This is a genomic window from Bacillus sp. KICET-1, from assembly GCF_027721405.1.
GTDB lineage: Bacteria > Bacillota > Bacilli > Bacillales > Bacillaceae > Bacillus > Bacillus velezensis.
This window is the reverse complement of sequence record NZ_CP113515.1, coordinates 1847901-2078586: the sequence shown is the minus strand read 5'-3', so window position 1 is coordinate 2078586 and position 230686 is coordinate 1847901. Positions and strand designations below refer to the sequence as shown.

General features: G+C 46.0%; 226 protein-coding genes, 22 tRNA genes, 3 rRNA genes, 4 pseudogenes, 2 riboswitches and 2 other annotated features (2 of these 259 only partly in view). Of the genes and pseudogenes, 61 read left to right on the top strand and 194 right to left on the bottom strand.

Annotated elements, in window-relative coordinates:
• The 9 genes from thrS to OVA33_RS10675 form a co-directional block, all read right to left on the bottom strand.
• Positions 1–1137, bottom strand: partial view of a threonine--tRNA ligase gene (gene thrS / locus OVA33_RS10715; RefSeq protein WP_025649713.1) — the 5' portion only. It extends 795 nt beyond the left edge of the window; the window shows 1137 of its 1932 coding nt (coding positions 1–1137); its start codon is at positions 1135–1137; its stop codon lies beyond the left edge, outside the window.
• A gap of 409 nt (positions 1138–1546) precedes the next feature.
• A complete protein-coding gene (ytxC, locus tag OVA33_RS10710) occupies positions 1547–2377 on the bottom strand; it encodes a putative sporulation protein YtxC (RefSeq protein WP_017418333.1) in 831 nt (276 codons plus the stop codon).
• 65 nt (positions 2378–2442) lie between these two features.
• Entirely contained in the window at positions 2443–3084 is a 642-nt protein-coding gene (locus tag OVA33_RS10705; protein ID WP_007408086.1) for a TVP38/TMEM64 family protein, read from the bottom strand.
• Between the two features lie 31 nt (positions 3085–3115).
• A complete protein-coding gene (dnaI, locus tag OVA33_RS10700) occupies positions 3116–4051 on the bottom strand; it encodes a primosomal protein DnaI (protein ID WP_012118157.1) in 936 nt (311 codons plus the stop codon).
• 24 nt (positions 4052–4075) lie between these two features.
• Positions 4076–5485 (bottom strand): replicative helicase loading/DNA remodeling protein DnaB, encoded by a 1410-nt coding sequence (locus OVA33_RS10695; protein ID WP_017418335.1) that lies wholly within the window; start codon positions 5483–5485, stop codon positions 4076–4078.
• 111 nt (positions 5486–5596) lie between these two features.
• Positions 5597–6055: a transcriptional regulator NrdR gene (gene nrdR / locus OVA33_RS10690; RefSeq protein WP_003152473.1), complete on the bottom strand. Its 459-nt coding sequence runs from the start codon at positions 6053–6055 to the stop codon at positions 5597–5599.
• A 248-nt stretch (positions 6056–6303) separates the two neighbouring features.
• Positions 6304–6684, bottom strand: coding sequence for an adenosylmethionine decarboxylase (speD, locus tag OVA33_RS10685; RefSeq protein ID WP_003152471.1), 381 nt, complete (start codon positions 6682–6684; stop codon positions 6304–6306).
• Between the two features lie 238 nt (positions 6685–6922).
• On the bottom strand, positions 6923–7945 hold the full coding sequence (locus OVA33_RS10680) for a glyceraldehyde-3-phosphate dehydrogenase (RefSeq protein ID WP_063636774.1): 1023 nt from the start codon (positions 7943–7945) through the stop codon (positions 6923–6925).
• 207 nt (positions 7946–8152) lie between these two features.
• Positions 8153–8539 (bottom strand): winged helix-turn-helix transcriptional regulator, encoded by a 387-nt coding sequence (locus tag OVA33_RS10675; RefSeq protein ID WP_003152469.1) that lies wholly within the window; start codon positions 8537–8539, stop codon positions 8153–8155.
• Positions 8540–8723: 184 nt separating this feature from the next.
• Here OVA33_RS10675 and OVA33_RS10670 point away from each other — a divergent pair, with 184 nt between their 5' ends.
• Together OVA33_RS10670 and OVA33_RS10665 are read left to right on the top strand one after the other, a co-directional pair.
• On the top strand, positions 8724–9923 hold the full coding sequence (locus tag OVA33_RS10670; protein ID WP_025649715.1) for an MFS transporter: 1200 nt from the start codon (positions 8724–8726) through the stop codon (positions 9921–9923).
• 58 nt (positions 9924–9981) lie between these two features.
• Positions 9982–10824, top strand: a complete 843-nt coding sequence (locus OVA33_RS10665) for an aldo/keto reductase (protein WP_025649716.1) — start codon at positions 9982–9984, stop codon at positions 10822–10824.
• Positions 10825–10862: 38 nt separating this feature from the next.
• Here the strand turns inward: OVA33_RS10665 and coaE are convergent, their stop codons facing one another.
• The 16 genes and pseudogenes from coaE to OVA33_RS10585 form a co-directional block, all read right to left on the bottom strand.
• Entirely contained in the window at positions 10863–11456 is a 594-nt protein-coding gene (gene coaE / locus OVA33_RS10660) for a dephospho-CoA kinase (RefSeq protein ID WP_017418339.1), read from the bottom strand.
• Positions 11457–11471: 15 nt separating this feature from the next.
• Positions 11472–12104: a sporulation membrane protein YtaF gene (ytaF, locus tag OVA33_RS10655; protein ID WP_003152461.1), complete on the bottom strand. Its 633-nt coding sequence runs from the start codon at positions 12102–12104 to the stop codon at positions 11472–11474.
• A 136-nt stretch (positions 12105–12240) separates the two neighbouring features.
• The gene (gene mutM / locus OVA33_RS10650) at positions 12241–13071 is read right to left on the bottom strand and encodes a DNA-formamidopyrimidine glycosylase (protein WP_021494431.1); all 831 of its coding nucleotides are present in this window, start codon (positions 13069–13071) and stop codon (positions 12241–12243) included.
• 24 nt (positions 13072–13095) lie between these two features.
• The gene (gene polA / locus OVA33_RS10645) at positions 13096–15735 is read right to left on the bottom strand and encodes a DNA polymerase I (protein WP_063636775.1); all 2640 of its coding nucleotides are present in this window, start codon (positions 15733–15735) and stop codon (positions 13096–13098) included.
• Between the two features lie 246 nt (positions 15736–15981).
• A complete protein-coding gene (pnpS, locus tag OVA33_RS10640; RefSeq protein ID WP_014418614.1) occupies positions 15982–17721 on the bottom strand; it encodes a two-component system histidine kinase PnpS in 1740 nt (579 codons plus the stop codon).
• Entirely contained in the window at positions 17714–18433 is a 720-nt protein-coding gene (locus OVA33_RS10635) for a response regulator transcription factor (protein WP_014418615.1), read from the bottom strand. Before OVA33_RS10635 ends, pnpS begins: the two co-directional genes overlap by 8 nt.
• Positions 18434–18648: 215 nt before the next feature.
• The gene (gene mdh, locus OVA33_RS10630) at positions 18649–19587 is read right to left on the bottom strand and encodes a malate dehydrogenase (RefSeq protein ID WP_003152455.1); all 939 of its coding nucleotides are present in this window, start codon (positions 19585–19587) and stop codon (positions 18649–18651) included.
• Positions 19588–19632: 45 nt separating this feature from the next.
• A complete protein-coding gene (icd, locus tag OVA33_RS10625; protein WP_014418616.1) occupies positions 19633–20904 on the bottom strand; it encodes an NADP-dependent isocitrate dehydrogenase in 1272 nt (423 codons plus the stop codon).
• Between the two features lie 160 nt (positions 20905–21064).
• Entirely contained in the window at positions 21065–22183 is a 1119-nt protein-coding gene (gene citZ, locus OVA33_RS10620) for a citrate synthase (RefSeq protein ID WP_003152453.1), read from the bottom strand.
• 717 nt (positions 22184–22900) lie between these two features.
• Entirely contained in the window at positions 22901–23053 is a 153-nt protein-coding gene (locus OVA33_RS10615) for a hypothetical protein (protein WP_017418344.1), read from the bottom strand.
• Entirely contained in the window at positions 23043–24176 is a 1134-nt protein-coding gene (locus tag OVA33_RS10610; RefSeq protein WP_014418617.1) for a Rap family tetratricopeptide repeat protein, read from the bottom strand. Before OVA33_RS10610 ends, OVA33_RS10615 begins: the two co-directional genes overlap by 11 nt.
• Positions 24177–24468: 292 nt before the next feature.
• The gene (locus OVA33_RS10605) at positions 24469–24906 is read right to left on the bottom strand and encodes a hypothetical protein (protein WP_014418618.1); all 438 of its coding nucleotides are present in this window, start codon (positions 24904–24906) and stop codon (positions 24469–24471) included.
• A 156-nt stretch (positions 24907–25062) separates the two neighbouring features.
• The gene (locus OVA33_RS10600) at positions 25063–25257 is read right to left on the bottom strand and encodes a peptidoglycan-binding domain-containing protein (RefSeq protein ID WP_079891446.1); all 195 of its coding nucleotides are present in this window, start codon (positions 25255–25257) and stop codon (positions 25063–25065) included.
• 125 nt (positions 25258–25382) lie between these two features.
• On the bottom strand, positions 25383–25793 hold the full coding sequence (locus OVA33_RS10595) for a YjdF family protein (protein WP_017418345.1): 411 nt from the start codon (positions 25791–25793) through the stop codon (positions 25383–25385).
• Between the two features lie 162 nt (positions 25794–25955).
• Positions 25956–26085 (bottom strand): annotated as a pseudogene (locus tag OVA33_RS10590) (peptidoglycan-binding domain-containing protein); the annotation flags it as partial.
• A gap of 121 nt (positions 26086–26206) precedes the next feature.
• Positions 26207–26671 carry a DUF441 domain-containing protein gene (locus tag OVA33_RS10585; protein ID WP_025649717.1) on the bottom strand — a complete coding sequence of 155 codons (465 nt, stop codon included), beginning with the start codon at positions 26669–26671 and terminating at the stop codon, positions 26207–26209.
• 97 nt (positions 26672–26768) lie between these two features.
• On the opposite strand from OVA33_RS10585, the gene ytvI reads away from it, so the two are divergent.
• Positions 26769–27884 (top strand): sporulation integral membrane protein YtvI, encoded by a 1116-nt coding sequence (gene ytvI, locus OVA33_RS10580; RefSeq protein ID WP_021494434.1) that lies wholly within the window; start codon positions 26769–26771, stop codon positions 27882–27884.
• Between the two features lie 31 nt (positions 27885–27915).
• Here ytvI and OVA33_RS10575 read toward each other — a convergent pair whose 3' ends face one another.
• The 7 genes from OVA33_RS10575 to dnaE all read right to left on the bottom strand — a co-directional run bounded on the left by OVA33_RS10575 (position 27916) and on the right by dnaE (position 38231).
• Positions 27916–28299: an FxsA family protein gene (locus OVA33_RS10575; RefSeq protein WP_012118168.1), complete on the bottom strand. Its 384-nt coding sequence runs from the start codon at positions 28297–28299 to the stop codon at positions 27916–27918.
• 110 nt (positions 28300–28409) lie between these two features.
• Positions 28410–30167, bottom strand: a complete 1758-nt coding sequence (pyk, locus tag OVA33_RS10570) for a pyruvate kinase (protein WP_031379141.1) — start codon at positions 30165–30167, stop codon at positions 28410–28412.
• 39 nt (positions 30168–30206) lie between these two features.
• Complete coding sequence (pfkA, locus tag OVA33_RS10565) at positions 30207–31166, bottom strand: 6-phosphofructokinase (RefSeq protein ID WP_007408068.1); 960 nt, start codon at positions 31164–31166, stop codon at positions 30207–30209.
• A 191-nt stretch (positions 31167–31357) separates the two neighbouring features.
• Positions 31358–32335: an acetyl-CoA carboxylase carboxyl transferase subunit alpha gene (gene accA, locus OVA33_RS10560; RefSeq protein WP_014418621.1), complete on the bottom strand. Its 978-nt coding sequence runs from the start codon at positions 32333–32335 to the stop codon at positions 31358–31360.
• On the bottom strand, positions 32320–33192 hold the full coding sequence (gene accD, locus OVA33_RS10555; RefSeq protein WP_071181928.1) for an acetyl-CoA carboxylase, carboxyltransferase subunit beta: 873 nt from the start codon (positions 33190–33192) through the stop codon (positions 32320–32322). The genes accA and accD overlap by 16 nt, the downstream gene beginning before the upstream one ends.
• 328 nt (positions 33193–33520) lie before the next feature.
• Positions 33521–34753, bottom strand: coding sequence for an NADP-dependent malic enzyme (locus OVA33_RS10550; RefSeq protein WP_007613079.1), 1233 nt, complete (start codon positions 34751–34753; stop codon positions 33521–33523).
• Positions 34754–34892: 139 nt separating this feature from the next.
• The gene (gene dnaE / locus OVA33_RS10545) at positions 34893–38231 is read right to left on the bottom strand and encodes a DNA polymerase III subunit alpha (RefSeq protein WP_071181929.1); all 3339 of its coding nucleotides are present in this window, start codon (positions 38229–38231) and stop codon (positions 34893–34895) included.
• A gap of 142 nt (positions 38232–38373) precedes the next feature.
• On the opposite strand from dnaE, the gene OVA33_RS10540 reads away from it, so the two are divergent.
• The 3 genes from OVA33_RS10540 to OVA33_RS10530 all read left to right on the top strand — a co-directional run bounded on the left by OVA33_RS10540 (position 38374) and on the right by OVA33_RS10530 (position 39512).
• A complete protein-coding gene (locus OVA33_RS10540; RefSeq protein WP_003152438.1) occupies positions 38374–38715 on the top strand; it encodes a sporulation membrane protein YtrH in 342 nt (113 codons plus the stop codon).
• The gene (gene ytrI / locus OVA33_RS10535) at positions 38712–39215 is read left to right on the top strand and encodes a sporulation membrane protein YtrI (protein ID WP_007408062.1); all 504 of its coding nucleotides are present in this window, start codon (positions 38712–38714) and stop codon (positions 39213–39215) included. Before OVA33_RS10540 ends, ytrI begins: the two co-directional genes overlap by 4 nt.
• 105 nt (positions 39216–39320) lie before the next feature.
• The gene (locus OVA33_RS10530; RefSeq protein WP_003152436.1) at positions 39321–39512 is read left to right on the top strand and encodes a YtzJ family protein; all 192 of its coding nucleotides are present in this window, start codon (positions 39321–39323) and stop codon (positions 39510–39512) included.
• Positions 39513–39529: 17 nt separating this feature from the next.
• Here the strand turns inward: OVA33_RS10530 and OVA33_RS10525 are convergent, their stop codons facing one another.
• Entirely contained in the window at positions 39530–40471 is a 942-nt protein-coding gene (locus tag OVA33_RS10525; protein WP_025649719.1) for a DHH family phosphoesterase, read from the bottom strand.
• Positions 40472–40587: 116 nt separating this feature from the next.
• On the opposite strand from OVA33_RS10525, the gene OVA33_RS10520 reads away from it, so the two are divergent.
• The gene (locus tag OVA33_RS10520) at positions 40588–40890 is read left to right on the top strand and encodes a YtpI family protein (RefSeq protein WP_014418625.1); all 303 of its coding nucleotides are present in this window, start codon (positions 40588–40590) and stop codon (positions 40888–40890) included.
• Positions 40891–40918: 28 nt separating this feature from the next.
• On the opposite strand, the gene OVA33_RS10515 is transcribed toward OVA33_RS10520, so the two are convergent.
• The 14 genes from OVA33_RS10515 to sppA all read right to left on the bottom strand — a co-directional run bounded on the left by OVA33_RS10515 (position 40919) and on the right by sppA (position 53473).
• Entirely contained in the window at positions 40919–42235 is a 1317-nt protein-coding gene (locus tag OVA33_RS10515; RefSeq protein ID WP_007408058.1) for a CBS domain-containing protein, read from the bottom strand.
• A 138-nt stretch (positions 42236–42373) separates the two neighbouring features.
• Complete coding sequence (locus tag OVA33_RS10510) at positions 42374–43060, bottom strand: metal-dependent hydrolase (RefSeq protein ID WP_007613083.1); 687 nt, start codon at positions 43058–43060, stop codon at positions 42374–42376.
• Between the two features lie 60 nt (positions 43061–43120).
• Positions 43121–43888, bottom strand: a complete 768-nt coding sequence (locus OVA33_RS10505) for an SDR family oxidoreductase (protein ID WP_017418355.1) — start codon at positions 43886–43888, stop codon at positions 43121–43123.
• A gap of 137 nt (positions 43889–44025) precedes the next feature.
• Entirely contained in the window at positions 44026–44154 is a 129-nt protein-coding gene (locus OVA33_RS10500) for a hypothetical protein (protein ID WP_007408056.1), read from the bottom strand.
• 73 nt (positions 44155–44227) lie between these two features.
• Entirely contained in the window at positions 44228–45604 is a 1377-nt protein-coding gene (argH, locus tag OVA33_RS10495) for an argininosuccinate lyase (RefSeq protein ID WP_003152429.1), read from the bottom strand.
• Entirely contained in the window at positions 45601–46812 is a 1212-nt protein-coding gene (locus OVA33_RS10490) for an argininosuccinate synthase (protein ID WP_014418628.1), read from the bottom strand. The genes argH and OVA33_RS10490 overlap by 4 nt, the downstream gene beginning before the upstream one ends.
• Before the next feature lie 151 nt (positions 46813–46963).
• The gene (locus OVA33_RS10485) at positions 46964–47476 is read right to left on the bottom strand and encodes a MogA/MoaB family molybdenum cofactor biosynthesis protein (RefSeq protein WP_007408054.1); all 513 of its coding nucleotides are present in this window, start codon (positions 47474–47476) and stop codon (positions 46964–46966) included.
• Positions 47477–47575: 99 nt separating this feature from the next.
• Positions 47576–48763, bottom strand: a complete 1188-nt coding sequence (locus OVA33_RS10480; protein WP_007408053.1) for an acetate kinase — start codon at positions 48761–48763, stop codon at positions 47576–47578.
• A gap of 310 nt (positions 48764–49073) precedes the next feature.
• Positions 49074–50060 (bottom strand): class I SAM-dependent methyltransferase, encoded by a 987-nt coding sequence (locus tag OVA33_RS10475; RefSeq protein WP_063636777.1) that lies wholly within the window; start codon positions 50058–50060, stop codon positions 49074–49076.
• Positions 50061–50121: 61 nt separating this feature from the next.
• Positions 50122–50625, bottom strand: a complete 504-nt coding sequence (gene tpx, locus OVA33_RS10470) for a thiol peroxidase (RefSeq protein ID WP_007613091.1) — start codon at positions 50623–50625, stop codon at positions 50122–50124.
• A 115-nt stretch (positions 50626–50740) separates the two neighbouring features.
• Positions 50741–51181: a GerW family sporulation protein gene (ytfJ, locus tag OVA33_RS10465; RefSeq protein ID WP_003152423.1), complete on the bottom strand. Its 441-nt coding sequence runs from the start codon at positions 51179–51181 to the stop codon at positions 50741–50743.
• Positions 51182–51193: 12 nt separating this feature from the next.
• Complete coding sequence (locus OVA33_RS10460; protein WP_063636778.1) at positions 51194–51883, bottom strand: DUF2953 domain-containing protein; 690 nt, start codon at positions 51881–51883, stop codon at positions 51194–51196.
• A 77-nt stretch (positions 51884–51960) separates the two neighbouring features.
• On the bottom strand, positions 51961–52452 hold the full coding sequence (locus tag OVA33_RS10455) for an RDD family protein (RefSeq protein WP_017418361.1): 492 nt from the start codon (positions 52450–52452) through the stop codon (positions 51961–51963).
• A 13-nt stretch (positions 52453–52465) separates the two neighbouring features.
• On the bottom strand, positions 52466–53473 hold the full coding sequence (sppA, locus tag OVA33_RS10450) for a signal peptide peptidase SppA (RefSeq protein WP_003152419.1): 1008 nt from the start codon (positions 53471–53473) through the stop codon (positions 52466–52468).
• A 181-nt stretch (positions 53474–53654) separates the two neighbouring features.
• On the opposite strand from sppA, the gene OVA33_RS10445 reads away from it, so the two are divergent.
• Positions 53655–54461 (top strand): NAD kinase, encoded by an 807-nt coding sequence (locus tag OVA33_RS10445; protein ID WP_017418362.1) that lies wholly within the window; start codon positions 53655–53657, stop codon positions 54459–54461.
• Positions 54462–54477: 16 nt separating this feature from the next.
• Here the strand turns inward: OVA33_RS10445 and OVA33_RS10440 are convergent, their stop codons facing one another.
• From OVA33_RS10440 to OVA33_RS10420, 5 genes are all read right to left on the bottom strand, one after another.
• A complete protein-coding gene (locus tag OVA33_RS10440) occupies positions 54478–56073 on the bottom strand; it encodes an amidohydrolase (RefSeq protein ID WP_063636779.1) in 1596 nt (531 codons plus the stop codon).
• A 23-nt stretch (positions 56074–56096) separates the two neighbouring features.
• Positions 56097–57683, bottom strand: coding sequence for an acyl-CoA synthetase MbcS (mbcS, locus tag OVA33_RS10435; protein ID WP_017418364.1), 1587 nt, complete (start codon positions 57681–57683; stop codon positions 56097–56099).
• A 148-nt stretch (positions 57684–57831) separates the two neighbouring features.
• Positions 57832–58053, bottom strand: coding sequence for an alpha/beta-type small acid-soluble spore protein (locus tag OVA33_RS10430; protein WP_007408043.1), 222 nt, complete (start codon positions 58051–58053; stop codon positions 57832–57834).
• Positions 58054–58133: 80 nt separating this feature from the next.
• Positions 58134–59339 (bottom strand): tRNA uracil 4-sulfurtransferase ThiI, encoded by a 1206-nt coding sequence (thiI, locus tag OVA33_RS10425; RefSeq protein WP_025649723.1) that lies wholly within the window; start codon positions 59337–59339, stop codon positions 58134–58136.
• A gap of 3 nt (positions 59340–59342) precedes the next feature.
• On the bottom strand, positions 59343–60488 hold the full coding sequence (locus OVA33_RS10420; RefSeq protein ID WP_022552830.1) for a cysteine desulfurase family protein: 1146 nt from the start codon (positions 60486–60488) through the stop codon (positions 59343–59345).
• A gap of 193 nt (positions 60489–60681) precedes the next feature.
• Here OVA33_RS10420 and brnQ point away from each other — a divergent pair, with 193 nt between their 5' ends.
• The gene (gene brnQ, locus OVA33_RS10415) at positions 60682–62022 is read left to right on the top strand and encodes a branched-chain amino acid transport system II carrier protein (RefSeq protein WP_007613107.1); all 1341 of its coding nucleotides are present in this window, start codon (positions 60682–60684) and stop codon (positions 62020–62022) included.
• Positions 62023–62135: 113 nt separating this feature from the next.
• Here brnQ and ezrA read toward each other — a convergent pair whose 3' ends face one another.
• Positions 62136–63827, bottom strand: a complete 1692-nt coding sequence (gene ezrA / locus OVA33_RS10410; RefSeq protein WP_063636780.1) for a septation ring formation regulator EzrA — start codon at positions 63825–63827, stop codon at positions 62136–62138.
• Positions 63828–64022: 195 nt separating this feature from the next.
• On the opposite strand from ezrA, the gene hisJ reads away from it, so the two are divergent.
• Positions 64023–64835 (top strand): histidinol-phosphatase HisJ, encoded by an 813-nt coding sequence (hisJ, locus tag OVA33_RS10405; RefSeq protein WP_017418367.1) that lies wholly within the window; start codon positions 64023–64025, stop codon positions 64833–64835.
• Here hisJ and refZ read toward each other — a convergent pair.
• The gene (gene refZ / locus OVA33_RS10400; protein WP_007408038.1) at positions 64825–65448 is read right to left on the bottom strand and encodes a forespore capture DNA-binding protein RefZ; all 624 of its coding nucleotides are present in this window, start codon (positions 65446–65448) and stop codon (positions 64825–64827) included. The two genes, hisJ and refZ, sit on opposite strands and share 11 nt — an antisense overlap.
• A gap of 125 nt (positions 65449–65573) precedes the next feature.
• Between refZ and OVA33_RS10395 the strand changes: the two genes are divergently transcribed.
• Positions 65574–66056, top strand: a complete 483-nt coding sequence (locus tag OVA33_RS10395) for a GAF domain-containing protein (RefSeq protein WP_017418368.1) — start codon at positions 65574–65576, stop codon at positions 66054–66056.
• Positions 66057–66089: 33 nt separating this feature from the next.
• Here the strand turns inward: OVA33_RS10395 and OVA33_RS10390 are convergent, their stop codons facing one another.
• On the bottom strand, positions 66090–67838 hold the full coding sequence (locus OVA33_RS10390; protein ID WP_063636781.1) for a sensor domain-containing diguanylate cyclase: 1749 nt from the start codon (positions 67836–67838) through the stop codon (positions 66090–66092).
• Positions 67839–68128: 290 nt separating this feature from the next.
• On the opposite strand from OVA33_RS10390, the gene rpsD reads away from it, so the two are divergent.
• A complete protein-coding gene (rpsD, locus tag OVA33_RS10385; RefSeq protein ID WP_003152406.1) occupies positions 68129–68731 on the top strand; it encodes a 30S ribosomal protein S4 in 603 nt (200 codons plus the stop codon).
• A 142-nt stretch (positions 68732–68873) separates the two neighbouring features.
• Here the strand turns inward: rpsD and OVA33_RS10380 are convergent, their stop codons facing one another.
• The 5 genes from OVA33_RS10380 to OVA33_RS10360 all read right to left on the bottom strand — a co-directional run bounded on the left by OVA33_RS10380 (position 68874) and on the right by OVA33_RS10360 (position 72957).
• Positions 68874–69023 carry a PhrK family phosphatase-inhibitory pheromone gene (locus OVA33_RS10380; protein ID WP_162886258.1) on the bottom strand — a complete coding sequence of 50 codons (150 nt, stop codon included), beginning with the start codon at positions 69021–69023 and terminating at the stop codon, positions 68874–68876.
• Between the two features lie 133 nt (positions 69024–69156).
• Positions 69157–69714, bottom strand: a complete 558-nt coding sequence (locus OVA33_RS10375; protein ID WP_063636782.1) for an SMI1/KNR4 family protein — start codon at positions 69712–69714, stop codon at positions 69157–69159.
• Positions 69715–69727: 13 nt separating this feature from the next.
• The gene (locus OVA33_RS10370; protein ID WP_063636783.1) at positions 69728–70711 is read right to left on the bottom strand and encodes an HNH endonuclease signature motif containing protein; all 984 of its coding nucleotides are present in this window, start codon (positions 70709–70711) and stop codon (positions 69728–69730) included.
• An 868-nt stretch (positions 70712–71579) separates the two neighbouring features.
• Positions 71580–72248: a hypothetical protein gene (locus tag OVA33_RS10365; protein ID WP_063636784.1), complete on the bottom strand. Its 669-nt coding sequence runs from the start codon at positions 72246–72248 to the stop codon at positions 71580–71582.
• Positions 72249–72369: 121 nt separating this feature from the next.
• Complete coding sequence (locus tag OVA33_RS10360; RefSeq protein WP_063636785.1) at positions 72370–72957, bottom strand: hypothetical protein; 588 nt, start codon at positions 72955–72957, stop codon at positions 72370–72372.
• Positions 72958–73342: 385 nt separating this feature from the next.
• On the opposite strand from OVA33_RS10360, the gene OVA33_RS10355 reads away from it, so the two are divergent.
• The gene (locus OVA33_RS10355; RefSeq protein WP_223257608.1) at positions 73343–73465 is read left to right on the top strand and encodes a type II toxin-antitoxin system HicB family antitoxin; all 123 of its coding nucleotides are present in this window, start codon (positions 73343–73345) and stop codon (positions 73463–73465) included.
• A gap of 37 nt (positions 73466–73502) precedes the next feature.
• Positions 73503–73727 carry a hypothetical protein gene (locus OVA33_RS10350; protein WP_223257607.1) on the top strand — a complete coding sequence of 75 codons (225 nt, stop codon included), beginning with the start codon at positions 73503–73505 and terminating at the stop codon, positions 73725–73727.
• Between the two features lie 82 nt (positions 73728–73809).
• Here the strand turns inward: OVA33_RS10350 and OVA33_RS10345 are convergent, their stop codons facing one another.
• From OVA33_RS10345 to hmpA (OVA33_RS10330), 4 genes are all read right to left on the bottom strand, one after another.
• Positions 73810–73974, bottom strand: a complete 165-nt coding sequence (locus OVA33_RS10345) for a sigma factor-like helix-turn-helix DNA-binding protein (RefSeq protein ID WP_223257606.1) — start codon at positions 73972–73974, stop codon at positions 73810–73812.
• A 301-nt stretch (positions 73975–74275) separates the two neighbouring features.
• Positions 74276–75070 (bottom strand): hypothetical protein, encoded by a 795-nt coding sequence (locus OVA33_RS10340; RefSeq protein ID WP_063636786.1) that lies wholly within the window; start codon positions 75068–75070, stop codon positions 74276–74278.
• A gap of 386 nt (positions 75071–75456) precedes the next feature.
• The gene (locus OVA33_RS20685) at positions 75457–75585 is read right to left on the bottom strand and encodes a DnaB-like helicase C-terminal domain-containing protein (protein ID WP_229154343.1); all 129 of its coding nucleotides are present in this window, start codon (positions 75583–75585) and stop codon (positions 75457–75459) included.
• A 246-nt stretch (positions 75586–75831) separates the two neighbouring features.
• Positions 75832–77022 (bottom strand): NO-inducible flavohemoprotein, encoded by a 1191-nt coding sequence (hmpA, locus tag OVA33_RS10330; RefSeq protein ID WP_063636787.1) that lies wholly within the window; start codon positions 77020–77022, stop codon positions 75832–75834.
• 236 nt (positions 77023–77258) lie between these two features.
• On the opposite strand from hmpA (OVA33_RS10330), the gene OVA33_RS10325 reads away from it, so the two are divergent.
• The 3 genes from OVA33_RS10325 (at position 77259) to OVA33_RS10315 (ending at position 78452) form a co-directional block, all read left to right on the top strand.
• Positions 77259–77486, top strand: a complete 228-nt coding sequence (locus tag OVA33_RS10325) for a hypothetical protein (RefSeq protein ID WP_017418376.1) — start codon at positions 77259–77261, stop codon at positions 77484–77486.
• A gap of 181 nt (positions 77487–77667) precedes the next feature.
• The gene (locus OVA33_RS10320; protein WP_063636788.1) at positions 77668–78177 is read left to right on the top strand and encodes a type 1 glutamine amidotransferase domain-containing protein; all 510 of its coding nucleotides are present in this window, start codon (positions 77668–77670) and stop codon (positions 78175–78177) included.
• A 146-nt stretch (positions 78178–78323) separates the two neighbouring features.
• Complete coding sequence (locus OVA33_RS10315) at positions 78324–78452, top strand: hypothetical protein (protein ID WP_255219918.1); 129 nt, start codon at positions 78324–78326, stop codon at positions 78450–78452.
• Between the two features lie 15 nt (positions 78453–78467).
• Here the strand turns inward: OVA33_RS10315 and OVA33_RS10310 are convergent, their stop codons facing one another.
• From OVA33_RS10310 to OVA33_RS10300, 4 genes and pseudogenes are all read right to left on the bottom strand, one after another.
• The gene (locus tag OVA33_RS10310) at positions 78468–79220 is read right to left on the bottom strand and encodes an SGNH/GDSL hydrolase family protein (protein WP_021494458.1); all 753 of its coding nucleotides are present in this window, start codon (positions 79218–79220) and stop codon (positions 78468–78470) included.
• 179 nt (positions 79221–79399) lie between these two features.
• Complete coding sequence (locus tag OVA33_RS10305) at positions 79400–79645, bottom strand: hypothetical protein (RefSeq protein WP_025649730.1); 246 nt, start codon at positions 79643–79645, stop codon at positions 79400–79402.
• A gap of 47 nt (positions 79646–79692) precedes the next feature.
• A pseudogene (locus tag OVA33_RS20680) lies at positions 79693–79743 on the bottom strand (hypothetical protein); the annotation flags it as partial.
• Between the two features lie 171 nt (positions 79744–79914).
• Entirely contained in the window at positions 79915–80784 is an 870-nt protein-coding gene (locus OVA33_RS10300) for a cation diffusion facilitator family transporter (RefSeq protein WP_063636789.1), read from the bottom strand.
• A gap of 222 nt (positions 80785–81006) precedes the next feature.
• Between OVA33_RS10300 and OVA33_RS10295 the strand changes: the two genes are divergently transcribed.
• The 3 genes from OVA33_RS10295 to OVA33_RS10285 all read left to right on the top strand — a co-directional run bounded on the left by OVA33_RS10295 (position 81007) and on the right by OVA33_RS10285 (position 82937).
• The gene (locus tag OVA33_RS10295) at positions 81007–81813 is read left to right on the top strand and encodes a TrmB family transcriptional regulator (protein WP_025285117.1); all 807 of its coding nucleotides are present in this window, start codon (positions 81007–81009) and stop codon (positions 81811–81813) included.
• A 72-nt stretch (positions 81814–81885) separates the two neighbouring features.
• A complete protein-coding gene (locus OVA33_RS10290; protein WP_038464177.1) occupies positions 81886–82617 on the top strand; it encodes an AzlC family ABC transporter permease in 732 nt (243 codons plus the stop codon).
• Complete coding sequence (locus OVA33_RS10285) at positions 82614–82937, top strand: AzlD domain-containing protein (protein ID WP_007408767.1); 324 nt, start codon at positions 82614–82616, stop codon at positions 82935–82937. The genes OVA33_RS10290 and OVA33_RS10285 overlap by 4 nt, the downstream gene beginning before the upstream one ends.
• A 40-nt stretch (positions 82938–82977) precedes the next feature.
• Here OVA33_RS10285 and sr7p read toward each other — a convergent pair whose 3' ends face one another.
• The 3 genes from sr7p to acsA all read right to left on the bottom strand — a co-directional run bounded on the left by sr7p (position 82978) and on the right by acsA (position 86543).
• Positions 82978–83103 (bottom strand): small protein SR7P, encoded by a 126-nt coding sequence (sr7p, locus tag OVA33_RS10280; RefSeq protein WP_007408768.1) that lies wholly within the window; start codon positions 83101–83103, stop codon positions 82978–82980.
• 119 nt (positions 83104–83222) lie between these two features.
• Positions 83223–84488, bottom strand: a complete 1266-nt coding sequence (gene tyrS, locus OVA33_RS10275; protein ID WP_007613147.1) for a tyrosine--tRNA ligase — start codon at positions 84486–84488, stop codon at positions 83223–83225.
• A 50-nt stretch (positions 84489–84538) separates the two neighbouring features.
• Positions 84539–84771, bottom strand: a binding site (T-box leader).
• A gap of 53 nt (positions 84772–84824) precedes the next feature.
• Positions 84825–86543: an acetate--CoA ligase gene (gene acsA / locus OVA33_RS10270; protein WP_063636790.1), complete on the bottom strand. Its 1719-nt coding sequence runs from the start codon at positions 86541–86543 to the stop codon at positions 84825–84827.
• A 158-nt stretch (positions 86544–86701) separates the two neighbouring features.
• Here acsA and OVA33_RS10265 point away from each other — a divergent pair, with 158 nt between their 5' ends.
• From OVA33_RS10265 to OVA33_RS10255, 3 genes are read left to right on the top strand one after another with little or no spacing between them, the layout of a single operon-like run.
• Positions 86702–87334, top strand: coding sequence for a GNAT family N-acetyltransferase (locus OVA33_RS10265; protein WP_063636791.1), 633 nt, complete (start codon positions 86702–86704; stop codon positions 87332–87334).
• A 24-nt stretch (positions 87335–87358) separates the two neighbouring features.
• Complete coding sequence (locus OVA33_RS10260) at positions 87359–88003, top strand: acetoin utilization AcuB family protein (RefSeq protein WP_025649732.1); 645 nt, start codon at positions 87359–87361, stop codon at positions 88001–88003.
• On the top strand, positions 88000–89166 hold the full coding sequence (locus OVA33_RS10255; RefSeq protein WP_063636792.1) for an acetoin utilization protein AcuC: 1167 nt from the start codon (positions 88000–88002) through the stop codon (positions 89164–89166). Before OVA33_RS10260 ends, OVA33_RS10255 begins: the two co-directional genes overlap by 4 nt.
• A gap of 9 nt (positions 89167–89175) precedes the next feature.
• On the opposite strand, the gene motS is transcribed toward OVA33_RS10255, so the two are convergent.
• The 12 genes from motS to OVA33_RS10195 form a co-directional block, all read right to left on the bottom strand.
• Positions 89176–89865, bottom strand: coding sequence for a flagellar motor protein MotS (gene motS / locus OVA33_RS10250; protein ID WP_128974214.1), 690 nt, complete (start codon positions 89863–89865; stop codon positions 89176–89178).
• Positions 89855–90670 carry a flagellar motor protein MotP gene (gene motP / locus OVA33_RS10245; RefSeq protein WP_007408775.1) on the bottom strand — a complete coding sequence of 272 codons (816 nt, stop codon included), beginning with the start codon at positions 90668–90670 and terminating at the stop codon, positions 89855–89857. Before motP ends, motS begins: the two co-directional genes overlap by 11 nt.
• Positions 90671–90738: 68 nt before the next feature.
• Positions 90739–91743, bottom strand: coding sequence for a catabolite control protein A (gene ccpA / locus OVA33_RS10240; RefSeq protein ID WP_003152385.1), 1005 nt, complete (start codon positions 91741–91743; stop codon positions 90739–90741).
• Between the two features lie 278 nt (positions 91744–92021).
• A complete protein-coding gene (locus OVA33_RS10235) occupies positions 92022–93098 on the bottom strand; it encodes a bifunctional 3-deoxy-7-phosphoheptulonate synthase/chorismate mutase (RefSeq protein ID WP_003152383.1) in 1077 nt (358 codons plus the stop codon).
• 236 nt (positions 93099–93334) lie between these two features.
• Entirely contained in the window at positions 93335–93661 is a 327-nt protein-coding gene (ytxJ, locus tag OVA33_RS10230) for a bacillithiol system redox-active protein YtxJ (RefSeq protein WP_017418385.1), read from the bottom strand.
• 25 nt (positions 93662–93686) lie between these two features.
• Entirely contained in the window at positions 93687–94100 is a 414-nt protein-coding gene (locus tag OVA33_RS10225; protein ID WP_003152380.1) for a YtxH domain-containing protein, read from the bottom strand.
• 32 nt (positions 94101–94132) lie between these two features.
• The gene (locus OVA33_RS10220; RefSeq protein ID WP_007408777.1) at positions 94133–94555 is read right to left on the bottom strand and encodes a DUF948 domain-containing protein; all 423 of its coding nucleotides are present in this window, start codon (positions 94553–94555) and stop codon (positions 94133–94135) included.
• A 158-nt stretch (positions 94556–94713) separates the two neighbouring features.
• Positions 94714–96012 (bottom strand): UDP-N-acetylmuramate--L-alanine ligase, encoded by a 1299-nt coding sequence (gene murC / locus OVA33_RS10215; RefSeq protein ID WP_032873626.1) that lies wholly within the window; start codon positions 96010–96012, stop codon positions 94714–94716.
• A 240-nt stretch (positions 96013–96252) separates the two neighbouring features.
• The gene (locus OVA33_RS10210; RefSeq protein ID WP_063636793.1) at positions 96253–98856 is read right to left on the bottom strand and encodes a DNA translocase FtsK; all 2604 of its coding nucleotides are present in this window, start codon (positions 98854–98856) and stop codon (positions 96253–96255) included.
• A gap of 167 nt (positions 98857–99023) precedes the next feature.
• Entirely contained in the window at positions 99024–99629 is a 606-nt protein-coding gene (gene ytpR, locus OVA33_RS10205) for a YtpR family tRNA-binding protein (RefSeq protein ID WP_022552814.1), read from the bottom strand.
• A gap of 14 nt (positions 99630–99643) precedes the next feature.
• A complete protein-coding gene (locus OVA33_RS10200) occupies positions 99644–100453 on the bottom strand; it encodes a DUF1444 domain-containing protein (protein ID WP_021494468.1) in 810 nt (269 codons plus the stop codon).
• Positions 100454–100468: 15 nt separating this feature from the next.
• The gene (locus tag OVA33_RS10195) at positions 100469–100792 is read right to left on the bottom strand and encodes a thioredoxin family protein (protein WP_003152373.1); all 324 of its coding nucleotides are present in this window, start codon (positions 100790–100792) and stop codon (positions 100469–100471) included.
• 197 nt (positions 100793–100989) lie between these two features.
• On the opposite strand from OVA33_RS10195, the gene OVA33_RS10190 reads away from it, so the two are divergent.
• Positions 100990–101436 (top strand): YtoQ family protein, encoded by a 447-nt coding sequence (locus OVA33_RS10190; RefSeq protein WP_017418388.1) that lies wholly within the window; start codon positions 100990–100992, stop codon positions 101434–101436.
• A gap of 229 nt (positions 101437–101665) precedes the next feature.
• Here OVA33_RS10190 and OVA33_RS10185 read toward each other — a convergent pair whose 3' ends face one another.
• The 3 genes from OVA33_RS10185 to OVA33_RS10175 form a co-directional block, all read right to left on the bottom strand.
• On the bottom strand, positions 101666–102154 hold the full coding sequence (locus tag OVA33_RS10185) for an HPP family protein (protein WP_026092269.1): 489 nt from the start codon (positions 102152–102154) through the stop codon (positions 101666–101668).
• 401 nt (positions 102155–102555) lie between these two features.
• On the bottom strand, positions 102556–103137 hold the full coding sequence (locus OVA33_RS10180; RefSeq protein ID WP_017418389.1) for a CGNR zinc finger domain-containing protein: 582 nt from the start codon (positions 103135–103137) through the stop codon (positions 102556–102558).
• A gap of 188 nt (positions 103138–103325) precedes the next feature.
• Positions 103326–104399, bottom strand: coding sequence for a M42 family metallopeptidase (locus OVA33_RS10175; RefSeq protein WP_017418390.1), 1074 nt, complete (start codon positions 104397–104399; stop codon positions 103326–103328).
• Positions 104400–104557: 158 nt separating this feature from the next.
• Here OVA33_RS10175 and OVA33_RS10170 point away from each other — a divergent pair, with 158 nt between their 5' ends.
• Entirely contained in the window at positions 104558–104875 is a 318-nt protein-coding gene (locus tag OVA33_RS10170) for a PepSY domain-containing protein (protein ID WP_003152366.1), read from the top strand.
• 55 nt (positions 104876–104930) lie between these two features.
• On the opposite strand, the gene OVA33_RS10165 is transcribed toward OVA33_RS10170, so the two are convergent.
• From OVA33_RS10165 to trmB, 3 genes are all read right to left on the bottom strand, one after another.
• Positions 104931–106628, bottom strand: a complete 1698-nt coding sequence (locus OVA33_RS10165; RefSeq protein WP_007408782.1) for an NAD-dependent malic enzyme — start codon at positions 106626–106628, stop codon at positions 104931–104933.
• Between the two features lie 78 nt (positions 106629–106706).
• A complete protein-coding gene (locus OVA33_RS10160; RefSeq protein WP_017418391.1) occupies positions 106707–107552 on the bottom strand; it encodes a YtnP family quorum-quenching lactonase in 846 nt (281 codons plus the stop codon).
• A 58-nt stretch (positions 107553–107610) separates the two neighbouring features.
• Positions 107611–108264, bottom strand: coding sequence for a tRNA (guanosine(46)-N7)-methyltransferase TrmB (gene trmB, locus OVA33_RS10155; protein WP_017418392.1), 654 nt, complete (start codon positions 108262–108264; stop codon positions 107611–107613).
• Between the two features lie 185 nt (positions 108265–108449).
• Here trmB and OVA33_RS10150 point away from each other — a divergent pair, with 185 nt between their 5' ends.
• The gene (locus tag OVA33_RS10150) at positions 108450–108728 is read left to right on the top strand and encodes a YtzH-like family protein (protein ID WP_003152357.1); all 279 of its coding nucleotides are present in this window, start codon (positions 108450–108452) and stop codon (positions 108726–108728) included.
• On the opposite strand, the gene OVA33_RS10145 is transcribed toward OVA33_RS10150, so the two are convergent.
• The 4 genes from OVA33_RS10145 to thpR all read right to left on the bottom strand — a co-directional run bounded on the left by OVA33_RS10145 (position 108729) and on the right by thpR (position 112289).
• Positions 108729–109526: a phosphotransferase family protein gene (locus OVA33_RS10145; RefSeq protein WP_003152355.1), complete on the bottom strand. Its 798-nt coding sequence runs from the start codon at positions 109524–109526 to the stop codon at positions 108729–108731.
• A 270-nt stretch (positions 109527–109796) separates the two neighbouring features.
• Complete coding sequence (locus OVA33_RS10140) at positions 109797–110726, bottom strand: YegS/Rv2252/BmrU family lipid kinase (protein WP_007408786.1); 930 nt, start codon at positions 110724–110726, stop codon at positions 109797–109799.
• A gap of 52 nt (positions 110727–110778) precedes the next feature.
• Positions 110779–111711, bottom strand: coding sequence for a hypothetical protein (locus OVA33_RS10135; RefSeq protein WP_063636794.1), 933 nt, complete (start codon positions 111709–111711; stop codon positions 110779–110781).
• 26 nt (positions 111712–111737) lie between these two features.
• Complete coding sequence (thpR, locus tag OVA33_RS10130; protein ID WP_025649737.1) at positions 111738–112289, bottom strand: RNA 2',3'-cyclic phosphodiesterase; 552 nt, start codon at positions 112287–112289, stop codon at positions 111738–111740.
• A 128-nt stretch (positions 112290–112417) separates the two neighbouring features.
• Between thpR and cysK the strand changes: the two genes are divergently transcribed.
• Positions 112418–113350 carry a cysteine synthase A gene (gene cysK, locus OVA33_RS10125; RefSeq protein WP_021494474.1) on the top strand — a complete coding sequence of 311 codons (933 nt, stop codon included), beginning with the start codon at positions 112418–112420 and terminating at the stop codon, positions 113348–113350.
• Positions 113351–113387: 37 nt separating this feature from the next.
• On the opposite strand, the gene pepV is transcribed toward cysK, so the two are convergent.
• A complete protein-coding gene (gene pepV / locus OVA33_RS10120) occupies positions 113388–114779 on the bottom strand; it encodes a dipeptidase PepV (RefSeq protein ID WP_128974215.1) in 1392 nt (463 codons plus the stop codon).
• A gap of 95 nt (positions 114780–114874) precedes the next feature.
• On the opposite strand from pepV, the gene OVA33_RS10115 reads away from it, so the two are divergent.
• Complete coding sequence (locus tag OVA33_RS10115) at positions 114875–116179, top strand: NCS2 family permease (protein ID WP_063636795.1); 1305 nt, start codon at positions 114875–114877, stop codon at positions 116177–116179.
• 34 nt (positions 116180–116213) lie between these two features.
• On the opposite strand, the gene OVA33_RS10110 is transcribed toward OVA33_RS10115, so the two are convergent.
• Together OVA33_RS10110 and OVA33_RS10105 are read right to left on the bottom strand one after the other, a co-directional pair.
• A complete protein-coding gene (locus OVA33_RS10110; RefSeq protein WP_063636796.1) occupies positions 116214–117374 on the bottom strand; it encodes an ABC transporter permease in 1161 nt (386 codons plus the stop codon).
• The gene (locus OVA33_RS10105; protein ID WP_017418398.1) at positions 117371–118075 is read right to left on the bottom strand and encodes an ABC transporter ATP-binding protein; all 705 of its coding nucleotides are present in this window, start codon (positions 118073–118075) and stop codon (positions 117371–117373) included. The genes OVA33_RS10110 and OVA33_RS10105 overlap by 4 nt, the downstream gene beginning before the upstream one ends.
• Before the next feature lie 280 nt (positions 118076–118355).
• On the opposite strand from OVA33_RS10105, the gene OVA33_RS10100 reads away from it, so the two are divergent.
• Complete coding sequence (locus tag OVA33_RS10100) at positions 118356–118577, top strand: DeoR family transcriptional regulator (protein ID WP_003152337.1); 222 nt, start codon at positions 118356–118358, stop codon at positions 118575–118577.
• A gap of 127 nt (positions 118578–118704) precedes the next feature.
• Here the strand turns inward: OVA33_RS10100 and OVA33_RS10095 are convergent, their stop codons facing one another.
• Both OVA33_RS10095 and OVA33_RS10090 read right to left on the bottom strand, forming a co-directional pair.
• On the bottom strand, positions 118705–119424 hold the full coding sequence (locus OVA33_RS10095) for a pseudouridine synthase (RefSeq protein WP_063636797.1): 720 nt from the start codon (positions 119422–119424) through the stop codon (positions 118705–118707).
• Between the two features lie 56 nt (positions 119425–119480).
• Complete coding sequence (locus OVA33_RS10090; RefSeq protein WP_013353235.1) at positions 119481–121118, bottom strand: putative polysaccharide biosynthesis protein; 1638 nt, start codon at positions 121116–121118, stop codon at positions 119481–119483.
• A gap of 207 nt (positions 121119–121325) precedes the next feature.
• Here OVA33_RS10090 and OVA33_RS10085 point away from each other — a divergent pair, with 207 nt between their 5' ends.
• Both OVA33_RS10085 and opuD read left to right on the top strand, forming a co-directional pair.
• Entirely contained in the window at positions 121326–122591 is a 1266-nt protein-coding gene (locus OVA33_RS10085; protein ID WP_007408798.1) for a BaiN/RdsA family NAD(P)/FAD-dependent oxidoreductase, read from the top strand.
• A gap of 179 nt (positions 122592–122770) precedes the next feature.
• Positions 122771–124306 (top strand): glycine betaine transporter OpuD, encoded by a 1536-nt coding sequence (gene opuD, locus OVA33_RS10080; RefSeq protein ID WP_014418673.1) that lies wholly within the window; start codon positions 122771–122773, stop codon positions 124304–124306.
• Positions 124307–124341: 35 nt separating this feature from the next.
• Here the strand turns inward: opuD and OVA33_RS10075 are convergent, their stop codons facing one another.
• Positions 124342–124524, bottom strand: coding sequence for a sporulation protein Cse60 (locus OVA33_RS10075; RefSeq protein WP_063636798.1), 183 nt, complete (start codon positions 124522–124524; stop codon positions 124342–124344).
• Positions 124525–124724: 200 nt separating this feature from the next.
• Between OVA33_RS10075 and OVA33_RS10070 the strand changes: the two genes are divergently transcribed.
• Genes OVA33_RS10070 through melA form a run of 5 tightly spaced genes read left to right on the top strand, consistent with a single transcriptional unit; the run spans position 124725 to position 130119 of the window.
• Positions 124725–125750 (top strand): LacI family DNA-binding transcriptional regulator, encoded by a 1026-nt coding sequence (locus OVA33_RS10070; protein WP_017418400.1) that lies wholly within the window; start codon positions 124725–124727, stop codon positions 125748–125750.
• A gap of 41 nt (positions 125751–125791) precedes the next feature.
• Entirely contained in the window at positions 125792–127069 is a 1278-nt protein-coding gene (locus OVA33_RS10065; RefSeq protein WP_021494480.1) for an ABC transporter substrate-binding protein, read from the top strand.
• A complete protein-coding gene (locus OVA33_RS10060; protein WP_017418402.1) occupies positions 127066–127980 on the top strand; it encodes a carbohydrate ABC transporter permease in 915 nt (304 codons plus the stop codon). Before OVA33_RS10065 ends, OVA33_RS10060 begins: the two co-directional genes overlap by 4 nt.
• A complete protein-coding gene (locus OVA33_RS10055) occupies positions 127977–128798 on the top strand; it encodes a carbohydrate ABC transporter permease (RefSeq protein ID WP_007408803.1) in 822 nt (273 codons plus the stop codon). The genes OVA33_RS10060 and OVA33_RS10055 overlap by 4 nt, the downstream gene beginning before the upstream one ends.
• 22 nt (positions 128799–128820) lie before the next feature.
• Positions 128821–130119 carry an alpha-galactosidase MelA gene (gene melA / locus OVA33_RS10050; RefSeq protein ID WP_063636799.1) on the top strand — a complete coding sequence of 433 codons (1299 nt, stop codon included), beginning with the start codon at positions 128821–128823 and terminating at the stop codon, positions 130117–130119.
• Between the two features lie 35 nt (positions 130120–130154).
• Here melA and OVA33_RS10045 read toward each other — a convergent pair whose 3' ends face one another.
• The 4 genes from OVA33_RS10045 to OVA33_RS10030 form a co-directional block, all read right to left on the bottom strand.
• Positions 130155–130631 carry a GNAT family N-acetyltransferase gene (locus tag OVA33_RS10045; protein WP_406807563.1) on the bottom strand — a complete coding sequence of 159 codons (477 nt, stop codon included), beginning with the start codon at positions 130629–130631 and terminating at the stop codon, positions 130155–130157.
• A gap of 84 nt (positions 130632–130715) precedes the next feature.
• The gene (locus OVA33_RS10040; protein ID WP_007613212.1) at positions 130716–131027 is read right to left on the bottom strand and encodes a rhodanese-like domain-containing protein; all 312 of its coding nucleotides are present in this window, start codon (positions 131025–131027) and stop codon (positions 130716–130718) included.
• Between the two features lie 116 nt (positions 131028–131143).
• Positions 131144–133558, bottom strand: a complete 2415-nt coding sequence (gene leuS / locus OVA33_RS10035; protein WP_015240416.1) for a leucine--tRNA ligase — start codon at positions 133556–133558, stop codon at positions 131144–131146.
• Between the two features lie 109 nt (positions 133559–133667).
• Positions 133668–133881, bottom strand: a binding site (T-box leader).
• Positions 133882–133983: 102 nt separating this feature from the next.
• Positions 133984–134319 carry a DUF4257 domain-containing protein gene (locus OVA33_RS10030; RefSeq protein WP_015418038.1) on the bottom strand — a complete coding sequence of 112 codons (336 nt, stop codon included), beginning with the start codon at positions 134317–134319 and terminating at the stop codon, positions 133984–133986.
• Between the two features lie 388 nt (positions 134320–134707).
• On the opposite strand from OVA33_RS10030, the gene OVA33_RS10025 reads away from it, so the two are divergent.
• Positions 134708–135493 carry a YtvA family blue-light photoreceptor gene (locus OVA33_RS10025; RefSeq protein ID WP_128974229.1) on the top strand — a complete coding sequence of 262 codons (786 nt, stop codon included), beginning with the start codon at positions 134708–134710 and terminating at the stop codon, positions 135491–135493.
• 40 nt (positions 135494–135533) lie between these two features.
• Here OVA33_RS10025 and OVA33_RS10020 read toward each other — a convergent pair whose 3' ends face one another.
• The 15 genes from OVA33_RS10020 to OVA33_RS09945 form a co-directional block, all read right to left on the bottom strand.
• Positions 135534–136718: an MDR family MFS transporter gene (locus OVA33_RS10020; RefSeq protein WP_017418406.1), complete on the bottom strand. Its 1185-nt coding sequence runs from the start codon at positions 136716–136718 to the stop codon at positions 135534–135536.
• 195 nt (positions 136719–136913) lie between these two features.
• Positions 136914–137624 carry a YwaF family protein gene (locus OVA33_RS10015; protein WP_063636800.1) on the bottom strand — a complete coding sequence of 237 codons (711 nt, stop codon included), beginning with the start codon at positions 137622–137624 and terminating at the stop codon, positions 136914–136916.
• A gap of 107 nt (positions 137625–137731) precedes the next feature.
• Positions 137732–139672: an FtsX-like permease family protein gene (locus OVA33_RS10010; protein ID WP_014418683.1), complete on the bottom strand. Its 1941-nt coding sequence runs from the start codon at positions 139670–139672 to the stop codon at positions 137732–137734.
• Positions 139669–140424 (bottom strand): ABC transporter ATP-binding protein, encoded by a 756-nt coding sequence (locus OVA33_RS10005; protein WP_015387828.1) that lies wholly within the window; start codon positions 140422–140424, stop codon positions 139669–139671. The genes OVA33_RS10010 and OVA33_RS10005 overlap by 4 nt, the downstream gene beginning before the upstream one ends.
• A 102-nt stretch (positions 140425–140526) precedes the next feature.
• Entirely contained in the window at positions 140527–141531 is a 1005-nt protein-coding gene (locus OVA33_RS10000; RefSeq protein ID WP_017418409.1) for a sensor histidine kinase, read from the bottom strand.
• On the bottom strand, positions 141524–142219 hold the full coding sequence (locus OVA33_RS09995; RefSeq protein ID WP_014418686.1) for a response regulator transcription factor: 696 nt from the start codon (positions 142217–142219) through the stop codon (positions 141524–141526). Before OVA33_RS09995 ends, OVA33_RS10000 begins: the two co-directional genes overlap by 8 nt.
• Before the next feature lie 63 nt (positions 142220–142282).
• Complete coding sequence (locus OVA33_RS09990) at positions 142283–143593, bottom strand: ABC transporter permease (RefSeq protein ID WP_021494489.1); 1311 nt, start codon at positions 143591–143593, stop codon at positions 142283–142285.
• Entirely contained in the window at positions 143583–144278 is a 696-nt protein-coding gene (locus tag OVA33_RS09985; protein WP_007408816.1) for an ABC transporter ATP-binding protein, read from the bottom strand. The genes OVA33_RS09990 and OVA33_RS09985 overlap by 11 nt, the downstream gene beginning before the upstream one ends.
• Positions 144279–144293: 15 nt before the next feature.
• Positions 144294–145274, bottom strand: a complete 981-nt coding sequence (locus OVA33_RS09980) for a hypothetical protein (RefSeq protein ID WP_017418411.1) — start codon at positions 145272–145274, stop codon at positions 144294–144296.
• A 36-nt stretch (positions 145275–145310) separates the two neighbouring features.
• On the bottom strand, positions 145311–146297 hold the full coding sequence (locus OVA33_RS09975) for an ABC transporter permease (protein ID WP_063636802.1): 987 nt from the start codon (positions 146295–146297) through the stop codon (positions 145311–145313).
• Positions 146298–146312: 15 nt separating this feature from the next.
• Complete coding sequence (locus OVA33_RS09970) at positions 146313–147299, bottom strand: ABC transporter permease (protein ID WP_017418413.1); 987 nt, start codon at positions 147297–147299, stop codon at positions 146313–146315.
• Positions 147293–148171 carry an ABC transporter ATP-binding protein gene (locus tag OVA33_RS09965; protein ID WP_063636803.1) on the bottom strand — a complete coding sequence of 293 codons (879 nt, stop codon included), beginning with the start codon at positions 148169–148171 and terminating at the stop codon, positions 147293–147295. Before OVA33_RS09965 ends, OVA33_RS09970 begins: the two co-directional genes overlap by 7 nt.
• Positions 148164–148556 carry a GntR family transcriptional regulator gene (locus OVA33_RS09960; RefSeq protein WP_016938498.1) on the bottom strand — a complete coding sequence of 131 codons (393 nt, stop codon included), beginning with the start codon at positions 148554–148556 and terminating at the stop codon, positions 148164–148166. Before OVA33_RS09960 ends, OVA33_RS09965 begins: the two co-directional genes overlap by 8 nt.
• 347 nt (positions 148557–148903) lie before the next feature.
• Positions 148904–149176: a YtzC family protein gene (locus tag OVA33_RS09950; RefSeq protein ID WP_003152272.1), complete on the bottom strand. Its 273-nt coding sequence runs from the start codon at positions 149174–149176 to the stop codon at positions 148904–148906.
• Between the two features lie 382 nt (positions 149177–149558).
• Complete coding sequence (locus OVA33_RS09945) at positions 149559–150671, bottom strand: ArsR/SmtB family transcription factor (protein WP_050586592.1); 1113 nt, start codon at positions 150669–150671, stop codon at positions 149559–149561.
• A 422-nt stretch (positions 150672–151093) separates the two neighbouring features.
• Here OVA33_RS09945 and OVA33_RS09940 point away from each other — a divergent pair, with 422 nt between their 5' ends.
• The 4 genes from OVA33_RS09940 to OVA33_RS09925 all read left to right on the top strand — a co-directional run bounded on the left by OVA33_RS09940 (position 151094) and on the right by OVA33_RS09925 (position 154712).
• Positions 151094–152761, top strand: a complete 1668-nt coding sequence (locus OVA33_RS09940; protein WP_025649751.1) for an MFS transporter — start codon at positions 151094–151096, stop codon at positions 152759–152761.
• A gap of 86 nt (positions 152762–152847) precedes the next feature.
• Entirely contained in the window at positions 152848–153816 is a 969-nt protein-coding gene (locus OVA33_RS09935; protein ID WP_003152268.1) for a tRNA modification radical SAM protein MnmL/YtqA, read from the top strand.
• Positions 153813–154394 carry a tRNA 5-(aminomethyl)-2-thiouridylate-methyltransferase MnmM gene (locus OVA33_RS09930; protein ID WP_007613246.1) on the top strand — a complete coding sequence of 194 codons (582 nt, stop codon included), beginning with the start codon at positions 153813–153815 and terminating at the stop codon, positions 154392–154394. Before OVA33_RS09935 ends, OVA33_RS09930 begins: the two co-directional genes overlap by 4 nt.
• Positions 154395–154517: 123 nt before the next feature.
• Entirely contained in the window at positions 154518–154712 is a 195-nt protein-coding gene (locus tag OVA33_RS09925; RefSeq protein ID WP_003152265.1) for a hypothetical protein, read from the top strand.
• A 17-nt stretch (positions 154713–154729) separates the two neighbouring features.
• On the opposite strand, the gene OVA33_RS09920 is transcribed toward OVA33_RS09925, so the two are convergent.
• The 3 genes from OVA33_RS09920 to OVA33_RS09910 form a co-directional block, all read right to left on the bottom strand.
• Complete coding sequence (locus OVA33_RS09920) at positions 154730–155539, bottom strand: glycerophosphodiester phosphodiesterase family protein (RefSeq protein WP_025649752.1); 810 nt, start codon at positions 155537–155539, stop codon at positions 154730–154732.
• Positions 155540–155642: 103 nt separating this feature from the next.
• Complete coding sequence (locus OVA33_RS09915; protein ID WP_025649753.1) at positions 155643–156722, bottom strand: tetraprenyl-beta-curcumene synthase family protein; 1080 nt, start codon at positions 156720–156722, stop codon at positions 155643–155645.
• Between the two features lie 20 nt (positions 156723–156742).
• A complete protein-coding gene (locus tag OVA33_RS09910) occupies positions 156743–157522 on the bottom strand; it encodes an alpha/beta hydrolase (protein ID WP_003152261.1) in 780 nt (259 codons plus the stop codon).
• Positions 157523–157568: 46 nt separating this feature from the next.
• Here OVA33_RS09910 and OVA33_RS09905 point away from each other — a divergent pair, with 46 nt between their 5' ends.
• Positions 157569–158084 carry a gamma carbonic anhydrase gene (locus OVA33_RS09905; protein WP_025649754.1) on the top strand — a complete coding sequence of 172 codons (516 nt, stop codon included), beginning with the start codon at positions 157569–157571 and terminating at the stop codon, positions 158082–158084.
• A 177-nt stretch (positions 158085–158261) separates the two neighbouring features.
• Here the strand turns inward: OVA33_RS09905 and alaP are convergent, their stop codons facing one another.
• The 3 genes from alaP to metK form a co-directional block, all read right to left on the bottom strand.
• On the bottom strand, positions 158262–159665 hold the full coding sequence (alaP, locus tag OVA33_RS09900; protein WP_017418420.1) for an alanine permease AlaP: 1404 nt from the start codon (positions 159663–159665) through the stop codon (positions 158262–158264).
• 204 nt (positions 159666–159869) lie between these two features.
• Positions 159870–161768, bottom strand: a complete 1899-nt coding sequence (gene asnB, locus OVA33_RS09895) for an asparagine synthase (glutamine-hydrolyzing) (RefSeq protein WP_003152255.1) — start codon at positions 161766–161768, stop codon at positions 159870–159872.
• Positions 161769–161910: 142 nt separating this feature from the next.
• Complete coding sequence (gene metK / locus OVA33_RS09890) at positions 161911–163113, bottom strand: methionine adenosyltransferase (RefSeq protein ID WP_003152253.1); 1203 nt, start codon at positions 163111–163113, stop codon at positions 161911–161913.
• A 169-nt stretch (positions 163114–163282) separates the two neighbouring features.
• Positions 163283–163422: riboswitch (SAM riboswitch) on the bottom strand.
• 197 nt (positions 163423–163619) lie between these two features.
• On the opposite strand from metK, the gene pckA reads away from it, so the two are divergent.
• Positions 163620–165203 (top strand): phosphoenolpyruvate carboxykinase (ATP), encoded by a 1584-nt coding sequence (gene pckA / locus OVA33_RS09885; protein ID WP_007613256.1) that lies wholly within the window; start codon positions 163620–163622, stop codon positions 165201–165203.
• A 42-nt stretch (positions 165204–165245) separates the two neighbouring features.
• Here pckA and OVA33_RS09880 read toward each other — a convergent pair whose 3' ends face one another.
• Together OVA33_RS09880 and OVA33_RS09875 are read right to left on the bottom strand one after the other, a co-directional pair.
• On the bottom strand, positions 165246–165488 hold the full coding sequence (locus OVA33_RS09880; protein ID WP_003152249.1) for a DUF2584 domain-containing protein: 243 nt from the start codon (positions 165486–165488) through the stop codon (positions 165246–165248).
• 57 nt (positions 165489–165545) lie between these two features.
• Positions 165546–166319 (bottom strand): alpha/beta hydrolase family protein, encoded by a 774-nt coding sequence (locus OVA33_RS09875; RefSeq protein WP_025649755.1) that lies wholly within the window; start codon positions 166317–166319, stop codon positions 165546–165548.
• Positions 166320–166458: 139 nt separating this feature from the next.
• On the opposite strand from OVA33_RS09875, the gene OVA33_RS09870 reads away from it, so the two are divergent.
• Genes OVA33_RS09870 through OVA33_RS09860 form a run of 3 tightly spaced genes read left to right on the top strand, consistent with a single transcriptional unit; the run spans position 166459 to position 169044 of the window.
• Positions 166459–167463, top strand: coding sequence for an ABC transporter substrate-binding protein (locus OVA33_RS09870; RefSeq protein ID WP_025649756.1), 1005 nt, complete (start codon positions 166459–166461; stop codon positions 167461–167463).
• A gap of 11 nt (positions 167464–167474) precedes the next feature.
• Positions 167475–168257, top strand: a complete 783-nt coding sequence (locus OVA33_RS09865; protein WP_003152246.1) for an ABC transporter ATP-binding protein — start codon at positions 167475–167477, stop codon at positions 168255–168257.
• A complete protein-coding gene (locus OVA33_RS09860) occupies positions 168232–169044 on the top strand; it encodes an ABC transporter permease (RefSeq protein ID WP_014418698.1) in 813 nt (270 codons plus the stop codon). Before OVA33_RS09865 ends, OVA33_RS09860 begins: the two co-directional genes overlap by 26 nt.
• A 35-nt stretch (positions 169045–169079) precedes the next feature.
• On the opposite strand, the gene ytkD is transcribed toward OVA33_RS09860, so the two are convergent.
• From ytkD to OVA33_RS09845, 3 genes are all read right to left on the bottom strand, one after another.
• The gene (ytkD, locus tag OVA33_RS09855; RefSeq protein ID WP_003152244.1) at positions 169080–169559 is read right to left on the bottom strand and encodes an RNA deprotection pyrophosphohydrolase; all 480 of its coding nucleotides are present in this window, start codon (positions 169557–169559) and stop codon (positions 169080–169082) included.
• A gap of 132 nt (positions 169560–169691) precedes the next feature.
• A complete protein-coding gene (locus OVA33_RS09850) occupies positions 169692–170096 on the bottom strand; it encodes a phage holin family protein (protein WP_007408834.1) in 405 nt (134 codons plus the stop codon).
• A 152-nt stretch (positions 170097–170248) separates the two neighbouring features.
• Positions 170249–170686 (bottom strand): Dps family protein, encoded by a 438-nt coding sequence (locus OVA33_RS09845; protein WP_007408835.1) that lies wholly within the window; start codon positions 170684–170686, stop codon positions 170249–170251.
• 124 nt (positions 170687–170810) lie between these two features.
• Between OVA33_RS09845 and ytzI the strand changes: the two genes are divergently transcribed.
• The gene (ytzI, locus tag OVA33_RS09840; protein WP_014418700.1) at positions 170811–170960 is read left to right on the top strand and encodes a YtzI protein; all 150 of its coding nucleotides are present in this window, start codon (positions 170811–170813) and stop codon (positions 170958–170960) included.
• On the opposite strand, the gene OVA33_RS09835 is transcribed toward ytzI, so the two are convergent.
• Positions 170957–171400, bottom strand: coding sequence for a FixH family protein (locus OVA33_RS09835; protein WP_014418701.1), 444 nt, complete (start codon positions 171398–171400; stop codon positions 170957–170959). The two genes, ytzI and OVA33_RS09835, sit on opposite strands and share 4 nt — an antisense overlap.
• Before the next feature lie 114 nt (positions 171401–171514).
• Entirely contained in the window at positions 171515–171988 is a 474-nt protein-coding gene (locus OVA33_RS09830) for an S-ribosylhomocysteine lyase (RefSeq protein ID WP_003152237.1), read from the bottom strand.
• A 124-nt stretch (positions 171989–172112) separates the two neighbouring features.
• Between OVA33_RS09830 and yidD the strand changes: the two genes are divergently transcribed.
• Entirely contained in the window at positions 172113–172340 is a 228-nt protein-coding gene (gene yidD, locus OVA33_RS09825; RefSeq protein WP_007408838.1) for a membrane protein insertion efficiency factor YidD, read from the top strand.
• On the opposite strand, the gene OVA33_RS09820 is transcribed toward yidD, so the two are convergent.
• Positions 172337–172906, bottom strand: coding sequence for a beta-class carbonic anhydrase (locus tag OVA33_RS09820; protein ID WP_003152233.1), 570 nt, complete (start codon positions 172904–172906; stop codon positions 172337–172339). The genes yidD and OVA33_RS09820 overlap by 4 nt on opposite strands.
• A 118-nt stretch (positions 172907–173024) precedes the next feature.
• Positions 173025–173273, bottom strand: a complete 249-nt coding sequence (locus OVA33_RS09815) for a type B 50S ribosomal protein L31 (protein WP_003152229.1) — start codon at positions 173271–173273, stop codon at positions 173025–173027.
• A gap of 197 nt (positions 173274–173470) precedes the next feature.
• Here OVA33_RS09815 and OVA33_RS09810 point away from each other — a divergent pair, with 197 nt between their 5' ends.
• The 3 genes from OVA33_RS09810 to OVA33_RS09800 are packed head-to-tail and all read left to right on the top strand — an operon-like array spanning position 173471 to position 176081.
• The gene (locus tag OVA33_RS09810) at positions 173471–174802 is read left to right on the top strand and encodes a cytochrome ubiquinol oxidase subunit I (protein WP_025649757.1); all 1332 of its coding nucleotides are present in this window, start codon (positions 173471–173473) and stop codon (positions 174800–174802) included.
• Positions 174803–174824: 22 nt separating this feature from the next.
• On the top strand, positions 174825–175865 hold the full coding sequence (locus OVA33_RS09805; protein WP_021494497.1) for a cytochrome d ubiquinol oxidase subunit II: 1041 nt from the start codon (positions 174825–174827) through the stop codon (positions 175863–175865).
• Between the two features lie 57 nt (positions 175866–175922).
• Complete coding sequence (locus OVA33_RS09800) at positions 175923–176081, top strand: DUF1540 domain-containing protein (RefSeq protein WP_007408842.1); 159 nt, start codon at positions 175923–175925, stop codon at positions 176079–176081.
• Positions 176082–176096: 15 nt separating this feature from the next.
• On the opposite strand, the gene OVA33_RS09795 is transcribed toward OVA33_RS09800, so the two are convergent.
• From OVA33_RS09795 to OVA33_RS09750, 10 genes are all read right to left on the bottom strand, one after another.
• On the bottom strand, positions 176097–176978 hold the full coding sequence (locus OVA33_RS09795) for a metal ABC transporter permease (protein ID WP_061862507.1): 882 nt from the start codon (positions 176976–176978) through the stop codon (positions 176097–176099).
• On the bottom strand, positions 176968–178254 hold the full coding sequence (locus tag OVA33_RS09790) for a metal ABC transporter permease (RefSeq protein ID WP_063636804.1): 1287 nt from the start codon (positions 178252–178254) through the stop codon (positions 176968–176970). Before OVA33_RS09790 ends, OVA33_RS09795 begins: the two co-directional genes overlap by 11 nt.
• Positions 178254–179006, bottom strand: a complete 753-nt coding sequence (locus OVA33_RS09785; RefSeq protein ID WP_014418707.1) for a metal ABC transporter ATP-binding protein — start codon at positions 179004–179006, stop codon at positions 178254–178256. The genes OVA33_RS09790 and OVA33_RS09785 overlap by 1 nt, the downstream gene beginning before the upstream one ends.
• 20 nt (positions 179007–179026) lie before the next feature.
• Entirely contained in the window at positions 179027–179944 is a 918-nt protein-coding gene (locus OVA33_RS09780) for a metal ABC transporter solute-binding protein, Zn/Mn family (RefSeq protein ID WP_017418426.1), read from the bottom strand.
• 269 nt (positions 179945–180213) lie between these two features.
• Positions 180214–181329: an o-succinylbenzoate synthase gene (gene menC / locus OVA33_RS09775; protein ID WP_014418709.1), complete on the bottom strand. Its 1116-nt coding sequence runs from the start codon at positions 181327–181329 to the stop codon at positions 180214–180216.
• A complete protein-coding gene (locus OVA33_RS09770; RefSeq protein ID WP_017418427.1) occupies positions 181326–182789 on the bottom strand; it encodes an o-succinylbenzoate--CoA ligase in 1464 nt (487 codons plus the stop codon). The genes menC and OVA33_RS09770 overlap by 4 nt, the downstream gene beginning before the upstream one ends.
• A gap of 87 nt (positions 182790–182876) precedes the next feature.
• Positions 182877–183695, bottom strand: coding sequence for a 1,4-dihydroxy-2-naphthoyl-CoA synthase (menB, locus tag OVA33_RS09765; protein WP_003152221.1), 819 nt, complete (start codon positions 183693–183695; stop codon positions 182877–182879).
• A gap of 58 nt (positions 183696–183753) precedes the next feature.
• Positions 183754–184578: a 2-succinyl-6-hydroxy-2,4-cyclohexadiene-1-carboxylate synthase gene (menH, locus tag OVA33_RS09760; protein ID WP_017418428.1), complete on the bottom strand. Its 825-nt coding sequence runs from the start codon at positions 184576–184578 to the stop codon at positions 183754–183756.
• A complete protein-coding gene (menD, locus tag OVA33_RS09755; protein WP_017418429.1) occupies positions 184566–186302 on the bottom strand; it encodes a 2-succinyl-5-enolpyruvyl-6-hydroxy-3-cyclohexene-1-carboxylic-acid synthase in 1737 nt (578 codons plus the stop codon). Before menD ends, menH begins: the two co-directional genes overlap by 13 nt.
• On the bottom strand, positions 186299–187714 hold the full coding sequence (locus tag OVA33_RS09750) for an isochorismate synthase (RefSeq protein ID WP_017418430.1): 1416 nt from the start codon (positions 187712–187714) through the stop codon (positions 186299–186301). The genes menD and OVA33_RS09750 overlap by 4 nt, the downstream gene beginning before the upstream one ends.
• A gap of 282 nt (positions 187715–187996) precedes the next feature.
• On the opposite strand from OVA33_RS09750, the gene OVA33_RS09745 reads away from it, so the two are divergent.
• Both OVA33_RS09745 and OVA33_RS09740 read left to right on the top strand, forming a co-directional pair.
• Positions 187997–188716, top strand: coding sequence for a TraR/DksA C4-type zinc finger protein (locus tag OVA33_RS09745; protein WP_017418431.1), 720 nt, complete (start codon positions 187997–187999; stop codon positions 188714–188716).
• 156 nt (positions 188717–188872) lie between these two features.
• Positions 188873–189343 carry a TspO/MBR family protein gene (locus tag OVA33_RS09740; protein WP_014418714.1) on the top strand — a complete coding sequence of 157 codons (471 nt, stop codon included), beginning with the start codon at positions 188873–188875 and terminating at the stop codon, positions 189341–189343.
• A gap of 35 nt (positions 189344–189378) precedes the next feature.
• Here OVA33_RS09740 and OVA33_RS09735 read toward each other — a convergent pair.
• From OVA33_RS09735 to OVA33_RS09620, 24 genes are all read right to left on the bottom strand, one after another.
• Positions 189379–189450: transfer RNA gene (locus OVA33_RS09735), tRNA-Glu, on the bottom strand.
• Positions 189451–189453: 3 nt separating this feature from the next.
• A tRNA-Ser gene (locus OVA33_RS09730) sits at positions 189454–189544 on the bottom strand.
• Between the two features lie 3 nt (positions 189545–189547).
• Positions 189548–189622, bottom strand: a tRNA-Asn gene (locus OVA33_RS09725).
• Positions 189623–189632: 10 nt separating this feature from the next.
• Positions 189633–189709: transfer RNA gene (locus OVA33_RS09720), tRNA-Ile, on the bottom strand.
• A 15-nt stretch (positions 189710–189724) separates the two neighbouring features.
• Positions 189725–189798, bottom strand: a tRNA-Gly gene (locus tag OVA33_RS09715).
• An 8-nt stretch (positions 189799–189806) separates the two neighbouring features.
• Positions 189807–189882, bottom strand: a tRNA-His gene (locus tag OVA33_RS09710).
• A gap of 20 nt (positions 189883–189902) precedes the next feature.
• Positions 189903–189978 (bottom strand) — tRNA-Phe (locus OVA33_RS09705).
• A 10-nt stretch (positions 189979–189988) separates the two neighbouring features.
• Positions 189989–190065, bottom strand: a tRNA-Asp gene (locus tag OVA33_RS09700).
• Between the two features lie 6 nt (positions 190066–190071).
• Positions 190072–190148: transfer RNA gene (locus tag OVA33_RS09695), tRNA-Met, on the bottom strand.
• A 19-nt stretch (positions 190149–190167) separates the two neighbouring features.
• Positions 190168–190260 (bottom strand) — tRNA-Ser (locus OVA33_RS09690).
• 7 nt (positions 190261–190267) lie between these two features.
• Positions 190268–190344 (bottom strand) — tRNA-Ile (locus tag OVA33_RS09685).
• Between the two features lie 2 nt (positions 190345–190346).
• A tRNA-Met gene (locus tag OVA33_RS09680) sits at positions 190347–190423 on the bottom strand.
• 20 nt (positions 190424–190443) lie between these two features.
• Positions 190444–190516: transfer RNA gene (locus tag OVA33_RS09675), tRNA-Ala, on the bottom strand.
• Positions 190517–190520: 4 nt separating this feature from the next.
• Positions 190521–190597: transfer RNA gene (locus tag OVA33_RS09670), tRNA-Pro, on the bottom strand.
• 16 nt (positions 190598–190613) lie between these two features.
• Positions 190614–190690 (bottom strand) — tRNA-Arg (locus tag OVA33_RS09665).
• A 9-nt stretch (positions 190691–190699) separates the two neighbouring features.
• Positions 190700–190785: transfer RNA gene (locus tag OVA33_RS09660), tRNA-Leu, on the bottom strand.
• Between the two features lie 19 nt (positions 190786–190804).
• Positions 190805–190879, bottom strand: a tRNA-Gly gene (locus tag OVA33_RS09655).
• 9 nt (positions 190880–190888) lie between these two features.
• Positions 190889–190972, bottom strand: a tRNA-Leu gene (locus tag OVA33_RS09650).
• A 10-nt stretch (positions 190973–190982) separates the two neighbouring features.
• A tRNA-Lys gene (locus tag OVA33_RS09645) sits at positions 190983–191058 on the bottom strand.
• A 37-nt stretch (positions 191059–191095) separates the two neighbouring features.
• Positions 191096–191171, bottom strand: a tRNA-Thr gene (locus OVA33_RS09640).
• Between the two features lie 29 nt (positions 191172–191200).
• Positions 191201–191276: transfer RNA gene (locus tag OVA33_RS09635), tRNA-Val, on the bottom strand.
• Positions 191277–191299: 23 nt separating this feature from the next.
• Positions 191300–191415: ribosomal RNA gene (gene rrf / locus OVA33_RS09630) — 5S ribosomal RNA — on the bottom strand.
• Between the two features lie 50 nt (positions 191416–191465).
• A 23S ribosomal RNA gene (locus tag OVA33_RS09625) occupies positions 191466–194395 on the bottom strand.
• A gap of 232 nt (positions 194396–194627) precedes the next feature.
• Positions 194628–196177 (bottom strand): 16S ribosomal RNA (locus OVA33_RS09620).
• The 16S, 23S and 5S rRNA genes sit together here with 21 tRNA genes alongside, the layout of an rRNA operon.
• A 365-nt stretch (positions 196178–196542) precedes the next feature.
• A riboswitch (TPP riboswitch) is annotated at positions 196543–196643 on the top strand.
• A 100-nt stretch (positions 196644–196743) separates the two neighbouring features.
• Here OVA33_RS09620 and thiT point away from each other — a divergent pair.
• Positions 196744–197325 carry an energy-coupled thiamine transporter ThiT gene (gene thiT / locus OVA33_RS09615; protein WP_007410163.1) on the top strand — a complete coding sequence of 194 codons (582 nt, stop codon included), beginning with the start codon at positions 196744–196746 and terminating at the stop codon, positions 197323–197325.
• A 30-nt stretch (positions 197326–197355) separates the two neighbouring features.
• Here the strand turns inward: thiT and OVA33_RS09610 are convergent, their stop codons facing one another.
• On the bottom strand, positions 197356–198885 hold the full coding sequence (locus OVA33_RS09610) for a flotillin lipid rafts scaffold protein FloT (RefSeq protein ID WP_014418715.1): 1530 nt from the start codon (positions 198883–198885) through the stop codon (positions 197356–197358).
• Positions 198886–198904: 19 nt separating this feature from the next.
• Positions 198905–199435, bottom strand: a complete 531-nt coding sequence (locus OVA33_RS09605; protein WP_017419514.1) for an NfeD family protein — start codon at positions 199433–199435, stop codon at positions 198905–198907.
• 146 nt (positions 199436–199581) lie between these two features.
• On the opposite strand from OVA33_RS09605, the gene OVA33_RS09600 reads away from it, so the two are divergent.
• Positions 199582–200070: a DinB family protein gene (locus OVA33_RS09600; RefSeq protein WP_017419515.1), complete on the top strand. Its 489-nt coding sequence runs from the start codon at positions 199582–199584 to the stop codon at positions 200068–200070.
• A gap of 1 nt (position 200071) precedes the next feature.
• On the opposite strand, the gene OVA33_RS09595 is transcribed toward OVA33_RS09600, so the two are convergent.
• From OVA33_RS09595 to betB, 3 genes are all read right to left on the bottom strand, one after another.
• Positions 200072–200653: an MOSC domain-containing protein gene (locus tag OVA33_RS09595; RefSeq protein WP_017419516.1), complete on the bottom strand. Its 582-nt coding sequence runs from the start codon at positions 200651–200653 to the stop codon at positions 200072–200074.
• A 71-nt stretch (positions 200654–200724) separates the two neighbouring features.
• Positions 200725–201933: a choline dehydrogenase gene (gbsB, locus tag OVA33_RS09590; protein ID WP_014418719.1), complete on the bottom strand. Its 1209-nt coding sequence runs from the start codon at positions 201931–201933 to the stop codon at positions 200725–200727.
• A gap of 17 nt (positions 201934–201950) precedes the next feature.
• Positions 201951–203423, bottom strand: coding sequence for a betaine-aldehyde dehydrogenase (gene betB / locus OVA33_RS09585; RefSeq protein WP_017419517.1), 1473 nt, complete (start codon positions 203421–203423; stop codon positions 201951–201953).
• A 200-nt stretch (positions 203424–203623) separates the two neighbouring features.
• Between betB and cudC the strand changes: the two genes are divergently transcribed.
• The 3 genes from cudC to OVA33_RS09570 all read left to right on the top strand — a co-directional run bounded on the left by cudC (position 203624) and on the right by OVA33_RS09570 (position 205710).
• Positions 203624–204178, top strand: coding sequence for a transcriptional regulator GbsR (cudC, locus tag OVA33_RS09580; protein ID WP_014418721.1), 555 nt, complete (start codon positions 203624–203626; stop codon positions 204176–204178).
• A gap of 160 nt (positions 204179–204338) precedes the next feature.
• Positions 204339–204875, top strand: a complete 537-nt coding sequence (gene bslA, locus OVA33_RS09575; protein WP_025650408.1) for a biofilm surface layer hydrophobin BslA — start codon at positions 204339–204341, stop codon at positions 204873–204875.
• Between the two features lie 166 nt (positions 204876–205041).
• Complete coding sequence (locus OVA33_RS09570) at positions 205042–205710, top strand: potassium uptake protein KtrA (RefSeq protein WP_014418723.1); 669 nt, start codon at positions 205042–205044, stop codon at positions 205708–205710.
• Positions 205711–205744: 34 nt separating this feature from the next.
• Here OVA33_RS09570 and OVA33_RS09565 read toward each other — a convergent pair whose 3' ends face one another.
• Together OVA33_RS09565 and hmpA (OVA33_RS09560) are read right to left on the bottom strand one after the other, a co-directional pair.
• A complete protein-coding gene (locus OVA33_RS09565; RefSeq protein WP_014418724.1) occupies positions 205745–206590 on the bottom strand; it encodes a glucosaminidase domain-containing protein in 846 nt (281 codons plus the stop codon).
• Between the two features lie 141 nt (positions 206591–206731).
• Complete coding sequence (hmpA, locus tag OVA33_RS09560; protein WP_025650409.1) at positions 206732–207907, bottom strand: NO-inducible flavohemoprotein; 1176 nt, start codon at positions 207905–207907, stop codon at positions 206732–206734.
• Positions 207908–208125: 218 nt separating this feature from the next.
• Here hmpA (OVA33_RS09560) and OVA33_RS09555 point away from each other — a divergent pair, with 218 nt between their 5' ends.
• Positions 208126–208767 carry a cupin domain-containing protein gene (locus tag OVA33_RS09555; RefSeq protein WP_017419520.1) on the top strand — a complete coding sequence of 214 codons (642 nt, stop codon included), beginning with the start codon at positions 208126–208128 and terminating at the stop codon, positions 208765–208767.
• Between the two features lie 66 nt (positions 208768–208833).
• Here OVA33_RS09555 and OVA33_RS09550 read toward each other — a convergent pair whose 3' ends face one another.
• The 13 genes and pseudogenes from OVA33_RS09550 to OVA33_RS09495 all read right to left on the bottom strand — a co-directional run bounded on the left by OVA33_RS09550 (position 208834) and on the right by OVA33_RS09495 (position 218419).
• Positions 208834–209154: a hypothetical protein gene (locus tag OVA33_RS09550; protein ID WP_014418727.1), complete on the bottom strand. Its 321-nt coding sequence runs from the start codon at positions 209152–209154 to the stop codon at positions 208834–208836.
• A 1327-nt stretch (positions 209155–210481) separates the two neighbouring features.
• A complete protein-coding gene (locus OVA33_RS09545) occupies positions 210482–211612 on the bottom strand; it encodes a response regulator aspartate phosphatase (RefSeq protein ID WP_063637108.1) in 1131 nt (376 codons plus the stop codon).
• A 149-nt stretch (positions 211613–211761) separates the two neighbouring features.
• Complete coding sequence (locus OVA33_RS09540) at positions 211762–212142, bottom strand: hypothetical protein (protein WP_017419390.1); 381 nt, start codon at positions 212140–212142, stop codon at positions 211762–211764.
• The gene (locus OVA33_RS09535; protein ID WP_017419391.1) at positions 212143–212775 is read right to left on the bottom strand and encodes a VanZ family protein; all 633 of its coding nucleotides are present in this window, start codon (positions 212773–212775) and stop codon (positions 212143–212145) included.
• A 192-nt stretch (positions 212776–212967) separates the two neighbouring features.
• Positions 212968–213387 (bottom strand): hypothetical protein, encoded by a 420-nt coding sequence (locus OVA33_RS09530; RefSeq protein ID WP_017419392.1) that lies wholly within the window; start codon positions 213385–213387, stop codon positions 212968–212970.
• A 107-nt stretch (positions 213388–213494) separates the two neighbouring features.
• Positions 213495–213575, bottom strand: a pseudogene (locus OVA33_RS20675) (peptidoglycan-binding domain-containing protein); the annotation flags it as partial.
• A gap of 111 nt (positions 213576–213686) precedes the next feature.
• Complete coding sequence (locus OVA33_RS09525; RefSeq protein ID WP_017419394.1) at positions 213687–214088, bottom strand: DUF1878 family protein; 402 nt, start codon at positions 214086–214088, stop codon at positions 213687–213689.
• Positions 214089–214106: 18 nt separating this feature from the next.
• On the bottom strand, positions 214107–214565 hold the full coding sequence (locus tag OVA33_RS09520; protein ID WP_224443207.1) for a hypothetical protein: 459 nt from the start codon (positions 214563–214565) through the stop codon (positions 214107–214109).
• 331 nt (positions 214566–214896) lie between these two features.
• Positions 214897–215221 (bottom strand): annotated as a pseudogene (locus OVA33_RS09515) (peptidoglycan-binding domain-containing protein); the annotation flags it as partial.
• 225 nt (positions 215222–215446) lie between these two features.
• A complete protein-coding gene (locus tag OVA33_RS09510) occupies positions 215447–215995 on the bottom strand; it encodes a tyrosine-type recombinase/integrase (RefSeq protein WP_017419396.1) in 549 nt (182 codons plus the stop codon).
• 141 nt (positions 215996–216136) lie between these two features.
• Positions 216137–216209 (bottom strand) — tRNA-Ala (locus OVA33_RS09505).
• A 127-nt stretch (positions 216210–216336) separates the two neighbouring features.
• Complete coding sequence (locus OVA33_RS09500) at positions 216337–217167, bottom strand: undecaprenyl-diphosphate phosphatase (protein WP_007613337.1); 831 nt, start codon at positions 217165–217167, stop codon at positions 216337–216339.
• 91 nt (positions 217168–217258) lie between these two features.
• Positions 217259–218419, bottom strand: coding sequence for an AI-2E family transporter (locus tag OVA33_RS09495; protein ID WP_014305691.1), 1161 nt, complete (start codon positions 218417–218419; stop codon positions 217259–217261).
• A 179-nt stretch (positions 218420–218598) separates the two neighbouring features.
• Here OVA33_RS09495 and OVA33_RS09490 point away from each other — a divergent pair, with 179 nt between their 5' ends.
• Positions 218599–219585: a Gfo/Idh/MocA family protein gene (locus tag OVA33_RS09490; protein ID WP_063637073.1), complete on the top strand. Its 987-nt coding sequence runs from the start codon at positions 218599–218601 to the stop codon at positions 219583–219585.
• Positions 219586–219616: 31 nt separating this feature from the next.
• On the opposite strand, the gene OVA33_RS09485 is transcribed toward OVA33_RS09490, so the two are convergent.
• From OVA33_RS09485 to tlpB (OVA33_RS09465), 5 genes are all read right to left on the bottom strand, one after another.
• On the bottom strand, positions 219617–220141 hold the full coding sequence (locus OVA33_RS09485; protein WP_017419397.1) for a type 1 glutamine amidotransferase domain-containing protein: 525 nt from the start codon (positions 220139–220141) through the stop codon (positions 219617–219619).
• A 65-nt stretch (positions 220142–220206) separates the two neighbouring features.
• Positions 220207–222213, bottom strand: coding sequence for a methyl-accepting chemotaxis protein (gene tlpB / locus OVA33_RS09480; RefSeq protein WP_025650347.1), 2007 nt, complete (start codon positions 222211–222213; stop codon positions 220207–220209).
• Between the two features lie 114 nt (positions 222214–222327).
• Entirely contained in the window at positions 222328–224313 is a 1986-nt protein-coding gene (gene tlpB / locus OVA33_RS09475) for a methyl-accepting chemotaxis protein (RefSeq protein ID WP_017419399.1), read from the bottom strand.
• 126 nt (positions 224314–224439) lie between these two features.
• Positions 224440–226428 (bottom strand): methyl-accepting chemotaxis protein, encoded by a 1989-nt coding sequence (gene tlpB / locus OVA33_RS09470; RefSeq protein ID WP_017419400.1) that lies wholly within the window; start codon positions 226426–226428, stop codon positions 224440–224442.
• A 184-nt stretch (positions 226429–226612) separates the two neighbouring features.
• Positions 226613–228598 carry a methyl-accepting chemotaxis protein gene (gene tlpB / locus OVA33_RS09465; protein WP_025650348.1) on the bottom strand — a complete coding sequence of 662 codons (1986 nt, stop codon included), beginning with the start codon at positions 228596–228598 and terminating at the stop codon, positions 226613–226615.
• 142 nt (positions 228599–228740) lie between these two features.
• Between tlpB (OVA33_RS09465) and OVA33_RS09460 the strand changes: the two genes are divergently transcribed.
• Complete coding sequence (locus OVA33_RS09460; RefSeq protein WP_025650349.1) at positions 228741–229478, top strand: protein-glutamine gamma-glutamyltransferase; 738 nt, start codon at positions 228741–228743, stop codon at positions 229476–229478.
• A 17-nt stretch (positions 229479–229495) separates the two neighbouring features.
• Here OVA33_RS09460 and OVA33_RS09455 read toward each other — a convergent pair whose 3' ends face one another.
• Positions 229496–229747, bottom strand: coding sequence for a hypothetical protein (locus tag OVA33_RS09455; RefSeq protein WP_014418736.1), 252 nt, complete (start codon positions 229745–229747; stop codon positions 229496–229498).
• 25 nt (positions 229748–229772) lie between these two features.
• Positions 229773–230686, bottom strand: partial view of a nitronate monooxygenase gene (locus OVA33_RS09450; protein ID WP_021495351.1) — the 3' portion only. 118 nt of this gene lie beyond the right edge of the window; the window shows 914 of its 1032 coding nt (coding positions 119–1032); its start codon lies off the right edge, out of view; the stop codon is at positions 229773–229775.

Here is a 230686-nt window from a genome sequence, read left to right as displayed (position 1 = left end):
GCGCTGAAGACCTGAAAGCGCCCCGGACATTTCGTATCGGTGCATCGTTCCCAGCTCTGCAATCCGGATCGGAAGCTCGCGGTAGCTGTGAATGTCCTGTTTATAAATCATCATATGGTGAGGACAGTTCATCGGACGGAGCACGAGTGTTTCATTGTCCATTTCCATCGGCGGGAACATTGTATCCTGATAATGATCCCAGTGGCCTGATGTTTCATACAGGTCTTTGCTTCCGAGAACAGGCGTATAGACGTGCTCATAACCGAGGCTCAGCTCTTTATCCACAATGTAGCGCTCGATCACGCGGCGGATGGTTGCGCCTTTCGGCAGCCAGAGCGGCAAGCCTTGTCCGACTTTTTGAGAGTTGGCGAACAATTTTAATTCTTTGCCCAGTTTTCGGTGGTCGCGCTCTTTCGCTTCTTCAAGCATCCGCAAATGCTCTTTCAGGTCATCCTTTTTAAAGAAGGCCGTGCCGTAAATGCGCTGAAGCATTTGGTTTTTGCTGTCGCCGCGCCAGTATGCGCCCGCAAGGCTCAGCAGCTTAAATTCTTTAATTTTGCCTGTAGACGGCACGTGCACGCCGCGGCACAGGTCAAAAAATTCGCCCTGCTCATAAATGGAGACCGTTTCGTCTTCCGGTATGGCATCCAGCAGTTCAAGCTTCAGATTATCGCCGATTTCCGCAAACATGGCTTTTGCTTCATCACGGCTCACTTCTTTTCGGATAATCGGCAGATTTTCACCGACGATGCGTTTCATTTCTTTTTCAATCTTCGGAAGGTCATCCGGCGTCAGCGCCTGCTCCATTTCAACGTCATAATAGAACCCGTTTTCAATGACGGGGCCGACACCGAATTTCACATCTTTATAAATGCGTTTAATCGCCTGGGCCAATAAATGCGCCGTGCTGTGCCGCATGATGTTCAAGCCTTCTTCTGTGCCTTCTGTAATGATTTCTACGGCACCATCCTCTTGAATCGGCGTTCTTAAATCAATTTCCTGTCCGTTCAGTTTTCCGGCTAAAGACTTTTTCTTTAATCCCGGACTGATGGATGCCGCGATATCTTCTGTTGTTGTTCCTTTCGGAAATTCCTTTACCGCTCCGTCCGGAAATGTGATGTTGATCATATCTGACATCTTCGTCACTCCTTTTTTTATGCAAATCAAAAACCCCGCCCCCTATGAAAGGGACGAGGTTAAATAAACGGAATCGTGGTTCCACCCTTTTTTCCGCACGGCCGATTGTTTCGGCACCTGCAGCTCTAAACTCTGTAACGGGAGTTCCCGTCAGCTATTACTGGCGCTTCTTCCGGCGTTCACAGCTGAAGTTCAAAGGCGGTAAAGACAATGATCCATAGCTGGAAAGCTTTCAGCCTGGGCTCTCCTCTCTTATAAAGCCGGTATCAATGCTTCATGTCCTTATCAATACGTGTAGCAATCATTAATCTTTTATGTATTATAAAATGTCTGCGAGAAAAATGCAACTCGGTTTTCCGTCTGATTTCGCACAGACAGCCCTGCCGCTTACACAAGGCCGTCCGTGCGGCTATCCTTCCGTCTTCTCGGCTGCAAACGCGCCCAGCGGAAAAAGGCGCACCCTCTCCTGAAACACGTTTTGAATCGTTCTGGACATCATATGCTCCGGTTTGTCCGTATACAGTTCTACCATCTCAGGCGCAATGGAGATCAGCGGCGCAAGGAGATGGGAATCTATATACATCGGGTGCTCCCGCACAAACCGTCTGTCTATGTATTTTTTCTGTTCCCGTTCTGACAAATAGCGCAGCTCCCACAGCGTAAAAGCCCGGTCATGTACGATGCGGACTTTCTTCATCCGCGGCGGATTGGATGTCACATAATCTCTCAGAGATTGGATAAAGTTTTGATATTCCTGTTCCATCCGATATTCATCTATCGCAGCCTCCGCGTATTCTCTGAGCCGCTCATAATACCTGCCGAGCCGGAACGTCTGAAACGAACGCACGGAAAAAACACCCGCATCAAGTGAAATCGTCCGGAGCGCATCTGAAATAAACTGTGTGCGCGGCTCTTTCTTCGGCTCGAACGGATGATCCTCAAGCTCTCCTTCCATAATGCTGTGTGCAAGCTGAAGGATTTGCTGCTGTTCATCCTGATCGGTGAAGCAGTATGCGTCCTCAATAAGCGAAAGCATATGCTCGTCTTCTTTGCATTCCAAAAAAAACCTGACAAGTATCGGCTCAATAAAGCGCTGAACGCAAAAAGCCGTTTCAGACCTTGCGATTCCGACTTTTTTTATGCCTTCACGGACAATAAAATGTCTCCGGTCGTCCGATTGCTGAATGAGATGTAAAAAAGCGGCGGTATCGTGGTCATCTTCAAAGATCACTTCAAGCATATTTGTCCCCCCTTACGGCATCTGTTACAAGTATATGGGGGATGTTTTTAAAATAGACGTAAAGGTTAGCTTTCACCGCCGAACAAATGGCGCACCTTCTTTTTAAATATAACGGGAAGCGATAAAAATACGATGTAAAGACAGATCACGCCGAGTACGGTCAGCACATTGCCGGACATAAAGCTCGCGCCGAGCACATTCAGGACGATCGTCCCCGGAATAATGCCCGCTGCGGTCGCCAAAAAATACGTCATCGGCCTGACTTTCGATAGGCCCGCGGCATAGCTGATCACATCAAAGTTAACAGGCAGAATGCGCAGGATAAAAATATAAAAGAAGCCATTGGTTTTCATCTGCTTTTGAATGGCTTCCATTTTTCCATGACGGCTTTTCTCATTAAAGGCAAACAGCCCCGCCGCAAAAAAAGACGCGGCGGCAGCGCCCATTGAGCCCGCCAGCGTATACACGGTGCCGAAAAACGGGCCGAACGCCAATCCTCCGGCGACGGAAACGATTGATACGGGAAACAGCACAAAAGGCCTGACAATGGAAATTCCGATAAACACAAGCGGCGCAAAAACACCGAACGATAACACCCACAGCCGGATCTCCTTAGGCGACAGATTCAGATATTTGCGGTTTGCCCACAGCAAAAGGCCCGCTCCCGCCGCAGCCGCAGCCCAAGTGACAGCCTTCTTATTCCTCATTCCCTCAAATCCTTCCCATTGGACGCCGGCATCATGAACGGCGGCGGTTTTCCCCGTCAAGACGGACGGGCGAAGCCAAATATAAAATCCGCTCCATCAGTCTTGCCGCTTTTACTTCTTCCTTTTCTCCCCGCTGTGAATACGTAAAATGATGCTTCAGCTCGTCTGGTGAAAAATTAGACGAGAAGAAAGTGGGAAGCTGCTGGCTCATTCTGTGCTGAAGCACGGTGCCGATGACCTCATCCCTGACCCAGCTTGTCATTGACTCCGCCCCGATGTCATCAAGCATCAGTACGGGCGTCGTTTTCACCATATTCAGTTTCGCCTCCAACGACTGATCCTGGAGCGAGTTTTTCAGCTCTCTGACAAATTCGGGAACATATACGATCATTGATGAATACTCTTTTTCCGCCAGCTCGTTGGCAATGGCGGCTAAAATAAATGTCTTTCCGATTCCGAATTTTCCGTACAGATACAGCCCTTTGCCTTTTCCCGTTTCATTATAGCTCTTCAGAAAATCCGTCACATGCTGGAAGATGCCGACTCTGCTCGGATCGGTAATGTCGATCTGCTGAAACGTCGCGCCGAGAAGATCCTGCTGGATATACATGCTCTTCATCAGGGACTTTTGTCTTTTCTGGCGGTCGAGCTTTCTCTTTTCCGGACATTCGTAATATTCAATATCAATGGAACGCCCGTTGATCACAAGCTTCGGATGATAGCCTTCAAGCAGGCTGTTCGTCCGGCTGTCTTTCGAGCAGAAGGCGCACTGTTTGCTTTGCTGAACGAATTCGTACAGTTTATTTAACCCTCTGTCAATCATGCTTTGATTGATTACATCTTTCTGTTCCTTCAAAAAAGCCTGGACGTCTTCGTCGGCCATGACTTGCTGCTGCATTCGTTCCAGGCGTTTTTGAAAGTCAGGTCTTTTCGTCACGCCTTCTAAGGATCGGCTGATCGGTTCCATTCAATATCACCCCGCTTCTCTGTCTCAATAGGCAGAGTATTTTTTCAGTTTTTTCATTTCTTCCATCATTTTTTTCTTCTGTTCTTCAAGATCCTGCGCGGAAAGAGCCGGCTGTTCTTGTTTCTTCCCGGTTTCTTCTTCTTTCATCCAATCAGGACGCTTTTCTTCCCGGACGGTTTTTTTGCCGCGCGCCGCGCCGTTTGTTTTGCCGTCCGCCCAATCAAGATATTGCCTGTGCTCTTCTATTGCGATCTTCATTGCTTCCCGTACCGTTTTGACTTTCTTTCTGGCCCAGTGGGCGGCGATTTTTTGGATATAGTTTTTGGACAGCTTCATATCCGTTTTCAGCATGACATAATAAATCAGCACATTGGTGACGCCGGGCTCAAGCTTTTGTTCGAACATAATATCAGCGATAATCTGCAAGTCGGCTTTTGACGGCTCGGTTCCGTCCGCAATGTCCTGAAGAAGCTTTCTCGGTGATATGGTCTCAAGCTGTGCGATGAGTTCGCCGTTCAATGAATCGTCCTTTTCCGTCCGGTTTTCTCTCAAGGTGACAGGCTGTGTTTTATCAATCAGTTCCGGAAGCTTCCCGCTTCTTTCAATTTGATACCAGTCGCTGGCCGCTTTCCTCAGCGCTTCGGCCGTTATCGTATCCTGTTCATTAATTGCGGTCATGACGACGTGCTGCATGGAGATAGGATCTATTCCGTATAAATATGAAAGCTTTTTAATGCTCTCCCGCACGTCCTGCGTGATTGATTTGCGCGGTATCATCGTTTCTGACAGTCCCGCCATGAAAAGCTCAAAATCAAACACTTCCTCCGTCACCGTATAGGAAGGCGCTTGTCCGACAGACGCCGTCTCATAGTCCTCGGGTAGCTTCATCGCCTCTTCCATATCAGGCGTCATTTTCCATTCACTCGGCTGAAAAGAGGCAAAAGCGTGATTAAAAGGACGGGTAATTTCCCTTGCGTCCGCGCCGACGGAAGGATGCGTGTAAAATTGTCTCAGCTGCTGGTATTTCGTTTTACCGACTCTGTTATAAAGAAAGACATTCAGCATGCCGTCTTCAAAAAAATCATTCGGTCTGAGCGGGGGCAGCAGCTCATAAATAAACATCCGCTCTTTTTGCTCGGACTCCCGGATATACACTTTCAGCAGCCCGATTCCTTCAAGCTTTCCCTGTTCATGATGAATCTTTTTTAAATTTGACTGCATCATGCCCATCAGCTGCCTGTGCGTGGATTCCGCTCCCCACAAGCGGTTCTGCTCAAGCTCTCCCCATAAGGTCATATAAAGGGAGAATGCAAAAGAACCGATCAGCGGCTGGTACAGATGTGTCAAAACCTGTCTGTCGACATCCTGAAGAAGCGAACGGCTTTTGACCGTATAAGGATCTACAGGCAATACGTCATTCCAATAGTCAGCCATGATTCTCAAACCTTCCGATATGTTTCTACTCTCATTTTACACCGTTTCTGCGATCTATCAAATGCCAATTTTGCTCATGAGAAAAGAGCCAGACACAATCTCTTAGCTCTCTCAGCGTTCTTTCTTTATTAAATCTTTCAATTCATCGATAAACACGTTTATATCCTTAAACTGCCGGTAGACGGAGGCAAAGCGGACATAAGACACCTCATCGATTTTCGCCAGACGGTCCATTACCATTTCTCCGACAAGTTCGCTTTTGACTTCAGATACACCTTGGTTTCTCAGCTCTTTTTCAATGTCAAAGCACATGTCTTCCAATGTTTTTAAAGGAACGGGCCTTTTTTCACAAGCTTTAATTAACCCGCGCAGCATTTTTTCACGGCTGAATTCTTCCCGGACGCCTTCTTTTTTCACGACGATCAGAGGCATCTCTTCAAACTTCTCAAATGTAGTGAAGCGGTAATGGCAGGCTTCGCATTCCCGCCTTCTGCGGATTGATTTCCCTTCGTCCGCAGGCCGTGAATCAAGTACGCGGGAACCGTTATGCTGGCATGAAGGACATTTCAAATTGGATCAGCTCCCATCTGTTTCGTTGCTGTAATGCGGTTCGCAAGCTTCCGGTAAATGCCCGCCAACGTTTCTAGGATGAGCCTATTTGTTGGGAGAGCCGATAGACCGGCCTTATCTTTTCTATTTTACAAAAAAAATGCTTAAAGAAAAAGCAATGCTGTTTTTTTACATTAGAAAAGGAGCATCAGCTTCAAAGCGCGTAATGGCTTTTTCAGCTTAGCTCCCTTGTGTTTGCGTTTTGAAAATTACAGTACTTTCGCTTGTGCCTGTTTAATCTGTACAGGCCCCATTCCTCTCGGTATTTCAATGTTTTCTCTTGTATCTGCATGTAATGCGTCCGCAATGTAATCCGCAGCCACATTAGGATCCAGGTCTCCACAAGTATAAACATCAATGCTTGCATATCCGTGTTCAGGAAAACTGTGAATCGTTAAATGTGACTCAGAGATAATAACGACTCCGCTTACGCCTTGCGGTGCAAATTTGTGAAATGCGACCTCGCGCACCTCAGCTCCTGATTTCAAAGCAGCATTTACAAACGTTTTTTCAATAAAATCCATGTCATTGAGCTTATCAAAATCGCATCCCCACAGCTCGGAGATGACGTGACGCCCCATTGTTTCCATAATCATGGACCCCCCTTAACAAGAATTAAAAAAGTGAATTTCCGAGAACTGACCCGGCCATTTACCACGGGGGAAAGTTAGTCCGGAGAGGTCCTAACCCTTTAAGTAATTCCGAAGCAGTCACGAGCAAGAAGTTCACGAAAGATAGTATACTGTGTTTAAGTTTATTTTGCAAGGTGTGTTTTTTGCGAATATGCCGTTAAGGGTTTTTTTCTAACAAATGTCCATGATCTTTAGTCTACACAGCTGACGGGTGTTTCATTCGCGCGGCGACGTGACGGATAAGATCAACGACACGGCAGGAATATCCCCATTCATTGTCATACCAGGCGAGCACCTTTACTTTTCGGTCTTCCATCACCATCGTTGTCAGTCCGTCGATGATCGCAGAGTGTGAATTCGTATTATAATCCGAAGAAACGAGCGGCTCATCCGAATAATCAAGAATTCCGTACATCGACGTTTTTGCGGCTCTTTGGAAAGCGGCGTTCACTTGCTCGGCCGACACATCTGTTTTCAGATCGCAGACAAGGTCCACTAATGACACATTCGGAACGGGAACACGCAAAGCGAGACCGTGAAGTTTTCCTTTCAAATGAGGCAGCACGAGCGACAGCGCTTTGGCGGCGCCTGTAGAAGTCGGAATGATGGATTCTCCGCACGCTCTCGCCCTCCGCAGATCTTTATGCGGATTGTCGATATTTTTTTGATCATTCGTGTAAGCGTGAACAGTCGTCATCAGGCCGCTTTCAATCCCGAATTCCTGATCAAGCACTTTGACGACCGGCGCAAGACAGTTTGTCGTGCAGGATGCATTTGAAATAATGACATGTTCATCGGAATTGAATTGCTCTTCATTTACTCCCATGACAATGGTAACGTCTTCATTTTTGCCCGGAGCCGTTAAAATAACTTTTTTCGCCCCTGCTTCAATATGGCTCATTGCTTTTTCTTTTGAATTAAATTTCCCCGTTGCCTCTACGACGATGTCTATTCCGCATTCTTTCCACGGAAGCTCTCTCGGGTCCCGGCGATTGAACAGCATAATATGTTTTCCGTTGACGATCAGACTGTCGTCGGAGGTCTCAACTTCTTGATCGTATTTGCCGTGAATTGTGTCATACTTTATCAAATGAGCAAGCGTTTCCGGGGGATAGCTTGCATTAATGGCTGTTATTTGAATTTGATCATCTTCCATTGCTTTTCTGAACACCATTCTTCCGATTCTTCCAAACCCGTTGATTGCTACTTTTACCTTCATGCTCAGGTCACCCCTTTTTAATATGCCACTCTAATTTAATTTTATTTATATATAGTATAACACATTAAAAGAAATCCGCCAGTACAACTTGATAAAAATCCACCCTTATACCGATCAATATGTTGTTCAATCGGTTTTTTTGCATATAAAATGATCTTTCTTCCATAAAAAAAGCAGGATCAGCGTCTCAGGCTGCCTGCTTTTTTCTTATATTTGTCCCGGTTCTTTGAATTTGTCATTTAAAATGCTGTCCTCTAAAACGGAAGACACCTCGCCGTACCGTTTCGCGATATGCATCGCGCCCCAGTCGCACAGCGCGTTTAAAATTCTTTCCAGACTGTGCCCGTATTCACTCAGCTCGTATTCCACTTTCGGCGGCACCTGATTGTACACGATCCGGTTGATGACGCCGTCAGCTTCCAGCTCCCGCAATTGCTGTGTCAGCATCTTCTGGGTGATGTCCGGCATAAGCCGCTTCAATTCGCTTGTCCGTTTTTTCCCGCGCATGAGGTGGCAGAGGATCACACACTTCCATTTTCCTCCGATCACCTCAAGCGCCGCTTCTACGGATATATTGTATTTTTTCTTCAGCAAACGGTAATTCCTCCTCATCTATAGGAACTAAAAAGTGCCTATGGCACTTAAAAGTACGTTCTTTTCAATGACACTTCTATCGATCATAATGACATTTGCCGGCTGAAAAGGAATGTACTCTTATACTTATATCGTTTACCCGGCATCATTTCAACCATACATTATCGTTCAAGGAGGAAAACAGATGTCTTCACATCGCCAAAGCTATTTACCAGCGCTGCTGGCATTAGCCGTCAGCGCTTTTGCGATCGGCACAACCGAATTTATCAGCGTCGGGCTGCTGCCGCTTATATCTCAAGATCTGCATATACCTGTGACAACGGCGGGGCTTACCGTTTCCATGTATGCTCTGGGCGTGACATTCGGCGCGCCGGTTTTAACATCTCTCACATCCGGCATGTCACGGAAAACGCTGCTGCTCTGGGTGATGTTAATTTTCATCGCCGGAAATACACTCGCAGCGAGCGCTTCCTCAATCGGCGCCTTACTGGCGGCACGGGTCATTTCGGCGTTTTCCCACGGCATTTTCATGTCAATCGGAGCAACAATCGCCGCCAATATCGTGCCGGAGCATAAAAGAGCAAGCGCGATTTCCATCATGTTCACGGGGCTGACGGTGGCTACGGTGACCGGTGTTCCGTTCGGCACCTATCTCGGCCAGCAATTCGGATGGAGAATCGCATTTGCCGTCATTGTGGCGGTAGGAATCATTGCATTCCTCACAAACGCGCTTCTCGTTCCGTCACATTTGCGCAAAGGGACGAAAACCGCATTTTCCGAGCAGGTCAAACTCGTCACAAACTGCCGGTTATTGCTTTTATTTATTATTACCGCGTTAGGCTACGGCGGAACGTTTGTCGTGTTTACGTATTTATCTCCGCTTCTTCAGGAGGTAACCGGTTTTCAGAAAGAAACTGTCGCGGCCATCCTGCTCATTTACGGAATTGCGATTGCCATCGGAAACATGATTGGCGGCCGTTTATCAAACCGGAATCCGCTGAAAGCCTTGTTTTATATGTTCATTGTCCAGGCTGCTGTGCTGTTTGTTCTGACTTTTACCGCGCCATTTAAAACAGCCGGGCTGATCACCATTATTTTCATGGGGCTGTTGGCGTTTATGAATGTGCCGGGGCTTCAGGTATATGTCGTGATGCTGAGTGAACGTTTTGCGCCGAGCGCCGTTGATACAGCATCAGCCTTAAATATCGCGGCATTTAATGCCGGAATCGCGATCGGCTCGTTTGCCGGCGGAATCATTACAGACTCAATCGGAATCATTCATACCGCTTGGATCGGGGCGCTGATGGTGCTCAGCGCGGTCGTATTAACCGGATGGAGCAGGAAGCTTGAAAAGCGGGATCGCACTGCCCTTGAAAGGAGGTGAGTTTTTCTTCAGCGCATTTTGATTGTTTCAACAGACAACTAATAGGAGGAATATATACATGACAACACATTTACAAGCAAAAGCAACATTGCATAACGGAGTAGAGATGCCTTGGTTCGGCATCGGAGTTTTCAAAGTAAAGGAAGGCGCGGAACTCGTCAACGCGGTGAAAACGGCATTGGTGCACGGCTATCGCAGCGTCGATACCGCCGCGATTTACGGAAATGAAGAAGGTGTCGGCGAAGGCATCCGCCAAGGGCTGCAAGAAGCGGGATTAAAACGTGAAGACATTTTTGTCACGTCAAAAGTATGGAATGCCGATTTAGGATATGAAGAAACGTTAAAAGCGTTTGACACAAGCTTAGAAAAACTCGGTTTAGATTATTTGGATTTATATTTGATCCATTGGCCTGTCGAAGGAAAGTACATCGATGCGTGGCGGGCGCTCGAAACCCTCTACCGGGATGGACGCATTAAGGCGATCGGGGTCAGCAATTTCCAAATTCACCATCTGAAACATCTCATGAAAGAAACGGAAACCAAGCCGATGATCAACCAGGTGGAGTACCATCCGCGTCTGACACAGAAAGAACTGCTTGCTTTCTGCACTGAACAAGGCATTCAGCTTGAAGCGTGGTCGCCATTGATGCAAGGGCAGCTGCTTGATCACCCCGTCTTACAAGAGATCGCTGAGGAGTACGGCAAATCAGCCGCTCAAGTGATTTTGCGCTGGGATTTGCAAAACGGTGTTATCACCATTCCGAAATCAACTAAAAAACACCGTATTGAAGAAAATGCAAATGTCTTTGAATTCGAACTGTCAGCTGACGATATGAAGCGGATTGATGATCTGAACGAAAATCTCCGTGTCGGTCCTGACCCTGACAATTTTGATTTTTAACCAGAAAAACACCGTTCGGCTTTCCGAACGGTGTTTGTTTATGCCCAGCCGCTCAATACTTCCTCAAGCTGGTGCTTTGTATGTTCAAGACTGCCGCTGTTATCAATGACGGCGTCAGCTTTTTTTGTTTTGTCCGCTAAAGGCATTTGCGACGTTATCCGGCTCATCGCTTCTTCTTCTGTAAGGGAATTCCGCTCCATCAGCCGTTTGAGCTGAATGTCTGCCGGTACGGTGACGACGAGCACCTTGCCGACAAGATAATCAAGCCCGCTTTCATACAAAAGCGGTATATCCAAAACGACGAACTGCTCTTTTCGCGCAACGGCTTCATCCCGCTGTTTCAGCATTTCCGCACGCACCGCCGGATGAACGATCTGATTCAGCTTCAGACGCTTCTGTTCGTCAGTAAAAACGATAGAACCGAGTTTTTTTCTGTCAATATCGCCATTTTCCAGCAGGATGTCTTTTCCGAATGCCTCCACAATTTGTCCGTAAGCCGGCATTCCTTTTTCCACCGCCTGTTTTGCGATGACATCCGCATCAATGACTGTTATTTTTTTGTCGATCAGCATACGCGCTACCGTGCTTTTGCCGCTTGCGATGCCTCCCGTTAAACCGATGACCAAGCTCAAAAAGCCCACTCCTTCTTACATTTTCCAAATCCCGATGATAATCAGCAGGACTCCCGGCAAAAATGTCATTTTATCTATCCAATTCCATCTTGAGAGCAAATGCCCCGCGTTTATGCCGAGTGAAACAAACAGCGAGCTCATCAGCCCGACAGTCACGCTCATCATAACCGGAGAAAAGCCGAGAATGGCCGCTCCCAGCCCGGCGCCAAACGCGTCAATGGATAAGGCGATACCGAGCAGAAGCGCCTCGACTCCGTTAATGGTTCCGGATTGATCAATATCGGCGCTGGTCGGTTTTTTCAAAATGTGAATCACGATGCCGAGCGATTTCACTTCAAGATTAAGTAGCGTTTTTTCATGCAATAAGTAATCCGGCTCTTTAGCCGGTTTAAAAAATTGCCAGATGACCCATGCCCCGATTCCGATTAAGATCAGCCCGCCCAGTTTTTCCGTGACGGATACGGGAAAAATCTTTGTCAGAAAATGGCCGATCAGCATGGATATAAACATCACAGAGGCTGAACAGCAAGCGATCACGGCAATCGCTTTGAACGGGATTTTCATTTTTCTCAAACCATACGTAAACCCGACTGAAAAACTGTCCAAGCTGACAGCAAAAGCCAAAAGCAGCAAAGAAACAATCTCCATATCCGTTTCTCCCTTTCTCTTGATCGGCAATTGTGACATATGCCTATTGGGTGAATCACAATATATATATGGAGAAAGGTCATCAACTGTGTTAGAAAAAATTCATTCTGCTGCCGCCTGCTTGAACAGCTTCAGTTTATGATTTTTTTTGGCAGCGGGCGCAAAAATGCGTCCCTCTTCCGCCGACCACGATTTTAGAAATCATCGTGCCGCACGACTTGCACGGCTCATCCTTTTTGCCGTATACGTAATGTTTGAGCTGAAACATTCCGATTTCCCCTTGAGAATTGATATAAGACCGGACGGTGCTCCCGCCCGCGTCAATCGCTTCCTGAAGGGTGTCTTTAATTTCTGTATGAAGCGTTTTTATCTGCCCGTCTGACAGACTGTTCGCTTTTGTCTCAGGATGAATCCGCGCCCGGAATAAAGCTTCATCGACATAAATATTGCCGAGGCCGACGACCGCTTTTTGGTCGAGCAGGGCAGTTTTCACCGCGCGGTTCGTTTTTGCAAGCCGCTCTTTTAAATAAGCAGCGGTAAATGCTTCATCATCGGGTTCGGGCCCGAGCTGTGAAAGCGGTAATGCATTTTGTTCCTCTCCCGGCGCAAACAAATGCATCGTGCCGAATTTCCGGACATCCCGGTAGCGGAGCTGTGTTCCGTCCGTCATGTGAAACACGACGTGCACATGTTTATCGTCAGGCTCATCGGCCTGATGAAGACCGTATTTCCCCTCCATCCGCAGGTGGGACACCATGACATAATGATCCAGATGGAAAAGCAAAAACTTTCCTCTTCTTCCGATGGATCGGATCGTTTCTCCTGCAATCTGCCGCGCGAATTCCTCCGGCTCGGCGGGTTTTTTGATGATATTCGGCCATCTGATATCCGCCGATTCAATCGTTTTCCCCTTCACAAGACCGGTCAGAGTGCGCCGGACCGTTTCAACTTCTGGTAATTCCGGCACAATCATCACTTCCTTTTTCTCTGTTTATTTTGCATCGTACCAAGACGGCCCTGAAGCATAATCCGCCTTCAGCGGCACGTCTAATGCCAAAGCATGCTCCATCACTTCAGGAACCAGCTTCTCTAATATTTCAATTTCTTCCTTAGGCGCTTCAAAAATCAATTCATCGTGCACCTGAAGCAGCAATCGCGCCTTCAGGTTTTTTTCTTTCAGCTCAGCTGCCATGTCAATCATGGCTTTTTTAATAATATCGGCGGCGCTTCCCTGAATCGGCGTATTCATGGCCGTCCGTTCCGCAAAGCTCCGCAGGTTGAAGTTGCGGCTGGTCAGCTCAGGAATATAGCGGCGGCGCTGCATAAGTGTCGTGACATATCCTTTTTGCTTCGCTTCCTGCACCGACTCTTCCATATACGCCTTGACGCCCGGGAAGCTCTCCAAATAGCGGTCAATAAAAGCGCCCGCTTCTTTCCGGGTGATGCCGAGGTTTTGTGACAGCCCGTAATCACTGATGCCGTAAACAATGCCGAAATTGACGGCCTTTGCCTGGCGGCGCATCGCTTGTGTCACTTCATCTTCACTGACATGAAACACGTCCATGGCGGTTTTTGTGTGAATGTCCATGTCATTCGTAAACGCTTCGATCAGATTTTCATCTTTTGAAATATGCGCAAGCACCCTTAATTCAATTTGTGAATAATCGGCGGCGAAAATAAGCCAATCCGGTTCGGACGGTACGAAAGCCTGACGGATTTTCCGCCCTTCCTCCAGCCGGATCGGAATATTTTGCAGGTTCGGATCCGTTGAGCTGAGGCGTCCGGTTTGAGTCAACGCCTGATTGAACCGTGTATGCACCTTATGAGAATCCTTGCGCGTGACTTTCAGCAGCCCTTCTATATAAGTCGATTGAAGCTTGCCGATTTGTCTGTATTGCAGAATGTAAGCGACGATATCATGTTTGTCTGCGAGCTTTTCCAGGACATCGGCTGAAGTGGAATAGCCTGTTTTTGTTTTCTTTACTGGCGGCAGGCCGAGCTTTTCAAACAGAATGACGCCGAGCTGTTTTGGTGAATTGATGTTAAACGGTTCACCGGCGATGTCATGGATTTTTTCTTCATATTCTTTCAGCTTCGCCTTAAGCTCTTCGCCCATTCGCTTCAGTCTTTCAACGTCCACTTTGACGCCCATTGATTCCATTTCTCCGAGAATAAGCGCAAGCGGGAGTTCGAGATCTTCATATAATTCAAGCTGATTATTTTCTTCCAGCGCGTGCAGCAGTTTGTCACGGAGGCTGTTAACGGCAGACGCTTTCCGCGCGAGATGATCGGCAAGCTCTTTTTCAGCCGGAACGGCGCGCTTTGCGCCTTTTCCGTATACCGCTTCATCTTTTGAAACGATATTCAGCCCGTATTCTTTCGCTACGCTCGCGACATCGTCGTACGAGTTGCCCGGGTTTATAATGTAGGCAGCAAGAAGCGCGTCAAATTCCGTTCCCTTCAGCTCAATTCCCTGCCAGCGCAAAGCGACGACGGAACGTTTGCTGTCGAACACCCACTTTTTCATCGATTCATCTTCAGCCCAAGATTTAAAAGCTTGAGACTGAATGGCGATTTCTTTCGGAATATAATAAAGACCTGTTTCATTCACGATGGAAAAGCCGAGGATCGGTTCTTCGTGATAGTTATCACCGATTTGTTCGACGACCAAAGCGGACGGCGAAACGAGCATATCTTCGGTGATTTCTTCTGCCGTTTCGACATTGATGTCTTCAAAATTTTCTTCCGCCGTTTCGCCGCTTTCTTCACCGAGCCGCTCAAGAAGCATATTAAAACCGAGGTCTTTAAAAATGGCAACAACTTGTTCACGGTCAAACCCTTGGTAATCTAAATCTTCGGGCTTGACTTCAATCGGCGCATTTGTCATAATCGTCGCCAGCTCTTTGCTCATCAGGGCTTGTTCCTTGTATTCTTCAAGCTTTTCTTTTAATTTTTTTCCGCTGACTTCATCAATGGAATCAAGCAGTTTCTCAACCGAATGGAACTGCTTTAAGAGCTTAATCGCGGTTTTTTCTCCGACGCCGGGGACGCCCGGTATATTATCGGATGAATCCCCCATTAATCCCTTCATATCAATGATTTGCAAAGGGGTCAGACCGTACTTTTCCTGCACGTGCTCCGGCGTGTAATCTTCCACGTCGGTAATGCCTTTTCTCGTAATGGCAACGGTCGTTTTCCCGGTTGCAAGCTGGGTTAAGTCCTTGTCCCCCGAAACTACCTTTACTTCGAAGCCTTCTTTTTCAGCAGATACGGCAAGGGTGCCGATAATATCGTCCGCTTCATATTCAGGAAGCTCGTAGCGGCTGATTTTGTAGGCATCAAGGAGCTCACGGATGAACGGCATCTGTTCTGAAAGCTCCGGCGGCGTTTTTTGTCTTCCGCCTTTATATTCTTTAAACGTGCTGTGGCGGAAAGTGGTTTTTCCCGCATCAAAAGCCACCAGCATGTGGGTCGGCTTTTCATCTTCCAGCATCTTCATTAAAATCATCGCAAACCCGTATACGGCATTTGTATGGATGCCTTTTTCATTGCTTAAAAGCGGCAATGCAAAAAACGCCCGGTATGCCAGACTGTTTCCGTCGACAAGCACTAATTTTTTTCGTTCCGTCATTCAATATCCTCCTAAGAGCAAAAGCTCGTCATTCCTCTATTTTTAAATCTCACAGCTTCTCTTATTTTAACAAAGTTCAATTTGAAAGGAAAATGAGCGAACCCCGTGAAAACGCAAAAAAGGACGGGAACAAGAAAACACGTTCCCGCCGTCAAAATTGGCTCCTTGGATGAAGGGGTTCTGTTATATCCTAACAAGATAGGTTTAACAGGCCATGAAGAAATTGTTAATCCTTTGTAAAGCTGATCACGCTTCCGGCTGCCGCTTCAGCGTCACGGTAAATACAGTCCCCTGTCCCGGCTCGCTTGTGACCTCGATTTTACCTTCATGGGCTTCTATTAAGTGCTTTACGATGGCGAGGCCGAGCCCGGTTCCTCCCGAGTTGCGGCTTCTGTCTTTATCCACGCGGTAGAATCTCTCAAATATCCGCGGGATCTCTTCCTTCTGAATGCCGATTCCCGTATCGGACACTTTGATATCGACAACGGTTTCTTTCACATGTACCGAAATCCCCACCGTCCCTTTTTCAGGCGTGTAGGTCAGGGCATTGTTCGCCAGATTCAAAAATACCTGCTTCAGCCTGTGCGCATCACCCGTCACAAAAATCGGCTCTTCCGGGAGATCGAGCTGAAAGCTGATGCCTTTTTCCGCAGCCTTATGCCGCAAAAGCGCCTCAATTTCATGCAGAATTTTTGCGGCGTCAAAGGACTCTACACGCATCGTAAAGTTTTGCTGCTCCATCTTGGATAAATCCAATAAATCCTGCACGAGAGATTGGAGCCGCTCACTTTCTTTCAGAATGATAGACAGAAAGTCTGAAAGCGCCTTTTCGTCTTTCATCGCTCCGTCTAACAGTGTTTCCGTAAAGCCTTTAATGGAGGTGATCGGTGTTTTCAGTTCATGGGAGACATTGGCGACGAAGTCCTTTCTCATCTGCTCCAATTTTTTAATTTCCGTCATATCGTGAAAGACGAGGACGATGCCCTTCCATTCATCGTCAGGGCCCATGATCGGAACGCCGTCAACTTCAAAGTAGCGCCGCTCAATATTGATGGGAAGTCTGAGCAGCTGGCATTTTTTCGTCTCGGTCATAAAAATGTCTTCGACAAGCCGAATGATCTCCTCATGTTCAAACGCATCATGGTAAAGACGCCGAAGCAGACGTTCAGGCTTTGTATGAAACTGCTTCGTGTATGATCGGTTCACGAGATTGATAAAACCTCTCCCGTCTATTAAAATCAAACCGGATCCGATATTTTCAATGACGGTTAACAGACGATCGCGCTGCATATCCTGCGTTCTCGTCATTTCCATTAAATCGACCGCCAGGCTGTTCATCGCACGCCCGAGACGGTCCGACCGCCTTGCGTAACCGCTGTAGGAGCGGGCGTCATAATTCCCTTTGGACAGCTCCGTCGCCACCTTTGTCGCGGCGTCGATGGATTTTTTGTAACGGGACGTCATGTTTGTATAAAAGAAAACGATAATGATAAAAGCGGTACAAAGACTTGCTGCCAGCATGCCCCACATTTCTCCGGCAACGCTTGAACCGCCGTTGATCTCAGAGGAAACGAGTACATACCCCGCAATTTTCCCGGCGTCATTTTTTACGGCAGTGCCGCGGATGACTTTGCTTTTCGACTGTACGGCTTCCTCACTTTTATTGTGAGAAATGAACTCCTTTACGGCTGAATCATCAGCATGACTGCCGGAATGATATACGGCGTCACCCTTCTCGTTGAGCACGGCGACGTTTATACCGAGGGTGCGGCCGGCATCACGGATTACCGTTTCATTGCTTTTATTGCCAATTCGGCCGGTGTCAAGAAGGCCCGCTATGTATACCGATTCCTTTTTCAGCTGATCCGCCGTTCTTTCTTCAGCGGATGAAGAAATAAGCTGCTGTAAAAAAAGGCCGAGAACACTGAAAACCAATATGATACATACAACGAGTAAAGCGAACAGACGCACACGGACTTTATTCATTCATTTTTGGCTCCTCCAGTTTATACCCCAAACCTCTGATTGTTTTAATATAGATGGGTTTTTTGGTATTTGATTCGATTTTGTCGCGCAGATGGCTGATATGAACGTCAACAATCCGGGTATCCCCGGCAAAATCATAGTTCCAGACCGCGCTCAGCAGAAGATCTCTCGTCAGCACTCTTCCCTTATGTTTTCCCAAATACAGAAGCAGTTCAAATTCTTTAGGCGTCAGTTCCAGCTGTTCTGACTTAAAGTACGCTTCGTAATGCTCCGGAAGAATTTTCAGCTCGCCGATGAGGATCTGCCCGTCCTTTTCCTCTTCTCTGCCTTGTGACAGCGAAGAAATGTCAGCCCTTCTTAAAATGGCTTTCACCCGCGCAGTGACTTCCCGCGGACTGAACGGCTTTGTCATGTAATCATCCGCTCCGAGCTCCAGTCCCAGCACTTTATCAAACTCCTCATCTTTTGCTGTCAGCATCAAGATCGGAACCATCATTTTCTGCTGTCTGAGCTGTTTACAGACGTCGATTCCGTCCACTTTCGGCAGCATGACATCCAGTACGATTAAATCCGGATTTTCATTCTCTGCCTGCTCCAGAGCCTCTTCGCCGTCTGATGCGGTGATGACATCATAGCCGGACCGTTCCAGATTATACTGTAAAAGAGTAACGATAGATTGTTCATCATCTACAACTAAAATTTTTTTGTTCATGCTGCGCCCTCCGCTGTCTATTTTCCCCGACATCCAATTTTCTCTATTTTATGTGCTGCATATCACTTTATGATTTCATTTTATCCAATACTGCCCGTTCAGACAATTCGCCTTTTTGATCATTTTCAGAGAAAGGATCGCTCAGGGAAAAAGAAAACGCTTTCATTAATTGTAAAAAGAGGAAGGCTTCTGATTCGGAAGCCTTCCCTTTTTTCTTATGACAATACTTTCATCACGTTTTTGACAGATTCAACTGATTTACTCAGCTGCGCTTTTTCATAGTCTGTCAGTTCAAGCTCGATGATTTGCTCTAGGCCGTTTCCTCCGATAATCGTCGGTACGCCTAAGTAAATGCCTTCATGACCGTATTCGCCTTCTAAGTAAGCGATGGTCGGAAGCACGCGGCGCTGATCTTTCAAAATGGCTTCTACCATTTCAGTCAGTGATGCAGCAGGCGCATAGTAGGCGCTTCCGTTGCCGAGAAGGTTGACGATTTCCCCGCCGCCTTTTCTTGTGCGTTCTACAATCGCATCAAGACGGTCTTTCGGGATAAGCGTTTCAAGCGGAATGCCGCCCGCATAGGAATAACGGACGAGAGGAACCATGTCGTCACCGTGTCCGCCAAGAACAAAACCGGTCACATCTTTTACAGACAGGTTTAATTCTTCAGCGACGAATGTTCTGAATCGCGCAGTGTCAAGCACTCCGGATTGTCCGATGACGCGTTCTTTCGGGAAGCCTGATTCTTTGTACACCGCATATGTCATCGCATCAACAGGGTTTGTCAATACAACGATAATGCAGTCAGGAGAATATTTCACTATCTCACGTGTGACGCTTCTCATGATTTTTTCGTTTGTAGATACGAGATCATCACGGCTCATGCCTGGTTTTCTCGCAATTCCGGCTGTGATGACGACGATATCAGAACCGGCTGTGTCCTCGTAGTTGGACGTGCCTGTGATTTTCGCGTCAAATCCTTGAACCGGACTTGCTTCGAGCATGTCTAGCGCTTTTCCTTTTGTCGGGTTTTCTAATTGCGGAATATCAACGAGCACAACGTCTGCAAGCTCTTTTTGAGCTGTAAGAAAGGCTGTTGTCGCTCCCGTAAATCCTGCTCCGATAACAGAAACTTTACTGCGTGTTTTTCCCATGATTCTCTTCTCCTTTTTTGGCTTCATTAGAAGTCTGCTTTAGGTTCAGTCCATGTTTTTGATTAGCTCTTCACCAAACTCTGAACATTTCACTTCAGTTGCACCGTCCATTAATCTAGCAAAATCGTACGTTACTACTTTTGAAGCAATCGTTTTTTCCATAGATTTAATGATCAAGTCAGCAGCCTCATTCCAGTTCAGGTGTTCAAGAAGAAGCACTCCTGAAAGGATGACGGATGACGGGTTGACTTTGTCAAGGCCGGCATATTTAGGAGCCGTTCCGTGAGTCGCTTCGAAAATCGCATGGCCTGTTTCATAGTTGATGTTCGCTCCCGGCGCGATTCCGATTCCGCCTACCTGAGCGGCAAGCGCATCAGAGATATAGTCTCCGTTTAAGTTCATAGTCGCCACGACGTCGAATTCGCTCGGACGGGTCAAGATCTGCTGAAGGAAAATATCAGCGATGCTGTCTTTGACGATGATTTTTCCTGCCGCTTCCGCGTCGCTCTGCGCTTTATCAGCCGCTTCTTTTCCGTCTTTTTCGACAATGCGGTCATATTCAGCCCAAGTGAATACTTTATCTCCGTATTCTCTTTCGGCAAGCTCGTAGCCCCAGTTTTTAAATGCCCCTTCAGTGAACTTCATGATGTTTCCTTTGTGGACAAGCGTGACAGACTTACGGCCGTTTTCGATCGCATACTCAATGGCAGCTCTGACTAAGCGGCTTGTGCCTTCTTCAGAAACAGGTTTGATGCCGATTCCTGACGTTTCAGGGAAACGGATTTTGTTAACACCCATTTCATTTTGCAGGAAGCTGATCAGCTTTTCAACCTCTTCAGAACCTTTCGCATACTCAATTCCGGCGTAAATATCTTCCGTATTCTCGCGGAAAATGACCATATCCGTATCTTCAGGACGTTTGACCGGAGAAGGCACTCCCGTGAAATATCTGACAGGGCGCAGGCACGTAAACAAATCAAGCTCCTGTCTCAGCGCCACGTTCAGAGAACGGATACCGCCGCCGACCGGTGTCGTCAGAGGACCTTTGATGGCGATGAAGTACTCTCTGATGTCTTCCAGCGTTTTGGCAGGAAGCCACTCACCTGTTTTATTATAAGCCTTTTCACCGGCATAAACTTCTTTCCACGTGATTTTTTTCTCGCCTTTATATGCTTTTTCAACAGCGGCTTCCAATACTTTAGAAGCGGCGTTCCAAATATCAGGGCCTGTGCCGTCGCCTTCAATAAACGGGATAATCGGATTATTTGGTACGTTTAATACTCCATTAGAGACTGTAATTTTTTCACCTTGTGACACAATATTACCTCCCAGTATGTAATTCATATTTAGAAAACATTTTATTTTTCTTGTATAGAAAATAAAATGACTTTTCTCAAGATTCTATCAAAATTGTAAACCAATCCGGGCTTGATTAACAAGAGGCTAACGACATGAAAATCACCAGCCTCCCGTTTGATCAGGCTCTTTCATCAATCGGAACAAAAGTCTGCTTATCCGGACCCGTGTAATCAGCGCGCGGGCGGATGAGGCGGTTGTTATCGTACTGTTCAAGAATATGGGCGATCCATCCTGACATTCTGCTGACCGCAAAGATCGGCGTGAACAGATCGTGATCAATGCCGAGACTGTGGTATACAGATGCGGAATAGAAATCAACGTTAGGCGGGAGTTTTTTCTCCGACGTTACGATTTCTTCGACACGGATTGACATCTCGTACCATTTGCTTTCACCCGTCAGATTCGTCAGGCGTTTGCTCATTTCTTTTAAGTGTTTGGCGCGCGGGTCTCCATGCTTATACACACGGTGTCCGAACCCCATTACTTTTTCCTTTTTCTCCATTTTGCTGCGGATATAAGGCTCGGCGTTTTCCACTTCGCCGATTTCTGTCAGCATTTTCATGACGGCTTCATTGGCTCCGCCGTGAAGCGGTCCTTTTAAAGCGCCGATGGCGGCAGTGATGCCTGAGTAAATATCAGATAAGGTGGCGACACATACTCTCGCCGTAAATGTTGATGCATTCAGCTCGTGATCCGCATGAAGAATGAGCGCTTTGTTAAACGCTTCCACTTCGATCGGAGAAGGCTCTTCACCGTTTAAGGTGTAAAGGAAGTTCTCCGCGATTCCATACTCTTCCTTCGGTTCAACAGGATCAAGTCCTTTGCGGATTCTTGAGAAAGCGGCGACAATGCCCGGCACTTTCGCCTGCAGACGGATGGCTTTTCTGTAGTTCGCTTCCGGATTCATGACATCGGCTTCACTGTCAGTCAGACCGAGTAATGAAATCGCCGTCCGGAGCGCAGCCATTGGATGTACGTTATTGAGGGGATAGGATTTGAAGTGCTCAATGATTTCTTGTGGAACGGCAGCTTCTTTCGCAAGCTGTTTTTTCAGTTCAGCAAGTTCCGTTTTATTCGGCAGGCGCAGATGCCACAGCAAATAAATGATTTCTTCAAAACTTGCATTCTCTGTCAAGTCGTCAATATCGTACCCTACATATGTAAGGGTATCGTCGATAATAGAGCTTACAGATGATGTTGTTGCTACAACCCCTTCAAGACCGCGTGTTGCTGTCATATTCAACCTCTCCTTTTCAATCAAAATTCCCCTTTAAAGAGTATATAAAACATACGGCTTACTTAAAATGAGTCATGCAAACAATCCCTTTCCCCTTTAAGAAAATGCTTACATTTCAATGGTTGCGATTACATAACCAGTACGCTTATAGAGGAACATAACAAATTCTTATAAGCTTATTTAAGTTTAAGCCTATTCTTATTATAAACAATAATCTGATTAATTTGTAGACTTTTAACTAAAAATGTTTTAAAAGCCTTATATATCAAGGCTTTTCGTTGATAAATTTAATCGTTTGCTTTCAGGCGCTTTGTAAAACCATGTATTCTCATGTTTTCATTTGGGGGAGTTTTGGAGGAGACTTTAAAAGGACAGGCGCGACAACTTCACCGCAAGTTTAACCCCCTTCTTTACCGGAGAAGGGGGTTAATTTGTTTACTCGACTGAATCAATGTTCGGATCAGCTTCAGAAATCCATGTCTTGGTTTTAGTTGGCTCAAATTTTCTTATATATATCTTTGTTGTTACTTCGTATTTCGCTTTTGTGTATATAACGATCCTTTTGTATTTTTATGCGGACTTCAAACGAATATCACCCTTGTAACATAACCTGTTACCATGCTTGTAATGCAGCAGCCGCAGCCCCGCCTAAAAAGAGAAAAATCGAAAATGCATGACAAAAAAAGATGCAGCCCTAAAAAGGCCACATCTTTTAAATCATGTTTGCAGTCGCGCAGCTAGTTGTATTACCTCATTATCAGTTTTGGCTGCATTATGATGAAGATGAGTCGTGTTTCCTACAAAAGCAATTACACCGAACGTAATAGCGAAAGCAGAGACAGAGAAACAAATTGCTTTTTTAATATTCATACAAACAATCCCCCCGCTGTATTTGAAGTTGAGACTCCACCATCTTATCATAAAAAATTGTAGCCATTTCAAAGTCCTTCATTCCTTTGAAAAAGTTTGCTGTTAAAAGTGTCAACTCTTCGACATACGAATACATATGAATATTTTCAAGCTTACTTAAAATTTCTACAAGGCTGTCTTTGTTAATCGGTTCAGCAAATAAAACATATAAAAACTCTGTTAATAAGCAAAACAAATTGTCGTCATATTTTACTGCTGTTTTTAAACCTTCTTTTAAAGCTTGGCCTGCCGCGGCTGTTTTCTTTTGCTTAAATAATACTATGGAAAGTGAATAATATGAATGGGGCAGAGTTCTCAATTTCATTTCTTCACCAATCACAATTGCTTGTCTCAAATACGCTTCGGCCTTTTCTTCTTGTCCCATGTAGTGATAACTTTCACCCAAATTATAAAGAGCAGAGGAAATCAACCTTTTATGACCAAATTCTTGCGAAAGCTTCAAGGCTTCCTCAAGATGCTGTAATCCTTTTTCGTAATGTTTAAAATCAAGATAATTACCCACAATTACAAATAAACTTTGAATTTTTCGGACGGTATAAAGCGGGTTTCGATCATAAATTTCTAACGCTTTTAGAATATGATGCATGGATACGTGCGTTTGTTTCATATTATAATAAGCCTCTGCCAACTTAAAATGAAACTCAGCTTGTTCTATTTCATCAGAGACATGATGAATTTCCATCTCTGCTTTACGATAAAAATTAATTGCTTCTACATACTGCTTCTGATCAAATTCGTACATTCCGCGAAAAAAATGTGAGTAATATTTTAAGAGGCCGGTAAGTGTTTTTTGTGGTTTCTCAATCTTCTCAAGTAGTTCTGTGGTGGTTGGCCTATCAGTCCTATACTTTATTTCTGGGTTTAAATAATCTAGCATAAGTTGATGACGAAAAGTCATGAGAGAGTAATAAATAAGTAAATATTCGTCTTCTTCCATTTCTTTTATTTCGTGTTCCACTTCGGCTTTTAAAATTTCCGCGTCTGGCACACTAAATTGACGAATCATCTTGTACCACTCGTTAATTTTAACGCCTACATGTGAAGACGGTAATACCTGGTCCATGCATTCATTCCCCTCCTCCTCTTTTGATTTATTTTCCACTAATTTCTTATTTTCTGTAAACGAAAAAATACCGCAATTTTCCTAATTAACCGAAAATAACAAAAAATGATAGCGATTTTGGAAATAGAACATCCATGATAATAAAGCACTTGTATACACCCCTTGCGGGTGCTGAACTTACGATTTTCGTCAATTGTATTTATGCTATAAAGAGAAACTAGAAGTCTATTTTTTGCCTTAAAAAGGAGTACAGAAATTATCTTCTGTACTCCTTTAAAATCTAAATAAGAAATCAATCTTGAGATAAATAAATCCAATTTATATCGTCAAATTCTTTGATAACATAATCTGATCCTATACTACGTAAAATTCTATTAAAGAAAATGATGTCATCTTCATCATCGTAATTATATAAATCCTTTTGAACATATTCTTTAATAATAAAATTCGTTAAATTTGTATGATTAACAAATTCAGAAAAGTAAGATCTTATAAAAATTGAATTATCTTCATTTAATTTTTCATCATTAACAATTGAAATCTTAAAAACATTTAAAATCGCATTAATATCTTCTTCGTCCATATAACATAATGGTTCTAATTTTTTGTCTTCTTCTGTAAATGGCTTTCGAGTATCTTCAATTATTACGTAAGATAAAATGTTACCATCTTTCAGCACACGAAAAACTTCTAAATCACGTAATTTTAAAGCTCTATTAAGTGATAGCATTCTTTCCCCCTAATCAAATATTAAAACCCAAATACTAACCTTAGATTCTTTAGTAATCTACCTCCTGTTACACCTATTTAAAGCTGCTATTGTTATCACATATGCAGGGTTCAATAATATATCAATCCAACTATATTTAGAAATTTTTTTCGTTCTTTATCTAATTTTCCCTATTTCTTTAACGCTGATTTTCATCTTTGTCTTTGGCCCATGAATGCCGCCAGCAGTCACGCCGTACATGGACTGGAATCGTTTGACTGCATTTGCTGTTTTCGGGCCGTAAATATCCTCATCAAACCGTTCATCAATTGAAACTGACTCATTTACTGATGTAAGTGAATTTAAATAAATTGCAGAAAAACCCTCCTCATCTCGAGAAGGGCTCTGACTTCTACTTCTTTTTCTCTAAATCAGTCCGAAGAAACTAACTGATGCCGCTCAACTTTTCAATCGAAGGGCTTCATCGGGTTCTCCGACTATTTGCCCCTATGCTTTTCTTTTGCTTTTTGTTTTCTGATTAAATATTTTTGTTCCTTTATTTTTTCTCTTTGTTTTCTATTCAGTTGTTTTTTCTTTTCTTTTCTTGCTTCAAGCTCCTGTTTTATCGCTTTTTGTGCCTTAGTTGATATCCCGATATTTTTCATCTCTTTAGAAGCTTGTCGTTGCAATCTTTTTGGGTTTAATTTCTTAGATTTTGCTTTAACACAAACCCCTTCTTGTTCAGTGTGGGAGAGAGTCGGTAAAAGTTGATTATTAACAAAATGCATTATTTCTGAATCCTTTGGCTCTTGTCCAAACAAATGACGAATTGCTCTTAATTTCCCATCATTCACAACTTCAATGACTCCTACCCAAAACTGACCATCGTAGTAAACCGTTAATTTCATAACGATTCCCTCCTCCTAAATTTACTGAAGAATGATGGACATCCCGAGGAGGGGAAGGTTACTGACATTTTAAATCATGCATCCGGACTACCAACCGAATTGTGTTTTTTCATTCTCATTATAAATTTAACAAACTTTCAAATTGGAGGAAAGGGTCTCCGCTTATTTTAACAACACTTCAAGTTTTGTTTTGGTATCAGGCCCATAAATTCCATCAGCTTTTAATCCATTCATCAATTGGAATTACTGCAATCGCTGTATTCATGCCGTATGCACCGTCGATTCCGAAGTTCATGGTAAGCCACTCCATTCATCGGAATAATGCAAATGGCATTTGTCTGAACTGCAAAATGCGCAAGTGCAAACTCTAATTTTCTCCACAAAAAAAAGCAGCTATACGCCGCTTTTTTACTTTACGAAGTGAATATTTTAACGATTTGCATGGCCAAGTAGGCGATTCCGGCGCCGATTAACGGGCCGACGGCGACGCCTCCGAAAAGCGCGACGGCAAGTATCGTGCCGATGACCAGCGCCGTTGTAATATGAGGGTCGTTTTCCAATAAGGTGAGACCGTTTTTGGCGATTAAGGCAACCGCGATCCCGGCACCGAGAGCGATCCACGCATAATATGATTTCATCGCTTCTGCGAGCTGTTTAAAACCGATATCACCTGTGGCAATCGGCACTAAAACGGCGATTGTAATGACGGTGACCCCCCAGTTGATGCCTTTTGACTGAATAACCGGAAATAGTTTCTGATCAAGACCGACAGCTTTTATCACAATGAGAAAGCCGACGGCAAAAAGCAATGACTGATTTTTGGCTACCAATGCGATGGCCAGCAATAATAGTAAAAATAAATTCGCCTGTGTAAACATCCTGAAAGCACCTTCTTTCATCATATCTGTATTCATATCCTTTTTTTTGACGAATAAACTAATGTAATAGGACGTGCCGACCGAGAGGAGGATCGATGTGAATCCGCACTATGCAACTGTTTTTTTCCGCGCGCTGTTTGTACTCGCTGCGGCCGGCGGCGCTTTAGCGGCCGGTTACGCCTCATTTCCGTTAACTTATCCGTTTCTGATCGCCCTTATTCTGTCATCAGCGATCATTCCCGTAGTTGACTGGCTGGACAAACTGACGGGGATGCCCCGGTCAGTCAATACAGTCATTGTACTGGTCTTCTTTTTGCTTATTCTTCTTGGCGCGGCGACATTTCTCGTTGCGGAAATCATTTCGGGAACCGCCTATCTGGCCAAAACGCTCCCTCCTCATATCAGCGCCTTTATGACGTATTGCGAAGAGCTGTTCACTTCCCGCATTCAGCCATTGTACCACGAGCTGACCGTCTTATTTAACGGACTGGAAACCAATCAGCAGGCATCCATTGTGACGCATATTCAGACCCTCGGTGATACAGCCGCTAAAAATGCGGGGCTGATGCTTTCACATCTTTTGGAGCTGGTGCCGAAATGGATTGCCTTCCTTCCCAATACAGCTGCCGTCTTCATTTTTGCAATGCTGGCGACTTTTTTTATGACAAAGGACTGGCATAAGCTGAAGGCGCTGCTTTATTCCATTCTTCCGGAACGGGTTTCGGCAAACGCCAAGGCCGTATCGGGAGAGCTGAAAAAAGCGATGGCAGGTTTCATTAAGGCGCAGGCCGTGCTCATCCTTTTCACGATGATCATTGTCTTTATCGGACTTTTTCTTTTAGGGATTGAGCATGCGGCAACCATCGCCTTTTTTATCGGCCTGGTTGATCTGCTCCCGTATCTCGGCGCCGGGTCGGTCTTTGTTCCCTGGATTATGTATTTGGCCATTGCCGGTCAGCTTCCTCAAGCGATCGGTCTCGGTATTTTATATATTGTGGTTCTCATTCAGCGCCAGCTGACGGAGCCGAAAATTTTAAGCAAGTCAATCGGACTTGATCCGCTTGCGACCTTAATCGCCCTGTTTGCCGGCTTTAAACTGTTCGGAATTTTAGGACTGGCTGCGGGGCCCGCCCTGCTCGTTTTCATTCAGGCCTTTATCACAACGGGCGCTTTAAAAGAAATATGGGCCTATATTACTGTTCAGTCCAAATAAAAACAGCAGCCCTGTAAGAAGGCTGCCGTTTTTATTTGATAATGATCCGCTTGTTTTTTGACATTCCTCTCAGCCATTTGAACAAAAGCGGCTTCATGCGGTTCCGAGTGAACGGAATCAGAAGACAGGCCCCTGCAATATCGGACAGAAAACCCGGAAGCATCAAAAGCAGGCCTCCGAAAAAGACGCATATTCCGTCAAGAAGCGCTTCCCCCGGCATTTTGCCGTGCTGCAGGTCGCGCATCACCCGATGATACACATCGGTTCCCTGTCTTTTTGCCACCAAGGCGCCTAACACGCCTGTCAAAATGATGAGAAGGAAGGTCGGAAAAATACCGAGCCATTTTCCCGCCAGCAGAAACAAGCCGATTTCAATTGCCGGACACACGATAAACAGTAAGAATAACACTCTCATTTTTCTGCCCTCCCGCCCTTCTAAAAGCGTGTCACCGCCCGCATGGGAATAGGAAAATCAGCCTAAAGACAAAAGAGAAGGGAGAACCCCCCTCTCTTTTTTAAAGCTGTTTAAAGAACGCTTGCGCGGCCTTCATACACAGCGCCGCGGGCAGCGTCAACTGTGATAACCTGTCCTTCTGTTAAAACTGAAGTTGCGTTCTCCAGACCGACGATAACCGGAATGCCCAAGCTTAAACCGACAACGGCTGCATGGCTTGTCAGACCGCCTTCTTCAGTGATGAGCGCTGATGCTTTTTCAAGTGAAGCGATCATGTCGCGGTCAGTGCTTGAAGCAACCAATACTGCGCCGTCTGTCATTTTTTGTTCAGCTTCTTTCGCATTTTTTGCAACAACGACCGGACCGAATGCAGATTTGCGTCCGATGCCTTGCCCTTTCGCGATAATGCTGCCGACAGTGTGGACTTTCATCAGATTCGTCGTGCCTGATTCACCGACAGAACCTGCTGTAATGACAATTAGATCACCGCGTTTCACGATGCCGCTGTCAAGTGATTTTTGAACCGCGTCTTCAAGCATTTCATCGGTTGAATTCGCGTTTTGGCCGCTTGCCGGGAATACACCGAATACAAGGCCGAGTTTGCGTGATACAGACTCATTAACCGTAACGGCTACAATCGGAGCCTGCGGACGGTATTTCGCGATCATACGCGCCGTATGGCCGCTTTCTGTAGGGGTAACGATAGCTGCCGCACTCAGATTGATCGCCGTGTGCGCAACTGATTGGCCGATCGCATCGGTAATCGTCATGCCGACCTGATCTCTGCGTTTAGACAGAATTTCTTTGTAGTTCAGAGATTCTTCCGTACGTGTGGCGATGTTAAACATTGTTTGAACCGCCTCGACAGGATATTGTCCCGCAGCCGTCTCACCGGAAAGCATGATAGCGTCTGTGCCGTCGAAAATGGCGTTGGCAACGTCACTTGCTTCAGCGCGTGTCGGACGAGGGTTGCGCTGCATGCTGTCAAGCATTTGTGTCGCAGTAATAACCGGTTTGCCGAGCGCGTTGCATTTTTTGATCATTTCTTTTTGCACGAGCGGCACTTCTTCAGCCGGAATCTCTACGCCGAGGTCTCCGCGCGCTACCATTAAACCGTCAGATACTTCCAGAATCGCATCCAGATTGTCTACGCCTTCCTGGTTCTCAATTTTAGGGATGATTTGAATGTCAGACGCGTTATGCTCTTCAAGCAGTTCGCGGATTTCCAGGACATCCGTAGAACGGCGTACAAATGACGCAGCGATGAAATCAACGCCTTGCTCGATACCGAATACGATGTCTTTGGCGTCTTTTTCAGTAATTCCGGGAAGGTTGACGCTGACGCCGGGAACGTTTACGCCTTTTTTATTTTTCAGCGTGCCGCTGTTTAAGATTTTTGTTTTGATTTCGTGTTTTTCCGGATTTGATTCCAGCACTTCCAATCCGATTAAACCGTCATCCAACAGGATGATAGACCCTGCTGACACGTCGTCTGCCAGGCCTTCATAAGAAACTGAGAATTTTTCAAGCGTTCCCAGCACCTGTTTCGTAGAAACGATAATTTCATTTCCCGCCTGAAGCTCAAGCGCGCCGTTTTCCATATCGTGCGTGCGGATTTCCGGACCTTTCGTATCGAGGAGAATCCCCACGTTTTTGCCGAGCTTTTTGCTTGCTTCTCTGATGTTTTTGATTCTTGCGCCGTGCTCTTCGAAATCACCGTGTGAAAAATTCAGACGAGCAACGTTCATACCCGCTTCCATCAATTTTGTCAGCATTTCTACACTTTCACTGGCCGGACCGATTGTACAAACGATTTTTGTTTTTTTCAACTCGTTCACTTCCTTCTGAAATCTTCAGCTTCTTCCGCCTTAAATAGACAGTTCTTTTGAAAGCTGATACATGTTTGGTTCAACAGTATGTTTTGATTCTAAAATTTCTATAATATCATGGTCTACAAGCTTGTTGTTTTGTATACCTACGCAGCGTCCGCCTTTTCCTTTAAGCAGAAGCTCAACCGCGTAAGCGCCGAGGCGGCTTGCAAGAACCCGGTCAGAAGCGCTTGGAGATCCGCCGCGCTGGATGTGCCCTAAAACGGATACCCGTGTTTCAAGGTTCGTTTCTTCTTCGATGCGTTTTCCGAATTCAACCCCGCTGCCTACCCCTTCTGCAACGATGATGATACTGTGTTTTTTGCCGCGGTCGTGCCCTCTCTTCAAACGGCCGATAATTTCCTGCATATCGTAGTCCGCTTCAGGAATTAAAATTGATTCCGCTCCGCCTGCAAGACCTGCCCATAAAGCAATGTCGCCCGCATGGCGCCCCATCACTTCAATAACGTATGTACGCTCATGAGACGTAGCGGTGTCACGGATTTTATCAATCGCATCAATTACGGTGTTTAACGCCGTATCAAATCCGATCGTAAAATCAGTTCCCGGGATGTCATTATCTATCGTACCCGGTACACCTACACACGGAAACCCGTGTTCCGTTAATTTTTTCGCACCCATGTATGAACCGTCTCCGCCGATGACGACAAGACCTTCAATGCCGAGTTTCTTTAAATTTTCGATTCCTTTTTCACGGCCTTCAACTGTTTTGAATTCAGGACATCTGGCCGTGTACAGCTTTGTTCCGCCGCGGTGGATGATGTCACCGACCGAACCCAGCTCCAGTTTCTCTATTTTTCCGCTGATTAATCCTGAATAACCGTTATAAATTCCGTACACTTCGACGTCGTGGTAGATAGCTTTCCGCACAACCGCGCGCACCGCAGCGTTCATACCCGGGGAATCCCCGCCGCTCGTTAAAACTCCTATACGCTTCATTTCCTATTCACCTCAGCAACATATATATGTTAAACATATCATGATCATTGCCCTAAAACAATGAAAAGGGACGCCTGAGCTCCCATGAAACCTTACCTATTATACAATTAAATAAATTGTTTTTAAATAAAATTTAAGGAATATCACAAAAATCACAAAAAATAAACGTGAGCCATAGGCTTCACGTCTATTCAGTTTACCCCGATATATTGATCTTCAACCGAAACTTTCCCGATTGCTTTATATTTTTCATAGCGCTGTGAGATCAATTCTTCGGCGTTCATTTGAAGAAGAGATTTTAACGTTTCTTTAAGAATACCGTCAATGTAGCCCGCCTGCTGCTTGATATCATGGTGAGCTCCGCCCTTCACTTCTTTAATCATATCATCAATAATTCCTAATTCTAATAAATCGGGCGCAGTAATCTTCATGGTTTCGGCCGCTTTTTTCGCAAGGCTGGAGTCTTTCCACAAAATGGACGCGGCTCCTTCAGGAGAAATAACGGAATACGTCGAGTTCTCAAGCATCAGCATGCGGTTGCCCACACCTAATGCAAGCGCGCCTCCGCTGCCGCCTTCCCCGATGACGATACAAACGACAGGCACTGTCAGGCCGGCCATCTCGAACAGGTTCTTGGCGATGGCTTCACTTTGTCCCCGTTCCTCCGCCGCTTTACCCGGGTACGCTCCCTTCGTGTCGATGAAGCAGATAATCGGGCGGTTGAACTTATCCGCCTGCTTCATGAGACGAAGCGCTTTGCGGTAGCCCTCAGGGTGAGGCATTCCGAAATTGCGGACGAGGTTTTCTTTCGTGTCTTTTCCGCGCTGATGACCGATGACGGTGACCGGCATGCCGTGATATTTGGCGACTCCGCCGACAATCGCAGCATCGTCTCCGTATGTTCTGTCTCCGTGGCACTCAAAAAAGTCGGTAAACAGGTATTGAATGTAATCAAGCGTCGTCGGCCGGTCGGGAAGGCGTGCGATCTGCACTCTGTCCCACGGCTTCAGGTTTTTATAAATCTCATCCTGGAGCTTGCTTAGCCGGTCTTCAAGCCTTGCGATTTCAGCGCTTAAATCCATCTCCGAATCCTGGGTGAATTTTTTCAGTTCGGCGATTTTCGTCTGCAGTTCAATCACTGGTTTTTCAAATTCTAATCTTGCAGCCACTCATGCTCACCTCCTGTTTGGTGCATGTCCAGCAGAAATGCGAGTTTGTCTTTCATGTCGTTTCGGTGAATCACCGCATCAAGCTGGCCGTGCTTTAATAAAAATTCCGCCGTCTGGAAATCTTCCGGCAGTTTTTCCCCGATCGTCTGTTCAATAATACGTCTTCCGGCAAATCCGATCAAGGCGCCCGGTTCAGCGAAATTATAATCACCGAGAGACGCGAAACTGGCTGATACACCGCCTGTCGTCGGATGGGTCATGACAGAAATAATCAGTCCCTGCTCCTCACTGAACAGTTTTAATGCAGAGCTTGTCTTGGCCATTTGCATAAGGCTTAAGACCCCCTCCTGCATACGTGCGCCGCCGGAAGCGGTAAAGATGATAAACGGGACTTTTTCCTCTTTTGCTTTTTCAATTGCAAGCGTGATTTTTTCGCCGACAACCGAACCCATGCTGCCCATTCGGAATGTTGAATCCATGATCGCGATCACGGCCGGGAATCCGCTGATGGTTCCTTTTCCGGTAACCACCGCTTCATTCAGCGATGTTTTCTCACGGTCTTTTTCGATTTTTTCTAAGTATCCCGGGAAACCGAGCGGGTTTTCAGATATCATTCCCTGGTTGAATTCTTCGAATGAATCTTCATCCAGGAGGCTTTCAATGCGCTGCTTTGCATTCATCGGGAAATGGTGCCCGCAGTTCATGCAGACGCGCAGGTTTTTATCTAACTCTTTTGTGAGCATGATTTTTTTACATTTGGGGCACTTTGTCATAATGCCTTCCGGAACATCATGTTTTGCCTGCTCAGACGGCACGGAAGCATATTTTTTCTTTTTTGTGAATATATCCTTTAACAAATGATTACCTCCCTTTTGTGAAGGGTTCTCTTCACTGCATGTCTTCCGATTAGATAGACTTAATAATAACTTTACCGAAACTATTGTACTTTTTTTGTCAAACGGTGTCATCCTCCATTCGACATTTTTTGCTGCAAAACAGACGGAAACGGACGGATTTCATACCGTGAAAAGCGTTGTTCAGCCTTATCTGTCAGCGTTTTCAAAAGAAATAAGGATTCTGCTGAAATTTTTTTAAGACCTGCCCTTAAAAAAATGCCAGCAGTCCGTATATTGAACAGCAGCGCGTTGTTTTTTTCCAACGCGCTGCCATTTCATTTTTGTGTTATTATTCGCCGATGACTGTGAGCTGTCTTGTTTTTTCAGCCACTTCCTCAGGATCGACCGTAATTCTGGCGACGCCCGTTTCCATCGCTGCTTTCGCAACAGCTTTCGCAACGGCAGGAGCCACACGTTTGTCAAATGGAGCCGGGATGACATAATCAGCGCTTAATTCTTCCTCTGAAACGAGGGAAGCAATCGCTTCAACCGCAGCAATTTTCATTTCTTCGTTGATGTGAGTCGCGCGAACGTCAAGCGCCCCGCGGAAAATTCCAGGGAATGCCAGAACGTTGTTGACCTGGTTCGGGAAATCAGAACGGCCTGTTCCGATTACGCTTGCGCCGGCTGCGCGCGCGTCTTCAGGCATGATTTCCGGATTCGGGTTGGCCATTGCGAAGATAATCGGATCTTTCGCCATGCTTTCCACCATTTCTTTCGTCAGCGCGCCTTCGACTGATACGCCGATAAAGACGTCTGCATCTTTAATGACATCCTGCAGCGAACCGTCGTTGCGGTCTTGGTTTGTAAACTTCGCCACTTCGTTTTTCACTGCGTTCATGCCGGCCGGACGCCCTTCGTAAATCGCCCCTTTAGAGTCGCACATTACGATGTCGCGTACGCCGAAATGGTAAAGAAGCTTGATGATCGCGATGCCTGCGGCTCCCGCTCCGTTTGCCACAACTTTAATGGATGACATGGATTTTCCTGATAATTTCAGCGCGTTTACAAGTCCGGCAACGGTTACGATGGCAGTGCCGTGCTGATCATCGTGGAAAACCGGAATGTTTGTTTCTTTTTTCAGGCGCTCTTCGATAATGAAGCAGTTCGGCGCCGCAATATCTTCAAGGTTGACACCGCCGAATGTCGGTGCAAGCAGCTTCACAGTGTCAATGATTTTGTCCACATCGTTTGTGTCAAGCGCGATCGGGAATGCATCCACGCCCGCGAAACTTTTGAACAGCACCGCTTTCCCTTCCATGACCGGAAGAGAAGCTTCAGGCCCGATATTACCGAGACCGAGAACGGCTGATCCGTCTGTTACGACTGCTACCATGTTCCCCTTCATTGTATAATCATATACTTTATTTTTATCGTCATAAATCTCTTTACAAGGCTCAGCTACTCCGGGAGAGTAGGCAAGGCTTAAGTCGTCCGCGTTTCTGACTTCTACCTTTGCTTTTGATTCCAGCTTTCCTTGATTTACTTTGTGTAAATGTAACGCTTCTTCTCTTAATGACATTCTAAACACTCCTTTTAAGTACTTTGTTACATATTCTGCCGCATAGACTGGTACAATCGCTGGAGGTGAAAAATTTCAGAATCTTTAAATAAGATAGCACAATTGTTTCAATTGTATAACAAAACGATTATTGTTACCACTATTTTAACACAACGTTTTCGCGGCCCAGCAGCTCTTTTAAACGGTATAACGCCTGATGGTCCGCCTGAATATGAAAAGTATCCGGCAGCCTGATCGTCTGCTTGTCTTTTTCATAATAAAGATAAACGCCGGTTTCCCCTTTATGCTCCAGTAAAATACGCTTCATCTTTTCCAAAAACTCCTGATTGTGCCGGCTGCCTTCGATTTTGATGTAAACAGACGGCGCTCTGTCTGCCTCCGTCTGCTCAAGAAGAGAGGCGGATGACATGATGAATTGTGTCTTCTCCTGACGCTCTTCCATTTTCCCGGCGGCGAATAAAAGCGCGCCTTCTTCTAACAGCGGAGACAGCCTTCTATATTGGTCAGGAAACACGACGGCTTCCATTTCTCCCGTTTCATCGCTTAATGTGAGAAACGCCATATGCTGACCTGTCTTTGTCCGAATCGTTTTGATGCCCGCGAGCAAAGCGCCGATTGACAGCTGCCCCTTCGGCATCTGCCGCGCTGCTGTGATCGCTTGGGCCCCCCGTTTTTTCAGGAGATCCCTGAAAGCAGACAAAGGATGGCTTGAGAAATAAACACCGAGAGCTTCTTTTTCGAACCGAAGCTTGTCCACGAGCGGAAATTCCTCAGCCTCTACATATTTTGGCTTAATGGAGAACGATTCTTCCAAAAACAATCCCATTTGGTCATCACCTGCACGAAAAAGTTCAGCGTGCTCTAAAGCCACATCAACGGAGGCCAGCAAGGCTGCGCGATTTTGATTGAATTCGTCCATGGCGCCAGAAAATATAAGGGCTTCGATGGTTTTCCGATTCACGCTTTTTGCAGGTACGCGAAAGCAGAAATCGAAAAGATCCTCGAACGGTTTATGTGTTCTTGCTTTATAAATATCTTTCACTGCCGAGACGCCTACGTTTTTAACGGCCCGCAAACTGTATCTGACGGCTCCGTTTTCCGGCGCAAACGGAAAACCGCTTTTGTTTATTGACGGCGGAAGGACTTGAATCCCGCTCCCCTTCGCTTCATGCAGATATTGCGATATTTTGTCCTCATTGCCGATGACGCTCGTCAACAGCCCGCACATAAAATATAGCGGATAATGCGCCTTTAAATAGGCGAGCTGATAGCCGATCATGCTGTATGCGACAGCATGGCTTCTGTTGAATCCGTAGTTAGCGAATTTTACAATCAGATCGTAGACCTCGTTTGCAGTGACTACAGAATACTCCTTTTTTAAGCACCCTTCAACAAAATGGCTTCGCTCTCTGTCCAGAATGTCCTTTTGCTTTTTGCTGACAGCCCGTCTGAGCAGATCCGCTTCACCTAATGAAAATCCTGCCATGCGCGAGGCGATCATCATTATCTGTTCTTGATAGACGATGACGCCGTAAGTGTCACTGAGAATATTTCTTACGTCCTCGTGCGGCACTTCCACACGCGCCCGTCCGTGCTTCCGATCGATAAATAACGGAATATTTTCCATCGGTCCCGGCCTGTAAAGCGCGTTAACCGCGACAATGTCTTCCAGTCTTGACGGCTTCAGGCGCTTCAGCACGTTTCTCATTCCTGATGATTCCAGCTGGAAAATACCCGTCGTATCACCGTTTGACAATAGCGAGAACGTTTTTTCATCCTGATAAGAAATCTCGGAAAAATCAATTTTCGTATTCGTCTCTTTTTCAATCATCGTTTTAATGGATTCAATAAGCGTCAGGTTGCGCAAACCTAAAAAGTCCATTTTCAAAAGACCGAGATCCTCCAGGTGATCCATCGCATACTGCGTTAAATACACGCCGTCATGCCCTTCTTGAAGAGGGACAACTTCCGAAAGCGGCTCTTTACTGAGAACGACCCCGGCCGCGTGTGTTGACGTGTGCCGCGGAAGACCTTCGATTTTCCTTGCGATCTGAAACACTTTATGAAGAACGGCGGATTCGGACAGCCGCCTGTTCAGCTGAGCGGACAGCCGCCTCGCCTCCTCAAGCGTCATTCCCGGTTTCGACGGGATCAGGCGGGCAAGCTGGTCGGCTTCTTTCGGGCTGATTCCGAACACTCTCCCGGTATCCCTTAACGCCGCCTTTGCGGCCAATGTCCCGAAGGTGATAATCTGGGCGACGTGCATGGCCCCGTACTTATTTTGCACATACTGAATGACCTCATCCCTTCTCGTATCAGGGAAATCGATATCAATATCCGGCATGCTGATCCGCTCGGGATTAAGAAATCTCTCAAACAGCAGAGAATGTTTAAGCGGATCCACGTCGGTAATGAAAAGCGAGTAAGCGACAAGCGAGCCTGCCGCGGACCCCCTTCCCGGGCCTGTCACAATGCCCTTTTCATGCGCGTACTTCATAAAGTCCCATACGATGAGAAAATAATCACTGAATTTCATGCGCCTGATGACGTCCAGCTCATATTCAAGCCGGCGGACAGCCCGCTCATCAGGAGTGCTGAAACGGAGGCGCAGCCCCTCATGACAGATCTCCGCCAAATAGTCATCGGCTGATTTGCCGTCCGGCGCCGGAAAAGACGGAAGCTGTGTCTGTCCGAGGCTGACATCGACCCGGCATTGCCGGGCGATACGGGCGGCTGCTTCAATCGCTTCCGGATGCCGCGTGTAAAGCTCTGCCATTTCTTCAGGCGTCCTCAAGTATAAGTCCGGCAGATTCCCGCTCTGATCCTCCCATTTCTCTCCGGCTTTAATAGCGCACAGACAGCGGTACGCATCTTGATCTTCTTTCTTGATATAACGGACATCCCCCGCAGCGCAGACAGCGATTTCCGTTTCGGCTGACAGGCGGAGAATCTCTTCTGATAACGTCTCATGTCCTTTAAACGGCTGGTACCCTAAATAAAAACGGCCGTCTCCGAACAGCTCCCGGAATCCTTCGGCAGCCCGGACCGCTTCTTCAAACTTCCCGGCTTGAAGCAGGCTTTCAATGTACCCGTTTTCACCGGGCGTAATGGCGATCAGCCCCTCATGATAGCTCTTCATCCATTTTCGCTTCATGCCGCCCTTTGCCATGGATTGCAGCGCACTTGAGATTTTCACCAGGTTCTGATATCCGGTGTTTGTCTCCGCTAAAAGAATGAGCGGGTGTGCTTCAAGCTCCGTATCATCCGTGTATATAGAAGCCGTCAGACCGATAATCGGCTTAATTCCGTTTGATTTGCATGCTTTATAAAACTCAATGGCGCCGTACATCACATTTTCGTCCGTCAGCGCCAATGATGAATATCCGAGTTCCTTCGCTTGTGCAACAAGCTCTTTTACAGAAGCGGCGCTGTTTAACAGGCTGTAGCCGCTATGTACTTGCAGGTGAACAAAAGACAATGCCGCCACTCCTTTCCCATACGTTCATTTTGCCTTTCTACATTATAAGACGGGTTTTCTTAAGAAACAAATGTTCTTTTTTGACTCATCATCATACTTGTCCGTTTCGCTCAATATGATAGAAAAGTGAGGTGGTGTATATATGGATCAGGAAGCCGGATTTATGGCGAATTTCATCAGCAGTTATTTTATCGCCCTCGGTGTGTTGCTCGGCGGCGCGCTGATCGGCGGCCTCGGAGCTTATTTATCAGGCGAGCCTCCGCTGACGGCGATCACAAAATTGGCGAACAGGCTGAAGATCTGGGCGCTTGTCGCGGCCATCGGGGGAACATTTGACGCGGTATACAGTTTCGAGCGGGGGCTGTTTGAAGGCAACACGCGCGACATCTTCAAACAGCTTCTTTTAATTATTTCAGCAATGGGCGGCGCGCAGACCGGCTGGCTGATTATTTCATGGCTGACCCAGGAGAATATGTCATCATGAGAATTCCCGAGTATTATAAAAAACCGGGATGGCAGCGTTTTTTTGCGGGAATGATGTGCGGAGCCATCGTCAGCTGGCTGTTCTTTCTGTTTACATACGGAACGTTTCAGGAAGAACAGGTGACGTTAATTGAAAAGCAGCGGGAGCACGCGCGGGATTTAAAAAACCAAATCTCCATCTATCAGAAAGATCTTCATAAATTAAATGAGGATAATAAGCAAAGGCTGCTCATCCAAAGTGTTGATGTGAAGCTGATCAATGGGGAAAAATACAGAATCGCCCAGCCTGACAAGATGAAATTTGAGGAACAAGTGAAAGATAATATTTCTGAAGTCATCACAAAGGATATTGAAAGCGTGTATAAAACAAAGGAGCTTTTAAAACGGACGATCGAAAACAAAATATACACCATAAATGAGAAGGAATTTAAAGCTGAAGTAAAGGAACTGACGATTTATACGAGATTGTCTGTCGAAATTCATATTTCTTTTGCGACGTAATTATGTCATTTTTAAAAATTTTCCATAGATCTGTCGCTTTTTTCTCCGCTTTTTTATAAACTGTAGATGAGACATTTTCAATGATTCTGAAGGGAGGAAGGGAAAATGGAGGTTTTTAGTGAGCGCCGCTTGGCAAAAGATCATGCAGCCCGAATCAGACAAGGCTATTCCGCATATGCAGAAACAGACACACTCGCTTCCCTCATAAAAAAAGAACTCCAAATCTGTAATCTCCGCGTCTACGAAGACCTGACTGAATTCGGCTGCTGGTTCATCCCCGTGACAGATGAACACTAAGAAAGAGGGTCTCCCCTCTACTTGTGTTCGTTACATATCTCTTCCAGATCAGCAAGAATCTGATCGGTTTCATCCCAGCTGAAGATGGATGCGCCGGCCGCAAGCGGATGTCCGCCGCCATTGTATTTCCGGGCAATTCCGTTGATGACCGGACCTTTTGAACGGAACCGGACTCTGATTTGATCGTCTTCTTCTACGAAAAACACCCAAGCGCGGATACCCGAAATATTTCCGAGTGTTCCGACAAGCTGCGACGCTTCAGAAGCGGTGGTTCCATATGTCTCCAAAATGTCTTTTTTAATGAAAACGGAAGCGACGCCGTTTTCAGACAGTGACACATTTTGATAAATAAAGCCGTTAAGCTTCACCACATTTAATTTTGTTTCATACAATTGATTGAACAGCTCTGACGATGAAAATGGGAACTCAATGAGCTCTCCCGCGTATTTTAATGTCTTTTTTGTGGTGTTCGGGAATAAGAAGCGCCCCGTATCACCGACGATACCCGCGTAGATCAGCTCAGCTGCTTTCGTATTCAGTTTCCAGCCGTGCTGCTTTCCTTCCAGGTACAGCTCATAGATCATTTCGCTTACGGAGCTTGCATTCGTATCGACCCATAACAGATCGCCATACGGATCTTCATTTGGATGGTGGTCTATTTTCATGAGCCTTGCGCCGGAATGGTAGCGCTGATCGTCGACCCTGCCTTGGTTTGCGGTGTCGCACACGATGACAAGAGCATCTTTATATGTTTCGTCATCCACCTCATCGAGGGAATATAAAAAAGACAAGGACGGCTCAGGCTGTCCGACGGCAAAAATATTTTTTTCGGGATACGTTTCCCGCAGGATTTCCGTAAGGCCGCACTGCGAACCGTAGGCGTCCGGGTCAGGCCTCACATGTCTATGTAAGATAATGGTGTCATATAATGATATGGTTCTGATCAGTTCGGATTTCATCGTTTTCTCCTTTTCGTTTTTATTCATTTAATCATACTCTTTATCCATGGAAAAGGAAAATCTTTCAGCAACGGTATAAACGGTTTTGCAAACTCATATAATGGAGGATTTCATTTATGCTGGTTTTTGTTTTTCTCATCGGGCTTTCTGCCTGCTTTTACGTGTATTACAAAGTAAAAGGAATCCAGACGAAACGGGCGCTGGAGAAGGAATGTTTTTCGGCTAAATCAAGTATGGCATTAGGGGCGCTGGTGCTTTTGTACGGAGTAAACCAAATGATTCTGTTTCACTCCGTCCTGACCCTGGTCATCGGCGGCGTCTTCATTTTAATCGGAGCAGGCAGCGCATGGGCCGGGTATAGAGCCTATAAGCATTATGAGCCCATCCATGCAAAGGAAGCGGAGAGGGACCACGCATAATGAATGCAAAGGGACCCGGGTGCGTCCCTTAACTTCTCTCCATCAGCTGCACCATGAGCATCGCTTTTGAAACGATGCCGCTTTGGCTTGACACTTCCACTTCCATTTTTCCGAATTTCCGGCCCGCCTCTAAAATGCGCGGTTTCACTTCAATGACCGACTCCATCTGTACGGGCTTCAGGAAGAAAATCGTAATGCTTTCAATGACCAGCTCGCCGCGTTTGCGGGAGCGTAAAAATCGGCTGGCGGCCTGGGTTAAAATCGTCGTAAACACCCCGTAAGAAATCGTGCCGAGCTGATTGGTCATTTGCGGCGTGACTTCATATTGATAAACGGCCGGCGTTTTGTCATCTTCCTCTTCTTTAAATCCCCTTGAAACAATATCATCCAGCTTTTCACCGACCTGAGGCTGCTTTTGAACCATTTGAAGCGCTTTTAAGACATCCTGGCGGCTGATCATTCCGATCAGTTTGTGATGCCCGTCTGTCACCGGAAGCACTTCAATTCCTTCCCAAACCATCATTTGAGCCGCTGAGGCGACAGATGTTTTCCCGATCACCGTGACAGGGTTTTTGGTCATTACTTTTTCAATCGGAACTGACCGGTCATGCCCCGCGATATCTTTCGATGTGAGGATTCCGTGGATTTTCATCTGCTGATCGATAACCGGAAAGCGGCCGTGTCCGGTTTCATAGTTCTTTTCGTACCATTTCTCCAGTTTATCCTTAGGGGACAGCGTCACTGTCCGATCTGCGGGCGTCAAAATGTCTTCCACGAGCACAATCTCTTTTTTTATGAGCTGATCATAGATCGCCCGGTTGATCATCGCGGCTACCGTAAAGGTATCGTAGCTCGTAGAGAGAATCGGAAGCTCAAGCATATCGGCCAGCTCGATAATGCTGTCGTCGGTATTAAACCCTCCCGTTACCAAAACAGCTGCGCCCGCCTCAAGCGCCTGGCGGTGGGCGTTGATTCGGTTCCCGACGATTAACAGGTTCCCCGCCGCCGTATAACGCATCATCGCGTCAAGCTCCATCGCGCCGATCACAAACTTATTCAACGTTTTATGCAGACCGGCTTTTCCGCCGAGCACCTGGCCGTCTATCACATTGACGACCTCGGCGTATGTCAGCTTTTCAATATTTTCTTTTTTCTTCTGTTCAATCCGGATGGTCCCCACACGTTCAATAGTGGAAACGAATCCTTTGTTTTCGGCTTCCTTAATGGCTCTGTAAGCCGTTCCTTCACTGACTTTCATTTCTTTCGCAATTCTTCTGACCGAAATTTTTTCACCGACAGGAAGCGAATCTATGTATGATAGGATTTGTTCATGCTTTGTTGCCAAGCGTTTCACCTCTAAGGACAGTCTTCTGCTTTTATTATAAGGGTACGGGGGATTCATTCGCAATGAGACGCCCGAAAAAAGGCGGCATCACAAAAAGACCTTCTGAATGCTTGATTCAGAAGGTCTTTGACACATATGTCAGGCAAGCTCAATGGTCTCGCCGGCCGCCATGACTTTGCCGACGCCTCCGGGCAGACTTTCGGCGAAAGCGTCAGGGTCCTGTTCAATGACAGGAAATGTATTGTAATGAACGGGAACGACCTGTTTCGCTCTCAGCCACTCAGCCGCGAGTTTCGCGTCTTCAGGGCCCATGGTGAAGTTATCACCGATCGGCAGAAACGCCAGGTCAATGTGATTCAGTTCCCCGATCAGTTTCATATCTGAGAACAGCGCCGTGTCTCCGGCGTGGAAAATCGTTTTGCCGTCAATCGTCAATAAAATCCCGGCCGGCATCCCCGTGTACGTAATGGTTTTGTTTTCTTCATCAGTGACCGCCGATCCGTGGAATGCCTGTGTCAGTTTCACTTTGCCGAAATCAAATTGGCGCGCCCCGCCGATATGCATCGGGTGGACCTTTAAACCTTTAAAGCCGAGATAAACGGCAAGCTCGTTCGGCGCAATGACGAGCGCATCGTTTTGTTTAGCGATCTGCTCTGTATCTCCGACATGGTCATTGTGTCCGTGAGTAAGCAGGATGACATCCGCTTTCACTTCTTCCGGTTTCAAATTTGTCAGACTGTTTCCGGTCAGAAACGGATCAAAAATAATGTTATGGGTTTTCGTTTCCACTTGAATGACAGAATGTCCGTGATAAGTCACTTTCATCGTTTTCACCTCATAAAAAATTAATATTTATCAAGTTCCCTTTTTGACAAACGAAAAAACTTACAGGGATTGATGCCTGTTAATCACATTCAGCCCGCCTGTTGCTTCAATGACCGTTCCGGTTACAAGATCGGAATCTTCCTCACATAAAAAGGCGATGATTCTCGCAATATCCTCTCCGGTTCCGGACCTGCCGATCGGCGTCTTTTCTTTGCCGATTTTCCGTCTTGCTTCCTCTATAGACGCTTCTTTCATATCTCCTACAATATCACCCGGGCAGACCATATTGGCCGTAATGCCTGATTCGGCTTCTTCAATCGCAATGGTTTTCGTTAACGAAGCCAATCCGACTTTAGCCGCTCCGAAAGCGGAACGGTGAAGCCAGCCGGGGGCATGGTCCGCTCCTTGAAAACCGTATGTAATAATCCGGCCGAACCGCTGCTGTCTCATGACCGGGATAACCGCTTTAAACAGATGGAAAACGGCGCTTAAATTCCCTTCAAGCATGTCATACCATTCGTCATCGGAGTAATCGGCTAGCTTTTTGCGCTCAAATATGTACGGCCCGGCATTGTTAATCAGTATGTCAATCCTTCCAAACCGCTGAAGGGCTGCATCGGCGATCCGCATGAGATCTTCTTTCCGGGTTACATCGCCCTTAACGAATTGCAATCTGTCATGGCACCCGGGATAATCCGCCTTCAGACAGGCGACCGCTTCTTCGTCTTGTCTGTAATTCACTGTGACAGAAAAGCCTTTTTCCAGAAGCATTTCAGTCACTTTTCGGCCCAATCCCTTTGTACCGGCAGTGATTAGAGCATGTCGCACATTGAATACCCTCCCCAGGCAACGTTGCCGCTTCAATAAAATCAAGACGTTTCTCCCTCTACTTTACTATAAACAAACGGCAATATCACTTTTTTGCACTTCGTCCGCACGAAAAAAAAGCCGTCTTTACAGACAGCTTAATTTTCTGAAGGAGCAGAGGCTTCCTCCATGCCGACATAACCGCTTTCGTATGCCTCTGAGATGAGCCTGGCCGTTTCTTCACTTTCTTTTTCATCATAGATGTAACGGTCTTGTTCTTTGCGCATTCCTTCTACCTCCCATCTTTATAGATGTAGGGTGTCTGATATGACGGGAAAATATGAAGGAAATTTCAGCAAATTAAATGCCGGCGCAGGCTTTTGCTTTTACGAGCGCCTGTTCTACCTGCTGAAAACCCGTTCCGCCGGCGCTCATTCTTTTTTCAACCGCATGATGCGGATCGAGCACGGTATAGATGTCTTCTTCAAAGAGACTGCTGGCTTGAAGGAATTCTTCAAATGCCATATCACTTAAATAGATTCCTTTTTCAATGCAGCTGTACACAAGCTTGCCGACCACTTCATGCGCTTCTCTGAACGGCATGCCTTTTTTAGCTAAATAATCGGCAAGTTCCGTCGCGTTTGAAAAATCTTGTTTTGTCGCTTGTTTCATGATGTCTTTGTTTACTTTCATCGTTTCAATCATGCCTGTGAAAATCTGAAGGCTTCCTTCAACGGTTTTCACCGTGTCAAACATGCCTTCTTTATCTTCCTGCAGGTCTTTGTTGTAAGCGAGCGGGAGCCCTTTCATAATCGTGAAAAGCCCCATCATATCACCGTATACACGTCCGGTTTTACCGCGGATCAGCTCCGCCATGTCGGGGTTTTTCTTCTGCGGCATCATGCTGCTTCCCGTCGCATACGTATCATCCAGTTCAATGAATCTGAATTCCTGCGAGCACCATAGAATGATTTCTTCTGATAAACGCGAAAGGTGCATCATCAGCATGCTGCTGCCGCTTAAAAACTCGAGAATAAAATCTCTGTCACTGACTCCGTCAAGACTGTTCTCATAAATGGAGTCAAAACCGAGCAGCTCCGCCGAATAGTTACGGTCTATCGGAAACGTGGTTCCGGCAAGCGCCCCGCATCCGAGCGGCGATATGTTAATCCGCTTCATAGCATCGCGAAAACGCTCTTTATCCCGTTCAAGCATCCAAAAATAAGCAAGCAGATGGTGGGCGAAAGAAATCGGCTGAGCCCGCTGCAAATGGGTGTACCCCGGCAGAATGGTCTCGACATTGGCCTCCGCTTTTTCGATCAGCGCTTTTTGGAACTGTTCAATCAGCACGATGATATGTGAGACATGATCTTTCAAATACAAATGCATGTCGGTCGCCACCTGGTCATTCCGGCTTCTGCCGGTATGGAGCTTGCCGCCTAGCGGTCCGATTTCTTCGATCAGCATTTTTTCAATATTCAAATGGATATCTTCATAATCAACAGAGAATTCAAGCGTTCCTTCCTCTGCTTTTTGCAGGAGGGTCTGAAGCCCTTGACGGATGGCACCTTCTTCTTCTTCCGTCAGAATGCCGCATTTTTTCAGCATTGCCGCATGAGCGAGAGACCCTGTAATATCCTCTTTGACTAAGTTTTGGTCGAATGTGATGGATGCGCCGAACTCATCGACCCACTTTTCCGGTGTTTTTTGAAAACGGCCTCCCCAAAGCTTCTTCATGCTTCAATCTGCTCCTTCTTTTTCACAATGCTGTTTACTTTTGTCGGCAGCCCCCAAAGCTCAATGAAACCGATTGCCGCGTGATGGTCAAAAGCATCGTCTTTTGTATATGTCGCAAGTTTTTCATCGTAGAGTGAATATTCCGACTTACGTCCTTCTACAATGGCATGGCCTTTAAACAGCTTGACGCGCACGACGCCGGTGACGTGTTTTTGAGTTTCTTTCAAGAATGCAAGCAGCGCGTCTTTTAACGGCGAGAACCATAAACCGTTATAGATGATTTCAGACAGTTTTTGTTCAATTGCCGGTTTGAAATGGGCCACTTCTTTCACTAAAGTCAGATCCTCAAGCTCTTTGTGAGCCGTAATCAAAGTCATGGCGCCCGGGCACTCATAAACTTCACGGGACTTAATGCCGACCAGGCGGTTTTCCACATGGTCAATCCGGCCGATGCCGTGTTTTCCGGCAGTCTCGTTCAGCTTGAGAATTAAATCAGCGAGCGGGTAGGTTACGCCATCGATTGAAACCGGAACACCGGCTTCAAATGCGATTTCGATGATTTCCGGAACGTCCGGCGTGTTTTCAAGAGATGCTGTCAGGTCATATGCCCCTTCAGGCGGCGCCGCCCACGGGTCTTCTAATATACCGCATTCATTGGCGCGTCCCCATAGGTTCTGATCGATGGAATAAGGGCTGTCAAGATTGATCGGAATCGGAATGCCCCGGCTTGCGGCATATTCAATTTCTTCTTCACGCGACCATTGCCACTCACGGACCGGAGCAATGACCTCCAGATCAGGATTTAATGATTTAATGGATACTTCGAAACGAACCTGATCGTTGCCTTTTCCCGTGCAGCCGTGCGCTACGGCCACCGCGTTTTCCTTTTCCGCGACTTCAACGAGTTTTTTCGCGATTAACGGACGGGATAATGCAGATACGAGCGGATACTTGCCTTCATACATTGTATGGGCCTGCATAGAAATAAGCGCGTACTCCCGGGCGAATTCTTCTTTCGCATCAATCACATAAGAATTTAAGGCGCCTACTTCCAGCGCTTTTTGCTGAACGAATGCCAAATCCTTTCCTTCCCCTACATCTAAGCAGCAGGCAACAACATCGTATCCCTGTTCTTGCAGCCATTTTATCGCTACAGAAGTATCAAGACCTCCTGAGTATGCCAATACAACCTTTTTTTGTTCTGCCATGTTAAAAGCTCCCTTTGTATAAAAATTAGTTTTAATTAATAAAAATGCATTTTGTATGTATACACTGTAACAAGTAAATTCTGTTTTTTCAAGCCTTTTATAAAAAAAACCCCACCCAATTTTTTGAGCGGAGCAGAGCCTTTTTATACATTTATAAATCTTTTCGGATTTCCCGGAGCACATGGGGCAGTTCAGGAATAATCAGTTTACTCATCGCAAGCTTTACGGCGCCTGAGGAGCCGGGCGTGCAGAAGACTGCGGTATTTTGGATCACACCCGCTGCCGCTCTGGACAAAATGGCGGCGGAACCGATGTCCTCCGTATAGCTCAGCATGCGGAACAGCTCGCCGAATCCCGGGAGTTCTTTTGAAAACAGCGGCGTGACCGCTTCAATTGTGACATCCCTTTCGGCAATGCCCGTCCCTCCGTTTAACAGCACCGCATCTGTATATTCATCCATACAGCCGGATAAAACGGCTTTCTGCAATTCATCTTTTTCATCTTTAACAATGTCATAAGCGACCGTTTCAAATCCCGCTTCCCTGAGGAAGTCCATCATGACGCGCCCGCTTTTGTCGGTTTCTTTCGTTCTCGTGTCGCTGACTGTAATCACCTTGCAGCGCACGGCTGACGGGGCTTCTTGTTTATGTTCATGCACACTCATTGCTTCACCTCATCGTTTATGTAATAAACATATCGTAACGTTTGATTCTGGGGCATTCAATAAAAAAGCACACCCTAAAGGATGTGCTTTTTTCGATCATTACTGTGCAAGGCGGACAACGTCGCGTGCGATCATGACCTCTTCGTCAGTCGGAATGATCATGACTTTGACAGGAGAGTGAGGGTAGCTGATAAACGCTTCCTCGCCGCGCACGTTGTTCAGCGCAGGATCCCAATATACACCCATGAATTCTAAGCCGCGAAGCACGCGTTCTCTGACTTCAACGCTGTTTTCACCGATACCCGCAGTGAAAATAATCGCGTCAACGCCGCTCATTCTCGCAGCATAAGAACCGATGTATTTATGGATTCTGCTTGCGAACACTTCAAGAGCCGTTTCCGCTCTTTCGTTTCCTTCTTTTGAAGCTTCCACGATATCGCGAAGGTCGCTGGAGAAACCGGATACGCCAAGCAGTCCGCTCTTTTTATTTAATGTATTTAATACTTCATCTGCCGTCTGATCCGTTTTTTCCATAATGTACGGAATCAATGCAGGGTCGATGTTTCCTGAACGTGTTCCCATCGCAACACCCGCAAGCGGTGTGAAGCCCATTGACGTATCAATGGATTTTCCGCCTTCTACGGCCGCGATACTTGCGCCGTTACCGAGGTGGCAGGAAATCAGACGCAAATCTTCAAGCGGGCGGCCGAGAAGCTCAGCTGCGCGCTGTGTCACGTATTTATGAGAAGTGCCGTGGAAACCGTATTTGCGGATGCCGTATTTCTCGTAGTATTCGTACGGTAGGCTGTACAGGTAAGATTGTTCAGGCATCGTTTGGTGGAACGCCGTATCAAACACTGCAACCGCAGGCACATTCGGAAGCACTTCTTTAAAGGCTTTAATGCCGACGATATTAGCCGGGTTGTGAAGCGGCGCAAGTTCTGAAATCTCTTCAATCTCACGGATTGTTTCATCCGTAAGCAAAACAGAATCGCTGAATTTTTCTCCGCCGTGAACCACACGGTGGCCGATTCCGTCAATTTCATTTAAATCCTTTATAATACCGAATTCAGTCAGCTTGTGAAGCAGCATCTTCACCGCAACCGCATGATCCGGAATATCTGTCACTTCTGTATTTTTTTCGCCGTTAACAGAGATTGTGAAAACGCTGTCGGCGATACCGATCCGTTCTACTAAACCTTTTGTTAGCACCTTTTCTGAAGGCATTTCGAATAACTGAAATTTTAAAGATGAGCTTCCTGCGTTAATTGCAATAATTTTAGACATAAATGACGCTCCTATCAAAATTCTTCTTCGTTTGTTCGTTCTTTTTTCCCAGACCATAATTGCAGTCCAAAAAATATCTGACTTTTCCATTTAAACATTGTCAACTCAGCATTTCAAGTCAACATCCACATTGGCACCGCTTACAATACGAAGTCGATATTTTCTGATAAATTTTATTTGTGCCAAATGGACGGTACGGCCTTACGGAATGTTATTTTCTTTCCTTAATTTGTGTTATCGTCCTGATTTCCATTCATTTTAAAAAGCAAAAGCAGCGCGGGATTTTGCATCTCACACTGCTTTTTCGCCATTATTTTTCTTTTTGAATCCATTGATCCAATTTTGCCATCATCTCCCGCATCGCCTGCTGGTTCGCAAAGGAAGGAAGATTCGCCAAAAGCGCTTGTTTCGGCGGCTTTGCGTCTTCGCATTTTTTCTGCAAGATTAAAATGCTCTTTGCCTGCGCTTCGTCTTTAAACATAGTAGCCGGCAGCTGAAGAAGGGCGTTGATATACACTTTTTCCGCAAAAAACCGCTTCAGTTTATCGCTTTGCGCGCTGTCAAACAGATGGTTTGGAATCATAAAAAATAAGTATCCGCCCGGTTTTGTATGTTTGACGCTCTGCTCAATAAATAAGTGGTGGGCAAATGAGTGGCCTTCATCCGCTTTCAGCTCAAACGCTTCAGCGCCTTCGTCATTCGGATAGTAGCCGACCGGCAAATCGCAGATGACCGCATCGGCCGGTTCAATAAATAACGGCTGAAGACTGTCCTGGCAGAACAGCTCCATTTCTTTTTCCTGCAGATTCGCCTGCGCATATGCGATCTTCAGAAGGACATCGTCGATTTCAATGCCGAAGCTTTTTCCCGCTTTGTCAGAAAGCTGGTTTGCCGCGGTCAGCAGAAGATTTCCGGTGCCGCAGGCGGGGTCCAGCAATGTCAGGCCTTTTCGGCCGCCCGTAAATTTATTCACGAGGTAACTGATGAAAAGGCCGATCGTATCAGGCGTCATCTGTCTGTTCGGATGGGACTTATCTTTGAGCCCTTTTAAAATGGCGAGCTGGAACGCCTTGCGGATCCATTCATGCTCCCATTTTCGGAAGTCTGCTTTCGCGAGCAGGCTGTTAAGCTCGCCGGTTTGCTTTTCCTGAAGCGGAAGCTGGTCGGCCTTTTCAAGAAAATACATTTCTCCCGCTTCCGCAAGCCCCTCAATATAAGAAATCTGAAGGCCTTCTGCTATCACTTGGGCGGCTTCATCTAAAAGTTCATAAATCTGACCGACATGGTCGTGTTGCATGCTGTTTCCTCCTTGCCATGAAAAGAGCTCCGCGGCAGCACCCGGAGCTCTTTTTCTCTCTTTACTTAATTAACGCTTTTGCAGCTTCGATAGGCTTTTCATAATTCGGGTGGTTTGTCGCTTCGCTTACGTATTCCGCGTAAACGACTTTTCCGTCCTGATCAAGGACGAATACGGAACGCGCCAAAAGACGAAGTTCTTTGATGTGAACACCGAATGCTTCACCAAATGACATCTCTTTATGATCCGATAACGTTTCAACTTTATCAATTCCGTTCGCTCCGCACCAGCGCGCTTGTGCAAACGGAAGGTCGGCGCTGATTGTATAAACGTTCACATCACCGAGTTTTGCGGCTTCTTCGTTGAAGCGGCGTGTCTGCGCGTCACATACGCCTGTGTCAATGGAAGGAATAACGGATATGATCGTTACTTTCCCTTTCATATCTGCTAATGTCTTCTCTTCTAATCCGTTTGTCAAAACCGTGAAGTCAGGAGCTTGGTCACCCGGTTTCACTTCTTGTCCGATCAGCGTCACGGCTCCGCCTTTAAATGTAATTTCAGCCATTCTGATTCCTCCCTTTATCTATGTATAGCTCTATCATAGTCGAGTTTTATGCAAACTGCAAAGGTTATGCCGCATCGTAAAAAAAGCTAACTGCGGGCGGCAGTTAACTTTTCTGTTATAAATCAATATCCGTTCTTTTTTGGTTCCGGCCTTTTTCATTCTTTTTAAACATATGCTGGATGCGTTCAATCGTTTGAGGCGCGGAGTCTAACAGTTTATCAATCAGATGGGTGTTTTCGTCCAAATGAAGCATACGCACGCCGTTTGTCCCGACAATCAGAAACGCAATCGGCGTAATGGATACTCCGCCGCCGCTTCCGCCGCCGAACGGGAGCTTCTGCTCTTTTCTTTCATCATCATCGGTTCTTTTTTCAGCCGGCTTTCCTCCAAACTCGCTTCCGCCCGCCGCAAATCCGAAGCCGACCTTTGAAACCGTTAAGATTACGCTGCCGTCAGGCGTTTCAACAGGATCGCCGATGATTGTATTCACGTCAATCATTTCTTTTAAATTTTCCATAGCGGTTTTCATTAAACCTTGAATGGGATGGTCTGCCATATGCGCTCCTCCTTAAACTGATGAATCATTCTTTGAAGCAACCGGAACCGGCTGTTTCTTTCGTATGATAGAAAGTCCGTTCCGCCCGTATTTGAGCAATTTGAAAGCTGCACCTATAAGATGTCCAAAACGAAAAAAGAATATACACTGCAAATGCGTCTTGGATGCAGGCACTTGAAAAGACGGAATGACTTCGCACACCGGTTTATGTATGAAACGCAGATGATCATACAGCATCGCCGTAAGGCCTCCCTTTACGGCCCACAATCCGCCGGCGGCGATTCCCGTAACGGCGGCGTCTTTTATTCCGATAACCGTCACCCATTCAAACTTCGTAACACGGACTCCCGCAAGAAATGAGGCGGCGATTTGGCGCATCTGAAAGACTTGGTGCAGAATCATTTCTATTCTGTGAATGCTCTGTTTGACATCTTCATATGTGATTTTTTTCTTCTCTTTTTTCTGACCTTTCATTTCTGATTTCGTGTCCTGTTTGACATCAATAGACGCGTCTTCGCTGTTTACTTTAATGACGGGCAGCGTTTTTTTAAAACGGACCAGCCCGTATAAGGCCGAGAGTTTATACGTCAGTTTGTCGTTATCTTTATCGTGAAGATATTCGAAAGTCAGATAGATTTTCATCCTCATGAGCAGCCAGACCAAAATGAGAATGAGAATTACAGCTGCTGCGGCATATCCCATAGGCTTCACTTCCTTAGCAGCATTATCGCCAAAACCAAAAAAAATAAACCCGGACGTTTATTCCGGGTTTACTGCTTTTATTTTCGGTACAGCGCTTCGTGAATCACCGTTGTGTCGGCGATCAAATCGTGAATGCCCTGCTTTTTGGGCGTAAACGCAATGACGATATAGAGAATCCAGATTTTATCGATATATCGCCCCACCGCTTCTCTGAAGATGACGGTGCTCCAAGTCAGCGGCTTTCCGGGCGTCAAAGAAGTGACCTTTAACCCGAAGACCATTTTGCCGAGTGTCTGATGAAACCATTTCGTCATGAACACAAAATAGGCGAGGTAGACGATCAGGGTTGTGACGGAATAAGCTGAGATTGTAAACATTCCGCTTGTTGCCGGGAGCTTCATCAGCGTGAAAATCGGTGAAACGATGAGATGGTTAAGTCCCCAGACCACCAGCCAATCAAGAAGAAACGCCCAAAACCTGATCCAAAAGCCCGCATATGCCTGCTCGGGCGCCTTCTGTTGTTCGGCTTCCTCTTCTTTGCCGTGAAAGCCTTCGTAAGTCGCGTCCATTCTTTCTTCCCCCCTACTTTGCATAGAGATACATCATCCGCGGCGAACCGGATTGCGAAATGAGTTCTTTCATATTCAGAAAATCAATTTCGCTTTTAAACATTTTCGCTGCGCTCATGGAAAAGAGCGAGCCTAATCCGAATCCTTCCTCGTATGTGATGACTGAAGCGTTTTTCATATTTTTATGGTCCTTTTTCATCGCGCTGATCGTATCATCGTAAAAACCGAGCTCATCAACGAGGCCGATTTTTTTCGCTTGTCTGCCGTCGTAAACACGGCCGTCGGCAATTTTTTTCACATCCGCTTTTGACATGTGCCGGCCTTTTGAAATGACATTGACAAATCCTTCATAAGAATCGTTGACCATTGTCTGCATGATCTTTCTTTCTTCCTTCGTCATGTCGCGGGTCGGGGACATGATGTCTTTATGCGCGCCGCTTTTAATGGTTTCAAACTTGATGCCGAGTTCATCGGCGAGCTTGGAATAATTGACGCTTTCCATAATGACGCCCAGTGAACCCGTGAGCGTTTCCGGTGAAGCATAGATTTTATCGGCAGCCGTTGAAATATAGTAGCCTCCCGATGCCGCCATGGAGCCCATGGATACATAAATCGGTTTCTTCGTTTCTTTCTTTAGTTCTTCCAGTTTTTTATGTATTTCCGCGCTTTCGTACACGCCTCCGCCAGGGGAATTGATTTTCAGCACAATTCCTTTGACGCTTTTGTCTTCTTTCGCACGCTCAACCTGTTTTAAAAATGATCTGTGATCATACCCGCCTGAGCTGAGCAGGCCAGCGGACCCGCCGTTATCCTCAATCGTGCCGTCCACTTCAAGCACGGCGATTTTACTGCCGGGGCTGCCCTTATCCAGCGTCACTTCCTCTGTGTCATCTGTCAGTGATGCAAAGTCAGACCCTGTATCTCCGATATTCTTCAGCACCCCGACGGTCACACTTGCAATGACTGATACGCCGAAAATGCCGAGCGCGATGACGAGCGCAATCCATCTTTTTGCATTCATTTGTTCTCCTCCTTTTCTGTCAATATTCGTACGTTCCCCCGTAAAAAAAGATTCATTTTTTTCATGAAGCGCTTTCCCTTACCGGATAAACAGGAAACATGTTACACTATTGCCACAGGTATTTTAACACAATACCTGCTGGGAGAAAAACGTAAATATGACAGCAAAGGGGAATGGGGATATGACCGATCTTCGCCGCAATGTTTATTTTTTTCACAAACAAAACAACGAAACAAAAGAACAAGTCAGCTCTTTGAAGCAGCTTGCTGAATCGCACGGTTTTACAGTTGCGGCTCAACCGGAGGATGCCGGAATTATTGCCAGCATCGGCAGCGACGGCTCATTTCTGCAAGCCGTCAGAAAAACCGGATTCCGTGATGACTGTCTGTATGTCGGCATCGCTAAAAAAGGGAAAGCCCATTTGTACTGTGATTTTCACAGCGATGAGCCTGAAAAAATGGCGGCCAGCATGACCGCGGAACAGCTTGAGGTCAGAAAATACCCGCTCATTCACGTAACGGTGGACGGCAGCAATCATTTTCACTGTTTAAACGAGGTTTCCATCCGTTCAAGCATTATTAAAACGTTTGTGATGGATGTGTTAATTGATGATCTTCATTTTGAGACGTTCAGAGGAGACGGGATGATCATTTCCACCCCGACGGGCAGCACCGCCTACAATAAATCTGTTTCAGGCGCCGTTGTTGATCCTTTGATTTCCTGCATGCAGGTATCCGAACTGGCGTCGTTGAACAACAACACATACCGTACACTCGGATCTCCGTTTATTTTAAGCTCAGACCGGAAGCTGACACTGCAGGTGGTGCAAGACGGCAATGAGCATCCGATTATCGGGCTTGATAATGAAGCGCTCAGCACGCGGAATGTCAAAAAGGTTGAGATTAGACTATCCGATAAAAAAATCAAAACGGTGAAACTGAAAGACAACTCTTTCTGGGAAAAAGTAAAACGATCATTTTTATCATAAAAAAAGAGGACGGGCATCAGCGCCTGTCCTCTTTTTCATATACGATACGGCCGCCGACGACGGTTTTGACCGCTTCCAATTCATGAAGCTTTTTCGGGTCCGTCATGAACGGATCACCGCTGAGTACGGTAAAGTCGGCATCATAGCCGGGGGCGATCCGTCCGCGGCTATGTTCTTTATGGATGATGGCCGCGCTTCCCTCCGTGTAAAGCTGAATGGCTTCGTACACGGTCAGGCACTCTTTTTCATAATAGGCCGGACCTTCCGGGTGCTGCTTGCTTGTACGGAGCACAGCCGATTGAATGCCCAGAAGCGGATCGGCCGGCTCAATCGGGGCATCTGAACCTCCGGCGCACAGCAGCCCTTTTGACAGCAGTGTTTTCCAGGCGAAAGCCGTTTTCATCCGCTCTTCTCCGAGCCGGTCAATCACCCACGGAAAATCACTGGCCACAAAATGCGGCTGAAGATCAAGTCCGATCGGCAGCCGGGCGGCTCTTTCAATCAATCCGTCATCTAATACTTGCGCATGAATGAGCCTGTCTAGCTGTCTGGGCTTTGCCGGGTATCTTTCGATAACATCCAGCACCTTTTCAAATGCAAGGTCGCCAATCGCGTGCACGGCAATCTCCATCCCTTTCTCTCTCGCTTTATAAACAAGAGCGGCAAGGGTTTCGTCATCATGCACCTGAACGCCGGAGACTGACGGATCATCGTGATAAGGCTTTTTCAATAGAGCGGTTCTGCCGCCGAGCGCGCCGTCAGCAAAAATTTTCATCGCTCCGTATTCCAGATAAGGTCCGATCGATTTATCCAGAGCGCTCCAGCTGTCGACGGCTTCGTGATGTACGAGCAGATGGGCGCGAAAAGGATAAAGGCCGCTGCCGGTTAACGACTCGTACGCGGCAACGGGAATGGACGCGTCTCCGTAGTATGCCAGATCTTCTGAATGCCCGCCGGTCAGGCCTTTTGACCAGCAGTCCGTAATCGCCGTTTGAAGCGCGCGTTTGACATAGTGAAGTGAGACGGGCGGCAGGGCCTGTGTCACAAGCTCTTGGGCTTTATCCAGCAGGAGGCCTGTCGGACCGGTTCCGTCCCGGACGATAATCCCGCCGTATGGATCAGGTGTTTCGTTTGTAATTCCCGCCGCGCGCAATGCGGCCGAATTAACCGCCGCGGCGTGCCGGCATACCCGCTTCAGCAGGACGGGGCGGTCGGGAAAGAGCAGGTCAAGGTCATGCTTCGTGACGTAAACCGGCCGTTCAAACAGATTTTCATCCCAGCCTTCGCCGATCAGCCATTCGCCATCTTCCAATTCACGCTCTGCTTCTTTTGCAGCCCGCAGTATCGCTTCTTTTGACGTCAGCTGCGACAAATCGAGGCGAAGCTGTTTTTCCCCGTGCCCGATTAAATGCATATGACTGTCCGTAAACCCCGGGAACATGACAGCTCCATGTAAATCGATTTCCTCCGTATCAGGCGAACCGTATGTTCCTTGGAGTTCCCGGAAGCTGCCCGTCTGCCTGACGACGCCTTCTTCGGTATAAACGGCTTCAGTGACATGATTCTTGTCCAGCATTGTATAGATGGTGCCGCCGTGCCAAATCGCTTTCATCCCCGCTCACCCTTTATCCTGTATTATGCTTTTTTATCAGCCTTCAGCCGTTCTTCACGCTGTCTCAGCTCCACACGTCTGATTTTTGCGGACGCCGTTTTCGGCAGGCTTTCGACAAATTCAATTTCTCTCGGATATTTATAAGGCGCCGTAATCGTTTTTACGTGGTTTTGCAGTTCTTTGACAAGTTCGTCACTGCGCTTTTCATCGTCTTGTAAAACGACATAAGCTTTTACGATTGAACCTCTGATTTCATCCGGGCTCGCCACGACGGCACATTCTTTCACTTCCGGATGCTTCACGAGCGCGTCCTCTACTTCAAAAGGCCCGATTGTATATCCGGAGCTGACAATGATGTCATCATTGCGGCTCTCAAACCAAAAGTAGCCGTCCTCGTCTTTTTTCGCGCGGTCTCCTGTAAGAAAGTAATCTCCGCGAATCTGCTTTTTCGTTCTTTCGGGATCTTTATAATATTCCTTGAATAAGGCCGGTGTGCTCAAATGCACGGCGATATCGCCCGTTTCGCCCGTTTCGCATATTTCGCCTTTATCGTTTATAATCTCCACTTGATTTCCAGGGGTCGGTTTGCCCATGCTTCCCGGCTTAATATCCATATCCTTCAGGACGCCGACTAACAGGGTGCTCTCCGTTTGGCCGTATCCGTCTCTCACTTTAATGCCGAAATGCTTCCGGAATACGTCAATGACTTCCCGGTTTAATGGCTCACCAGCAGAAACTGCGCTGTGAAGGGCAGAAAGATCATATTTGTCCAACTCCTCCACTTTTGCCATCAGGCGGTATTCCGTCGGGGTACAGCAGAAGACATTTACTTGATGGCGCTCCAGCAGCTCTAAATACGTCTTGGCGTTGAATCTGCCGTGATAAATGACTCCTGTCGCGCCGCTTCCCAGAATTGCGAGCAGCGGGCTCCACACCCATTTCTGCCAGCCGGGCGCCGCGGTGGCCCACACTGTATCGTCTTCAGAAATATCCAGCCATGCACCGGCTGATGTTTTTAAATGGGCAAAGGCCCAGCCGTGTGTATGTACAACGCCTTTAGGCTGGCCGGTCGTGCCTGAAGTATAGGACAAAAACGCCATGTCCTCTCTTGTTGTATCAGCTGTTTGAAAACTGTTTCCGTCCGCTTCAATCGTTAAGAGGTTTTTCCAGCCGGCATCATTTTCACCGATTGACAATGTCACCAGCTGCTCGGTATTCACCTCGTCAAACGCGTTTATAAATGAAGGAAAAACGATAGCGCCTTTCACTTCGGCGTGTTTGATCCGGTATTCAAGGTCTTTGGCGCGCAGCATTTCCGAGCAAGGAATGACGACCATCCCCGCTTTTAAGATCGCTAAATAAACGGCATACGCTTCAAGCACTCTCGGAACCATGACAATCAGCTTATCGCCTTTTTCAAATCCGAGACCTTTCAGGCGGGCTCCGATTTTATTCGTTTCTTCCATCAATTTTTCATACGTCCAGACTTTCTTGCCGCCTGTTTGATCTTCCCAAATAAGCGCGTTCTTCTCTTTGGAACGGCTGAACTTTTCGATTTCATTTACAAGGTTATAGTTCTTTGGGGCGATTAAATCTTCTCGTTTTAACACGAACAACTCCTCACTTTCTTTCCCCATTATACATAAACATAGGCCATTACAATAAAAATATGCATAAATTGCTTCCCGCCTTCTATCTATACTCATGAAAAAAGAGCGGGGAATTCCCCGCTCTCTTAGCCATTATGTGAAGTTGTGATTAAAACTGCTGCTGGCTGCTTCCGCCCATGCTTTGCTGAGCAAAAGAGACAAGACGTTTTGTGATTTCTCCACCGACAGAACCGTTGGCGCGAGAAGTTGTTTCCGGTCCAAGGTTTACACCGAATTCAGAAGCGATTTCATACTTCATTTGGTCGATAGCTTGAGCAGCGCCTGGCACTAAAAGCTGGTTGCTGTTTCCGCTGTTTGATTGTTGTGACATGTGTATCACCTCCTTGTGAGTATAGAATGTGATAAAACACATGTCTTCATTCAAAAAAACTTTGGTAATTGTATACAGTTTTAAAACAGGCCGGCAAACTTATCGTGAGCTTCCTGCTCTGAGTAAACAGTGATGGTTTCGATGCCCGCAGCGGCCTCTGCAATCAGCGGTTCAAAATCAACGAAGCTTTCGAAGTGCTCGATTTTTTCTTTTTTCGGGCGTGTTTTCGGACTTGGCGGCGTAAAGATGGTGCAGCAGTCCTCAAACGGCTGAATGCTTGTTTCATACGTGCCGATTTCTTTTGATTTCTCGATGATTTCTGTTTTGTCCATTCCGATTAAAGGGCGCAAAACCGGCGTTGCCGTCACGGCATTGATCGCATACATGCTTTCAAGCGTCTGGCTCGCTACCTGCCCGAGGCTTTCTCCCGTAATGATCGCGAGCGCTTTCCGTTCTTCTCTGATTCTGTCCGCGATTTGCAGCATAAGACGCCGCGTCGCCGTCATCGTATAGTTCTCCGGGATTTGTTTTTGGATGAGTTCCTGCGTCTTTGTAAACGGCACGATATGAAGCGTCATACTGCCGCCGAACTTCGCGAGGCATCCCGCGAGATCCATGACTTTCTGCTTTGCCCGTTCACTCGTATACGGCGGACTGAAGAAATGTATGGCTTCAACTGATAATCCCCGTTTCATCGCGTAAAAACCGGCGACCGGACTGTCAAAACCGCCGGAAAGCATCAGCATCGCTTTACCCGCGGAACCGACAGGAAGGCCTCCGGCGCCTTTTTCGTTACGAATGGTCAGGAATGTCGCCTCCTCCCTGATTTCAATCCGAAGCGGAATATCGGGATGTTTCACATCGACGGTTAATCCATCCGTGTTTTTCAAAATATGCCCGCCGATTTCAGCGTTCATCGCATTCGTATCTAATTCAAATTGTTTGTAAGCCCGTTTCGTCTCGACCTTAAACGTATTCCCCGGTTTATATTCGCCTTCTATCGCGGCTAAAGCCGTTTTTTTAATGTCTTCCAGCTTGCTTTCGCATTTAATTGCGAGACTAAAACTTTGAATGCCGAATATATTCTTTAATAAGGAACAAATTTCCTCCGGGTTTTCTCCATTAAGTGTAATTGACATCCGGTCCCGGTTTGAAAAGTATTTTACTTTTTTATAATCCTTTAATACCAGGCGGATATTCTGTTTTAATCTTTCAATAAAACTGCGTCTGTTTTTCCCTTTTGTGGATATTTCACCAAAACGGATTAAAATATGATCGTAATTCATATGCTACCTCATCATTTTTTTTAGTTTTTGAACAGCCGGCACCAGCGCGGCCATAAACGGCTCCGTGATGTCAGCCGTATGGCTGAAGTTCAGGCTGACTCTTATGCTGCTTGATGCAATCTGTTCGCCTTTATTCATTTGCAGAAGAACACGGCTCGGTTTGTGCTCTCTTGCCGAACATGCCGCGGTTGTGGAGACATATATTCCTTTTTCCTCAAGCATATGCAGCAGCACTTCCGCCTTCACGCCCGGAACGGAAAAATTAATGATATGCGGCGCGCTGTTTTCAGCGGGGGTGTTGATGACGACCCCGTCCGTCCCGCTCAGCCTTTCCATGAGCGCATTCTTGGCAGCCTCCACGGAAGAAAGCCGCTCGTTCATGTCACGCGCGGAAAGATTGATCGCTTTCGCAAGGGAAACGGCGCCTGCCGTGTGTTCCGTTCCGGCACGGACGCCTTTTTGCTGCGAGCCTCCCGTTATAAGCGGAATGAGCCGCGTTCCTTTTTTGACGATAAGCGCTCCGGTCCCTTTTAGGCCGTGAAACTTATGCCCTGAAACGGTGCAAAGGTCAATGCCCGCTTCTTCTATAGACAGAGGAACTTTATGAATGCCCTGCACATGATCAACATGAAACAGAATATTCCGGTGCTGCTTCAAAAACCCGCCGATTTCCTTTACGGGCTGAATGGAGCCGACTTCGTTATTGACATGCATGACGCTGACGATTATCGTATCCGGCCTGATAGCCGATTTGACGTCTTTCAAAGAAACGAAGCCGTTTTGATCGGCCGGAAGATATGTGACTTCAAAGCCGAACAGCTCTGTCAGCTGATCAAGCGTCTCCGTCACAGAAGGATGCTCAATCGCCGAAGCAATGATATGTCTTCCTTTACTCATGTTTGCCCAGGCTGCTCCCTTTAACGCAGCGTTATTCGCTTCAGTCGCGCCTGATGTAAATACAATATCATAATTTTTTAAACGCAAGGTTTTTTTTATTTGCTGAGCGGCCGCTTCAAGGAGCTGTTCCGTCTCAGTTCCTAACTGGTGCAGAGACGAAGGATTGCCGAAATACCGGCTGCTCGTCTGTTTGTACACATCTAATACCTCTTCATACGGCTCGGTCGTTGAGCTGTTGTCTAAATATATCATTTTTTTTACTCCTTTAATGAAAACGGTACATCGTATGATATTTATGCTACCATAACAAAAGTAAATATAAATTCGCAATAAATCGAGTATTGACTTCTCTGTACATTGCCATATAATAAGTAATGTTCGTTTTGTTATATTATCTGACAATTAATTGACAGAATATTTCAACATAGTATTTAGGAGGATTTTTATGAAACACTCACTACCTGTCAAAGATACCGTTATTATCGGTTTCATGCTTTTCGCACTTTTTTTCGGGGCAGGAAATATGATATATCCGCCGGAGCTCGGGCAAGCGGCGGGGCATAATGTCTGGAAAGCGATGGGCGGTTTCTTACTGACCGGCGTAGGTCTGCCGCTTTTGGGTATTATCGCCATCGCATTAACGGGCAAAGACGCGAAAGGGCTTGCCGATAAAGCTCATCCGGTATTCGGGACTATTTTCACCGTTGTTCTTTATTTATCAATCGGGCCGCTTTTCGCGATTCCGAGAACCGGAACCGTTTCATATGAAATCGGTGCAGTTCCGTTTTTAAGCGGCATTCCGGAAAGATTATCTTTATTTGTTTTCACGTTGATCTTTTTTTCTATTACGTATTATTTAGCTCTTAATCCTTCCAAAATCGTTGACAGAGTCGGAAAGATTTTGACTCCTATTAAATTCGGTATTATTTTAATCATCGTCGTAAAAGCCATTGTCACTCCGATGGGCGGGCTGGGCGCCGTACATCAGGCATATTCCGGAACGCCGGTGTTCAAAGGATTTTTGGAAGGCTATAAAACAATGGACGCGCTCGCCTCAATCGTCTTCGGCGTCGTTGTCGTCAACGCTGTTAAAAGCAGGGGCGTCACCCAGCGTAAAGCGCTCGCCGCCGCTTGTATTAAAGCGGGTCTGATTGCAGCGGCAGGTTTGACATTCATTTATTTATCTTTGGCCTATTTGGGAGCGACAAGCACGGACGCTGTGGGGCCGATCGGCGAAGGCGCAAAGATTTTATCAGCTTCATCAGATTACCTGTTCGGTTCACTGGGAAACATCGTTCTCGGCTCTGCCATCACCGTTGCGTGTTTAACGACAAGCATCGGGCTTGTCACATCTTGCGGCGAATATTTTTCAAAATTGATTCCCGCTTTATCATACAAAATGGTGGTTACGATTGTCACGCTGTTCAGTCTGGCGATTTCAAATTTCGGACTTGCTGAGATTATTGCATTTTCAGTTCCTATTTTATCAGCGATTTACCCGCTGGCGATTGTCATTATCGTCCTTTCCTTTATTGATAAAATCTTTAAGGAAAGACGGGAAGTCTATATCGCCTGCCTGATCGGAACAGGGCTGTTCAGTATCTTGGACGGTTTGAAGGCAGCAGGCATTCCGCTCGGATCATTAGATTCATTCTTAAACGCAAATCTTCCGCTTTACAGCATGGGAATCGGCTGGGTGCTTCCGGGCATTGCCGGAGCGATCATCGGCTGCATCATCACGTTTTTTACCAGCCCGCCCATCGAATTAAATAAAGCAAAATCGTAACATTCAGCGCTTGCGGCTTGACGTATATCAGCCGCAGGCGCTTTTTATATTCCGTGAGAAACTAAAAAACTGCACCTCTGATTTCCATCAGGGTGCAGTTTTTGCTTATGCGTCTATGAAGCAGATTGATCAGCTTTAATTTTTTTCACGGCGCCGGGAGCTGCTTTTTCAACAGCATCTGCCGCCATCTCATAAGCTTCATTATAGCTGTAAGCGTAAAACAGCCGTTCCGCTTCTTTCAGCTGTTCGGATAAAATATGATTCTGGCTTCGGAAGCGGTTGCCGTACTGGATGATCCGCTCAATCAGCTTCACCTGAATCACAAGATCTTCCGCCTCTTCACTGACTTCCTCAACCACCTTTTCGGCTTCAGCCAGATGTTTGGCGGCTTCCTCCATGTTCAGCGGCAGCTCTTCCAATTGGCTGACGGTTTCTTCTATATGATGATTTGCCGTCTCGAGCTTGTCCTTGACTTGTTCAGGAATTCCCGGCACGTTGCTTTTTTGCAGCATTCGGGCCGTGTCAGAAATGGTTTTCCGAAGATGCATCAGCGTTTCCCGCGCCTGCAGTTCTTCTTTTCTGAGCGCCTGCAGATTTTCACGGTATTCGGCATGTTCTTTCTGAGCCTCTTCCATCTGCTTTTCGATGGCCTCGACTTCTTCAATCAGCAGCGAGTAAGCGACATGCTCGCCGTCAAGCTTTTCTCTCGCCTGCTCAAGGAGCCGGCCGATCGTTTCCAGCTGTTTTTCGAAGGCATGCTGCCTGCTGATTTCTCCCGCGGTCAGCTGATAGCTTTCCTTGACGAGCTCCGTTTCGGTTTTTGTGCGGTCTTTTTCTTCCTCAAGCTTCTCATACGCGATGATCAGCTCAGGCATTTTGCTTAATACGGACTGTCCGGCTTCCACTTCTCCTTCCAGCTGTTCATACATCGATTGAATGGTTTCATCAATCAGCTGAAGGATGGCGGACGCTTCGTCGACATCTAATTCTTCCAAAAGCGCGTTTTCGGCCCGTTTCAATTGATTTGTGAGGGTCTCCAGCTCTTTTTCGATTTGAATATGCTCCAATTTGTAGCCTTTTTCCGTCATTTCCCGGTAGCCGTCTTTCAGCTTGGCAATTTGGTTCGGCACGGTCTGTTTACAGTCCGCAAGCAGTTTCGGAACGTCATCTATGTATGTCTGAAGCTGATCCAGTCTGCGGTCCTGTTCAAGCAGCACTTTTCTCGCTTTGATGTAATTGCCGCTTTCCGTCTCTTCTTCGAACTCTTTTATGCCGCTCCAGATTTCGTCGAGATCCGTCTCCAGGCTGTTATAAAGCTCTCCGTAGAGATGGCTGTACGCCAGAAGGTTTTTTCGCGCTTTTGAATACCGCTCACGCACCTGTTCAATCTCTCCGCGGCTTTTTTCCTCGCTCGTCACAAGGTCGCTGATCTCACGCAGTATGCCTTCTATATTTGATTCGGCTGCAGTGAGGAGGTCGTCGATGTGGACAAGCACCTGATTCGCTTTTTTAAACCGGTATTTGTCGGCGTTCTCTTCGGCATCATAAAGGAGCTCTTCTACTTTCGGCAGATGGGCTGTGACAATTTCATCCCACTCCTCGCGCCATCTTTCAAAGAACTCTTCCGTCTCTCCGGTCATTTTCAGATGTTTGATCTTGGACATTTCTTCCACTATCGAACGGTTTAAAATTTCAATCTTCCATGACTCCAGCCGGTCAATTTCCGTATAAATTTTTTTCCTGAAAAAGTAGCCCGCCGCAAAGAGCGCGAGCAGTATAACCAATAATCCGATGACTAACTCCATAATGAGCCCCCTTGTTGTTCTCTTAATCTGTCAGGGTGTTTTATGTATTCAGAAAGATTTCAATATATGTATTGAGAAAATCTGTCGTTTTCATTGTTATTATGATACCATGTAACCAACATTTTTTGACCAGAAATCAAAAACTTTTTGCATAATTTCGGCAGGATTCTGCAATTTTTTAATGGAGTGACACAAATGGAAAAACGAGACGCTCATATCCACACCCCTTTTTGCCCTCACGGCTCGAAGGATGCGCTGAAACAATATGTCGAAAAGGCCCTGGAAAGAGGCTTTGACTCGATCACATTTACAGAGCATGCCCCCCTTCCCCCGTCTTTTCAAGATCCCGTACCGCTTCAGGACAGCGCGATGGATCTCAGACAGATGGAGGTTTATTTGGAGCGGCTGTCACAGCTGAAAAAGGAATACGATGGACAAATCAGCATTCTGACTGGACTTGAAACCGATTTTATCACAGGGTATGAAGAGGAAACCGCGGCGTTTCTGAACACATACGGCCCCTCACTGGATGACGGCATCTTATCCGTTCATTTTTTGAAAACCGGTCCGTCTTATATATGCCTCGATTTTGACGAGCACGCCTTTCAGCAGCTTGCCGACCGCTTCGGAAGCGTTGAAGCCGTATATGAACAATACTATGAAACCGTGTATTCTTCCATTGTAACACCGCTCGGCCCCTTTAAGCCAAAACGGGTCGGCCATATCACGCTCGTCAAAAAATTCGCGCGCCTTTTCCCCTACAGCATGTCACCTCAAATAAGAGAGCTTGCGGCCCGCTGTCTTGACGCCGTGAAAGAACACGGAATGGAGCTGGATGTGAATACATCCGGGCTCAGAAAGAAGTTTGCCGGGGAAGTATACATGGAGGATTGGATGGCTGAGACGGCGAAGCAAAAAAAAATCCCGCTCATATTCGGGTCGGACGCCCATCAAGCGGAAGATGTCGGCAGTTCCTACGAAACGTACAAAAACATCATTACTTCATAAGCGCCGCATCAGGCCGCCGGAACACGCTTTCGATCCAGATCTTCACCTCTTCAAAATACCTTTTATAAAAGTACGGCTCATGAGGCTGCATATAGAGCACCTCCGTAATATATTGAGGCTGGAGATACGGCATCATCAAGAGGGATTTCAATTGCAGAATAAAATGCGGCACGGGCAGCGTCAGCCGTCTATGGCGTGACTGCCCTTCTTCAATCACCAGCTGGAAAATATATTTTTCTTTCATTAAGTAAGTAGACATAATTTCCCTGATCAGCACGGAATCAATCGTCACTTCCCGGTATACAAACCGCGTTAATTGACGGTTATCGTGCTGATAGGATAAAATATCGAAAATCACCCGCAGGATGCGTTCCTGCGCGTCTTCACCGTTCATACTGACGGCGGCTTTTTCCAGCGCTTCAGTATAGCCTTCGTAAAACTCGGAAACTAAATGTTCCATTAATCCGCCTTTCCCTTTAAAATAGTAGGAGATGTGCGCAACATTTACATCAGCTGACTTTGCGATTTCACGGACGGACGTGCCGGAATAACCTTTTTGGTTAAACAGCTGGACAGCGGCGTTAATAATTTTGTCTTTGGTGCTTACTTTCATACGGCTCACCCCTTTATGTGTAACAATTCAAGCAGAAAGGCGCCGTTCCTGTAAGAACTTCTCGACAAATGCCGGCAGAACGGCCGGAACTTTGTTTGATATTATAGAAAAAGTGAGGGTTTTCCATGTTTCATGTCGAAAAACAATCCGGAGATAAAGAAAAAAGTTATCAGCTTCTGCTTAAACAGCTCGAAGCCATGACAGAAGATGAAACGGATGCGATCGCAAATTACGCGAATGCGTCAGCGCTTTTATACCATTCATTACATGAAGTCAACTGGGCGGGGTTTTACTTCGCTAAAGAGGGCGAGCTCGTGCTCGGACCGTTTCAAGGACTTCCTGCCTGTGTGCGCATTCCGTTCGGCAGAGGCGTATGCGGCACTGCCTACTCTGATGGCGACGTGCAGCGGATTGCCGATGTGAATGCGTTCCCGGGACATATCGCCTGTGACGCGGCTTCCCAGTCAGAAATCGTTCTCCCGATCCGCGTAAACGGTGAAGTGATCGGTGTGCTGGACATTGACAGCCCCGTGAAAAACCGTTTTGATGAAACGGACGAAACCTATTTAGCAAAGTTTGTTGAAACGCTTGAAAAACGATTAGGATAAAGAAGGAGCCCGGCCGGCAGGCCGGCTCCTTTTTTATGTCGTCGTGCTGTTTTGATGGATGATCAGCCGGTTTTTGCCGTTCCGTTTGGCGATATAAAGCGCCTCGTCCGCTTGCTGAACGAGCATTTTCAACGGCATCGGGCCTGTCTTTGACCAGCAGGAAACACCGCAGGAAATCGTCACGCGCGGCTCGGTGTTTTCCCGGATGGCGCGAACAAGCCTTTTAGCGATGCGTTCTCCGGATGACACGTTGATATTCGGCAGATAGACAGCCAGCTCCTCGCCCCCCCACCTTGCAGCGACATCATGCTCACGAATATGGTTTTTCATAACGGAGGCCACCTGAATCAGGATCGAATCTCCCGTTTGATGACCGTATGTATCATTAATGGTTTTGAAATTATCGATATCAACGAGGATGAATACACCCCGTTTATGAATTTTCATGCTGTATTGAATTTTCTCATCCAAATAGGTTCTTGAATACAGCTCCGTCAGCTGGTCTGTCTGAATAAGATGCTCAAGCCTGTCGCGCAGCATGGAGTTCGTGACCGCCAATGTCGCATGGTGAATGAGCGCTTGAAAAAGCTTATACATTTCAAACGTAAAAGCATACAAATCCTTTTTCAATAAAATCGCGAACCCGAAGACGGTGTCATTTTCGATCATCGGCACCGCCATCAGCGAGCCGAAGCCGTTTTCGCCGAATACAGTCTTTCCGCTGCCGATAAACACGCCCTTTTCTCCCTCGAACAGCTTTTCTTTCACAATGCTGATATAGGGGTTCGCACGTTCTGTCTTAAAAAAAGCGGTATGTCCCGGAAGCAGATTTTGCGTCTCAAAATGATCAATATGAAAAAAAGCCACTTCTTCCGCATGAAACGATTGGGTCATAATGGCGGCGAGTTCCCGCATCGTGTCAGTGAGTCTGAGGCGCTGATTCAGCTGGCGCGATGTTTCATTAATGAGCTCCAGATTCGCAATGCTTTTTTTCGATTGCTCATAGAGCTGCGCATTTTCAAATGCTTTTCCCGCCGCGCCCGCAAGCAGCAGCATTTCACTGAGAGTACTGCACGAAAGAACGGCATCCTGCAGCCCCTCCGTCTTCAGAACCCCGTAAGTCCCCTGCTGGCCTTTGATCGGCAGGTAAGCAGATGACCTGCCTTTTCTGAGCAGTCTCCCCGATAAATAAACCTTCAGGGCAGACGGGTCGGCATCTTTTCCGTCCATATGTAATTCTTTTGCGGGAAGCTGTCTGTCCGTATCCTGATCCTGCGTGATAAACAGTGAAAAGCGGAAAGACCGGAAAGCCGTACTCAAACTTGCCTGCAGTTTTTCCAAAACCTCATTTTGATCCAAAAGCGAATGGAACATTTCTGTCATTCTGTGAATTTTCCGCTGATGCTTCGTTTTGTCAAACAGTCCGCTTTGTCTCACAGATTGATTGATAAACTGAGTAACGATCTCAGGCAATGATTCCGGGATCGGCAGCCCGCCTTCCGAGCGCAGATAAAAGGATCTGCCGGACGTCTGATTCCTGATCATAAAACGGCCGTCGCTCTCTTTCAGCGGAGCATAATGCGGTTCATCTTCTGTTTTTATGGTGAAACGTGTTGATTCTGCCGGTGAAAGGGTCAATGAAAGAGATGTAAAGCAGGATTCTAGAGCTGAGGCCAGCCATAACAGCGAGTCGGATAATGAGGCGGATTCAGATTTCGTTAAGAAAAAAGAAAGCATTTTCTGATGAAAGGCCGTCACTTCATCAATTGTTTGTTTTTTCATTTTTATCACCTAAACATGTACTACTCATTTTTGTACATTATATCATAAACCGGCACTCTTCATGGAGAAATGGTTGACGGCGGCGGGGAAAAATCATATAATGTTCTTTGTGTGAAATATTGCAGCCTTTTTGTTCAGCTTCTGTGTTTGCATTTTGTTCCTTAGCTGTAAGGTGTATCGTGTAACTCTCTGCTGCTGGAGCGAGGATACATGAAAACAAAATGTGCACGGTCGGATCGAACAGACGGTTTTTATTTTCCACAAAATAAAACCAAAGGAGGAGTCACATTATGGCTCGCTATACAGGTCCATCTTGGAAACTGTCCCGCCGTTTAGGAATCTCTCTTAGCGGTACAGGTAAAGAATTAGAAAAACGCCCTTACGCACCAGGTCCCCACGGTCCGGGACAGCGTAAAAAACTATCAGAATACGGTTTGCAATTGCAAGAAAAGCAAAAACTTCGTCACATGTACGGTGTAAACGAACGTCAATTCCGCACATTGTTTGACAAAGCTGCAAAAATGACTGGTAAACACGGCGAAAACTTCATGATTCTTTTAGATGCACGTCTTGATAACGTTGTGTACAAGCTCGGTCTTGCACGCACTCGCCGTCAAGCACGCCAATTAGTTAACCACGGTCACATCCTTGTTGACGGAAGCCGCGTTGACATTCCGTCTTACCAAGTAAAACCTGGTCAAACAATCGGTGTTCGCGAAAAATCAAGAAACCTTTCTATCATCAAAGAATCTGTAGAAGTAAACAACTTCGTTCCTGAGTACCTTACTTTCGACGCTGAAAAGCTTGAAGGTACATTCACTCGTCTTCCAGAGCGCTCTGAGCTTGCTCCGGAAATTAACGAAGCGCTTATCGTTGAGTTCTACTCTCGTTAAGTAAAACGCTCTTTAAAGAGCATTGGATTAAACCCTAGAAACGTTGTTATATCAACATTTCTAGGGTTTTTCTTTTGGGCTGTCAGAATGGTGGACAGATGCTCCCTCTCTTTATTAAAAAAAGCCCCGGACAGGGGCTTTTTTATGTGCCAACTGGCCGCTCTGCTAATTGCAGAGTACCGACCGGGCGCTCTGTTATCTTAACATCCGATGATGCATGATTCATTTTGACTGCAGCTAAACCACTTAACGTAACGAAGGTGAGAGCTGCACAAAGAATAACTTTTTTCAATTACAATCCCTCCAGGTGCCTCATTTTCTCCTCGGCTAAAATATCATGCTTAGAAAATTCAATGCTTCTTTTATAAGGCATTATTGTTCCGGCTGTTTATCCTGATGGGCTTAAATCGGTCGTATACGAATGATTAAAGCTCATCACTCTGGTGAGTTCTGTAATAATTTTCAGCAGTGTAAATATTCCACTCCCAAAAATTTGCTCCTTGAGACAAGATATACCTATCTAAAAATATCTCAAAATTAAGTTGCATGGGTTCATACTCGACAAATCCGTGGAACCATAAATAGTTTGGATCTGTGGAAATTTTGGTTTTGTCAATTAACAAATAACATCCGTCTAACAGATGTGCGACAGGAATAAACTGAGGCTCTAAAAAACCATTTTGCATATACTTTTCAATCTCTTCTAAATTAAGAATATGCAAACCCCCACCCACATTCTCACCGTAAATCAACGATTCAAATATTCTGGCCCCATTATGCAGTTTCAAAAAAGCTTTATAGTCATTAGGGAGCGAAACATTTATTTTCTTTTCAAAAAGTGCAATCTCTTCGTCTGTGGCACCATTAGAAAAGGTACACTCCACTTCAGCCAGATCTCCTTCACTTCGTAAAATTTTTAATTGTCTTTTTTCATTAAGTAATTCTTTTAAGCCATTTAATGTTTTTTCAATAAAAATCGCCATTGCGCCACCTCTTTTAATACTTCATCCACCAAGGGTTTACAATTTGTTGATGTATATCTCTTGTCAGTGGGTACAAGTTGTTAAAGCTGTTATTCCCTCCATATTCTCTCGGAAGCACATGGTGAATATCAAATTCTGACCATTTCCACTTTGGATTACCATATTTTTCGATATATTTCTTTATATAATTATCTCGATCCTTCGAGCTGTCCCATTTTACTCTATCTTCAAGTGGGATTTTAGGGAAATTTGCTTTAGCCGGTAAAGGCATTGTTTTATTGTTGTGAGTATTTATTATTTTTGGATACAGCCATGCTATTTTATTCGCAAGAGCAGGAGCCAACGTTCCAGTTGAAGTATCAGGTAGTGAGCCTTTCCAGCCGGCTACTGAAGTATGTTGGGACATAAAAAACTTTGTCTTTTTTGGATAATACGACTTTGAATATGATTTACCTACTTTAATGTCTTTTCCTAAAAATTCTCTGTTATGGAGAAAAACCCTTCCATATTTTCCGCTATAAGTGTTACTTTCATATAAATCGTTTCTTGCTTCAATGACTATAGGCTTTTCGCCAACTATGCTTGCTATTTTTATTGTAGTTGTGATGGATTTTTTGTTGGGGTCATATATTGTTGTGTAGGACATCGTAACTAAGCTAGCTGCTTTAGTGTGCGCTTTCTCTTCTTTTTTCTCAACGACTGGCACATTAACAATATTGTTTTCTTCTTTAGCTAGGGGGTTCTTATACGTTATTTCATTGTGGCTATCCTGCTTGGCAAGTTGTCGTGCCTCCTTAATGGCAGAAACCTGGTCATCATTATTGCTCTTAGCCACTCCATTCTTATCTACTGTTAAAGTTTCTTTTTCTTCAAAGGTTACTGGTTTTGCTAATCCAAACGAGTCCTCTTGTGTTGCTTTCGTTTGTGGCGAAAATCCAATAGTAGCAATCAATAAAGTTACGACCAGAAAGCAAATTGAGTTATTTAACAATTTCATACAAATCCTCCTTAATTTGTTTTCTAGTCTAACATACTATATTTTTACTTTTATTTCAACAATATGTAAAATAATCCTGACCATTTAAATAGGAATCTCATTTGAGAAATCCTAAAATACCTGTTTTAGTAGAGATTCGCTCTTTACTTTTGTTTCCGATCCAAATACCGTCAAGGATTGCATATGCCGTTTATGCTTTTTTATCCGAGAAGCTTATATTCGAACTTCGTTTTCTGACTTCTCCCCACCGCTTCTTTCCGGTTGCTCCGTTTTGTGGAACTTTAAACAGATCGTTTATTACTTCATCCCTTAATGCAATGCTATGGTGAACCGTATTCGCTTCCGTTACCAATCCACGATGACAGCATTCACAACACAAATAGCCGTCCCTAACCAGAACGACTTTTCTTACTCGCTTCCAGCTTGCTGTATTATAGATTTTGTCTAATTCGTCACGTTGCCTTGCCATGCTTATTCCTTTTCTGATTTACCTGAACAGACTACACACGACAAGCAGAAGAACGTGAGCGCAATAAACCATGACGTCTCAAATGAGTGCGCATAAATTGTTTCCATGCTCAATCTCCTTTACTCAACATAATAAAAGTTTCCGCGGAAAGCGGCTTGGGGGTTGGCATTCTTTCAGCCGCATATCTCATTCCTTCCTAATTCCTCAAAAGCTTAACTAATTGTTTCCATGTACTCCCTCCAATATTCTTTCTAAACTGCCCCCGCACTCAGACTGTTAACCGCCAATTGTTTATCCTGAGAATCACCGGGTGAAGTTTACAGAGAATATAAAAAAGCGCCTCATTTTGAGGCGCTAGCATAATTATAGATTTAATTTCAAGATTTATCTCAGTTATAGTTATTTATATTTATTCATAGACATGCTCACGTATATTTCATTTGCTTCTTCAGCTGTTATACCGAACTTTTTGCTTGCAAGTTCAGCAACCATTGAATCATGTATCTCAGGGGTGTAATTCTCCCCGTAATTTGTAATTCTATTAAATTCGTTTTCCATGTAATCATATATGATTTGGTCACTAGATGATTGAGTCTCTTCTTCTGATAAATTTTCTTTACTTTTCTCTTTCTCATCCTCCACATCAAAAATAACTTCATCGTTTTTTTCTAACTGATTCAAAGAATAACCATCTTTAAAATCAATTGTATAATCATCGTTGTTATACTTGGCATGTAATTCATCTACTGAACAAGTATACTTATCCCCACAACTGATCTTATAAGAAAAGCCTTTATCCTTAATTAACTCATAAACTTGGTAAAGAGTTTTATATTTTTCTTTATCAGAGAGTTTATTAAATTTCTTATTCATGGATAAATTAATTTTAAATTCATAATATTTTTTTATTGAGTTTGTATATTCTAAAGTTGGCTCCCCACTAAGATATTGTGATAATGATTTATTTTTTGATAGCTCTTTTAAAAAAGTTTCAGCCTCTTTTGTTTCTAGACCACAACCGGATAGAACAAAAATTAGTATAGGAATAATTATAAATATTTTTTTCAATCTGCTTCCCCTCCCACCTTATTATCGGTGAAAGAGCGTAATGAAGGAACTGTTTGCAAAATTTGTCGAACGATTCACCAGAGTTTTTTACATGGAATATAAAAAAGCACCCCGAAGATTGCTATTCTGTTCTTTTATATTTTCTATACTTTTGTTTTACTCTCTCTTTTCCATTATTCAACACAGTGTAAATATCTCTGCATTTTTCCATTGCAGCATGCGCCTCTTTATAACTCAATTTTTCATTTTGCAAATGTAAGAACTTCTGGTGAAATTCAATTAATTCTACCAATTCATAATCAAGATATTTGTAAACAATATCTTTTTGTGCCGTTAGAACTTTGTTAAATTCTATAACACTTCTTCGAATATGCCTTGCCTTAATATCTTCATCCATATAACAATGTTCTAAAAAGAAAAAGCTATTGAAACTAGGTGTTAGAAAACTCATTAAAACATTTATCTTGGTCAAAGTTTCAGTCACAGTGCTCATAAAAATTTCTTTTTCTCTGTGCTGAATCTGAAGTTTGACACCATAATATGTAATTGCACCTCCTAATATTGCACCAGCAAAAGCAATTAACCCAGCCCATATAGTTTCTTTATCTTTAAAAAACATATTTAATATTCCTGAGTAAAGTAGCAAATCTCCAAGAAATAAAGAAACAATAACAAATATGAATATGATGTTTTTAATATTAAGTCTCAAATTAGATCCCTCCTTCCTTATTATCGGTAAAGGAGAGCGATAAAGGAACCATTTGAAAAAATTTGTCGAACAAAAAGTTCCTTTCACAAATTAGACTCAACCGCAAGACAAAAAATGCTTTTTTTCACAAATAAGTATCAACACGTATAAATAATACGCATTATAATCCTATATGTAAGGAAGGGAAACATGAAATTATCAAGAGATATCGAAAAGATACTTACTAAAGGTGAGTAGTATTTAAAGCAGGTTGTTAGTAGTCATCATCACTTTAAACACCCAACCAAACCGGGCACGGTAACAGTCAAACATCAAAAAAAGACTTCAAACTCGGCACACTAGACTCTATACTTAAACACCCCCCTTGTAAGGAGGTTTTATATATATGGCAAAGTATTTATTTCCGGCGATTTTTGATGCAGGAGAAGACGGTAGCGACGACTATACAATTACTTTCCCCGGTTTACCCAGCTGCATTTCAGAAGGTGATAACGTGGATGAGCTATGAGCATGGCAAAAAATACGCTAGAAGGCTTTTTATATGAATGGAAGAAGACGGCGAAGACATCCCTTCCCCCTCATCTCCAAAGGATATTAAAGTGTTGGCAACCGGTTTTGTTGTTATGATAAGCACTTGGACAGATATTGTCCGTGATGAAATGGAAAACAAATCGGTGAAAAAGACACTTACTGTACCTAAATCGCTTGCAGAAACAGCAGAAAAAGAAGGTGTAAACTTTTCGGGTAGCTCTTCAATTTGCATTACGTGAGCGACTTGGCATTAATAAAAGATCATAATAAAAAAACAGCCAGTTCAAGACAAAAAACTGTCATTTGCTCTATTTTTTATTTTTAAGCGGGGTCGTTCAATATTCTTTTGGACGGTTCCTTTTTTATATTGAATAGAGCCGCTATTTCTTCATAAGATATATTTTGCACAGCGTGCATGATAAAAATATTTTTCTCGCGGTCTGTCAGTACAGATAAAGCATCCGCTATTCTTTCCCTATATCCCAATCGCTTGCCTCTCCATCAGGCTCACTGCCGGTATACCTTTTTAATATCTGTCAATGCGCTTTTATATTCAATGATTAAATCCTTCATATGTTTCCTCCTGTTATTTCCCCTTAAAAAAGCCGCTCCCGGATCGTTTCATCCTTTGCCAATCCCAAGGTAAGGGAAGCGCACAGATGAATCCTACGCATTTATATCAGCATTTCTTTGCCGCCTTTTCCGGAAAACAAAAAACGGACACCAATCAGAGCACAATAAATCTGTACAATGATCAGTGTCCACAGGCTTTCCGTCTAGGGCTTACTTAAACTTTTCGCTTTATCTTCTTTCTACTACCTAGTTTGATTTCTTTCTCTAATAAATATCCTTGTAAAATCCGTTCCAGTTCCTTATATGCTTTTTTTTCACTAAAAATACTTAATGTGGGTAATGCTTTAAATGATGTTGCACCAATAAACCATAACATAATTGTAATAGAACCAAGAGTTAATAAAAATCCCTTAAATTCTACTAAACTGGCTGATTCATTAATACTTGTGGTAAACAATACCCCAAATATACTAACAGGTATTGATACTACAATAGACGGAATCACAATTTTCAGAAATGAACCAATGGAATATAACTCAAGATTGGAGTTTTTCGATATTATATAAGGTAAAATGCGTTTTTCAATAACTTTATTGTTATAATTTTTTCTGTGTAAATATTTTTTTAAGGCCTTATAAGAAAGTGAATAATATAAATCACTTATTCCCCATTTACGATCAACCAACATAGCATATTTCCTTAAAGTAACCGCAATTATCACCATAATTGGAAAGATTGAAAGGCTTATAGTTAATATAATGGCGTTAGACTTCGAAATATCTAATTTAGCAGTCAAATCTTCTAATGAATAATATAAATTCTTAAACAAAAATTCCCTCCCGATGAAAAAGTAAGCTATTATACTAACAACTCCAAGAAAGAAGTAAAGCCTCTTTTTCCATCGGTCTCCTTTAGATTTTAGGAAAGACGATGCCCAAAACACATTTTTGACACTCTTAGCGCATTTTACCTCTTGTGCCATCTTAAATATTTCAACATCTATATTCATATTAACACTCCTCCATTAATCTTACGATCTGAATGACGGATAGTTTCATTAATTTCCAATCAAATAAGATTTCATTATTATTCTCCAAATCCCTTGCTCTTGTCTCCTTTTTTAACCCGTTGTTCTTATCCAACAAATAAGGCGTCTATTTTATCCTTAAATTTTCCTGCAGATAAAAATTTAGCAACCTATTCCTGATCCTTGCTCTAAACCAAAAAACTCAATTAGCAGGATAAGAGAATAATAATTATGCCTCAGTGTTTCTCTATAGCAATCTCTAACTGTCAAATCTACGCTCCAAATTCAGGAACAAACCGTATTCTTTAACGAAACTCAGTTAAACAGTTTTGACCGGCCGTTTCGCTGCTTTTAACTTTGCTCTCGCTTTACTTTTCGTAATAATTCTTCCGATGAAGAAACCCAATGACAACCGCGACCAATTCAATTTGTTCCGATTCTCTTATGTCCTGCCGCTGTTCAACGCTCCGTGAAAGCTGACTGACGTAATAACGCAAATATCCAACTCGCAGGCCATATGTTTTACATGCGGCTGATTTTGATGGCGGTCAAAAATTCCGAGATCGGCAGAACCGAGAACCCCGTTTACTTGTAAAAGCAATATTTCCAAGGATGGAATGACATTTCAGGAACTGCTTATTCAAGGAAGAAAATACCCACTCCGCAAACGGGGCCGATATAAAATAAAAAAGCACCCGATCCGGGTGCTTTATACGTTAAAATCATCGTCCTTCCTTCTTCCATCACACCATACTCAGCTGGGGTTCGAATAATTCATAGTGAATGGATTCCGGCGGTGTATTGAATTCAGAAATCAGCTTTTTCATTTCTTTAATGAACGACGGTGATCCGCACAGGTAAAAATCAGCATCTTTATCTGTCATCACTTCTTCTAACAGCTTTTTGTCAATCCGGCCTTCCCGAAAACGAATGTTTTCTGAACGGTCTTGTTCGGACGGCTCGCTGTAAATAAAGACGGTGTCAACGGATGAGTGTTCCGCGGCTTCTTCAGCTTCATGCCGCAGCGCATGATACTCTCCGCTCCTTGCCGCATGGATAAAAAGAACGTTTCGCTGCGGCTGGGTTTTGGCAACCGTCTTTAACATGCTGATCATCGGGGTAATTCCGACACCGGCACTGATGAGAACCAGATTGTTTTTAGAATCAGGGTCTAATACGAAATCCCCGGCCGGAGCGCTGATCTCAATTGAATCCTTTTCGTGTAATTGGTCATGCAGATATGAGGAAACAACCCCTTCTTTTTTCACGGAAATCCGGTAATAATCCTTACCGGACACGTCGGATAAGCTGTACTGGCGGATATGCGTATAGCCCGTGTCCGGAATGTATACTTTTACACTGATATACTGCCCTGCTTTGAATTCGGGGAGAACTTGTCCGTCTTCCGGTTTTAAATAAAACGACGTTATCTCTTTGCTTTCTTTTACCTTTTTATCAATTGTAAACGCCTTATATTCTTTCCAGCCGCCTTTTTGCGTTTCCGCTTGTTCATACATGTCCTTCTCAATTCCGATAAAAGCGTCTGCAATGACGCCGTATGCTTTTTCCCATGCCTGAATGACCTCAGGAGCAGCCCCGTCTTTTAGCACATCCTTTATCGCGATTAACAAGTACTTTCCAACGATTGGATAATGCTCGGGCTTAACACCGATACTCCGGTGCTTATGGCTGATTTGTTTGACGACGGGGACTATGTTTTCCAGCCGGTCAATATTGGCTGCGGCCGCAATCACAGCATTCGACAAGGCCGTACGCTGTGTTTTTTTCTTTTGATTCGTCTGATTAAAGATATTCAGCAGCTCAGGGTGATGCTGAAAAAGCAGGTCATAAAATCGGCCTGTGATTTCTTCACCATGCTCTTCTAAGACCGGCACTGTGCTTTTAATGATTTCAATCGTTTTTTCATCGAGCATTCTGAAATCCCCCTAAAGATGTACGCATCTCGATTGACCTGAGAAAAGAATCGTTTTTGAATTCTTTTTTATAGATTTCCCCGTTCAAAAAGGGTTAGCCATTCCAATTTGAGACGGCTTCAGGAAAAACCAGAAAAACGAAATTGCAGCTGAAAAATTGTGGACTTGCCACGGTGTACTTGTCCGATGCAAAATCCTCCTTTTCAGCATTTAATAAAGTACGGGAGGTGAGATGAATGGGTAAAAAATCGAAAGTGTATTACTGTGACCCTAAGTATATTGTGACTGACAAGTATACTGACAAAGAAGTGGTTTACGTCCATCCCATCAAACACATTAACAGAGAACATATCCGTTATGTTCCCCGCCACGTTTATAAGGAAGAAACAATTCACGAAGTCATTGATCCGGGCGATCCGGGGAAATGCGGGTGTAAAAAGGATAAAAAAAGACGCAAAAAGTAATTGATTCGATTTCTTGCCTTATCTCAAGTTAAACACGTAAGTTTCAGCAGACCTCCGTACCTTTTGGCTCCTCTTTTTCAGAGGGGTCTTTTTTTCATGCCGTATCTTCAAGCAAATACGTTGTGAGGCGGCAATCCGCCTGATATTCTTGTCATATACAAATTCACAGGAGGCATGATGTATGAGCAAAAAAATTGCAGTTCTGATGACAGATCAATTTGAGGATATTGAATATACAAGCCCGGCGGAAGCATTTAAAGAAGCGGGCCACAGTGTGGTGACAATAGATTTAGAAGCAGGGAAAGAAGTGACGGGCAAGCACGGTGAGAAAGTAAAGATCGATCAAGCGATCTCAGACGCAGACCCAAAGGAATTCGATGCGTTATTGATTCCCGGAGGCTTTTCACCGGATCTTCTGCGCGGAGATGACCGCCCGGGTGAATTCACTAAAGCATTCGTGGAAAATCAGAAACCCGTTTTCGCGATCTGCCACGGCCCGCAGCTGCTGATTGATACCGACCTTCTTAAAGGAAAAGATATCACGGGATTCCGCAGCATCCGCAAAGACTTAATCAATGCCGGCGCAAATTATAAAGATGAAGAAGTCGTCGTGAGCCATAACATCGTAACGAGCAGAACGCCTGACGATTTGGAAGCCTTTAATCGTGAATCATTGAACCTGCTGAAATAAGCGAATAAAAATGCACAGACCCGTTCAGTCTGTGCATTTTTTTATGGATTGATAAAGAAACACCAATAGTTAGACCTATTCTCTTCCCCATCCATAATAAATAAAATAAAGAGTGGGTTTTTCAACACTCGACGGGAGGTTCACTGATGTGGATGATCATTTTGCTGCTGATCATTTTAATCGGTTTTACCGGTAATATCGTCTCGCTTTTGAGAGCGCAAAAACACGCATCTCAAAGAATAATTGAGCTTTTAGAAAAGCAAGGCCGAAAATAATCTGTTAGCGCTGTGTTACCCATAATAGTAATAATAATTCCGGCAGATTTCCTGAAATATGATTTGATGCCCTTTCTCGTTCGGATGAAGACCTTCTGACATGCACATGCTTCGGAAAGCGGGATTATACGGGTCGATGAGATCTGTATCAAACAGGTCGGCATACGGTACAGAGAGGAGTGTGCAGGCTTCTTTTTGGGCTTTCACATAGTCAGCCAGCTTCAGGCCCAGTTTATTTTTATCAGTATCACGGCGGACGATTTTTCCTTTTGATATTTTTGCTTGTCTCGTTGGGGTCACCACAATGATGCTCGCGCCTTTATTTCCGCTCCGCAGCTGCTGGATCACTTGGCAGAAGCCTCCGTAAAATGTGGTGATATCCTTTTCATCTGTGCCGATGGGAATGTGGTTGCACCAATCATCATCTGTTCCCTGGACAATGATGACATCATGTCCCTTTGTTTTAAGCGCCTGCTGATAAATGTTATCGCTTCCGTTGTTGCTCATGTTAACGCCGCTGACAGACAGATTGGTTATATCAGCGTTTGTCCGGTCTTTCAGAATGTCACCAAAGCCGTATTCCGCACGCAGCCCCCGGGCGACGCTGTCACCTAAGATCGCGATTTTTGAAGCCTTCCGCAGCCTGCTTATGCTGATGAAGTCAATGCTGATATGCCCGCTGTCCGTGATATGCAAAAGCTTGCTGCTTATGTTTGGCAAAGAGACTGTCTTTCCTTCAGAGTTATAAAAATCCTCATTCAGCTTCATTCGGCGTCATCCCTTCCTTTTTATCCTCCGGCATCTTTTTTGACATAAAAAACGGACACGAACAAACAGCGCCATGTTGTCAGTTCAGTGTCCGCGGATGATGATACCGGATCTTTTATGCAGTTCTCTTGCCATTATAGCAGATCCCCGTTACTTGTAATAGAGTCTGCAGTCAGCATTTAAAACAGCGTTTGCGGGTGCGTTTTTGATGAGACCGTCTGCTGCGGGAACGGTGTGTCCGGCGATGCGTCCGTCTTCTGCTGCGAGAACGGTGTGTCCGGTGATGCGTCCGTCTTCTGCTGCGGGAGCGGTGTGTCCGGTGATGGCTCCGTCTTCTGCTGCGGGAACGGTGTGTCCGGTGATGCGTCCGTCTTCTGCTGCGGGAACGGTGTGTCCGTTTTCTGCTGCGGGAACGGCGCGAACATTTTTTAGAAACCGGTTCTTGGTATAAATACTCTCCTAAACCTTCTCTTTCCGCAACGGCAACTCCATGTTCAATTTCTTTAACAGAAATAGCGTTCAATTCTGTTCACCTCCCTTTTTCTTTACAACATAACGTATGAAATGTATCCCTCACGTGTATAAGCTTCTCTCTCATATGAGCGAGAAATGGACATTTATACAACAAAAAGACCCGTGGGAACGGGCCTTTTGCAGGCATTTTGCTGAGAACAAACGCAAACATAAGATCGATTTATTTCTTCCTCTCGCTCTCCGGCTCGGGGTGAATCATTACCTGTGCTTGTTTGAATTCATCCGTAATATCTCTTTCAATGCGGTCACACAGGTCGTGCACGTCTTTAATCGTCACGTGAGAGGGTACGACCAGGTGAAAATCAATATACTCTTGCGGGCCGGAGCGTCTTGTACGAAAATCGTGAATTTCAATAAATTCCTGTTGAAATGTTTCAATAATCTTTAAAATTGTTTTTTCTTCCTCTTCCGACAAACGGGTATCAATCAGCGGCGGGAATGCTTCTTTCATTAACTTAAACGCTTCATATATGATATACATCGCCAGCACCATACCTATAATGGGATCAAGTATGTACCACTCCGTTATGGTAACGACCAAAAGGCTTGCCGCTACGCCTAATGATGTGTACACGTCAGTCAGTAAATGCAGGGCATTTGATTTCATTGCCACGGAATTAACCTTTTCGGCTTCTCTTTTTACGAACTTCGAAACGATCAAATTAATGAGAGCCCCCGCAAGCATCACAACAATGCCCAATACGGGCAGATGAACCGGCGCCGGGTTGACCAGTTTTTGAACGCATTCATATATCATCCAAATCCCTGCCGCAAAAATCAGAATCGTCTCGATAGTCCCCGACAGATTCTCGACTTTTCCATGACCGTACGGATGCCCTGTATCAGCCGGCTTTTTTGAAATCCTGACGGAGATAAAGGCGATGAAGGCGGCGATCAAATCTAAAAAAGAATGAATGGCTTCAGAAAGTATCGCGACAGATCCGGTTATTATCCCCACCACTATTTTGAGCATGACGACCAGGGAATTGCTTATAACCGATAAAAAAGCGATTTTAGAGGTGTTTTCCACCGTAATCCTCCTCTTTTTGACTTCTTGTATTTATCGTATCAAACGGCATTCGTGTGGGTCTACGGCAACGTTTTTCACAAAAGCCATACATGTAACTCATCATAAACTAAGTTGGAAAGCGACAAAACAGGCGAACCTTTCTTTCAGCACTCAAGTCCCATTGACAAGATATAACCGCTTACATTATAGTAGTTTCATGAATAACCACTACGGAGGATGTTTATGGACGATGTTCTGAAAGAATTACAGAAGTTTGGATTTTCTCAATATGAATGTAAAGCATATATCGGCTTGTTGAAACACTCGCCTGTTACCGGATATGAAATCAGCAAAAGGTCAGGCGTCCCCCGCTCAATGATCTATGAAGTATTGGGGAAATTAGTTGATAAAGGCGCTGTCCATATTGTGCCGTCTGATCCGGTTACATATGCCCCGCTGGCCGGAAAGGAATTAATCGACCGGCTCCGGCACGATTTCGAGAGCTCATTCGGCTACCTTGAGGAAAAGTTATTGGCTCTGGAAAGCGAGCAGGAGATGAATGTCATCCGCCGCATCAGCACGAATGATCATGTCATCAATGAGATGAAGGATATGATTGAAAAAGCCGAGGAAGAGTTGTGGCTGTCTGTCTGGGAACAGCAGATTCCCTTTATTCAAGAAGCCGCTAACAAACGCGCCGCCGAACAATTGCCCGTCTTTTCGATTGTGTTCGGCCCTCCGGAAGTGAAGCTCGGAAATACGACAAATCATAATATGTCTCCTGAAGTGGCGGAGAAACGGATGGGCGGAAGATTAACGATAGCTGCCCGAGATAATAAAGAAGTCTTAATCGCCAATTTTTCTCCGCAGACGAATGCCTGGGCCATTAAATCAGAAGATCCCGCTCTCGTTCTCGTGGCCATGGAATATATGAGGCACGATCTGATGTTCGCAGAGCTTGTGAAAGAAGTCGGGGCTGAAAAAGTTGAAGGCCTGATGAAACAAAACCATTCGTTATTTCATGTCGTCACCGGAAATCGATTCATATAAATGTGAACCGTATTTTCTTTGATTTTTTCATTAGTCGTTATCATTATAATCTCTATGAAAGGAGTATAAAAAATGATTAACACAGAAGTGCAAAAAACCGCCGTTTCCCGGGAAATGAACGATACGTTTTTACAGGGGGTGAGGGATTGTGTGCCTACGCTGCTGGGCTATATGAGCATCGGTTTTGCTTTCGGCATCGTCGGCGTTGCCTCTCATCTAAGCATTCTTGAAATCTGTTTGTTATCCTTGTGTGTCTATGCCGGCGCCGCCCAATTTATTATTTGCTCGCTCCTTGTTTCCGGGAGTCCGATTTCCGCCATTATTTTAACGACGTTTATCGTCAATCTGCGGCACCTTCTGCTGAGCCTGACCATCGCGCCGTATTTCACGAAATACTCTTTGGCGAAAAATATCGGCTTCGGGGCTTTGCTTACTGACGAATCTTTCGGGGTAGCGGTGAACAAAGCGGCTCAGAACGGCAGGTTATACGATAAGTGGATGAACGGCCTCAATATAACCGCTTACATGTGCTGGGTTATTTCCTGCGTAATGGGCGGGCTTCTCGGACAATGGATATCTGATCCTTACGCGCTCGGCCTGGACTTTGCTTTGCCCGCTATGTTTGCGGCGCTGCTTGTGCTGCAATTGCAGTCGTCCGCTTCGGAAAAGCTGAAGCACAGCCTCTCCTTAATTCTCTATATGATCATTTTTATGGTCTTGTTATCGTATTTCGTCCCGTCACACATCGCGGTTATCGCCTCAACCGTGATTGTGGCAACGATCGGGGTGGTGACGGACAAATGAGCATCAGCACACAAATGATCTGGATTATACTCGGCTGCATGATTGTTACACTTGTGCCGCGCATTGTTCCGTTTATATTTGTCCGGAACATTCAGATGCCTGAGTTGGCTTTAAAATGGCTCTCCTTTATTCCGCTTTGTATTTTGACGGCTCTGGTAACGGAAAGCATGATTGTGAAAACAAACAGCGCTTTGACCTTTGATTGGAAAGCAATGATCGTTCTCATCCCGACATTGCTTTGCGCGATGCGGACAAAAAGCTTATCCATCACGGTCATCACAGGAGTCGTGCTGATGGCCGCCGTCAGGCTGATATGGTGACAATCAAAAGCCTCCATTCCGCAGAATGGAGGCTTTCCCTTTATGATGTCGGATTTTCTTCTTCCGTCTCTGATTCCTCGGCTTTGGCTTCGGCATTTATGCTTTGCTGCTGTTCCCAATGATCCCGCTGCAATCTTTCTTTTGCGATGGTAAACATGAAATTCACGGCGCAGCACCCCTTCCCTGTTTTGCTTATACTATGTACTGTACTCATTTCCCCGTGCAGTATTCACAAAACATAAAAAAGCAGCCTGCCGCATTGAGCGGCCGGACTGCTTTTTATTTTCAGTACGTGATCAGGAAGTATTTTTTCTTTCCGCGGCGCAGTACGGTAAATTGATCTTCAATGCGGTCTTCCGCAGTCAGAAGATGCCCGATGTCCGTCTGGCGCTCGCCGTTAATGTAAACAGCTCCGTTTTGAATGTCTTCGCGGGCCTGCCGTTTTGAAGGCGACAATTTAGATTCCACAAGCACGTCTACTAAAGACAGTTCTTCAGAGCGGTCTTTTTCAAACGAAGGTACATCTTTAAATCCTACCTTGACGTCTTGAGCGGAAAGCTCTTTAATATTGCCGCTGAATAGCGCCTGGGAGATATGAACGGCCTGCTCAAGCGCTTCGCGGCCGTGTACAAGAACCGTCACCTCTTCAGCGAGACGTTTCTGCGCTTCTCTTTTCTCAGGAGCCGTCTCCGTTTTTTCAGCATAAGCTTCAATTTCCTCTTTTGACAAGAAAGTAAAGTATTTTAAGTATTTGACGACGTCGCGGTCATCTGTATTGATCCAGAACTGGTAGAATTCGTACGGCGATGTTTTTTCTTTATCAAGCCAAATGGCGCCGCCTTCCGTTTTGCCGAATTTCGTGCCGTCAGCTTTTGTGACGAGCGGAATGGTAAGACCGAAAGCTTTCGCCCCTTCTTCTTCTGATTTTCTGATCAGTTCAAGACCGGCCGTGATGTTGCCCCACTGGTCACTGCCTCCGATTTGGAGTTTGCAGTTCTTTTCTCTGTACAGATTCAGAAAATCGTAGGATTGCAGGATCATGTAGCTGAATTCCGTGTAAGAAATTCCGGTTTCAATTCTTGAGCTTACGGTATCTTTCGCAAGCATGTAGTTAATTCCGAAGTTCTTTCCGACGTCACGGAGAAATTCAATAATGCTCAGCTTTCCGATCCAATCAAAGTTGTTCGCTATGACAGCGGGGTTTTCTCCGGCCTCGAAATCTAAAAATCGGGAAAGCTGATTTTTAATTTTTTGCGACCATTCGACAACGATATCCTGAGTATTTAACGTACGCTCCGCTTTTTTGCCGCTCGGATCGCCGATCAGTCCCGTCGCGCCGCCTACAAGCGCAATCGGATGGTGGCCTGCAAGCTGGAAACGGCGCAGTGTCAATATCGGCAGAAGGTGTCCGATGTGCAGGCTGTCAGCCGTCGGGTCAAACCCTGAGTATAAACGGATTTTTTCTTCGTTCAGCTGTTTATTCAGTCCTTCTTCATCCGTCATTTGCTGGATTAAGCCGCGGAATGATAAATCCTCTAATAAGTTAGTCATTTTGTCTGCTCCTTTGTTTATGAAAATAAAAAACGCCCCTTCGTTTAAAACGAAGGGACGATATAATCGCGGTACCACCCTACTAATAAAAGCATAAAAAAACTTTTATCACTCTTTTTGATAACGGACCGTGTCCGTTCTTTCACTACTGAAAGCCTTGGAATGGCTTTGTTCGCAAAAGCGGTTCATGAGTGTATTCGGCATATCTTATGTGCTGATTTTCACCGGCCATCAGCTCTCTTGAACAATCAGATACCCTACTTGTCTCAATCAAAACCTTTTCGTATGAAGCTTACTCATTTTTAACATAAATAAGATACGATGTCAACGCCGTCTTTAATCTTCCATTGTGGACAGGTCGCCTGCCGGCAGGTTCAGCTCCCACGCCTTCAGCACACGTCTCATGATTTTTCCGCTCCGTGTTTTCGGAAGTTTATCTTTGAATTCAATTTCCCGCGGTGCGGCATGCGCGGCAAGCCCCTGTTTTACAAAGAGGCGAATGTCCTCCTTCAGCTGATCGGATGGCTCATGCCCTTCTCTGAGCGCGATAAACGCTTTAATAATTTCTCCCCGGACAGGGTCCGGCTTTCCGATGACGCCGGCTTCGGCAATCGCCGGATGTTCAACAAGTTTGCTTTCGACTTCAAACGGGCCGACGCGCTCGCCGGATGTCATGATGACATCATCGACTCTGCCTTGGAACCAGAAATAACCGTCTTCATCCATATAAGCAGAATCTCCGGAAACATACCAGCCGCCCGGCATGAAATAAGAATCATATTTCTCTTTGTTATTCCAAATGGAATCCATCATCGACGGCCAGCCCTTTTTAATGGCGAGATTTCCCATTCGGTACGGCGGAAGCTCATTTCCCTGATTGTCAACGATCGCCGCTTCCACTCCCGGAATCGGTTTCCCCATTGAACCCGGCTTGATCTCCATGCAAGGATAATTGCAGATGAGCTGTCCGCCCGTTTCTGTCATCCACCACGTGTCGTGGATGCGCTTGCCGAATACTTTATGTCCCCACTTGATGACCTCGGGGTTCAAAGGTTCTCCGACACTCAGGACGTGACGAAGTGAAGTAAGATCAAATTTGGATGCCATTTCATCTCCGGCGCCCATAAGCATTCTGAAAGCCGTCGGAGCGCTGTACCAGACGCTGACACCGAGCTTCTCAATCGTGCCGTACCAGTTTTCCGGACTGAACCTGCCGCCTACGATCACATTCGCCGCTCCGTTCAGCCACGGCGCAAATATCCCGTACACCGTCCCGGTCACCCAGCCCGGGTCCGCAGTGCACCAGTAAATATCGTCTTCTTTAAGATCAAGCACCCACTTGCCGGTCTGGTATTGCTGAATCATGGCTTCATGAACGTGGAGCACACCTTTGGGCGTTCCGGTAGATCCTGATGTGTAGTGAAGCAGGTAGCCGTCTCTTCTGTCCATCCATTCAATATCAAGTCTCGTGCTTTCTCCCTCAGCCGCTTTATCATAATGGATGATTTTATCTCCCGCTTCTTTGCTGCCGCCGACAATGAAAATATGCTCGAGGTCGGGCAGGCTGTCCGCCGGAATCCGTTCGGCCAGTTCAGGTGTCGTCACGACAACCTTAGCCTGGCTGTTCAAGAGGCGGTCTTTGACGGCGCCTTCCATAAACGCTTCAAATAAAGGACCGGCGATCGCACCGATTTTAATTGCGCCGAGCATGATAAAGTAAAGCTCCGGCGAACGCGGCATGAAAATAAAAACGCGGTCCCCTTTTTCCACGTTTCCATACCGTCTCAGTACATTTCCCGCCCGGTTCGATTCCTCCATCATTTCTTTAAATGTGTATTTTTCATCCCGGTTTGCGTCCTTGTAATACAGCGCTACTTTGTTTTTTCGAAATGATTCGGCATGACGGTCAATTGCTTCATACGCCGCATTCAGCTTCCCCGTCTGATGCCAGGAAAACTCCGCTTCGACCTCTTTCCAATCGAAGCTGCGGTACGTTTCCTCATAATTTCGCAGATGATAATTCCCCTTTTCCGTCGGCAACGCTTTCAAATTCATGCAACATCCCCCTTTGCTTATCTATAGACTAATTATAGTAGATGTTCACAGTTTTCTCAATTTTTAAAATATAAATTACAACACTATTGAAAACGCTTTATATTTTGTTATGCTTAAAAGAGATGTGTTTTTATCAAGAACCGACAGGCGGTGAATCAGTGAAACATCATAAAACGTACCATTCTTCATCAATTCAGACAGCAGCCGGCCCTCTTTTAGTAGAAGGGCCCGTACCTCCAGAGGACCTAGCACAGTATGAGTTTCATGAAGGCCTGACAGCCTTTCGCCTTCCTCATGAACAGCACAAAGCGTTAATCGAGATCGCCGGGCTTCCTGAAGGTCGGATCATTATCGCCAGGAACGGACAGACGATTATCGGCTATGTGACGTATTTATATCCTGATCCGCTTGAACGGTGGTCTGACGGAAATATGGAAGACCTCCTTGAACTCGGTGCGATCGAGGTCGCTCCCGGCTACAGGGGCTGTTCTGTCGGAAAAACGTTGCTGACAGTCAGCATGATGGATGAACAGATGGAACGGTACATCATCATGACGACGGAATATTACTGGCATTGGGATTTAAAAGGAATGAAAAAAGATGTGTGGGAATACAGAAAGATCATGGAAAAGATGATGAATGCCGGGGGTCTTGTCTGGTTTGCAACGGATGAACCGGAAATCAGCTCTCATCCGGCCAATTGTCTGATGGCCCGCATCGGCAGGCACGTCAGTCAGGAGTCAATTGAACAGTTCGACAGGCTTCGTTTTTATCAGCGATTTATGTATTGACTGACATACAAAGGGGATAAAAAGATGATTGCAGAACAAATCATGAAACGGGACGTCATCACCGTCTCAAAACACGACTCCATTGAAACAGCCGTCCGTAAAATGAAGGTATATCATATCCGCCATCTCCCTGTCATCGACGACGAGCTGCACGTCACCGGTATTGTCACAGACAGAGACATTAAACAGGCCGGCCCCGGCAGCTTCGAACAAAAGGAACGCGGCGCGTTTCTGACAAACAAAGTGGAGACCATTATGAAGCGGAATGTCATCTGCGCCCATCCGCTTGACTTTGTGGAAGAAATATCCGCTTCCTTTTATGAGCACGGCATCGGCTGTCTGCCGATTACGGTAAATCATAAGCTGACGGGCATTTTAACGAAAACCGACGTGCTCCGGACTTTCGTCAGCCTGACAGGCGCGGCCCAGCCGGGATCACAGGTGGAAATCCTGGTGACGGATATGACAAAAAGTCTTGCTGATCTCAGCTGCATGTGCCGTGATCTTCAGCTGCAAATCCTGAGTGTGCTCGTCTATCCCCATGATTCCGCCGGGTCGAACATTCTCGTCTTCCGGGTAAAAACGATGAATCCGCTCCCTTTTATCCGTGCCGTTCAAGAAGCCGGATACAATGTCTTATGGCCGAAACATTTGAGGGATCAGCCATGAGAGACAGCGTTTTTGTTTACTCGCCTTCTTATCAGACGTATCAATTTCATCAGGATCATCCGTTCAATCAGCAGCGCGTGCTTTTAACATACGATCTGCTTCAGGCGGCGGATGCGTTTGACGAAGGAGATATCGTCACACCGCGCACGGCCGCTAAAGAAGAGTTGGCTCTCGTTCATACGGAGGATTATATACAGGCGGTGGAACTAGCGGGTGCGGGCCGGCTCCCTGCCGCGGAAGGAGAAAGCTACGGTCTCGGAACGGAAGACACTCCCGTTTTTGCCGGCATGCATGATGCCGCGTCGCTTCTGGTGGGCGGCACCTTAACGGCGGCTGATTATGTCATGACGGGACAAGCCAGGCACGCCTGCAATTTAGGAGGCGGCCTTCACCACGGCTTCCGCGGCAGGGCCTCAGGCTTTTGTATCTATAATGACAGCGCCGTGGCCATCCAATACATCCAGAAGAACTACGGGGCAAAAGTGCTATACATTGATACAGACGCTCATCACGGCGACGGCGTTCAATTTACGTTTTACGACAGGTCTGATGTCTGCACTGTATCTTTTCACGAGACCGGGCGTTATTTATTTCCCGGGACGGGACAGGTACTGGAAAAAGGAAGCGGGCAAGGCTACGGCTATTCTTTTAACATTCCGCTGGACGCTTTCACAGAGGACGATTCCTTTCTGCACGCTTACAAAACGGCCGCCTCAGAAATCGCGGCTTTTTTTAAACCGGATGTGATTCTTACCCAAAACGGTGCGGACGCCCATTATTACGACCCGTTGACACACCTGTCCAATACAATCTCCATTTATCAGGAGATCCCGCGGCTCGCTCATTCATTAGCCCATCAATATTGCAGCGGCAGATGGATCGCGGTCGGCGGCGGCGGATACGATATTTGGAGAGTCGTCCCGAGAGCATGGAGCCGCATTTGGCTTGAGATGAAAGGGATTGATCCCGGGGAACGCATACCGCAGAAATGGATTGATAAATGGCAGAAGCACTCCCCCTGCACGTTGCCCGCTTTTTGGAGTGATCCTGAACAATTATATCCTCCGATTCCCCGCAAAGAAGAAATTTCAGAAAAAAATGCCCAAACCGTGGAAAAAGCACTTTTTGCCATCCGGTCTGAGCAGCGGTATAAGACAAAATAAAAAACGACCTTATGACGAGGTCGTTTTTTTGATCACAATTTCTACACGGCGGTTTTCTTTCATATGTCCGGGACTTTTGTTGTCCTTCACAGGTTTCGTATCCGCATACCCGGCAGAGATAAACCGTTTGGCGGAAAAGTCTTCATTCGCGGTAAAATACCGGATCACACTCGCCGCTCTTGCAGACGACAGCTCCCAGTTCGACGGAAATTGATAGGTGGAAATCCGGCGGCTGTCCGTATGGCCTTCTACCTGTATGTCATTCGGAATTGTTTTTAAAAGCACCGCGATCTGATGCAGAACCGGCTCGGCGTTTTTCAGCACATCCGCTTTTCCTGTCTGAAACAGAACGGCCTCCTGCAGCACCAGAACCACTCCGCGCTCATCGCGCTTCGCCGTCAATTTCGAACTCAAATGATGCGCTTTTATGTATGTCTTCACGTTTTGTAACAGCAAATCCTGTTCTTTATTTTCGTTTGCTTTGTCTGATGACGCCGGTTCACCCCCGCTGCCGTTTTTATGAATCGATGAAACGGCAGATTGAAATTTTTCCGCGTCTATTTGCGACATCGAAAAAAGCAATATAAAGAACACGAGAATGAGCGTGATCAAGTCAGCGAACGTCACCATCCATCTTGGTGAACCGCCGGAATGTTCCGGTTTGTTTCTTCTTTCAAAACGCTCTTTTCTAAGCTTCATGGACAGCGCCCTTTTTCTTGTTCGCAGGCTGTCCTTTACGCCAGTCTTCTCTTGAGCTGAAGACGACAAGCTGACTTTCGAGGTTGCGGGGATTTTTGCCCGATTGGATGCCGACAACCCCTTCGATCATGACCTGTTTGATGAAAATTTCACTTTCCGTTTTTTCTTCAAGCTTTGCCGCGATTGGGATAAATACCAAGTTGGCAAGCAGCGCTCCGTACAGCGTCGTCAATAGCGCAACGGCCATGTTCGGTCCGAGGGTATGCGGGTCATTTAAGTTTTTGAGCATGAGAACGAGCCCGACGAGCGTCCCGATCATTCCCCAGGCGGGTGCGAAATCACCGGCTTTTTCAAAAACGCGTCTTCCTTTTCTGTGTCTTTCTTCCATCGCGGCGATCTCAGAATCCATCACCAGCCGGATCGTTTCCTCGTCCCAGCCGTCAATCGCAAGCAAAAGCCCTTTTTTTAAAAACGGATCCTTGATCTCACGCGCCTGGTCATCCAGAGACAGAAGCCCCTGCCTGCGCGCCTGCTCCGAAAGGCTGACAAATACTCTGACAAGCTCTTTCACATTGTCATCCTGACGGGAGAATACCTGTTTCAGAACAGAAGGGGTTTTCTTTAAATCCCTCGGCGGAAAACTGATAAAGATCGCCGCAGCAAGGCCGCCTGTGACGATTAAAAAAGAAGTCAAATCTAAAAATGAACTGATTCCCGCCAGTCCCGTCCCTGACAGAATACCGATTGCGACAATAATACAGCCTAACATAAAGCCAACGGGCGTCAGATAATCAAAACGTTTCATATCTTCTCCTTACTCAAGTAAAAAAGCAAGATTCCACCCCTCAGAGTGAAGCTTGCTTTTCCGTTTTTTTATGACTTGGTTGATTGTCTTAATTCGATGCGGTGAGGCAATTCGACGATATGCTCTTCAACCGGCTCTTTGTTCATCAGTTTTGTCAAAAGTCTCATCGCCACGGCGCCGATATCGTACGTAGGCTGCACGACTGTTGAAAGCTGAGGGCGGACCATCAGGCTCAATCTCGTATTGTCAAAACCGATAATATCAAGATCATCAGGTATCGAAAGACCTTGATCTTGGGCCGCATGGATAATGCCGAGGGCCATTTCATCCGTCGCAGAAAGAATCGCCGTCGGTTTCCGGTCAAGGCCCATCAAGCTTTGAAGCGCCTCCATACCGGAATCATAGGTGTAATCGCCTTCCGCTACGAATTGCTCGTTAAACGGAATCGCCGCTTCTTCAAGCGCCCGTTTGTACCCTTGCAGTTTTTTCGAACGGTTGATCGGCTCTTGCATCGGTCCGGAGACGAATGCAATATCGCGATGCCCTTTATCAATAAAAAGCTTAACGGCATCATAAATCGCCTGTTCATAATCAATGGCGACAGAAGGCGTCTCGCCCTGTTCTTCCACTGATGCCGCCAAGACGATCGGCACAGGAGAGCGCTTAAATTCTTCGACATGCTCGTCCGTAATGTTGCCGCCCATAAATACGATACCGTCCACTTGTTTGCCAAGCATCGTATTTAACAGATGCAGTTCTTTCTCAAGATTTTGGTCCGAGTTGCTTAAAATAATATTATATTTGTACATCGTCGCGATATCTTCAATTCCACGCGCAAGTTCAGAGTAGAAAATGCTTGAGATATCAGGGATGATGACGCCGACCGTTGTCGTTTTTTTGCTTGCAAGCCCTCTTGCCACCGCGTTCGGGCGGTAGCCGAGCCGGTCAATGGCTTCCAATACTTTTTTTCTGGTCGTCGGTTTTACATTCGGGTTGCCGTTCACGACGCGGGAAACAGTCGCCATACTGACATTTGCTTCTCTGGCCACATCGTATATCGTAATGTTGCTCACTGAAACCACTCCTTTTACTGGATACACTTATCCTTATCTATAGCATAAACACTTTATGTAAAGAAATGTCGTACGATTTCGCATTCTGTCGTTTATGATTGTAAGCGTAAGTCAGTAGTGTACATTATTTTTCATTATTCATCAAATTTAAATATCTCTCATGAAATTATACACGTTTTTCCCAGTGATGAAAACGTTCACTTTCATTTTATAATTAAATAAAATGAAGATACGAAAAAAAGCCGCGCGAGGCGGCCTTTAAAGAGCGGAACATTGTATTATGCTTTTACTTTCAGCATCGGCTTTAATTCGTTCAGCCATTTCTCGAATTCAGGGATATCCATCTGCTGCGCAGAGTCTGACAGGGCAACGGAAGGATCAGGGTGAACTTCGGCCATCACGCCGTCAGCGCCGATCGCAAGCGCCGCTTTTGCTGTCGGAAGCAGGAGATCGCGGCGGCCTGTTGAGTGTGTGACGTCAACAAACACCGGCAAGTGAGTTTCCTGTTTCAAAATCGGCACGGCAGAAATGTCGAGCGTGTTTCTCGTTGCCGTTTCGTACGTTCTGATTCCGCGTTCACAAAGAATGATTTGGTCGTTTCCTTGTGACATGATGTATTCAGCTGCATTGATAAATTCTGAAATTGTTGCGGCAAGACCGCGTTTTAACAATACCGGCTTTTTAACGGAGCCGGCGGCTTTCAGCAATTCAAAGTTTTGCATGTTCCGCGCGCCGATCTGAATGACGTCAATGTAATCAATCGCTTGCTCAATGTGGGCGGGCGTTACGATTTCACTGATCACCGCGAGGTCATATTCATCAGCGACGCGTTTGAGAATTTGCAGGCCTTCTACACCGAGACCTTGGAAATCATACGGACTTGTGCGGGGTTTAAACGCGCCCCCGCGCAGGATTTTAATGCCTTGTTTTTTCGCTGCGGCCGCGACTTCGGCAACCTGCTCATAGCTTTCTACGGCACAAGGTCCGACGATGAATCTCTGATCGCCGTCACCGATTTTTTCGCCTTTAATGTCAACGATCGTATCTTCTGCTTTTTTCTTCCGGGAGACGAGCAACGCTTTGCTGTGATCCTCTTCTTGAAGTTCAAGTCCGGCTTTGAAAATTTCTTTGAAAATATGCTGGATCGTTGAGTTTTCAAATGGGCCGTCATTGCTTTCAATAATGCGGTTAAGCATTGTACGCTCTCTGACAGGGTCAAATCGGTTGACACCCTGTGCTTCCTTTGCTTTACCGATTTCTTTTACAACGGCTCCGCGTTCATTGATTAATTTAAGGATTTCTAAGTTTAGTGCGTCTGCCTGCTGTCTTAGGCTCTCTAATTCCTTGTTGCTCATCTTTTTCATCCCTTCTATGCTATGTTTTATTTTAATGGTTAACATGCATCTTACTACAGTTATGCGAAAATAGGAATATGAAATAATAAATTTTTTCACATTCGACTTTATCACCAAAACGCTTTTAAGCTTTTATGCGTTGAAGCAGTATATATTGATATCCTACATGATCCGGCTGAAATGATCAATAGTTTTTTTCAAAAAAAAAACCGCCGGTATCAACCGGCGGCCAGCAATTATGAAAGGTGCTGCTCTATTGCGTTTTTTGTGATTTGTGAATGAGACGCGTGCCATTTCACTTCGCCGTTTGTAATAACGAATACTTGCGGGCTTTCATGTTTCACGCCGTATGTCTCGGCGATATAGTTTGAAAGCGGCCGGCTGTCCTGCACATGCAGGTAATAAGAAGGTACTTCTGAATGCTCCGATGCAAAGGCGTCAAACTCCTGAAACGCGGCTTGGCTGATCGGGCAGGTTGTGCTGTGTTTCAAAAACACGAGCGTGTTTTCTTTCTCAGCGGCATTTTTGAACTCTTCTTCAGACGATATCAGCTGTTTTGTCATGTCGGTTATCTCTCCTTATTGAAGATCAGCGATTTGCCTGACCGGCTTTTTCCCCGGCGTCTTCCGCTTCGGCCTTGATGCTTTGGGCCGTGTCCTGCATTTCGCTTCTCGTCTCTTCGGCTTTCTCGGTTAGTGTGCTCTTAGAACGGTCTTTTAAATCCTTCACTTTATTCATAATCTGGCCTGACTGATCAGCTACCAGCTGGGTGATATTAGATGTTTTGTCCTTGGCGATGCTGACATATTGAGAGCCTTTTTCTTTCGCATCGGCCGTCATTCTGTCCGTCTTATCCTTTAACGCAGAAGCCTGACTGCCGAGATCGTCGCGCAGCTCCTTACCTGATTTAGGCGCCAGAAACAACGCCGTTGTCGCGCCGATAATTCCCCCGATCAGCGTTCCGATTAAAAAATCCTTACTATTGATTCCATCTTTGCTCATTATGATTCCTCCTTAGTGGATTTTTCTTATGATTAAAGCGATGTTTTTTTCTTTTGCTTCCACTTGTCCCATATTTCCATAGCGGCCTGGCTCCAGGTGACAACCTGACTGATCTTATCCTGATTCTCTCTTACAGAGGCCGTAACGGAACCTGCTGCCTGCTTTATGGATGTATTAAACTGCTGGACGGAAGTTCCCACTTCCTGAACAGCATGGACAACCGTATTTAATTTCTCTGATTTTTCCTGAATGTCTTCCGCGAGACGGTTTGTCTTATGTAACAGCTCGGTTGTCTCTGCGGTAATGCCTTTCATCTGCCCTTCAAGGCCGTCTAAAGTCGAGGCTACGTTTGTTAAAGTCATCTGCACGGACTTTAATGTTTTGGACAGATAGATGACGAGGATGAGAAATGCAACGGCAATGAGTGCGACGCTTAAGTAAAGAATGATGATCATCTAATACCTCCTTATAATGCAGGATATAGTGGTATATACCTAATTCTCAAAATGATAAACATATATGAAAGGTCTGTATGTATACTATTTCTCCGTTTATCGGTAAATCCCTTTTGCAGCACGCGCAAAAAAGCAGTGAGAGCCCCACTGCTTTTTTGTTACGCTATGACGTTTTCATAGGCTCTCATATATTTTTGAATGTCTCCGGCGCCCATGAAGATCAGCACTGCGCCTTCATGCGCTTTTAACACGGATGTGTCATTTTCTTCAATGAGTTCTGCGTTATCGATTTTTTCCTGAAGATCCGTGATCGTGAGCTTGCCGACGTTCTCGCGGGCAGAGCCGAAAATGTCGCACAGATACACGCGGTCGGCCGCGCTTAAGCTTTCTGCGAATTCATCCAGGAATGATTGCGTCCGTGTAAACGTATGCGGCTGAAATACCGCGATGATTTCACGTTCGGGATATTTTTGGCGCGCCGCCTCAATCGTGACTTTGATTTCAGTCGGATGGTGGGCGTAGTCGTCGATCAGTACCTGGCTGCCGATCACTTTTTCATTGAATCTGCGTTTGACGCCGCCGAATGATTCAAGTCCGAGCTTAATCATGTTCACGTCTATCTCTTCATAGTGGCAGAGCGCAATGACCGCTAAGGAATTGAGGACATTGTGATGGCCGTATGCCGGGATGTAGAACGTATCGTAAAACGTATTGCGGACAAAGACGTCAAATGTCGTGCCTTCCGTATTTTTTACGATGTTTCTCGCTTGAAAATCGTTTTCTTCTCCCGTGCCGTAATACACGACAGGCACATTGGCGTGAATTTTCGGCAGGTACTCGTCATCACCGCAGGCAATGATGCCTTTGTTGACTTGAAGCGCCATGTTTTGGAAAGCATCAAACACATCGTCAATGTTGGCGAAATAATCAGGGTGGTCAAAATCAATATTCGTCATGATCGCATAATCAGGCTGATAGCTTAAGAAATGACGGCGGTACTCGCAGGCTTCAAATACAAAGTATTCGCTGCTTTCATTTCCTCTGCCCGTTCCGTCCCCGATAAGAAACGAAGTCGGCTTCGCCTGCTGCATCACGTGTGCCAAGAGGCCCGTTGTGGACGTCTTGCCGTGTGCGCCCGTTACCGCGACACTTGTATATTTTTTCATATATTCAGCTAAAAATTTATGATATCTGATGACAGGAATCCCTTCAGCGAGCGCCTTTGCGATTTCCGGATGAGAATCAGGGAATGCGTTTCCGGCGATTACCGTTAAGCCGGGTTTGATGTTATCGGCGCTGAACGGATAGATCGGGATATTTCTTTTTTCAAGGGCAGCCTGAGTGAAAATCTGCTTCTCGATATCCGATCCCTGCACCTGATACCCTGTATCATGCAGGATTTGAGCAAGCGGGCTCATACCTGTCCCTTTTATTCCAACAAAATGATAAACAGTCATAATCGTACCTCCAACAAACGTCTATCTGTTCCCCAGTATATGACGCTCATTTCATTTTGCGACCGCCGCGGGCAAAAAGCCCGCACAGCGGCGCTTCCATTTATTTTTACGTTATCGTCAGTATCTGTAACTTTCTTTTTGATTAAACCTGCCGCATGATATTTCAGCGCGTGACAGTGATGCAGTTTTGATGGTCCATCCACTATCATACCATGTTTGTGAGAAAAATGAACGATATTCTTATTCTTGAGCAATGTCAGCGGCCGTAATCAGCACTTCACGGGGTTTGCTGCCCTTCGCTTCTGAGATCATGCCTTCGGCTTCCATCATGTCAATCAGCCTCGCGGCGCGGTTATAACCGATTCTGAACCTTCTTTGAAGGCTTGAGGTGCTGGCGCTGTTTTGCTCCACGACGAATTGGCACGCCTCAGGAAACAGTTCGTCTTCTTCCTTAAGGGCGGTTCCCTGCCTGATCAGTTCTTCCTGTTCAAACAAATAAGAAGGCGGCAGCTGTTTTCTGACATGAGAGACGACGCGGTCAATCTCTCTGTCGGATACAAAGTTGCCCTGCAGGCGCACCGGTTTTCCGGTACCGTTTTCCCAGTACAGCATGTCGCCTTTTCCGAGCAGCTTTTCCGCTCCCGCCATGTCGATGATCGTTCTGGAATCTACCTGGCTTGAGACGGAGAATGCAATCCTCGTCGGTATGTTTGCCTTGATCATTCCGGTAATGACATCGACAGACGGACGCTGTGTCGCGACAAGCAGATGAATGCCGCAGGCTCTCGCTTTCTGCGCGATTCTGGCAATGCTTTCTTCCACATCGTTCGGCGCGACCATCATTAAATCGGCAAGCTCATCAATGACCACTACGAGGTAAGGGAGCTTTTCGCCTGTCTTATGATCGGCCGTTAATTCATTAAAGCGGCCGATATCTCTCACACCCGAATGGGCAAACAGTTCATACCGCCGTTCCATCTCTTCCACAACCCATTTTAACGCGGCGGTCGCGGCTTTGGCGTCCGTGATGACGGGGCTGACCAAATGCGGAATTTGGTTATAAGGCGCAAGCTCGACCATTTTCGGATCAATCAGAAGCATTTTGACATCACTCGGATCCGCCTTATAAAGCAGACTGACCAAAATGGTATTGATGCAGACGCTTTTTCCCGATCCTGTCGCACCAGCTATCAACCCGTGCGGCATCTTTTTCAAATCAATGACGACCGGGTTTCCGGAAATATCGACACCGAGCGCGGCTGTAAGCGGAGACGGATTCGTCCTGAAAGCGGCGCTTCTGATCATCTGCCGTAAATCGACGACTTTGCTTACGCGGTTCGGAACTTCAATGCCGATCGTGTTTTTACCGGGGATCGGCGCCTCAATCCGAATATCCTTGGCAGACAGGCTCAGTTTAATATCATCTGCTAAGTTTGTAATTTTGTTTACTTTCACTCCGGGCTCAGGATGCACTTCAAAACGTGTGACGGACGGGCCTTGTGTGACATGAACGACTTGGGCGCGCACATTAAAGTTTTTCAGCGTAACGTTTAAAAGCTCGCGCTGTTCTTCAATCCACGATTGGTCGTCATGTCTTTGCGCCGGCGGTACGTCCAGAAGCGACAGATTCGGAAAGACATAGCTCGCTCCGCCCTCCGGCGTCTTCGTCTGCTTGTGTTTATCGCTTTTAAGCATCATGACGTTAAACGGAACATTGCGCTCTTTCGGCCGCTCCGCTTTTTTCATAGGCTGAGGCTCTCCGCGATGCTCCGTTTTTTCTTCGGCAGGCCGGGACGGGGCATCGGCCGTCTCGATGCTTGCAGGTTCAGGCTCGGAATCTGAATGCCGCTCGGCTTCATTGTACTCAGGCTGAGCATCTGCTTCCTGTTTCGCGTCGGTTTCACCTGATTCGGGCTTGTCTTCAGACTGCGGCTGAACTTCCTCATCGTATCCGGGTTCTGTGTATGTATACACCGGTTCTTCTGCGGTTTCAAAAGGCGGTGCTTTTTCCGGCTCAGGCTCTTGATATTCCTCCTGCGGCGCCGCTTGTTCCTCTGTGTTGTCAGCCGTTCGGGATGCTTCATACTCAGGCTCTATTATAGGCTGCGGGCGGGTTTGTTCATGCTCCTGTTCTTCTGTAAAGCCGGCAGACTCCGCGCTTTCCGTGTGCTCCCGCTCTTCAGTCTGCTGCGGTTCTGCTGCTGCAAACACTTGCTCTTTTGCATTCTCAGCCTCGGTGTGAAGCTCCTCTTTTTTAACGGCCGGGATTTCTTCCGTTTCTTGTTTCGCAAACGGGTCTGGCCGGTCATTCGTCTGTTTTGTTATGCCGGATGTTGTGAAGACGGGCTCTTTTTCCGTTTCCTGACCGGATTTTGGCGGAACAAATTGCTCCTCTGACAGCAATGTTACGTTCTCTTCACGCCGCTTTTCGGAAATAGGCGCTTTTTTTATGCTGTGCTGAGATTGAAAGCCGTAAACCGGTGAAGGAATGGATGACGGTTTAAAGGGTTTTTTCACCGTATCAGGCTCTTTATGTGTATGCTGTTTCCGCTCGGTTTGCTCCTGCCCGGCGGCATAACCCCGGGACGGCTGGCGGCGTTCGTGCCTTTCCCGCTGTCTTTGGTTTTGCTCCGTTCGCTTATAGCCGTCCGGAACGACGGGGAAGCGGAAATTCCCTTTCGGATATTCGTAATATATTTTAGGATCTTCCATGCGCGTTAATTTGCCTTCTGGCTGATCCGGTATCTGCTGTTTCGGGATTTGGGCATGCGCGTTCGGTTCACGTTCATGCTCTTCTTCTTTTTCACCTAAAAATAAGTCAAAAAATTTATTCAGCCAACTCATGTTTAATCACTCTCTAACTCCCTTTTTAGTAGTCTGGGACGATATTTAGTATACCATTGCCGGGCGGCTCAGAAAAGATTAAGCTTCTAACTGAAGAAAGCCGTTAAGCAGGCCTGCTTAACGGCTTTCTCTCACATCATTCGATTCTGTGCGCTTATTTATGGGAGTTAGAATTGAAATGCTTCGCCGGCCTCGCGGCTGTCTTCAAGAACAAGAATCCCTTTTTCCGCCGGCGCATCCGGCAAAGCGAGTTCTTTCGCGGAGCAGATCATGCCGCTTGACGGAACGCCTCTTAATTCAGCGTCTTTAATCACAAGTCCGCTCGGCATTACCGCGCCGACTTTAGCGACGACGACTTTTTGTCCTTTGTCCACATTCGGCGCGCCGCAAACGATTTGAAGGGTTTCCTCTCCCACATTCACTTGGCAGATATTCAGTTTATCCGCATTCGGATGTTTTTCTTTCGATTCAACGTGACCGACAACAAATTTCGGAGAAAGGTCAACCGTCAGCGTTTCTGAAACGCCGTTTCTGTTCAGTATTTCATTCACATCCTGAACGAATGTCTCAGACAAAGCGACGGGGCCGTTGTCCTCAATCTGTAAGTAAGAAGACACGTTAAAAATGTTAAAGCCCGTCGTTTCTTTTGTTTCTTTGTTAAAAATTCTGATGACATCGCCTTCTCTTTCATAGGCGATTTCTTCGCGTGCCGCATCTTTAAGAGAGATCAGAAGCGTATCTCCCACACCTTCTTTATTGTAAAAAGCGTTCATAAGAAAAATCCTTTCTAATCCTTTTTCGGCCGGCTTTTCGCCATGATAAACACAGGTTCCAGTCTGCCTTCATTATACAGAAATGAAAGGGCCGTAATCGGCACCGTGCCGCTTGCAAAGAAGCTCATGGACATTTGCCCTAAAATATCATAACCCGATTCATTTCGAATGTCAGCAAGTATTAATACATCTTGATGCGGGACGGAAATCGCCAATTCGCCTTCAGCGGCCTGCTTGTATTCATGAAGAATCGAATCATTGAGAATCCGGCTGGCGTCATAGCCGTCATTCGCCCTGAAAAAATAAAAATAATTGTCCGCAACCGTATCCTGTTTCACAACCGAAGGAAGAGAGCGGAGATTGAATGACGCCGTCTCCCTGATGCGTTCTTTTGTCCAGTTTTCTTTCTCGAGCATACGGCTGTCAATTAAGCGGTACGTCTTACCGAGGTCAAGCGCGTAGTAGATTCTCGTCTCGGCCGTATGGTCATCATACACGAGCGGAATGCCGTCGCTCGTTTGATCGGGAAATGATGTGGAGCGGATGACCGGATAGATTCCGGCTTCCTTTCCGGACATCTCCTGTCCGCTGCCTTCCATCGCGTCCATCGCTTCTGACACATAGTAGACAATTTCGTCGATCGCTTCTTCTTTTTTCGTTTCCCACTTCGCAATGATCGGCGGGAGCTCCAATGTGATGCCTTTTTTGGTCGTTTGATCCTCAACACGGAGGGTGTCTTTTTCTCTATCAAAAAAGAAGGATCGGTTCTCGTGCTGCAGGCGCTGTTTTAATAAATCCGCCAGCTTCCTTGACGTCATTTTCAAAGCCCGTGGCCTCCTTTATGCTTTAGCAAGGGAATCGGTTAAAAATTGCTCAATTTCTTCTTTCGTTTTACGGTCTTTGCTGACGAAGCGGTTCACTTCTTTTCCTCCGTTAAACACAACAAAGCTCGGAATGCCGTAAATTTCCCATTCCGCGCATGTATCAATAAATTGATCGCGGTCTACGTAGTAATAAGTGAATTCGGGAAAGTCCGCTTCCAGCTCAGGGAGAAACGGCTCCACAAAGCGGCAGTCCGGGCACCAATCCGCTGAAAACATAAATACCGCCCAATCGTCTTGTACCGCTTTTTGCAATTCTTCCGTGCTTTCAATCTTTTTCATTGTCATTCCTCCATCTGGATTATGAGTTTTTTATATGCTGATGTTTGTCCAATTGGATCATACCAGACTGTTTACGGCAAGACCAACTATATGCAATATCATTATCATATTTCATTTGCATTATCAAGCAAGTTTCGTTTACCATTTTGCTTGTAGCCGTACGAAATTCTGAATATGTACATAAGGAGGGGCAAAAGGTGCAGTTTGTCGTGTATTTAGCCGGTAAAATCCACAGTGATTGGCGGGATGAAATCAAACAAAAAGCAAAAGCGCTGAACCTGCCGATTACGTTTGTCGGCCCGATGGAAAACCATGAACGCTCAGACAATATCGGAGAAGAGATTATGGGCGTGCAGCCCGATTCTGTTTTAAAAGACGCCAGAGCTTCTGATATCAACAATTTCCGTACAGAGGTGCTGATGGAAAAAGCCGATTTTGTGATCGCCCTGTTTGGCGAGAAATATAAACAGTGGAATACCGCGATGGATGCTTCTTATGCCGTCGCAAAAGGAAAGCCGCTCATTCTCATCCGCCCGAAAGAACTTCATCATCCGCTGAAAGAGCTTTCCGGAAAAGCGAATATCACGGTCGAAACCGTAAATCAAGCGATGAAAGCACTCTCTTATTTATTTGAAACAGAATAAGCAGGCCGCCTTTATGCGGTCCTGCTTACCTATTTACAATAGAATGGTATCAGATCTTACTTTTCAGACTTTTTTCTCGAATCCAAAAGAATTTGTCCGCAATCAATGATTCCCACACCCACTTCATTCATAAATGATTTTATTCAACCTCAAACTATTTTCTTTATATGTAAGGAAGGAGAGCGAAATCTGCGCAATAACGGATACATATGCTGCTCGTTGAAATTGATTAAAACCAAAAAGTGGGATACTGCCGATTATTTCGCAAGTTATTAATAATAACTGCTGCCGCAACAATAATTACAGATCCCACAAAAACCGGAAAAGCTAAATAGCTCCAAGCATACGCCCCTTGAATAACTACAATAGGGTCCGCTCCAGCAGGTGGATGAGTAGTCTTTGTAACCGCCATAAAAAATATAGCTAGCCCCACTCCTAAAGCCAATGTCCAGGGATGAGAACCAAGAAGATTATATATAACAAGTCCAGTCAATGTCGAGATGAAGTGTCCGCCAATAATATTTCTAGGTTGTGATAAAGGGGCATTCCACGCTCCGAAAGCCAGTACACAACTTGCCCCAAAAGGCGCCATCAGCCACAGAGATCCAGTTTTATAGGTTATCAATGACAAGATTAAAATTGTTATAAAACCACCTAATAAGCCTGTTGAAGCATCTTTAACATTTACTTTTAAAGGACTTTTTCCTCCTCCTTTCATTTTTTTGAAATAATAGCCTTTTTTACTTTGTGGATTTTCTGCTGTTTGCTCAATCTTCAATATAACCCCTCCTTTTCACTAAGTTTAAATCAACTTAACTAACCTGTAAATAACATTTTTAGAGGTTATAATTTAAAGGTTACAATCCATCCCTCTTCATGGATCATTCTTCTCTTCAAAAGTGATCCTTTAAACGTTCATTTGGTTTTAGCTGCGAATGAGTTGTTTTATGAAATCATATTTTTGTTTTTCTTATGAATTGTTTTCAAAAAAGACAAACAGCCTTACTCAAAAAAATATGAGATAAGGCTGTTCATTAATTTTTATTTATATATGATGATTCGACATTAAAATAAAGTGCAAGATTTATTCCGACCACAATGTAATAGAGGAAATTCGTTTTATGTTTTCTTAAGGTGACGGGAAACCTTTTCTCTGTTGCCGCATATCTTCATTGAACACCATTTTCTTCTTCCGGTGTTATCAAGGAATAATAAGACACATTCTTCATTAGCACATCGCTTCATTAACTTGATCTTTTTTGTATATATAAGCGATAAACCTTCATAAGCGATGAGCGATATAATTGCATCATCAATTTTCCCAATCGGAATACGGGCAAGTTTAGCATCGAGAATCTTATATGAAAATGGAGCCGATTCAATCTTTTTTTCTAAAAAAGTGATAAAAGATTCTCCAGGTTCTTCACCATCTGCAATTTTCTCGAAATTTTCTCTTAGTATTGATCGAAACTTTAGTATTTTCTCAACCATCACAGCGGTCAATTCATCTTGTGCATTTTTTAAAGTTAATTGACTGAAAAAAGGGGTTCCTTTCCCCATTAACCTTAACCATTCCAAAAGATCCTCTTTTGACTTTATTAAATTATGACGTTTACCGTAACTCACCACCTCAGTATTAATCAGATCAAGAGGAAGATAGTTAGAGACAAGAGGAAATTTTATGTTTGTCTTTTTTGTCATAAACATACCTCCTTGCAGAACAAATAAAAATTGAAAATGTCACTCGACTTTGTGAAATCGCTACTCATCTCAATGCTTGAATTGGAACAATTTTGATAATAATATTGAGAAGCAATATGTGTTACCTGGCATCATGTAAAAACAGCAGTCAATAAGTATTCAAAAGGACTTATTGACTGCTTATTTTTTTACACATTTTCTCTAATCGTTTCGACCGTCTGTTTGTCACTCGCCATGACCAGCTTAATGAGCATTTCTTTCGCCGCGGCATAATCATCGACATGGATGATAGCGGCATTTGTATGAATGTATCTTGAACAAATGCCGATGACGGCAGACGGAACCCCGCTGTTTGAGATGTGGACCCGTCCGGCATCCGTTCCCCCGCCTGAAGCGAAATATTGATAAGGGATATTGTGCGTTTCCGCCATATCAAGGACGAACTCTCTCATCCCGCGGTGCATGACCGTCGTTCTGTCGAGAATGCGGAGCAGCACCCCCTCGCCGAGACGGCCGAACAGCTCCTTATCGCCGGTCATATCATTTGCCGGGCTGGCATCAAGCGCGAAGAAGAGATCAGGCTGAATCATATTGGCCGCTGTCTGCGCCCCTCTCAGGCCGACCTCCTCCTGAACGGTGGCCCCGGCGTACAGATTGTTCGGCAGGTCTTTTCCTTGCAGCTCTTTTAATAATTCAATGCTTAACCCGCAGCCGTAGCGATTATCCCACGCTTTGGACAATATTTTCTTCTCGTTGGCCATCGGGGTGAACGGGCAGACCGGCACGACCTGCTGTCCCGGTCTGATCCCCATTCTGACCGCGTCCTCTCTGTCATCGGCACCGATATCAATCATCATATTTTTGATCTCCATCGGCTTTACGCGCTGGGCATCTGTTAAAATGTGGGGCGGGATGCTTGAGATGACGCCGATAATCGGTCCGTTATCCGTCTGCACCTCGACGCGCTGGGCAAGCAGCACCTGACTCCACCAGCCGCCGAGCGTCTGAAATCTCAGCATGCCGTTATCCGTAATCTGCGTTACCATAAACCCGACTTCGTCCATATGGCCGGCTACCATAACGGTCGGCGCATCTTCAGCGCCGCGCCTTACTCCGAAAACACTTCCGAGTCTGTCCTGCACGATGTCATCCGCATATTTCGCAAGCTCCCGTTTCATAAAGGAGCGGACCTGATGTTCATTTCCCGGTGCGCCGGGAAGCTGCGTCAGCGTCCGGAAAAGCGTTTTCGTTTCCTCATTCATATTTTCCCCTCATTTCTATGTAATGCTTTTATTTTATTAGAAAAACAACCGTTTTCCAAGCGCTCAGATTGAATGGGCTGGAAAACCGCCGCTTTACTTAACACCGTCTGGCATCTTCTGTATAATAAAAACTACGACATAATTGGAGGTGCTTCATATTGAAATTACGTCATTTTCTCTTAGGTGCAGGAGTCGGATTATGCGCTGCCATCGCAGTGAAAAAGTATGCGATGAAACCTTATATCTCTTCAGAAAAAGCGCTCCGTATCGTGAAAGCGGCTTTTAAACAGCGCGGGCCGATAGACGGATCATGGATTTACACAGAGCCCGAGCCCTACCAGGTAAACGGAGAAACCATCCAGGTATACAAAACCGGCGTGACACGTTCGGCATTCGGCGAACTGGAGCAATATGAAGTTATGGTCAATGCAAAAACAGGCCAGATTGTCGATGTCATTGATTCTGTCGCCTCATAATTAGGACAAGCAAAAAATAAAGCCCAAAACCATCAGCGTTTTGGGCTTTATTCGGTTACATCGGCCGAATTCGTTTATATACGGGGTGCCACATCGCGTCCTGCACCGCTTGTATCAGATCCTCGGGTTCCGTTTCCGCTACACCGTCCTGAATGGCTGCTTTCGCTACGGCTACCGCCACGGTTGCCGATACCGTCCTGAGATCCTCCACTTTCGGAAGCATCGGTGCACCGGGCTTGCCGACGTCCACCATACCGGCGATGGCATTCGCGCAGGCAACGAACATATTGTCCGTAATGAGCCTTGCTTTCGTCACAATCGTTCCGAGCCCGAGTCCCGGGAATACGAGCGCGTTATTCGCCTGTCCGATATGGTAGGTAACGCCGTTATACGCAACAGGCGGGAATGGACTTCCCGTAGTGACAAGCGCGCGGCCTTCCGTCCATTTAATTAAATCTTCAGGTTTTGCTTCTGATAATGTCGTCGGGTTTGACATCGGCAAAATAGCGGGCCGTTTGACATGCGAGGCCATTTCTTTGACGATTTCTTCCGTAAATGCGCCTGATACGGTGGATGTGCCGATCAGAATCGTCGGCTTGGCCTGACGCACCGTCTCCGCCAGATCAATTGATCCGCCTTCACCGCTGCGGCCGTACTCTTTCACTTCATCAGCAGGGCGAGCGTACGGAACCTGAAAATCACGCAAGTCCTTCATATCATCCGTTAACAATCCGTTTCTGTCGATACACCAAAAATGGCTGTAGGATTCTTCTTCGCTTAATCCGTCATGCACCATGGCTTCGCGCAGCTGCTCAGCAATTCCGATACCGGCCGTTCCCGCGCCGAAGACGACGACTTTATGCTCTTTTAAAGGCACTTTTGACGCTTTCGCACACGCTAAAACAGCTGCAAGCGATACCGCGCCCGTTCCTTGAATGTCATCGTTAAACGTACAGACTTTATCTTTATACCGTTTTAATATGCCGCGGGCGTTAGCCGTACCGAAATCCTCCCAATGAAGCAGCGCATTCGGGAATGTTTCCCGGGCAAGCGAGACATACTCATCAATAAAGCGGTCATATTTCTCGCCGCGTACTCTTGAATGCTGGTTTCCGACGTAAAGCGGGTCATTTAAGAGGCTTTCCTGATTTGTCCCCGCGTCCAATACGACCGCAAGCACTCGTGACGGATCAATTCCGGCCGCCGCCGTATACACCGCGAGTTTTCCGACAGAAATGGCGATGCCGCCGACGCCCCAGTCACCGATTCCCAGAATGCCCTCCGCATCTGTGGCAACGATTAAGTCAATGTTTTCATTTTTTCCGAACTGCTGAAATGCGGCGCGCATTCCCTCAGGATCATCTATTGACAAATACAGACCGCGGGGTTTTCTGTACTCATGGCTGTAACGCTGGATCGCAGTGCCAACGGTCGGCGTATATACGATCGGCAGCATTTCGCCTAAATGATCATTTAACAGCCTGTAAAATAACGTTTCATTCCGGTCATGGAGAGCGGTCAAGTAGACATTTTTGCTCAGCTCATCAGGCTGCGAACTGAATTGTTCGTAGGCCCGCCTCGCCTGCTCTTCGATTGTCAATACTTTCGGCGGCAGAAATCCCTCGAGCCCGAGTTCCTTTCTTTCCTCCTGTGTAAAGGCCACCCCTTTATTTAAAAAAGGCGTAGAAAGCACTTCTAATCCGCGCAGAGTTGTTTTGATTTCTCCATCTTTCGTCACTTGAAATTGATTCACCTGTCTCTTCCTTTCAAAGCAATTTGTCTTAGGTTTGCTTTTATTCCCGAAATTCATACAGGCAAATCATCGATCCGCTTATTTTTTCTCCCGTTTGACAGATGCAGCCACTTCGCCGTCTTCTCCCCATTTTACCGCTCTGTAAATCGCGTCGTGATAGAAAATCAGCCAGGCGTCTTTTTCTGCCGCGAACGTCTGCCATTTCTGCTTTTGCGGAATGGAAGTCATCGGATAATCATCATAGGCCAGCACCCATAACGGATTTTTATGCGCGTTCGTCGGCATCAGGTCGGCAAAATGCACAGCCGTTTCCCCTCCGTCTTCTAAGACGATGACGCTGTGGCCGTCGCTGTGGCCGCCGGTGTGATGCATCGTAATGCCTTCTGTCAGCTGATACTCGTTCTCAAAGGTTTCGACCTGATCTTGTACCGCTTCCCAATTTTCTCTCCAATATGTATTTTTCGATCTGATATTAGGATTTCTCATTTCGCGCCACTCTGTCGCAGAAGTGATAATGCGGGCATTCGGGAAAACAGAGACAAGCTCCTCTCCGCTGTACTCCGTCAGGCCGCATGCATGGTCAAAATGAAGATGGGTCATCGCGGCAATATGAATGTCCTCACAGGAAAGCCCGAGTTCACGAAGAGATTGTTTCAGATTGGATTCCTGTGTTACCCCGTAATTCCTTTTTTGTTTATCAGAGAATTTCCCTCGGCCGATACCCGCGTCAACCAATATATTCAGGCCGTTTGTTCTGATCAGAATCGGGTCTGTTCTTAATTCAATCTGGTTTTTGTCATTTACGGGGTATTTTCTCGACCATAAAGGCTTCGGGACAACGCCGAACATCGCTCCGCCGTCCATATGCGTTACACCGCCGTCCAGCCATGTTAATGAAATACTCCCAATATTCAATGTCTCCATCTTGATCCCTCCTGATGTAATGGTAGCAAATGGCGGCATAAAAAAACAGACTCCCGCATCAGAGTCTGTCTTTTGTTCTCCATTCAACTTCGGCCCGGTAAATCGGCTGGCCGAGCGCGGAGAATTTTTCTTCGTATTCTGTCATAATATTGCCCTTCGGATCGCTGTTGTGCAGATCAAGACTGACTTCCGTCAGAAGCAGGCCGTATTCGGAAAAGCTTTTCAGAGAGTATTCGAATAAACCGCGGTTATCGGTTTTGAAATGAATCTCACCTGTTTCGCCCATCACTTCTTCGTATTTTTTCAAGAACGCTTTAAAGGTTAAACGGCGCTTTTCGTGACGGTTTTTCGGCCACGGGTCAGAAAAGTTTAAATATACGCGCTTGATTTCTCCCCGTTCAAATACGTCATTCAGTGTTTCCGCGTCTATATTTAACAAACGGACATTGTGAGCCCCGCTGTCCTTTACTTTTTGGACGGCAGTGACGATGACGCTTTTAAACAGCTCAATTCCGATATAGTTGATATCCGGATTCTGCTTGGCCATTCCAGAAATGAACTGCCCTTTTCCCGTACCGACTTCAATATGGATCGGGTTGTCATTGCCAAAGACCGTGTTCCACCGCCCTTTATACTGGGCCGGATCACTGATGGCGATGTCAGCGTTTTCTGCCAGAAAATCATTCGCCCAAGGTTTATGGCGCATTCTCATATGATTGACACCTCTATCTATAATTTCGAGTAACAACATACCATGAAACATAAAGAGCCGCAAGCGCCTTTTAAAGGCGCCGGCTGCATAAAAAAGAGGCTCCCCCGGTCCGGAACACTCATGTGATGCATAAAACCGCACCGCTTTGCACAATGTATGACACAGAAAGGATGTGTATATGAATCATGGGCTTAACAAGCGAACATCAGGTCCGGTTATTAAAGGACATACTGGCCGACCATCAATTGGATTGCTGCGGCACGGTTGCCGAGTATGAACAGCTGGAGCGCGTCATCAAATCACTGATGGCCAACACCGGGCTTGATTCAAATATAAAAAACGTGCTCGAGGATGTCTACCGCTACAGCCAGTCCGGCATCACGGCCGATTCCATCGACACGCATATTCAGGAGCACCAAAACCATTTGTCCCAATGGGTGGAGCAGATGGATTCGTACTCCTGACTACTTGACAATCCGCTTCATCAGGGCATGAAGCTCTTCCATGGCATCATGATACGCTTTGTCGTTTCCTTTTGATTTGTGCCAGGCGATGAAGGTGATGGTCTCCGATAACATGTACCACGCCATCCGCAGCCGAAGCCCTTCCGTGAGCTTCATGCCGTACATCCCAAGCCAGCTGTCCCACGCTGGCTCTTCGACGTAATGATACAATAAAGGGCCGAGATCCATGGCCGGATCGGCTATCATGGCGCCGTCCCAATCTATTAAATACAGCTGGTTGTCTTCAGACAGAAGCCAGTTATTATGATTCACATCACAATGGCAAACGACTTTTTCACCGAATTGCACCTGATCCACATGAGCTTCCAAATAAGCAAGGCCTTCCTGAATAAGCGGCGAAAATTGCCGCACGGCAAAGACGGCCTGCTTCAGCTGCGACAAAAGGGCGCCCGGATCAAGCGGTTCTTTTCCCAATCTTTTCAGCATGTCGAGCAAAGCTTTTGATGTGTGGATTTTGCGGAGCAGCTCAGCCACCGGGCGTCCGCTCATATCCTTTGCCTTCAGCTCCCTGCCCGCCATCCAATGCTGAGCCGTAATGACGTCCCCGTTTTCCATCCGTTTCGTCCAAACCAGCTTCGGAACAATGCCTTCGGCGGATAACACGGCTAAAAAGGGCGAGCTATTACGTTTTAAAAAAAGCTGTTGGCCGTTATGTTTCGCATAATATGCATCTCCTGTAGCTCCTCCGGCGGGGAAGATCTCCCAATCGCTACCTAGTAATTGTCCCAACCAGTTCATATCAATGTTCAACCCATCATTTCTTAAAATATTTTAGAATAGGCCTCCAGCCTTTCTCTATTGGCGGAGCGGCCTGTCATAAACAATTTCATGAGAATAAAAAAGACAGCTATTGAGAGTCTCATATGCTAATCAATAGCCGTCCTATAAATTTTAGCGCTACAGCACAAACTTCGTCAAGCAAAACTAGCAAGAACACCTGTGAATTCTGAAGATTTATGCCGCGAACCGCTCTTTGCCGTGAAACATGTGACGGGTTTCATTTGTTTATTATGTTTTTATTTTCAACGGCGTACCGCCCGGCATAAGCCGAAACGGCGTCGTTCCGATCAGCTCGCCGTCAGCGTGAAACGGAATTTTCCCATCTGTTTCAAAAACGAATTCCTTCCCCTTTATCATCGTCACTCCGTCCATTTTGATATGCCGGCCGAAGCTCATCGCCCATAAAAAACGATACAGCGAGAAAAAGGACAGGTTTTCTGCGATGACAATATCAAAATGGTTTTGACGGGGATTTGCTGAAGGCGCCGCTTTCATGCCGCCTCCGTAATAAGGGTGATTAGCCGCAATGACAAACCAGACATTGCGGAATTCACGCCTCTGGCCGTCTGCCGTGCAAACAAATCTGAACGGCTGAAACCCCGAGGCCGTATGTAAATGCGCGAGCGGGTAAATCACAAAACCGAGACGCAAAAACCGAAGAACGCGCGATAACGGAAAATTCGCGGCTGCCTTCAAAACTGAGGCATCGAAGCCGACAGACAGGTGGTTAATAAAATAAAGTGATTGCGCTTTGTCATGAAAAAAGTTGATGTTTCCCGCAAAAAATTTCCGTGTGAGCGGGCGGTGCAGACTTTTGATTTCTTGGAGAAGCGCCGACTTCTTAATACCGAGCCCTTTCGAAAAGTCATTGTACGAACCGGCAGGCACAAAGGTCAGCTCAATCTGATCCGTTCCTTTCAGTCCGTTAATGACTTCATGCATCGTCCCGTCACCGCCGATGACGAACAGCCGCTTAAGCTTATGATCCTGCATCATTGAAATCTGTCTCGCCAGCACCTCCGCATGTCCGGGATGCCCGGTCAAAAAAGAGCGGTGGCTGACCCCGCGCCTGGTCAGCTCTTTTTGAACTGATTTCCAGACACGCCGGCCCCGCCCGCCTCCTGAGACCGGATTAATAATAAAAAACCATTGACTCATCGTTTGTTTTCACCTGCTTCATAGATGAAGAGACAGCCGGCAAACGTCCGTTTTAATCAAGCCATTCCTGTCTCCGGCTTGAATCGCTCAAGCCGTAAGACAAAAGAGCCTTCGCCGCCTTCAGCTGGTGGTGCTTGATCGGCGCCGTATTTTTCTGCTGCTTTTCCAGCCACTCTGCGGCAGTCCGTTTATCAGCTATTTCCAGCCCGTACGGCGGCTCCGGGTAATCAATATAAGACGTTCTGCTGAGCAAAAGCTTCCGCACGGGAATGTCGGCCTGCTTTTCTTTTACGATTTGCGAAACGACCGAGCCTGTCCGGTGCAGGCTGAGAGACGGATTCAATACTTGGCGCGTGCTGCCGGAGCCCCTTTCTTCCCAAAAACGGTGTTTTGATCCGATATATACGCTGTCCTCTTCCGCTTCCATAAAAGCGGCGCAGAAAATCTCCAGCGGCGAGATAATGATGATGCTCAGTTCGACGGACGCCTGCTGAATTTGCAGAACCGGATGATACATCACAAAATAGGAATCGGGCAGCTTTTGAGCCAGCATTTTTAACATCCTGTCCCTTTTGACCGCCTGCGAAAGCTCAGACTTTTGAGAAAGCGTGGAGCTCGCCCATTTTAATTGAAAGTCATACAGCTGATCTTTGAAAAAAGGCGCGAGCTCAGACTTTTGAGACGGAAGATTCCCGAACAGCGCCTCTTCTCCCTCCGGCTCATCAAACCATTGGTGCCTCTTTTCATTTATATCGGCCGTATTTTCTTCTTTTCTCTTTTTTAAAGAAAATTTTTTCCTGGCCGGCGCTTGATCGGTTTCCCCGCCTGCAGCCGTTTCCGTTTCTTTTTCTTCCGTCATCCGGTCAAACGCTTCAAGAAGCGCCTCCCAGCGTTCTTTCTTCAGCCGGATAAACTGGTTCATATAATGATATGGATCAAGTTCATATCTGGATATGCAGTCGTGAATTTTGATGATCTGTGCCATGTGATTTCTCCACTCCGAATATTTGTTTATGTCAATTGAAACTGTGCGATTTCTTCGTATTTAGGCGACCGGTCAAGATGGGTCTGAAACAGGGAAAACCGGCTGACGGCACTTTGCACCCTGCCGCTTTCAAACGGCACATCGTCAGGAAACGGCTGGTCTCCCGCCCACTTCCGCGCCATCGTCATATGAGGGTGATACGGCCGTTTTTCCACTTGAAAACCGGCTTTCAAAACAGCCTGTTTTGTTTTTTCCCGCAAATCAAAGAGCAGTTCATTCCGTTCGGGCTCAAGGTGAAGCACTCTCGGCTGTCTGCGGTCGCCGAAAATATCCAGATGCTGAAACTGTACGGTAAACGGCTGCGCTGCCGACGCCGCATCTGCGAGAAGAGACGATAATTTCGCAAGCCGTTCTTCATCCGCGGCTCCTAGAAAAATGAGCGTAATATGATAGTCATGCGGGTGCACCCATTTTTTGAATGACAACGCCGGCTCCTTTTTGGCTGCTTCCCAAATCGGTTCAGCAATGTCAGCCGGAATCGGAATGCCGATAAAATAATGCGGCAATGAAGCTTTCATACGAGGATCTCCCCCTCTTTGGTTATGGTGTTATTATAAAACGGATAAGCGGAGAGGAGAACCCTGTCCGCTCATTATGATAGGATATTATGTACTGAACGTTTTATACAGAAAGGAATGAGCCGGCCTTGAAAATCGTAAACACCACGGCGGAGCTGATCGGCGGCACACCGATCGTAAAGCTCAATCGCCTTCAGCCAGAACATGCAGCACAGGTCTATTTAAAATTAGAATCGTTTAACCCGAGCGGCAGTGTCAAAGACAGAGCGGCTTACAATATGATCATTGAAGCGGAAAACAGCGGGCATTTAAAACCCGGCTCTGTCATCATCGAACCAACAAGCGGCAACACAGGCATCGGCCTGGCGATGAACGCGGCGGCGCGCGGCTACAAGGCAATCCTCGTCATGCCTGACACGATGACGAAAGAACGCATCAACCTCCTGAAAGCGTACGGCGCGGAGGTTGTGTTAACACCGGGGGCGGAAAGAATGCCCGGCAGCATCAAAAAAGCGAAAGAACTCGCCGAACAGATTCCGGGAAGTTTTATCCCGATGCAATTCGATAACGGCGCAAATCCAGATGCCCACCGAAAAACGACCGCCATTGAAATCTATCAGGCCGTTCAGCAGCTCAACAGACCGCTCGGTGCTTTTGTGGCAACGGCGGGAACGGGCGGAACCATTACCGGAACCGGAGAAACGCTGAAAGAGCTTTTCCCGGATATGATTGTTCATGTCGCCGAGCCTGCGGGATCTCCCGTCCTGTCTGGCGGAAAACCCGGCGCTCATAAGCTTGTCGGGACAAGCCCCGGATTTATTCCCGGCATATTGAATCAGGACGTTTACGATGAAATCATGAAAATATCTGATGAAGATGCGTATACGACAACACGGCGTCTGGCCCGGGAAGAAGGCATACTCGTCGGCCCGTCTTCAGGCGCCGCCTGCTTTGCCGCCATTGAAACCGCCAAACGCCTCCCTTCCGAACAGATCGTCATCTGTATGACGGCCGATACGGGAGAACGTTATTTATCAACGGATTTATGGTCATTTGAATGATAAAAAGGGATGCCGCATTCGGCGTCCCTTTTTATTATCACTTGGCAAGCTCATAAATGGCTTCGGCATATAAAGCCGTTGACCTGAGAAGGTCATCGATTTCAATGTACTCATCCTTTTGATGCGCGCTGTCAGGCCGGCCGGGGAACAGCGGCCCGAACGCGACGCCCGCCGAAAGGGATCTCGCATACGTTCCTCCGCCGATTGAAATCAGATCCGCTTTCTTTCCCGTCTGTCCTTCGTAAACCTTTTGAAGCGTCTTTACGAGCGGATGATCGGCAGAAACGTGGTGCGGTTTGCTGTCTTTAAATTCTTCAAGCCGGAATTCTTCAGCAGACGTAAAAGCATCACGGATGGCTTTGCTGTCTGAAGTGACGGGATAACGGATGTTGATGCCGAGTTCTCCTTCCTCACCCTTTCTGTATGTAAAGGTGCCGACATTCAATGTCAGCTCTCCGCTGATGTCATCCCTGCAATCAATTTTCAGCTTTTTGCCTCGTGTATCATTTGAAAAATAGTCACTGACGGTTTTGACAAAGCGCTTTCCGGCTCCATCCAGCTCTGTTCCGTTAAGGCATTCAGCAAGCTTTAAGCCGGCATTGACACCATTATCCGGTTCCATCGCGTGGCATGATTTTCCGTACACCCGAAGCGTCAGTTTTCCATTTTCCGAAACTGCTTCACCTTGTGTTTTTGACTGCTCAAGCCATTTGCTGAAATATGCGTGCACGGCATCAAGACCGTTCCCTTCAATAACCGCTTCAGCCGCATCCGGCACCATGTTCAAGCGCAGTCCTGAACGGAATGACAGAAGCCCGTTTTTTGCGTCTTTGTCAGAAGCGCTTTTTGCAATGCGCAGTGACGCATCTGTAATTCCTTTTTCCGCGTTAATGATCGGAAAATCTGCGTCAGGAGCAAAGCCGATGTCAGGCATTTTTTCGTGTTTGAAGTAGTGATCCACGCATCTCCAATCACTTTCTTCATCCGTTCCGATGATGATTCTCACGCGTTTGGATAAAGGAAGCTGCATGTCTTTGACGATTTTCAGCGCATAAAACGCCGCCATTGTCGGCCCTTTATCATCTATGGCGCCTCTGGCATATATCCGGCCGTCCCTGATATCGGCTGAAAACGGATCGCTCGTCCAGCCGTCTCCGGGCGGAACGACATCGACGTGGCACAAAACGCCGACGATTTCGTCACCCGTTCCCCATTCAATATGGCCCGCATAGCCGTCAAGATTCTTTACGGTGAAGCCTTCTTTTTCACCGAATTCCAGCAGTGACGTCAGGCTGGCATTGACGCCTTCTCCAAACGGCCGGCCGGGACCGGCTGTTGTTTCGTCCATTACGCTGTTGATCTGCAAAAACTTCTGCGTGTCACGGATCAGATCTTCTTTGTTTCTGATGACTTCAACTTCCCAGTTCATCACAAATCCCCTTTCTTGATAAAGACTTGCAAAATGTCGATAAAACGAATAATATAGATGATGTTTTGAAAAAATGTTCGTCATTGGAGGTACTTATGTTTCATCTCGACAAGCATCAAACGACAATAAAAAGAGAAATTACCGCGGGATTGACCACCTTTTTCACAATGGTGTATATCATTGTCGTCAATCCGGTGATCCTTTCCAATGCGGGAATTCCGTTTGACCAGGTGTTCACCGCGACGATTATCGCTTCCATTGTCGGAACTTTATGGATGGCTCTCGCTGCGAATTTTCCGATCGCCATTGCCCCCGGCATGGGCTTAAACGCGTATCTCGCCTTTCACGTTGTCGGCACAGGCAGCGGCATTACGTATCAGACGGCTTTCAGCGCCGTTTTTATCGCGGGAGTCATCTTTATTATTTTATCGTTAACACCTTTAAGAAAACAACTTATAGAAGCGATTCCGGACAATTTAAAATACGGAATTACGACCGGCATCGGCTTATTTATCGCTTTTATCGGCTTACGCCAATCCGGAATCATCACGGCTGATAAATCCAATCTGGTCGCACTCGGCGATCTTCATTCGCCCGCCGTCATTTTAACGCTTATCGGACTTATCATCAGTATCGTGCTGATGGTGCTGAATGTAAACGGGGCTCTGTTCATCGGAATGGCGCTGACCGCCGTCATTGCCTTTTTGACCGGACAGATCCATTTCGCGAAAGGATTCATGTCCTTCCCGCACCTGCCGGAGGGGCTTTTGATCACAAATCCGTTCGGTGCCCTCGGGGATGTCGTGCATCACGGTCTGTACGCCGTTGTGTTTTCTTTTCTTCTCGTTACGATTTTTGACACGACCGGCACCATGATCGGTGTCGCCGAACAAGCGGGATTGATCAAAAACAATCAGCTGCCGAATGCCAGAAGAGCGCTTTTGGCTGATTCGACCGCTACGACGGTGGGAAGCATCTTCGGCACCAGCCCGACGACCGCGTTCGTGGAATCTTCAGCAGGTGTGGCGGCCGGCGGAAGAACGGGGCTGACGGCGCTGACGATTGCCGTTATGTTTGCCGTTTCCATGTTTTTCGGCCCGCTTGTCAGCGTCTTATCGGAAGTGTCCGCGATTACGTCACCGGCTCTGATTATTGTCGGCAGCCTGATGATGGGTGCGGTATCGAATATCCGCTGGAATGAGCTTGATGAAGCGTTCCCGGCCTTTCTTGTCATTTTGGCGATGCCTTTGACGTCCAGTATTTCAACCGGAATCGCACTCGGCTTCATTTCATATCCGCTTGTGAAACTCGCTAAGAAAAAGTGGCGCGAAATCCATCCTTTAGTCATCATCTTTGCCGTGCTGTTTTTTATTCAGCTTTTTATTTTAAACGGGCATTAAGAAAAATCCCTTTCCTTTTTCGGAGAGGGATTTTTCACATATAAAGGGCGGAAAGAATCGCGGCAATGAGGCACCAGGCGGAACAGATGACTTGAATGAGAGTTAATGCGCTGTTTCGCGCCCGGAAATAATCATCACTGTCTCTCTTGATACCGCTTAAAACCGGTTTATCCGTGATCCGGTCAAATAAAAGCGACGCGGCGTACCGGCTGACTAGCATACATAAAATGAGGGCGGCCGGTTTCAGCAAAAGCGGAAGAACGAGAATAAGAGCCGTAAAAGCCGCGGTTAAAAGGTAAAGCTGCCGGAGATACCCGCCGTTTCGGATCAGCACTTTAAAGAACAATTCTTTCCACGCCGTATACGCCGACCGTTTTGTAAAGATGTGCTTTGAGCCGGGATAAAAAAACGGCTTGCTCCGCCCTTTATTTTTACCATTCGGGAGCTGCACATCATGGCTGAGCATCAAAACAGAGGCCGCGAATGAAAGCTTGCGCCTGTTCTCTTCAAGCACTTCTTCCTCAAAGGCTGATAATGTCTCCGTCCCTTTCCAAGTCAAAAGAGCGGAACAGATGAACAATATACAGCCCGCCGGCCAAAGCCAATACCATTCGGCGGCAAAGACGATCATAAAAAACGCCCCCGCCATCAGAACCATCACTTTCAGCCAGCCCGCCGCCTGATTCCCGAATGTCCGCCTGCTGTTTTTTCTGTGCCGGTGCACCGCTAATATCGCGGTATGGAAGCCGAACAGACAGCAAAACATACCTGAATATGCCGGTAAGGTACAGTCACCGTATTGGCGCCATAAGGGAAATAACAATACGGCAAGCGCACCCCATTTGATAAGGGAAAGGAACATCGAATACAAAAGCGCATACCGTTTCAGCTTTTGCATCAGATGTTTTGCATGCACCAAAAATACGTGATCCGCTTCCAGCAAAAAGGTATGAATAAAACCCGTGCACAACAGCAGGGCACTGAATACATACAGCCAGCCCCATCCTAATACTCCTGCCGCTCCATTAAGAAGCCCCCTGCCGTTCAGCCAATCAGCATATTGATAAACGGCAAATGCGGCAGCCGGAAGAACGATATACAGCGCGACCGTCCAATCAATGACCGTCTGGAACACCTTCCATTGATACCGCCAATAATGAAACAGCCTTTGAAAAAACAAAGCCCGCCCGGTCATCGCTGACTGCTCCGAACCGCTGAATAAAAGCAATCCAGCAGTGAACGGCTTCCCGTTTTTTCCTGAAGCTCCTCTAACGTGCCTTGAAGAAGCAGAGCGCCCTGATCCAGCAAATAAAACCGGTCGCAGATTTTTTCCGCCGTATCCAGAACATGAGTGCACATTAAAATCCCCGCGCCCCTTTCTTTCTCAGCAATCAGCATGTCGGTAAACAGCTTCGTTGAGATCGGATCAAGTCCGATAAAAGGCTCATCAATGATGTAAATATCCGGCTTCGCCAAAAATGCCTGTATGAGCATCAATTTTTGCTGCATCCCTTTTGAAAAGCCGGAAGGCAAATCATGTTTTACAGACGTCAGCGAAAACTCTTCAAGCAGCCGCCCTGCCCGCTCACGGCATTCTTCCCCTTCTATACCCCGCAATGACCCGGTCAGCTCGAGGTGCTCCCAAAGCGTCAGTTCATCGTAAAAACTCGGACGCTCCGGTATGTAAGCATAAGATGAATCCTTCCACTCAATACCGCCTTCTATATCCCGGGACAGCCCGAGAACCGCCTTTATCACTGTACTTTTCCCCGCGCCGTTCGCTCCGATTAAACCGGCAATTTCACCAGCGTTGACTGTCAGAGATACATCAGAAATCACCTTCGGCCTGTCAGCATAACCGGCGCAGACAATGTTTGCATTCAATAATTCTCCCAAACTTCTCACTCCCCCGTTTTCATACGGACATGTATAAAAAAAGTTTCAGTTTCCATAATAATAAAAGCGGACCGGACATAGTAATGCACCAAGGCGGCACCCATTTGGAAAAAATTATCTGCGCTTATTCCTAGATTCATGTCGTCCATATCGTGTATAATGGAGGCAGTTAAAAGAGAAAAAACAGAATGTCATCCTTTGTTGCTTATTCGTACGAAGTTTTAGAGTCGAAAGTTGTGGTATATCAAGTCCATCCGATCTTATGATAGGGAGTGGTTTTATGAAACCTTCAACAAATCGTATGCTGACTCGGATTAAATCAGTTTACATGTTCATCCAGGAAAAAGGCCTTGTGACAACACAGGAACTGGTTGATGAATTCGGCATTACACCTAGAACCATTCAGCGAGACTTAAATGTGTTAGCATACAATGATCTTGTTCATAGTCCTAGCCGAGGCAAGTGGGAGACAACACGAAAAAAAGTGAAAATTACATCTTAAGCGAACAATTACATAAGGCCCTTTTCGGCCTGACATGCTGCAAGGCAAAGCAGCGTCTTTGCCTTGTTTTTTGTTCCTCTATATAAAAAGCCCAAAACAAATCTGTTTTGGGCTTTTCTGATATCGATTACACTTCAGCGCCTCTCAGCGTTTCGAGCTCCTCTTCAGTCAGCTCGCGGAATTCTCCCGGTTTAAGATCCGGGTCAAGAGAAACAGCCCCCATCGAAAGCCGCTTCAAATAAGCCACTTCATTTCCGACAGCCTTTGCCATCAGCTTCACCTGATGATATTTGCCTTCTGTAATGGTCAAGTGAATCACCGTTTCATCCGGACTTTCTGTAATGATTTCAACGGCTGCCGGCTTCGTCTTATAGCCTCCTTCAATGACGACGCCTCTTTCCAGATGAACGATGTCTTCCGGTGACAGAGGTGAAGTTAACCGGACCTCATATGTTTTAGGCACATGCTTTTTCGGAGAAAGCAGGCGATGAGCGAGCTGCCCGTCATTGGTCAGAAGCAAAAAGCCTTCCGTATCCTTATCAAGACGTCCCGCCGGAAACGGTTCAAATCGCTGTTCTTCAGGCGTCAGCAGATCAACTACCGTTTGCTGGCGGCTGTCTTCTGTAGCGGACAGCACTCCTTGCGGCTTATTCATCATGACATAAATAAACTCACGGTACTCTGCCGGCTCTCCGTATACCGTGATGTCCTGTTTATCGGGATCGACATGGATTTTCACATCTTTCGCCGGCTCTCCGTCAATCATGACAGCCCCTGCCTTGACGATTTTTTTCACATCTTTTCTTGAGCCGAATCCGCTGTTGGCAAGCAGCTTATCAAGTCTCATCATGATCCTCTCCTTTAAAAAGAAAAGCCCGCGATAAGCGGACTATTCATTATTCCTCAATGGGCGGAATGCCTGCCTCTTCTCAAAACGCGGGGCAGACGGTTTCCAAACATTTTCTGCAAAAATCCGATTCGGTACGCGGCAAACATGTACACCGCACCGCCGACAGCGGCACAGACAAAGACGACAATCGCCGCATGCAGCTGGCCGCTTTGGTACGTGACGAAAAAGCCGAGCAGCCATTGAGTCAGCTTGACCGCGACTCCCATCACGACGGATAAGACCGCAATTAAAATGACCCGTTTCATAAGCACTGTATACGAATAGCCCGCATGGCGCTTAATCATGATAAAACCGTACAGTAGAGAAGCGATATAACCGAGCGCCGTTGCCAATATGGCCCCGTCTCCCTGAAACAGCTTGATCAGCGGCACGTTCAGCACCACTTTTATAATGACGCCGATGAAAAGGCTCACGACAGCAAATTTCTGCTTATTAATCCCTTGCAGGATCGCGGCGTTTACGGTAAACAGAGAAAACAGAATCGCGACAGGCGCGTACCAGAACAATATATCCTGTCCGATATCCGGGCGAAGACTTTCAGAGCCGTAGAAGAATGTATAGGCCGGACCCGATAACACGGACATCCCGACAACGGCGGGAATAACCAAAAACAGAATGATTTGCATCGTCTGGTTAATCTGCTGGTTCAAAAGCTTATAATTCCTGCTCGTAAACGATTCAGTAATCGTCGGAATCAGCGTCAGACCGAAAGCGGTCGCCAGAGAAACCGGGATCATCACAAGCTTCGGCACATAAAGGGTGACAATCGCAAGCATGTCCTGGCTGATATCCTTATGGCCCGCCGCAATCATCGCTTTATTAAACGTATTCGTATCGATATACGAATACAAAGGAATCGCCAGTCCGACAAATACGTAAGGAGCGGCATAACTGAAAAGCTCAATGAACATTTTTTTATAACTTAAGTTCGCAGACGGGACGAGATTCGGCTTCATCGCCAGAAGATCGCCCTTCCGCTTATTCCAGTAAATATAAAGGACGACAAGCCCTCCGAATGATCCGATCAGCGCCGCGAAAGTCGCGTATCCGACTGCGATGACAAGGCCGCCGTTGATCACTCTTAAAATCAAATACGTTGCGCCCAATAAAAAGATGATCCGGGCAAGCTGCTCCACAACCTGTGAAACGGCTGTCGGCCCCATCATCTGATGACCTTGGAAAAAACCGCGCACAAGACTCATAATCGGCACGACCAAAAGTGCCAGACTGACCATCCGGATGACATAAACGACGTGGTCAATCGTAAGTCCGTTGTTACTCGTGCCGCCGAGAGATGTTTCCGCAAAAAACGGCGCCGAAATATAAAGAATTGAAAAAGCGATCATCCCGGTTACGAGCATAACCGACATTCCCGCTCTCAGCATCCGCCTGCTCGTCTCATAGTCTCCTTTGGAGTTATATTTCGAGACAAATTTTGAAACCGCGGCGGGAAATCCCATCGTGGCAATGTTTAAAAACAGTGTATATTGATTATATCCGTATTGAAACAAAGCTCCGCCCGTCGCTCCGACCATCGCTCCGAACGGGATCAGATAAATCATCCCTAAAATCCGCGATATATAGGTGCCGAGCGTCAGCACGAACGTGCCCCTTAACAATTTGCTTGACATGTTTCCTCATCACCATTTTCTACGAAGATTCAACTTTTCTATTTTAACACAACTGGGCAATTAGACGGTAATAAATACAGCGGGAAACTTTTTGGGAAAGCTCTTAAAAAAACAAAATACGTTTAAGGAATCCCTTTCTTTCGCTATAATAGCAGGAAGCGGACATTTCCGCCTATTATACGTGAAAAAGAAAGTTGTTGATGAAATATGAAACATTATGACGTCATTGTGATCGGCGGCGGTCCCTCCGGTTTAATGGCTGCGATTGCCGCAGGCGAAGAAGGGGCGGACGTATTATTAATCGATAAAGGAAACAAGCTGGGACGGAAGCTGGCGATTTCCGGCGGCGGACGCTGCAACGTGACCAACCGCCTCCCCGTTGAAGAAATCATCAAACACATCCCCGGCAACGGCCGCTTTTTATACAGCGCGTTTTCCGAATTTAATAATGAAGATATCATCGCCTTTTTTGAAAAACTCGGCATTCAGCTGAAAGAAGAAGACCACGGGCGCATGTTCCCGGTGACGGACAAAGCGCAAAGCGTTGTCGATGCGCTTTTGAACCGATTAAAACAACTGAATGTCACCATCCGCACAAATGAAAAAATCAAAGAGGTGCGGTACGAGAACGGCAGGACAGCAGGCATTACGACAAACAATGACGAACACATTAACGCAGACGCCGTCATTATCGCGGTCGGCGGAAAATCAGTCCCGCATACCGGCAGCACCGGAGACGGCTATGCATGGGCGGAAGCGGCCGGTCATACCGTGACCGAACTCTTTCCGACGGAAGTGCCGGTTACGTCGTCAGAACCGTTTATTAAACAAAAAACACTTCAGGGGCTGTCTCTTAGAAACGCGGCCGTCAGCGTCCTGAATAAAAAAGGAAAACCAATCGTCACACACGTGATGGACATGCTGTTTACCCATTTCGGCTTGTCAGGCCCCGCCATTCTCCGCTGCAGCCAGTTTGTCGTCAAAGAACTGAAAAAGCAGCCAGAGGTCAAACTCCGCATCGATCTGTTTCCCGGCATCAACGAGGAAGAGTTATTTCAAAAGATGCACAAGGAACTGAAAGACGCACCGAAAAAAGCGCTCAAAAACGCGCTGAAGCCGTGGATGCAGGAACGGTACCTGCTTTTTCTTCTGGAACGGAACGGTCTTGATCCGCAGACAAGCTTTACGGAACTGCCGAAGGATCAATTCAGGGCTTTTGTCAAAGACTGCAAACAATTTACGGTTGCCGCTGACGGAACGCTTTCTTTGGACAAAGCGTTTGTCACAGGCGGAGGTGTTTCCGTAAAAGAGATTGAGCCGAAACAAATGGCGTCTAAAAAAATGGAAGGCTTATATTTTTGCGGAGAAATACTCGACATTCACGGCTATACCGGGGGCTACAATATCACTTCAGCCTTTGTCACGGGGCGTCTCGCCGGTTTGAATGCAGGACGTTTCTCACGCTCGCTCTAAATGGTTTAAAGCGCATTTACCTGAGCGTCCCCGTTGATAATTGACCAAAAACATGATAGAGTTTTCTGCGTTTTGTTTCACCTGATTGAGGGAATAGGAAGAAAGGAATGATCTGCAATCGTACGACCACACTAAAACAAAATGGCGTATTGAAAAAAATAGTCAGAGGGTGAGAACGTTTGAAGAAGAACATCTCCAGTGTTTTTTGGATTGTGATTGTCATCACAGCAGCTGCGGTTTTATGGGGGGCCATTTCTCCTGACAGCCTGCAGCAAGTCACTGATACGGCACAAAAATTTATTACGGATTCTTTCGGCTGGTATTATCTGCTGGTCGTTTCTATATTTGTCGGTTTCTGTCTCTTTCTCATTGTGAGTCCGATCGGCACAATAAAACTCGGAAAACCCGGGGAAAAACCGGAATTCGGCTTATTATCATGGTTTGCCATGCTTTTCAGCGCAGGCATGGGAATCGGTTTGGTATTTTACGGGGCTGCGGAACCGATCAGCCATTACGCCATCAGCTCTCCCTCAGGTGAAACAGAAACGCCCCAAGCATTTCGTGATGCGCTCCGGTACACATTTTTCCACTGGGGGCTGCACGCTTGGGCCATCTATGCGGTCGTCGCTTTATGTATCGCATATTTTCAATTCAGAAAAGACGCGCCCGGTTTGATCAGCAGCACACTGACACCGCTTTTGGGCGATAAAGTAAACGGGCCGATCGGCAAAGCAATTGACTGTATCGCGGTGTTTGCGACCGTTGTCGGTGTGGCGACAAGCTTAGGGCTCGGAGCGACTCAGATCAACGGCGGTCTGCATTATTTATTCGGCATTCCGAAAACATTTTCCATTCAGCTGATCCTGATCGCTGTCGTGACCGTGTTATTTTTGATTTCTGCGTGGAGCGGAATCGGCAAAGGGATTAAATACTTAAGCAATACCAACATGGCGCTCGCGGGTATTTTAATGATCTTTATGCTCATTGCAGGCCCGACGGTGCTGATTATGAACTCATTTACCGATTCTATCGGCCAATACATCCAAAATATCGTGCAGATGAGCTTTCGCTTGTCTCCGAATGATCCCCAAAAACGCGAATGGATTAACAGCTGGACCATTTTCTATTGGGCCTGGTGGATATCCTGGTCGCCGTTTGTCGGCATTTTTATCGCCCGTGTATCAAGGGGCCGGACGATCCGGGAATTTTTAATCGGGGTGTTGGTGACACCTTGTATATTGGCTTTCTTATGGTTTGCGATCTTCGGTGTATCCGCGATGGATCTTCAGCAGAAAGGCGTATTCAATGTCGCGGGAATGTCAACGGATACGATGCTGTTCGGCGCACTCAGCCACTATCCGCTGACAATGGTGACATCCGTATTAACGCTTGTTCTGATCGCTGTATTCTTTATTACATCAGCGGATTCAGCGACATTTGTGCTTGGAATGCAAACGTCTTACGGCTCATTAGACCCGTCAAACCGGGTGAAAATCATCTGGGGCATCATCCAGTCCGCCGTGGCAGCGGTATTATTATATTCCGGCGGTCTGGCCGCACTGCAAAACACGGCCATTCTCGCCGCGGTTCCGTTTTCAGTCGTGATCCTTCTGATGATCGTGTCTCTGTACAAGTCATTAGCGAGCGAGAGAAAAGGAATCAAACAAGCGGAGAAATACCAAAAACCGAGAAGCCCCCGTGTCAAAAAAGCATAATGCACAAAAAAGCCCGGCATTTCGTCCGGGCTTTTTTATTTTCGGTATAAAATGAGAGCGGAAAAACAATAAAGCTGCTCACCTTCAGGATCACAGGCCGCCGCTACCGTATATTTAATATCAACGAGCTGTTCATCAGAAATCTCCTTTAAAAATGTATTGACTTCAGTCTGCAGATCCTTTTCATGCTCCTCATCAAAAACAGCTATCTTCAGCACATCACCCTCTCCTTTCTCTATCAATTTATTCCGGTTCAATTGAAATATGATAGAGAAAAACAGATTTTCTTTTTTACTGATTTTTACTAAAAGCAACCAAAAATAGTTGTTGAAAACGCTTACTAACGTATGATAATATCATTTTAACAATAACCAGGTCATTTCTGTTTAGTAAATATTTAGTAAAAAGGAGATGTGAAATGGTCCGTCTCAAAGATATTGCCTTACAGGCATCTGTATCCAGCGCGACAGTATCGAGAATTTTAAATAAGGATGACTCTTTGGCCGTGACTGATGAAACAAGAGAAAAAGTTCTGAGGATCGCCGATGAGCTGGGCTATCAGCCGTCGGCAAAAAAACGGAAGAACCGCAGCCGCAGCGATTCAGCGCCCCTGATCGGCGTTATCAGCTGTCTGTCACCGGAAGAAGAACGGCAGGATCCTTATTTTTCGGCGATCCGAAAAGGCATTGAAGAAGAATGCTTTCGGCAAAAAGTTTTTATCACATCTTCTATCCATCTCGGTTCTTTTCAAGAGCATATGTTTCACGAACTGGACGGCGTCATCGTCATCGGCAGCCTGCAAGACGAGGCGCTTACGAATATCAGCGCTGCTTTCAGGCACGCGGTATTTGTTAACGGCACACCCGATCCTGCCCGCTACGATACCGTCAGCGTGGATTTTTATGCCGCAGCGCAGAAGGCGATAGAACATCTTCTGTCGCTCGGTTATCAGCGGCTAGGTTATATCGGCGGCCGGGAGCGGGAGCATACCGTCATAGACGGCGTAAACAGCAATAAAACGATTGAGGATAAGCGTCTGACCGCTTTCTTACAAATGGCCGGCGCCGAGCCGGAGCATGTACTGATCGGCGAATACAGCATGCACGAAGGGTTCCGGCTGATGAATGAAGCCATCAAAGGCGGAAGTCTCCCTGATGCCTTTTTTATCGCAAGTGATTCGATGGCTGTCGGCGCTTTAAAAGCCTTGCAGGAAGCCGGCCTTCAAGTCCCGCGCGATACGGCGGTTGTCAGCTTCAACGGAATTGATGAGGCAGAATACGCCAGCACGCCGTTATCAACGGTAAAAGTATACACGGAAGAGATGGGCCGGACGGGTGTCAAATTGCTTCTCGACCGTTTAAACGGCAGAACCGTCCCGCTGGCCGTGACGCTCCCCACTTCATTGATTGTCAGACAAAGCTGCGGCTCACAAGAAAGGAGGTGACGTGTCCCGCAGCGTTTATATCATATTTAAAGGAGGAAAAGATGAAACGCTTACTGGCTTTGTTTCTTTCTTTTACTTGCATGATCCTTCCCGGCTGCTCGGCAGAACAGAGCGGCGCCGGAGAAAAGCAGAAAACATTGACAGTCTATTCCACAATATCCTCAGACAGCGAACGCGCCGTATTCAGAAAGTTGGCTGATTCATTCCAAAAAGAACATCCGGACATTCAAGTAAACGTTCATTTCCCAGGCAATGACTACGAAAATATGATGAGGGTCAGAATGGCGGCCGGTGACATGCCCGATCTTTTCGACACACACGGCTGGGCCAAAATCCGCTACGGAGAATATACCGCTGACCTCAGCGGCATGTCTTGGACGAAGCGGCTCGATCCGAATTTAAACAGCATGCTCAAAGACGCCAAAGGCAGAATATACGCCTTCCCTCTGAATCAGGCAAAGGACGGACTGGCCTACAACCGCACGTTATTGGAAAAATACGGAATCAAACCGCCGGAAACAATGGATGATTTTATGAAGGCACTGAGACAGATTAAAGAAAAAAGCGGCGGAACAATCACCCCCTTTTGGTTTGCCGGCTATGAGAAAAGCTCATTTGCCCAATATTACGATCAATTCGCCGCACCGCTTCTCATCACAGATCCCGCACACCGTTACAAAAAACAGCTGTTAAACGGAACCTTCCGCTGGACACACTTCACCTATTTATCTGACAAACTGAAAGAGATGCAAAAGGAAAACCTGCTCAATATAGATGCCGTGACGGCAAAACGATCCCAGCTCATTGAACTGATGGCGCAAAACAAAATCGCCTTTACGCTGCAGGGCGGCACCCTCGGCCAAGACGTCGCTCAAATCAATCCGAAGGTAAAAGTCGGCATCATACCGACCCCGGCCGTCCACAAGGGAGACGCGCCGGTTTGGATCGGAGGCGAACGTTACACGCTGGCGGCATTCAAGGATTCCCCGCGGCTTGAAGAAGCGAAACAGTTTATCGCATTTATGGCCCGACCCGAGCATGCAAAATCAATTGCCGAAGCGACCTCGCTTCCGGCCGGATTAGTGAATGTACAAACGGACATTTTCTACGCAAATGACTATAAGCGCTATCAGCATATTAAGGTGCAGCCTTATTTTGACCGCCTTTATTTGCCGAACGGAATGTGGGATGTGATGGGAACAGCCGGGCAGGAGCTGATGGCCGATATCTTAACCCCCGCTGAAATTTCAGCGAAACTCGGCAGGGAATATAAGCGGCTCCGGCTTCAATCTGATTCACGGGGAGCTGAAAAAGAATGAGTGATCTTGCAAGAGAAACTCAAGGATTTCAATATCAAAAGCCGGTAAAACCCGCGTCACTGTGGTGGATGTACGTTCCCGCTCTTGCCACGGTTTTTATTTTCATGATTTTTCCGTTTGTCAAAGGCGCTTTTATCACATTTACAAACTGGAACGGCTTCTCACAGACGTATCAATGGGTGGGGGTCACTCAATATAAAAGGCTTTTTACAGATCCGGACACGTGGCTTGTTGTGAAAAACACTTTGCTTTACGGCATCGGAAGCACTTTTTTTCAGAATATGCTCGGACTTTTATATGCGCTGCTTTTGAATCAGAGCTTAAAAATGAAGGCGCTCACAAGAACGATCGTCTACCTGCCCGTCATTATCAGTCCGCTGATTATGGGATACATTTGGTATTTTATTTTCTCATATGACGGGGGTGCGCTGAATGATGTATTTGGCGCACTGGGAATCGGTCCTGTCAACGCCTTGGCAAGCCCTGCGGCAAACCCGTGGATTATCGTCATGATTAACACGTATCAATACGCAGGCATTGCGATGATTGTATATTTAGCGGGGCTGCAAAGCATTCCGAAAGATTATTACGAAGCCGCAAAAATGGATGGCGCTGGAGGTCTTCAGCCGTTTTTCACCATCACCCTGCCATTATTGATGCCGGCTGTCACCATCAACATGGTCATCAATATCATCGGCGGGCTGAAGCTGTTTGATGTCATTTTCGCGCTGACCGCAGGAGGGCCGGGCAATTCCTCTCAATCGATGTCGACGTTTATGTATGATTTATATTTTAAACGGCAGGATGCGGGATATGCCGCCGCCCAAGGCGTGTTTATGTCCGTCATTATTCTTGTCATCAGCTTTTCGGCTCTCGTGTATTTCAAGCGAAAGGAGACGGAAATGTCATGAAAACAGCCCGAATGCGGATTTTTACGCTGTTGGCAGCCGTTATCTCGTGCGTTCATATTGTCCCCTTTTATATTTTGCTGACCACGTCATTAAAAGCAAAAGGTGACTACAGTTCAAAATGGTCGCTGCCATCCGCCTTTTCATTTCAGAATTTTCGTGAAGCATGGGAACGTGCCTCTCTCGGGCAATCCTTTCTGAACACGATTATCATTACAGCCGTTTCCGCCGCTTTATTAATTTTCATGGGTTCGCTTGCCGCATACCCGCTCGCAAGAAGAAATACAAAGCTGAACAAAATCGTCTTCGGCCTTTTGATTTCAATCATGATCATCCCGCCTTTGACTTCCATGGTTCCTTTATACAAGATGGTCGCTGATGCGGGGCTGATCAATACGCATGCCGCAGCCATTCTCATTAATACGGCTGCATATATGCCGCTGACCGTTTTCTTATATTCGGGGTTTATCCGCTCTTCCATTCCGAAAGAGCTTGAGGAAGCCGCCAGGATGGACGGCGCGGGATTGATCAGGACTTTTTATACAATCGTGTTTCCTTTGTTGAAACCGATTACCGCAACGGTCTGCATTATTTCCTGTGTGTTTATCTGGAACGATTACCAATTTGCGATTTTCTTTTTACAAGATCAAAAGGTGCAGACATTGACCGTGGCCATGGCGGGATTTTTCGGCGAAAACGCGAACAATCTTCACTTAGTCGCCGCAGCCGCAATTATGGCGATGCTGCCGATGGTCGTATTGTTTTTGGCGCTTCAAAAATATTTTATCTCAGGGCTGTCCTCCGGGGCGGTCAAAGGCTGAGAAGAAAAGGGAGGAATTTCTGTTGAAGAAAATTACGTTTATCGGAGCGGGGAGCACGATTTTCGCAAAAAATGTACTGGGGGACTGCTTACTGACTGAAGCATTAAACGGGTTTGAATTCGCGCTTTATGATATTGACGCTGTACGGCTGAAAGAATCCCAGCTCATGCTGGAAAACATGAGAGACCGCTATAATACGAGTATATCCATCATCTCCTACGATGACCGAAAACAGGCGCTGAAACACGCCGGCTATGTGATAAACGCCATTCAGGTCGGAGGCTATAAACCCGCGACGGTCATTGACTTTGACATCCCGAAGCGGTACGGTCTCCGCCAGACGATTGCCGATACCGTCGGAATAGGCGGCATTTTCCGTTCCCTTCGCACCATCCCCGTTTTATTTGACATCGCAAAAGACATGGAAGAGGTCTGCCCGGATGCGTGGCTGTTAAACTATACAAATCCGATGGCCTCTCTGACCGGAGCGATGCTCAGACATACAAATGTCAAAACGGTCGGCCTGTGCCACAGCGTCCAGGTATGTACCAAAGATCTGTTTGACTCACTCGGCATGGATCACGAAGGTACGGAAGAACGCATTGCCGGCATCAACCATATGGCTTGGCTTTTGGAGATTAAAAAAGACGGAATTGATTTATATCCTGAAATTAAAAGACGGGCACGCGAAAAGCAAAAGACGAAACATAAGGACATGGTGCGGTTTGAGCTGATGGATAAATTCGGCTGCTACGTAACGGAATCATCTGAGCATAATGCTGAATATCACCCGTATTTTATAAAAAGCCGGTATCCTGGGCTGATAGATGAACTCCAAATCCCGCTTGATGAATATCCGAGGAGATGCGCGGAACAAATCAACAATTGGGAAACGATGAGAGACGGCATCATCAACAACCAAAACCTGACGCACGAACGCTCAAAAGAATACGGTTCGAGAATTATTGAAGCGATGGAGACGGGCAAACCGTTCACATTCGGCGGCAATGTGCTGAATACCGGGCTGATACCGAATCTGCCGGCGAAAGCGGTCGTTGAAGTGCCTTGCACAGCCGTCAAAAACCACATTATGCCGTGCTATTCCGGCGAACTTCCGGAGCAGCTCGCGGCGCTCAACAGAACAAACATTAACACACAGCTTTTAACCATCGAAGCGGCCGTTACATTAAAAAAGGAAGCCGTATATCAGGCGGCCATGCTTGACCCGCATACGAGCGCCGAGCTTTCCATGAATGACATCATCTCTTTGTGCGACGACTTATTTGAAGCGCACAAAGACCTGCTTCCGGCTTATCACTGATCATTCGCGATCCGGTCCTGGGCGGGCCGGACGCTTTATATGTTCAGCACCAGTTTGACCGTCTGTAAAGTGTGTCCTTTAAAATCTTCTTCAAATTCACATACCCATTGAAACCCTTTCGCTTGATAAAAGGATAAGGCGATGCGGTTCTCTTTTTCTGCATGGACATAAAGCTTTTTTACCCCGCCGGACTGCCTGATGCATTCTTTAAGGAGTGCCGTGCCTATCCCGCTTCCCTGGCAATCCGGGTCAATATAGATGGCGGTCAGCCCCGCATTTCCGTCTTTTTGAACCGGGGTGGCATTTGCAAAACCGAGCACTCGCCCCTCTTCTTCTGCCACAAAGAACAGAGAATGCAAGAGCCGGCGTTCCATTATCTCATCCTGATAGGCCGATTCGAGAAACTGATCCTGAATGTGTCCGGGAATAATCCCTTCATACGTATGATGCCAGCTTCGTTCCGCGACTTGCCGGACCTGTTTGATATCGTTTGTTTTCATCGCGCGGATCATCGGTTTCACCTGATTCGCCTCCCGTTTTTTTATAAAAAAAGAAGAAAAAGACGCACGTCCCTTTTCTTCTTTCAATTCAAAGCGTTATTTCTTCGGCTTTGTTTCGCCTTCCCACTCCAGCATGCCGCCTTCAACATTAACCGTACGGAAGCCCTGCTCATGTAAATACATACAAACGTTCATGCTTCTTTTTCCGGAACGGCAGATAAATACATATTCCTTGTCCTTGTCTAACGCATCCATCTTCTCAGGGATGTCTCCCATGCGGATGTGAACGGCCTGCGGAATCATTCCTTCGGCAACTTCTTCGTCTTCTCTGACATCAATCAGATACAGCTCTTCTCCCGCTTTTAATTTTTCTTCCAGTGCGGCTGTGCTGATTTCATTTATTTTCAATGTGTGACACTCCCATTCATCTTTATGGTGTTAAGTATACCAAAGCCTGCGGTGCAATTTCTATGATAGAGGCCTGATAAAAAAGCCCCTCTCTGTAGGAGAGGGGCTTCGTCCGGTCAGTTTGCCACGATATTGACAAGCTTGCCCGGTACGGCAATGATTTTTCGGATCGTTTTTCCTTCAAGCTGCTCTTTTACTTTTTCGTCAGCTTGTGCGAGCTGTTCTAATGCTGCTTTATCAGCATCAGCCGGAACCATTAATTTCGCTTTTACTTTTCCGTTCAGCTGGACGACGATTTCCACTTCATCATCCACCAGTTTTGATTCGTCATAAGCAGGCCAAGCCTCGTATGCAATCGAACCTTCGTGGCCGAGTTTTTCCCACAGTTCTTCCGCCAAATGCGGCGCAATAGGAGAAAGCAGCTTCACAAAACCTTCGATATATTCTCTCGGCAGTTCATTCGCTTTGTAAGCTTCATTAATGAAGACCATCAGCTGAGAAATGCCCGTGTTAAAACGAAGGGCTTCGAAGTTTTCTGTCACTTTCATGACCGTTTCATGATAGACGCGCTCAAGAGTTTCGCCCGCGCCTTCTGTCACTTTGCCCGTCAGCTCGCCGTTTTCCTCGATAAACAAACGCCATACACGGTCAAGGAAGCGGCGAGCTCCGTCAAGACCTGATTCAGACCAGGCGATAGATGCATCAAGCGGCCCCATAAACATTTCGTACAGGCGGAGCGTATCTGCTCCGTGAGACGCCACAATTTCATCCGGATTGACGACGTTTCCGCGGGATTTACTCATTTTTTCATTGTTTTCCCCGAGAATCATTCCTTGGTTATACAGCTTTTGGAACGGTTCTTTCGTCGGCACGACACCGATATCGTAGAGGAATTTATGCCAGAAACGCGCGTACAGAAGGTGAAGCACGGCATGCTCCGCTCCTCCGATGTAAATATCAACGGGCAGCCATTTATCAAGTTTCTCAGGTGAAGCGAGCTGATCCGGATTTTTCGGGTCGATAAAGCGGAGGAAATACCAGCAGCTTCCCGCCCATTGCGGCATCGTGTTCGTTTCTCTTCTGCCTTTTTTGCCCGTTTCAGGATCAGTGACTTCCACCCACTCTTTAATGTTGGCAAGCGGTGATTCACCTGTTCCGCTCGGTTTGATCTCATCGGTTTTCGGCAGAATCAGCGGCAGCTCTTCCGCAGGAACGGCTGTTGACGTGCCGTCTTCCCAATGAATAACCGGAATCGGCTCGCCCCAATAGCGCTGGCGGCTGAACAGCCAATCACGCAGGCGGTATGTCACTTTTTTCTCACCGTTTTTCGTTTCTTCAAGCCAGGCGATCATTTTTTCAATCGCTTCCGCTTTATTCAGTCCGTTCAGAAAGCCGGAATTGACATGCTCTCCGTCTCCCGTGTACGCTTCTTCTTCCGTGTTTCCGCCTTTTACGACTTCTTTGACAGGCAGGCTGAACACTTTGGCGAATTCAAAATCACGTTCATCATGCGCCGGCACGGCCATTACAGCGCCCGTTCCGTAAGAGGCGAGGACATAATCCGCTATCCAGATCGGCAGCTTTTCTCCGTTTGCAGGGTTTACGGCATATGCGCCCGTGAAGACGCCTGTTTTTGTTTTCGCAAGATCCGTCCGTTCCAGGTCACTTTTCGCCTGTACTTCTTTAACATAAGCGTCTACCGCTTCTTTTTGTTCAGGCGTCGTGATGGCCTCCACAAGCTCATGCTCAGGAGCCAGTACGGCATAAGCCGCGCCGAACAGCGTGTCCGGTCTTGTCGTAAACACCGTAAACGTGTCATCAGTGCCGTCGATCGCGAAATGCACGTTTGCGCCTTCTGAGCGTCCGATCCAGTTGCGCTGCATGTCTTTAATGCTTTCCGGCCAGTCAAGGTCTTCTAAATCTTCAAGAAGCCTGTCCGCATAAGCGGTGATTTTCAGCATCCATTGTCTCATCGGGCGGCGTTCAACCGGATGGCCGCCCCGCTCGCTTTTGCCGTCAATGACTTCTTCGTTCGCAAGCACCGTTCCGAGCGCCGGGCACCAGTTGACCGGCACTTCGTCTACGTAAGCGAGCCCTTTTTCGTACAGCTTGGTGAAGATCCACTGCGTCCACTTGTAATAGTCCGGATCAGTCGTATTGATTTCACGATCCCAATCGTAAGAAAATCCGAGTGATTGGATCTGGCGGCGGAAATTATCTATATTTTGTTTTGTGAACTCAGCCGGATCATTCCCCGTGTCAAGCGCGTATTGCTCGGCAGGAAGCCCGAACGCGTCCCATCCCATCGGATGAAGCACATTGTATCCTTGCATGCGTCTCATGCGCGAAAGGATATCGGTTGCCGTATAGCCTTCCGGATGTCCGACATGAAGGCCGGCTCCTGAAGGATACGGGAACATGTCAAGCGCGTAAAACTTCGGCTTGTCATTCTCTTCACTGACGGCGAACGTTTTATGATCCAACCAGTAATTCTGCCATTTCTTTTCTATTTTTTCGTGCTGAAAACTCAACGTAAAAACCTCCTTCTGATTGAATACGGCGTATGTAGTCCAAGTATTGACGGGATGAGAAAGATTATATTCAGATTATTCTAAAACTAAAAAAAACTCCCTCATCCCAAAAAGGGACGAGAGATTTTTATTTCCCGCGGTACCACCCTCGTTAGCGCGGTTTTAAGCCGCACTCACTTGATACTTTTAACGCAGTTATGCGTCAGCGGTTTTGCCGCTGCAACTCTGAGGCGAGTTCGGAAACAGACTTGATTGACTTGCACCGGCCGTCAACTCTCTGATTGCAAAATCTGCTTCTTACTGCTCCTCTTCACTGTTCTTATCGCTACCGTAATCTTACCTGTATTTTATAGAATTCTGTTCATAAGTGCAAGCAGGTTTGTATACAATGGGAATGTACCCGGAACGGGTCATGAGCGGGGATATTATTTTGATGGAGGATTTTTTTGCTGGTGTGGTTTTGCTTCGGCCGAATCACTGTTTTGTTCTCTGACAAAATCAAAGCTCCTGAGAACAGCTTCTCCGCCGTAGCCTGCGATTATGGATAAGATGACGAGTTGAATTCCTGAATCGGGGTCAGCGGATAAGACAAGTAAGATGGAAGCAGCCATTCCGATAAAACCATCTTCCAAAAAACCGAGATAGATAAACCGCTTTGTCATTCTGGGTTTCTCCAGCCTGCCTCTCTTTTTCACATGACCGAGAACCCCCATGATTCCTCCAATTACACAAGCAATTATTACCTGATGCAGCATCTTCATCACCTTCCTAAAGCCCTTATTTAGTAAAGCGACTTCAGGCCATCCAGCCCCCTTACGAATACGATGATTTTCGATATCTACATACCGGCGATTGAGCAGGAAAGTAAAAAGCTTGTTTCTTCCATTATATGTGAACACATGATCGGTAAGCTTGATGCATTAGATTCATTTTTCACCCAGTGACAATGACCTAGTCACTTACTTAGCGATGATGTGCCTTCCCCTTATATATTCAGTGTATATGAGGACAAGCCCGAATGACAAATTGCAAACTTCGGCTGCTTGAATCAGAACATATGTTATGCTACGGTTACTGTAGATTCATTTAAAAAGGGGAGAAACAATGGCTGAAAAAGCGCGCAGCTTTACGGCCAAAAGGGGGTTTTACATGGCTGACTCAAATGTATTCGGAAAACCGGAGCAGCTGGAGCTTATCAAAAAGGCGCTTGATCACGCACGTATCGGCGTGGTGATTACAGACCCCTCTCTTGAGGACAATCCCATCATATATACAAATCAGGGATTTATGGATATGACAGGCTACTCTTCCGAAGAGATATTAGGTAAGAACTGCAGATTTCTGCAAAGCAAAGAAACCGACCGTCAACAAGTCGCGAAAATAAGAAAGAGCTTAAACCAGAAAGAAAAGATCACGGTGCGGCTGAAAAATGTCAAAAAAGACGGCACCCCATTTTGGAATGAACTCAACATTGATCCTCTGTATGTTGAAGACAAGCTCTATTTTGTCGGTTTTCAAAAAGACATCACAGAGCAGAAAGAATACGAAAAGCTCCTTGAGGATTCCCTCGCAGAAATCACGACACTGTCAACGCCGATTGTTCCGATCCGAAACGGCATCTCCGCTTTGCCGTTAGTGGGAAACTTAACAGAAGAACGATTTGATTCAATCGTGACAACTTTGACGGACATATTAACCGCATCTAAAGATGATTACTTAATTATAGACTTATCAGGTCTGGCCGAGGTAAACGAACAGACCGCAGACCGGATTTTCAAATTGCACCACCTGCTTAAATTAATCGGCACGAAATTGATTATCACCGGGATCAAGCCTTCCCTCGCCATGAGAATGAATCAGCTTGATGCCAGCTTTTCTTCATTAAAGACATATTTAAACGTTAAGGACGCGGTCAACGTGCTTCCGGTCGTATAAACAAAAAAATCCCGCCGAAACAGCGGGATTTTTTATGTCGTCATCGCACTTGGACGTTTTGTTTACTAACGGTTTTCAGGCGTTTGTCGTACAGCACCGTCGCTGCGATGCTGACAACAAGAAGCACCATCAGGATCAACAGCAGCACGCTCATTCCGTACTGATCAACCAGCACGCCGCCAAGAAGCGGCCCGATCATTCTGCCGCCCGTCGCCGCACTGTTGACGAATCCTTGGTAAAACCCTTCTTTCCCCTTAGGCGCAAGCTGATTGGCAATGGTAGGCACGGCAGGCCAGACAAGCATTTCTCCGACGGTTAAAATCACCATTGCGGTGAGGTACATCGGAAATTGCTTGGCGCTGAGAAGCACGCCGAACGAGACGATAAAAATACAAAAGCCGATGACCATCTGCGTTTTTAACGCACCGGACCATTTTTTCAAAACAACTCCTATGAGAGGCTGTCCGGCGACAATTAATATTCCGTTTACGGTCCAGAGCACACTGTATAATGAAAGCGGCATACCGATGCTTTGAGTATGTGACGCAACGGTTGTGGACCACTGAGAATAGGCAATCCACCCGAGAACATACCCGCCGCTCAATATGAGAAGCGCCGTAAATTTCGTTCTGCTGCTGACAGGCTCGTAGTCCAGGACAGAAACCTGGCTCGCATTTCCGGTTTTGATATTTCGAAACCCGAAAAATACGATAAGGAAAAACAGCACATACAGCATAGCATTGGCTAAAAACACGTACGTAAACGAGTACGCCGCAACCATCCCGCCGAGTGCCGAGCCGACGGCGACACCTGCGTTCTGAGCTACATAAATCGCATTAAAAGCTCTCCGCCCGCCTTCTTTCCATACCGCTCCCGCCATGGCGTAACTGGCCGGAAACACGATACCGGAACCGAAGCCGACAATGATGAGCAGCCAAATATAAACGGGCCATTGGTGAAACAGAACGAGTCCGAGAAGACTTGCCAATGTGATCATAATGCCGAGCATAATGGATTTGAATCCGCCGATTTTATCAAACAAAAATCCGCCGCATAAATTCCCCGCCACACTGGCACCGGAATTCAGCATCAGAACAATCCCCGCAACAGTCAGCGATTTCCCTAAATGATTATGAATATAGATCGTATTCAGCGGCCACAAAAAAGATGCGCCCGTCACATTGATAAACATTCCGATGATTAATATCTTCAAAGCGCGCGGCATACCGATCCCCCTCTCTCTATAAAAAACCCCATGAAAAAACGGAAACCGCAAGCCGCGGCTCCGTATCGATCACGTTATCATAGCACATTCATTCTATCGCCGCGGACGTCTTTTTTCAACATCAGAATCTGAAAAAAATAATGCCGGAATGTTGAAAAAATTACAAATGATTGGATTCGCAAAAACAGCCCGGCCTCATGCTCTTTTCCTCAGCAGCCAAAACGGAATATACAGAATGAAAAAGCTCAATATCACCGCCGCTTCCATTGATAGAAGATACCACGGCCAAGGTCCGAAAACATTCAGAAGCGAAGCGGTCTTCGGTTTTTTCATTAAATATAGATAATTTGCATTCAGCACACGATCAATAAAAAAGACACACGCCCCGTACAGATTTACGATCAGCACCGACACCCACAGCCCGCGCGCCGACGGTCTGTACCTTTCTGCAGCGGCCATGAATCGACAGGTAAGAAAAACACAGCCGTGGGAGACGAAAAACACGATGTACCGAAAATGCGGGAAAGAATACGCCCCTAAATCAGGTGTTGCCATCGCCTGTACGGCGCTGCCCAAACCGGCAAAATAGAGGAAGGCGAACAGCTTTTTGCTTTTTGTCATAACCATCAGCATCGCCAAATAGACGGAAAGGTCGCTCAGCTGCAGCGGCAGAGCTGTTTTCAGCGACCATGCATGATGACAAAGCAGCCATATATGATAGCTGATCTGCGACACGGCAAGGAGAATGAATAGTACATAGCGGATCATGCGACTCTGGTTGAGCTTTTTCCGGAATACGATCACGCCCGCCCCCAGCAATCCGATGATCAACAGCGTGAAAATGTGTTCCTTGGAAAAAAGATGAAAGGCCCCTGTTTCAGATTTCAATTGAAAATACTTCTGCATAAGGCTCCCCCGCGCGAAAAAATGACGTATGTCTATTCTTTTAAAAATCGCTTTCTTCTATTCATACAAAAAAAGCCTCCGCTTATGCGGAGGCTCCTCAACTTGTTTTACAAGGCGGATTGAATGACCTTTTTATAATACAGCACCGACAGCATGCCGAAGATGGAGTACAGCAGCGTATACAGCGCCATGACGATGATCATCGGCGTCCACACTTCCGTTCCGAATAAAAACCATCCTGACTGAACGGCAAAATAGCTGTGGAACAGCCCGAGAACGAGAGGAATCCCGAAATGATACGCCTGCTTCCGGCGGATGCCTTTCAGCAGATCTCCCGTTGTGAAGCCGAGCTTCCGCAATATCGTATAATCAGCCTTCTCATCCTCACACTCGCCCATTTGTTTAAAATAAAGGATACAGCCTGAGGTAATCAGAAAGGTTAATCCTAAAAACCCGACAATAAACATGATCAGCCCCATGTTTTTCTTTTGGGTGTCAGCCGTTTCAAATTGTGAAAGCGCGCCGTCTGAATAGTGCTGCGCCTGAAACAGACCATCAGCTTTTTGGATGTCCTCTTCTCGTTTGAGTGTAATGCCGAAGAACCGATTTGATTTTCCCTGAATGGACGGGTCGATATCTTTCTCGATCCGGTCGAATACCTGCTGCGTGACGATAACGGTCGGCAGCCCTCCGCTTGTAAATGTATATGACAGGAGGAAGTCGTTCTTCAAGCCCTTATACGCCAGCGGTATTTTATCCGTTTTGCCGTTTATATCAATGGAACCTGACGTTTTCAGGTCGAGAAATCTTTTCATCATATCATTATATCCGGTAAACACGGCTTCTCCGTCAGAAAGCTCCGTCCCTTCTGCGTCTTTCTCGCTTATAATCGGCAGCGCCAAGCTGGACGGGTCTTGTTGAAAGCTTTTCATATCGCCGTTTATGATGTTCTTCATATTGACACCGGCTTGAATGGTCTTGATTGTTTTCACTTTGTGTTCAATTCCGTTTTTCTTCAATAAAGCGGTAAATGAGTCAGTCTCCTTTTGGTTATCAAACGCAAAGTCCGCGGCTGTATTTTGCTCAGCCGATTTTTCCGCGGAATAGTACGAGATATAGCTTAAAGACAGCAAACCGATTGCCAGCGCCGAAAGAGTCGTAATAATCGTCAGCAGGACGGCGTTTGACTTCATCCGGAACATGATGGATGACAAAGACAGCACTTCACTGACATTCAGATACCCGCCTTTTGATTTCCGGATGAGATTTGCCAGAAAGCTGACCGAACCTTTATAAAACAGATAGGTTCCGATAATGACCGAGCCGAGAATAAACACCATTGCCGAAAACAGTTCATTCATGCTCGTAAAACTGCCTCCGAATAAATCCGCGGACACGGCATAGCCGGCGATAATGGCCGCAATACCGACAACGCCGATCGACATCTGCACCCAAGAAAGCCGTCTTATGCCGCTTTCTGACGATGACGCGGTTTTAAATAAAGACAAAATGCTTTGCCGTTTAATAAATAAGTAATTCATCATCATAATCAGCAGGTAAATTGCCCCGAACACAATTAACGTCTGAACGAGCGCCTTGCTTGAAAAAAACAGTGAGACAGAGGCTTTCACACCGACTGTATGAAACAGCATCATCATACATAATTTCGAGAGAGAAAAGCCGGCAAAAATACCGATCCAAATCGATCCGAAATACAAAATGAAATTTTCTGCGCTGAGTATGCGGAAAATGTGCATTTTCGTCATGCCGATTAATCGGAATAAGCCGATTTCCCGGCCGCGCCGTTTAATAAAAATGGTGTTGGCGTATAAAAGAAATACCGACACGATCGCCACAAGCAGTACAGAGGCGGCCCGGATTGCCGCCGCTCCTTTTATGGAGCTTTTCATTTCATCAAGCGCCGGATCGTATTGCATCGTGACAAACGCGAAATAAAGGGCGGCGCTGAACACCAGCGCAAAAACGTAAAGGTAATAGTTTTTCATATTCTTTTTCAGGTTCTGGAAGATCAAATGATGAATACTCATGCCTGAACTCCGCCCAATACACTTTGCGTTTTCATAATATCCTGAAAAAAGTCCGGTCTGTCCTGGCCGCCTTTATTCAGCTGTGTATACACACGGCCGTCTTTAATGAAAACCACACGTCCGGAATAGCTGGCGGCAACCGGATCATGCGTCACCATCACAATGGTGGCGCGGCGTTTTTGATTCAGACGGCTGAGTTTATTCAGTAAATCCGTGGCAGCCTTTGAATCGAGCGCTCCGGTCGGCTCATCAGCAAAAATAATGCCCGGCTCGTGAATAACAGCTCTTGCGGCAGACGTCCGCTGTTTTTGCCCGCCGGAAATTTCACTCGGATACTTATGTCGCAAATCATAGATCCCAAGCTCCTCTGCCGTCTCGGCAAATCGCAGGTCCGCCTCTTTCTTAGACATTTTCGTAATGGATAACGGCAGGAGTATGTTTTCTTTCACGGTCAGGGTGTCCAATAAATTATAATCCTGAAAAATAAAGCCAAGATGCCGTTTTCTGAATTCGGCAAGCTGTTTTTCTTTCATGGATGTAATCTCCGTCTCATTCAGTTTAATGGTGCCCGCGCTCACTTTATCAATGGAGGAAAGCACATTCAAAAGGGTCGTTTTCCCTGATCCCGACGGGCCCATAATGCTGACGAATTCCCCTTTGTGAATCTGAAGATCAATTCCTTTCAGCACCTCTTGTTTATTCAGCTTGTTTCCGTAGCTTTTTTGGATATTGCCTGCTTCTAAAATCATCACGTTATGATTCTCCTTTTACATTGGTTATCTTTATTTTAAAAACAGAAACCGTTTTTTTCGTTTGATTAAGCGAACAAAAGAGAAAAGCATGTGACACTTTTGTCACACGCTGAACATGCTGACGGCATCGTTCTGTTTCGGAAACACCAAGGTAAAAACCGTGCCGCTTTCCGGCTCAGAGCGCACGCTGATCCGGATAAGAAGCGGAGCCGCGGCTTTTCGAGCCAAATACAGGCCCATCCCCGTTGACGCGTGATCACGCCTCATTCGCGTCGAGGTAAATCCCTTTTCAAAAATGCGCGGAAGATCTTTGGGCTCGATGCCGATGCCGCGGTCTTCGATATCCACATGCACCCGGCCGTTTTGTTCATAGCTTTTTACGGTAATGTCATCCGCTTCACTGTATTTGACGGCATTGCTTAACAGCTGCCTGATGATGAAGGAAAGCCATTTTCCGTCACTGTGAACGTCTGGTGAATCAAGCTGAATGTCAAACCCGATCCCTTTTTGTATACACCATGATTGCAGATTTTTAATTTCTTTGAAAACGAGCGGTCTGAGCTGAATGCGCTGGAATGATAAATCATTTTCAATAAAGGACAATCGTTTCTGATGAAGCTGCTGGTCCAGAAGATGGTGAATCCGCAGCCATTCATACAGCAAAGGGGCTTTCAGCTGCTGTTCATCAAGGCGCTCGATCATGAGATGCATCGCTGTCAGCGGTGTTTTGACCTCATGAATCCATGACATCAGATCGTCCTTTTCATGCTCTGACGCCGCCTGAAGATGAAGGGAGCTTTTTCTTAACTGCTCCGTCTGCCCTTCAATGCTTTCTTCAACGATAGACTCAAACGGACTGTCAGGCGCTTTAAGATAAGACATGTCTAAATTGGCGTCCCATTCTCTTAAGCTTTTATAATAGGCGGTCTCTTTACGATAGCGGAACAAGAGAAATACAAGAAACACAAGAAGCGACAGGTAAACGAAATACAGCACCGAAAAAAACGGAATAGACGGATCAATATATGCCGCAAAAAGGAGCACAGCCTGCTGAAAAAGAAACATCGCAATCCAGCTTTTTCTTTCGAGCAGAAATGACTTAATCATAAAGACCGTCTTCTTCCTTTGCGATGTATCCCTGCCCCACCTTGGTTTCAATCATTTTCCCGATGCCTAATTGATCGAGTTTTTTCCGCAGCCGGTTGACATTCACCGTCAGCGTATTATCACTGACGAAACGCTCATCATTCCATAGGCTTCTGATGAGTTCTTCCCGGCTGACGATTTTATTTTTCTGCTCAGCCAGCAGTTTTAAGATCAGCATTTCGTTTTTGGTCAGCTCGACCGAACCGTTTTTACGGCTGACCGTGTTGGTTTCTGTGTCAATGACCGCCCCGCACCATCTTTTCATCAGCGCCGGTTCTGTGCCGTATTGGTGCACACGGCGGAACACCGCCTGTATTTTCGCGATTAACACATCAAAGTGAAAAGGCTTCTGAATAAAATCATCTGCCCCGAGCTGCATCGACATGACCATATCCGCGGGATGATCGCGTGAGGACAAAAAGAGAATCGGCACGTTTGATTGGGAGCGTATCATTCTGCACCAATGAAAGCCGTCAAATTTCGGCAGCTGTACATCAATGATCACCAAATCAGGCTTAATTTCAGAAAACTCCCGGATAACCCGGCTGAAATCTTTTATTCCGTGCACCGCAAATGACCAGCCCGTTAATCTCTCTTTCATCTCGTGAAACAAAGTGTTATCATCTTCTATTAACAAAATGTGAAACATGGTATCCGCCCTTTTCTGATAGATAGAGGAAAAACCGGCTGATGTACAGCCGGCTTTTTTCCTTTACAGTTCTCTTCTTAATGCAGTCAGAACGTTGGTTTTTGTCGCTTTGCGGGCCGGATTCATACCGGAAATCACCGCGACCCCCGCACAAATGACAACTGCGATCACAACGAGGCTGAGCGGGATATAGGAGAAGGTATAATGAAGATCTTCAGCTCCGGTGTTTCCCCCTACCGCTTTCAAGATAACCGGCACAGCCAGATTGACGGCAAAACTCACTCCGTAAGAAATGATAATCCCGATGACAGAACCTAATATCCCGATATAGGCGCTTTCCATCAGGAACATTCTGCGGATGATGGACGGGCTTGCGCCGATCGCTTTCATAATCCCGATTTCCTGCGTTCGTTCCGTCACCGCCATCGTCATCGTATTGAAAATACCGATGGCAGAAATCACGACGGCGATAAAGCCGACAAAGATCAGGCCGATTTTAAAGACGAGGAAGAAGGTATTGACGCCCTTCAGCTCGGTTGTGACAGATCTGACATAAAAGCCGTCATCCGTGAGGTCATGGGTAAGCTGATCGACATGTTCGAATTTGTCCGCATACACATTGATGTTTTTTTCCACATTTCCATTCTTCAGATCCAAGAATGTTGAGAAGTCCTTCTTGAATTGATCACTCACAAAAATATTTGTATCCTCTATCCAATCTTGGGACGGTTTTTTTGTAATTCCGACTACTTTGAAGTCGTACGTTTTCGTTTTCTCAACGTCTCCGTCTTTGTTTGTTTTGGAGATGCTCAGCTGTATCGTTTTATTAAGCAGGTCTTTCGTATAGCCTTTTGGTTTTTTCACCTCCGACATGTCGCCTTGGTGATCCTTTAACTCTTTGTCGTAAGCGTCAGCCTCTTTTTTCGTCAATAAGTTCTTCGCAAAATCATAGCCGACCACGATTTCATTCTCTGTACGGGCGACCCTTCCCTGATCAAGCTCCATATTGGCTTTGACTTCATCGTTCATGTTTGTCAGCACAATGGCAGAATCTTCATTTGTTCGGTTTCCTAACGACGCTTTATTCGGTTCATACACTTGTGTTCTTTCAACGACAGACTTGACATTTTTATACTTTTCCAAGTCTGATTTCTTCACGGCTTTTCCGTTCTCTTGGCCGAGCACATTGATTTCCGTAACAATCTGCTGGCTCATCGTAATGTCTGTAATCGTTTTTTGGATGCCGAATCCGACGGACGCCAGCACGACCAAAAACGCGCACGCCATTGTCGTTGCCAGCACCGTCATGAAAACACGCAGCCGGTTTTTCTTCATATTTCTTCTGATAAAGTGAATCTGATCCTTAAATCTCAACAGTAACGCCCCCTTTTAATACACCGTCATGCAGCTGGAATTTTGAATGCGCGATTGAAGCGACTTCATCGTCATGCGTAATGATGACAAATGTAATCCCGCGCTCCCGGTTCAGCTGCTGAATTAACGCAAGCACCTCAAGCTCCGTTTCTGAATCGAGGCTTCCCGTCGGCTCATCAGCTAAAATAATCGACGGATTTAAAATCAGGGCTCTTGCGATACTGACACGCTGCTGCTGGCCGCCTGACAGCTCATTCGGATAATGATTCGCATGATTCTCAAGTCCGACCCGTTTCAGCATGTCCGCGACTTTTTGCTTGCGTTCAGACGGTTTGACGCCTTTTAAGGCAAGCGGCATTTCAACATTTTCATAGGTTGTCAGACTCGGAATGAGCTGAAAACTTTGAAAAATAAAACCGAAATGCCCGAGGCGGAACTGCGCCCACTCTTTTTCACTGAAGCCCGTCACATCAGTGCCATTAATGACGATACGACCCTTCGTCGGCGCTATGTATCCGGAAATTAAATTCAGAAGCGTTGATTTTCCGGAACCGCTCCGCCCGACGATACAGGCAATTTCCCCTTTTTCAACGGTCAAAGAGACATCCTTCAATACCGGAACCTCACTCTCTCTGCCTTTCCTGCCGATTTTAAATGAATGATCAATATGCTGTACTTCTATCACGTACACCACTCCCCCTTATATCTGTTTCGTTTTTTTATAGATGAAGTAATAACTGATGAAAAACCCGATAATCGCACCGAGAAGCATGCCGAATATGTAACCGGTATACGAACCGTTATAAGCATATCCGCATACCCCCGCACTTCCCAGCATACTGAGCACCATGACGAGCACTTGAATGGTGCGTTCAATGTATTTGCTTAGGATAAAATGTCCGCTTCGTTCACTCGGCATTTTCAGGAAATTCGCATAGCCGAATAGATAGAAACAAAATCCCATAATTGCGGAGATTAACAATGCGTGTTTCATGTAATACATCCATGAGGTATGGATGTAAGCGGCAGGCATGAAATAGATCAGAAATCCGCTCCAAGGGAAATCAATATCCGGCACAGCCTGCCTGCCAAAAAGGAACTCAGCGTTTAACAGGTAAATCGTCATAACCACGATCGGAAAGACGGAAACCGTGAACGCCGTGATCAGCTGCGCCGCTAAATTGCCCGTTATCGTGCCGGCAGCTGTCACTAATGCATAAATCATCAAGCTGATGACCAGCATCCCTGCGCTGAATGATTGAAAATGATGGACAGCATCAGGTTTAAGCGCTAGAAACAATATGTCAGATACTCCGTAAGAAACAAACTGCGAGCCGGCTAACACGGCTGCTCCCAAGAAAAACTTCGTATGAAATATCCGGCTTCTCGAATACGGAAGACTCAGTGTAAACATCCTTTCAGCCCGGCCTGCTCTTATCAGAAAAAGCCCTATCATAACCGGAGGAATGAAATGCAGCCCAATCAAATTTTGATTGCTGTAATCAATGCTGAACGTACAAACTGAACCTGAATATTGATGAAGTGTTTTTAAACAATCCTTATAGTGAAAATACTCATTTATAATTGCCAAAGGGCCTAAAATAGCTAAGAACCCCGCTGTAAGAAGCAGCAGCGTCTGCCGCTGCTTCCATTCTTTATAAAGCAAACCGCTAATCGGCACCTTGCCTTCCTCCAAACTGCTCATTTTCAAACAGATCTACATATGCTTTGACTGCCTGTAAACCGTAAAATAACTGATGAAAAACCCGATAATCGCGCCGAAGATAATGCCGGCTAAATAGCCGAACATCGTGTCTGTGACCCCATATCCGAAAACGCCGAAACCCATAACGGCAAAGGCAATCACCAATATCTGCACCGGCCGGTCCAATTTTCTCCAAAGAAAGAATCTGCCGTTCCGTTCATTCGGATGTTTCAGAAAGCTGACGTAACCGATCAGATAAAAGACAAGGCTCATCACAATCGGAATGATTAAAACCAAATCTCTTTCTCTGATCCAGTCGTTAAACACATATCCAATAGGGGTTACAAATATAAAAAGACGGGATTCGATATAACTGCTGATAAAAGAAAATTGATCTCCCACACTAAAATCGAAAACGACCTCCAAATTCGCGGCCGGCAGACCGATGAGTAAAAAGGGCAGAACTGTGACGGTAAACGCCGTTAACAGCTGGGCGAATATCTGTCCCGTTAATGCGCCGGATGCCATTAACAAGGCGTAAGCCATAAAACTGATGACAATCATTCCGATTGAAAAATGATCAAAATCGTACGTATGGCTCGGTTTCAGCAAAGATATCAGCAATGACGCCGCTCCATAGCCTATCGCCTGAGGAACAACAATGACTGCCCCGCCGAGCCAGAATTTAGTCTGAAAGATTTGGCCTCTGCTGTAAGGCATGCTTAACAAAGCATCCATCGTTCCCTTTGTCCGTTCCAAGCCTAATAAGAAGACGGCAATGATGACACTCACAATCCAGCTGAAGGAAAGAGGCGACCCATTCGTATAACTCACGGTAAATTCACAATATTGCGGATCCAGATAATTCAAACGCCCTTGGTATGATAAATAGTAGTAATAAATCATAAAAGGGTTTGCCGCTATTAAGAAAATACCGCTCAACAAAAACAGCCACTGATTTTTCTTCCATTCTGTGTACAATAATCCCCGCGGTATCATTCCGGTTCTCCTCTCTTACACATGCTTTGCTTTTTTATAAATTACAAAATAACTGACTAAAAATCCGATCGCTCCCCCGACAATCATCCCGGCCACATATCCTGTCATTGACTGTCCCGTCGAGTACCCCGCGAGACCAAAACCGAGAACGCCGATCATGATCACCACAATCTGAATGGGTCGGTCAAGCTGTCTCCAGAGGAAAAAACGGCCGTTCCGTTCCGCCGGCTGTCTGACATAGCAAAAGTACCCAATGGCATAAAATACAATGCTCATCACTGCCGGGATGAGTAATATATACTTGCTGGCAGATACCCAATCCGTATCAACGTACGTAATCGGATTCAAATATTGAATAAAATGGTATGCTTTTATATAAGCATCTTCTGACGGCATCAGCTCATACATGCCGACCCCGAAAATGACTTCCGCATTTGACAGCGGCAACGTAATAATCAGGTAAGGCGCTATCGACACAGTAAACGCCGTTAACAGCTGGGCGAACGTATTGCCCGTTAAGCAGCCTGCGCTAGCGACCAATGCAAAAGCCAAAATACTCACAATGATCTCACCGACGCTGTAATGATGGAAGAAATATACGCGCTCAGGCTTTAACAGAAGAATGAGCAGCTCGGCCAACCCGTAGCCGATGACTTGGAATCCGGCAATGACCGCCGCTCCAAGCCAAAATTTGGTATGAAACATCTGAGCGCGGGAATAAGGCAGACTGAAAAGCGCATCAATCGTTCCTTTTGTACGCTCCAGTCCGAATAAGCAAACCGCCAAAATCACAGCGGGCGCCCAGTTAAAGTTCAGCATTCCGCTATCCAAAGAATTCACATAAAACTTACAATATGCTCCGTGGGTATCCAGACAGCCTTGGTAGACCAGATAGGTATTTAATACTTCAAACGGATTAACCGCCGCTAAAAAAATGCCGATCATTACGAGAACAGTTCGATTCTGCATCCATTCTCTGTACAGCAATCCCCTGTCTACCATCTCCGGTTCCCCCCAAACTTCGCGATGAAGACTTCTTCTAAATTCACAGGAAGTTCGTTCCATACTTTCGGCCGCAGCTCTTGCAGAAATTCCTTTTTCTTCTCATCGTTTTTCGGAATCAGCACTGTATAAAATACACCGGCATGGTCGAGAATCGGTATGTTTTGTTCTCTGATCATCAAGTTGACATCCTCTTCAAACGCCATTTGGATTTTCATGTATTCTTCCTTCATATCATCCAAATCCATCACATTCGTCAGCTGGTTTCCTTCCAAAAATCCGATCCGGTTGCACATTCGCTCAATATCTTCTAAACGATGTGAGGTAATCAGGATGCTCGTTTCCCGTTCAGCCACTTCGTCCACCATAAGCTGAAGCACGTCATGACGCGTTACGGCGTCAATGCCGTCCGTCGGTTCATCCAAAAGGATAAGAGCCGGACGTGAAGCAAAGGCAAGGACGAGCGCAAGCTGTTTTTTCAGGCCTGTCGATAATTCACGGTATTTCTTCGTTTCCGGAATGCCGTACCTGTTCATCAGCTCATTGGCGTAAGTCACATCAAAATTCGGATAGATTCTGCTTACAATCGCAACAAGCTGTTTATATGTATACTTGTCATAAAAAGGATTTTCAACAGGCATATAAATGATGTTCTGTTTTACTTTCGGATGCCGCTTTATTTCCACCTGATTAAATAAAACCGTCCCTTGGTCCGGCAGGAGAATCTGCTGAATGAGCCGGAGCAGCGTTGTTTTCCCTGATCCGTTTCGGCCAAGCAGCCCGAAAATTTCTCCTTTTCCGATAGTGAGTGAAATGTCTTTGAGCACTTCTTTACCGTCAATTGTTTTTGAGAGATTGCGCAATTCAATCATGATCCGTGCCTCCTTTCACATCAGCGCTGATTTCCTTTATCCATTCCTGCAGCTTCTCCAGCTCAACTCCCGCGTAATGGGCATCGATGATGAGCTGTTTCAATTGCTCTTTTATCATCGTCATCTTCCCTTCAACCAATGTCTTTTTTGCATTCTCCGATATATACGTTCCTCTTCCCCGCAGCGTTTCAATGACGCCATCGCGTTCAAGCTCCTTGTACGCTTTGCTGACTGTATTCGGATTGGCGATAATGATCGTTGCCAATTCTCTGACAGAAGGAAGTTTATCCCCCGGCTTCATGATCCCTTTTAAACAAAGCTCTTTCAGTTGCTGTATGATCTGCTCATAAATCGGAGTTGAGCTTCTCGGATCGATTTGAATCATTTACTTCCCTTCTTTCTTTTACGAGCTGCTCTCTTTCTTTAAATGTTCTGCCATTGAAATCCGATGACGACAAGAACGGCAAACAGACTGCTGGCCAAAACCGAGGCGGCGATAATAAGAGGCACATCTTGTTTTACGGATCTTTTGTTTTTCATGAAAGTTCCCCTTCCCTATGCTTAACATTTATATGTCGATTTCATTTTTTGAGTGTTTTATGTGTATTACATCAATTAGTACACGTAATACAATAAACACACTCAGGCCTATTGTCAATTCTTTTTTAAAAGAAATACAAAAAAACCTGCCGGGATTCCGGCAGGTTTGCTGAACCATTTAAAACGGCGCGGTCAGTAATCAAAATTACGCTGCAAAATCATATTGTTTTGCAAGGTCTGCAGCTGCAATCTCATTCGATAAAGCTGCTCTCTTTGCTGATCATTCGCAGATAATGACAGCTTGTTTAATTCATTCACCGCGTTTTCAAGCATCATTTGCGCTTCACTGTACTCATTATCATTATAATGCTCTTGTTTTGAAGCGGTCATAAATTGCTCATTCGCAAATTCATACGCCTGTTCGCTTCTTTGGAGATGTTCATCTACTGATTGTCTTGTTGCCATTAAACAGTCCTCCTATTGATAATGTCATATCAATAGTATTTCTTATTCCAAATAAATTCTCACAAGAAATATCAGGTAATTCATTCACAAGACAGAGATGGCATAAAATACGATTAAATGTAAAACTTAATCAAGACAGAATGAAGTCTTTATAAAAAGCCTTCATTTTAGAACGCTAACTTAATTCTTCTTTTATTAAAAACATTATAATTTTTCCACATCACCCACAAGATCTTCGGTTCGCTTTAAATTGTTCACCATCAAATTATCTTTTTTGTGTAAAACACCCAGGATTCATCAGATTTTTTAGGTATCCAATTCATTAGACGATCGTTTTTATTAGCTTTAATTATCATCCCGAAACTAACACCAACTATAAAACTTACTCATCCCCATCTAAGACTGGAACAGCTTTAAATTTTTTCAACAAACCGTTCAAAAGTGAATCGAATTTTGAAGAATTAAGATAATAGTATGTTTTATTTTGATTTCTCGTACTCTCAACTAAACCTTGCAATGTCAAAATTCTCATATGGTGTGAAATCGTTGCGTTGGTTAAATTTAGCTGTTCAGCAATCTCATTAGCATACATTTTTTTATGACTAAGTAAGATTAATATCTTGAACTTACTTTTATCCGATAAAAGCTTCAAAAAATCAATGATATGATTAATCTCTGCTTTCTCTAATGTATTTTCAAAAATTTTATCAACTTTATAACCAAGTCCAATATAAATGTTATCTTCACTTTTCGTAATAGTTGCAGTGTAAGGTAAAAGTGTTGGATATATATTAATATAATTACAAGATAAGTATTCCTTACCTTTTAACGTACTGATTATCTTTTTTGGAAAATCTATATTTATGTTTTTTAATTGATTCATCCACTCTTCTCTGAATTTAATTAAATTATAAATCGCCTCGTTAAGATAACCATTCACCGACATTAATTTGCTGCAAAATTGATCTACATAAGTTTTAGGAGATTTCATTACCTTAAATATGATCCACTTGTATTCGGGCTTTATATTTAGATTATTAAGCAGCTCAAATAAACTTTCCCTATCATTTAAATACTGTTGGGTAGATGTTTCGGTTTTAAGATCTCCTTGTAAATAAATTAGAGACTCTAAAATATTTTTTCTTATCTCTTCTTCTGTAACTGCAGACAAATAATCAATAATTTCAAAAAAATCTTTCGTGTAAATTTGTGGTATTTTAAAAAATGTTGTGGCTAAACAAAAAATATTTGCATTCCTAACATCTTTGTAGTCGCAAAAGCTGCCAAAATAAAAATTTAAAAACTCACTATCTAACTCTTTTATTCTTTTAAGATCATCTAGTAATACAAAATATTCATTATCTAAATTCAAACCCAATTTGGTTGTATAATCTTTGAAGAATTCCTCGTGTTTTAAGAATAGAATAGAGGATATCTTGTCAAAGAATTCTGAAACACTGTCATTTATTATTAACCGCACTTTTTCACACCCCATAAAGTCTTTTTCCACAAAGGCAAACGTTGTACTATCTTCATGCCAGACATTTTACATTTTTAATAGTATCAATCAAAAGGAAACTTTCAAAGAATATTCATTTCTAATTAGCACTTACCTGACTGAGCATTATCATGAGCAGTCCTAGATTTATTAGACTTGCTTCACCTCATGCTAAGTATTCTCCTCATGTCATACTCTTCAGAAATCCTTAATCATCTCAGCTAGTTTACAGGTCCATTTAAGCTCTTATTGAGTTATTTCAAGTTACAAAATTGTTGAATTATAAAAATATGATTTCGAGATAAGTGGATGAAGAAACAATTTATGAATAATATTGACACCTCTTAAGATTGCATTTATCATGTTTTTAGATATATATCGAATTTTAATTTAGATTAATATCTGATGGAGGTGTAGTTTTGAATTTCAAAAAATTAATTATGTTATCTGCATTATTATTAGGTACATTCATTTCGGTAATGGACACCACTATAGTAAATATTGCCTTACCTAAGATGCTGGATTACTTTTCGAGCAACCTTTCTCAAGTAGCTTGGGTGGCTACAGGTTATACTTTAGCTTTTGCAGTTTTATTAGTAGGTGCATCAAAGCTGGCAGACCATTTTGGAAGAAAAAAAGCTTTTATGTTTGGATTAGCACTTTTTATTTTGACATCAGTTATTGCCTGTTTGAGCACTTCAATTGAAATGCTTATCACAATTAGAGTGATTCAGGGATTATCTGCTGCTTTCATTGTGCCAGTTACAATGCCTATTGCTTTGGCCATCGTTCCTCAAAATAAAAAAGGATTGATCATTGGAATCTGGGGGGCTTTCTCAGGATTAGCAGCTACTTTAGGACCTGTACTTGGAGGATTATTAACTGAAAATTTTAATTGGCAAGCTATCTTCTTCATAAATATTCCTTTAGGCCTGATTTCTCTTTTTTTAGCAGCATTTTTTATTACTGAGAGTTATGATGAAACAGTGAGTAAAAAAATTGATTACATGGGGATTCTTATTTTATCCGGAGCTCTCTTCTGTTTAACCTTTGGCTTTGCAAAAGTATCTGATTTAGGCTGGTCATCTCCATTAATTATCTCTCTTTTTGTAATCTCTGTATTATTATTCTGTTTGTTTTTCTTTATTGAATCTAAAATTAAAAACCCGATGATTCCCTTATCCATGCTGAAGATACGTACGTTTAGTTTCAGTTCTTTCACCCTCTTTATGCAGGGCCTTGGATTAACAAGCGGTACCCTTATTATTACTTTACTCCTCACGAATTTAATGGGAAAAACTGAATTAGAAGCGGGGTTAATTGTTTCTACATTAGCTCTATCATCTATGTTTACCTCTGTACTTTCTGGAAAGCTATCTGATAAACTCGGGGGCATTTGGCTTTCGGGTCTAGGTATGCTCGGTTTAACAATCACAACATATTTATACGGATACATACGATACGACAGTTCTGTAACAACGGTAATTATTCTGTTATGTTTGACCGGCTTAGCTTTAGGGCTTGTGATAGGACCGGCAATGAGTTCAGGGATACGGCTTATTCCTCCTGAGAAAGTAGGTATTGCCTCAGGTATTCTTAATATGATGCGGACAGTTGGACAAGCGCTAGGCATTGCCATACTTACATCTGTGCTTACAATGAATATAAATGATCACACAGCTTCTGCAAAAAAAGAAGCCATAACAATTGTGGAAAACAATCAGGTTTTTGATAAAAATGCAAAAAACGAGATAATAACTCACTTAAAGCATTCAGACAGTAAAGGTTTCGATCGAAGAAAAAGTATTGCTGAATTAAACAAAAAAGAGGAAGAAATTCTTTCTATAACCCCGGATCCATATAAAGAAAAGGTACAAAAAAGTTTCAATACTCAAAAGAAGGAAGTTATCGCTATCCAGAAAAAAATTTCAAATTTATATAATGAAAAAATAAGTGACAGTTTTAATAATACATTCAAAGTAGGCAGTGTAATTCTTATTTTAGGAATTATTTTTGCATTGTTCAGTGATATTTCTCCAAAACGATTAAAACAACAACAGAAAAACCAGGTAGATATTACGCCTTGACCGTTCCATAATTGTTTCATTGTTCCGCTCCATCATTCATGCTACAATTTTAGGATGCATCTGATGTGAGGGAGGCTTTTTGAACATTGAACGAGAATAACCCTTTTCCTTATTCAAATACGGAAAAACGGTACCATACATTAAATTATCACCTGCGGGAGCATTTCGGGCATAAAGTGTTTAAAGTCGCGCTTGACGGCGGTTTTGACTGCCCGAATCGGGACGGCACTGTTGCACACGGAGGCTGCACATTCTGCAGCGCGGCGGGCTCCGGTGATTTTGCCGGCAATCGGGCCGATGACTTACTCACGCAATTTCACGATATCAAAAACCGTATGCACGAAAAGTGGAAAGATGGCAAATATATCGCATATTTCCAAGCGTTCACGAATACGCATGCCCCGGTAGAGGAGCTGCGTGAAAAATTTGAATCCGTCCTCAAGCTTGACGGCGTTGTCGGCATGTCTATCGCCACCCGTCCGGATTGCCTGCCGGACGATGTCGTGGAATATTTGGCAGAACTGAATGAGCGGACCTATTTGTGGGTTGAACTCGGGCTGCAGACCGTGCATGAGCGGACCGCACTCCTGATCAACCGCGCCCATGATTTTGACTGCTATGTTGAGGGTGTCAATAAACTGAGAAAACACGGCATCCGCGTTTGTTCCCATATCATTAACGGGCTTCCGCTTGAAAACAGGGACATGATGATGGAGACGGCCAAAGCCGTCGCTGATTTGGATGTGCAAGGCATTAAAATTCACCTGCTTCACTTATTAAAAGGCACACCGATGGTGAAGCAATATGAAAAAGGAAAGCTGGAGTTCCTTTCTCAAGAAGAATATGTAAGTCTTGTATGTGATCAGCTCGAAATCATTCCCCCGGAAATGATCGTTCACCGCATTACGGGAGACGGGCCGATCGAATTAATGGTCGGGCCGATGTGGAGCGTCAATAAGTGGGAAGTACTGGGCGCCATTCAAAAAGAGCTGGAAACACGGGGAAGCTATCAAGGAAAGCTCTTCAGAAAGACCGGGGAGGAGACCGCCCTATGACCTTGATGCACATCCTCCCTTTCAGTAAAGAATTGCTGAAGTCCGCCGCACAGGAAGGTGATATCACGGTTGACGCGACGATGGGCAACGGACATGATACATATTTTCTGGCCGGCCTTGTCGGTGAGACAGGACATGTCCATGCCTTTGATATTCAAGCGGACGCACTCGCTAAAACGAAGGAGCGGCTCGGTGCCGACTTCGGCCCGCGCGTCACGCTTCACCATAAAAGCCATGATCAAATAAAGGCATCGCTGCCTGAAGATGCGCACGGTCGTGTGGCTTGCGCCGTCTTTAATCTCGGCTATCTGCCAGGCGGCGATAAAAGCATTACGACAAACGGTCACTCAACCATTTCCGCGATCGAACAGCTCCTTGAACTGCTGAAGGAGAACGGGCTGATCGTTCTCGTTGTGTACCACGGGCATCCTGAAGGCAAGACGGAAAAAAGTGCATTACTGGAGTACTGCAGCAATCTTGATCAGGAAAAAGCGCGCGTGCTGAGCTACGGCTTTCTCAACCAGCGAAACGACCCTCCGTTTATTATAGCGATTGAAAAGAAATCTGCCGGCAAATAAAGAATCGGCCTGTCATAAGCGGGCCGACTCTTTTTTTGTTTACTTTTCAAGAAAAATCAATTACTATGAAATAATGGAAAAAAAGCACATCTTTTAAGTGTAACATCTGGGAGGAGCGGCAGTTTGAATATTCTTCGCATCATATTTTCAAGTGTTCCCTATGTGATGTTTGTCATCATTTTATCAAGACATTTAGGATTTGAGTTCGCGAAAACCTATTACTGGTGGTTTGCTGCATTTTTTGTCATCGGGCTGATCGGCAAATTCGCAATGCACCTTGCGGCAAAAAAGAAACCGTTAAAAAAAGAGACAGCGTAAAATGCGCATGTCTCTTTTTATTTACTGTTTTGCAGCACGCCGCGTGTATAAGCGGGATTGTTTGTAAAGACACCATCTGCTTTTTGTTTCAGCATAATAGGCGTCAGCGTATGCTCGTCTTCCTTATCAAAAAACACGTGCACTTTCATCTTATTGTGATGAATGCGCTTCACGACTGCTTCATTTGCCAATTTGGCGTTGAGCCCGACTGTATCAGCATACGTTCTGATGGTTTGCAGCTGCTTATCATTTATCTCCTCAGCCTCGTTATCTTTTAATAATCGAACAAGAGGAATTTTTTTATTCATAGATCGAACTTTCTTTAAGCTCTTCCCGCTAAAAGACTCAATGACTGCTTTATGGCTGGAAATCAGCTTATGTTTTTGTAATATGTCAATCAGTTTCTTTTCCATCACCAGGCTGCCGTTGCTTTCTCTTGTCTCAATATAGTAATTGGCAGTTTGTCCGAATTTCTGTATGATTTCTTCTAATGTTAAAATCTTTTCTCCTTTTCCCGCATTCAGTTTCTTAATCTGAGCCAAAGACAGATCATCTGTCATCCCTTTACCATCTGTTGTCCGATCTACCGTTTTATCGTGAATCGCAATCAGACGGCCGTCCTTTGTCTCCCGTAAGTCTATCTCAATATAATCTGCTTTGTCTTTAATCGCACGTGCATAAGACAAAGCGGTATGTTCCGGCTCAATCGCAGAAGAGCCCCTGTGCGCTATCAAGACAGGATGATAGCCGGCGGAAGCATGGATGACGGAGCAGCCTCCGCAAATGGAAAGTAATGCTATGACCGCTAAATACTTTAATTTTTTCATAAAATTAAAGTATCATATTCTGCAGGCGCACACAATGTTTCATTCTTCACGTCATAAATAAAAAAACTGCGCCGTCAATGTACACGAGAGGCGCAGTTCCCCATTACGAATTTTTCGTCCAAGCCATCTTCTGAAATTTGCGGTAGGCTCTTCCGTTGATATAAAAGAAAAATGACGTTTTTCCGCTTGCCCTGATCAGCTTTCGCGCGAGGCGGCCCATTTCTTTTTGGCCGGCGACTTTGTCATCGGATAAATAGACACCGAGCAGCCCCCTGTTGATCAGCCGGTGAAAATTTTCATGCGGAATGCCTTGCAAATGTTCATCCGCTTTTTCAATAAAATGCTGCAGTCTCTGCATCATTTCTTCATGAGACTGATAATACGTACAGAAATTCAGATCGCCTTCAAGCAGATCCTCTTCCTGGTCAATTAAATAATCGAGCAGTATATGCAGCCCTTGTATGTACGGAAAATAACTGCTGCGGATTTTCTCAGCGGTATGTTCGTTAAAATCAGGCTGGAATGAGTAAGCAACGAGACAGAAAATGCCTAACGTCGATCCGGCGCAGGCCGAGAACTCAAACCACTCCATTTCCGGAAGCTGTGACCGGTACTGCTCAAACCAGGCTTTAAGCCTCGGAACGCGTTCATGCTCAACGACATGCTTATGAACCTGAAGATCGCAATAATAATCACACAGCTCAAGCAAATAAGGTTTAATGATACCGTAATGTTCTATTGACCCGAGCACCCGCTGGCATGTTCTGACCAGCTCATGAAGATAACCGCCGTCATCCCGCTCCTCTCTGTACTGATAGTACGGCCGCACCTCGGCACCGACCGTCAGCGCGTCACGCATGGAAAGATGAAGCATGCGGAAGTCCTCCGGATCAAGCGAGGTGCTGCGGTCGCACAGATTGTCCAGATAATCACTGATTGTCTGATACGCGATGATAAATTGCACGCATTTCTGTTTTTGTTCTCCCGAAAGCAAGGCTAAAATGCCGCCGCCTTCACAATGAAACGATTTATCGCGGATACTTGCGGCCGCCTGCTGCCGCAGTTCGGTATTTTTAATGGAATCTGATTTTTCCCGCCACATGTTCAATTCCTGATGAACGAGCGGGAAAATTTCCCGATACACTTTTGCCATAAGGTTAAAAGGATGTTCCGGTACTGTCAACATATGCACCCCCAGCGAATTCAAATATACTGATCTGTAAAGGCTTTTGCCGCCTTAAACACAGTTTCTCTTTCCGGTTCATTAAAAATTTCATGATAAAGCCCTTCCCATTCCCGATACGATTTATTATGGGAAGCCACACCGGAAAACCATTTGCGGACCTTCATTTTATCGACGATTTTGTCATCACCGCCCTGCATAAGCAAAAGCGGCACCTTTAAAAACGCATCAGTCGGCACCATAGCGGCATCAATGGTTTTTAAAAGCTCTCTGTACCATCTTACGGATACCTTCGTGACATATAAAGAATCGTTTTGATCCGCTTCAATCATATCCGCATTCCTCGTTGCCATATCAGGTGATAAGCCGGAATCCACTCTGAGGGACGGAGCGAGGACGTTCAGTCCTTTAGACGCAAAATCAAGGACTTTATTGACTTTTATTTGCAGACCCAGACAAGGTGATGATAAAATGAGTGCCGTAATGCGGGGATTTCTCTGCTGCTTAAACCATTCTATCGCAATCAGTCCGCCCATGCTGTGGCCCAAAAGGAAAACGGGCGCTTCAAGCGTTCTCGCTTTATCAATCCATATATCTACTTCATCAATGTATTCTTGGAAAGAGCGAATATGCCCTCTGGCGCGGGTCGACGTTCCCTGACCGGGCAAATCGCCCATCACCACGTTATATCCGGAAGATCTCCACATTTCAACGAGCCATTTATAACGCCCGTGGTATTCGCTCGCCCCGTGGATAATGACAATGGTACCGACGGGCCTGTCTGCTTTCCAAGTCCACATGCAGTTCACCTCTTACATAAATTTAGAGAAAGAAGGATGAGACATGATAATCTACCCTTATAAACAATTTACGCCGGACATACATCCTGAAGCGTTCATTGCGGATAACGCCGTCATAACGGGCGACGTCGTGATCGGAGAACAATCGAGCATCTGGTTCTCGGCCGTCATCCGGGGGGATGTTGCGCCGACAAGGATCGGAAAAAGAGTCAGCATACAAGACTTGAGCTGTCTGCATCAAAGCCCGAACCGCCCGCTTCTTATTGAAGATGACGTCACGATCGGCCATCAGGTTACACTGCACAGCGCAATCATCAGAAAGAATGCTTTAATCGGTATGGGCTCCGTCATTCTTGACGGGGCGGAAATCGGAGAAGGCGCGTTTATCGGCGCCGGAAGTCTCGTTCCTCCGGGCAAAACCATTCCTCCCGGCTGTCTTGCGTTCGGCCGGCCCGCAAAGGTTATCCGCCGGCTGACAGAAGAAGACATACAGGACATGGAAAGAATCAGAACGGAATATGTTGAAAAAGGCCGATATTATAAAACACTGCAAAAGAAATAAAAATAGATCAGCTTTGTTTTTACTACTGTACCATTTTTCAAAATATTATTTAAGTAAAAACCATTTGCATTCTCCCGATTGTCAGGAAACAGAAGCAAAATGTTCAGGAATTTGTTTTATTCTTCCCCCGCCGGCCCGATCCTATGAAAAAAAGAGCCCATGTCCCGGGCTCTTTTTTTACGCTTTTTCGGCGAATGTCTGTCCGTTTTCCAGACCTATGTCTTTTCTTTTATGGAAACCTTTCCCGTAATAAGCGGCTAATAATATGCCGAACCAGACAGGACCGATGATGACGGCCACCCTGGTCTCTGCATCAAAAGCCATCAGCACAACGACAAAAGCGAGAAATGCCAGCGAGATATATGAGGAAAAGGGGTATAAAGGCATTTTATATTTCAGTTTTTTCCGTTGTTCCGGCTGTAAGCTTTTACGGTATTTCATTTGGGAAAGCAAAATAATCGACCATGTCCAAATCGCCCCGAACGTCGCAATGCTCGTCACCCACGTAAACACTTTCGCCGGCACCACGTAGTTCAGCAAAACGCCGATGCACAACGCGCCCGCTGAAACCAATACCGCTTTTCCCGGCACACCGCCTTTTGTGACCGTACCGTATGCTTTAGGCGCTTCATTTTGCTCCGCCAGATTGAACAGCATGCGCCCCGTGCTGAAGATCCCGCTGTTGCAGGAAGAAAGAGCCGCCGTCAATACGACAAAATTAATGATTCCGGCTGCAGCGGGGATTCCGATTTTTTCAAATGTCAAAACAAACGGGCTTCCGCCTGAACCGATTTCCTGCCACGGATAAATTGACATAATGACAAACAAAGCTCCGACGTAAAAAATGAGAATGCGCCAAAAAACAGTATCTATGGCCCGCGCCAGTGATTTTTCCGGATTTTTGACCTCACCGGCTGTGACACCGATCAGCTCAATCCCGAGATAGGCAAACATGACCATTTGAAGCGACAGCAGCACCCCTTTAATCCCATTCGGGAAAAAGCCGCCGTGGCTCCATAAATTGCTGATTCCGAGCGCAACGCCTCCGTTTCCGAGACCGAATACGATCATCACCAGACCGATCGCGATCATTGACAGAATCGCCAAGACTTTAATGAGCGCAAACCAGAATTCAAGCTCACCGTACGCTTTAACCGCCAGAAAGTTGACAGCCGTCATAATGACGAGTGCACAAAGCGCCCAGATCCATGACGGCACGTCAGGGAACCAGTAGCCCATATAAATGCCGACCGCGGTGATTTCCGCCATGCAGGTAACAACCCATAAAAACCAATAATTCCAGCCTGTTAAAAACCCGGCAAGCGGACCGAGATAATCTCTGGCATACCGGCTGAATGAGCCGGCTACAGGCTTTTGAATCGCCATTTCCCCTAATGCCCGCATAATAAAAAACATAATCAGTCCGCTGCAGGCGTAAGCGGCTAAAATCCCCGGCCCGGCAAGCTTTATGGCAGAAGCCGACCCGAGAAACAGCCCGACTCCAATCGCGGCGCCCAACGACATAAGCGAGATATGCCGCTCTTCCAAGCCGCGGTGAAGCGTTTTTTCTTTGTTTTGCATAACTCTCCCTCCCCCTGATTTTGACAAAGAAACAACAAACCGAGACGAAATAGCCAGAAAACACTTTCCGGAATCTACCCGATTAGTCCTATTATAACCTTTTTCTGAATATTGCGTAATACTTTGTCGAAAACAGAGCGGAATAGACGGTTTACAAAAAAACAATAGAAAAAAGGCTTTCGATAACATCGAAAGCCTTTTGGATTAAACGAAAATGACTTCTTTCGGCTGATGATTCAGCTCTTCCGGCACCAGTCTTTTTTCAACATTGATGCTGTGCCAGATCATGAAGATCAGCACGGTCCAGATTTTGCGGCTGTTGTCCGCTCTGTCGGCACAATGATCTTCTAGAAGCTGAAGGACATAATCCTTTTCAATATAAGCATCTGTTTCACTTTCACGAATGATGTTGCGAACCCATTCGTTCATTTCATTTTTCAGCCAGTGGCGGATCGGCACAGGGAAGCCGAGTTTTTTGCGGTTAAGCACATGATCAGGCACTACCCCTTCAGCAGCTTTGCGCAGAAGGTATTTCGTCGTGCCGTTTTTCGTTTTCAGTTCATCCGGAATTTTAGAAGCCACGTCAAACACGACTTTATCAAGGAACGGCACGCGCAGTTCCAATGAGTTGGCCATCGTCATTTTGTCAGCCTTTAACAGGATGTCGCCGCGCATCCACGTATGGATGTCAACATACTGCATTTTATTAATGTCGCTGTATGAACGGCTTTCCGTAAAGTACGGCTTCGTGACATCACGGTATGAAAGCTCTGGATTGTAATGTTTGAGCAGCTGTTTTTTCACGGGCTCTTCAAAAATCTTCGCATTACCGATATAACGCTCCTCAAGCGGTGTGCAGCCGCGGACTAAGAGGCTTTTCCCTCTCATTCCTTCAGGCATGACGGACGCCACATGAAGAAGCATTTTTTTCAGACCGGACGGAATGCGTTCAAACGGTTTAAGCGAAAGCGGTTCGCGGTAAATATTGTACCCGCCGAACAGCTCGTCCGCGCCTTCCCCGGATAACGCGACCGTTACATGTTTTTTCGCTTCTTTTGCGACAAAGTACAAAGGAATCGCCGCCGGATCTGCAAGCGGGTCATCAAAGTGCCAGACGATTTTCGGAAGCTCGTTCATATACTCCTCAGGAGAAATGACTTTGCTGATATTTTCAATCCCGAGCGCGGCAGCCGTTTCCTTCGCTACGTCAACCTCACTGAAGCCCTGCTGCTCAAAACCGACGGAAAATGTTTTAAGGCTCGGGTGAAATTCTTTCGCAACTGAGACGATAAAAGAAGAGTCGATACCGCCGGATAGAAACGAACCGACAGGAACGTCACTTCTCATGTGAACTTTGACAGAGTCAAAGATTGCGTCTCTGACTTCTTTCACCAATTTATCTTCATCAGACTGAACAGGCTTGAAGTTCGCTTTGAAATATGTTTTAAACGCGATGTCGCCTTCCGGGCGGATCGTAAACTGGCTGCCCGGCTCGACTTTTTTCACTTCAGCGTCAAGCGTGCTCGGTTCAGGAACGAATTGGAAAGACATATATTGCTGTAAAGAAGCTGTATCAAGATCAATGCCGTTTTGAGCGGCCATTAAACTTTTTCTTTCAGATGCAAAATATACTTTGTCCCCGATGGTTGTGTAATACAGCGGCTTAATGCCGAACGGGTCTCTCGCGCCGTACATAACGCGGTCAGCTTTGTTCCAGATTAAAAACGCAAACATTCCGCGAAGCTTTGAAGCGGCTTCTTCTTTATAATGACGGTATGTCGCAAGGAGCACTTCAGTATCGGAATCTGTATTGAAAGTGTAGCCTTTCGCTTCAAGCTCTTCTCTCAATTCAATGTAGTTATAGATTTCGCCGTTAAAAATGATCCAATATTTTTCGTCTTCATATGATAAAGGCTGTCCGCCGTTTTCTACGTCAATAATACTGAGCCGTCTGAAGCCGAATCCGACGTGCTCGTCATGATAATACCCATCGCTGTCAGGACCGCGGTGAACGATCATTTGGTTCATTTGTTTGATTAGCTCTTCTTGATCTGCGGTTTGAGTTAATGGATGCTTATTAAAAACACCGACAAATCCACACATAGTATAGCCTCCATAAGTGTAATTTTCTAATTGGACCCCCTTTTTATAGACGCTGTGTTACGCCATTGGTTTCACGCTATGTAAAAATAAGCATGGCAGCATCTACAAAAAGGGAAAGCCGCTTAAGTAAGCGGCTATAAAATTATTCTCCTAGTGCTTCTTTGCGAAGCGCATCCGCCTTGTCAGTACGCTCCCAAGGAAGATCCACATCATGACGTCCGAAGTGGCCGTAAGCAGCAGTCTGCTTATAGATCGGGCGGCGCAGATCAAGCATTTTAATAATGCCGGCAGGTCTCAGGTCGAAGTTATTCCGTACGACTTCGATCAGTTTTTCTTCAGAAGCTTTTCCTGTATCAAATGTATTGATGGAAATAGAAACAGGCTGTGCCACGCCGATTGCGTATGCAAGCTGCACTTCACAAGAATCAGCAAGGCCTGCTGCCACGATGTTTTTCGCTACGTATCTCGCAGCGTATGCCGCAGAACGGTCTACCTTCGTCGCATCCTTACCGGAGAATGCGCCGCCGCCGTGGCGTGCATATCCGCCGTATGTGTCAACGATGATTTTACGGCCGGTAAGACCCGCGTCACCTTGAGGTCCGCCGATTACGAAACGTCCCGTAGGGTTGATGAAGTATTTTGTTTCTTCATCGATCAGTTCCTCAGGCACGACAGGATTAATGACATGCTCTTTCAGATTGCGCTGAATCTGCTCAAGCGTAATTTCCGGGTGGTGCTGAGTTGAAATAACGATCGCGTCGATGCGGACCGGCTTGTTGTTTTCATCATATTCAACGGTAACTTGCGTTTTGCCGTCAGGGCGAAGATACGGAAGAATGTCTTCTTTGCGGACTTCGCTCAAACGGCGGGCTAATTTATGCGCCAAAGAGATCGGAAGCGGCATAAGCTCTTTCGTTTCGTTACACGCATAACCGAACATCAGGCCTTGGTCTCCCGCTCCGATTGCTTCGATTTCAGCATCGCTCATTGTGCCTTCACGCGCTTCAAGAGCCTGATCGACACCCATTGCGATATCCGCAGACTGTTCATCAATTGATGTTAAAACAGCGCAAGTCTCCGCATCAAATCCGTATTTGGCGCGTGTGTAGCCGATTTCTTTAATCGTTTCACGGACTGTTTTCGGAATGTCAACGTATGTTGATGTAGTAATCTCTCCGCTTACCAGCACAAGTCCTGTCGTTACAGATGTTTCGCAGGCCACGCGCGCGTTCGGGTCATTTTTTAAAATCTCATCTAAGATACTGTCAGAAATTTGGTCACAGATTTTGTCCGGATGACCCTCAGTAACAGATTCAGATGTAAATAGTCGACGGTTTTTACTCATTCACTTTTCCTCCTGAAAAAAGATCTTTTGCAAGACCTTCTCATATGATACGGAACTCGCTCCCTCTTAATACAATGTCATACTATATCAGAGAATGTTAATTGGCATATTTTATGAAATAAAAAAACCTTTTCCACTCGAGGAAAGGGTTTGGTCTGTGTGCCTTTCACTCTTATCGCTCAAGGAAAATATTAAACCTTGCATCAGGTTAGCACCTTGGTTTCCCACAGTGTTTTCACCTGCTTTTTTACAGAGAAACCGGTTGCTGGGCTTCATCGGGCCTGTCCCTCCGCCAGCTCGGGATAAGAGTATCCGCTCAATGAAATATCTTATCGTAAAAGGGCGGAAAGTGTCAATATGAATTAAAGCGATTACGCGCCTTTATTTCGGGAAGCAATGGAAAAACACAAACAAAAAACCGCAAATAGTATAGACTATTTTCAGATATATGTTATACTAATTCCACATTCAGCGAAATACAAATAAACCGGCAAAGGAAGGTTTTTATGAAATTAGTTGATTTAACCGCAGATCTTCAAGCATTACTTGCAAGTCCGAATGTGCATCATAATTTATCGGCTCCAAAACTTACCGAAAAAGTGATCAGCCGAAATGAAGGAACGCTGACATCAACGGGCGCTGTACGCGCCACCACCGGCGCTTATACAGGCAGGTCACCTAAAGATAAATTTATCGTCCGTGAACAAAGCACAGAAAATCAAATTGATTGGGGCGCGGTGAATCAGCCCATTTCTGAAGAGGCGTTTGAAAAGCTGTACGCCAAAGTCGTCAGCTACTTAAAACAGCGGGATGAACTGTTTGTTTTTGAAGGATTCGCAGGAGCGGATGAAAAATACAGACTCCCGATTACGGTCGTAAATGAATTTGCGTGGCACAATTTATTCGCACGCCAGCTGTTTATCAGACCGGAGACGGATGAAAGAGATCCGCAAGCGCAGCCTTTCACCATTCTCTCGGCTCCGCATTTTAAAGCAGATCCGGAGACGGACGGCACGCATTCGGAAACATTTATCATTGTCTCTTTCGAAAAGCGCGTCATTTTAATCGGCGGCACCGAATACGCCGGAGAAATGAAAAAATCAATATTCTCCATTATGAACTTCCTGCTTCCGCAGCAGGATATACTGCCGATGCACTGCTCAGCCAATGTCGGTGAAAAAGGCGATGTCGCCCTGTTTTTCGGTCTTTCCGGCACAGGGAAAACGACGCTTTCAGCCGATGCGGACCGCAAACTGATCGGCGATGACGAGCACGGCTGGTCAGATTCCGGCGTTTTCAACATTGAAGGCGGATGTTACGCTAAATGTATCAATCTGAGCGAGGAAAAAGAACCGCAGATTTTTCGTGCGATCCGCTTCGGGTCTGTTCTTGAGAATGTCGTGCTTGATGAAAAAACGGGTGAAGCGGATTACGATAATTCCTTCTACACGGAAAACACAAGAGCCGCATATCCGATTGAGATGATCGGCAATATCGTGCAGCCGAGCATTGCCGGCCATCCGCAGGCAATCGTCTTTTTAACGGCGGACGCATTCGGTGTGCTCCCTCCGATCAGCAAACTGACGAAGGAACAGGCGATGTATCACTTCTTAAGCGGGTACACCAGTAAACTCGCGGGAACCGAGCGCGGCGTGACATCTCCGCAAACGACTTTCTCGACGTGCTTCGGTTCACCGTTCCTTCCGCTTCCGGCGCATGTATATGCCGAAATGCTCGGGCATAAAATCGACGAACACGGCGTTCAAGTCTTCTTGGTCAACACAGGCTGGACCGGCGGAGGGTACGGAGTCGGAGAACGGATGAAACTTTCGTATACAAGAGCGATGGTCAAGGCCGCTATTGAAGGCAGACTGAACCAGACTGACATGACGGCAGACAGCATTTTCGGCCTGCGCAGTCCCGTTCATGTTCCGGGCGTTCCGGATGAAGTTCTTCAGCCTGAAAACACATGGAGCGATAAACAAGCATACAACGAAAAAGCGCTGTTTTTAGCCAATGAGTTTAAAGAAAACTTTAAAAAGTTTTCCCATGCAGACTCGATTGCCAAAGCCGGCGGACCTCTCGTGTAATCAAAAAAGCCAAGGGCGTTTATGCCCTCGGCTTTTGTTTTTTCAGTTTGTCGAATGAAGCGACGTGAGTCTGTATGTAATGCTTGTCCGGCCGTTCGCCCATTCGAGCTTTTGGACCTCGCCGGTGCCGGATTTCTCGCCGGTTTTCGTTTTGCGCACGTCCATCGGAATATCAAGAGGATAGACGCGATAGCCCTCTTTCTCCAATAAAAAGATATTTTCCTCTATCCGTTTTTCATTGCCTTTTGTCACAATCATGGTATTAAATTCAACAGGCATTCCCAAAATGAAAATCCCCTTTCATTCTCTTATTCTTTATTATCATATCATAAATCAGGCATCTTACCGTGTCTTCATCCATTCCGCCAGCCGCCGGACAATGCGTCTGTTTTCCTGCGGCGGAAAATAATGCGTAAAACCGCTGTAATACCAGGTTTCCACCGGTTTCCCCGCCTCTTTCAGCTTGTCCTCGATCATCCGGGCGTGTTCGATCGAAACATTCTTATCATTCTCTCCATGGATGAGAAGTACAGGGGCCTGAATGCGGTCTGCGTTTTCAAACGGCGAACGCCATCTGTATTCATCCGGCACCTTTTTCGGCGTGCCGCCGATCACCCGCTTCATCATCCGCCGCATATCCTTCCGCTCTTCATAAGTAAGCACCATATCGCTCACACCGCCCCATGATACGAGCGAAGCCGCTTGATGCCCCATTTCAATCGCGGTCAAAAGCCCCATGATTCCGCCCCGGGAAAAACCGAAAATATGCACCCGCCCTTCCCTGACGTTCGGATGCTCCCGAAGCAGGCGAAAAGCGGAAAACGCGTCCTCTCTGTCCTCTCCCGCAAAATCTTCATTTCCCTCGCCGCCCTGGTTGCCTCTGTAATAAGGCGCAAACACGACAAAGCCTTGGGAAGCGAATTGAACGATTCTTCCGGGGCGTACCATGCCGACATTTTTTATGCCGCCGCGCAAATATAAAAAACCGTCATATGTGCCCGGCGCCGCAGGCTCGGCAAGGAGCCCCTTTACCTTCAGCCCTTCTGACTCATAGCATACCTCAAAGAGGCGGACATGCGGACTCGGAGACGGGAACCTTTTCTTTTCTACCAGCAAAACAATGAGCCTCCTTATATCATCAGTTTTTTTATTCTTTCCCAACGTGAATATGGGCACTCACACATTTTTTATACCCATCATACGATATGTAAAGCAGAAAAGGTTATTTTAACGCTTAAAACAAGGAGGTTACACCGTGAACAAATGGCTCAAAACGGGCTGCGTTTTTGTCATATGCGCCTTTTTCCTGCTCATTCTTCCGGCCTGCAGACAGGAAGAAAGTCTGACGAAGGTAAAGGTGGCGGAAGTCACACACTCCATCTTCTATACGCCTCTGTATGTCGCTGAAGCAAAAGGTTTCTTTAAAAAAGAAGGGCTCCAAGTGTCACTTCAAACAACATGGGGCGGAGACAAAACGATGACATCGCTTTTGTCAAACGGGTCTGACATCGCGCTGGTCGGTTCTGAAACATCCATTTACGTGGAGGCGCAGGGAGCAAAAGATCCGGTCATCAACTTCGCGCAGCTGACACAGACGGACGGCACATTTCTCGTGTCACGGAAGGATGAGAAATCATTCAAATGGAGCGATTTAAAAGGAAAAACATTTCTCGGCCAGCGAAAAGGCGGCATGCCCCAAATGGCCGGTGAGTACGCCCTGAAAAAGAATCACATAGAACCGAAAAAAGACATTAACCTCGTTCAAAACATTGATTTCGCCAATATTTCCAACGCATTCGCATCCGGAACGGGTGATTATGTGCAGCTGTTTGAACCGACGGCATCCCAATTTGAAAAAGAAGGCATCGGCCATATCGTCGCATCCTTCGGAGAAGCTTCCGGCCAAGTGCCATACACAACCTTTATGGCAAAAGAAAGTTATTTGAAAAGCAATGAAAAGACGGCGGAAAAATTCACCCGCGCCATCTATCGCGCCCAGCAATGGGTGGAAAGCCATCCGGCCAAAGACATCGCAAAAACGATTCAGAAGGAATTTGCCGATACTGATCCGGCCATTATCGAAACATCAATAGAGCGCTATAAAAAACAAAAGTCATTCTCTGCAGACCCAGTTCTGCAAAAGGATGAATGGGAACAGCTTCAATCTATTATGGATGAAGCCGGAGAGCTCCCGAAACACATTCCGTACAGCAAACTCGTCAACACAAAAATCGCCAAAAAAGTCACCTCAGAACAATAGGAGGAACATGAATGTCTTTTTTACATGTGGATCATGTAACACATACTTATTTCTCGCTGAAAGAAAAGACAACCGCCGTGAAAGATATACATTTTCAGATTGAAAAAGGGGATTTCATCTCCTTTCTCGGGCCGAGCGGATGCGGAAAAACAACACTCCTGTCCATTCTGGCCGGCCTTATCACCCCTGCGCAAGGCCGGGTGCTGATTGAAGGAAGCGTGCCGAACCATAAAGAACACCAAATCGGTTATATGCTTCAACAGGATTATTTATTTCCTTGGAAATCAATTGAGGAAAACGTGCTGCTCGGTTTACACATTTCAAAAACATTAACAGAAGAAAAAAGAGCTGAAGTTCTCAGCCTTCTGCCTAAGCTCGGATTAATCGGCGTTGAAAAAAAATACCCGAAAGAGCTGTCAGGCGGGATGCGGCAGCGGGCGGCACTTGCCAGAACTCTTGCGCCGGACCCGGGCCTGCTGCTCCTTGATGAACCGTTTTCCGCGCTGGACTTTCAAACGAAGCTTTCTTTAGAAAACCTTGTCTTCAGAACATTAAAGGATTTTCAAAAAACCGCCGTGCTCGTCACCCACGATATCGGTGAAGCCATCGCCATGAGCGATACGATCTATTTATTTTCGAATCAGCCGGGCACCATCCACCAAATATTCACCGTGCCTAAGGAGCTCGCGGCTTTAGATCCGTTTGACGCGCGTCAGGATCCGGCCTTTCAGCCGCTGTTTCAAACCATATGGAAGGAGCTGAATTCCCTTGAAAAACAGCAGCGGCACGATTGAACAGCTTCATCAGCAGTTTAAGAAAAGACACCAAAAAGAAAAGCTCCGGATCCGTGCGTATCAGGCCGCCATTTTCATCGTATTTTTTGCCGGATGGGAAATATCGAGCAGGGCGGGCTGGATCGATCCGTTAATCTTCAGCTCACCCTCCGCCGTTTGCAGGCTTTTAGTTGAAAAGATTGCGGACGGATCCCTTGCGGCGCACATCGGCGTAACCTTAGGAGAAACCGTTCTCGGCTTTTTGCTCGGCACGCTTCTCGGCACATGCCTCGCCGCTCTGTTATGGTGGTCAAACAGGCTCGCCCGGGTTTTAGACCCGTACCTCGTCATTTTAAACGCGATGCCGAAGGTCGCACTCGGACCGATTCTCATCGTGGCACTCGGACCGAATTTCACAAGCATTGTCGCCATGGGAGCAGTCATCAGTGTCATTATCACGACAATCGTCGTCTTTACGGCTTTTCAGGAAGTGGATGAAAACTATATTAAGGTGATGAAAACTTTCGGAGCGAAAAGAAGCATCATGTTTAAAGAAGTCATTCTGCCGGCATGCGCCCCCGCGATTATTTCCGCGCTTAAAGTGAACGTCGGTTTATCCTGGGTCGGTGTCATCGTCGGCGAGTTTCTCGTTTCCGAAAAAGGTCTGGGCTACATGATCATTTACGGATTCCAGGTCTTCAATTTCACTCTTGTGTTCTTAAGCCTTCTGATCATCGCGATTTTTGCAACATTGATGTATCAGGGAGTCGAACTGTTAGAAAGAAAATGGACGAAAGGAAAAATATAAAAAAGACCCGTGCGTAAGCGCCGGGTCTTCGTTTTTTATGATTGAAATACGCCGTCCTCTTTCAGCTTTTTCAGACTGATCGGAAGCACCGAATCTTTCATAATGAAACTGAATTTTTTATTTCGGGGGAGATTCTCCGGCAGTTCGCTGAACAGCACCGGCCCCTTTGTTTCAAAATAGTCAGCCTGTTTTTCAAGCTTTTCAATATCGGCAAAATAAATATTCTTCACGATTACCTTTTCCCTGCCGAGAACTTTATACTGTCCGACGTACTTCAGATGTCTTACCGCGGCACCGGTTTCTTCTTTCACCTCGCGCAGGGCCGCTTCCTCCGCACATTCCATCGGCTCCACTTTTCCGCCCGGAAATTCAAACCCCCGGTCTTCATGCTCGGTCAAAAGCCACTTATCTCCATATCGGCATATGACCCATACGTGCTTCGGGCTGTCTGAAAAAGGCTGGTGTTCAAAGGAGAGCTGAACAGTGTTCTGATAATAGTCTTTAAACTCGTACATGTTTATCCCTCTAATCCGTTCCTTCATATCTTCCATACATCATACCACAGTTGCGTTTGTTCGGAAGCCCTTTATCAAAAATTCAGAGGAAAACCATCATACCCGCTAGTATAGCCTCCTTTGAAGCAAATGTTACGGTTTGCGCTTGAATTTATTTTTCAGGGTATCCAATAGGTCGACGAGCACCTGCGGAACCGGTATGCCCAGCGAGCTTGCCGTAATCACGATCTGAACCGATTCGTATAAGATATAAAACATGATAGCCAAATTACGGATGGCGCCTTCGGTATGAAGCAGCTGGTCAAAAAAATGGCAAACTGAGACTAATGCCAGGGTCACGATTTTTTTGACCAGCCGCGCAAAAAGCTTTCTTGCGCTCAGCTGCTGCAAAAGAGATTCTTTTAAGCTTGTACTGATAAACTCAATCGCCATGACCGATAGCAAAATCAGAAACGAATACTGAAAACCTCCGAAGAAAAACCCCGCTGCCGACACGATCACTGCAAAAAACGAAAAGATGCCAAAGTCTTTGCCCACTTGATCCAACATCCTTTCACAGAAACGGCCTTACATTATTCTATGAAAAGTGAATGGAACGGACTGGATTTTTCAGAAAAATGGACAACACCTCTCTTCGGCAGCCAAATAAAAGACCGAGTGCTTTATAGCCCCGGTCTTCCCTTGTTGATTTATCCTAAATACGCTTTCAGCATCCAGTTATGTTTCTCGATATTCTGGTGAATGGCAAGCAGCATATCACCGGTCGTTTCGTCTCCTACCTCATCTGCGAGGTCCATGCCGCTTTTCAGCTCTTCCGCAATGACAGTGAAATCATCATAAATGTTCTGTACCATTTGTTCTGCGCTCTCATTGCCTTCCGCTTCTTTTACAGACGCTGTCTTCAATGATTCCGTCATTGTGCCGATCGGCTTGCCGTTTAATGCCAGCAGACGTTCTGCCAGATCATCAATATATGTAGCCGTTTCGTTATACAGCTCCTCGAACTTTTCATGCAATGTGAAAAAGTCCTTCCCTTTGACGTACCAATGATAGTTATGTAATTTCACATACATGACCGTCCAGTTTGCAACTTGCTTATTGACTGCATCCAATAGTTTTTCTGACATGCCTATCTTCCTCCTTTGGTTTACTATTGATATACCCTATATATCGTGTGTTAAAACATAAATTTTTAGCCCTTGATTTTACGGATGGAAAATATGTTATGATTTGTTAAAAAGGAGGGATTTCATGCTGCTTCTTCTGAGCTTCGGCTTTCTTATCGTGCTCGCCGTGCTGCTTTTATCCATCTGGTCGACTGTAAGAGCTTATAATGTAAAACATACGATTGACCCGCCGGAGGACGCATCAAAAGGCTTAACGGATAAAAAAGATCCTTAATGATGATGCGTCTGTTCCTCATGGCCGGAGGAATCATCGGCAGCTTCAGCATCCCCGACACGCACTTTTACAGTCGGCATATTATGCTGCTGTTTTGCCGTTACGTGGGATTGAACGGTATAGACACCCTCTTCATCAAATTCAGTCCGCAGGTGATACGCCCCTTTTTCCTCCTTGGCCTTGCTTGTTTTGCTGCTGCCTTTTTTTCCTTCTTTCCATACTTCAAACATGACTTCATCCGCATCCGTGACACGCTTGCCGCCGTAAAAAACCTCCGCCTTGTATTCCGCTTTTTCATGCGGTGCTGCCGTTTCCGGTCCTGTAAGCTTGACCTCAAGCGCTTTAGGCTCCTCATCCGCGGAGGTTTTGTCCGAATTGCCCCCGCAGGAAGATAATAAAAATACCATACCGCACATACCTGCCAATACAGCCCGTTTCATCCCATCACTCCTTTATGTTTGCTTCTATTTTAGCAAACGCTTACACACAAGGTGTGACATTTTTTAGAAATATGTAAAAAAGCCTTTTTGCATGTCAGCAAAAAGGCCTGTTTTTTATCCGAACACTTTCAGCAAATCTTCTTTATCCTGTGACAGCCAGAAACGCATCAGGCGTTTCGCGCCTTCTAAATCATGAAGTTTCGCCTGGCCGCACTGTTTTTCGTTGGCCGCCGGAATCTCCGTAATATCGATGGCTTCTTTCAGCGTAGCGTCAAGCAGGTCCACAATTTCTTCCGCTGTCGGCTCGCCGCTGACAACAAGATAATAGCCTGTCTGGCAGCCCATCGGTGAGATATCTATGATGTCGAAGTGATCGTATTTCTCAGAATGTGTGCGAATCGTAAACGCAAGCAAGTGCTCAAGCGTATGAATCGTATCCGGCTTCATCGCCTGTTTGTTCGGCTGGCAGAAGCGAATGTCAAACTTATTCACGACGCCGTCTGTTCCGACTTTATGCACTCCGCAATGTCTTACATACGGAGCCACAACCGCATTATGGTCAAGCTCAAAACTTTCTACTGAAGGCATAATGGCACTCCCTTTTTTTCAGAATATGCATCCATTATAACACAGTTTTCCGATAAGAATTGTGGCGGAAGCTTTTCAATCTGAAATTTTTTTTCTATACTAGCATCAGAAAGGTGGTTTTTTGATGAAAACCATAATGATTGCGTTCATCCGCGGATACCAGAAGTTCATCTCTCCGCTGACACCGCCGTCATGCCGCTTTTATCCGACGTGTTCACAGTACGGAATCGAAGCCGTCAAGACTCACGGCGCATTAAAAGGCGGATGGCTGACACTGAAGCGGATTTTAAAGTGCCACCCTTTTCATCCGGGCGGTGTTGATCCCGTACCGGACAAAAAACAAAAACATTAGTCCATATGCTGGTAGCCGTCGATCACCAGATCAAGTTTACCGGTTTCAGGATCAATCACCAGACCGTGCACCGGCACATTGTCAGGGAATAGCGGATGGTGTTTAATGACGTTTACGCTGTCTGTAACACTCGCTTCTACTGAATCAAAGCTTTTCAGCCATTGATCAAGATCAACTCCTGAGTGCTTCAGCATGTCAATCCGCTCTTTCGGAATACCGCGGTCGATAATTTTATCAAGCATATCCTCGCTGTTGATTTTGCTCATGCCGCAATCATGGTGGCCGATAACGCAGACTTCATCGGCGTTTAATTCGTATACGGCCACTAAAAGGCTGCGCATGATACTTCCGAACGGGTGGGCGACAAGCGCGCCGGCACTTTTAATAATTTTCACATCGCCGTTTCGCATGTTCATCGCATGCGGAAGCAATTCTACAAGACGCGTGTCCATACAAGACAAAATCGCCATCTTTTTATCCGGGAATTTAGATGTTTGGTATTTTTCATAATCTTTGTTTTTAGTGAACTGCTCATTAAATTGCATGATATCGTTTAGAAGACTCATCTTGGTGTTTCCTTTCTTCTTTTTTATTCACAATATAACATAAGACGGGTCAATTCGTCACTCCCCGCACGAGATGACAAAGTGCTCAATAAATAAGACAAACCCCATTGGGCTTGTCTTATTTCCCCATATTGTATTTTTTGTTGAACTGTTCGACTCTCCCGCCTTTTTCGTTGAATTTTTGGCGGCCTGTATAAAACGGATGCGTATCTGAGCTGACTTCTACTTTAATCAGCGGGTATGTTTTTCCGTCTTCCCACTCTGCCGTTTCCTCTGACGTTTTCGTAGAATGGCTTAAAAAGCGGTAGCCGCTGTTCACATCTTGAAAAATCACCTGATGGTTATCCGGATGAATATCTTTTTTCATGCTGATCTCCCTTTCTCAAATCGTAATGATTACGTTTTATTTTAAACCTTAAATAACCGCTTGTCAATCATATATGCCCTGATCCCTTGGTTTCTAAACCCTGCACATATATGGAATCAGAAGAATAATCTAATCGCTTCAGCAAATAATATAACCACATTACATAATACGGTAATTTAGAAAGGCGGTTTATGATCGTGGATGATTTAGTGTTAGCCAGAAGCCTGTTCGGGACAACCATGGGCTTTCATATTATTTTTGCGACGCTTGGTGTCGGCTTGCCTCTGATGATTTTAATGGCTGAATTGATTTATCAGAAAACAAAAGATCCGCATTATGCCATTATGGCGAAAAGGTGGACGAAGGCGCAGGCTGTTCTGCTCGGCGTGGCGATACCGACCGGAACGATCGCGGGTACACAGCTTGCCCTTTTGTGGCCCGGATTCATGGAAGTCATCGGCAGGGTGATGTCACTCCCGTTTCAGATTGAAATTTATGCTTTCTTTATCGAAGCGCTGTTTATGTCCATTTATGTCTACGCCGCTGACCGGCTGACTCCGGCGATGCGCATCATTGCCGTTATTTTCGTTTTGATCGGCGCCGCGGCATCCGCCGTCTTAATCACAAATGTTCACGCATTTGAAGGAACGCCGGCCGGCTTTAAAATTTTAAACGGCAAAATCACTGACGTCGAACCGTGGGCAGCGTTTTTTAATCCAAGCTTTTTCACCACCGCGGGCCATGTCGTACTGACGGCTTTCATGACCGGTGCATTTATCGTTGCGTCAGTTGCGGCTTATAAAATGCTGAGAACGAGAAAACAGGAGCAGGTATACCGCTTTCACCGAAAAGCGCTGCTGCTCGCCTTAACGATCGGCGGGATATTCTCCATTCTTGCCTCTTTAAACGGTCACGAGTCAGCCCAGCTTCTTTACGAATACCAGCCTGAGAAGCTTGCGGGCGCAGAAGGGCTGTTTGAAACTAGATCACACGCTCCGCTTGCGATCGGGGGTTTTACTGACGCAAAAGAAGAAAAAGTAAAATGGGCGATAGAAGTACCCTGGGCTTTAAGCTTTTTGGCTGCAAACAGCTTTGATACCGTCGTCAAAGGATTGAACGCGTTTCCGAAAGACGAGTGGCCGCCTTTATTCATCCATACACTTTTTAACGGAATGGTCGGCATCGGGATGCTGCTCATTTTGTACTCAATCGTCGGCATCGTCTGGAGAAAAATTTTAAAGAAAGACAGCTTTCCGACTTGGCTTTTGATTTTATTTTTAACCGCAGGACCGCTTAGTCTGATCGGAATTGAATTCGGGTGGATATTCGCTTGTACGGGGCGGCAGCCATGGGTGATTTACCATCTCTTGAAAACGTCTGATGTCGTCACGACAACCGGTTCAATCGGTTTGCTGTTCATCCTGTTTACGGTCGTTTACGCCATTTTGGCAGCCGCAGTCATTTATGTGCTGCTTTATTATTTCCGCAAACATCCTGTTGAAGAGGATGTAAAAGCGGCGGAATCCTAACAATAGAAAGGGCTGAATTGAAATGGACATTACCATGGATGCTCTCATTGCGATATCAATCGTATGGGGCTTCGTGTTTATCTACGCGGTCATGGCAACGATGGACTTCGGAGCAGGCTTTTGGTCGATGATTTATTTAAATAGAGAACAAACAAAGGCGACAAACATCGCCAACCGTTATTTGTCCCCGACATGGGAAGTGACCAACGTCTTTATCGTCGCGATCGTTGTCGCCCTATTCAGCTTCTTTCCAGGGGCAACCTTCGTGCTGGGAACCGTTTTATTGATCCCGGGGAGTATTATTTTGCTGCTTTTGGCCATCCGCAGCGGCTTTCTCGTCTTCTCCAATACTGCGAAGGAAAGAAAAATCATGAGATATATCTCCGGAATTTCGGGCTTCATTATTCCCGCTGTTCTGATTTTGGTCCTTCCGGTCACACACGGAGGATTTATTGAGAAGACGGGCGGCGTGTATCACCTGAATTTGGAAAATGTCTTTACAAGCCTTAATGCGTATGCGTTTATCGGCTTTGCCATTTTAAGCACTTTATTTTTATCTTCACTGCTTCTGGCCGATTTTTCAAATGTTGCGGAAGAGGAGCATGCGTACCGCATCTACAGACGGAGCTCTTTACTAACAGGGCCGCTGTCGCTTCTGTTTGCCTTCTTCATTATGCTGACATTACGCTCTGAAGCCGGCTGGCTGTATACGGGGATGATGAAAGACAAGACATGGCTCATTCTGTCTGTCATTACATTTATCATTGCCGGCGTGGCTCTGTTTTTGCCGAATAAGCGCTTCGGCCGCAACCTCGGCAAACCGAGAATCGCCATGATCGCCATTGCGCTTCAATACTTTCTGGCAAGCTATGCATACGGACGGGCGCATCTTCCTTATATGATTTATCCGGATATTACGGTCATGTCAGGATTTACGGAGCCGGCAACCTTCAGGGCGCTGTTTATGACGTATATCGTCGCTTTCATCATTTTGTTTCCCGGGTTTTATTTCTTCTGGAAGCTCTTTATGAAAGACAGACGTTATATCCGCCAGGAGGAATAACAGAAATCAGGGCGGCTCATACTAATGGCGTACCTTTTATCTTGGAGGGGAGCCAGCATGGACCAAAAAATTCTGTGTGAAGTCAATAACTGTTCATATTGGGGCAGAGGAAACAAATGCACGGCCGACGCTATTTATGTGGTCAGCCATACAGGCGAAACCGCTGAAAAAAGTGAAGAAACGGATTGCAAAACCTTTAAACCGCATGATTTATAAAAGAAAAGAGCTGTTTTATACAGCTCTTTTTAATTTCCGCGCCGCAAGCCTTTTTGAAATCAGCCCTTGAGCCGGAGAAAACAGAAAGGCCAGCAGAAAAAACACGCCGGTCATCGCAGCCATCGCACCTGAAATTGACACGTTGAGCCATGTGGCGGCGCCATATCCCAATACGGCTGACAGCCCGCCGATACCCGCACTGATGAAAAGCATGGAAGAAAGGCGGTTTGTCAGTAAATAGGCGGCTGCAGGCGGTACAATCAGCATCGCAACGACTAAAACCGCTCCCACTGAATCAAAAGAAGCAACCGTCGTAAGCGACAGCATACCCATCTGCACATAATGAATGACCAGGACAGGAATGCCGATGGCTATCGCCATTTCCGGGTCAAAGGCGGCGATTTTAAATTCTTTATAGCAGCAGACAATCAGCAGCACATTGATGATAAGCACAGATAAAATCATCCAAAACGCTTTAGGGCCGATATCAGCGCCGAACAGCTGAGCTGTATTCCACGGAACGAAAGCAATTTCTCCCATAAGCGAATGTTCTATATCAAGATGTACATGCTTGCCGTATACAGACAGCAGAATGACGCCGACCGCAAACAAGGACGTAAAAACGACACCGATAGCCGCGTCAGACTGCACGCCTTTACTGTGCAGAAACTGTACGAAAAAAGCCGTCAGCAGCCCGGATGCCGCAGCCCCGATAAACATCGGAATTCCGTTAAGGGCTCCCGTCACAAGGAAAGCGCCGACAATTCCGAGCAGCACCGTGTGGCTGATCGCGTCAGCAAGCATCGCCATGTTTCTCAGCACAAGAAAAGTGCCGATTAACGCGCAGCTCACGCCGACTAAGATTCCCGTTGCGATAATCCACGCTTCATAACTCATTGTAAGCGCCTCCTTTCTCCTTTTGAAGTGATTCATTCGGCATTCGCCCGTGCAATCGTAAAAGCTGCAAAAGCTTTTCTTTCAGTTCTTTCGGCAGAAGATCCGGATGAAATTCGTCCCTGGCGGCCGTTTCTATACCGGCCAGTTCCGTTTCATGCATGAGGTAAACTTCATACATGCGCTGTGATAAGACAATTTCGTATCCCTTCGTCAGCCCTGCCTCCGTCATCCGCCATTGTTCGGCTCCGCTGCGCTTGAGGTATCCCTTTTTCTCCAGTTTCCTGATAGGGCGCTCCCATTCTTTTTTCAACATCTGCCCGGTGACTGAGGTTTCATTCGTTTGTTCACTCATCTCGTAAATAGCTGAGAGCGTTTGTTCAAAAGCGGTCTTTTTTCTCAGCCGGAAAAGTTTAACCGTCTTTGACACCAGTCCGCGATCCGGAGCGAATAATAGAGAAAACAGAAAAACGGAAGACGCGCTTAAAATAATTAACGGCCCGGTCGCCATACCGTCCGTCGTCGTACTTAAAAGCGTTCCCGCCACACCGGATAACCCGCCGATTAATCCGGACAGCACGATCATGACCGTTAAACGCTCCGTCCAATACCTTGCGGCGATCGCCGGCGTAATAAGCATGGCCGCCATTAAGATGACACCGACCGTCTGCAGCCCGATCACAACCGCACAAACAATTAAAAAAACCAGCAGTCCGTTCAGAAACCTGACAGGCAGTCCCGCCCCTTTCGCAAATGCCATATCAAATGTGATCAATTTGAATTCCTTAAAAAAGACGGCGCACAATAAAAGCAGAACGGCAGAAATGACTCCGATGATGACAATGTCCTGTTTAACGAGTGACGCCGCCTGACCGAATAAAAAAGAATCAAGCCCGCTCTGGCTTCCGGAACCGAGTCTTTGAATATAGGTCAGAAGAATAATGCCGATCCCGAAAAACACGGACAATACGATGCCGATCGCAGAATCCTCCTTCGTTTTTGAATGCTCCGTGATGTTCTGGATGCACCAAGTTCCAGCAAGCCCCGCGGCAGCCGCTCCGATCAAGAAGAACAGCATCGTCTTTTCTCCGGCAATGAGAAACGCAAGACATACTCCGGGCAAAGCCGAATGAGCCATGGCGTCGCCGATCAGACTCTGCCTCCTGAGAAGCACAAAGCTTCCCAGCACGCCGCTTGCCATGCCGAGAAGCAAAGTTCCCGCCAACACCCATTGGGTATTCGGTTCCTGAAGCTGAAGCCATATATGATGCAGCGCCATCAGCCCGTTCCCCCTTCGGCCAGGAGGTGATCTTTCAAAAATGCAAGCCTTCCTCCGTACGTTTTTTGTAAATTTTCGATTGTAAACACGTGTTCAGTCGGTCCGAAAGCAATCTTTCTCATGTTCAGCAGCAGCATCCAATCGAAATACTCCTTTGCCGTCTGCAGGTCATGATGGACGACGAGCACGGTTTTTCCTTTTTGTTTTAATTCCGTCAACAGCGTGATAATCGCCCGCTCCGTAGCGGCGTCAACTCCCACAAACGGTTCATCCATAAAGTATATATCCGCATCCTGACATAAAGCCCGGGCCAGAAAAACCCGCTGCTGCTGGCCTCCTGAAAGCTGGCTGATCTGCCTTTTGGCATAATCAAGCATACCGACCTTATCCAAACAGGCTTCAGCAAAATCAATATCACGTTTTTTCGGACGCCTGCACCAGCCGATATGCCCATATCTTCCCATTAAAACGACATCCAGAGCGCTTGTCGGAAAATCCCAATCCACAGAACCGCGCTGCGGAACATAGCCGATCCTCTTCCGCTCCTTTTCTGATGATTTCCCATAAATAGAGACCGTTCCGGAGGCGCTTGGCGTTAATCCTAAAACAGCTTTTATCAACGTTGATTTTCCGGCTCCGTTCGGCCCGATAATCCCGATCAGTTTTCCTTCCGGCACCTGCATGGTGACGTTCTGCAGGACCGGTTTTTTGTGATAGGCTACCGTCACATTTTCAATGCTGACAGGATACACGTCATTCTCTCCCTTCCTGTTTATTTTAATGAGCTGACAATCGTATCTATGTTATGGACGAACATACCGGCGTACGTGCCCTCTTTTGTCCCCTTTTCGCCCATGGCATCTGAATACAGCCAGCCGCCGACCGAAACATCATGACCTTTTTCTTTGGCGCCCTCAACAACCGCGTTTATTGACTTTTTCGATACGCTGCTTTCCGTAAACACAGCTTTAATTTCCTTATCCGCAAGCAGACTGACAAGCTTTTGAACATCTTTCAGTCCGTAATCAGAGTCAGTGCTCAGCCCTTGAAGTCCTCTGACCTCAAATCCGTATTCCTTGCCAAAATACGCAAAGGCATCATGTGCTGTAACTAGTACACGGCTTTTTTCGGGAATTGTCCCGATCTTTTCTCTCGATTTTTTATCTAAATATTTCAAATTCTCTTTATACTCTTGGGCGTTTTTTGTAAAGTCGTCTGCATATTCCGGTTTTGCTTTTTTTAATTGCGCTTCGATTTCGTCAACGGCATACAGCCATAACGGAATGCTGAACCATACATGCGGATCATACATATTCTCACCCGCTGGAATCAATTTCTCCTTCGGTATTGATTCAGCCACTGCTGCGGACGGCTTTTGCCTGCTGATTTTCGTTAACATATGCTCCATTTTCCCCTCTAAGTGAAGTCCGCTGTATAAAACAACATCCGCCTCCGTTAATTTTTTCGTATCTCCTTGTGATGCTTTATAAAGATGCGGGTCGACTCCAGGCCCCATCAGTGACGTCACTTCAACATGGTCTCCGCCGATATGTTCAGCGGCGTCAGCCACCTGAGAAGTGGTAGCCGTAATCGTGAGCTTTCCTTTTTGTCCGCCTGAAGATTCAGAGCTGCATGAAGACAATGCAAAACAAACCATCAGCACAGACGCCATTACACTGCTTTTTTTCATATCCGTCCCCTTTCCTTTGTCCCGTTCTCTTTTAAATGTGATGTTGATGTCAGTCTTATGACAATTCTTTATATTTAAGAACAAATGATTGATACAGGACAAAAAGTTTCCTTTGTGCAAAAATATCGCACGCACTCACATTTGTCAAGTGTCCGCTCATTAAAAAAACCGGCTGATACAGCCGGTTCAAACGGGGGAAGGGGTGATGATGAACAGTTTCAATATAACAGCAGCTTACAGGCAGCTCAACACGCTGAAATGTCTTTTTATCAGTTGTTTGTCGTAAAAACGTCCATTTGGGTGACGTATTTTCTCATTATTTCCTGATTGACTTCGACACCCAGTCCGGGACCGTCCGGAACAGAGATGAATCCCTCTTCGATATGGATGTCGGGAGTGACAATATCCTCCTCCCAGTATCGGTCTGATGAGGAAATATCACCCGGTATCGTAAATTGCGGCAGCGAAGCAAGCGCGACTGTCTGCGCTCTCGAAATGCCGGTTTCAAACATTCCGCCGCACCAAACCGGCATGTGATGCTCTCTGCATAAGTCATGTATTTTTAAAGCCTCTGTCAGGCCTCCTACACGGGCCGGTTTTATGTTAATGATTTTACAGCTCCCAAGCTCAATCGCCCGCCTTGCGTCATCATATGAGCATATGCTTTCATCAAGGCATACCGCGGTTCTCAAGTGTTTCTGCAGGTGGCGGTGATCGACAATATCATCTGCCTGAAGCGGCTGTTCTATCATCATGAGCTGGAATTCATCCAACTCTTTCAGCCTGCTGATGTCTTTCAGTTCATATGCCGAGTTGGCATCCGCCATCAGCGGTACGTTCGGAAAACGGCTGCGGATGGCTCTGACCAGATCAACGTCATGGCCGGGCTGAATTTTTATTTTTATACGTTGATAACCTTCTTTTACGTATTGCTCAATTTCCCGAAGCATCTCATCAGCCGAAGCCAGACCCACCGCCACGCCGGCGGGCACTTTATCTCTTTTGCCCCCTAAGGCTTCTGCGAGTGATATCTCTTTTTTCTTGGCATATAGATCCCACACGGCTGATTCAAGCCCCGCTTTTGCCATGCGGTTTCCTTTGAAACGCGCGAGACTGTCAGGCACCTCTGACGGATGGAAAAACTCGCGGCCTACGACATTCGGGATGAAAAAATCTCTCAGCATATGCGCGCATGTCTGAATCGTTTCTTCTGTATACCACGGAGAAGAAAACGCCGATACCTCCCCCCAGCCGGTTCTCCCGGTTTCATCGATCGCTTCCACGATCAAAAATTTACGGTCCTGCAACGTTTCAATACTTGTTTTAAACGGTTTTTTCAGCCTCATACTTACATGATAAAGGGTGATTTTTTCAATCTTAATCATGACAATTCTCCTTTACGAAGCTCATTCAGCCGATGTCTCATCAGTTTATTGGACGCGTTCCGCGGGAGCTCGTCAACCTCGAAAAAAGCAGCCGGTATTTTATATTTTGCAAGCCGCTCACGGCAAAAGACGGTCAGCTCCTCAGAACTGACAGAAGAAGTCAGCACAAGAAAAGCATGCGGCACTTTCCCCCACTTCGGATCTTCGGCTCCCGAAACACCGGCCTCCGCTACAGCCGGATGGGCAAGCAGCGCCGCTTCCACTTCTGCCGGGTAGATATTTTCTCCGCCTGAAATAATGAGGTCCGACCGCCTGTCCAGCACGTATAAAAACCCTTCATCATCCAAATAGCCAAGATCGCCCGTTTTAAACCATCCATTATGAAAAGCGGCCTGGTTTGCGTCGTCACGATGGTAATACCCTTTCATTACATTCGGGCCTTTCACCGTAATTTCACCGTGTTCAAACGGCGCACAAGGGTTTCCGTCTTTTTCAATTCTAATTTCGCATGAAAACAGCGGTTTACCGGCCGAGCCGAGCTTGTCCATGCTGAATTCCGGAGAAAGCGTGACAATCTGCGAGCAGGTTTCAGTCAAGCCGTAAGATTGGAATACCGGAAATTGTTTCCTGCGGCATTCTTCAAGGAGCGGCAGCGGTGCCGGCCCCCCGCCAAGCAGAATGCAGCGCAGTGATTCAGGACATTGTTCAGTTTCCGCAAGCAGGCCCGAAAGCATGGTCTGCACCGCTGAAATGATCGTGACCTGATGGGAACTGATGCTGTCCAGCACATCAGTGACAGAAAATTTTTGATGAAGCACGACAGGCATGCCGTAAATGACCGACTTAAACAGCGCAGACAGACCGCTGATATGAAACAGCGGCAGCGCAATAAGCCAGCGGTCCCGCTCCGTGACCCCCAGATTCAGCGCAGACGATACAGCGCTGGAATAATGATTACCGAAAGTCTGCTGCACCCCCTTCGGCCTTCCCGTTGTTCCTGACGTATACATAAGAGTCGCCGTATCATCAAGCGTTACATAAGCTTCAGGTTCAATGTCACCCGCCTCTTCAGCCTGCAGCTCGTCCACATCTAAGGCGGCAACCGCAGATTCATATTCTTTGCGGCAAAAGCCGTCCTCCGTCAATAAAAGCTTTGCCTGTGAATCTTCGAGCTGAAACAACCGTTCCTGTTTTGAGAGTTTCGTATTCAACAGCACAGCTTCCGCCCCTAATAAGAAGCATGCATGAACGGCATAAACCATTTCCGGTCTGTTAGAAAGCAAAATCGCGGCCCGGTCTCCTTTTTTAAGCGAGCAGTATTTGGACAGCCGCGCGGCCATTTGTTTAGAAGCATGATATAATTCTCTGAATGTCATCTGTTTGTTTTCAAATATGAGAGCGATTCTCTCTGGTGTCAGCTGAGCCCTTTGAATGAGCCAATTCGGCTGTTCTGTCAGCATGTTATCATCTCCGAGGTAAAAGTACTTTTTTTGAAAAGAAAACAGCTTGGACCAGAGCGGCTCAAGCTGTTTCGTAGTTTCATCTGATCACGGAAAACGAGGGAATTGACCGAAATCGGGACTGCGTTTCTCTTTAAAGGAATCGCGGCCTTCTTTCGCTTCGTCAGTCGTGTAATAAAGAAGCGTTGCATCTCCTGCAAATTGCTGAATTCCGGCGAGGCCGTCTGTATCTGCGTTAAATGCCGCTTTAAGGAAACGAAGGGCTGTAGGGCTTTTCTCAAGCATTTCTTCACACCATTTAATTGTTTCCTCTTCAAGTTTCTCTAATGGAACAACCGTATTGACAAGCCCCATGTCGAGCGCTTCCTGCGCGTTGTATTGACGGCACAGGTACCAGATTTCACGGGCTTTCTTATGTCCGACGATACGCGCCAGGTAACCTGAGCCGTAACCGGCGTCAAAGCTTCCCACTTTCGGTCCGGTTTGGCCGAAAATCGCATTATCGGCCGCAATCGTTAAATCACAGACGATATGAAGCACATGGCCTCCGCCGATGGCATAGCCTGATACCATCGCTACGACCGGTTTAGGAATAACACGGATCAAACGCTGAAGATCAAGCACATTCAGACGCGGGATCTGATCGTCTCCGACATATCCGCCGTGACCGCGGACTTTTTGGTCTCCGCCTGAACAGAATGCTTTATCTCCCGCTCCCGCAAGAACGATGACACCAATATTGGAGTCATCACGCGCACAAGCAAACGCGTCAATCATTTCTGATACCGTCTTAGGAGTAAATGCGTTATGTACCTCCGGGCGGTTAATTGTTATTTTTGCAATACCGTTATACGTCTCGTACAGGATTTCATCGTACTGACGTTCACTTTTCCATTCTGCAGCCATTGATATGACCTCCTTCATTTTTGCCTGAGTCCGGCCGAAAAGCTATTTTCTTTATGCTTTACAAGCCGTATAAAAACTCACTTACTATCTTACCAAAAATTCGCGGCTGTTCCACATGTACCGTGTGCCCCGCCTGTTTAACAACCTCTATTTTACTTGATGGGAGCAGGTTATGCACCTTTTGATTAATAGCGCAAAACTTTTCATCCCATTCACCGCATATGAGCAGGACGGGCGCCTTGATGCGGTGTAATGCCTCCCACCAGGAAGGCTGTGAGCCCGTCCCCATTCCGAGCAGGCTTCCTGCAAGTCCGGACGGATTATTTTTCAGCCTGCCGGCACGGATGGACGCCTTTACGCTGTCCGGCAGAGAAAGCTGCGTGGCAAACAACGGAATGCCCTCCCAATAATCGACAAACGATGTTATACCTTCCCGCAATATAAAGTCAGCAAGCTTCCGGTCTGACTGAATCCGCTTTTTACGTTCCTGAAGCGTGCTGAGGCCCGGGGTTGTACTTTCCAAAACAAGCGCTGACACCCGATTCGGAAATGCCTGTGCAAAGGAATACGCAAGTCTTCCCCCCATAGAATAACCAATAAGTTTCACTTTGTGAAGTTTTAATTGATCAAAAACGGCAGCAAGGTCCGCAACCTGCCGGCTCGCACTGTACCTTGCCGCTTGCACAGGCGCGTCTGTCTCCCCGTGACCCAGGCAGTCAATCATCACCATTCGTTCGCCGGGAAACATGCCGCGTAAAAACATCCATGATTCTTTGCTGCCCGTAAATCCATGCAGACAAACAATAGCATCAGACGATTCGTGTCCGCTATCAGCAGCCCGATAGCATACGCCGTCGGCCGTTCTAACAGTTACAGTTTCCATTCTTTTTTCACTTCCCGCACTGCGGCCTGCAGCAGATCGCGATGGAATTGAACTCTTGATGTCCGATCTGTTTTCAGCTCGATTATATGAAGTCCGGGCTTGTCCGCCTGCGGCTGATACGCATCCTTAAATGCTTCCCATGTCTCAGGGCAAGTATACGTCCCGCCGTACAGTGCGGCGGCATGCCGGAAATCAAGACCCGTCGGCGTACCGAACAGTTCTTCAAAATGAGTCTTATCAGATGCCTGCGGCAAAAACGAGAAAATCCCGCCGCCATCATTGTTTATTAAAATAACCGTAAGCGGAATTCCAAGTTTTTTAGCCGCTAACAGCCCGTTTAAATCATGGTAAAACGATAAATCTCCAATTACAAGCGTGACAGGAGCTTTTGTACCCTCACACAGTCCCATAGCTGAGGAGACAACTCCGTCAATGCCGTTAGCGCCGCGGTTGGCATAAACACGGAAGGAACGATCTTGTTTTTCAAAGAACGTATCCACGTCGCGAATCGGCATGCTGTTGCCGACAAAAATCGAACTGCCTTCAGGGACAAGGTGCTGAAGCTGACGATATACATTTCCTTCAAATGATAAATCATCCATGTTCGCGGCCTGTAAATGACTCCGGAACCGGTCATTGACAAATTGCCATTTCTCAAGCCATCCGGACGGCCGTTTTCCGGTTTCAGCTGAACGGACCGCTTCCAAAAACACAGACGGATGGCAATGAATCATATGCGCGCCGGCCTGGGTGGGATCTCTCCATCCTCCGTCTTCATCGACGATAAACTGCTCAATGGCAGGATCATCTCTGAGCCATAAAAAGAGCGGTTTGGAAACCGGCATCGGACCGAAGCGGATCACAGCGTCAGGGCGCAGCACCTCTTTTATTTCTTCATCTTTTAAAAACGAGTCATAAGCATCAATAATCAGCGTCTTATCATGCTCCCCGTTTCGGAGGTTTGAAAGCGGATCAGCCAAAATCGGGAACTGAAGCATCTCGGCAAGCGCAATGATTTGCTGCTTTTCTGCTTCACCGTGAATTTCGCCGCAGACGATCATACCTCTTTCGGTCCCCGCGAGACGCTCTGTAATATGACAGAGAGAATCTTGATCAGCTGACTGAATCCCTGTTGTGACTGAGACGTGCCGCCCCTTTCTCATTCTTTCAAAAGGTCCGGCTGATAAATCCGGCATCAAAGGCTCTCTGAGCGGCACATTGATATGGACTGGCCCCATCGGACGCTTCCCGGCTTCACTTACGGCTCTGCCGGCCAATGTTCTGATATAGCTCAGCATTTGAGGATTTTCCTCAGGCAGAGCCGAGTCTGTGAAAAACTTAACAAAGTTACCGAACAGAAAATGCTGGTTAATCGCCTGAGGCGCCCCCACTTCCCTCAATTCATGAGGCCGGTCAGCAGTCAGGACAATAAGCGGCACTCTTGAATAATGAGCTTCAATCACGGCCGGATAGAAGTTAGCCGCTGCCGTTCCTGACGTACAAATCAGCATGACCGGACGCTGGCGGGCTTTTGCAAGACCGAGTGCGAAAAAACCTGCGGACCGTTCATCAATCTGTATATGGACTTGAATATCCGGGTGGGCCGCCGCCAAAACCGCCAAGGGAGTTGACCTCGATCCCGGGCAAACAACCGCGTCGGTGACACCCGATAGAGCGAATTCATCAATAAAGCTTCCGATATAATGTGTAATCGGGTTTGTCAAAGCCTTTCACCTCCTAAAGCAGAGATCATCGGCTTTAGTTTAATTTGTGTTTCTTCATATTCTGATTGCGGATCTGAATCTTCAACAATACCACAGCCTGCGAAAAGCCGCGCACTTTTGCCTTCAATCAGCCCTGATCGGATAGCCACGACAAATTCTCCGTTTTCCCTGCCGTCCATCCAGCCGATCGGAGCCGCGTACCATCCGCGTGTCATCGGTTCAATATCAGCGATAACTTCAACAGCTTTCTGCTGGGGAGCTCCGCCCAATGCCGGTGTGGGATGCAGCTTTTCAATTAAATCAAACAGCGAAGCGGACGTTTTAAGATAGCCTGTGATCGGCGTATATAGATGCTGAACACTTTTTGTTTTATATAATTGCGGACCTGCAGGCTTTTTCACATCGCTGCAGCTCGACAAGAAAGAATCGTGTATCATCTGAACCACAAAATCATGTTCCGCGAGATTTTTTTCGTCATGCAGCAATTCATTGCCGAGACGGTCATCTTCTTGTTGATTTTCTCCGCGCTTAATTGAACCTGCCAGACAGGTGGACATGACGTCTTTGCCGGATTTTTTGATCAGCCGTTCCGGTGAAGCGCCGACAAAGCATTTATCTCCCTGCTCAATCGCAAAAACATAGCTTGTCGTTTGGTCTTTCAAAAGCTTACGGACAACGCTCTCTGCCGGAATAGGCCCATCATATGACAAAACGACTTCCCTTGCCAGCACGACTTTATCATATTGATTTGCTTTCATATCATTTGTTGCTGTTTTAATGGCTTCAAGCCAGTTTTCCACATCAAGTTCTTCCGCTTTTGTTAAAACAGGATATTCTTCATACTCAATTGAAGAAACTGAAAAAGCTTCCGAATAAGATTTCAGACGTTTCAGCGTATCTTCTGCCTGATTACCGTCTGCTGCCCATTGATTGACGGTTAAATAATCACCATCTGCCGTCTTTGTCAGCATGAGTGAGGGGATAAAGAACAGCCCTTCTTCGAACCCGTTCCATTCGTCTCCTCTCTCTTCAGCGGGATTAAATGAAAAACCGCCGAATAAGACAGGGCCGACCGCGGTATGCGCCGCCTCTTCTTCTTCATGAATATGAAAAGCCATCTTTTTAAAGCGCTCCCATTGTTCAAAAACGTCGTGATAACGCTTTCCATTTTTTTCATTCGATTGGAACAGCGCTTCTGTGCCAAGACCGACTATTGTTAATTCACTACCGGGTTCTGACCAAAAAAATCGTTTGCCTTTATATTTTTTTGCTCCGTCTTTGAAAAATGATAGAGGGTCTAAAGACGCAATACGTCTTGAATAGCTCAATAAGACAGCATGGTTGACTTGTTTGGCTTTATGTAATGCATGATCTGCTTCCTCTCGGAACGTATGCTGCACCGTTGTCACCATGAGACATTCCTCCATAATCCGTTAAATGCTTTTAATACAATACACCTGTGATGACTTTGTGTCAAACACACAGATTTGAGCACGACAAAATGCCCGCATTTCTTATTATAAACCTTTTTGCGCAAATGAATAAAGAAACAAACTTGAATTTTCTTTCCCCACTCTCGGCAATCACTGTATCCTTTTACTTCCTCATGGGAAAATGACTATTTTTATCCACCATTTTTCTGTGCAAAAGCGTTCATACTAACAGTAAGCATCACATAGAAACGAGGGATTGATGTGCTTACAAACGAACAGATCACACACTTAAAAAAAGAATTGGAAGAAGCCAGACATGATATTTTGAGCCGCTTTAAAGAAAATGATCAATTTCAGTTAACTGATGAATTCCCGTATCAGTCATCCGGCGAATTGTCTTCCTATGACAATCATCCTGGCGATCAGGCGACCGAATTATACGAGCGGGAAAAAGACCTGGCTCTGCTCGACCATGAACGGGAGCACCTTCGCGACATTGATTACTCTCTGAAACAAATTGAAAACGGCACATACGGCACATGTGAAGTCAGCGGCAAGGACATTCCTTATGACAGACTTGAAGCTCTGCCGACGGCTACGACATTGGCGGAATATTCCTCGCAGGATGCCGTTTCCAAAGACAGGCCGATTGAAGAGGAAACACCGTTCGGACAGTTTGAATTTGATGATGATGAATCAATCCGGGCGGCTTACGATAGTGAAGATGCTTATCAGGATGTTGAGGAATACGGAAACTCAGAAACGCCTCAGGATTTAGAGGATCCTCCGCTCAGCTATGGGGATATGACAATGAACTCAGAAGAAAACATCGGCTATGCTGAGGATTATGAAAACTTTATCGCGACAGATATTACCGGAAAAAACATTTCCGTGTATCCAAGCAAAGCACACGAAAAATATGAACAGGAACTTGACGAAGAAAGAATTATGACGACATTCGGCGATCTTCATGCTGATTAAAACCCCGGCCTGCCGGGGTTTTTGAATACAAATAAATGGTTTGCTGCATTTTCACACTGAAAACTCATACACTTAATGGTGCATGAACCTTTTAAAAGGTTTAATCTTTCCAAAAAAGGGAACTAATGTATTGACATTGAATGGCGGAGGGAACAAATGAAAAAGAAGTATATCGGTGCGATTATTGTATTTATCATTACATATGTCTTGTTTTCTTTAGCGGGGGTTCTCTTTCCCATCGACCGGGAATGGTATGACGCGCTGCAAAAAACCGACTGGACGCCGAGCGGATCAGTGATCGGTATCATATGGGCGGTTTTGTTTGCGCTTATTTCGCTCTCAGCAGCCTTGATATACGCAAAGTTTTCATGTAAAGAATCCAAAGCTTTTTGGGTGATGCTTCTCATCAATTATATCGTGAATCAAGGATTCAGCTATTTTCAATTCACACAGAAAAGTTTGCTTGCTGCATCTATCGATTGCCTGCTTGTGGCGGTGACAACACTCATTCTGTTGCTCATTGCCGGTAAATACAGTAAAGCTTCAGCCTGGCTTCTGGTTCCTTATTTATTATGGAGCGCTTTTGCCACATACCTGTCTTTTACCATTTATGCTATGAACGCATAATAAAAAACCTTGCATAGTATGCAAGGTTTTTTTAATGACCCGTACGGGATTCGAACCCGTGTTACCGCCGTGAAAGGGCGGTGTCTTAACCGCTTGACCAACGGGCCTTATGGCGGAGAAGGAGGGATTTGAACCCTCGCGCCGCTTACACGACCTACACCCTTAGCAGGGGCGCCTCTTCAGCCACTTGAGTACTTCTCCGTATGGCTCCACAGGCAGGATTCGAACCTGCGACCGATCGGTTAACAGCCGATAGCTCTACCACTGAGCTACTGTGGAAAAATCATCATGGTGGGCCTGAGTGGGCTCGAACCACCGACCTCACGCTTATCAGGCGTGCGCTCTAACCAGCTGAGCTACAGGCCCATGACAATATAAAAATGGAGCGGGTGATGGGAATCGAACCCACGACATCAGCTTGGAAGGCTGAGGTTTTACCACTAAACTACACCCGCATGTTGTTTGGGGCGATTGATGGGAATCGAACCCACGAGTGCCAGAGCCACAATCTGGTGCGTTAACCACTTCGCCACAACCGCCAAAACAATATTAAATTAAATGGTGGCTCGGGACGGAATCGAACCGCCGACACACGGATTTTCAGTCCGTTGCTCTACCAACTGAGCTACCGAGCCTTTTTATAAATGGCGGTCCGGACGGGACTCGAACCCGCGACCTCCTGCGTGACAGGCAGGCATTCTAACCAACTGAACTACCGGACCATTTTTTGGTTGCGGGGGCAGGATTTGAACCTGCGACCTTCGGGTTATGAGCCCGACGAGCTACCGAACTGCTCCACCCCGCGATGATAATTAAATTAGATATGGCGGAGGAAGAGGGATTCGAACCCCCGCGGGCTTTGACACCCCTGTCGGTTTTCAAGACCGATCCCTTCAGCCAGACTTGGGTATTCCTCCGTATAAGTGGTGGACCTTGTAGGACTCGAACCTACGACCGGACGGTTATGAGCCGTCTGCTCTAACCAACTGAGCTAAAGGTCCAATGGTAGCGGCGGAGGGGATCGAACCCCCGACCTCACGGGTATGAACCGTACGCTCTAGCCAGCTGAGCTACACCGCCAAAAAACAATTAAAATCAAGTGGAGCCTAGCGGGATCGAACCGCTGACCTCCTGCGTGCAAAGCAGGCGCTCTCCCAGCTGAGCTAAGGCCCCAAAATGGTCGGGAAGACAGGATTCGAACCTGCGACCCCATGGTCCCAAACCATGTGCTCTACCAAGCTGAGCTACTTCCCGTTTTCAAAAGTATGTATGGCGCGCCCGAGAGGAGTCGAACCCCTAACCTTTTGATCCGTAGTCAAACGCTCTATCCAATTGAGCTACGGGCGCAACAATAAGTGCCGAGGGCCGGACTTGAACCGGCACGGTAGTCACCTACCGCAGGATTTTAAGTCCTGTGTGTCTGCCAATTCCACCACCCCGGCATGGATGGTATAGTATAGTTGGAGCGGAAGACGGGATTCGAACCCGCGACCCCCACCTTGGCAAGGTGATGTTCTACCACTGAACTACTTCCGCGTTTGGCAATGCGGATGAAGGGACTTGAACCCCCACGTCTGTAAAGACACTAGAGCCTGATTCTAGCGCGTCTGCCAATTCCGCCACATCCGCAAGAAAAACATGGTGAGCCATGAAGGACTCGAACCTTCGACCCTCTGATTAAAAGTCAGATGCTCTACCAACTGAGCTAATGGCTCTTATTACAAGAGACTCATATAGTATAACATATAAAGGTGGTGCCGGCAAGAGGACTTGAACCCCCAACCTACTGATTACAAGTCAGTTGCTCTACCAATTGAGCTACACCGGCTTAATACGCCAACTTATGTATGATAGGAATGGTGGAGGATGACGGGCTCGAACCGCCGACCCTCTGCTTGTAAGGCAGATGCTCTCCCAGCTGAGCTAATCCTCCATATATTACACTTACGTGTAATAGCTTGGCGGCGTCCTACTCTCACAGGGGGAAACCCCCGACTACCATCGGCGCTGAAGAGCTTAACTTCCGTGTTCGGCATGGGAACGGGTGTGACCTCTTCGCTATCGCCACCAAACCATTGAGAGTGCTCTCTCAAAACTAGATAACAATAAGCATACATTCAAATTGGTTAAGTCCTCGATCGATTAGTATCTGTCAGCTCCATGTGTCGCCACACTTCCACCTCAGACCTATCAACCTGATCATCTTTCAGGGATCTTACTTCCTTGCGGAATGGGAAATCTCATCTTGAGGGGGGCTTCATGCTTAGATGCTTTCAGCACTTATCCCGTCCGCACATAGCTACCCAGCGATGCCCTTGGCAGAACAACTGGTACACCAGCGGTGCGTCCATCCCGGTCCTCTCGTACTAAGGACAGCTCCTCTCAAATTTCCTGCGCCCGCGACGGATAGGGACCGAACTGTCTCACGACGTTCTGAACCCAGCTCGCGTACCGCTTTAATGGGCGAACAGCCCAACCCTTGGGACCGACTACAGCCCCAGGATGCGATGAGCCGACATCGAGGTGCCAAACCTCCCCGTCGATGTGGACTCTTGGGGGAGATAAGCCTGTTATCCCCGGGGTAGCTTTTATCCGTTGAGCGATGGCCCTTCCATGCGGAACCACCGGATCACTAAGCCCGACTTTCGTCCCTGCTCGACTTGTAGGTCTCGCAGTCAAGCTCCCTTGTGCCTTTACACTCTGCGAATGATTTCCAACCATTCTGAGGGAACCTTTGGGCGCCTCCGTTACCTTTTAGGAGGCGACCGCCCCAGTCAAACTGCCCACCTGACACTGTCTCCCCGCCCGATAAGGGCGGCGGGTTAGAAGGTCAATACAGCCAGGGTAGTATCCCACCGATGCCTCCACCGAAGCTGGCGCTCCGGTTTCCAAGGCTCCTACCTATCCTGTACAAGCTGTACCAACATTCAATATCAGGCTGCAGTAAAGCTCCACGGGGTCTTTCCGTCCTGTCGCGGGTAACCTGCATCTTCACAGGTACTATAATTTCACCGAGTCTCTCGTTGAGACAGTGCCCAGATCGTTGCGCCTTTCGTGCGGGTCGGAACTTACCCGACAAGGAATTTCGCTACCTTAGGACCGTTATAGTTACGGCCGCCGTTTACTGGGGCTTCAATTCGCACCTTCGCTTACGCTAAGCGCTCCTCTTAACCTTCCAGCACCGGGCAGGCGTCAGCCCCTATACTTCGCCTTACGGCTTCGCAGAGACCTGTGTTTTTGCTAAACAGTCGCCTGGGCCTATTCACTGCGGCTCTCTCGGGCTTGCACCCTAACAGAGCACCCCTTCTCCCGAAGTTACGGGGTCATTTTGCCGAGTTCCTTAACGAGAGTTCTCTCGATCACCTTAGGATTCTCTCCTCGCCTACCTGTGTCGGTTTGCGGTACGGGCACCTCTCACCTCGCTAGAGGCTTTTCTTGGCAGTGTGGAATCAGGAACTTCGCTACTATAATTCGCTCGCCATCACAGCTCAGCCTTCACGGGAAACGGATTTGCCTATTTCCCAGCCTAACTGCTTGGACGCGGATATCCAATACCGCGCTTACCCTATCCTCCTGCGTCCCCCCATTGCTCAAATGGTGAGGAGGTGGTACAGGAATATCAACCTGTTATCCATCGCCTACGCCTTTCGGCCTCGGCTTAGGTCCCGACTAACCCTGAGCGGACGAGCCTTCCTCAGGAAACCTTAGGCATTCGGTGGAGGGGATTCTCACCCCTCTTTCGCTACTCATACCGGCATTCTCACTTCTAAGCGCTCCACAAGTCCTTCCGGTCTTGCTTCACAGCCCTTAGAACGCTCTCCTACCACTGTTCGAAGAACAGTCCGCAGCTTCGGTGATACGTTTAGCCCCGGTACATTTTCGGCGCAGAGTCACTCGACCAGTGAGCTATTACGCACTCTTTAAATGGTGGCTGCTTCTAAGCCAACATCCTGGTTGTCTAAGCAACTCCACATCCTTTTCCACTTAACGTATACTTTGGGACCTTAGCTGGCGGTCTGGGCTGTTTCCCTTTCGACTACGGATCTTATCACTCGCAGTCTGACTCCCAAGGATAAGTCATCGGCATTCGGAGTTTGACTGAATTCGGTAACCCGGTAGGGGCCCCTAGTCCAATCAGTGCTCTACCTCCGAGACTCTTACCTTGAGGCTAGCCCTAAAGCTATTTCGGAGAGAACCAGCTATCTCCAGGTTCGATTGGCATTTCACCCCTACCCACACCTCATCCCCGCACTTTTCAACGTGCGTGGGTTCGGGCCTCCATTCAGTGTTACCTGAACTTCACCCTGGACATGGGTAGATCACCTGGTTTCGGGTCTACGACCACGTACTCAATTCGCCCTATTCAGACTCGCTTTCGCTGCGGCTCCGCATCTTCTGCTTAACCTTGCACGGGATCGTAACTCGCCGGTTCATTCTACAAAAGGCACGCCATCACCCGTTAACGGGCTCTGACTACTTGTAGGCACACGGTTTCAGGATCTCTTTCACTCCCCTTCCGGGGTGCTTTTCACCTTTCCCTCACGGTACTGGTTCACTATCGGTCACTAGGGAGTATTTAGCCTTGGGAGATGGTCCTCCCGGATTCCGACGGAATTTCACGTGTTCCGCCGTACTCAGGATCCACTCAGGAGAGAACGAAGTTTTGACTACAGGGCTGTTACCTTCTATGGCGGGCCTTTCCAGACCTCTTCATCTACCTCGTTCCTTTGTAACTCCGTACAGAGTGTCCTACAACCCCAAGAGGCAAGCCTCTTGGTTTGGGCTGGTCCCGTTTCGCTCGCCGCTACTCAGGGAATCGCATTTGCTTTCTCTTCCTCCGGGTACTTAGATGTTTCAGTTCCCCGGGTCTGCCTTCTCATATCCTATGTATTCAGATATGGATACCACTCCATTACGAGTGGTGGGTTTCCCCATTCGGAAATCTCCGGATCAAAGCTTGCTTACAGCTCCCCGAAGCATATCGGTGTTCGTCCCGTCCTTCATCGGCTCCTAGTGCCAAGGCATCCACCGTGCGCCCTTTCTAACTTAACCGTTAAAAAGAATCACTACGTGATATCTTGCATTACAATTGAATGTGAATTACTTCTGTTATCTAGTTTTCAAAGAACAACGCATAGGACATGCTAACACATGCGTTGCCACAGGAAGTGGCGCATTTAGCAGGTGTTCCTATGTTTTGAAGGAATGATCCTTCAAAACTAAACAAGACAGGGAACGTTCTGTTTATAAGACCCAAGGTCTTATATTCCGTTAAAATCCTTAGAAAGGAGGTGATCCAGCCGCACCTTCCGATACGGCTACCTTGTTACGACTTCACCCCAATCATCTGTCCCACCTTCGGCGGCTGGCTCCAAAAAGGTTACCTCACCGACTTCGGGTGTTACAAACTCTCGTGGTGTGACGGGCGGTGTGTACAAGGCCCGGGAACGTATTCACCGCGGCATGCTGATCCGCGATTACTAGCGATTCCAGCTTCACGCAGTCGAGTTGCAGACTGCGATCCGAACTGAGAACAGATTTGTGGGATTGGCTTAACCTCGCGGTTTCGCTGCCCTTTGTTCTGTCCATTGTAGCACGTGTGTAGCCCAGGTCATAAGGGGCATGATGATTTGACGTCATCCCCACCTTCCTCCGGTTTGTCACCGGCAGTCACCTTAGAGTGCCCAACTGAATGCTGGCAACTAAGATCAAGGGTTGCGCTCGTTGCGGGACTTAACCCAACATCTCACGACACGAGCTGACGACAACCATGCACCACCTGTCACTCTGCCCCCGAAGGGGACGTCCTATCTCTAGGATTGTCAGAGGATGTCAAGACCTGGTAAGGTTCTTCGCGTTGCTTCGAATTAAACCACATGCTCCACCGCTTGTGCGGGCCCCCGTCAATTCCTTTGAGTTTCAGTCTTGCGACCGTACTCCCCAGGCGGAGTGCTTAATGCGTTAGCTGCAGCACTAAGGGGCGGAAACCCCCTAACACTTAGCACTCATCGTTTACGGCGTGGACTACCAGGGTATCTAATCCTGTTCGCTCCCCACGCTTTCGCTCCTCAGCGTCAGTTACAGACCAGAGAGTCGCCTTCGCCACTGGTGTTCCTCCACATCTCTACGCATTTCACCGCTACACGTGGAATTCCACTCTCCTCTTCTGCACTCAAGTTCCCCAGTTTCCAATGACCCTCCCCGGTTGAGCCGGGGGCTTTCACATCAGACTTAAGAAACCGCCTGCGAGCCCTTTACGCCCAATAATTCCGGACAACGCTTGCCACCTACGTATTACCGCGGCTGCTGGCACGTAGTTAGCCGTGGCTTTCTGGTTAGGTACCGTCAAGGTGCCGCCCTATTTGAACGGCACTTGTTCTTCCCTAACAACAGAGCTTTACGATCCGAAAACCTTCATCACTCACGCGGCGTTGCTCCGTCAGACTTTCGTCCATTGCGGAAGATTCCCTACTGCTGCCTCCCGTAGGAGTCTGGGCCGTGTCTCAGTCCCAGTGTGGCCGATCACCCTCTCAGGTCGGCTACGCATCGTTGCCTTGGTGAGCCGTTACCTCACCAACTAGCTAATGCGCCGCGGGTCCATCTGTAAGTGGTAGCCGAAGCCACCTTTTATGTCTGAACCATGCGGTTCAAACAACCATCCGGTATTAGCCCCGGTTTCCCGGAGTTATCCCAGTCTTACAGGCAGGTTACCCACGTGTTACTCACCCGTCCGCCGCTAACATCAGGGAGCAAGCTCCCATCTGTCCGCTCGACTTGCATGTATTAGGCACGCCGCCAGCGTTCGTCCTGAGCCAGGATCAAACTCTCCGATAAAGTGTTTGACTGACTACGCACATCGCTGTGCGATTTATTTAAAACTTTGAATTAACAGGTACGTTTTATCTTGTTTAGTTTTCAAAGATCATTACCGCTTGTTGAAGCAGCTTTATTATCTTACCACTCAGCTCCTTTTATGTCAACAACTTTTTTTAAGTTGTTTCCGAAGCTTTTCGTTGTTGTCTGCTGTTCATCAGCGACGTTTAATAATATAACACCCTTTTGAAAATATGACAATAGTTTTTTTAAAAAAATCATTAATTATTTTCTTTCATACTTATTTCAGTTTCTCTTCTATAGAAAGATAAGCTGTCTTGTGGTTTGGCATATTTTCTTGTATAGTAAGATTGAACTAAATACTTGATGACCACAAGGGGAGCATTAAAGCTGAGAGTGAACGTTTTGTTCTGACCCTTTGAACCTGTTAGTTAACGCTGGCGTAGGGATGTGGCAAAGCCAAATGATTTGCAGTTTATGTAAGCAGCGCGCGGACCTTTTCCCACCCTTCCCCGCGCTGCTTTTTTGTTTATCCTTGATACGGTTGTCTGACCAGGGGGAAAACTATGAATCATTCAACACAGCTTGTGCGCTTAATTGAAATAGCGATTATGACCGGGGCGGCTGTCATTCTTGACATTGTCTCAGGTATGTTTCTCCGGATGCCCCAAGGCGGTTCGGTCTCTATTATGATGATTCCGATTTTTTTGATTTCATTCCGCTGGGGAGTGAAGGCCGGGCTTACGACAGGCTTTTTAACAGGGATTGTCCAGATCGCCATCGGCAATTTATTTTTGCAGCACCCGGTGCAGCTATTTCTTGATTACATCGCGGCATTTGCAGTCCTCGGTTTCAGCGGCTTGTTTGCTTCCGGTGTACGAGAATCGGCATTGAATAAAAAAAGAGGCGCTTTAACGATGTATGTTATAGGCGGTGTTTTCATCGGCAGTGTGCTGCGTTATGCGGCACATGTGGTCTCCGGAGCTGTCTTTTTCGGAAGCTATGCTCCGAAAGGCACGCCGGTATGGATTTATTCGTCCGTCTATAACGCGACTTATATGATTCCTTCTTTTATCCTTTCGGCCATTGTCCTTATCTTATTATTCATGACTGCGCCGCGGCTTCTTGAAGCTAAGCGGACGAACTGAAACAGCAGGCGGTTTACGCCTGCTGTTTTTTTATTCCGGGCTGTGCCGTTCGTTTGAATCACTCAGTTCTTTTGTAAGTTCATTTATACTTTGTTTTATGTTTCCTTTGCCTGAAAAATTCTCAATAAGCTCTTTTACATTGATTCCGGAAGATGCTTTTAAGCTTTCCTGAAGACCGGCCATTAAATTGGTTGCGTAGCCTGTGACTTTATTGGCCCCGCCGTTTTCACCGCTTCCTCCCGTATCAACGACGGTTATTTTATCAATGTTGGAAAGAGGCGCTGAGACTTGCTTCGCATATTCAGGCAGCATTTTCACAATCATATCAAGGATTGCAGCCTGCCCGTATTTTTCGAATGCTTCGGCGATTTTTTCTTTAGCTTCCGCTTCTGCGAGACCTTTCAGGCGGATGACTTCCGCTTCGGTTTCTCCTCTCGCCTTTTCAGCCTCCGCTTTAGCAAGACCGTCAATTCTCACGCGTTCCGCTTCCGCCTTGGCCATCGCTTCGATGCTGTACTGCTCGGCATCCGCTTCGGCGAGCTGCTTCGCTTTTGCGGCTTCGGCCGCTTGTTCCACCGAGTAACGGTCAGCATCGGCTTTTTTCTTCACTTCAGAGTCATATTGGCGCTCACGGCGCAGGATTTCTTTTTCTTCCAATTCAATCTGCTTTTGCCGCTCAATAATTTTAATTTGCATTTCCTGCTCTGTCACCTGCTGGCGGGCTTTTGCTGTTTCAAGATCATATGCCTGATCGGCATTGGCTTTTGCTGTATCCTGCTCTCTTCTGTATTCCGCCATTTTCAGCTGATTGATTTTTTCCGCTTCAGCTATTTCCGTCGCCCGCTCCAGCTCTGATTTTTTTGCGTCTTTATCAGCGGCCGCGCGTTTAATCCTCGTCTCTTTATCCGCTTCTGCCGTGGCAATGTCCGCATCCCGCTTGACTTGGGCGATTCTCGGCTTACCTAATGATTCAAGATAGCCGTTTTTATCGCGGACGTCTTTAATCGTAAAAGAAACGATCATCAGCCCCATTTTAGCAAGATCCTGAGACGCGACCCGCTGGACTTCCTGAGAAAACTTTTCCCTGTTTTTATAAATCTCTTCAACGGTCATGGAGCCGAGGATGGAGCGCAGATGGCCCTCCAGCACCTCCCGCGCCTCCTGCTCACGGTCTTCCTTAGATTTCCCCAAAAATTGTTCAGCTGCTGTTGCGATTTCACCGATGGAGCCTCCGATTTTAATAATGGCGGTTCCGTCGGCCATTACCGGCACGCCTTGTTCTGTATAGACTTCAGGTGTAGAGACATCAAGTTTGCTTGACAGTAAACTGAGAGGTTCTGCCTGCTGGAATACCGGGAGCACAAAAGTTCCCCCGCCCCGGACGATTTTCAGACGATTTCCGCCTTCATCAATGTGGACGTTCTTATTTCCCAAATAACTTCCGGTCACGATAAGGGCTTCGTCCGGCCCCGCCGTCCGGTACTTCGTAATAAATACAGCAATAAGTGCGATGAGTAAAAAGAATACGATTCCGATAACGATGATAATCGGCATAGTCATAACAGTTCCCCCTTAGATATCAGATTGGTTCATGCGGCGTCACAAAAAGCACTCCGTCTTTCACGTCAATCACTAATACGGCCGTTCCGTACTTGATCTGTTCTTGATCAAAGCTGACGGCTGATTTAGAAATGGCGCCCCCTATTCCCTCTATGATCACTTCTCCATAGCCGTCTTTCGGGACGGAAGTAATGACCCTGCCGACTCTGCCCTTTAAATCCGTCTCCCGATATGCGAGCGATTCTTCCGCTGATGAAAGCGGGACAAGGACGAAGAAGTGAAGCAGGCTGACCAAAAGAACCGAAAGAACAAATGAAAGCAACGCAATGACAGGACTTGATAGCGGAGCGGCGATTTCGCCGATATAACCTGAGGCTGAAAAGATTGTTAAAAAAGACAGAATCAATGCAGGGTTTAAAAATGAAACAGGAATGGCTTCCGAGAGGCCGTGAAACACATCTTGAAAAAACAGAATCAAAAGCGTGAGACTTCCCGAAATAATCAATGTGTAAAGATAGACCGTTTCAAGCGGCAGATGAAATATGTTCATCTTCTATCCTCCTTTCGGCCGAGGTGTCGGAGTGTTACTTTATATACGGATGTAAAGGTAAATGGTTTCAATTTTCTGATAAGGAAGGCTGATTACATGATTATCCAATCCGGATATGATATGTTTACTCTAAAGGAGGAGATAGGATGAGCATTTTTAATGAAGCCAGACAGCAGACCTGGGAAGAACTGAAAGGACTCTCTGATGAGGAATTCAACCGAAAGCCCGCGGCTGATGAGTGGAGCGTGCGGGAAGTCCTTGACCATTTAAAGAAAATTGACGAAACAGCGCAGACCCTTTTATCAAAGCAGGCAAAAGACGCACCGTTTAAAAAAATCGAAGAAAAACCGATGGAGTTTATAGAGGACAGAACAAATAAACGGCCGGCGCCGTCACACCTCGAACCTGAGCAAAACCGAATATCAGTCATTGAAGCAAAACAAGAATTAGATACGGCAAGACAGCAGCTGACCGCAGTTATTTCATCATTAAACGAGGAAGACTTAGAACGTGTGCTTCCCCATCCTGTTTTTCAAGAACTGACGATCCGCCAGTGGATTGATTTTATCGGCCATCATGAAAAGCGTCACATCAATCAAATAGAAGAAATCAAACAAAAAATCGAAAAGGTCTGAGTCAGACCTTTTCGATTTTTTTCTTGGCGCGTTTCGGTTCATAAGAATGGATGGTGACCGCATCGCCCGTGCATATATCACCCGGGCGTTCAACAATACAGACAATTCCTCTTCTGCCCATCGCGTGCCTCACAAACGCCGCGGCGAGTTTTGGCTGATCCGGATAAAAGGATTGAATGACTTCTCCCGGCTGAATGCACGGATCATTTTCTCCCTCGCACAACAGAGACGCACCGCTTGGAAATATTATTCTGCTTCCTTCTTTAAGCGGCGTCAGTGCAGAAAAACCGCTGATTGCGATGTTAGCGCCGAGCCATTCGGGAAAGATATGAGAAATCCCCATCTTCTCCGCAATGTCATCACATTCCTCCATGGACACGATTGAAATTTGTCTACGGTTAAAAATTTCTGTTCCTCTTTCATACATCGGCTCACGCGCGCCGGCCTTTTTTGTCAGTCCGAAATGCAGGTCACCGGGAAACCCGCCGTATTCCGCACGAAGCTTGTCCATCTTTTTGGTAACAAATTGTTCGGTATCCGCTATATATACGCCTTCCGTCTTTGCTGTTATGCGTTTCCACATCAGCCACCACCGCCTTTTTCTTGACATTATCCTTAAAAAACCCCGCTCTGTAAAGGAGCGGGGTTCATTTATTATACCGTTTTCGGCGTTAAGTCAAAGCAGCGTTTGTAAATCCAGTTGTATGCTTTCTCATTCAAATCTCTTGGATTTCCGAAAGTTTGCGGATCTTTCATGGCTTCTTTTGATAAACGTTCAATCATGTCCGGAGACACACCTTGTTCTTCTAAACTCGGCACCTCTAAATCTTTTACAAGATCATACATCCAGTTGACGGACGCTTTTGCCGCTTCATCGGTTGTCATGTTGCTTGTATCGATTCCGAATGCTTTGGCGATGCGGGCGAATTTTTCCGGATAGCCTTTCCAGTTGTATTCCATTACCGGCCCCATCATAGCTGCGACGCATTGTCCGTGAGCGACAGGGATGATGCCGCCGAGCGTCTGGCTCATCGCATGCGCCGCGCCTGCTGATTCACTGCCGTATGAAAGGCCGGCAAGCATCGCCGCCTGCGCCATGCCGTATCTTGCTTCCAAATCCTCCCCGTCCGCAAACGCGCGCTTAATATAATGCGCCGCATATTCAATGGCCATTAAAGCGACGGCATCAGTGATCGGCTGCGCGAATTTCATCGTATAGCACTCGATGGCGTGCGCAAGTGCGTCAATACCTGTCATGGCCGTCACATGCGGAGGCATGGACGTGTGCAGCTCAGGGTCAATGACCGTTAAATGCGCGGCGATAAGCGGTCCGCCCGTATTGAATTTAAATTCTCTTTCTTCATCTGTAATGACCGCCCATTGTGTAACCTCTGAACCTGTTCCCGCAGTCGTCGGGATCGTTGTCAGCGGAGGAATACGGTTTTCCAGCGGCTTTTTGCCTTCCGCGGCTTCATAATCAAGCACGCTTCCTTCGTGTGTCGCTTCTACCCCGATCGCTTTCGCTGTATCCATGGAGCTTCCGCCGCCGACAGCCACAAGGCCGTTGCAGTTTTCTTTTTTATACAGTTCTGATCCTTCGTTTACAAGACGTACAGGCGGGTTCGGCTCCACTTTGTTAAACAGGACGACTTCGATGCCCGCTTCCTGTAAAGATTCAATGACCGGGTTTGCCACTCCCGCGTTATAAATTCCCGGGTCTGTTACGAGCAGCGCTTTTGTGACGCCAAGCGCTCTGACTTCACTTCCCGCGTGCTGAATCGCGCCGATTCCGTGTTTAATGACTGTCGGGATTTCGAATGTATGGAATTTATGCATGCTTTCTACTTTCATATTTAATGTCATATTGTATCTCCTCCTCGTTATGCTTGAAACCAGTTCACAGCCGCAGGTTTCGTGTTGCGGTAAATATGTTTGATTTCCGTGTATTCTTCCAGACCGATTTTGCCGAGTTCGCGGCCGAAGCCCGATTGTTTGTACCCGCCCCATGGCGCTTGCGCGAAATACGGGTGGAAATCATTGATCCATACCGTTCCCATCCGCAGTTTGGCGGCTACGCGTTCGCATTTTTCAATATCCTTTGACCATACCGCTCCGGCCAGCCCGTAAATGGTATCGTTGGCAAGTCTGATCACTTCTTCTTCAGAAGAAAATGACTCAACTGTTAAAACGGGGCCGAAGATCTCCTCTTGGACTATCCGCATATCAGACTTGCAGTTTGAGAAAATAGTAGGTTCATAGAAGAAACCGTTTTGAAGGGCGGGATCATCAGGACGTTTGCCGCCTGTTTCCAGTTTTGCCCCTTCTTCGATGCCGATTTCTACGTATTTTTCGACTTTGGCCCGATGCTCGGCGGAAATCAGCGGACCGCTTTCCGTATCTTCATGAAAACCGTTTCCTAATTTGATGCGTTTCGTACGCTTGATCAGCTCGGCTAAAAATTCATCATGAATGGCTTCGTCCACCAAAAGACGTGACCCTGCCGAACAAACTTGGCCGGCATGGAAAAACACGGCGTTCAGCGCTTGATCTGCAGCTGTTTCGAGATCTGCATCTCGAAACACGATATTCGGATTTTTGCCGCCAAGCTCCAGGGCAATCTTTTTCACGTTGCCGCTTGCCGCCTGCATGATTTTTTTGCCTGTTTCAATTCCGCCCGTAAAAGAGACCAAATCGACGTCGAGGTTTCTCGCCAGCTCATCGCCGACAGAAGCGCCCGGCCCCAGCACGAGATTGGCGACCCCTTTCGGAATACCGGCTTCTTCTATTAATTGAAAGACTTTAATGGTTGTCAGCGGAGTAATCTCGCTCGGCTTTAAAACGATCGTGTTTCCGGCCGCAAGAGCGGGAGCGATTTTCCAGCTCGCCTGAAGGAGCGGATAGTTCCACGGCGTAATTTGTCCGCATACGCCAATGGGCTCTCTGACGATTTTACTTACGGAATCGGGAATCGGAGATGAAATGACCTCGCCTCCGTCTTTATCCGCCAAACCGGCATAATATTGAAATACATTTGCGATATCATCCATATCGGCTTTACTTTCTTCAATCGTTTTTCCTGTATCGAGCGATTCCAGCTCAGCTAATTCGTTCAGATCGCGTCTGATTAATTCCGCAATTTTCAGAACAAATTGGCCGCGCTCGAGCCCGGAAAGCACCGGCCACTCCCCTTCATCAAATGCTTTTCTGGCTGCGGCGATGGCTTTCACCGCATCGTTCCGGTCTCCTTCGCATACCGTTGCAATTTCTTCTTGATTAAATGGATTAATGATACGGCGGGTCTGTTTTTTTTCTGCACTGATCCATTCGCCGCCGATATAAAGCGTTTTGCTCATAAGAGTCCTCCTTACCGAAAAGTAAGTTTGTTAAATAAAAATTTAATGTTTTTAACAATATTAATTTAACACATGTTTTTTTGCCTGTCAAAACCCGATCAGTCCGTTTAGATTTTGACATTTTGTCATGATTCGTTAAGATTAAGAACATAAAGAAATGACTTAACAAATTTAAACTTCAAGAGGAAAAGAGGGACAATATGGATGAGAATCCAGAATTCGCAGCTATAGAACAAGCCAGGGATCTTGTCATTGATTCCATTGCAGAGACGATGGATCTTTACGGAATCACACGGAGTGTCGGGATTTTATACGGAACAATGTATATGAGGGATGAAATGACGCTTGACGAAATGCGTGAGGAACTGCAGATGAGCAAACCGAGTATGAGCACAGGCGTCAAAAAGCTGCAGGATTTAAATGTGGTCAAAAAAACCTTTCACCGCGGCACACGGAAGCATACGTTTGTAGCGGAAAAAGATTTCTTTACGTTTTTCACGAATTTCTTCCCGCCGAAATGGGATCGTGAAGTTCAGGTGAATTTGTCCGCCATCGTACAGGCCCAGGCGGATTTGCAGTCCGTTTTGCTGGCCGAGGAAGGCAACGCGGAATTACAGGAAGAAGCGCGGCAGTTATATGATCAGCTTGAAAGTTCGAAAGCTTATTATGATTGGCTGAAGCGGCTCGCCGACTCGGTTCAGAGCGGGGAGATTTTTAAATTTATTCCGATAGAAACGGACGAAAAAAACGCCTGAATCAAAATCAGGCGTTTTTTTGTCGTGATTTGATTATTTTTGAGAAAATATAGGAATATAACCCCATTTACTTCCATTAAAATTGATGGTAAATTTTTATAGGTATGGTCGTTCTTTTTTAAGAACAATCAGCAAATTTTTTTTAGGGGGATTTATGAAAATGAAACACAAGTTTTTCTCAACTGTCATGGCAAGTTTATTCGGCCTGGTTTTGCTTCTTTCTCTGCCGACAGCGTCATTCGCCGCTGAGTCAGGCTCAACCGTTCACGAGCCGGAAATGTCCACGAAAGCGACTGCTACCTTATTTGCAAAATATACAGGTGCCAGCCAGCAGGAATGGTCATTTTCTGATATCGAATTGACGTACCGTCCGAACACGATCCTGAGCTTAGGCGTTATGGAATTTACCCTTCCTAGCGGATTTGCGGCTACAACAAAAGATACAGTCAACGGACACGCTTTGCGTGAAAGACAAATTCTGAATAACGGCAAAACAGTCAGACTTCCGTTAAACATTGATTTGCTCGGCGCAGCGGAATTTAAGCTTTCTCTTAATAATAAAACATTGCCTGCTGCAGGTACATATAAGTTCCGTGCAGAAAATAAATCATTAAGCATCGGCTCTAAATTCTATGCTGAGGACACAATTGTTGTTCAAAAACGCAGCACACCGCCGACACAGCCTTGCGACTGCTAATAATTGCGAAAAAAGACCGGCACAAGCCCCTCGCTTGTCATCCGGTCTTTTTTTTGTGCTGTTTTCTTTCTTCCGGCCCTCGCATTGACAAACCCTTGAAACAGGAGTACATTCTTGTTTGTTGTATTTGGAGTGACGAAAACAGTTTCTTAAGGAGTTATGAGGATTGGGAAAAATCAAAAATAAACAATTTGCCGTCATCGGACTCGGCCGTTTCGGCGGAAGCATCTGTAAAGAGCTTTTTAAAATGGGGCATGAGGTGCTTGCGGTCGATATCAGCGAAGAGCGGGTCAACGCATACTCCTCTTATGCCACGCATGCTGTGCGGGCAAATTCAACGGAAGAAAGCGAGCTTCAGTCGCTCGGCATCAGAAATTTTGAATATGTCATCGTAGCAATCGGCGCCAACATTCAGGCAAGTACGCTGACGACGCTGTTATTGAAGGAGCTGAACATCCCTAATATTTGGGTGAAAGCGCAAAACTATTATCATCACAAAGTGCTTGAAAAGATCGGTGCTGATCGTATTATCCATCCCGAAAAGGATATGGGCGTGCGGATTGCGCAAAGCCTTTCGGATGAAAACGTCTTAAATTATATTGATTTGTCAGATGAATACAGCATCGTGGAGCTTTCAGCCACGAAAAAGCTGCATTTAAAATCCATTCTTGATCTCGGCGTCCGGGCCAGATTCGGCTGCACCATTCTTGCCGTGAAACATAACGGAGACATTCAGCTGTCCCCTTCTCCGGAGACTGTCATTCATGAATGTGACTGCCTTGTGCTGATGGGGCATAAACGTGATATTAAAAGGTTTGAAACTGAAGGGATGTAAAAAAAGCCGGCGGGCTGCCGGCTTTTTTTGATGCTTATGTTTCTTCACTTAACTGGACGGCGGTTTGGTCAACCCAGCCGATCAGCTCATCTTTCACTTGAATTTGGTACCAGACGGATTCTCCGTTTTGTTTTTCAGATACGACTTTAATATGCTGGCCGGTAAACTTTTGCGCCGATGCCAGTTTTATAGAATGCCGCTCTTTTGACGGCTTCGACCACACGTCTTCAATGGCGTGGTCTTTGATGGCGCCTTTCATATCAACTGCTTTAAGAGAGGCATTGATTTTGTCATATTCATTCAGGTTATAGGTTTCTATGACATCTTTAATTTTTTCAGCATAGCCGGGGTCTGTGGCGTAGCCGGATTTTTGAAGGGCAGCCGCCGCTGTTTTATAATTGTCCGCTTCAATGACGGGCTTGTACTTCTTTTTATTCCAAGACGTTCCGTTGACAAATAATTTTGCATGGTCATCCATTGATTCAAAAAACGTGCTGTATTTACGGAATTTTGCCCGAATCGTTTTTCGTTTTCCTTTTTCAAATTCATCCGTTTTCATCGTGACGTGTTTTCCTTTATAATCACCTTTTACACCGAACAGGTTGCGCGCTTTCCCCGCAAGCTCACTGTTCCCCCAGTCCGATTCGAGAATGGCCTGTGCGAGGGTGATGCTCGGAAGGACATGATATTTCTCATATAAAATTTGAGCATGCCCGGAAAGGCTGTCAATAAAGACCTGCTGCTCGTCCACCTCTTCAGGCGGTTTTTCTTCCGTCACTATGAATTTCGAAAACACCATTGATACCAGAAATAATCCGAATATAAGAGATACAGCAAAAAGGCACCCAAGCACCCTTTTGGTCTTTGCTTTCTTTTTCATATCAACCTTCCTTTAATTCCGGAATCACTAGATTTATAATTTTACTGGTCATTGATGAAAATTTCAATTAAATAGGGAAAAAGACGGAGAAAGAACACATTGTGCAAATAAAAAAGACTCCTCTTTGAGGAGTCTTTTTTGTTATGCCATGCTCAGCTGAGGGCCGAACAATTCATATTGAACGGAATCAGAGTCAAACCCGAGGGCAAGAACCATGTCTTTCATTTGTGTCATAAACTGCGCTGATCCGCACAAGTAAAATTCAGCATCTTGATTCAGATGAAGCTGCTCCAGGAAGGTTTGATCAATCCTGCCGCTGTAAAAAGGCTTGTCTCCTGAGCGGTCTTGTTCTGCCGGTTCACTGTATACATAAATGACGTTAATATTCGGATGATTCTCCGCAGCTTGTTCAGCCTCTTTGCGGAACGCGGCGTACTCTCCGTTTTTCGCGGCATGAATAAAAGTAACGGAACGCTCCGGCTGTTTTTCGGCGGCTGTTTTCAGCATGCTCATCATCGGCGTGATTCCGGAGCCGGCACTGATAAGAACAACCGGTTTTTCGGAAGAAGACAGCTTGAAATCCCCGGCGGGTGCGCTGACTTCAAGTTTATCTCCCTCTTGAACTTCATTGTGGAGATGAGAAGAAACCGCTCCGTCCTTTTTCACAGAAATCCGATATGCCCCTTTTTGAGAAGCATCAGACAGGCTGTACTGGCGAATGTGCGTATAAGGAGAATCCGCAATCCGCACTTTAATGCTGATATATTGTCCCGCTTCAAATCCAGGAAGCGAAGAGCCGTCACTCGGTTTGATATAAAATGATGTAATATCTTTGCTTTCTTTCGTTTTCTGTATAACCGTAAATTCTTTATACCCCTGCCATCCGGCTTCATTGTACATGTCTTTTTCAATGCCGATGAAAGCCTCCGCAATAACACCGTAAGCTTTTTCCCATGCCTGCATAATCTCAGGAGTTGCGGCATCCTGCAGCACATCCTTAATTGCCAGAAGCAGGTACTTTCCGACAATCGGATAATGTTCCGGTTTTACACCGATGCTTGTGTGTTTATGGCCGATCTGTCTGACCGCCGGAATGATTTGTTCTAATTGATCAATATTCGCCGCAGCCGCAATGACTGCATTTGCCAATGCTGCGCGCTGAGTCTGTTTCTTTTGGTTCGTTTGGTTAAACATATTTAACAGTTCGGGATGATCTTGAAACATCAGGTTATAAAAGCGTCCGGTGATGTTTTCTCCATGTGTTTTCAATACGGGTACTGTGCTTTTGATGATGTCTATTGTTCTCTCATCCAGCATGTTAATCCTCAACCCTTCTAAAGATGTATTTTCAATATATCTTTATAGTAAGAGATATTTCGAATAAAAGATATATTGAAAATGAATCTTTAAAAAAGTCGTCACAATATTGTGTTGGATTTGGAATTTATGGATTTCACCTCCTTTTTTTATCACCCGGTGAAACAGGGACACATATATTTGGGAATATACGTTTAAAGATGAAAGCGGGGGAGTGCATGGTTTCCGATATCGATTACACGTCTCCGAATACACAATTCACTTATGATGTGAATAAGAGCCGTTTTTTTACGAAAGATGCTCGAAACTTTATCAATGTATTGGGGATTAAACAGTTAAACACGCTTGAAAATATTTCATTATTAGATATCTTTCTGAGCAAAACAAATGTGATTGAACCGCATACCCATCAAAACGCCGCTGAATTGGTGTACTGTATTTCGGGTTCCGCGGTGGTGTCGATGCTGAATCCGTTCACCCAGAAAATACGGAATTATCCGATCTCTCCAGGACAAGTGGCGAATGTTCCGCAGGGGTGGTGGCATTATGAAGTCGCCACTTCAGACAAAACCCACCTTTTGGCCATATTTGACGCCCCTTCGCCTGAAGTGATATACGGCTCGGATATTCTCCGTCTGACGCCGCCTGAGATCATGGCGCATACGTACTGTCTGAATGAGCATGAGTGGGAAAAAGCCGTTTCACCGATCCGGCAATCAACTGTGATAGGTCCCGATAAATACTGCGGACAGACTGAAAACACGGGTATTCTTGATATGAATAAGCCTTATCAGCCAAATACGCATTATCCGAATGATCCGTATCGGCATTATGATACGCCGTTATATTGGGGATATTAAACGGAGAGCCGGAGCGGCATTCAGCTCGACAGAAAGAGCCCCTCATTGGAGAGGGGCTCTTGATCATTACGGTCCGGTTCCGCAGCTTACTTTGTACTCGCCTTCGGACGATTTTTTTGAATAACATACGTGCGGCGTCTGTCCGGTTTCATCTTTCCAATTGAACCAATTTACATAATAAAGGTTCCCGGCCTCTCCGCCGTCTTCTTCTTTTTGAAGAATCGCAAAGTAGCTTTGATACGGATATCCTTTTTTATAAATGTCATGCCTGATGGCTCCTTTTTCTGAAGCAGACGTGAAGATGACGGGAGAAAGAGCCGGAAGCGCTGTCAAAAAAAGCGCCAGTGCCGCTGACAGAGATAATATAAGATAGATTTTCTTTTTCATTTTCTCTCTTTCCTTTATTTTGAGTTATTTGAAATGAAGCAGAACACAGAGGCTGCCGCAGAAGATGAAAAAACAAAAAAACCCTTATTTATAGAATAAGGGTTTAAAGGTATGGAGCCAAGGGGGCTCGAACCCCTGACCTCTACGCTGCCAGTCTGGAGATGAGTTTCTGATACAAACAGACGTTTTATTTTGAAACCTTATTTTATAAGGTTTGCTGACCAGCCTTTCTGATAAAAAATCTTCTGTTTTGGCTAAAAATGAACAAGTTGGTCCCTAATTCGTCCCCATCTGTCCCCAAATAGGATTATAAATTAAAGTTAATTTTCCACTAGACCTGCCATCAAAACGCCCATCACAATCAATAATAATAGTAAAAGTAAACAAAGTGCTAGGATAACAAAAGAAATATACTTAGCAATTCCTTTAGGTGATTTGATTGCTAGAATACTCCCCACGACAATTCCTAGGATTCCAAGTGCCCAATGAATATGAGGCAGAAAGTACAATGTGAATAAAAGGATGATAAGCGACACTATTCCAAAATACTTTATCATTTCTCTCCTTTCTATTTTCCCTCCATTAAATTTGAAAATTGAGCTTATCAATTCTTATATATTTTTAAGATCTAAAAATATAGAGTGCCATATTTTTTTAATATTAGCATAGATTTATCGTTCGAGCTTTATGACGACGGATACATACGCGCGGTTATCTGCGCAGTTCATTACGGGACCACATACGGAAGGAAACTCGTGTCGAGAACTTAAAGGTGGATACATTATTGTATTTGATTCTCTTTTATCCGTTGAGACTTATGAAGTGGGAGATGATCAAATGACTGATTTTGAACGAAAAGTGTACCGGATTATCTTTAACATGATCCAATGATGAATTGAAGAGAAAAACCGGCAAGGATGAACGCGCTAACCGGGAAGCAGTGAAGAACCTCATGAAGCAGCGTATGCTGGAATGGGATAAGAATAAAAACAAGTGGATGTTTTGAAACAATATAATGAAGAAACTAAAAAAGCCTTTTCCGTAGAAAAGGCGTAAGTCGTTCAAGTTTGAAAACGATCTGAAGCTACTTTGATTGTATCTTGTGCTTGTTTTTCTACTGAGTTCATACCCAACCCACATACTAAAGTCAATGACAGACCCAGGACGATGAAGATGCTCTTTTTAAAATTCATACTGGCACTCTCCTTCTTAGGTTTGATTACGATCAGACGAAACTTGATATGATCCATCAAATGAAACAGCCGATGTTGCTAGACCGACCCCTGACATTAAAACGACAGCCGACACAATGATAAATACGCCTTTTCTAAAATTCATACAGGCATTCTCCCCTCTGAATTTGTTTTTGCGTTTGAATCATTTTTTGATGATAAAAATAAGATTTGTCATATTGCTTTGACTCTGCATAAACAGCAGCCGTATCAAGAGCAATATCTTCTACATACGAATAGTTTTTATTTTTCTCAAGGTAATCAATTGTTTTTTTGATTCCCATTTGGTCTATTGCATTAATATATAAAGCCTCCAAATATTTTTGCAGAGATTCAAACAGCTTATCTCCTTGAAATATCGCTGATGAAAGTCCCTTTTTGCTGATTTGAATCGCCTCGCTTGTTTTCCCTTGTTTAAATAGAAGCTTTGCGTATGTAAACAAGGAATGCGGAAGGTTACCCAATTTATACTTCTCAGATATCTCCGCTGCTTTTTTTAAGTAGATTTCAGCTTTATTGTATTCTTCTAAGTCTCCGTAATTCTTTCCTATGTTGTAATAAGCAGAACTGAGCAGCCTTTCATTATTGTTTACTTGTTTCGACAACTCTAAAGCTTTTTCTAAATGCGGCAAGCTTTTTTCATAACGTTTAAAGTCTACATAATTCCCTGATATGACAAATAGACATTGAATTTTCCGGACCTTATACAACTCATACTGATCGTAAATATCGAGCGCTTGCTTTACGTGATGCATGGAGACGTGGCTTTGTTTCATACCGTAATATGCTTCAGCCAGTTTAAAATGAAACTCCGCTCTCTCAATTTCATCATGCACATGAACGAGTTGTTTTTCAGCCTCTTTATAAAAGCCGATCGCCTTTACATACTGCTTTTGATCAAATTCATACATGCCGCGGAAAAATAAAGAATAATAGAACAGCAGGCCGGAAATTCCTTTATTTGATGCTTCAATTTTTTCCAGCAGCTCGTCAATTGTCGGTCTCACGCGGGTAGTCACCGGTTCTAAATAATCCAGCATAAGCTGATGGCGGAATTTCATGAGGGTGTAGTAAATCAGTAGATACTCGTCTTCTTCCATCTCATTTATTTCTTGTTCCACTTCCGCTTTCAAAATCTCCGCATCCGGAACACTGAACTGACGTATCATTTTGTACCATTCATTAATCTTAACGCCAACCTCCGATGATGGTAAAAGAGAACTCACAAGGCCACTCCTCCTTTTATATAATATTCTAACATTTCCATAATATGTTTAAACGAAAAAAAACCGCAATGCGGTTGTGCCCTCATTGTGTCAAAGGAATTAGGTAAGTGGAATCCACTTACCTAATTCCTTTCACTAGCCTATTCTTATTACTTGTCTAATAATAATCCATAACCAACAACATATTTTCCATCATCAGCCTTCCTAAATCTTAACTGAAATTTTCCATCAGCGTTCTTTACAGTGAATTTTTTTGTAACTTCCTTACTCCCTGAGATAGTTACGGTACTCTGTAAAACCCCTACTCCCAATGTATTAGCCCTATATAAATCAACGCTAAATTTGCCTCCCACTGTAGGATTTATCTTCAGAGTTCTCGAATGAGTTCCACGTGAAAAACTAATTAAATCTGAATTCAGTTTGTATTTAAAATCATAATGAAAAGTATAGGAACCTACAGCAAATGCCACAGTTGGCACTGTAAGAGCACCTAAAAGAACTAATGAATAAAAGGCTTTTTTGAGTTTCATTTACAAATCCCTCCACAAATTTAATAGTTTCAAATTTTCATTGCTCGGTTTGTCGATGCTTTTAATAATAATAATCAAGAATGGACTGATTAATCTAAAAAACAAATAACCCAATAATACGCCCACTGTATTAAGGATGATGTCATCAAAAACAAAGCTACGATAAGTAACCCCTAAAATAGTGGAAATACATAATTGAGTTAATTCAATCCCACCTGAAACTGCAAAACCTAAAGTTACTACGGATTTAGCTTTGTTAAAACGCCTCCAAAGAATTGGAGCATAGAATCCTAAGGGAAATAATAAAAGTATATTACCCCCAATTTGTTTAAGGAGGGCATTTACAAGATGATTCGGATTTGCCATAACAACCTTATAAATGTCTGAGAAAGGAATAAAGCTATTTTGTTGTGCAGTGTTTGACTCTATCATCATCTGAATGTAACGTTTGCTGATTGGAATAGGAAGTAAGGTTTCACTTATGACAAGGACACAATATATAAAAAAAGTAAGGTACACAATTTGTTGAACAACAGAGGTTTTTCGTTTTCTGTATCGTAGAAACATCACAACTGAATAAATAATCAACAAAGGTACCAATTGTGGCCAAGTAAATATCAATATATCCCCCAATGTATTTCACCTCCTTCTCACCTCTATATAGAAAGTTCCATACAAATAAGGAAATACCTTAAATCGAATACAAATTTTGTATAAATAAATAAAAAATTATGGGGATTTGTGGTTTGAAAAAATGAGGACATTTGATAATTGACTTTATGTCGAGAAGTCAAACAGGGCATTTTTTCATGTGCCCTGTTCTATTTAATTTTGTCGTGTAGAGTTGTTATGCTTTAGATCAAGGAATGTAACCGCTGAATTTCTGTCTTTTGATTGAGCACCCAGAAGGAAGGGATCTACTCTCAAAGTCAATGTATCGGTTCCAGAAATCTTACCTTTTTTACCCGGAAGTTTTGAATGAGGAATGATTATAAACTTAATTATATACCTGCCTTCTTTGTCTTCGGATAATTTAACGCCTCCTTTAGTGGTAACAGAGAGTGTCTCATCCTTATAGAATTTACGGATATTGTCTAATATATCTTTACAGAAAAGTTCTTGCATAAAAACATCAAATACATCCTGAGACACTTTTGAGTTCATTGTGTATTCTGGTTTAGCAGCAGCTACCGTAATAGAGCTTAACGAAAAACATAAAATCATCATCATGATTATTTTTTTCATAATATCATCTCCTTGTACCTTAACGTTTACATTTTTTTATTCCTTTATACAACTTAAGCATTGCAAACTATAAAGAGCCCTCTCCTCTAAAAAAGAGGGCTTTTTAATTAGTGAAGTAAAGACTCCAATTTCGCTTTCGTTTTCGTTCCGTAAATGCCGTCAGCAGGCAGGCCATACATGGACTTAAAAAACAAAAAACCCTTCTCGTCATAAGAAGGACTTTCATTCATCATACGGCCGATACTTTTATCGTTTAAATGCAAAATCCCCCCGCATTTGCGGAGGGACAAAAATTCTCATTAATTATCTTGCAGTAAAAATTCACAAACATTTGGCTTAATATGCTGTCTTTGAAGACTCATTAATAAATATTTGGTTTCAATTTCAGAAGAAAAGATTTTATCCTTATAACTCTCAAATTCTTTTCTTGTTGGTTTTTCGTTTTTAAAGACTTCTTCAACCGCAATGCCAAACGCATCAAACTTCTTACCCGCAGAGTTTTTTCTTAAATTGAGAGACTCTTTTTCGCCATTAAGACGATTAGAAAAGATGCTTAAAATCTCTACAGTTGCTTCGACTTGCTTCTCATTTAAGTTGTGATCTAAAGCAAACATAAAAAATGGATAATCATCACCATTTATAATTGTTTTTAATAAATAATTTTGGTACTTGAGAAGCTCTACTTCTTTTTCTAAACTCATGGAGTCACTCCTTTATCGTCATCCAATAACTTGCATAATCGCCCATGCAATAGTACGAGCAGCTGATTGCGGCAGCTCCAAATCAAAAATCATAAAATCAACCAACTTTTTCTCAATGTCACTGGAAACTTTGTCAAGGAAATCAGCCAGCTCTTTGGAATACTTTTTAACATAACTTGCATTTTTCTTGCTTAACAGACTTAGTAAATCCCCTGCAAAATCACCGCCGTATCTAAGAGCAAGAACAAGCGCATCTTTCTTCCATCCCTGTGCAGAAAATTCACCGCTTGTATTTCCAACTGATTTGCTTTTAGACTCAGCAATAGTCTGCAACTCAGTTTTTTGAACTTGGGCATACGTTAATAATTCATTACCTTTATTAGAACTTCTTTCTGCCGCAAAAGAGGTTAGTGGGGAAGCTGAAAGCATTATTGTAAAGGCTAAGCAACCAGCAAGAACTTTTTTCTTTAGCATCATTTTCTCCTATTAGTAGATGCATCTACAAGTGTTATTTGGCCCAAACAAATTATAACATTAAAATTTTACTTAAAATACATATTTTTCATAAGATACATTAAATAGTATTTTTGTCATTGTATTACCCGAGTAAAAATAAGTAAGTACTCTCTTTAATTTATGCGATTCATTACAATACTAATACAAAAACTGGTAGCATTTATTTTGAGTCCACAACGTTGGGTTTAGGTGAAAATAAGTGAATTATAAGAAAATCACTTCCCTTATTCGTTTGGAAATCAATTGTTTATCAAAAAGGTTCGCCCTATTAAACAAAGACAGAACTCTATTTTCACTTTAATAGTGCTTCCAGTTCAGCTTTTGTTTTAGGTCCATATACTCCGTCAGCAGTCAGGCCGTACATGGACTGGAACCGTTTTACCGCGTTTGCTGTTTTCGCGCCATATGCGCCATTAATCCCGAAATTCTTTGCGGTCTTATCGGGCTAATAATGAAGAGCCGCCAGCGCTGTCTGAATCTGTTTTACGGCCTTCCCCTCGGGTCAATGGGCTTGTGACTTTAAAAATACCCGCAGGCAGGCTGAATTTTGATTTTTGAGTAGTTTTAGGCTTTGAGGCTGTTGCCTTCTTTTTTCCGCCGCTTTTCAGCTCGTTATCTTACAAACGGTAGTTTGTGGCTTGGCGATACGACAACCAGAGCATCTGACACAGCAGAATTCACAATCAGAAAAATTCAAATAAGAGAAGGAGACGTCCGGAGAGAATTTGCTCTAAGCCCATATGATACTCAGCTGATTGATGGCTCTGTTACATCTTCCATAATTCAAGATGCAACCATAACAAGTGCGAAAGTAGCTGAAGTGGCAATCGGGACAGCGGCTATCAGGTCAACGCAACATAATCTCTAAATTCAACGAAAGATCGCTGATCCATCGCATTAAGAATCGCCCGCATTTCGTCAGGTGAAAGGATATTTATAGGGCTCTCCGGGTTCGTTATTAACGTAACCTCTTCGAATGGGTTATCGTCCGCATATGCCTCTTTAATCGCGAAACGAAAGAAAGTCCGTATGGTCTTAATATAGTCGTTAACTGACCGCGGGGATAACCCCTGCGTCTTATGCTCGTCCAATTTGAAATTATGCCCGTCGAACTTTATTTTATCGTTGATCAGCCACGATACGAACCCGCGCGCAAAGTCAACGTCAATATGACGTATGTCCGCAGACACTCCGATCTCTTCAGCATAATCCGACAAATACCGACAAGCACGCATGTACTTATCGATCGTTTCCTGAACGACATTCTCAGCGCGTTTGGCATCGCACAGTCTATCGAATATGTATTCGAGATCGTACGTACCTTTTCGCGTTGTCTTTACCGAGGCCCTTCCGGCCTTTACACGCTTACCTTTTCGATTTTCTGAATGCATAAAAAATCGCCTCCCATTTCGTATGGAAGACGATTGAAAAACGGTGCGCCACGCTGTCCGAATCGGAAGCGCTACGCTGTTTTAGTCACCGGGTAAGTCATCGTTTAGCCAACGTTGATATACCGCGGTTTCATTCGGGTATGGAGCCAAGGGGGCTCGAACCCCTGACCTCTACGCTGCCAGCGTAGCGCTCTCCCAGCTGAGCTATGGCCCCGTGCTGTAACGTCATGTTTTATTATAGACGAGTCTTCTTTGAATTTCAAGCAGAAAATTCAGTTTGCTCATATTTTCCTGAGACGTTTTTCGAACATAAAAAGAAGACCCTCCGGGGGCCTCTTCGTTTATCGCACGAGCATGATTAAAATGATGCCGAGGATGACACGGTAAATGGCGAACGGGACAAGCTTAATCCGATTGATGAGCCGAAGAAAAAACTTGACGACTAAGAGGGCGACGACAAAGGCGCAGATAAAGCCGACAAGAAAAAACGGAATCATGTCATAAGAAAGACTGCTCCAGTATTTCACCAGCTTCAGAAGGCTTGCGCCCGCCATAATCGGAATAGCCATAATAAATGTGAAGTCTGCGGCTGCCCGGTGATTCAAGCCGACAATGACACCTCCGGCAATCGTTGAGCCTGAGCGGGAAAATCCGGGCCATAAAGCGAGACACTGGAATAATCCGACACAGAAAGCCTGTTTGTAGGTGATTCTGTCCACCGTATCGATCGTTTCTTTCCTTTTATTGATCCAGTCCGCTATAAGCATAAGCACGGCTCCGGCAATTAATCCGTAAGCGACCGTTCTGACGGAGAATAAATAGCGGTCAATGAAATCCTCAAATAAAAAGCCGAGCACCGCCGCCGGAACAAGACCGACGGCGATTTGCGCGATGGTCAGCCTGTATCCCTTCTGCTGATCGCGCGTGACGTTTTTTTTGAGGCCGAGTAAATGTAATATCCGATCCTTAAACACAATGGCCACCGCCAGAATCGAACCGAGCTGAATCACCACTTTGAAGGAATTGGCGGCTTCCGGATTCATCAGGCTTCCGGATTTCAGCCAGATGTCATCCGCTATGATCATATGTCCCGTGGAAGAAACCGGCGCGTACTCCGTCAGCCCTTCCACGATTCCCAAAACGGCTGCTGTGAACATCTCCCATAGTGTCATCCCATTCTTCCCTTCATTCATCATTTACAAAAGAGAAGCTCTCCTCTGAAGGAAAGCCTGTCTTATAATAACTATCATGTCCGCTCCGATTTTATGACTTCGATACAGCATCATTTTTTTCTTCTTCATATAAATGCGAACGCATTTTGAACCAATCAAACAGATGGGTCGTGACCACTTTGATGACCGCATACCCCGGGATGGCTAAAATAATGCCGACAACCCCGAACAGCTTTCCGGCGGTTAAAAGAACAAAGATGATGGTAATCGGGTGAATGTGAAGATTTTTCCCCATGATCTGCGGCGAAATTAATTTCCCTTCCACGAGCTGGACAACGGTCCATACAATCGCAAGCTTCAGCAGCATAAGGGGCGAAGTGACCAACGCGATAATAATCGCCGGCGTGATGGCAATGGTCGGCCCTAAATACGGAACAACGCTCGTACAAGCGGCAATGACCGCAAGCAGGGACGCATAATCAAGTCCGATAATCAGATAGCCGATAAATAATAAAAACCCGATGCAGAAGCTGACGATGACCTGTCCTCTGATATAGGAGCTTAATCTGTGGTTCATTTCACTAAGCATCGTATACGTTTGTTCTTTCAGACGGGTGGGCACAAACTTTAAGATATAGATTGGCAGTTTTTTGCCGTCTTTCAGCAAATAGAACAGAATAAACGGCACGGTTACAATCGAAATAATCACTTCCGTCAGCGCGCCGATAAAATTCCCGACTCCGGTAAATGTGCTGTTTGCAATTGTCGCCGCCTGCGCAGATACTTTATTAGCAAGATCGGAAATGTTGATATTCATCGTCTTTTGCGCCTGATTTACAAAATCGCTTCCGATCAGGCTTTTCGTCTGATCTTCAACAATATCCACATATTTCGGCAGATTGTCGATCAGACTCATGATCTGTTCCTTTAAAAACGGAATAATTGAAACGACCGTAATCGAAATCAGCCCTATAATAATGAGGTAAAGGAGCAGGATGGAATAGACTCTTTTCACTCTTATTTTTTCCAATATATCTACGATCGGATTAAGCAGATAATAAACAATTCCTGTCAAAATGACGGGGAGCGCAATCGTTTTGAGCAGGACGATAATAGGTGTGAAAATAAATGATGTCTTCATAAAGACAAGGATATTGAGACCGATGAGCAGCAATACAAGCAAAAACAAGACAAATTTATTGTCTAAGAAAAACTGTTTAAATCTGCCGCCCCATGTTTGCAATGTTTCCACTATTGTTCCTCCATCATATGTATTTTACTTAAATTGTACACTATCGTTCCTGTAATGAAAAATAATAACCGGTCTCTATGGGAATTTTTCCTATCCCTTTAGCTGCCAGCCTTTTTTCCATTTATGTTTCTCAGAAAAAAAGCTATAATGTAAGCCAATACATAGAAGGAGCGATAGCAATGATTCGATTTGCAACAGTCGGAACGAATTGGATTACAGAACGATTTCTGGAGGCGGCTTCTGCTATTGATGATTTTCAATTAACGGCGGTTTATTCCAGAACTGAGGAACGTGCGGCGGAATTCGCCGGCAAACACGGCGCTGCTCATTATTTCACCAGCCTGAAAGAAATGGCGGAAAGCAAAGCCTATGACGCGGTGTATCTCGCCAGCCCGAATGCATTTCACAAAGAGCAGGCGGTCCTTTTTATGGAACACGGCAAGCACGTACTGTGCGAAAAACCGTTTGCGTCTAACGCAAGGGAAACGGATGAAATGATTCACGCAGCCAAAACGAACGGCGTTCTCTTGATGGAAGCCATGAAAACGACGTTCCTGCCGAACTTCAGCATGCTTCAACACCACTTACATAAAATCGGACCCGTCAGGAGATTCACGGCAAGCTACTGCCAATATTCATCACGATATGATGCATATAAAAACGGTACGGTGCTTAACGCGTTTAAGCCTGAATTATCGAACGGTTCGTTAATGGACATCGGCGTGTACTGCATTTATCCGGCCGTCGTCCTGTTCGGCAAACCGAAAAACGTCATTGCGACCGGTCATAAACTAGCATCCGGCGTTGACGGCGAAGGCACGGTCATTCTGTCATACGACGGATTTGAAGCGGTGCTGATGCATTCGAAAATCTCAAATTCGTTTGCCCCGGCGGAAATTCAGGGTGAAGACGGCACGATCGTTCTGGACAGCATTCACGGACCGGAACGGGCGGAAATCCGCTATCGTGACGGCCGGACGGAAGACATTTCAGTCCCTGATCTGAAACCTTCGATGTACTACGAAACGGCTGAATTCATCAATCTTCTTCGAAACGGACAGCGGGAGTCTTCCGAAAATACATTTGAACGTTCTTTCATTACGGCGAGCATTATGGAAGAAGCGAGAAAACAAATCGGAATCGTCTTTCCCGCCGATCAAAACTAAAAACATCCGCCCGGATTCGGGCGGATGTTTTTTATTTGGACGCTAACAGGTCAGCAAACGCTTTTGCGTACTGCGGAAGGTCGGGCGGGCGGCGGCTTGATACAATGTGGCCGTCAGTTACGACAGCTTCATCCAGCCACTGTGCCCCTGCATTTGTCATGTCGTCTTTGATGCCGGGCGTGCTCGTTACTTTTTTTCCTGCGAGAATTCCGGCAGATATAAGCACCCAGCCCGCATGGCAGATCTGGCCGATCGGCTTTTTCTGCTCGTTCATCGTACGGATGATGTCCAAAACTTCGGGATATCTTCGCAGTTTGTCAGGAGCCCAGCCGCCAGGCACGAGCACGGCATCATACTCCTGAATAATCAGGCTCTTAAAATCGTAATCCGCCGTCGCGGGCACCCCGTATTTTCCTTTGTATGGACGGCCCGCTTCTTCTCCTATTAAATGAACGATCGCGCCTTCCTCTCTCAGCCGGTAGACGGGATACCAAAGCTCTAGGTCTTCAAAATCGTCACTGACAAGCGCTATGACTTTTTTGCCTTCTAATCTCATCACTGTCACTCCCTTCTTTTATATTAGTGTATCGCTTTTTTCAGATGAGGAAAAGAAACAGCTCGCTACAGCTGTTCTTCGTCTTCAGACTGAATCGTAAATTTCCGTGTGACCTGTTGCAGTTCTTCAGCCATATGCGCAAGCGTTTCGGCGGATGAACTGATTTCTTCCATGGAGGCCAGCTGCTCTTCAGCTGAGGCGGCGATGTCTTGAATGCCGGCGGACCCTTCTTTGGCGACTGAGGTAATGTCCTCCACCGCGTTTGTCACATTTTGCGACCCGGCTGCAAGCTTCTCAAGCGTTCCGTTCATATGCTGCAAGGCGCCTGAAATCTGAGTCGTCATTTCTGAGATTTTTTTGAAGCTTTCGGCCGTTTGATCCGTAATATCGAGGCCTTCCTTCACATCTTGATTCACCGCTTGGAATACGGAAAGCGATGTGGCGATTTCTTTGACGATTTCCTGAATCAGCGTTTCGATTTCCTTCGCGGAGCCGGCTGATTGTACGGCAAGCTTTCTCACTTCTTCCGCAACGACGGAGAAGCCCCGCCCGTATTCGCCTGCTCTGGCCGCTTCAATGGCAGCGTTTAAGGCAAGCAGATTTGTTTGATCGGCAATGCCGTTAATGACGTTCAGAATGCTCTTAATGTCGTGCGACTTCGTTTCCAGCCCTTTTACGACCGCTTCCGCCTGCTGTACGGAACGATCAATTGTTTTCATCTGGCCTACCGTTTTCGCCACTAATTCTTCTCCGCTTCCGGCCGTTTCAGAGGTTTGGATGGCGGATTCAGTGATTTCCGCCGATACATTCGCCGTCTCGGCAATGCCCGCATTCATTTGGGAAAGGTGATCAGCACTTTCTTCCAATTTCTCGCTTTGTGATTCGTTTCCGTTTGAGAATTGTTCAATCGCCAGTGTAATATGCTCTGTCGCCTTGCTTGTCTGTCCGGCGGATGCCGTCAGCTCTTCGGATGAAGAAGCGACATGTTCGACGGATGATTGAATGACGCCGATGACAGACCGGAGTGATGCCGACATCTCATTGAAGCTTTGGCTGAGCTGCCCGAATTCATTTTTTGACTTGATGTCAATGACTTCCGTTAAATCGCCGTCACTGATTTTAGCTGATGTCGAAACAAGTTTTTTGAGCGGTTTTGCAATCGAGCGAATGATAAAAAAGATTAAAACCCCGCCGACGATAAGAGAAACCGCCAGGATGATCAGCGCCATTTTCATGACAGGCGAGGCTGCGTCATGGATCTCACTGACAAAAAATGTGCCGGCGATTTTCCAGCCCGTCAGTTTGTTTGTCGTGAAGGCCATTTTCTTCTGCTGTCCTTCAAACATGTATTCAAACGATCCGCTTGATTTGGAAAACACTTCTTTCGTCCACTCTCCGGAGCCTTCCGTTCCCGCTTTTATAGTCGGATGGGCGATGTATTTTTTATCTCCCGTTGTAATGAAGGCAAATCCTTTATGACCGATCTGGACGCGTTCGGAAGCGTTCAGCAGGTCGCCCAGATTAATATCAAGCGCCACAACGCCTGATCCGTCTTTTGTCTGCTGGGCAATCGTAACGACCGTCTGTCCGGTTGCAGCGTCTTTATAAGGCTCGGTAAACACCGGCTGTCCGCTTTTTTCAACCGCTTTTGTATACCACTCGCGCGTGAGCGGATTATAATCGGACGGCATATCAGCGGACGGATATTTCACGAACGCTTTGTCGCGAGACGCGGCGTAAATTGACGCGACATCGTCATTTACGGTGACATACTGCTTCATATTGTCGAGCAGTATCGATTTATTTTTTGTGTTCAGTTTTTCCTTAGTGATTGATTCGCTGTAGTAGTCAATCGCTTTGAGCTTGCCTTCGAGCATGTTTTCCAGCACGCTGTTCAGTTCGCTGACATTTCCCTGGGCGCTGTGGGTCAGTTCGCTTTCTAATGTACTCCCCGCCGTTTGGTAGCTGAAGTAGGCGAGTATGCCGACCGGAAGCACCAATACGGCTAAAAATGCCGCGATCAGCGGCTTGCTGATGGATGGCTGTTTGATCCAATGTATCAGTTGTTTCATTTTTTCAGTCTCCTTCTTTGAAAAGCTAAATCTAATATCGTCAGATAGGACAAAAGATTTATTAAAAAAACTAAAAAAACACCCAAACAGCACATTTGGGTGTTCTATGACCTATTAATCTATTTTAAATCGTTTCGTCATATCACGTAATTCTTCCGCCATTTGGGATAACGTTTCCGAAGACGAACTGATTTCTTCCATTGAAGCCAGCTGTTCTTCGGCGGAGGCCGCAATATCCTGAATGCTGGCGGAGCTTTCTTTTGCGATGGACGCGATTTGCTCAGAAGCTCCTGAAATCTGCTGAGAGCCTGCTGTCAGCTGTTCTACCGTCGCATTCATATTTTGAATTTCTCCGGCGATCTGGTTCGTCATTTCAGAAATCCGTTTGAAGCTCGTTTCGGTCTGATTCGTAATATCCAGTCCGCTCTCCACCTCTTTGTTGACGGATTGGAACATGCCGAGAGATGTATTGATTTCGTTGACGATTTCTATAATTAAGCTTTCGATTTCTTTCGCTGAATCGGCAGACTGGACCGCAAGTTTTCTGACCTCTTCGGCGACGACTGAGAAGCCCCGGCCGTATTCACCCGCACGCGCGGCTTCAATTGCCGCGTTCAGCGCAAGAAGGTTTGTCTGATCAGCGATTCCGTTAATGACACGGAGAATGTTAGTAATGTCTTTTGATTTTGTTTCAAGTCCGCGCACCACTTGTTCAGCTTCTTTCACTGACCGGTCAATGACGTTCATTTGGCCGACCGTCTGGTGAACGAGCTTTCCGCCTGAATTGGCGACTTCCGCTGATGTGGCGGAGGACTCGGTAATGACGGCAGATGCTTTCGCCATATCTTCAAGCCCGCTGTTCATTTGGTAAATATGTTCCGCCGCGCTTTCAATATTTTCACTTTGGCTTTCATTTCCGTTAGAAAATTGTTCGATCGCCAGTGTGATATGTTCGGTTGCCTTGCTTGTCTGCTCCGCTGAAGCCGTCAGCTCCTCTGAGGAAGATGCGACGTTATTCACGGAATCCTGGATGGCATGGATGAGAGACCTGAGCGAAGCGGCCATATTGTTAAAGCTTTTGCCAAGCTCGCCTAATTCATCTTTTGACTGGATCTCGATCGTTTCTGTTAAATCGCCTTCACTGATCTGTTTCGATGATGTCACAAGCTGCTTGAGCGGTTTTGTGATTGAACGGATAATCAGCACCATGACGATGGTTCCGATCACAATCGCTAATACGAGAACGAGCAGGGACAGATGAAGAATCGGCAGGGCCGCTTCATGAATTTCGTCCAGATACATCGTTCCGGTAATCTTCCAGCCTGTCAGCTTGTTCGTATCATAAACCATTTTCTTTTCCTGGCCGTCGTATTTGTATTGAAAATCACCTTTTTTGCTGGTGAACAGCCGTTCGGCCCACTCCCCGTTTAATACTGTGCCTGATGTGCGGTTCGGGTGGGCGACCACTTTTTTGTCTTTCGTCAGGATAAAAGCGTAGCCGGATTTTCCGATGTTCACTTTCTTTGTCGTTTTCAGAAGCTCATCGATTTTCATATTGATGGCGACGACTCCTGAGCCGTCTTTCGTCTGCTGAACGACCGTCACGACCATCGTATTGGTGGAAGCCGTGCGGTAAGGATCTGTTACAACAACTTTCCCCTTATTTTCCACGGCCTTTTTATACCAGTCTCTTTCAATCGGATTATATCCTTTAGGCATCTGCAGATCCGGATACCGTGTGAAATGTCCTTCCGTGTCACTCGTAAAAATGGATTCCACGTCTTTATTGATCTTCATGTACTCTGTGAATTTATCGGTAATTTGCGATTGGTTTTTCGGCTTGTACCGATCCTTTGTGAGCCAATCGCTGAAATATGCCGTTCCGTCTTCCTTTTGGCTGATGCTTGTGTTGATCATATCGTTAATCTGCTGCACATTATCTAATGCGCTTTCCATCATCTGCCTGTCAAGCGTGCTTACCGCCGATTGATAGGCGATAAAAGCCAGCGTTGAAATAGGAAGAATGAGAATGGCCAAAAAAGAAATGAGCAGTTTTCTTGTAAGCGATCTCTGCTTGATGATTTGCACAATTTTTTTCATCTGCTATAACTCCTCTTGTGTGTTTACCCTTCATATCGGCAATTATAGGTAAATATACACACCCAAAAAGAAGAAATATAACGAAACATACTTTTTACCTATTGTTAATTAGCCTTTTAGACTCAATTAAGAGTTTATCTTAAAACGCTTTGTCAGTTCGCGTAATTCTTCCGCCATTTTTTCCAGCGTGACGGCGGAGGAACTGATTTCCTCCATGGACGCAAGCTGCTCTTCAGCTGAAGCCGCGATGTCCTGAATGCCGGCCGCGCTTTGTCTGGAGACGGCCGCGATATCCTCTGAAGCGTTTGATACTTCCTGAGATCCGGCAGAAAGCTGTTCCACGGTTGCATTCATATTTTGCAGTTCACCGGCAATCTGATTTGTTTTAACGGAAATGTCCCGGAAGCTTTTTTCCGTTTCGTCCGTTAACTGAAGTCCGCTTTTCACCTCGTGATTGACGGATTCCAGCATTCCGAGCGAAGTATGAATTTCTTTGACGATTTCATGAATTAAGGATTCGATTTCTTTCGCTGAATCGGCGGATTGGACGGCAAGCTTTCTCACTTCTTCGGCAACGACTGAAAAACCGCGTCCGTATTCTCCCGCTCTTGCCGCTTCAATGGCTGCATTTAAAGCAAGGAGATTCGTTTGATCGGCAATGCCGTTAATGACGCGCAAAATGCTGTTGATGTCCTGCGATTTGAGTTCAAGCCCTTGTACGACTTGCTCCGCTTTGCTTACGGATTGGTCAATGGCGCCCATCTGGCCGGCTGTTTTCTTGACAAGCCGCTCACCGGTGCCGGATATCTCCGCCGATTCAATTGAAGTTTCCGTCACCACGGCTGCCGCTTCCGCCAGATCGCTGAGCCCGTCTTTCATCTCATTCACTTGGGCGGTCGCTTTATCAATACTCTCACTTTGGTCTTCCGTTCCATTAGAAAACTGTTCAATCGCAAGGGTGATATGTTCCGTTGCTTTGCTCGTCTGCTCAGCCGAAGCCGTCAGCTCCTCTGAGGAAGAAGCGACATGTTCAACAGAGTCCTGAATTCCTTGAATAAGCGAACGGAGTGAATCTGTCATATGATTAAAACTTTTACCGAGCACGCCGAGCTCATCTTGAGAGCTGACATCAATGGTTTCCGTCAGATCTCCGCTGCTGATTTTTTCCGCTGAAGCTACGAGATGTTTTAACGGTTTGGTAATTGAGCGGATGACAAAATAAATGAAAATCATCCCTGCGGCAATGGCTATCGCCAATATGATAACGGCCAGAGTCAGAACCGGTCTTGCCGCATCTTTGATTTCATCCACGGACATGGTTCCGCTGATCTTCCAGCCCGTCGCTTCATTGGTCACGTACGCCATTTTTTTCGCTTTCCCGTTCAGCGTATATTCATAGACGCCTTTTTGCCCGCTGTATAATGTATCAACCCATTTTCCCGATACCGCCGAGCCGGCTTTTTCATCACTGTAGGCAACGGCTTTTTTATTTTTGCTGAGGATAAAGGCGTATCCTTCTTTTCCGATGTTCACTTCTTTTGTCATCGTGATGAGATCTTCGATTTTTATATCAATGGCGACGACGCCTGATCCGTCTTGCGCCGCGCGGGCCATGGTGACGACCATCTTTTTGTTTGAGATGGACTCATAAGGGTCTGTGATGATGGTTTGGCCTTTATTCTCCATGGCTTCCTGATACCAGCTTCTTTCAAGCGGATTGAAATCGGCCGGCATATCGGCATGCGGATAACGGGTAAACGTTCCTTCCTTGCTGCTTGAAAATACGGCGGACGCTTTATCATTGCTTTCAATAAACTGCTTGAACCTTTCTTGCATTTCCGTTTGGTTTTTTTCTTTAAATTTAGCGCTTGTCGCCCATTCGCTGAAATATGCTGAGCTTTTTGTAAACATTCCGATCCGGTCATCAATCATATTGTTTAAGATTTGCACATTTCCTTCGGCGCTTTCCATCATTTGCTTTTCAACGGATGAAGCCGCCGAACGGTAGGCGCCGGCAGCCAATACTGCTACCGGAATAATTAAGATCAGTAAAAATGAAATGATAAGTTTTTTGGCTATTGATTTTCTGGCGATTTTTTTTGCTGTTTTTTTCAATTTTGTAAACCTCTTTCAATCATTTACTGTTTATATCGGCCGACTCCCTTTTTATTACATTGAAAATGAAGTCATAAATGAAAAATAGTTCTATGTACTCTCTTTGTATGCAAGACTTTTTATTTAATTATCCGGCTGTCAGTATAAAAAAGGACGCCTTCCATCCGGAAAGCGTCCTTTTTTACTAGTTGATTTTAAATTGTTTCGTTAATTCCCGCAGTTCTTCGGCCATTTGCGCCAAAGTATCGGCTGATGTGCTGATTTCTTCCATTGATGCAAGCTGTTCTTCTGCAGATGCGGCAATATCCTGAATGCTTGCTGCGCTTTCCCTAGATACGTCCGCAATATCCGTCACCGCGGCTGAAACGTGCTGGGAGCTGTCTGACAGCTGTTCAACCGTGCCGTTCATCGATTGAAGCTTCTCGGCGATATCGTTTGTCATGCCGAAGATATTCTGGAAGCTTTCTTTCGTGCGGTCCGTTACGGCAAGTCCTGATTGAACTTCTTCATTAACGGAGGTGAACATGTGAAGCGATGTATTAATCTCAGCCGTGATTTCCTGAATGAGTTTTTCAATCTCTTTGGCAGAACCGGCAGATTGGACGGCAAGCTTGCGCACTTCTTCGGCTACCACTGAGAAGCCCCGCCCGTATTCACCGGCTCTTGCCGCTTCAATGGCTGCATTTAACGCAAGCAGGTTTGTCTGATCGGCAATGCCGTTGATGACTCTTAAAATATGAGTGATGTCTTTTGATTTGGCCTCAAGGCCTTTTACAACCGCTTCCGCCTGCTGGACCGATTGATTGATGAGATTCATCTGCCCGACTGTTTGCTGCACATATTCTTCCCCGGTGCCGGCAGCTTCCTTCGATTGTTTAGATGCTTCCGTAATGGATGATGATGTGCGGGAAACGGCGGCGAGTCCGTCATTTATATGATTCAGCTTGGCTGAGCTTGAATCGACTTTTTCGCTTTGCTCTTCGTTTCCGTTTGAAAACTGCTCAATCGCCATTGTAATATGTTCCGTCGCTTTGCTTGTCTGCGAAGCTGAAGCGGTCAGCTCTTCCGATGACGCGGCCACGTTGTCGACAGAGTTTTGGATCGCGCTGATCAGTCCGCGCAGAGATTCTCCCATTTCATTAAAGCTCGCGCCGAGTTCGCCCAATTCATCTTTCGAGCGGATATCAATGGTTTCGGTCAAGTCTCCGCCGCTGATTTGTTTAGAAGAGCGGACAAGCCGTTTCAGCGGTGACGTAATGGATCTGACAATCAACAGAATTAAAATGCCCCCGATGATAATGGATGCTGCAAGGACGATCATTCCCATCGTCAGCACCGGTTGTGAGGCGTCTTTAATTTCGTTGAGCTCCATGCTCCCTTCTATTTTCCATCCGGTCAGTTTATTTGTCGTAAACGCCATTTTTTTATTTTGATCATCGAGCTTGTATGAAATAATGCCGCTGTCTTTGCTGTATACCTCATTCAGCCACGGGGTTGAAACTTTATCGCCCGGTTTGTGGTCTTTATGCGCGACATAGGTTTTATTTTTGGACGTGATAAACACGAAGCCTTTTTGCCCGATTTTGATTCCCTGCATCTGCTTCAGCAGCTGGTCAATCGTAATATCCATGGCCACTACGCCTGTTCCGTCCTGCATCTGCTTTGCCACGGTGACGACCATGCTGCCGTCGCTTGCCGCAGTGTAAGGGTCGGTGACAACGAGCGTGCCGCCGGCCTTCACAGCGTCTTTATACCAAGTGCGTGTTCTCGGATCGTAATCGGCCGGAGTATTCTCCTTCGGCGCCTGTGCGTAGCTGCCGTCTTCCGTTCCTCCGTAAATGCGGGCTACGTCCTTATGAATAGACGTGTATTGCCCAAACTTTTCTTCAAGAGCAGACATGTTTTTCTTTGAGAAGGATGACCCTTTTAACGTTTCACTGAAAAATTCAATCGCCTTTGCTTTTGCGCCGATATCATTTGTAATCGTTGTGTTAAAAGATTCGATGTTATTTTTCGCGTTGCCTGAAATCTGATCATCCAGCGAATTGCTCGCCGTATGGTATGAACTGAATTCTAACACGAGAATCGGTATGATTAAGATCACGATAAATGAAATGATTAATTTACGTGAAATCGATGCCTTTGTGCACCAATTAATGAATTTTTTCATATTAAGCTGCTCCCTCAAGTGTGATACCTTATATATCGGCTCAGTCTTCACATTTTGTTAACATTTCCTCCTTTTTTATGACTTGATTTTCATTGCCCAAGCTTCCTGCATATCTTATAAAAAAAGAGAAAGGGGCGCGCAGATGATTATCATATCCGGCCAAGTGCTTCGGCCTCAGGACATCGCGAACTGGCAGACGGAAGAAAGCCTTGTTCCGTATATAAATGAACTGCTCAATTCTCCCGTACAATTCGATTACGGGTCGATTGCTGAAATGATGTTCGAGGTGCGGCTGCGCCGCCATATTGTGGAAGCCGCAAGAGAACTGCACGGATCAGGTGTGAAATTTGCAACTTTCGCCAAAACATACGGAAATACGGCTTATTGGAGAGTGACGCCAGAAGGAGCCTTGGAGCTGAAGTACAGAATCCCCGCTTCAAAAGCGATTCGGGACATTATTGAAAATGGGGCGTTTTACGCATTTGAATGCGCTACCGCCATTGTTGTAATTTATTATCTGGCCGTCTTAAAGACAATCGGTGAAGAACGGTTTAACCGGCGTTTCCGGGATATCACTTTGTATGACTGGCACTATGAGCATCTGCCGATCTACACGGAAACCGGCAGCCACTTTTTACGGGGAGATTGTTTATATTTTAAAAATCCTGATTTTAATCCTGCAAAGGCTCAGTGGCGGGGAGAGAATGTCATTGTGATGGGGAATGATCAATATTTCGCCCACGGTCTCGGGATTCTGACGGCTGAACAAATCATCCAGAGATTGAATTCTTTAAGAAAAAAAAATGCCGTGCAGCCGGCTTATCTGCTTAACCAGGCAACAAGGCTTGATGCACCCGCGCTTTATCAGATCATGCATTAAAACAATCCCATCGTCTGTCATTTTGACGATGGGATGCGGAATGCTTTTCTTTTCCGGTAAAAAGCCGTCGTGCCGAGCGCTTGGTTTGCAGCCCATTCAAACTTCTCTAAATCATGTCGGGTGACGGCTCTGTCCCGTCGGCTCCATTTAATGGCGCGGACAAAGTAATACCCTTTAATCGGCGCCATGGTGACTTTGGAATGCGGAAAATCTTCAAAGACAAACTCAATAGTCCCTCTTTTTTTGTAGGACATTTGAAGAATCTTCATCATCCATCACCTCACGATTTCTGGATTATGATTCGCACAATCCGTCCAAAACGGTTTTCACGTCTGTCGGCCCTTCAAGTTTCGCGGCGGACTGGCCGGCCCATAAAGACATATACTCCGCGTCTCCTGATTGAGCCGCGTGCCCGCGCATCGGCTTTGTCAGCGTATTATGCAGCGGATAAGGCAGCGTATTTCCCTCGTCAGCCTCATATGTTTTCATGAACTGATTCACGATTCCCCGCGCCTGTTTTCCCGAAAACAGGGTGGTCAGCCGCGTGTCGGCTCCTTTTGATTCGGCAATGGCTTTTTGATATACCGGTGAGGCGCTGCTTTCTTCACAAAGAAGAAACGGTGTTCCTACTTGAACGCCGTCCGCACCCAAACATCGGGCCGCCTGCACGCCGCGGCGGTCAAAAATGCCGCCTGCCGCAATGACCGGGATATTCAGCGCGTCTTTAGCCTGCGGAATCAGCGCCATAAGGCCGAGAGCCGGTTCTCCTTTAACCGGCAGAAACGACCCGCGATGCCCGCCGGCTTCTATTCCCTGAAGGATAACGGCGTCCATCCCCCGTTCTTCAAAAGCCTTCGCTTCCTCCGGCGTTGTCGCCGTGCCGAAAAGGAAACAACCGCTTTTCTTCAGCTTTTCCGCCGTTTCTTCCGGCGGCAGGCCGAAGGTGAATGAACACGCTTTGACTCCGTAACGGATCAGAAGCTCCGCTTTTTCCTCGAAATCATTCCATTCTTCTTTCAGATCAGAGAACGGCTTGGCGTCTTTTGCCCTCGGGATGCGGGCTTTCCATTTTTCAACCAGTTCCGCCTCAGGCATCTGCCTTTCTTCCGGGACGAAAAGATTTACTTGAAAGGAGCGGTCCGTCAGGTCTTTCATCTCGATAAGCTGTTTTTCAAGCGCTTGCGGGCTGACGTATCCTGAAGCGAGGC

What these genes read in the sequence shown, in the direction of transcription:
- ytxC (WP_017418333.1), bottom strand. Translation starts at nt 2,377, where the DNA reads ATGCTTGAAGTGATCTTTGAAGATGACCACGATACCGCCGCTTTTTTA.
- OVA33_RS10705 (WP_007408086.1), bottom strand. Translation starts at nt 3,084, where the DNA reads ATGAGGAATAAGAAGGCTGTCACTTGGGCTGCGGCTGCGGCGGGAGCG.
- dnaI (WP_012118157.1), bottom strand. Translation starts at nt 4,051, where the DNA reads ATGGAACCGATCAGCCGATCCTTAGAAGGCGTGACGAAAAGACCTGAC.
- OVA33_RS10695 (WP_017418335.1), bottom strand. Translation starts at nt 5,485, where the DNA reads ATGGCTGACTATTGGAATGACGTATTGCCTGTAGATCCTTATACGGTC.
- speD (WP_003152471.1), bottom strand. Translation starts at nt 6,684, where the DNA reads ATGGAAACAATGGGGCGTCACGTCATCTCCGAGCTGTGGGGATGCGAT.
- OVA33_RS10680 (WP_063636774.1), bottom strand. Translation starts at nt 7,945, where the DNA reads ATGAAGGTAAAAGTAGCAATCAACGGGTTTGGAAGAATCGGAAGAATG.
- OVA33_RS10670 (WP_025649715.1), top strand. Translation starts at nt 8,724, where the DNA reads ATGTCTTCACATCGCCAAAGCTATTTACCAGCGCTGCTGGCATTAGCC.
- OVA33_RS10665 (WP_025649716.1), top strand. Translation starts at nt 9,982, where the DNA reads ATGACAACACATTTACAAGCAAAAGCAACATTGCATAACGGAGTAGAG.
- ytaF (WP_003152461.1), bottom strand. Translation starts at nt 12,104, where the DNA reads ATGGAGATTGTTTCTTTGCTGCTTTTGGCTTTTGCTGTCAGCTTGGAC.
- polA (WP_063636775.1), bottom strand. Translation starts at nt 15,735, where the DNA reads ATGACGGAACGAAAAAAATTAGTGCTTGTCGACGGAAACAGTCTGGCA.
- pnpS (WP_014418614.1), bottom strand. Translation starts at nt 17,721, where the DNA reads ATGAATAAAGTCCGTGTGCGTCTGTTCGCTTTACTCGTTGTATGTATC.
- OVA33_RS10635 (WP_014418615.1), bottom strand. Translation starts at nt 18,433, where the DNA reads ATGAACAAAAAAATTTTAGTTGTAGATGATGAACAATCTATCGTTACT.
- mdh (WP_003152455.1), bottom strand. Translation starts at nt 19,587, where the DNA reads ATGGGAAAAACACGCAGTAAAGTTTCTGTTATCGGAGCAGGATTTACG.
- citZ (WP_003152453.1), bottom strand. Translation starts at nt 22,183, where the DNA reads ATGACAGCAACACGCGGTCTTGAAGGGGTTGTAGCAACAACATCATCT.
- OVA33_RS10615 (WP_017418344.1), bottom strand. Translation starts at nt 23,053, where the DNA reads ATGAATATTAAAAAAGCAATTTGTTTCTCTGTCTCTGCTTTCGCTATT.
- OVA33_RS10610 (WP_014418617.1), bottom strand. Translation starts at nt 24,176, where the DNA reads ATGGACCAGGTATTACCGTCTTCACATGTAGGCGTTAAAATTAACGAG.
- OVA33_RS10605 (WP_014418618.1), bottom strand. Translation starts at nt 24,906, where the DNA reads ATGCTATCACTTAATAGAGCTTTAAAATTACGTGATTTAGAAGTTTTT.
- OVA33_RS10595 (WP_017418345.1), bottom strand. Translation starts at nt 25,793, where the DNA reads ATGAAATTAACGGTTTACTACGATGGTCAGTTTTGGGTAGGAGTCATT.
- OVA33_RS10585 (WP_025649717.1), bottom strand. Translation starts at nt 26,671, where the DNA reads ATGTTTACACAGGCGAATTTATTTTTACTATTATTGCTGGCCATCGCA.
- OVA33_RS10575 (WP_012118168.1), bottom strand. Translation starts at nt 28,299, where the DNA reads ATGAGAGTGTTATTCTTACTGTTTATCGTGTGTCCGGCAATTGAAATC.
- pfkA (WP_007408068.1), bottom strand. Translation starts at nt 31,166, where the DNA reads ATGAAGCGTATAGGAGTTTTAACGAGCGGCGGGGATTCCCCGGGTATG.
- OVA33_RS10550 (WP_007613079.1), bottom strand. Translation starts at nt 34,753, where the DNA reads ATGTCATTAAGAGAAGAAGCGTTACATTTACACAAAGTAAATCAAGGA.
- OVA33_RS10540 (WP_003152438.1), top strand. Translation starts at nt 38,374, where the DNA reads ATGGATCAGGAAGCCGGATTTATGGCGAATTTCATCAGCAGTTATTTT.
- ytrI (WP_007408062.1), top strand. Translation starts at nt 38,712, where the DNA reads ATGAGAATTCCCGAGTATTATAAAAAACCGGGATGGCAGCGTTTTTTT.
- OVA33_RS10530 (WP_003152436.1), top strand. Translation starts at nt 39,321, where the DNA reads ATGGAGGTTTTTAGTGAGCGCCGCTTGGCAAAAGATCATGCAGCCCGA.
- OVA33_RS10525 (WP_025649719.1), bottom strand. Translation starts at nt 40,471, where the DNA reads ATGAAATCCGAACTGATCAGAACCATATCATTATATGACACCATTATC.
- OVA33_RS10520 (WP_014418625.1), top strand. Translation starts at nt 40,588, where the DNA reads ATGCTGGTTTTTGTTTTTCTCATCGGGCTTTCTGCCTGCTTTTACGTG.
- OVA33_RS10510 (WP_007613083.1), bottom strand. Translation starts at nt 43,060, where the DNA reads ATGAAAGTGACTTATCACGGACATTCTGTCATTCAAGTGGAAACGAAA.
- OVA33_RS10500 (WP_007408056.1), bottom strand. Translation starts at nt 44,154, where the DNA reads ATGCGCAAAGAACAAGACCGTTACATCTATGATGAAAAAGAAAGTGAA.
- argH (WP_003152429.1), bottom strand. Translation starts at nt 45,604, where the DNA reads ATGAAGAAGCTTTGGGGAGGCCGTTTTCAAAAAACACCGGAAAAGTGG.
- OVA33_RS10490 (WP_014418628.1), bottom strand. Translation starts at nt 46,812, where the DNA reads ATGGCAGAACAAAAAAAGGTTGTATTGGCATACTCAGGAGGTCTTGAT.
- OVA33_RS10485 (WP_007408054.1), bottom strand. Translation starts at nt 47,476, where the DNA reads ATGAGTGTGCATGAACATAAACAAGAAGCCCCGTCAGCCGTGCGCTGC.
- OVA33_RS10480 (WP_007408053.1), bottom strand. Translation starts at nt 48,763, where the DNA reads ATGTCTAAAATTATTGCAATTAACGCAGGAAGCTCATCTTTAAAATTT.
- OVA33_RS10475 (WP_063636777.1), bottom strand. Translation starts at nt 50,060, where the DNA reads ATGCAACACGACCATGTCGGTCAGATTTATGAACTTTTAGATGAAGCC.
- tpx (WP_007613091.1), bottom strand. Translation starts at nt 50,625, where the DNA reads ATGGCTGAAATTACATTTAAAGGCGGAGCCGTGACGCTGATCGGACAA.
- ytfJ (WP_003152423.1), bottom strand. Translation starts at nt 51,181, where the DNA reads ATGGCAGACCATCCCATTCAAGGTTTAATGAAAACCGCTATGGAAAAT.
- OVA33_RS10460 (WP_063636778.1), bottom strand. Translation starts at nt 51,883, where the DNA reads ATGGGATATGCCGCAGCAGCTGTAATTCTCATTCTCATTTTGGTCTGG.
- OVA33_RS10455 (WP_017418361.1), bottom strand. Translation starts at nt 52,452, where the DNA reads ATGGACGCGACTTACGAAGGCTTTCACGGCAAAGAAGAGGAAGCCGAA.
- sppA (WP_003152419.1), bottom strand. Translation starts at nt 53,473, where the DNA reads ATGAATGCAAAAAGATGGATTGCGCTCGTCATCGCGCTCGGCATTTTC.
- OVA33_RS10445 (WP_017418362.1), top strand. Translation starts at nt 53,655, where the DNA reads ATGACCGATCTTCGCCGCAATGTTTATTTTTTTCACAAACAAAACAAC.
- OVA33_RS10440 (WP_063636779.1), bottom strand. Translation starts at nt 56,073, where the DNA reads ATGAAAGCGATTTGGCACGGCGGCACCATCTATACAATGCTGGACAAG.
- OVA33_RS10430 (WP_007408043.1), bottom strand. Translation starts at nt 58,053, where the DNA reads ATGTCACAACAATCAAACAGCGGAAACAGCAACCAGCTTTTAGTGCCA.
- thiI (WP_025649723.1), bottom strand. Translation starts at nt 59,339, where the DNA reads ATGAATTACGATCATATTTTAATCCGTTTTGGTGAAATATCCACAAAA.
- OVA33_RS10420 (WP_022552830.1), bottom strand. Translation starts at nt 60,488, where the DNA reads ATGATATATTTAGACAACAGCTCAACGACCGAGCCGTATGAAGAGGTA.
- brnQ (WP_007613107.1), top strand. Translation starts at nt 60,682, where the DNA reads ATGAAACACTCACTACCTGTCAAAGATACCGTTATTATCGGTTTCATG.
- ezrA (WP_063636780.1), bottom strand. Translation starts at nt 63,827, where the DNA reads ATGGAGTTAGTCATCGGATTATTGGTTATACTGCTCGCGCTCTTTGCG.
- hisJ (WP_017418367.1), top strand. Translation starts at nt 64,023, where the DNA reads ATGGAAAAACGAGACGCTCATATCCACACCCCTTTTTGCCCTCACGGC.
- refZ (WP_007408038.1), bottom strand. Translation starts at nt 65,448, where the DNA reads ATGAAAGTAAGCACCAAAGACAAAATTATTAACGCCGCTGTCCAGCTG.
- OVA33_RS10395 (WP_017418368.1), top strand. Translation starts at nt 65,574, where the DNA reads ATGTTTCATGTCGAAAAACAATCCGGAGATAAAGAAAAAAGTTATCAG.
- OVA33_RS10390 (WP_063636781.1), bottom strand. Translation starts at nt 67,838, where the DNA reads ATGAAAAAACAAACAATTGATGAAGTGACGGCCTTTCATCAGAAAATG.
- rpsD (WP_003152406.1), top strand. Translation starts at nt 68,129, where the DNA reads ATGGCTCGCTATACAGGTCCATCTTGGAAACTGTCCCGCCGTTTAGGA.
- OVA33_RS10375 (WP_063636782.1), bottom strand. Translation starts at nt 69,714, where the DNA reads ATGGCGATTTTTATTGAAAAAACATTAAATGGCTTAAAAGAATTACTT.
- OVA33_RS10370 (WP_063636783.1), bottom strand. Translation starts at nt 70,711, where the DNA reads ATGAAATTGTTAAATAACTCAATTTGCTTTCTGGTCGTAACTTTATTG.
- OVA33_RS10355 (WP_223257608.1), top strand. Translation starts at nt 73,343, where the DNA reads ATGGCAAAGTATTTATTTCCGGCGATTTTTGATGCAGGAGAAGACGGT.
- OVA33_RS10350 (WP_223257607.1), top strand. Translation starts at nt 73,503, where the DNA reads ATGGAAGAAGACGGCGAAGACATCCCTTCCCCCTCATCTCCAAAGGAT.
- OVA33_RS10340 (WP_063636786.1), bottom strand. Translation starts at nt 75,070, where the DNA reads ATGAATATAGATGTTGAAATATTTAAGATGGCACAAGAGGTAAAATGC.
- hmpA (WP_063636787.1), bottom strand. Translation starts at nt 77,022, where the DNA reads ATGCTCGATGAAAAAACGATTGAAATCATTAAAAGCACAGTGCCGGTC.
- OVA33_RS10325 (WP_017418376.1), top strand. Translation starts at nt 77,259, where the DNA reads ATGGGTAAAAAATCGAAAGTGTATTACTGTGACCCTAAGTATATTGTG.
- OVA33_RS10320 (WP_063636788.1), top strand. Translation starts at nt 77,668, where the DNA reads ATGAGCAAAAAAATTGCAGTTCTGATGACAGATCAATTTGAGGATATT.
- OVA33_RS10315 (WP_255219918.1), top strand. Translation starts at nt 78,324, where the DNA reads ATGTGGATGATCATTTTGCTGCTGATCATTTTAATCGGTTTTACCGGT.
- OVA33_RS10310 (WP_021494458.1), bottom strand. Translation starts at nt 79,220, where the DNA reads ATGAAGCTGAATGAGGATTTTTATAACTCTGAAGGAAAGACAGTCTCT.
- OVA33_RS10305 (WP_025649730.1), bottom strand. Translation starts at nt 79,645, where the DNA reads ATGTTCGCGCCGTTCCCGCAGCAGAAAACGGACACACCGTTCCCGCAG.
- OVA33_RS10295 (WP_025285117.1), top strand. Translation starts at nt 81,007, where the DNA reads ATGGACGATGTTCTGAAAGAATTACAGAAGTTTGGATTTTCTCAATAT.
- OVA33_RS10290 (WP_038464177.1), top strand. Translation starts at nt 81,886, where the DNA reads ATGATTAACACAGAAGTGCAAAAAACCGCCGTTTCCCGGGAAATGAAC.
- OVA33_RS10285 (WP_007408767.1), top strand. Translation starts at nt 82,614, where the DNA reads ATGAGCATCAGCACACAAATGATCTGGATTATACTCGGCTGCATGATT.
- tyrS (WP_007613147.1), bottom strand. Translation starts at nt 84,488, where the DNA reads ATGACTAACTTATTAGAGGATTTATCATTCCGCGGCTTAATCCAGCAA.
- acsA (WP_063636790.1), bottom strand. Translation starts at nt 86,543, where the DNA reads ATGAATTTGAAAGCGTTGCCGACGGAAAAGGGGAATTATCATCTGCGA.
- OVA33_RS10260 (WP_025649732.1), top strand. Translation starts at nt 87,359, where the DNA reads ATGATTGCAGAACAAATCATGAAACGGGACGTCATCACCGTCTCAAAA.
- OVA33_RS10255 (WP_063636792.1), top strand. Translation starts at nt 88,000, where the DNA reads ATGAGAGACAGCGTTTTTGTTTACTCGCCTTCTTATCAGACGTATCAA.
- motS (WP_128974214.1), bottom strand. Translation starts at nt 89,865, where the DNA reads ATGAAGCTTAGAAAAGAGCGTTTTGAAAGAAGAAACAAACCGGAACAT.
- motP (WP_007408775.1), bottom strand. Translation starts at nt 90,670, where the DNA reads ATGAAACGTTTTGATTATCTGACGCCCGTTGGCTTTATGTTAGGCTGT.
- OVA33_RS10235 (WP_003152383.1), bottom strand. Translation starts at nt 93,098, where the DNA reads ATGAGCAACAAGGAATTAGAGAGCCTAAGACAGCAGGCAGACGCACTA.
- ytxJ (WP_017418385.1), bottom strand. Translation starts at nt 93,661, where the DNA reads ATGACAAAACAGCTGATATCGTCTGAAGAAGAGTTCAAAAATGCCGCT.
- OVA33_RS10225 (WP_003152380.1), bottom strand. Translation starts at nt 94,100, where the DNA reads ATGAGCAAAGATGGAATCAATAGTAAGGATTTTTTAATCGGAACGCTG.
- OVA33_RS10220 (WP_007408777.1), bottom strand. Translation starts at nt 94,555, where the DNA reads ATGATCATCATTCTTTACTTAAGCGTCGCACTCATTGCCGTTGCATTT.
- murC (WP_032873626.1), bottom strand. Translation starts at nt 96,012, where the DNA reads ATGACTGTTTATCATTTTGTTGGAATAAAAGGGACAGGTATGAGCCCG.
- OVA33_RS10210 (WP_063636793.1), bottom strand. Translation starts at nt 98,856, where the DNA reads ATGAGTTGGCTGAATAAATTTTTTGACTTATTTTTAGGTGAAAAAGAA.
- ytpR (WP_022552814.1), bottom strand. Translation starts at nt 99,629, where the DNA reads ATGAACGCTTTTTACAATAAAGAAGGTGTGGGAGATACGCTTCTGATC.
- OVA33_RS10195 (WP_003152373.1), bottom strand. Translation starts at nt 100,792, where the DNA reads ATGAAAAAGATTGAAAGCACGGAAGAATTGCAAAAAGCGGTACAAGAC.
- OVA33_RS10185 (WP_026092269.1), bottom strand. Translation starts at nt 102,154, where the DNA reads ATGAAAGGAGGAGGAAAAAGTCCTTTAAAAGTAAATGTTAAAGATGCT.
- OVA33_RS10180 (WP_017418389.1), bottom strand. Translation starts at nt 103,137, where the DNA reads ATGACAAAAAAGACAAACATAAAATTTCCTCTTGTCTCTAACTATCTT.
- OVA33_RS10175 (WP_017418390.1), bottom strand. Translation starts at nt 104,399, where the DNA reads ATGAATGAGGAAACGAAAACGCTTTTCCGGACGCTGACGCAGCTTCCC.
- OVA33_RS10160 (WP_017418391.1), bottom strand. Translation starts at nt 107,552, where the DNA reads ATGGAGACATTGAATATTGGGAGTATTTCATTAACATGGCTGGACGGC.
- trmB (WP_017418392.1), bottom strand. Translation starts at nt 108,264, where the DNA reads ATGAGAATGCGCCATAAACCTTGGGCGAATGATTTTCTGGCAGAAAAC.
- OVA33_RS10150 (WP_003152357.1), top strand. Translation starts at nt 108,450, where the DNA reads ATGGGCTTAACAAGCGAACATCAGGTCCGGTTATTAAAGGACATACTG.
- OVA33_RS10145 (WP_003152355.1), bottom strand. Translation starts at nt 109,526, where the DNA reads ATGAACTGGTTGGGACAATTACTAGGTAGCGATTGGGAGATCTTCCCC.
- OVA33_RS10140 (WP_007408786.1), bottom strand. Translation starts at nt 110,726, where the DNA reads ATGAGTCAATGGTTTTTTATTATTAATCCGGTCTCAGGAGGCGGGCGG.
- OVA33_RS10135 (WP_063636794.1), bottom strand. Translation starts at nt 111,711, where the DNA reads ATGGCACAGATCATCAAAATTCACGACTGCATATCCAGATATGAACTT.
- thpR (WP_025649737.1), bottom strand. Translation starts at nt 112,289, where the DNA reads ATGAAAGCTTCATTGCCGCATTATTTTATCGGCATTCCGATTCCGGCT.
- pepV (WP_128974215.1), bottom strand. Translation starts at nt 114,779, where the DNA reads ATGAACTGGGAAGTTGAAGTCATCAGAAACAAAGAAGATCTGATCCGT.
- OVA33_RS10115 (WP_063636795.1), top strand. Translation starts at nt 114,875, where the DNA reads ATGTTTCATCTCGACAAGCATCAAACGACAATAAAAAGAGAAATTACC.
- OVA33_RS10110 (WP_063636796.1), bottom strand. Translation starts at nt 117,374, where the DNA reads ATGACCGGGCGGGCTTTGTTTTTTCAAAGGCTGTTTCATTATTGGCGG.
- OVA33_RS10100 (WP_003152337.1), top strand. Translation starts at nt 118,356, where the DNA reads ATGAAACCTTCAACAAATCGTATGCTGACTCGGATTAAATCAGTTTAC.
- OVA33_RS10095 (WP_063636797.1), bottom strand. Translation starts at nt 119,424, where the DNA reads ATGAGACTTGATAAGCTGCTTGCCAACAGCGGATTCGGCTCAAGAAAA.
- OVA33_RS10090 (WP_013353235.1), bottom strand. Translation starts at nt 121,118, where the DNA reads ATGTCAAGCAAATTGTTAAGGGGCACGTTCGTGCTGACGCTCGGCACC.
- OVA33_RS10085 (WP_007408798.1), top strand. Translation starts at nt 121,326, where the DNA reads ATGAAACATTATGACGTCATTGTGATCGGCGGCGGTCCCTCCGGTTTA.
- OVA33_RS10070 (WP_017418400.1), top strand. Translation starts at nt 124,725, where the DNA reads ATGGTCCGTCTCAAAGATATTGCCTTACAGGCATCTGTATCCAGCGCG.
- OVA33_RS10065 (WP_021494480.1), top strand. Translation starts at nt 125,792, where the DNA reads ATGAAACGCTTACTGGCTTTGTTTCTTTCTTTTACTTGCATGATCCTT.
- OVA33_RS10060 (WP_017418402.1), top strand. Translation starts at nt 127,066, where the DNA reads ATGAGTGATCTTGCAAGAGAAACTCAAGGATTTCAATATCAAAAGCCG.
- OVA33_RS10055 (WP_007408803.1), top strand. Translation starts at nt 127,977, where the DNA reads ATGAAAACAGCCCGAATGCGGATTTTTACGCTGTTGGCAGCCGTTATC.
- OVA33_RS10045 (WP_406807563.1), bottom strand. Translation starts at nt 130,631, where the DNA reads ATGATCCGCGCGATGAAAACAAACGATATCAAACAGGTCCGGCAAGTC.
- OVA33_RS10030 (WP_015418038.1), bottom strand. Translation starts at nt 134,319, where the DNA reads ATGAAGATGCTGCATCAGGTAATAATTGCTTGTGTAATTGGAGGAATC.
- OVA33_RS10025 (WP_128974229.1), top strand. Translation starts at nt 134,708, where the DNA reads ATGGCTGACTCAAATGTATTCGGAAAACCGGAGCAGCTGGAGCTTATC.
- OVA33_RS10020 (WP_017418406.1), bottom strand. Translation starts at nt 136,718, where the DNA reads ATGCCGCGCGCTTTGAAGATATTAATCATCGGAATGTTTATCAATGTG.
- OVA33_RS10015 (WP_063636800.1), bottom strand. Translation starts at nt 137,624, where the DNA reads ATGCAGAAGTATTTTCAATTGAAATCTGAAACAGGGGCCTTTCATCTT.
- OVA33_RS10010 (WP_014418683.1), bottom strand. Translation starts at nt 139,672, where the DNA reads ATGAGTATTCATCATTTGATCTTCCAGAACCTGAAAAAGAATATGAAA.
- OVA33_RS10000 (WP_017418409.1), bottom strand. Translation starts at nt 141,531, where the DNA reads ATGATTAAGTCATTTCTGCTCGAAAGAAAAAGCTGGATTGCGATGTTT.
- OVA33_RS09995 (WP_014418686.1), bottom strand. Translation starts at nt 142,219, where the DNA reads ATGTTTCACATTTTGTTAATAGAAGATGATAACACTTTGTTTCACGAG.
- OVA33_RS09975 (WP_063636802.1), bottom strand. Translation starts at nt 146,297, where the DNA reads ATGATACCGCGGGGATTATTGTACACAGAATGGAAGAAAAATCAGTGG.
- OVA33_RS09970 (WP_017418413.1), bottom strand. Translation starts at nt 147,299, where the DNA reads ATGGTAGACAGGGGATTGCTGTACAGAGAATGGATGCAGAATCGAACT.
- OVA33_RS09965 (WP_063636803.1), bottom strand. Translation starts at nt 148,171, where the DNA reads ATGATTGAATTGCGCAATCTCTCAAAAACAATTGACGGTAAAGAAGTG.
- OVA33_RS09960 (WP_016938498.1), bottom strand. Translation starts at nt 148,556, where the DNA reads ATGATTCAAATCGATCCGAGAAGCTCAACTCCGATTTATGAGCAGATC.
- OVA33_RS09950 (WP_003152272.1), bottom strand. Translation starts at nt 149,176, where the DNA reads ATGGCAACAAGACAATCAGTAGATGAACATCTCCAAAGAAGCGAACAG.
- OVA33_RS09945 (WP_050586592.1), bottom strand. Translation starts at nt 150,671, where the DNA reads ATGGGGTGTGAAAAAGTGCGGTTAATAATAAATGACAGTGTTTCAGAA.
- OVA33_RS09930 (WP_007613246.1), top strand. Translation starts at nt 153,813, where the DNA reads ATGACCTTGATGCACATCCTCCCTTTCAGTAAAGAATTGCTGAAGTCC.
- OVA33_RS09920 (WP_025649752.1), bottom strand. Translation starts at nt 155,539, where the DNA reads ATGAAAAAATTAAAGTATTTAGCGGTCATAGCATTACTTTCCATTTGC.
- OVA33_RS09910 (WP_003152261.1), bottom strand. Translation starts at nt 157,522, where the DNA reads ATGTGGACTTGGAAAGCAGACAGGCCCGTCGGTACCATTGTCATTATC.
- alaP (WP_017418420.1), bottom strand. Translation starts at nt 159,665, where the DNA reads ATGCAAAACAAAGAAAAAACGCTTCACCGCGGCTTGGAAGAGCGGCAT.
- asnB (WP_003152255.1), bottom strand. Translation starts at nt 161,768, where the DNA reads ATGTGTGGATTTGTCGGTGTTTTTAATAAGCATCCATTAACTCAAACC.
- metK (WP_003152253.1), bottom strand. Translation starts at nt 163,113, where the DNA reads ATGAGTAAAAACCGTCGACTATTTACATCTGAATCTGTTACTGAGGGT.
- pckA (WP_007613256.1), top strand. Translation starts at nt 163,620, where the DNA reads ATGAAATTAGTTGATTTAACCGCAGATCTTCAAGCATTACTTGCAAGT.
- OVA33_RS09865 (WP_003152246.1), top strand. Translation starts at nt 167,475, where the DNA reads ATGTCTTTTTTACATGTGGATCATGTAACACATACTTATTTCTCGCTG.
- ytkD (WP_003152244.1), bottom strand. Translation starts at nt 169,559, where the DNA reads ATGTACGAGTTTAAAGACTATTATCAGAACACTGTTCAGCTCTCCTTT.
- OVA33_RS09845 (WP_007408835.1), bottom strand. Translation starts at nt 170,686, where the DNA reads ATGTCAGAAAAACTATTGGATGCAGTCAATAAGCAAGTTGCAAACTGG.
- ytzI (WP_014418700.1), top strand. Translation starts at nt 170,811, where the DNA reads ATGCTGCTTCTTCTGAGCTTCGGCTTTCTTATCGTGCTCGCCGTGCTG.
- OVA33_RS09835 (WP_014418701.1), bottom strand. Translation starts at nt 171,400, where the DNA reads ATGAAACGGGCTGTATTGGCAGGTATGTGCGGTATGGTATTTTTATTA.
- OVA33_RS09830 (WP_003152237.1), bottom strand. Translation starts at nt 171,988, where the DNA reads ATGCCTTCAGTAGAAAGTTTTGAGCTTGACCATAATGCGGTTGTGGCT.
- yidD (WP_007408838.1), top strand. Translation starts at nt 172,113, where the DNA reads ATGAAAACCATAATGATTGCGTTCATCCGCGGATACCAGAAGTTCATC.
- OVA33_RS09820 (WP_003152233.1), bottom strand. Translation starts at nt 172,906, where the DNA reads ATGAGTCTTCTAAACGATATCATGCAATTTAATGAGCAGTTCACTAAA.
- OVA33_RS09815 (WP_003152229.1), bottom strand. Translation starts at nt 173,273, where the DNA reads ATGAAAAAAGATATTCATCCGGATAACCATCAGGTGATTTTTCAAGAT.
- OVA33_RS09805 (WP_021494497.1), top strand. Translation starts at nt 174,825, where the DNA reads ATGGACATTACCATGGATGCTCTCATTGCGATATCAATCGTATGGGGC.
- OVA33_RS09800 (WP_007408842.1), top strand. Translation starts at nt 175,923, where the DNA reads ATGGACCAAAAAATTCTGTGTGAAGTCAATAACTGTTCATATTGGGGC.
- OVA33_RS09795 (WP_061862507.1), bottom strand. Translation starts at nt 176,978, where the DNA reads ATGAGTTATGAAGCGTGGATTATCGCAACGGGAATCTTAGTCGGCGTG.
- OVA33_RS09790 (WP_063636804.1), bottom strand. Translation starts at nt 178,254, where the DNA reads ATGGCGCTGCATCATATATGGCTTCAGCTTCAGGAACCGAATACCCAA.
- OVA33_RS09780 (WP_017418426.1), bottom strand. Translation starts at nt 179,944, where the DNA reads ATGAAAAAAAGCAGTGTAATGGCGTCTGTGCTGATGGTTTGTTTTGCA.
- menC (WP_014418709.1), bottom strand. Translation starts at nt 181,329, where the DNA reads ATGATTAAGATTGAAAAAATCACCCTTTATCATGTAAGTATGAGGCTG.
- OVA33_RS09770 (WP_017418427.1), bottom strand. Translation starts at nt 182,789, where the DNA reads ATGCTGACAGAACAGCCGAATTGGCTCATTCAAAGGGCTCAGCTGACA.
- menB (WP_003152221.1), bottom strand. Translation starts at nt 183,695, where the DNA reads ATGGCTGCAGAATGGAAAAGTGAACGTCAGTACGATGAAATCCTGTAC.
- menH (WP_017418428.1), bottom strand. Translation starts at nt 184,578, where the DNA reads ATGGAAACTGTAACTGTTAGAACGGCCGACGGCGTATGCTATCGGGCT.
- OVA33_RS09750 (WP_017418430.1), bottom strand. Translation starts at nt 187,714, where the DNA reads ATGGTGACAACGGTGCAGCATACGTTCCGAGAGGAAGCAGATCATGCA.
- OVA33_RS09740 (WP_014418714.1), top strand. Translation starts at nt 188,873, where the DNA reads ATGAAAAAGAAGTATATCGGTGCGATTATTGTATTTATCATTACATAT.
- thiT (WP_007410163.1), top strand. Translation starts at nt 196,744, where the DNA reads ATGAATCATTCAACACAGCTTGTGCGCTTAATTGAAATAGCGATTATG.
- OVA33_RS09610 (WP_014418715.1), bottom strand. Translation starts at nt 198,885, where the DNA reads ATGACTATGCCGATTATCATCGTTATCGGAATCGTATTCTTTTTACTC.
- OVA33_RS09605 (WP_017419514.1), bottom strand. Translation starts at nt 199,435, where the DNA reads ATGAACATATTTCATCTGCCGCTTGAAACGGTCTATCTTTACACATTG.
- OVA33_RS09600 (WP_017419515.1), top strand. Translation starts at nt 199,582, where the DNA reads ATGAGCATTTTTAATGAAGCCAGACAGCAGACCTGGGAAGAACTGAAA.
- OVA33_RS09595 (WP_017419516.1), bottom strand. Translation starts at nt 200,653, where the DNA reads ATGTGGAAACGCATAACAGCAAAGACGGAAGGCGTATATATAGCGGAT.
- gbsB (WP_014418719.1), bottom strand. Translation starts at nt 201,933, where the DNA reads ATGACATTAAATATGAAAGTAGAAAGCATGCATAAATTCCATACATTC.
- betB (WP_017419517.1), bottom strand. Translation starts at nt 203,423, where the DNA reads ATGAGCAAAACGCTTTATATCGGCGGCGAATGGATCAGTGCAGAAAAA.
- cudC (WP_014418721.1), top strand. Translation starts at nt 203,624, where the DNA reads ATGGATGAGAATCCAGAATTCGCAGCTATAGAACAAGCCAGGGATCTT.
- bslA (WP_025650408.1), top strand. Translation starts at nt 204,339, where the DNA reads ATGAAACACAAGTTTTTCTCAACTGTCATGGCAAGTTTATTCGGCCTG.
- OVA33_RS09565 (WP_014418724.1), bottom strand. Translation starts at nt 206,590, where the DNA reads ATGAAAAAGAAAGCAAAGACCAAAAGGGTGCTTGGGTGCCTTTTTGCT.
- hmpA (WP_025650409.1), bottom strand. Translation starts at nt 207,907, where the DNA reads ATGCTGGATGAGAGAACAATAGACATCATCAAAAGCACAGTACCCGTA.
- OVA33_RS09555 (WP_017419520.1), top strand. Translation starts at nt 208,126, where the DNA reads ATGGTTTCCGATATCGATTACACGTCTCCGAATACACAATTCACTTAT.
- OVA33_RS09550 (WP_014418727.1), bottom strand. Translation starts at nt 209,154, where the DNA reads ATGAAAAAGAAAATCTATCTTATATTATCTCTGTCAGCGGCACTGGCG.
- OVA33_RS09540 (WP_017419390.1), bottom strand. Translation starts at nt 212,142, where the DNA reads ATGAAACTCAAAAAAGCCTTTTATTCATTAGTTCTTTTAGGTGCTCTT.
- OVA33_RS09530 (WP_017419392.1), bottom strand. Translation starts at nt 213,387, where the DNA reads ATGAAAAAAATAATCATGATGATGATTTTATGTTTTTCGTTAAGCTCT.
- OVA33_RS09525 (WP_017419394.1), bottom strand. Translation starts at nt 214,088, where the DNA reads ATGAGTTTAGAAAAAGAAGTAGAGCTTCTCAAGTACCAAAATTATTTA.
- OVA33_RS09520 (WP_224443207.1), bottom strand. Translation starts at nt 214,565, where the DNA reads ATGATGCTAAAGAAAAAAGTTCTTGCTGGTTGCTTAGCCTTTACAATA.
- OVA33_RS09510 (WP_017419396.1), bottom strand. Translation starts at nt 215,995, where the DNA reads ATGCATTCAGAAAATCGAAAAGGTAAGCGTGTAAAGGCCGGAAGGGCC.
- OVA33_RS09500 (WP_007613337.1), bottom strand. Translation starts at nt 217,167, where the DNA reads ATGACACTATGGGAGATGTTCACAGCAGCCGTTTTGGGAATCGTGGAA.
- OVA33_RS09490 (WP_063637073.1), top strand. Translation starts at nt 218,599, where the DNA reads ATGATTCGATTTGCAACAGTCGGAACGAATTGGATTACAGAACGATTT.
- OVA33_RS09485 (WP_017419397.1), bottom strand. Translation starts at nt 220,141, where the DNA reads ATGAGATTAGAAGGCAAAAAAGTCATAGCGCTTGTCAGTGACGATTTT.
- tlpB (WP_025650347.1), bottom strand. Translation starts at nt 222,213, where the DNA reads ATGAAACAACTGATACATTGGATCAAACAGCCATCCATCAGCAAGCCG.
- tlpB (WP_017419399.1), bottom strand. Translation starts at nt 224,313, where the DNA reads ATGAAAAAAATTGTGCAAATCATCAAGCAGAGATCGCTTACAAGAAAA.
- tlpB (WP_025650348.1), bottom strand. Translation starts at nt 228,598, where the DNA reads ATGAAAAAATTCATTAATTGGTGCACAAAGGCATCGATTTCACGTAAA.
- OVA33_RS09460 (WP_025650349.1), top strand. Translation starts at nt 228,741, where the DNA reads ATGATTATCATATCCGGCCAAGTGCTTCGGCCTCAGGACATCGCGAAC.
- OVA33_RS09455 (WP_014418736.1), bottom strand. Translation starts at nt 229,747, where the DNA reads ATGAAGATTCTTCAAATGTCCTACAAAAAAAGAGGGACTATTGAGTTT.